Source organism: Rariglobus hedericola, assembly GCF_007559335.1.
Classification (GTDB): Bacteria; Verrucomicrobiota; Verrucomicrobiia; order Opitutales; family Opitutaceae; genus Rariglobus; species Rariglobus hedericola.
The window spans coordinates 171,476-402,161 of record NZ_VMBG01000002.1 but is presented as its reverse complement, the minus strand read 5'-3'; the positions used below and the strand labels follow the sequence as shown (position 1 = coordinate 402,161).

Here is a 230,686-nt window from a genome sequence, read left to right as displayed (position 1 = left end):
ACCCCTCTCATCGTAGGCCGCGAGCTCGCTCGCGCTCCGATCCCCAGCCCTTCACATGCCACATCTGCTTACGGGATTAACCCAAGAATCCGCGGAAGAACGCATGGCAGCTCTGATCGCCGCAAATGTGCCAGCCAAGCTGAGGTATCTTTCCAACGGAAATCGTGCGAGCGACTCCAAGTATGCTATCTTTGTCGAATACGATGATCTTAAGGAGGCGCAACGGGTCCTCGGTTTGGATTTCAATGCGACCGACGATGAAGCGTTCGAAGATCCTGACGACGCCGACTCTTTGTCTCAGTGCCCACGCTGCGGAACGCGAAAAATCAGCTACCCGGACGAACCGTTCGTCTGGATCGTGTTGTTCTCGCTGCCACTGCTGATGCTGCCTGCTTTGGGCTGGATGATTTGGAAATCAACGCATGGTTCTAAAAAATCCTGTCAATCGTGCCTCCACACTTGGAGGAGCAAACCGTAAGCCGCTGGACCTACATTATTGTTTTAAGAGCACACACCCGCAACCCGCTCCAAGCTCATCGCCCCTTTCCATACCATGTCCGCCAGCCCGATCTCCCACCGCGCCGCACTCCCCACTTGGGCCACCGAACTTGCCCGCCTCTGGAATAGCGGCGCCCACAGTCTTTTTCTACTCCACGGCAACATCCACGATCTCTTCCCCGTCGCCGCCGCGCCCAAACCCACCTACGCCGCCCTCGGTCCGTATCTCTCGCAGCGTCTCTTCCCCACCCGCGCCCACCTGCTCCATTACGATCTCGGCGCCGGCCTCACCTTCGCCACGCCCGCGATGCAGACCCGTTTCTTCGAGTGGCTTAAAATCTACGACGAGGTCGAGAACACCACCTTCCACCGCGACGGACCACCGCGTGTATTCGTTCACCTGCTACCGGTTCTCCGGCGTTTCTTCCTGCGCATGGCCGAGGAAACCGGCGAGAACCGCGGTGTCACCCTCGTCGTCAACTTTGCCGAAAAACTCGTCCCCGCCTCCGAGGAAAACCAGGCCGCCCACGACGAACGCGTCGCCCTCGTCACCTTGCTCTCCTGGGCCGCCTCGCCCGAACTGCACCACGGCGATGTCGGCGTGATCCTCGTCACCGAGACGATCTCCGAACTTCACGGGGACCTTCTGCAAAATCCGCACGTCGCCCGCGTGCGCATCGATCTGCCTGTCCTCGACGAGCGCGCCGCCTTCCTCGGCTCCGGCTGGCTCGACCGCCACACCGACGGCAAAACCCTCGCCGCCCAAAGCGATCTCCCCACCGACGACCTCGCGCGCCGCACCTCCGGCCTCCCGCTCCTGCGCATCGAGCAACTCCTCGCCACCGCCCTGCGCAACGACCAGCGCATCACCGCCTCCTACGTCAGCGCCGGCAAACGCACCCTCATTGAAGATTACTGCGGCGACCTCGTTAAATTCAAAGACCCCAAGGTCGGCCGCTCCCTCGACGACGTCGCCACCCACGTCGCCGCCAAAACCCGTCTGCGCGAACTCGCCTGGCTCATCCGCGAGGGCAAACACGCCGTGCTCGAACGCGGCGTGCTCGTCCCCGGCCGCATCGGCGTCGGCAAGTCCTACCTCATCGATTGCTTCGCCAGCGAATGCGGACTCCCCGTCCTCGAGCTCGGCCAGTTCCGCTCCAAATGGGTCGGCGAAACCGAGCGCCAGCAGGCACGCATTCTCCTCACCATCCGCGCACTGGGGCCCGTGATTGTCGTCGTGGACGAAGCCGACGCCGTCTTCGGCAACCGCAGCGCCGATGGAGACAGCGGCGTGTCGAGCCGCGTGTTCGCCGCCTTCGCCGCGCACCTCGGCGATTCCTCCCTCCGCGGACGCGAGCTGTGGATCGCCATGACTTCGCGCCCCGACTTGATGGCCATCGACCTCAAGCGCCAGGGCCGCTTCGGCCTCTGCGTGCCGCTCTTCCCCGCGCAAAACCCCGACGAGATCGTCGAGCTCTTCAGCGTGATCGCACGCAGCCAGAAACTCGCGCTGGCCGAACCTCTCCTCGCCTACATCCGCGAAAAACTCGGCGGCCGTCCGCTCACCGGCAGCGATGTCGAAGCCGTCCTCGTGCGCGCCCGCGAACGCGCCGTGCTCGCCAAACGAGACGACACCCTCGAACTCGAAGACCTGCAAACCGCCGTGGACGCGTTCATCGATCCGCTCGATGAAAACCTGCTCGCTTTGCAAGAGGCCGCCGCCGTGCTCGCGTGTTCCGACCGTCGTTTTCTACCGGAGAACTATCAGACCATGGATCGCTCGGTGCTGCGCAGTGCCTACGAATCCGCCAAGCGCATGCTGCGCGCGGACTGACGGTTATTCCATATCGCCGCCTTCGAGCACGGTGCGAATCGCCTTCGCCAGATCGGTCAGGCGGTAGGGTTTGGCGACCATTCCACTGAAACCATAGGTGCGATAATTGGCCATCACCGGGTCGCTGGAGTATCCGCTCGAAACGATGCCTTTGACCATCGGGTCCAGCTTGCAGAGCTCGCTCATGGCTTCCTTGCCGCCCAAGCCACCGGGCACCGTCAGGTCCATAATCACCAGGTCATACCGCGTGCCGTTGCTCAACCCTTCGGCATACACGCGCAGCACTTCGCGACCGTCGGCCACACAGGTCACCTCAAACCCAAGGCGCCGGAGCAACGCATCGGCCATCGCGCGGATCGGCTCTTCGTCGTCCATGAACAATACCCGGCCCGTCAGGTTGTCGGGCGCGTGCGCGACCTCGGGCGCAGTCGGGCGCGCATCGGGCACCGCCGGGAGCCAGAACCGGAAGCGCGTGCCGCGGCCGATTTCGGATTCCACTTCAATGTGTCCCTGATGCTTGCGAACGATCGAGTAAACCGTCGCCAACCCCAGTCCGCTGCCCGATTGCTTCGTCGTAAAATAGGGATCGAAGATGCGCGCCAGATGCTCCGGCCGGATACCCGCACCGGTATCACTAATGACGATACACAGATAGTTACCTTCATCGAGCTGCCTCACCGCCAGCGCGTTCAGATGCTGGTTGCGCATCGAAATGTGCATGACGCCGCCCTCGGGCATGGCCTGCACGGCGTTGATCACGAGGTTCTGCACCACTTGGCCGATTTGACCTTTGTCCACTTCGGCGGTCCACAGGCCGTCTTCGATCGCGAACTCGCAACGCACCTTGGAGCCGTGCAACGCGAAGTTGGCCGCTTCCTTGACGATCTCCGGCAACCGCACCGCGGATCGCACCGGCTCGCCGCCGCGCGCAAAGGTCAGCAGTTGCTGCGTGAGATCACGCGCGCGCATCACACCGCGCTCCGCGTCCTGCAACCAGCGTCCGGCCGAGGCCATCGCCTGCGAATCGAGCGTGGCCAACGTGATGTTGCCCATCACGACGGTAAGCAGATTATTAAAATCGTGGGCGATGCCGCCGGCCAGAATGCCGACAGATTCCAGTTTCGACGCGCGCAGGATTTCGCCTTCGAGGCGGGCCCGCTCGGTCACATCGCGCAACACCAGCACCGCGCCGATCGCGTGGCTGTGCATGTCATGGATGGGAGCGCAGCGGCCTTCGATCACCCGTGGCGATCCCTGTCGGTCCAGGAGCACGGTGTTCGCGGGCAGATCAATGACTGCGTGCGAGGCCACGGCGGCCGCGGCCGGCGCGGCCACGGGCAGGCGCGTTTTTTCGTGGCGCATGACGCAGACATCTTCGAGCAGTCGGCCGATGGCGGCGTTCTCGGTCCAACCGGTCAATTCGCCGGCGGCTTCGTTCAGGAAGAGCACGCGGCCTTGCGTATCGGTGGTGATGACGCCCTCGGCCATCGCGCGGAGCGTCACAGCGAGGCGCTCGCGTTCGGCGGCCAGGGCCTCCTCGGTGCGCTTGATACCGGTCAGATCCACGAGCACGACCTGCGTCCAGGCGTAGCTCAATTCACCGCCGAGCGAGGGAACCCACCAGCGGTAGAAAACGCGGCGCGGCGTGCCGTCGAGCGCGTTGATGCGCATCTCACCTTCAATGGCGTTGCGACCTTCCCACAGCGCATGGCAGAGCGCGCGCCGGACCTTTTCCATGTCGGAGGTAAGAATACGCGGCAGGGCTTCAATCGCCTCGGTCTTGCTCGTGGCTCCAACGAGCTCCAATGTTTCGCGGTTCAAGCCTACCATCGCCGAGCCCTTGAGCGCCTCGGCAAACACCTGGGGATTCGCATCAGCGAACACATCGAATTCCGCCACGCCGTCGGCCCGCAGTTCGTCGAGCCAGGCGCGCAACCCGCGCAGATCGTATTCGATGATGGCGACCGGACAGTTCTCGAAGAGCACGCGGTAACGTTCCTCGGAAGAGCGCAGGGATTCCTCCGCGCGCTTGCGTTCATCGATGTCGGAGTGCGAGCCGACGAGACGCTGCGGTTTGCCCGCCTGATCGAAGAGCGCCATGCCGCGCGACAGGATCCACTTGTAGTTGCCGTCCTTGCACTGCATGCGGAATTCCACGCGGTAACTGGAGCGGTGGCCTTCCAGATAATCGCGCATCGCCTGCCGCACCGACGCCACGTCTTCCGGATGAATGCGCGGCCAGAATTCGTCGCGCGCATTCGTCATGTCGGACGCGGGATAACCGATGATCTCGCGCCAGCGGTCGGAGATGAATGTCTCGCCCGTCACAAAATTATACTCCCAGATACCGGCGTTGATGCCGATCACGGCAAGCCGCCAGCGGTCCTCGACATCGCGCAATTTTTCCTCGGTGGCGCGCAACACACTCAGGTCGGTGAAAGCCACTTGAACGCGTCCGTAATCCGGGCGGCCGTCTTCATGCGGCGCGCTCCAGTGCATGAGGCTGTGCCCCGCCAGGCTGTCGATGCCGCGATAGCGCAACTCGCGCGTCATCTCCGTGTCACCGGCCCAGATCGCCTGCATCTGAGCGGCGAACGTATCGAGCATCGCGGGCGTTGGCACGCCGCGGATCAAGCCCTCGTATTCCTGCACGACTTCAACGCCCGTGAGGCGGAGCACGGTGCGGTTGGCGGCGATCACGCGCACAAGATTAAACTTGGCCGCGACCAACTCGGGGTGTGCCGCGAAATGAACCGAAAGGTCGCGCACGCCTTGCTTGCGAAGTTCATCGAGCCATTTCGCGACCGCCGAAAAGTCCTGCTCCACAATCGCCACCGGCGTGTTCTCAAAAAGATTCCGCATCCGCGTCTCGGAGATGCGCAGCGCACGGGTCTGCAACGTGATCTGTCCTTGCAGGCGGAGGTTGATCCAAAACACGAGCAAACCGCCCAGTGCCATCACCACGAAGACCCAGCCGATCCACCGCACCCAGGCCTCGGCCTGCGCCGGCGCTGGTGACGCACCCGCATCTTGAGCATACAGACTGGTTGCCAGCATCGCTATGGATACGAGCACCCATCCGGTCAGACGCAGGGGAACAAGACGTTTCATGCGAGGTTACACAAAGTGCGGGAGCCAAACTTCGGCCCCGCACCTTGTCGAGGCGCAAAGCCCCCGGAGCGCGCCGGATCAGCTTACGCCAACCATTCGCGCAAAGTGGCCGCGTCGCGCAGGAACGCTTCGGGCTCATCCCCCTGCACAAACTCCAGCAATGCATACCGGTCGCCCGGCATGTCTTGGATGAGCGGCCAGAATCGCCCCCAACGTTCCGCGCCGTCCGCCAGCGGATGCTTGTCGGCCGGCGTCGGCCACCAGTGGAACACATGGATGTTACTCACGCGCGACTGCACTTCGCGCAGACCCGCCACGCACTCGTCGGTCGCCTCGCCGTTGTGCGGCTGCCAGCACGTCAGCAGATTCGGGTGATCCACCTCCACCAGCAGTTGCGCGGCGGATTCATTGGTGTCGGTCAGCGTGCCACCGTGAAACTCCGTGGATACGCTCACACCCGCCTTGGCCGCCATCGCCGCGATGCGCCGCAGGTCATGAATAATTTTCCAACGGCCCTCCTCGTCGGTCACATCCGACCCCGCCGCTCCCGGCCACACCCGGATCGTCGGTGCACCCAGCTCGATCGCCGTCTCCAGCACGCGTTCAAACGCCAGCCCGTTGCCCTCGCTCTGGCCCGCACGGTAATAACTCCCGTAAGCCGCGGTCGTGAGCCCGTGCTCCAGCGTGAGTTCACGCACTTCACGCGCCCGCGCCAGATCGCCATGCGGCACATGGATGTCGCCGCCCCACTCGATGCCCTTCAAGCCGGCCTTCTTCACCAGCGCCAAGATTTCAGCGGGGCTGAGTTTGCGAAAAGTCACGGAAACCAAACCCGGGTAAATCATGCGTGTCACCCAAACCGCTCGCGCCTCGCCCCACAATCCCAACCCGCACCTCGCTTAAATTAACCAAGGGAAACAGCGTTCACCGTCGTATCACCCTCACATGAATAAACTCTTCTTCGCCGCATCGCTGCTGGCTTTGTGTTTCGCCACCACCGTCCGCGCCGACGAAAGCCCGGCCGCCGCCGCCTACCCGCTCAAAACCTGCGTCGTGTCGGGCGACGCGCTCGGCTCCGACGACATGGGGCCGCCCATCGACTACATCCATAAGGAAGAGGGTAAACCCGACCGCCTTGTGCGCCTTTGCTGCAAGGCCTGCATCCGCACCTTCAAAAAAGACCCGGCCGCCTACCTCGCTAAGATCGACGCTGCTGCCGCCGCTACGCCCGCCACTCCCTCAGCGGCCAAGTAACGTCACGCTATGCGCGCACTGCGATTCCTCGCCTTGCTGGGCACCTCCGTGCTGCTGACCGCATCCGTCGCGCACGCGTGCAACGTGTGCGGCGGCAAGGGCAAGGCGTCGCGTTTCGCCGCCGCCGAGGCCGCGCCCAAGGCCTCGCAACTCTTCCCCAACGCTCCCGTCGTCGAATACTCCCTCGATATCGCCGAGACCACGCTTTCGCCGGCCGGCAAACTTGTTCGCGCGCTCACGCTCAACGGCTCGACACCGGGCCCCGTCCTGCGTTTTCACGAGGGCGACGTCGCCCGCATCCACGTCAACAACCGCCTCGCCCGCGAAGAAACCTCCGTCCACTGGCATGGTTTGCTCGTGCCGAATCTCGAAGACGGCGTCCCCTACCTCACCACGCCACCGATTCTCCCCGGCCAGTCCCGCACCTTCGAGTTCCACCTCAAGCAAGCCGGCACTTACTGGTATCACAGCCACACCGGCCTGCAGGAACAGCGCGGCGTTTACGGCAGCATCGTGATCGAACCCCGCACCGGCTCGCCCGCCCGCACGGATCTCCCGCGCATCGATCGCGAGGAAGTCCTCGTGCTCTCCGACTGGACCAACGAAAACCCCTCCGAGGTCATACGCAGTCTGCTGCGTCGCAGCGATTGGTATGCGCTCCGCAAGGGCACCGCCCAATCCCTGCTGGGTGCTTTCCGCGCCGGCCATCTCAAAGACTATCTCCACCGCGAACGCGCCCGCCTGCCCGCGATGGATGTTTCCGACGTCGCCTACGATGCCTTCCTCATCAACGGACGCCCGCTCCAGCACCTCGCCGCCCGGCCCGGCGAAACCATCCGCCTGCGCGTGATCAACGCTGCCGCCTCGACCTACTTCTATCTCAACTCCGCCACCGGCCCGCTCACGATCATCGCCGCCGATGGCATCGACGTGCGTCCCATCCAACAAAACCGCCTGCTCATCGGCATGGCCGAAACCTACGATGTCCTTGTCACCGTTCCCGCCGACGGCGCGTGGGAAATCCGCGCCACGTCCCAGGACAACTCCGGCCACGCCTCGCTCCTGCTCGGCGACATCGCCGCCACCGCGCCACATGTCGCACCCGCACCCGGACCGCTTGAAATCTACAGCATGGACATGGCGCTTTCCGCCATGCTCGACGACCTCGACGAATCCGGCGATCTCACCGATGCCGAGGCGCTCGCCGGTGAAGCCGACCGGCCGCTGCCGCCTTATAAACGCCTCCACGCCACCGCACCCACCACGTTGCCCGCCGGTGCTCCGGTGCGCGAACTCACGCTCAAGCTCACCGGCGACATGCAGCGCTACCTGTGGTCGCTCAACGGCCAGACCATGGCCGAGAACAGCACGATTCCCGTGAAGAAGGGCGAGGTCCTCCGTCTCGTCCTCGTCAACAACACCATGATGCACCACCCCATGCATCTGCACGGCCACTTCTTCCGCCTGCTCATGCCCGACGCGGGCGACCCCGCGTATTCACCGCTCAAGCACACCGTCGATGTCCCGCCCATGAGCCGGCGCGTGATCGAGTTCTACGCCAACGAGGACAAAGACTGGCTCCTCCACTGCCACCTGCTCTACCACATGATGAGCGGCATGGCCCGCGCCGTGAGTTACGATAACCAGGGTTCAGACCACCAGCCCGCCCTCGGCGAACACGGCATGGATCACCCGTTCTTCTGGTTCGACGGCACGCTGCAATCACAGATGAGCACCGGCCTCGCGACCCTCCAACGCGGACGCGAAAATCTGAACCTCGCCTGGGAATCGGGCTGGGGTCGCGTGGACCGCGCCGAATACGAAATCGACGCCACCTACTCCCACTATTTCAACCCGCGCTGGACCGTGTTTGGCGGCTATCGACTCACCGATATCCCCGACGGACACGACGCGGTGATCGCCGGCGCGACCTACACATTGCCCTACCTCGTCAACGCCACCGCCACGCTCCAAAGCAACGGCGACGCCCGCCTCGGCCTCGCGAAAACCATCCCGCTCACCGCCCGCCTCGGCCTGATCGTCCGCGCCGATTACGACACCGCCCAGGATTTTTCCTGGATGACCGGCCTCACCTACACGCTCACCAAACAATTCTCGCTGATCGGCAGTTACGACTCCGACTACGGCGCGGGCGCCGGTTTCTTTTTTCGCTTTTAACGTCATGATCCGCATCCCTCTCCTCATCCTGTTTATCCTGTCCATTTCCGTCTCCGCCGCGCACGCCGCCGATGCGCCCGTGAAGCCGTATCCGCTCAAAACCTGCATCGTCACGGACAACGACCTCGGCTCGATGGGCGACGAACAGCGCACCGTTTACGAGGGCCAGGAAATCAAATTCTGCTGCAAACCATGCGAGGCCCGCTTCCTCCGTAAACCCGCCAAATACCTCGAAAAACTCACGCCCGCGCCCGCCCGCTAGCCGACGCCTGGCGGCCAACATCCGGTTGCACCCGTGCCGCAAACACGGTTGATGACGGCATGCCCCTGCCCCGCCTCGCTTGTCTTGCGCTGAGCCTTCCCGCGCTCGCTTTCGCCGCTCCGACCCCGCCGCCCGTTCAACTCAAAGACTTCCTCGGAATCTGTGGCCACACCGTGCAGTTCAAGCCCGAGCTCTACACGGGCGTCACCAGCGTCGTCCGCGATTATCACCCGGTTGAATGGGATCTCGCCAACGACACCGCGACCCCCGCTCCGCTTCCGTTCGCCAAAAACAAGGTCAACTGGGACCACATCTACGGCGGTTGGAAAAAAGCCGGCATGCGCGTTCACGCCAGCCTGATGATTGAAAGTATTCCGTCCGCAAAATGGAAAAATCTCGAAGCCGATTCACGCGCCTACGGCAAAGCCTTCGCCCGGATGGCCGGCCCCGGCGGAAAAAACTGGCTTGAGGCCGTCGAGATCGGCAACGAGCCGGGCAGCTACTCCGACGCCGACTACGCCCGAACCTATGACTCGATGAGCAAGGGCATCCGCGAAGGGGACCCGAAACTCAAGATCGCCACCTGCAACGTCACCGCAGCCGCCAAGAGCGGCGGTTACGATAAACCCATCGAGCTCTTCCGTCCTTTCCTCGACCGCGTGGATATTTTCACCGTCCACACTTACGCGCAGACCGATGGCTGGCCGACGTGGCACCGCACCTTTCCCGAAGATCCCGCCACGCCGTATCTCCGCGATGTGCGCGCCGTCGTCGCGTGGCGCGATGCCCACGCCAAAGGAAAACCGGTCTGGGTCACCGAATTCGGCTGGGACTGCCCCACCAGCCTGGACGGCCGCAAAGGTGACTTCGCCAAGTGGGCGGGCAACGTCACCGACGCCGCCCAAGCCGCCTACTTGATCCGCTCGATTCCGCTTTTCCTCAACGAAGGCGTTGAGCGTGCACACATCTATTTCTTCGACGACAAAGACGAACCTATGATGCACGGCGCCGCCGGCATCCTGCGCCATGGCAAACCCAAGCCGTCGTGGTATGCGCTCCGCCAAATCCAAACTCTTCTCGGTGACGCCGTCCTCGAACGCTTGGATCACAATGCCAACCGCTACGCCGCGCGTTGGAAAAAAGCCGATGGCTCCGTGTGGCTCATGCTCTGGACCGCCGAGGCCGACCGCGATGCCACAAGTCCTGTCGTCATCCACCAACGCCCGCTTGGCGACGCGCTGCCGATGTCGCTCTCCGAAAACACAGCGGCTCCGGTGCGCATCGCGCCTGCCGGAGCCGGTGGTTGGTCCGTCCCCGTGGGGCCGCGACCGGTTTTTGTTCAGATCAATCCCTGACGAAAAGTTCTCCGCGCTTACTTCACCTCGGCCACGACTTTCGTCACTTCGGCTTCGGCGGTCTTTTCGCTTTTCTTCACTTCGGCGGCGGCGACTTTTTCGAGCGCCAGCTTTTCGGCGGCAACCTTGATCGCCAGTTGTTTTTCCGCCGCGACTTTCACCTGTTCCGCCTTGGCATAAGCCGCCTTCAGCGCGGGTTCGAGTGCCGTCTCCAATTCTGGATACACGGCCAGCGTCGAGGCCAGCGCCTGCTTGTAGGTCGGCGAATTCGCAAACTTCGCATGCAGAAACACCGAGTAATCCTCGATCGAGTTAAACGCGTAGGTGGAAGAGTTCTTGATGAACTCTTCGCCGCCGACCGCCGCCTTGGCGCCGACTTCCTTGGCCTTCTTTTTGGCAAAGGGTGACAGCAGGCCGGCACCGGGAATGGCCCCGCCGAGCGCAGTCATCGCACCGCCGGCGGCTTTGTCGCCGGCGATTGAGCCCAGGTTGGCTTCGACGGCTTTTTTGGCCCACGGGGTGAGCTCGCCGTTTCCGTCATACGGCGCGAAATATTTACCTTTCTTGTCGGCGACCGGAGCAGGCGCCGTGAGGACGAGGTTCTTGCCCTCATACTGGCCGGAAACGAGGAGAACTTTGCGCATCACCGTCTCGGCGCGGGCGATGTCGGCGGCCGTGTTGGCCATGACGGAGAGAGTGCAGGAACCGGTGACGAGCAACGTGGCGAACAAGCGTGCGAAGGAGTGCATGGCGACTTTAGCGGGCTGAACGGGTTGATGGATGGAACCGTAACGCAACGTGCGCTGCGGATTGCAGACGATTGGCCAAAGCCCGTGCCCGAATCGAGCCTGAAACAGCAGTCCTTGTTCTCCGGATTGCCCGCACGCGTGCGCCGTGTATTCCCTGTTCCATGTCCGCCGAGCCCGCGCTCCTTCTTCTCACCGACCGGCCCTCGCTGCGTCTTCGCACCTTGCGCGAGGACGATGCCGCCGCGTTGTTCGCCCTCGTGGATCGCAACCGTGCCCACCTGCGCGTCTGGCTCCCGTGGATCGATGCCAATACCGCCGTCGGCCACTCGAGCGCGTTCATCGAAGCCATGCGTCTCGGTTATGCGGAAGACCGGTGTTTCGCCTGCGGATTATTTTTTGAGGGTCGGCTGGTCGGTGTCGCCGGCGCCCACCTGATCGATCACGCCAATCGCACCTGCCAGATCGGCTACTGGCTGGATGAAGCGCATTGCGGACGCGGCCTGATGACGTCCGCCGTGCGTGCGCTCACCGCCCATGCGTTTACCACCCTGCAACTCAACCGCGTCGAAATCCGTGCCGCGCCCGGCAACTACGCGAGCCAGGCCGTGTGCGAACGGCTCGGCTTCATCCGCGAGGGCGTGGTGCGCGATGCCGAATGGCTTTACGACCATTACGTCGATCTCACTGTCAACAGCCTCTTGCTCCGTGAATGGCAGACCGCTCAGGTGGAGGACGACGCCCCATGATTTCCACGCGCAAGCACCTCGATTACGCCTTGGGCTACATCGGCCTGAATCTCCTCACCGATGCCCGCGCCGAGCTCGCATTGATCACGCCCGATGATCGTGAAGAACCCGAGGTGCTAGGCGTGGAGATCGAACTCGCCATGGCCAGACACGCCTGGTCGCGCGTCATCACGCTGGCCGCAAAAGTCACCGCCGCCACGCCGGAGGACGAACGTCCGTGGATCGCCTGGGCCTATGCGTTGCGCGAGAAACAAGCCATCGGCGACGCGCTCGACATCTTGATCATCGCGGAGGAGGCGATCCAAAATCCCAGTCCGCTCGTCGATTACAACCTCGCCTGTTACCACTGCCTGCTCGATGACCTGACCGAGGCCCGCCGCCGTCTCAAACGCGCCATCGCCCGAGAACCCGATTGGAAAACCGAGGCCGCCACCGATCCTGATCTGGCCGCCTTGCATCCCGCTCGCAAGGAACCGGATTCCCGTTCATAAGGTCTGCACTCCCATGAAGCGCCCCTTGCTGCCTGTTCTGTTTTTAGCCCTCGGCCTGCTCGCTCTCACCGGCTGCAGCACATTCACCAGTCGCTCCAAGGAAAAGCCCGTGGCCTTCAACGCGCTGTCCACCGCCGACCAGTCGCGCCTCGAAAACAAGGTGATCAACGTGGGCGACACCACGGACATGGTTTACATCGCCCTCGGCTGGCCCGACGAAAAACAGCAGTCCACCACCGCCGCCGGCCAGACGACCACGTGGATCTACAACCGTTACTGGCAGGAGTATCAGGGCGAAGCCTACGGTGGTTATCGCCGCCAGGTCGTTCGTGACCCGAAGACCGGCAAATCCAGCGTTTACCTCGAGCCGGTGAGCCGTCCGATTTACTCGAATCGTAAACAACCGATCATGCGCATCGTCTTTGCCGACGGCAAAGTCACCCAGATCGAGCAGGCGAAATCGTAGGCGTTTCGCAGTCGGCGGAACTCCGCACGTTCCTCATCACGCAGGCTTGCCCCCGCGCAAGTGAGTGGCACGCTCACGCCCCATGCCCCCCACCCCCACCCGTGATGAAACGGTGCATAGCGAGGCTTTCTTAAGCTCGCTGATGCGTCGTCAACTTCGTCTGTCCATAGGCTGCTCGCTCGCGTTTTTCATCGCGCTGCTCGGCCTGCCTCTCGCCAACTACTTCGCCCCCGAGTTCATGGCAATGCGCGTCGGCGGCTTTACGCTCACCTGGCTCATCCTGGGCGTATTGTTTTTCCCCTACGTCTGGATCATCTCCGGCTATTTCATCAAACGCTCGCTCAAGCTCGAAGCCGACGAGGCACGGGAGGTTCTTAGCAAATGAACGCCCTGCTCGCCCCCCTCGCTTTCCTGAACGGCGTCGATCCGTGGATCTTCGCCTTCTCGTTCATCACCGTCGCGATCACCGTCTGGATGGGCTTCCGCTCCGCCAAGACGTCCAAAACCGCCGGTGACTTCTTCGTCGCCGGTCGGTCGGTCTCCGTCGGCTGGAACGCCTCCGCCATCTCGGGTGAATACCTTTCGGCCGCGTCCTTCATGGGCATCGCCGGCATGGTCATGGCCGTCGGCTACGACGCGCTGTGGTATCCGGTGTGTTACGCGTGCGGCTACCTGTTCCTGTTGTTGTTCATCGCCGGACCCCTGCGCCGCTTCGGTGCCTACACGATTCCTGACTTCGCCGAGGGTCGCTATGACTCGCCGATCTTCCGCAAGATCGCCGTCGTTTTCGTGTTGTTCATCGGTCTGTTCTACACCTTGCCGCAGATGAAGGGCGCGGGCACCACGCTCGCCTACATCTTCCCGGGCCTGCCCTACTGGGTTGGCGTCGCGGTGGTCGGCGCGGTCATCACCCTCAACGTCGCCCTCGGCGGCATGAAGGGCATCACGCTCGTCCAGGCCATGCAGTATTGGATGAAGATGTTCGCGATCAGCGTGCCCGTCTTCGTGCTCATGGCAGTCTTCGGCGGCTACGGAAAAAACCTCTCCGCCAACGACCATCCTTCGCTCGGCGACGCGCTCAACCCCGTCGCCATCGAGCAATCGACCGGCATCGTCCGCCAGCCGCTTCCCGCCAAGGCCCCCAAGGACGACGTGTGGCTCGCACCCTTTGGCCCGCTCACGACCAAGGCCGCCAAAGCCGCCGGTCTCTCCGCCGAAGAGAGCAAGCCACTGTCGCTCGTTTACACTTACTCGCTCATCATCGCACTGGTGTGCGGCACCGCGGGTCTTCCGCACATCCTCGTGCGGTTCTACACCAATCCGGACGGTGTCGCCGCCAAGCGCACCACCATGTGGGTGATGATTCTCATCGGCGTCTTCTACGTCTTCCCTCCCGTCATGGGCGTGATCGGGCGTAACTTGCTGCCTGAACTCTACGCCGCCACGGGCGCCAAGGGCACCGACAAGATCGTCCTCGAACTGCCGCGCATGATCAGCGAACGCTACGGCGTCTGGGGCTCGATCCTCAGCGGTATCGCCTGCGCCGGTGCGTTTGCCGCTTTCATGAGCACGTTCTCCGGCCTGCTCGTCTCGATGACCGGCGCGCTCGCCCACGACGTTTACGGACGCATGCTGCGCCCTAATTCCTCGCCCGAACAGCGCATGCGCATGTTCAAGTTTGCCGCCATCCTCATCGGCGGTTTGTCCGTCCTGCTCGGCTCCCAAGTCGAACAGCTCCAGATCAACTTCATGGTCGGCCAGGCCTTCGCCATCGCCGCGGCGAGTTATTTCCCGCTGCTGTTCATGAGCGTCTGGTGGCGCGGGATGACGATGAAGGGTGCCGCGACCGGCATGCTGACCGGCGGTATCGCCGCCCTCATCTGCACGACGTTGATCAACTTGGGCGACCTCAAGAAAATCGACCTCGGGTCCTTCTGGATCGAGCATCCGCTGCTCCGCATCCTCTGCGAACAGCCCGCCATCTGGACCGTGCCGCTCGCGATCTTCCTCATGATCGTCGTCTCCAAGGCCACGTCGAAAGACGTGCCGAAAGACATCCGCATGAAGATGCTCGTCCTCCACGCCCCGGAAGCCCTCGGCCTGAAGAACGAATACATCCAGGACCAGGCCGCCGGCGCCGGACATTAATCGACCGCACCGCCCGACCGGACAACGTGCACAAAAAAGCGACCCGCCATCGGGTCGCTTTTTTTGCGTCCGCCCGTCGCGATCATCGGCTCACCGAGGCCGCGCTTCGCACCGTTTGCAGCAACGGATCACGCTTGCCGGCCGGCAACTCGGGACGCCAGCCACTGCCCAGTTCCCAGATGATCGCTCCGCCCAGTTTCATTTTGCGCGCATACTCGATCTTCAGGCGCAGCGAACGCTCGTCGTCGAACGTGATGAACGAGCCGCCCTCGACCGGTTTCGCCGGATCTTTTGCGAGACTCAGGTAAGGCACGGCCGCGCCTTCATCCCACCGATAGCGCGAAGGCGTGAACTGCGTCTTCATGATATCCGCATACGAGATCTGCTTGGTTTTCACTCCCGCGATGGACTGCTTCGGTCCGTCTGCACCCGCCCACTCGTAACCATAAAACGCCAACCCCAGTCCCAACCTCTCAGCGCTGATTCCGGCAGACAACCATTCGCGGATTTTGAGATCCACGCCGGGCAACTCGCGCGTCGAACCGGGAAATTTCACGCCGCCATTCCACAACGCCGAATTGTGCCACGTCACCCAGCCTTCCCACGCACCGCTGAGATCGTAGGTCATCACGTTGATTTGATCGAACTGGTCTTGGAGCTTCGCAAACAACTCCGCCTGATCTCCCACCGCCGCCGTGAGCAACGCGCCCGACTTGCCCGCGTTCAACGCCACCCGCAACTCGTGAACGAAGACCGCGTAAGCCGCGCCATCACGCGCCTCCATCGGCTCCATATCCAGATCAAGTCCGTCGTAACCGTGCGTTTTTACGGCCTTCACCAGCGCGCCCACAAATGCCGCGCGAGTTTTCTCCGCCATCGCCCCGCGGAATGCCACCGCGCTATCCGCTCCGCCTACGCACAACAAAATCTTCCGTCCCGCCGCATGGGTAAGCCGCACCGTTTCCTGGATGTGCGCGTCGTCCAGGTCGTGCTTGGTCCAATCGAGGCTGCCATCGGACCGCGGCAAAACTGAGAACTGCACGAGATGCGTCACCGCGCGAAAATCGATTTCGGCGGGCGGCAGGTTGTGCTGTTGCCAACCCGGGTAATACGCCGAGATCCACAGCGCTCCCGTCGCTTCCTTCGCCGTGGGCGCAGCGACGAGACTCATCGCCGCGAGTCCGCAAACGAAGAGCCCCGCAATCAACCGGCGGCCGAGGGAACGCACGGGGTTACTCCTTCTTAAGCTCGCGGGTCATCAACGCATGCAGCGCCTCGCCGACCGGCTTGTGGTCATACAAAATCCGATACGTCTCCGCCAGTATCGGCGCATCGATGCCGCGCTGGGTCACCAGGCCATTAAAACTCTCGGTGGTGCGATAGCCTTCGACGACCGACTTGCTCGCGGCGATCAGATCGGCGGCCGTTTTACCCTCGCCCAGATGCTGGCCAAACGTGCGGTTGCGGCTCCACGCGCCGGTGCAGGTCGCGACGAGATCGCCAAAGCCACCGAGCCCGTAAAATGTCTCCGCCTTCGCGCCGAGCGCCACGCCCACGCGCACCATTTCGGCCAGTGCGCGCGTGAGCAACGCAGCCTTGGTGTTGTCGCCGAGCTTTAATCCGTCGCAACAACCCGCGGCGATCGCGTAAACGTTTTTGAGCGCCCCACCCAGTTCGACGCCCGCCACGTCGTCGCTGGTGTAAACGCGCAGCGTCGGTCCGCTCAACGCGGCCTGCACCTCGGCGAGAAACGCATCGGCTTTCGTCACCGCGAGCACCATCGCGGCGGGCTTTCCCTTGGCGACTTCGGCGGCATTGGTCGGTCCGCTCAACGAGCCGGCGGACACCTGCGGCAGCACCGCGGCGATGACTTCGCTCGGACGCAGATGCGTGCCGAGTTCGAGTCCCTTGGACAACGACACGATCAGCTTGAGTTGCGTGGCGAGCCCGAGATTGGCCTTCACGCGTTCGCACGTCTCGCGCAATGCCTGCGACGGACACGCGAGGATGATCACATCGGCCTCCATCAGCACAGGAGTGAGTTCATGACCGATCTGGATGCTGAGCGGCAGTGGGATGCCCGGCAGGTAGTCCGCGTTTTCACGCGTCGAAGCAATGGCCAGCGCCTGCTCAAACCGCCGCGGCACGAGTGTGACCGTGTGATTGAGCCGCGAGAGATGAATGGCAAACGCCGTCCCCCAAGCCCCGGCACCGATGATGGCAAAATTCATGCGACAGAATTAGCCCACGGAATCCGCTAAACACACGGAAAAAGAAGTGCATTAATCGCCCGAAGTAAAAACAACGCGTTTCGATAATCCGAGTTCAGTAGGCATATAATAAGTGTCCTCTGGTTCTCGCACAGCCGAGTTATCTCCCGTGTATGATTCCCGATCAAAAATCTGAATACCTATTCTATGAAAGCCACCACCGCGTTCAAGCCAGACGGAGTCATCATCAACTCTAATGGAAGCATACGCCTGCGGCCACCGCGACAACACGCTATCTTTAAGCAGTTTTGAAAATGCTCTAGCACGCGCGGCATCCGTAGAATCAAACGCCGACGTGTCCTGCGCCGCCGCCAGTATAATCGATCCTTGAATTTCAGAACCGAACAATGCGCGCGTCTGATGTGCAAATGAAACGTAAGCCACTTCATCAATGGGCATCAACCCATCTCGAATGCCTTGCATGTAAAAATTATGACGCACACATAAAATCGCAACGACTACGAGAGCACCAAAGAAATGCGCGCCACTAAAACTGCGTGTTTTAAGCCATCGCGTAACTGTCACACCGAACCCGAAAACACAGATCGTTATTCCAAGTATCCATGAAGTTACCCCCATCACCAAGACAGTCCAAAAATTACCCTCGCCGCTGACCTGCAGTGCTTTTCCAGAATAATAACTTAGAGCAGAAACGGAAATCCAAAGCACGCACACCACACCGACCAGAACCACAAAACCAATCGTTTGAATGCGCCGCGTGCGGCGCATATTTTTTTCTTTGCGATCGATCTCCTGCGGTTGCTGGTCAGCGCGGTTCACGTTCCGTCGATTACGCCTTCAAAAACGCCGGGATCTTCTCGTTGGCGATCTGTTGCTCGAAGGTCTCGCGGGCGTTGATCAGCTCGAAGGATCCGCCCTTTACCAGCACTTCAGCGGCGAGGTTGCGGGTGTTGTAGCGGCTCGCCATCGAGAAGCCATACGCGCCCGCACTCATGAAGGCGATATACTCGCCTTCGCCGATTTCCTGCAAGGGACGCTGCTTGGCGAAACAGTCGCCGCTTTCGCAGATCGGGCCCACCACGTCGGCGGTGAACGCACGGCGCGCGGTGTCGCGATGCAACGGCACGATCTCATGGTAGCTGTCATACATCGCGGGGCGCGCGAGGTCGTTCATGGCGGCGTCGATGATGAGGAAGTTGCGACCTTCGCCGCGCTTCAGGTATTCGACGCGCGAGAGGAGCACGCCGGCGTTGCCCACCATGTTGCGGCCGGGCTCAAGGAGAATCTTCAGGCCGAGGGGCTTGAGCAGCGGGGCGAGCGCGGCACCGTAAGCCTCGGGCGTGATCGGGCGCGTCTCGGCGGGCTGTGCGTCCCACCAAGCCTGCTGTCCGCTGGCGAGCGCGTCTTGGTAAACGATGCCAATGCCGCCGCCGATGGAGAAGTAGGTGATGCCATACTTGGCCTTCAGCTCCTCGACGAACGGCACGACCTTGGTGACGGCCTCGACGAACGGGGCGACGCTGGTGAGCTGCGAGCCGATGTGCATCTGCACGCCCTTGATGAAGATGTTGGGATACTTCGCGGCGGCCTCGTAGGCGGCGCCGGCCTGCTTGAGAGGAATGCCGAACTTGTTCTCGGACTTGCCGGTGGTGATCTTCGCGTGGGTCTTCGCGTCAACGTCGGGGTTGATGCGGATGGCGATCGGGGCCTTCACGCCGAGCTTGCCGGCGACGTGGTTGATGCGGGCGATCTCGGGCTCGCTCTCCACGTGGAAGGCGAAGATTTCATTTTCGAGCGCCAGCTTGATTTCCGGCTCGGTCTTGCCGACGCCGGCAAACACGCTGCGCTTCACATCGGCGCCGGCTGCGAGCACGCGACGGATTTCTCCGCCACTGACGAGGTCGAAGCCCGCGCCGAGGTTGGCGAAGTGGCGGAGGATGGCGATATTGGCGTTGGCCTTTTGCGCGTAGCAGACCTGCACATCGAGGCCGGCGAGGCCGTTGGCGAGGCGCGTGTAGTTGTCGGCCAGCGTGGTCGCGCTGTAAACGTAGGTCGGCGTGCCGTAGAGGCGGGCGATTTCGGCGAGATCGACGGATTCGCAGTGGAGGTTGGAGCCGACGTAGGTGAAGTGGTGCATGGCGCGTAAAAACGCCGAACTTGCCGCGTCTTCAGAGCGAAAACCATCCAAAATTCTCGTTCACTAAAGCGGGCATTGCCTGCGGACGCATCAAAGGGCGTTAAATGAATCCATCGCGCCATTGCCTTTGACTTACAAAAGTCGATTTCTCTCACCTGATCGCAACCCCTGATTGGAGAACAACTCATGACAATTAAGAAGGCCCTCAGCATCGGGACACTGGCGCTCATCGTCGCGGCTGTCTGCTTCTTCCGTTTCGGCAGCAAATCGAACGTGACCCACTATGGCGCGTGGTTCCCAACCAAGAACATCCTTTTGGATACAGTAACCGTAAAGGTCGGGGACGATACGCGCCACATTTCCCATATTGGATCGGGGGCAGATGTTCTGGTGGCTTCCATCACTTCAGAGAACATCGAGACAGCTCCCACCCTGTATCTTCCGATCTTTCAGTTCGGAGAGGCCAAAGGAACCGCCCAGATCTCGCTCTCCCTTAACGGTCACTTCGAAGGCACGATGGAGGTGAGCGTGGAAAACCAATACCAAATGTTTGGTTTGATCCCGAGTCTCTTAATTCGCTCTGACATCCGAAGCGAAATCAACCAAGCGATCGTTAAGACCACGGATCGGAGAATAAAGGAGTTCAGCAAAGTGGAACGTGTAAGACAGACTCTGAAAAAAGAGCGGCCGGAGTAATTCACGAACGCTACGCCTAGTCAGGGCATCGTTCTTTACCTATTCTTGGCGCGGGATTCCCTCGAGGATGGGACAACACCACCAAGACGATCCCGCTCACCACCAGCGCAGCCGCGACGTAAAACAGCAGGCCCGGCGCCTCGCGGAAAAGAAACCACGCCATCACCGAGGCGAAGACGAACTGGCCGATGTTGCAGAGACTTACGAGCTGCCCCGGCAACTCCCGCATCGACCGGTTCAACATGCTGTGGCCGACGATCGTCGGAACGACGGCCAGCCCCGCCATGAGCAACCACTCGCGGCTCGATGCCGTGCCCACGGTATGCACCCACGGAATCGCCGCCACGGCGCAAAACAACGCCGCCTGCCAGTAAACCGGCACCACGTATAACCAGAGCGAGGGCACGTCGCGGTTCCGCCGGCCGAGCACCAGATACCACGTGAACGCCAGCATCGACCCGAAGCACACGAGGTTGCCCGCCAGATCACCGCCGCCGCCAAACGCATCCTTGGCGCTGAGCACCAGCATGCCGGACAACGCCAGCACCGTGCCGGTGATTTCACGGCGGTTGATCCGCTCGGCTAGCATCCAGTGCAGGAAAAACGGCAGCGCGATCGGCGCGAGGTTCACGATCAACGTCGCTTGCGCGGTGAGCGTCATGCGTGCGCCATAGGTCCACGAGATGAAATGCGCCGCCAGCATCAGCGCGGGCAGCGTCGTGCGTTTCAGCCAACCCGCCGGCATCGCGCCTCGGTGCTTACGGCGTTCGTGAAGAAAGAGTGGCGTGAGCAACGTCGACGCGATCACCAGCCGTCCCGCGCACAACACCGCCGGATGCATCGAACCCGCCTTGATCATGATGGCCGCGGTCGAGCACGCGAAAACCCCGAGAAGAAGGAGCAAAAGCGAGCGGCTCATGAAGGACCGCGATCACGCCAGCACGCGTCGGTGAATACAAGTCCCGCCACCTCACGCGGTTCGTTCTCCATCGGTAGAAGTGAGAAACCCGTGTGAAATTTGTCCATCGGGGAACTTCCCTCTTGAAACATCCGGCGGGTTGCCGCGAAGGTCAGAGTGTGATCCGTGCGTGGCTCAATTTTATGCGTTTTTTGCGCATTCCGACCTTTATAACGGGTCGGAAAGAGTATCGCCGCATGGACCGCACACCCGCGCGTTACGGCCAGTTTGCGAGTTTCATGTCGGTGCAGGGTTGCAACAGCCGCCGTCATCCGGACCGCCATGATCGCCGCCTCCAGTTTCAAAAACTGACCCGTGTCGCCACCATGACCGGCGCCGCCATCGGCGTTACCTGGATAGCGTTGGAGAGCGCGAAGGCGTTGTCCTTCTTCTAAAACTGCGGCTGCGGGTTTGCGCCGCGCGCCAAGAGTCGTTTCATCGGGACATGCGCTCCCTGCTCTCCCTTCTCTGCGTGTCCTTGTCGCTCGTGCTCGCCGGTTGCGGCACCCCGCCTGAACGCCGCCTCGATTCCCCCGGCGTCCAGATCACCCGATTGACCGCCACCGGCGATTCCCCGGCGCTCGAACTGCGCTTCATCAACCCGAACACCGTGCCGCTCGTCATCGAGAAATCGACGCACACGTTGTCCTTGGGCAACACCCGCATCGGTCGCATCACCGACCGCCAGCCCATCGGCGTTCCCCCTCTTCGCAGCGTCCTGCACAAGGTCACGCTTACGCCCGAAATGGCCGCCGAAGTCCGCGACTACGCCGCGAAAAACCCCGGCGAAATCCAGGCCTCGGTCGAGTGCGTGCTGGAGCTCACGACCTCGGATAACGATACGATCACCTTGAAAGCCACCGGCAGCAGCGCGGTGAAGCTCTGAGTTTGCCCGAACCCGCGGCGATCAACGGCCCCGCTCAATAATGCGGCGGGCGTTCGTCGGCGGGATTGGTCTCAGCGTTGGGTTGGCCGGCGTCGGGGCGTTGTTTCAGGCGCGTCACTTCCGCTTTCAGGCGGTCCAGCTGGCCGGCCATTTCGAGCATGGCCTTGTCCTGCTCCGTCATGTGGCGCTGCATCCAGGCGAGGCGTTCCTCGAGGCGGTCAATTCGTTCGTTCGACACGGGGCTTTGCGGGGGCGGGCGTCGCACCGGCGCGGAGTTTTTCGAGCTCGGGCACCACGACGCGTTGATAACAATCGGGGCACACGGAGTGGCTGAAGTCGGTGCCCGTGCGTTCGTTGATATAGCTCTCGATCTGCTGCCAGTAGTTTTGGTCGTCGCGGACTTTTTTGCAGTAGCCGCAGATAGGAAGAAAGGCCTCCAACTGGCGCACCTCCGTCGCGTAACGCAGGATGCGTTCGGCCACGCGCAGGCGCATCCAGATTTCCTGGAGGTCGAGCGGCTTCGTCAGAAAATCATCCACGCCCGCCTCGATGGCTTCGCGCTGGTTGTCCACGTCGGCCTCACGGCTGGTGAGCAGGATAAAGTAGGCGTAATCGGCATTCACGCGGTTACGCACCGCGCGGCACAGGCCGAGACCATCAAGCTCGGGCATCATCCAGTCGCTCACGATCAGACGCACGGGTTCCTTTTCCAGCACGCGCAACGCCTCGGCGCCGTCCTTGGCCTCGATGACTTCATGGCCGAGGCGTAGCAAGGCTTGGTGCAACACCGCCCGGGCGACCGGATCATCTTCAACTGCGAGGATTTTCACGACTGGTTTAAAAAAGGGACAGGGAACGTGCTCTACGTATCTTTTCTATGTCGCACGCACTGTGCACATGACAATGCCGGATGCGAGCCCGCCGCGCTCCTTCATACTTATGTCGTTAAGCTCCGCCCAATCCCGCCGACAACCCGCAGCGCAGGAAAGCCTGATGCAGGTCCTCGATGCGCACCGGTTTGATGACGTGGTCGTTCATGCCGGCCTGCAGGCACCTCAAGCGGTCTTCGGCCATCGCATAGGCCGTCAATGCGATGATCGGGATGCGCCTGTTGGCCCCCGGCACTTCGCCCGCACGGATGCGCCGCGTCGCCTCAAACCCGTCGATTTCCGGCATCTGGCAATCCATCAGCACACAGTCGTATTTGCGCAACCCCACTTGATCCAGCGCCTGCCGACCATCCGCGACGACATCGACCGTGTGGCCCATTTTTTCCAACATGCGGCGGGCCACAATCTGATTGGTGCGGTTGTCCTCCGCCATAAGCACGTGCAAATGGCCCGCCCCCTCTTCAAACCCGTCCGCGCCTCCAGCCGCCGAACCGGGCCGGCCGAGGATCGACAATAAACAGCGGCGCAACTGCCCCGCGCGCACCGGCTTCGCCAGCAACGCCGCGAAACGCGCTTTGGCCAGCTGGCGCGGGTCACCCACCTGCCCTGTCGATGACAACATCACCAGCGGCAGGTTCACCAACTGCGCATGCGCACGGATTTTCAGCGCCAGCTCCAACCCATCCAGCCCGGGCATGTGCCAGTCCATCACCGCGAGGCGACAGGGCGTGCCCGCCGCCAGCAAGGCCTCCAGATGAGGAACCACCTTGTGCGGATCATCGAGCACGTCCACCACCACGCCCAGCGAAGCGAGCTGCCCGGCGAACACCTTGCGGTTGGTGTCGTTGTCGTCGACCACCACGAGCCGCGTCCCTTCCGGCAACGCCAGCGGCGCGGGCGGATGCATCGCGGCGTGCTGATCCATGGTGAGCTCGAACCAGAACTTCGAGCCTTGGCCGGGCTCACTTTCAAACTCGATGCGTCCGCCCATCAGGCCGACCAACTGGCGCGAGATCGCCAGCCCAAGCCCCGTGCCGCCGTAACGCCGCGTCGTTGTGCCGTCGGCCTGTGTGAACGGCTGGAACAACCGCTCTTGGGCATCCGGCGCGATGCCAATGCCCGTGTCGCTGACCGTGCAGCGGAACGAGACCTTGCCGGCCACTTCCTGCACCTTGCGCATCCGCACCACGACCTCGCCCTTGCCGGTAAATTTCACGGCATTGCCCGCGAGGTTGAGCAACACCTGGCGGAACCGGCCGCCATCGCCGATCAACGGCGTGTCGAGTCCCTCGCCATAATCGCTGATCAGTTCGATACGCTTTTCGTGCGCCCGCGGCGCGAGCAGCGCCAGAGATTCCTCGACCGCCTCCCGCAGATCAAACTCGGCGGGATTGATCCGCAGTTTGCCCGCCTCGATTTTCGAAAAATCCAGGATGTCGTTGATGATGCCGAGCAGGCTCTCGGAGCTGTGCTGGATCAACGAGCCCATCTCGCGTTGTTCGACCGTGAGATCCGTATCCATCAACAGCCCCGCCATGCCGATGATGCCGTTCATCGGCGTGCGGATTTCATGGCTCATGTTCGCGAGGAACTCTGATTTTAACCGCGAGGCTTCCAACGCCTGGTCACGAGCGCGCGCCAGGTTTTCCGTCAACCGGCGGTGTTCACTGATGTCCTCGACCTGCGACACAAAATGTAACGGAGCTCCCGCCGCATCACGCACCAGTGAAGCGGTCAATCGCGCCCACACCACGTGCCCGTCACGGTGGAAATACCGTTTCTCCATCTGGAAAAACCGGCTCTCACCCGTCAGCAACGCGCGCACGTTCTCAAGATCGATGTGGATGTCATCCGGATGCGTCAGCACTTGGAAACTCGTCTTGAGCAGATCCTTTTCCGCGTAACCGAGCATGCCGCACAGCATGCCGTTGACCCGGATCCACCGGCCGTCGAGTCCCACGATCGCCATGCCGATGCCGGCAAATTCGAAAGCGTTGCGGAACCGTTCCTCACTCGCGCCCAACGCATCGACGGTCTCCTGCTGGCCCGTGATATCCTGCGTGAACATCACGATGCCGCCGATCTCCCCTTCCACCGTATGCCAGGGCCGCACTTCCCAGCGCAACCACTGCTTCCACCCGTCCGCGTGTTCGAACAGATCGGCGTCGGCCCGCTCCACCGCACCCGCCATGCAGCGCTGGTGAATCGCCTTCCAACGCTCGGGCATATCGGGGAATATTTCGTAATGCGAACGGCCGATCACATCGGTCGCCTCCAGGTGATAGTCCACCAGCCACCGGCGGCTCACGACCACGTAACGCATCTCACGGTCAAACATCGCCACGGCCGCCGGCGCATGTTCCGCCAGCATCCGCGCACGCTCTTCGCTTTCACGCTGCGCCCGCTCCGCCTTGCGGCGTTCCGAGATGTCGCGCCCCACGCCCATGAAACCGGTGATCTCGCCGCGTTCGTCGCGCAGCGTGGTCACGCTCAAGAGCACTGGCACCAGCGAACCGTCTTTGCGCACATAATTCACCTCGCGCTCTTCCACGCCGTTCAAGCGCGCCCGCCGCACCAGCACTTCAAACCCCGGCTCCATCTTCTGGCCGGTCTCCTCGGAAATCTCCTGCGCCCGCCGCGCGAGATCCGCCTGCACGTGCAACACCGCCGGCGTCTGTTTGCCGATCAGCTCGTCGCGTCGATAGCCGAGCACATGCTCCGCCCCCGTGTTGAAAACGGTGATCAATCCCTGCGTATCGGTTCCAATGATACAAAATTTATTCCCGTCCAGCATCGCGCGCTGACGTTGATCCGCAATCTCCAGGTGATTTTGCGCGGCCAGCAGGTGGTCGCGGGTTTTTTCATGGGCCTTCCACGAGCGCAGCACCACGAATAGCGCGACCATGAACAACAGCGCGGACAACCCGCTGCCGGCCAGCAACAGCACGCCCGCCGGTTGCTCCATCGCCACCGCCATCGAGACCGTCGCAATGGAAAAGACCACGCCCCCGCCCATCGTAACGAGCAAGGCGATCATGTCCGTCACCCGCTGGTGGCTGTAAGGAGACCCCATAAACGTGCTGTCACGCATGAGGCCCAACGGTTCCCGACGCGAGCCCGTAACCCGCGCGGGGACAGTGTTTTTCAACCCAGCAACCCCCGCAAGGCCTCTGGGGTATTCACCGGGGCCTGACAGGTGAAGCGTTCACATAGATAGGCCCGCGTCCGTCCGTCGGCCGCCGGTTTCATATCCGCGAGCCACGGCGCCCGCCCCGCCAGCCAGCGCCCCACCTCATCCGTTCCCGGAGAGGCCAGCACGGCCCGGCGCGGACCGGGCTTCGCGTGCAATTCCACCACCAACGCTTGGAAACCGGTCGTCGCGGGATCGCCTGCGAGCACTACCTGGCGCGGCATCTCCAGCGCCCGCTCGATCGCACACAGCAGCTCCGGCAGCGCGTGCGCGGCCTTGGACCACTGCGGACGCAGCGCCTCGATCGTGGCCAGCGCCCGCTCGCGTAGCCCGTCATCATGAAACATCGCCGACAACCGCAACAGGTTTGCCGCCGCTACGGAGTTGGGCGAGGGCTCCGCACCGTCGTAGTCTTCCTTCAACCGCAGCACGATGCTCGCATCATCCGCGCGCGAGTTGAAATACCCGCCGTGCTCCGCGTCCCAAAACAACGCGTCCATCACTTGCTGCAAGCCGTCCGCCCAGCGCAGCCAGCGCGCGTCAAACGTCGCCTCATACAGGTCCAGCAATCCTGCGACCAGATACGCATAATCCTCCGCAAACGCTTCATTCGTTCCGCGGCCGTCACGGAAATTTCGATACAACACACCGCGCTTCGCATCATAGAGTTCCCGTTCGATAAACTCCGCCGCGCGCACCGCCGCCGCGCGGTAACCGTCACGCACATCGGCCAGACACCCCGCCGTCGACACCGCCGCGCGCGCCAGTGCCGAGATCATCAGACCGTTCCACGCCGTGATGATCTTGTCATCAAGATGCGGGCGCGGGCGCTTCTCGCGCACGCCACGCAACACCTCGAGCGCCGCGCCCAACCGCTCCGCCGCCACCTCGGGAGCGAGCCCCAGCTCCTGCGCCGTCACGCCCAGCGGGCGACGTTGCATGAGGATGTTTTTTCCCGTGAATTCACCGTGGGGATCAAGCTGAGCCGACACGTTGCCACCGGCCACGACGCCAAAATGCGCACACACCAGCGCCGCATCTTCCGCATTCAAGGCTGCTTCGAGTTCGGCGTGCGTCCACACATAGAACGCGCCTTCGGCATGCTCGGGCTCGCCGTGGGTGAGCAGCGAATCAGCATCCTCGGCCGAGTAGAATCCGCCCGCCGGCGCCGCGAGATCACGCAGCGCATAACTGAAAATATCGCGCACGATCCACGCGAAGCGTTCGTCGCCCGTGGCCAGATGCGTGTCGAGCGCGTTGACCGCGATCTGCGCCTGGTCGTAGAGCATTTTTTCGAAGTGCGGGACAAACCAGGCCTCGTCCACGGAGTAGCGGTGAAACCCTCCGCCTACGTGATCGTGCAAACCGCCGCCGGCCATTTTCTGCAGCGTGGCACCGACCATCTGCACCGCCTCGCGACCTGCATCCGACTCCAGACCTTGGATCACCGCTGCGCGCAGGAGAAACCCGAGATTTGACGCGCGGGGGAATTTCGGCGCACCGCCAAAACCACCATTGGACGCATCGAAGTTCTCATAAAAATACTGGTAACCCTTCTCGAAGGCTTCGCCGCCCGCGTCATGCAGATCGGGCGCCGCACCCGCCTCGGACCGTCGCGATTCATGATACTCTGTCAGTGAAGCGATCACGCGCACCGACTCCGCGACCAGGCGTTCACGATCGTCGCCCCAGGCCTTGGCGATGGCCGACAACACCGAGGGAAATCCACTGCGCCCATGCCGGTCCTCCGGCGGAAAATAGGTGCCGCCGTAGAACGGCTTCAGATCCGGCGTGAGCCACGCCGACAACGGCCAGCCGCCGTGACCGGTCATCGCCTGGACATAGCTCATGTAAACCTTGTCCACATCCGGACGCTCCTCGCGGTCCACTTTGATGGAGATGAAGTGTTCGTTGAGGAGCGACGCGATGGCTTCGTTCTCGAACGACTCGTGCGCCATCACATGGCACCAATGGCAGGTCGAGTAACCGATGCTCAAAAAAATCGGTTTCTGCTCCGACCGCGCCTTCGCAAACGCCGCCTCACCCCACGGCAGCCAGTTGACGGGATTGTCGGCATGTTGAAGCAGATAAGGCGATTTCTCGGCGGCAAGGGCGTTGGGCATGAATAAAGTCCCGACGCTCACCCCAAAACCACCGCGAGGCAAAGCCCGGAAACCAAAAAGCCGCCCGATGCCTCCAGCCTCCACCTTTACGGAATCGCACAATTGTTACATCAATCAGCTTGCATGAGTCGGGTTGGCAGGATTTGTGCATATGCAACTCTTATGAAACCATACAAGCTCCTCGCTTGCTTGGTTACCCTTCAGTTCACGTGTGGCTTCACCCTTCAAGCCACCGACACCCAGGATTTTCGCCAATGGACCGACGTCAACGGTCGCACGATGAGTGCGCGCGTTGTTGAAGTGCCCAATGCCGAATCGGTTAAAATCGAACGCGCTGACGGCCGCATTTTCACAGTGCCGCTCAAGACGTTTTCCACTGCTGATCAAAGCTATGTGAAAACGTGGGTCGAGGAATCCGCGGATACCGATGGCTCATCACTGAAGTCCGCTGACGCCGCCACCTGGACGTTGCTCAATGCCGGCGACCAACCCGCCGCGACCTATAGCCAAACCGCTCTCGATCAGGTCATCGAAAACATCAACCAACGGTTTACCGTGCGCGCCGTGAAAACGCCGGCTGGCAAGTCGCTCCAGATCCGCACCGAGCCCTCCGATCTGGCTTCGCGCATCCAGATCAGCGGGGACATGCCCCGCATGTCGGTCGGCTCTTTCGTCAAAGAAATTGCCCGCATCAACGATCTCGGCGTGAAAACCGACGCCGCCGGCATGGTGGTCCTCGTGGACAAATCCCCCGCTCCGGCCCACGCAGCACCGGTCGCCAGCTTCTTCGGCGTTCCGGTCAGCCAGAATTAATCCAACCGGTCTGTCCCAACAAAAAGCCGCACCCCGAAAGGTGCGGCTTTTTTGTGCCCGCTTCGTAGCGAAACGGCGGAAACGTTTCGCGCGATTGTGCACGAGCGCCAAGCCCGTGCGCTTACTTGCCGAGCACCCAGCTGAAAATCAGCGGAGCCACGATGGTCGCGTCGCTCTCGACGATGAACTTCGGGGTCTTCTGGCCGAGCTTGCCCCACGTGATCTTCTCGTTCGGGACCGCGCCGGAGTAGCTACCGTAGGACGTGGTCGAGTCGCTGATCTGCGAGAAATAACCCCAGAGCGGCACGCTGGTGCGGCCAAGGTCCTGGTGCAGCATCGGCACGACGCAGATCGGAAAGTCGCCGGCGATACCTCCGCCAATCTGGAAGAAGCCGATCGAGCCTTCGCCGTTTTTTAGGAGCTTGGCGGTCTTCGTATACCACTCGGCCAGCCAGGTCATGTATTCGATGCCGGTGCGCACGGTGTGGACATTCTTGATTTCGCCGGTGATTACGCGGCCGGCAAACATGTTGCCCAGCGTCGCGTCTTCCCAACCCGGGACGATAATCGGCAAGTTCTTCTCACAGGCGGCGAGCATCCAGGAGTTCTTCGGGTCGATCTGATAGCTCTTCTTGAGCTTACCGGAACGGATAATCTTATACATGAACTCGTGCGGGAAGAAACGCTGGCCGGCCTTGTCGGCGGCGATCCATTCCTCGGCGACGGCGGCCTCGATGCGGCGCATGGCTTCGCCTTCGGGAATGCACGTGTCGGTCACGCGGTTCATGTGGCGGTCAAGGAGCTCCTGCTCGTCGGCGGCGGTGAGATCGCGGTAGTTGGGAACGCGCTCGTAGTAATCGTGAGCGACGAGATTGAAGATGTCTTCCTCGAGGTTGGCGCCGGTGCAGACGATCGCGTGGACTTTGTCCGCGCGGATCATCTCGGCGAGCGTGAGGCCGAGCTCGGCGGTGGACATCGCGCCCGCGAGCGTGACGAGCATCTTGCCACCGGCCTTGAGGTGGTCCTCGTAGCCCTTGGCGGAATCGAGCAGCGCGGCCGCGTTGAAGTGGCGGTAGTTGTGCGCGATGAACTGCGAGATCGGGCCCTTCTTGGCCGCGAGCTTGGCATTGAGATCCTCGGGGCGCTTCTGGAGCTTGGACTTGGCTTTGGCTTTCATGGTGTCGTTAAAAATGGTTGCGGATCAGCAAAGCCCCCCGCCCGCCCACGCCAACACAAAACCCGCGTGACCTGCAGCCCGTCACTTGAATCTTACAAATCTGATGGAAGTCACAGCACCCCAATATTTCAGAAACCGCGCCCTAAACCGGGCGAGGTCCGGACATTTCCTTAACGCAACATAGCCGCGGAGATATCCGGTGAATTAAGTTGTGCCGGCACGCCCGAGGCTACCTGTAGCCACACGATGAATACGTCACCCGACCGCAATTCTTCCCTCAAAGTAGCCAGTGGCCTCGGCGCTGCACTCGCCTTTATCGCCACTGAAGCCTCCGCAGCGATCAATTATACCGCCGTTGAAGGTGCCACGGCCTCGGTGCCTTGCTACGGTGGCGTCTATACCTCGTTTAATCCAATCACCGGAGCGACCAACGCAGCTCAAGGATACAGTCCCATTAATGCGATTGCCCTGCGTGCCTCGTGTGGAGGTTCTACTCAGTTTATCTTCGGATGCACGTCGGGAACCATCACGAGCGTGGGCTTTCAAAGCGCGCCGGTGACTGCGGGCCACGTAATCGACAGCTCCGGCACGTGGTTCGATTCCGATTTCTCCAGTTACGGCTCTATCGCAAACGCGAGTTTCTCTGGCCACGCCTACACCGAACACTTGCTCTTCGCCTATCGGTTCAAAACCACGGACGATGCGAACACGTATCTCTACGGCTGGACCGAGCTCTCGGCCGGATTCCAAGGCTCCACCGGTTACGTAGGGCTCTACGCTTATGCCTACGAAAGCTCCGGCGGCGCCATCACCGCTGGCGCCATCCCCGAGCCGGGCATGTCCGCCGCGATCTTCGGCCTTGCCGCCTTCGCCCTCATCGGTTTCCGCCGCATCCGCCAGCGCACCGTCCGCGCCTGATCATCCGGCGACCGCTCCATTCGAGCCCAAAGCACCGGCTTTTCCCGCCGGTGCTTTTTTATGCACTCACGACGACGCTCGCCGTCACCCGCACAATCACCTTTCCTGCCGCAACATGACGCCCGACCCCAGTCTCGCCCCCGCACAAAGCGCCCTCGCCGCGGGTAATTTCGACGACGCGGCCGGTCTCTTCACCGCCGCTCTTCAAAAAGACGCCGCTCATACCGAAGCCCGCCTCGGCTTGGCCCGGACGCTCCACTTCGCCGGCCTCCTTGGCCCTGCCCTGCAATCACTCGCACCTTTCTTCACAACCCCCGAAATCTCCGCCGCCGCCCCGCCCGCTGCCTGGCTTGAAGCCGCGCTGATCCATCGCGCCGCCGGTCGTTTCAACGACGCCCGTCTTACCCTCGAAAACGCCCCTCCCGCCGTCCACCAGCATCCCGCGTGGTCGATCAACCTCGCTGACGTTTTGCTCGAACAGGGCCACCCGGCCGCCTCGCGTGATTTACTCGCCGCCGCGCCCGGCCTGCTCGCCCGACAACCCCAGGCCGCTTCCTCCTGGCTCCGCAGCCAGCTTTATCTGCCCGAGGTGGACGCGTCCCAACTCCACGCCTCTTCCCGCCAGTGGGCTCGCTGGCACGGAGGCTACGACCCCATCCCGATGGTGCCGCCCAACCGCGAGCTCGCCCGCCGCCTCCGCCTCGTGTTCGTCAGCAGCCGTCTCTGCGCCCACAACTCCGCGCAACAGCTGCTCGGCATCCTGCCCCACCTGGATCGCAAAGGCTTTCATGTCACCCTCGTCTCCACCGGACGCATCAAAGACTCCGTGACCGAAAAACTGCGCACGCTCGCCAACGTCTGGATCGACATCCCTTCCGAACTCCCCGACGCCGACACCGCCAAACTCCTTCGCGACACCAAGGCCGACATCCTCGTTGACCAGCAGGAACACTCCAACAACGGCCCGATCTCCCTCTTCACGCGCCGCATCGCCCCGCTGCAGGTCCACTGGTATTGCAACGCCCTCTCCACCGGCCTGCGCACGCTCGACGCACGTATCAGTGATTCCACTACAGAGCCGCAGGGCCAGGCCGACGAACTCAGCAGTGAGCCCATCCTCCGCCTGCCCCACGGCTACCTCGCTTACACTCCTCCCCACCTCGCCGTCGCGCCCGTCGACCTGATCGATCCCGCGCGCCCGCTCACCCTCGGCGGCATCCCGCACCTCGCCAAATGCACCGATGCCGTCCTCGCCACGTGGGCCGAAATCCTCCGCCAGCTTCCCCACGCGCGCCTGCTCCTCGCCCGCAACACCCTCGGCGATCCCGCCACGCGTGACGCCTTTGCCGCCCGTTGCCACGCCGCCGGCATCCCCGCCGACCGCCTCGACTTGCGCCCCGACGGCGGCGCCATCAGCACCCTCGCGATCTTCAACGACCTCGATCTCATCCTCGATACGTGGCCTTTCGGCGGCGAAGCCACCAGCATGGACGCGCTTTGGATGGGCGTGCCCATTCTCACGCTGTGCGGCGACCGCATCACCGCCCGCCGCACCACCACACTTTTAAAAGCTGTTGGTCGCCAGGATCTCGTAACCACCTCCCCCGAAGCCTACATCGCCCGCGCGGTCGAAATCGCGTCCGATCTTCCCGCCCTGCGCGCCAGCCGCGCCCCGCTTCGTGCCGCCGTTCAGGCCTCCGATTGGTGCAACGGCCCCCTCATCGCCGCCGACCTTGCCGCCGCATTTCGCGCGCTCTGGATCAAGGCCTGCCACCGCAAGTAAACCCCGCTCCACCCGAACGAGAAAAGTTCATGCCTGATTCGAGGGGTTGACCCCGCCCTCCTCGACCGTTTGGGTGTCCGGTTTTATGTTAACGATTGCAGACGTCTCCAAGTCCTACGGCACACGCGAACTCTTCTCTGACGTCTCGCTGTTCATTGCCCGCACCGACCGCCTCGGCCTCATCGGCCCGAACGGCGCCGGCAAATCCACCTTGTTCGGCCTCATCCTCGGCGAGGAAAAACCCGACACCGGCACCATCGAATGGGAACGCGGCGCCGACTTCGGCTACCTCCCGCAGGAATCCGCCCCCGCCGGCGACGAGACCATTCTCCACATCGCCACCAGCGGCAAAAAACTCGAGCCCACCGATGACGACTACGACATCGACTACACGCTCGAACCCCGCGCCCGCAAAATCCTCGACGGCCTCGGCTTCAAGCACGACGACGCCGACAAGCTCGCCAAAACCTTCTCCGGCGGTTGGGTCATGCGAGCCCACCTCGCCCGCCTCCTCGTCGCCGAGCCCGCGCTCCTCCTGCTCGACGAGCCGACGAACCATCTCGATTTGGAAGCCCTCCTCTGGTTCCAGGACTACCTCACCCGTTACCCCGGCGGCCTCGTCGTCATCTCGCACGATCGCGCTTTCTTGAACGCCCTCTGCACCGGCATGCTCGAGCTCCGCGCCGGCACGCTTCATTACTACCACGGCAACTACGACAACTTCCTCACCGAAAAAGAAGCTCGCAAACATCAGCAGCTCGCCGCCTTCAAAAATCAGCAGCGCGAGATCGCCCACTTGCAGGTCTTCGTTGATCGCTTCGGTGCCAAGGCCTCGATGGCCTCCCGCGCCAAGTCCAAGGAAAAACAAATCCAGCGCCTCAAGGACGTTGCCGTCGAGGAACCCACCGAAGAGTTGCGCAAGATGAACTTCAAGTTCCCGCAGCCCCCGCGCTCCGGCCTCAAGGTCATCGAGCTCGAACATGTCCGGCAGGCCTACGGCAATCACGTCGTTTACGAAAACCTCAACTTCACCGCCGAGCGCGGCCAGGGCATCGTGCTCATCGGCCCCAACGGCGCCGGCAAATCCACGCTCCTCAAGATCCTCGCCGGCGTCATCGACATCCAAGGCGGCACGCGCGAACTCGGCAGCAATGTCGTCCCGGGTTACTTCGCCCAGAACCGTCTCGATAACTTGAACGCCGACGCGACGGTGTTCGAGAACGTGATGGAACTGCGCACCAACGAAAACCAGCTCACCGAGCAGCAGGCCCGCGCCATCCTCGGCGCCTTCCTCTTCCGCAAAGACGACGTCCTTAAGCCCGTCTCCGTCCTCTCCGGCGGTGAAAAAACCCGCCTTGCCCTCGCCCGCATTCTCGTCCGTCCGCCCAACTTGCTCCTCATGGACGAGCCCACGACGCACCTCGACATCCAGTCGATCGACGCACTCGTGATGGCCCTTCGCGAATACCAAGGCACGCTAATCTTCATCTCGCACGACGTGCACTTCATCAAGGCCCTCGCGAAGAACGTGCTCCACGTCCACAGCGGCAAGCTCACCCACTACGCCGGCGACTACGAATACTTCCTCGACAAGTCCAAGGCCGGCGACGCCCGCGTCGCCCTCACGGCCGGCCTCACCGACAACCGCCCCAAACAAGCCGAAGCCAAGAAAGCCGCCCCCGTCGCCGCCGCTCCTTCAGGCAAAGCGAAAGCCAGCCCAAGCGAAATCCGCAAATTCCGCGAACAGGTCGGCGTCCTCGAAAAGAAAGTCGTCGAGCTGGAAGCCAAGCAGGCCGAGATCACGTCCGCCCTCGAAGCCCCGGAGACCTACGCCGACAAAGGCAAATTCCAACACCTCAACCGCGAACTCAGCGCGATGACCGACCTTGTCACCGCCGCCACCGCCGAGTGGGAAAAAGCCGCCGAGAAGCTGACCGAGATGGAACAGCCGTAAGCAAAACGAATCGTCCTGACCTTGAGGGCGATTCGTTTTGCCGCCGACTCTCCATGCCGGGAGTCGGCATCAGTTCAGATGAAAGACTTCCCGCAACCCGCGGGCGACCGGACTTCCGTCCTCATTTGAGGGCATGATGTCTGCCATGTGCCGCCACCATCGCCGGCACTCGGGAGTCTGCGCGATCGCGTCCCACCGTTGCTCATCCTCGACCTCCACATAGCCGAAAAGCATGTGGGTGCGTTGATCCAAAAAGATCGAATAGTTGTGCGCGCCGTGCGCCTTCAGCACCGCTTCGAGATCGGCCCAGATTGGCCGATGCCGACGCTCATATTCCTGCTCGGCTCCGGCCTGCACCGACATGACAAACGCTTTTCGGATCATGCGCCTAAAGACGAATCCGCCCGCTACGCGTCAACGTTTCATCCGGAATCCGCCATCGGCTCCAACCCGACGGCACACGCCTGTTTTGAAATAATCAGCGTGCCGACGTGCAGTTTGTTTAACGTGGTAAACATCGCCGCGATTGCATCCGTGATTTGTTAGGTAGTTGGTTAGCCCACTCTCCCACCCCGCCCAGAGAACTTTGCAAGCAGCTGCGGATTCCTGCGCACCCCAATCGACGCCCCACCCATCATGATGAAAACCCCTCGCTTCGCCCCGCTTACCTTGCCCGCCTTGGTGGCAACGGTAGCCGTGTTGCTCACCGCTCAAACCGCCCAAGCGGTGGATTACGAGAAGGCCAACAACGGCACTGCATTGAATCTCGCAGGCTCCTACACAGGCGGAGTCGTGCCCGGCGCAAGCGACCGGATTTTGGTGACCAGCGTGATGGTTGGCACTTCAGGGACCCAGTCGGCCGCGTTGGGCGGAGCTCTCTCCATTGACGGGATAGTCTTTGATGCCACCGCTAACAAAACATTGATAATCACTGGAACCAATACGCTCACGCTGGGCGCATCGGGCATTTCCATGAATTCAGCCAGCACCGGAAGTTTGAGCTTTAACGGTCCCAGCATCATGTTGGGCGCGGATCAAACTTGGGATCTCGCAGCGCGCGGCCTGACCATCACCGGTGCGACCACGTTGGATTCCAATGGCAAGGCCCTCGCGATCACGACGACCGGCGGACAGATTTTCTTCAAAAACACGACCGCGCTTTCATTAAATGCTACAATCAGCGGATCGGCCGCCTTAACATTGGACTCCACCGGAACCGAACTCACGCTCACCAACGCCAACAGCTCTTTCACGAATGGCATTGCAATCAGCGCGGGCAATACTGTCACCGCTTCAAGCATGAGTGTCACAGCGGGCGGCGGGGGAATTAGCGCTGTGGGAAGCGGAGCGGTTCAATTGAAAGGCGGCACATTCAAGTATTCGGGCAACACCGCCACCAGCGCTCAAAATGTGCTGATCGATTCACGTTTCGTTGGCACGGTGGAAGTCACTACGGCCGGCCAGACACTGACGCTCTCCAACTTCAAAAACACCAACAGCGCGAATGCCAGCTTGCTCGCCAACGGCGCCAATCTGGGCGGAGCCGGCCATCTCACGATCACCAATATCGTAGCCGACTCAACCCAAGCGCAGAGGACCGCATTCACCGTGAATAAGTTCGGCACCGGCACCCTGACGCTCACCGCCATCAACACCTACACCGGCGCGACCACCATCGAAGCCGGCACGCTGGCGCTGGGCGCATCAGGCTCGATCGCCAGCTCGGCCATCACCGTGGCGGCTGGCGCCACCTTTGATACGTCCGCACGGGCCTCCTACGCCTTCAACACGACCAAGACCACCACCATCGGCGTCGGCGCCACATCTGCCGGCCAGATCAAGGCCGCGGCTGCCACTTTCAGCAGCGCCGCCCTCGCCTTGGATTTTGGCGCCACCTCCACCCTGTTGTCCTCTTACACGCTCTTGGTCCGTTCCGGCCTTGAAACCGGCGACTTCGCCAGCGTTACCGCGACCGGCACCAGCATCGCCGGCTCGTTCACCAACGGCGGCTCCGGCAACTGGACGCTGACCGCCGGTGGCTACAACCTGACCTTCAACGAATCGCTCGGCACCTTGACCGCCGTCTCCGCTGTTCCCGAGCCGTCCACCTACGCCCTGATTGGCGGAATCCTCGCCCTCGCCGGCGCGTCGCTTCGCCGTCGACGCGTGAAGCACGGCGCCTGATCTCCGCGCCAGTCTTTTCAGATCCGGCGGCGCAGTCCGCCGGATTTTTTGTGTCCGAAATTAAACTGCTGAATTCAGCGCCAACCGATGCCCGCCCACGATCCTCACCAACTGCCTGCAGGCACGAAGTCCCTGCTCGACCAGCCCTACGTCGCAGATGCATGGCACGGCACCGACCCCGACTCCGCGCAAACGCTGGACCTGTATGTGCCCGCCGGTGACGGCCCCTTCCCACTCATCGTCTGGATCCACGGCGGAGGCTGGCACAGCTTGGGCAAACAACCGCACGGCCTGTGGTTCGCCTCCGAGTTCGGACCGCACGGCTTCGCCGTCGCCAGCATCGCCTACCGGCTGACCCCCGACGCGCCTTTTCCGGCGCAAATCAAAGACTGTCATCTCGCGTTGAAATGGCTGCGCGACCACGCGGCCGAACACGCGCTCGACCCTCAGCGCATCGGAGTGGTCGGTCATTCCGCCGGCGCACATCTCTGCGCACTTCTGGCGACGGGTGGTATCGTCAAAACCCCTGAACCCGTTCAAGCCGCCGTCTGCTGGTCGCCCCCGTGCGACTTGGATCGCGAGCGCGGAGCGTGGCCCAAAGACACGTTTGTGTGGAATCCCGAGGGCAAATTCTCCCAAACCTTTTTCCCGACCAAGGCCTACGAACCCCGGCTGGCCCGCCTCGCGAGTCCCGCCACCCACGCTCACGCATCGATGCCGCCCCTGCTCATCGTCCACGGAGATCAGGATCCGATCGTTCCCTTAGGCCAGGCCGTCCGGTTTTCGGAGCAACTACGGGCCTTGGGGGTAAACGTTGTCCATCGCACCGAAGCCGGTGGAACTCACGACATCATCAACGACGCGAATAACGACGAAGCCCTCCGCTTTTTCACCGGGATTCTACGCCCTAAAGCGAAGTAAGCCCAGAGCCACGATAACCGGCCCCGAGTCAGGCTCTCGTGTTGCGCGCCGTCCATACGCCTTCGACCACTGTGGTGCTCGGCTCGGAAGGCAGGCCGAATTCGTTCCGCGACAGCTCGCCCGCCAGTTGATTCAAGGCCACGGCAAACACGCGCTCCCATGATTGGGACATGCCCGGGACCTTCGCATCCGGAGCCAGATCGAGACTCGCATAGCCCCTATCTGCGGGCACCTGCAGTCCGCGCCGCCGCAACCAATCGAGCACGTAATCGGGTTGGTTGCCAATCACCGCACCGGGCTTGTAACGCTTGAACCACTTGTCGAACTCGGCCTCGCTCAACGCCTCGTCCAGCAGCAGAGGCGGGATGGCCGCGCCTCCGTGCACTCGCGGGGCGCACAGCGCCGCCGCCTGCCAGTAATGCCGGGTTCGCTCATCCTCGTCGTGACGCAGCACGCAGCCGATGCGATTCCAACCCGCGGCACGCAACTCCCGGTAACACGTCAGCAAGCCGCTGAAATGCGCGTGTGCCACGCGATTCATTTCCTGCTGTTGAAACGAATAGCCCACGGCCACCACGGCATGGAGGCTCCAGTCGATTTCCAGCGGCACGATGTCCAGGCGCATCGGCGCGATGATCAACCCGCGAATGCCTCGGTTGAACAACACCCGCCCCACGCTGGCCGCATCCCGGCCGCGATGCCCCAAGGGGAAAAGCTCCAGCTTCAGGCCCATCTGACGCGCTCTCCGCCGCGTCGCATCCCATACGGAAGCGACGACCGGTGCATGCTCCAAGCCCGAGCCTTCAATGAGCATCGCAATGACCTCTCCCGTTGCGTTGACCCGCTGACGGCGCACTTGGGTGAGCAGGGCGCTTACCAGAATGTTGCCGCGATAGTTCATCTTGCGGGCATGCGCCTGCACCCGCTCACGCGTGTCCGCCGAAATCAGCGGATGGTTGCGCAACGCCATCGAAACCGTGGCATGGCTCACGCCCAACTGTGCGGCGAGGGTGCGTAAAGTGGGAGGCGTGCTTTCCATTTAACGTGGTAAATTTTGCGAAGGTTGCCCGTCAAGGCAATCGCGGAGAGTGTTCCTCACCTGCCCCTCATTCCCCCGCCCCTAGTCGTTGCACTCACGCCATCGTGGACTGCTCGATATCAGTCCGTCCGCCCCTACTCTTCATGAGCGCATTTCTTTTTGATACCCCAGCCCACTCACGACGCTTGCTCCAGCGCCGTGCTTTCACACTCGTCGAGTTGCTCGCCGTGATCGCCATCATCGGCACCCTTGCCGCCATTCTCATCCCCGTGATCGGCAAGGCGCGGGAAAGCTCTTACAGCGTGCGCTGCTCCTCCAACTACCGCACCATCTACAGCTGGCTGACGATTTATGCCGGTGAAAACAAAGGCGTCTATCCGGCCGCCTTTGGTCCCAGTCCGCGCTATCCCAACAGCACCCAATACTGGACCGAGCTGCAGTTCTACATGGAGTCTTCACGCTCGGCCAACGTCTCCGCCGAAGCCGGCACCGACCTCCGGTTCTGGTATTGCCCCGCCGCCGTCAAAACCTACCCCGAGGAACCCCACCGCGTGTATCCGATAAACTGTTACGGTCGCGCCCAGGCGAGCGGTATCCGTCCCGTCGCCTGCAGCATGCCCGCGCGCACCCTGCTGTTGGCCGACGGATCCCACAACGTCGGCGGCAGCTCGCTCGCTTACTTTCGCGATTCGCAAGGCTCCGCCGCCGAAAGCCCGGCCAAGGTCCTTGAGGCGCGCCACCTCGGCAAGGTCAACGGTCTCTATCTCGACGGACACATCGCCACCTTTGCCCTGAACGATCCCCAGCTGGACACATGGATCACCAATCTTGCCCGCTGAGCAAACGCGCCGCGACAAGGCCCACCCCATTTCGCCCCGCTACACCCATGCATCTGATTTCCGATTTCGCAGACAACCTCCATCTCACCTACCCCCACAACAACAGCTTCGCCGATGCGGGCGCTTCGTTGGTCTTGGGATGGCGCAGCGACAAGGAGGTCGGCTTGGTAAAACTCGACTCCAAGGGAAACCGTCGCGAGCTCTGCCGCTTCGATCTCGAACGTCAGCTCGAAAAACTCCTGTGGTGCGACACCGCGCTCGAGGCCAACATCACGGCGACCATCGCCAACAACCAGATCTGGATCTTTGATCACAACCACGACTCGAAGCCCCGCCTCGTTTACGAAGCACCCGCCACCGCCCGCCTCCACTCGATCCCCGGCATCCGCGCCGACGGGCAAAAAATCATCTGCAGTCTCGGCGAAAACGACCGTCACTCCGCATTGCTGATCGATCTGAAAACCGGCGAACAACGTGTCCTTTTCGAAAAACCCTGGTTCGTTAATCACTTCCATTTTTGCCCCCGTGATCCCGAATGGATCGGCTTCAGTCACGAGGGCAACTGCGCCCTGATCATGGACCGCGTCTGGGGCTGGCACGCCAAGGAAGCTCCCGAGGGCAAATGTTTCTTCGAGCAGTTCGCGTCCTCACCCCAGCGCACGCTCTACGTGGGCCACGAGCGCTGGAGTTTTCATGATCGCTCGGTGCTCATCGTCGCCTACGGAGACGGGCCCGGCACCCCGCGCGGCATCTACGAAGCCTTCGTCGACGGGCGCCCCCAGCGCCTCATCGGCGAGGCCGACCGCGACTTCCACCTCGATGTCAGCCGCGACGGTCGCTGGATCGTGATCGACACCACCGGCGCCCACGATGCGCCCGGCAAAGGTTGGGAGAACGCCTGGCCGATCACCGACATTCTCGTGATGGATCGCGCCACCGGCGAACGTCGTTTCGTCGCGCGCAGCCGTCTCGCCAAACATCCTTCGCACGCCCACCCGATTTTCAGCGTGGACGGTCGCCACGTCTATTTCAACGAAGCCAGCGAAGACGGTCTGCTCAACCGCGTCTGGCGCGCCGACAATCCGTTCATCACGTCATGATCCGCCGCCGCTTTCCCGACTGCGGTCGCGTCTTTTTAACCATCGCCGCCGGCCTTTTCATCACCGCGCCCTCACTTTTCGCGACAGTCGCCCTTCACGGCATTTTTTCCGATCACGCCGTGCTGCAACGCGCCGAACGTGTCCCCGTCTGGGGCACCGCCGCTCCCGGCGAGAAAATCTCCCTGCGCCTCGGCAACGCCTCCGCCCGCGCCACCGCGCAAGCCGACGGCTCGTGGAAAGCCTTCCTGAATTTGCAGACCGAAAAAGAAGGTCCGTTCGAATTCATCGTCGAAGGCGAGGGCAATAAAATCACGCTCACCGACATCCTCATCGGCGAGGTCTGGCTCTGCTCCGGCCAGTCCAACATGCGGTTTCATCTCTCCAAATCCGCCGGCGGCGAAGAGGAAGCAACCCGCGCCGCCAATCCCAAGATCCGCCTTCTGAGCGTGGGCCTCAACGTCGCCGACCAACCCGTCTCCCGGCTCCGCGAAAAATGGACCGTGTGCGATCCAAGCACTGCGGCGACGTTTTCCGCGGTCGGTTACTACACGGGCCAAACCCTTCACGAAAACCTCAACGTCCCCATCGGTCTCATCAGCATTTCGTGGGCGGGCACCGTGATCGAAACCTGGATGTCGCCGCAGGCCCTAGCCTCCGATCCCGACTTCAAACCGATCACCGATCGCTGGGCTCAAAAAGAGGCCGAATACCCGCAGAAAAAAGCCGAATACGATCAAAACAAAGACGCGCTCATGGCCGCCTGGCGTCAACAGGCCGATGAAGCCAAGGCCAAGGGCCTGCGTGAACCGTTTCCGCCTTCGCCGCCGGCCGGACCGCTTTCGTTGGCCCGCCCGTCGGGCCTCTACTACGGCGAGATTTCTCCCGTCGCCCCCTACCGGCTCGGCGGCGTGCTCTGGTATCAAGGCGAGCAAAACGTCGGCCGCGCCTTCCAGTATCGCAAACTGCTCCCTGCGCTCATCGCCGACTGGCGCAGCCTGTGGAATCAGAGCGATCTTCCTTTCGTCATCATCCAGCTGCCCAACTTCGGCAAACCCGAGTCGCAGCCGCGCTCCAATAATTTTGCCGAGCTGCGCGAAGGTCAGGCCCTCACCGCCTCTACCGTCCCACACACCGCGCTCGTCGTCACCATCGACGCCGGCGAAGAAGCCGACATCCACCCGAAGGACAAAAAAACCGTCGGCGTGCGCGCCGGCCGTCTCATCGCCAAGGAGTTTTATCGCGCGCCGATTGCCGAAGCCGTGCGCGGTCCGACTTTCGCCAGCGCCACCGTCAAAGGTAACTCCCTCCGCGTGCGTTTCGATCACGCCGCCGGGCTGAAAACCCGCGACGGCAAACCGCCCGCCTATTTCGCCATCGCCGGCACCGACGGCCGCTACGTGTGGGCCGACGCCACCATCGAGGGCGACACCGTAGTCCTGAAAGCCGCGTCCGTTCCCGTCCCCGCCACCGTTCGCTACAACTGGGCCACCGCCCCGCACGGCAACCTTTGCAACAGCGCCGATCTTCCCGCCGCGCCCTTCCGCACCGATACCCTGCGCGCCTCCACAGAAGGCCAAAACTAAAACCTCTTTCATGTCTCCGTCACGATTCCACACCGTCGGCCTTGCCCTTGTCTCGCTCTTGAGCGCCGCCGCCTTGCACGCCGAAGTTTCCCTGCCGTCGATCTTGTCCGACCACATGATCCTGCAGCGCTCCGCCACCACCGCCGTGTGGGGCAAGGCCGCCGCCGGTGAAAAAATCAAAGTCACCCTCGGCGACATCCGCGCCGAAACCACCGCCGCTCCCGACGGACGCTGGAAAGTAAAACTCAACCTGTCCTCCGCCGCCGAAGGACCGTTCGATCTCCTCGTCGAGGGCGTCAACCGCCTCACCGTTTCAAACGTGCTCGTCGGCGAGGTTTGGCTCTGCTCCGGCCAGTCCAACATGGCTTACACCCTCGACCGCTCTCCCGACGGTGCCGCCGAGATCGCCCGCTCCGCCAACACCCGCCTGCGCCAGTTCCGTGTGGACACCCGCGGCTCCAACGAACCGCTCGAAAACTGCAAGGGCTCCTGGATCGTCGCCGATCCCAAGACCAGCGCCCAGTTCAGCGCCGTCGGTTACTACTTCGCGCAAGATTTCCAAAAAAATCTCAACGCCCCCGTCGGCATCGTGCTCTCCGCGTGGGCCGGCACCGTCGCCACGGCATGGACCAGCGAGGCTGCGCTCAACACCGATCCTGAGCTTAAATCCATCTTGGATCGCGGTCGTCAGCAAGAACGCGACTACCCCGCCCTGAAGGCCGCCTATCCACCCGCGATGGCTGGCTGGCAGTCACGCTACGAACGTGAAGACCGTCCTCATGACGCGACTGCCTACGCCGCCGTGCAACTTGCCGACCAGGATTGGAAAACCGTCGAGCTCCCCTCCAAACTCAAAGACCTCGGCCTGCCCGACGCCGGCGCCGTCTGGCTCCGCAAACACGTCACCCTCCCCGCCGCTTCCCTCGGCAAAGTCACCATCGACATCGGCGGACCCAGCGCCTTCAACACCGTCTATTGGAACGGCGAAAAACTCAGCGAGATGACGCCCGCCACCGCCAGTGGCGCCGTGGATTCAAAACGCTACGTCATCCCCGCCGCACAGTGCAAAGAAGGCGACAACGTCCTCGCCATCCGTCTCTTCACCCCCGCCGAAAAATCCGGCTTCTCGTGGCAGCCGTTTGTGGACATCGGCACCACCCGCTCGCTCATCGCCACCGGCTGGCTCGCCAAGACCGAGTTCGCTCTCCCCGAACTCACCGCCCCGGCTCGCAAGGATCTCCCGCAAATCCCCTCAGCGCCCGACACGCGCAGCGTCGGTTCACGCCTCTACAACGGCATGATCGCCCCGCTCGTCCCCGTCAGCCTCGCCGGCGTCATCTGGTATCAAGGCGAACAGGACACCGGCCGCTCCACCGCGTCCTACCAGAAAATGCTCTCCGCGCTCATCAACGACTGGCGCACTCAATGGGGCTCCGAACTTCCCTTCCTCATCTGCCAGCTGCCCAACTATGGCGCCAAAACCACTTCAGCCGGTCCCAGCCGTTGGGCCGATATTCGCCAGGCCCAGCTTCAAACCACTCAGGCCCTCCCCGTCACCGCGCAAACTGTCCTCATCGATGTCGGCGACGAAAACGTCCACCCGCCCGACAAAAAACCCGTCGGCCAACGCGTCGCCCTCACCGCCCTCGGCGAGTTCTACAAAAAAATCTCCAACCACTCCGGCCCCGTCTTCAAATCGCTCAAGCTCGATGGCGAAAAACTAGTGCTCACCTTCACGCACGCCGACCGCGGTCTCGTCGCCAAGCCGCTTCCCTCACGTTACCAACCCACCGCCCTCGCCCCAGGGATCAAAGACCTGATTCTCCCCAGCCCCGGCAGCCCCCTCCAAGGTTTCGCCGTCTGCGGCCCCGACAAAAAATGGACGTGGGCCGATGCGCGCATCGAAGGCTCCACCGTGGTCGTCTCGGCACCGTCCGTGCCGAAACCCGTCGGCGTCCGTTACGCCTGGGCCGACAACCCGACGTGCAATCTTTACGGCTCCAACGATCTCCCCGCATCGCCCTTCGAAGCCGTGATTCCCTGACGTTCCGCCATGGCTCAACCGCGACGCTTCTTGGTTTGGATGTCTGTCCTATTTGCGATCGGCCTCGTGCCTATCGCGAAGGCCGCGCCGTCCTCCTACGCACTCAGCGTCACGGCCGAACGCGACAACGCCACCTACCGCGTGGATGAAACCGTGACGTTTATCGTCACCGTGACTCGCGATGGACAGCCCCATCCCGAGGGCGAAATATCCTGGTCGCTCACCAAGGACGGCGTCGCCCCGATCCTGCAAGGCACCGCCCCCCTCAAAGAGGGCAAAGCCCTTGTCACCGGCCGGCTCTCCGAACCCGGCTTTCTCCAGTGCAAGGCGAAGTTCGACAGCGGCACCGACTCCGTGAAAAACCTCGGCGCGGCCGCCATTGATCCGCTGAAATTGAGGCCGAGCCTTCCGGTGCCCGACGATTTTGACGCCTTCTGGGAATCCAAAAAACGGATACTCGCCGCCATTCCGTTGAACGCGAAACTGACGCCGGTGCCCACCCGTCAGGCCGGCATCGAGCTTTTCGACGTCGAGGCCGACTCTGTCGGCGACCGGCCTATGCGCGGCTATTATGCACGGCCGGCCAATGCCGCCCCAAAGTCCCTTCCCGCCATCATCACGCTGGAAGGCGCCGGCGTTTACAGCACCCGCCTCGAGCCGTGGCTGCTCAACTGGGCCAAGGCCGGCTTCATCTCGCTCGAGCTGAACGCCCATGGTCTGCCCAACGGTCGGGAGCCCTCGTATTATCAGTCCCTCGAACAAGGCGCGTTGAAGGATTATCCGTTCTTCGGCCGTGAATCGCGTGAGACGTCCTACTTTCTTAACATGTATCTGCGCGCCCTCCGCGGCGTCGATTTCCTCACCGCGCAACCCGAGTGGGACGGCCGCGTGCTCATTTCCAGCGGCCTGAGCCAGGGAGCCGCGCAAGCCATCTTCGTGGCCTCGCAGGACCGGCGGGTTACGTTCCTCTCCGCCGGCGTCCCCGCAATGTGCGACCACACCGCCATGCTAGTCGGCCGGGTTCCGGGCTGGCCCCGACTGGTGCCCGCCGGACCCGACGGAAAACCCGCCGCCGACGTGATCGAGACGTCGCGTTATTTTGATTCGGTCAACTTCGCCAGCCGCGTGCGCGCGCCCTCCTTTTTTGTCATCGGCTACAATGACCAGGTGACGCCGCCCACCGCCGGTTATGTCGCCTGCAACAACCTCCGGGCTGAAAAAGAAATTTATCCAGCAATACACGCTTCACATGCACTCCAAGCACCGGTCCTCGAGGTGATCCGACAGCGTATCCTCGCCCACAAAACCCCCTCTACTTCCACCCCATGATCTCTTCGCGTTTCCTCACCGCCACCCTCGTCCTGTTTTGCCTTCAACCGCTGCGTGCGACCGCCGCCTCGATCGAGGATTTTTCCGGCTACAAAGCCGGCGAGGTGTTCATGCCCGGCGAGGTGTTTCCCGCCAAAGGCACCGGCTGGCTGGACGGCTGGCGCAGCGCGAATTCCTACGTTCAGGTCACCGGCAGTTTCGTCACCACTAAACCACTGGTGGACGCAGGTCCCTATCTTGCGGTCAGCATCGACTCCATCGTGGGAGAACATCCCTCCAACCCCAGCGGCACCGTCACGCTTCCCTACCGTCCTCCCACCAAGCCGTTCAAACTCATCTTCAAGTTCCGCCCCGAGACGTCTGTGCAGACCGTCCGCTATTATCTTTTCGACAACGATGTCCGCATCGCCGGCCCGGGGCCCCTGGCTTCGTGGCTGATCACAAGCAAGGACGGCCAGTGGCAGTTGCTCAACGGTGAGGGCAATGGCGTGCCCTCCGAGATGATCGCCACCGGCCTGCCCGTCGTCGCGGGCACCACTTATTCATTCGCCGTTGAGGTCAATCCGCAGGCGCGCACCTGGAATGTGACCATCACTGACGGCAAACGCTCCGTGACGGAAAAGAACCTGTATTTCCGCAACACCGCCTACACCCCCGACCGCTGCCTCGTCTTTGGCGCCAACGAAACGAGCGCCCCGGCCCTCGGCCTCAACATGCGCTTCGCGATCGACTCCATCTCCATCCAACCTTGATCCGCTTTTTCATGCGCCTCCCCTTCCCGCTCCTCGCCCTCGGCTTCTTGTTTCTGGCTCCTTGTGCCTCCGCCGCCACGCGCACCGTCGCCTACGAATGGGACACCGCCGCCTACTTCAAGGCCCGTCAGAACAATACCGGCAGCCGCGTGGTGCTCGACCAGGTCGACAACCGGCTTCGCGTGACCGTTCCGCCCGGCGCGCCCGCCGACGGTTATTATAATTTTCTCCTTACGCCCGCCAATACGATCGTATCCGGAAAGCAATACACCGCGGTTGTCACTTTCGAGATCTCCACGCCGACCACCTATCCCGGGCGCTTTTACTTGTTTGCCCGCAACACCGCCGGCGAAAATCACGACATCTGGCAGCAATGGATCGGCGACGCCGGCTCCCCCCGAACGATCTCCGTGCCGCTGGACCTGCCGTCCGTCGAAGGCGGCGGCTGGACCCTTCATCTGGGCATGCACGGCCCCGGCTCGATCATCTTCGACCGGCTCGTCATCTACGAAGGCATCGAGACCGCCGCCGTCCCTGCAACCACCGGCGGCACCGCCGTTTCCACCTTGCCGCCGGGCGTCACTCCCTCGACCGGCTTTGTGCCGTTCACCCTCGATCCGCCCGCGGGCAAGACTCCGCTGACCCTTTCGCTCGCGAACTACAAATTCATCCCCGACAGCAAGGACGCCGCCGTCACCAACGCCCTCCAGTTTCAGCAGGCGTTGAAGGATTGCCGCACCCAACGCGCCACCGTGCTCGTCATTCCCCCCGGCACCTACCGTTTCGCCGGTCCGCGCTCGATCACCTTCGACGGCTTGGAGGATCTCACCATCGACGGACAAGGCGCCGTGTTCATCATTCAGGAACTGGCCCGCGACGGCGGCGCCTTCGTGGTGAGAAACTGCACCCGCACGGTCATTAAAAATCTGGTCATCGACTGGGATTGGAATGCCCAGCCCATCGCCAGTCTCGGCGTGGTTTCCAACCTCTCCGCCGACAAAAAGCAGTGTGACATCACCTTCCCCGATCTCGACGCCGCGCAGACCGCCGTCACCCGCGCCACTCCGTGGAAAAGCATGACCGCGATGGACCCTGTGACCTTGGTGCGCACTGCCGCACACGACCCCGTGACGATGCGCGCCTTGACCAACGGCTACAAGGTGCCGCCCGGCACCACCTTCGCCGCCGGCTCCGCCGGCAATGTCCTGCGCGTCACCTTCCCCTCGCCCGCGACGTTGCGCAACGGCCAGGCCTACTTCATCCGCCATCTGTATTATGAAATGGGCGCGTTCAAAGTCTCCGACTCCAGCCACCTCGCCTTCGACGCCGTCACCATCCGCTCTATTCCCGGAATGGGCTGGGTCTTCCTGGGCTCCACCCACCACGTGACCCTGACCAACTGCCACATCAAACGCGCACCCGGTTCGCGCACCCCGCTTACCACCGCCGCCGACGGCATCCACATCGGTGAATCCCAAGGCAACTTCATCATCCGCGACTGCACCTTCACCGGCATGGGCGACGACGTTATCAACCTTCACGACAACTGCTATCAGGGCGAACTCGTGCGCGATCCCTCCGATTCCGCCAAACTCACGCTGATCAACTGCAAATCCCATAACCTCCGTATGGTTGCCGGCGACCACCTGCAATTTTACGACGCTGACTACGCGAATTTGAACCGCAGCTCCGCACCGGTGACCCGCCAGGTCGCCACCTACACGACCGACAACAAAACCGGCCTGACCAGGATCACCTTCACCTCCGCGCTTCCGGAGCCGCTCTCCGCCCGCGCGATCGTCCGCAACACCCGTTTCAAAACCACCAACGTCCTCATCGCCAACTGCGCCTTCGAATACACCAACGGTCGCGGCATCCTGCTCTCCACGCACGGCACCACTGTGGAAAATTGCAAATTCACCCACGTTGCCGGCGCCCCCATCCGCCTCGAAACCAACATCACCCAGCCGCATTGGTCGGAAGGCCACGGTGCCTCGAACATCCTCATCCGAAACAACGTCTTCGATGAAAACAACCAGTCCATCAACTCCAAGGGAGCCATCATCTGGGGCGGCGTCACCCTTCCGTGGGGTCCGTCCGACACCGCCTTGTTCGACACCGTGACGATTGAAAACAACCGTTTCGTCAACTGCCCCGGTCCCGCCGTCTTCCTCAGTAACTCCGCCAACGTGGTCGTGCGCGGCAACCGCATCGAGCACACGCGCGTCATCCCCGGCGCCACGCCCTTTGCATCGACGCTCCACATCGCGCGCTCGTCCGGCCTCGCTCTGGGCGGCAACACGTGGACGCACTCTGTCGAGCCGGCCAACGGCTACGGCATCGTTTACGATCCGGCCACGGTGAAAAATTTCTCCGCCGCCACCAATGTCGTGAACGCGCCCGTGCCTCCCGCAACCGGCGCCCGCTGATAACGCATCAGCGCGTCAAGGCGCTTCGGCCGGAATGAGTATCCAAATATAAGATACTCATTCCGGCCTTATTTTTTTAACGCGGTAAATGCCGTGTGCGTTGTCTTGGCGGCCGGGTCATGCGCTCATGACCGCGCCCCGCCCTGGCTCTGCTTTTAGCCCGGGCTCACCCCCAACCCCGTCCCCGCAATCCCATGACCCCTGCCTCCGGCATGCCCAAAATCCTCGGGCTTTTTATCGCAGCGCTGATCGTGCTCTGCAGTTCCGCCCGCGCTGACTTCACCTGGACTCCCACCAGTCTCTACAACGGAACCCATCCTCCCTACACGCCCGGCGCCTGGACCACCGACTGGGTTCCCGGCCCCAACGGCACCGGCCAGAGCATCAAGGTCACCATCGCAAGTGGCGCGACCTATTATAACTTCGTCGTCATCCCCCGCAGCTACCTCAACCCCGGCGTGACCCAGTTCAGGGCCGTGTTGAGCTTCCGCATCGCGACACCCGCCGTGATGCCGCGCTATTTCTACATGTTCGCCCGTTGCTCCGGCGTGTCCGGCCAACCCGAATACTGGCAACGCTTCACCGCCGATCCTGCCGACGGCGCCCGCACCATCGAGTTCCCCGTCGACCTCAAACCGGTCGCCGGTGGCACGTGGAATCTTTACCTCGGTTGCTACGGCACCGGCTCCATCATCATCGACAGTCTGGTCATCAAGGACGGCTGGGGTCTCACCACCCAGCAACCCGCCGTCAACGCCACACCCGCCTCCATCCTCCCGCCCAACGTCACCGAGGCCACCGGCTCGCCGACGATCACTATCACGCCTCCGGCCTCGGGCACGGTAACGACCTTCACCGCCACAACCTTGGTGGCCGACGGAGCCACTCCCGTCAGCTCGGCCACCGCCGCCGCCAATTCCTCCGCGCTGCAGGCGTTGCTCACCACCGCCAAAAACACCGCGGGCACCAAAAAAATCCTGATCCCGCCCGGCACCTACCGCTTCGAGTCCGCCGCACAGATCAACATCCAGGACACCAATGATCTCACCATTGATGGACAGGGCGCCGACTTCATTTTCCAGCGCCTCTACACCGGCCCCCACTTCAGCGTTTCGAAGTGCAACCGCACCGTCATCAAAAACCTGAACCTCGACTGGAACTGGGACTACAAGCGCATCGCCAGCCTCGGCAAGGTGCTCAGCCTTTCCGCCGATAAAAAAACCGCCGTCTTTGAGTTCGCCGGCCAGACCGCCGCGCAGACGCTGCTCACCCGCGGCGCATTGTGGCATTCGCTCTCGCCGATGGATCCCGTGAAGCTCTTTCGCGACCGCCCCGAGTTCTTCCTCCTCAAGGACACTCCGCCCACTTCACTCGTCGCCAGCGGAAATCAAATCACCGCCACGTTCGTCAATCCGCTCTCCCTCGACGTAAACCGCAGCTACCTGATCAAGCATCTCTACTACGAGATGATCGCCTTCAAGATCGCCGGCTCCACCCACCTCGTCTTCGACACCGTCAACATCTACTCGGTCCCCGGCATGGGTTGGTTGAACACCGAAGCCAGCCACCACCTGAAATGGTTCAACTGCAAGATGGCCCGCCGCACCGGCTCGACCTATCCGCTGGTGTCCGGCGCCGACGGCATTCACTCGGCCGAATCCCAGGGCGACATCATCATCCAGAACTGCGTCTTTACCGGACTGGGTGACGACGCCATCAACCTCCACGACAACTGCTGGCAGGGCGGCCTCGATTACGCCGCCAACGCCAACCAGCTCATCCTCCGTAACTGCCCGCGCAACAAGCTGCGCATCCAGTCAGGCGATGTGCTCCGTTTCTCGAACGCGGACTACTCGCCGACCGGCCTCGAGCTCACCGTGAGCGGCACTCCTGTCTATACCGCACCCGCCGGCGGCAACGTGGATTCGCCCACCGCCTACGCCACCGTGACCTTCACCACGGCCGTTCCGACCGGGCTCTCGCGCCTGCTCATCGCCAACAACACCCGCTTCCAAACCAAAAACGTGCGCATCACCGGCACTCAGTTCACCTGGACCAACGGCCGCGGCATCCTGCTCTCGGCCAACGACGCCACGATCGAGAGCTGCTACTTCCGCAACGTCAGCGCCACCTCGATCCAGATCACCACCGAGATCGTGGACACCGCGTTCATGGAAGGCCGCGGCGCTTCCAACATCGTCGTGCGCAACAACACGTTTGAGAACACCGGCCAGACCGCCCGCTTTGGCGGTTCCGTCATTCATGTCGGCGCGATCATTCCCTGGGGGCCCGCCGATTATTTCATGTTCGATACGCTGTTGTTCGACGGGAACCGCTTCTTCAACGCGCCCGGACCTGCGATGTCTTTCATCTCCGGCATCAATGTGATCGTGCGCAACAGCCGCATCGAACTGACCCAGTCGATGTTCAACCAGACGCCATTCTCCGGAACGCTGCAGGCCGAGCTCTCCGCCGACCTGGCACTGGGCGGCAACACGTGGAAAAACTTCTTGGCCGCTCCTTACGTTAGCGGCGTCGTCTACAACCCGGACCTCACCACCAACCTCGAATACCAAACCAACCGGATGGAAAATTACTGATCGGGTCCGCCCGCCGCCCCTCACCTGGCCTTGCGCTTCGGCCCCGCGACCCACTGACCTTCGATCAGGGTGGTCCGGGGCGTTGCCGGCAGCCCGAATTCGTTCCGCGCGAGTTCGCCGGCCAGCTGGTCAATCGCCGTCGTGAAAATCCCCAGCCAGGCCTGCCGCACTCCGGGGAACTTAGCGCCTTGCGGCAAATCCATGCTCGCATAGCCCACCTCGGCCGGAACGCGCACACGACGCCGGCGCAACCATCCCACCACCGGATCGGGGTTGTTTCCTATCACCGCGTCCGGCTTGTGCTCGTCGAACCACTGGTTGAAGGCCGCCTCGCCCGGCTCCTTTCCAATCATCAGCGGAGGAATCACCCGTCCGCCATACAACCGCGGCGCACAGAGCGCCGCCGCCTGCCAGAAGTGAAGCGACCGCTCGTCCTCGTCCTTGTGCAACACGCAGCCGATACTCGTGCGCCCGGACGCACGCAGTTCACGGTGGGCGGTCATCAACCCGCTAAAGTGGGCATTCGCCACCCGATGAATGACCACTTGTTGAAAAGAATGACCGATCGCGATGGCCGTATGCCGGTTCCAATCAATGTGCAGCGGCAGCAAGTCGAGCGGCATCGGGGCGACAATAACCCCGCGAATGCCACGATTGAACAGCACGCGCTCCACGCTGGCCGAGTCCCGCCCGCGATGTCCCAGCGCAAACGCCTCCAGCTTGAGGCCCAGTTGTTGCGCCCGCTGCTGCATCGGCTCCCACGAAACCGCCACGGTCGGGGCATGCTTTAATCCTTCGCCCTCCACCAGCATCGCGATGACCTCGCCAGTCGCATTGACGCGCCTCCGACGCACCTGGGCCAACAGCGCGCTCACCAGAATGTTTCCGCGATAATTCATCTGCTTCGCGAGCGCCTGCACCCGCTCGCGTGTCGCCAGGGAAATCGATGGATGATTGCGCAACGCCATCGAAACGGCGGCGTGGCTGAGGCCTAGTTTTGCCGCGAGCTCACGCAAAGAAGGGGGGCGCGCATCCATGGGGTTAACGTGGTAAGTTCCGGAGCGATTGTCTCGAAATGCAATCGGATAAGCATGCACCCACCCCTCCCCGTCATGCTTTCGTCGCGCCACCCCACCCCACGGCCGGACAGTCTTTCCCGTCGGTCACCCGTTCGCACTCTCCGGGGATTCACCCTCATCGAGCTGCTCGTTGTCATCGCCATCATCGGCATTCTGGCCGCCATCCTCATTCCCGTTGTCGGCAAGGCGCGGCAAAACTCCTACAGCGTCCGCTGCTCGACCAATCTGCGCACCATCTACAGCTGGCTCACGATTTATGCCGGTGAAAACAAGGGCGCCTACCCGGCCGCCTTCGGCCCCAGCCCGCGCTACCCCAACAGCACCCAATACTGGACCGAACTTCAGTTCTACATGGAGTCCTCCCGCTCGGCCAACGTCTCCGCCGAAGCCGGCACCGATCTCCGCTTCTGGTATTGCCCCGCTGCGGCCAACACTTTCCCCGAGGAGCCCCACCGCGTGTATCCGATAAACTGTTACGGTCGCGCCCAGGCGAGCGGTATCCGACCCGTCGCCTGCAGCATGCCCGCGCGCACCCTGCTCATCGGCGATGGCGCCCACAACACCGGTGGCAGCTCGCTCGTTTATTTCCGCGATTCCCAGGCCTCCGCCACCGAACGCGCCACGACCGTGCTCGAGGCGCGCCACCTGGCCAAGGTCAACGGCCTCTATCTCGACGGACACATCTCTCCCTTCGCCCTGAACGATCCGCAGCTCGACACCTGGATCACCAACCTCGCCCGATGACCCCTTCATCCCAACTCCTCCCGCGCACCGTCGCCGCCTCGCTCCTGTTCTCCGTCCTCGGCTCCTCGCTCTTTGCACGCGAGCTCAAGGTCGATGCCCGCGGCGGCGCCGACTACACCACGCTCGCAGCCGCCGTAGCTGCGGCCGGTGCAGGTGACACCCTTGTCATCGCCAAGGGCAGCGGTCCGTATCGGGAAACTTTATACATCAAACAGTCCGGCACCGCCGCGACTCCCATCGTCGTCGAGGGGAATGGCGAGACCGTCACCGGATTCGCCCCCCTCGTGTTTCAACGCGAAGGTGACACTTGGACCGCGCGCCTGCCCCAGGCGTTTCCCACGGTGATTGCCTTCAACGGCGTGCGCATCCTGCAGGATGCCGGCGGCACGTTCCTCGGTCCGGTCAAGCTGCGTGAAGACAACCGCACCGTGGAACTCCTGCCCGGCGCTTCGCCCGAAGGCTGGGAGGCCTCCGCCCGTGATTGCGCCGTGCGGGTGACCGGCGCTTCCCACCAGGTGTATCGCAACCTCGTCGCCACCGGCGGCACCAACGACGGATTCAACATCCACGGCGACGGCAAAGGCCTCCGCTTCGAAAACATCACCGCCGCCAACAACCTCGACGAGGGTTTCTCCGCCCACGACGACACCGTCTGCGAGATTCTCGGAGGTGATTTCTGGGGCAACGACAACGGTATCTCCAACAACCTGAACACCGTGATGACCGCCACGGACATCACGATTCACGACAACATCGGCTGGGGGCTCGGGTTCAGTGGAAATACCGTAAGCCACCTCGCCAATGTTCAGATTTGGAACAACGGCATGGCGCAAGTCCGCTTCGAAAGTAAGGCATCCGGCACGCTCAAAAACGTCGTCGCGTGGGCACCGTCCTGGGTCGAGCGCCCCTGGACCACCTACAAGGAATCATCCACTAGCAGGGCCGCCCCCACCGTCTTCCGGGGCGAAGCCCCGCTGCCTTCATCCGAACTTTGGCAGGGCTCTCTCCAAATCGGCGCCAACCCGCCGCCAGCTTTTCCCAAAGCAAAGATTGCTCCTCCCGTTGCTACTTCAATCACGCGTCCCGTCGCAGCCTCGCCCTCCTCCACACCGGCGGCCGTCACTCCCGCTGCGGTCAACGCCTCCGGAGTCGATGTTGCCGCGCTTATCCGTCAGGCGATCAAGTCCGGCCAGCCTTCCCTCCAAATTCCCGCCGGCATTCATCGCGTCTCCGAGACCATCCTCATCGACGACGCGCGCAACCTCACCATCGACGGCACCGGCGTCACGTTGGTGATGACCGACGGCCGCCGCGGACTCTTGCGCATCAACCGAGCCGACCGCCTCCAGCTACGCGGCTTCACCCTTGCCTACGATCCCATCCGCCACACGCAGGCCACGATCACCCGCGTGGCCGCCAACTCTTTTGATTTCGCCGTTCAAGACGGCTATCCTGATCTCACGCCTGACTACTCCCGTCCTCCCGCGCATTTGTTCACCGCCGCCGGACGCCGCCACCCCGACGCCGTCGATTTCTACAAGCCCGCCCTCACCCTGGCCACTCCTCGCACCGGCACCGCGACCGCGCCTTCGTCCTGGCCCGCCACCCTCGCCGCCGGCGACCAGGTGGTCTTTGATCGCCGCGAACTTGATCGCGCCAACGCCGTGGAGATCCGCGAGAACAAAGGCCCCGTTCTCTTCGAGGACTTCACCGTGCTGGACTCGCCCGCGCTGGGTTTCGCCGGCCGCTACTGCGAGGCCGAGGTGATCCTCCGCCGTGTCGTCATCCGCCCGGGCCCGCCGCCCGCCGGCGCCAGGCAGCCGCGTCTCTTTTCCACCAACGCCGACGCCGTCAACTTCGTGCAGTGCCGCATCGGTCCGCGCCTCGAAGCCTGCGACTTCTCCGGCATGGGCGACGACTCGCTCAACGTCCACGGCTACTTTCTTCCCGTTGTGCGCATGCTCTCGCCCACGGTGTTTCTCACGGCGCTGCCCAACGGCCCGAGCGATCTCGTCAAACCCCTGCGTCGCGGCGACGCCCTGCGCATCTATGAGCCCGGCGCTTTCTCGGTCATCAGCGGCGCCACCTTCCGCTCCATCCGCGCCCTGCCCGATGTCGGCGACGTGACCGACGCGGAGATGAAGGTTCTCTACCCGATCGGCCTCGGCCGTATTTTCACCGTCTATCAGGTCGAGCTGGACGCACCCGCGAAGCTCGTGGCGGGCCAATGGTTCGACTGCCCCGCGGTCAACAGCGGCGGCTTCGTCGTTCGTGACAGTTATTTTCATGACCACCGCGGACGCGGCCTGCGCATCATGGCCGGCGACGGCGTGGTGGAGAACAACCGCTTCGAGCGCCTCACCAAGTCCGCTATTTCCGTCGGTCCCGAACTCGGCTTCTGGCGCGAAGCCGGCTGGGTCAAAAACCTCCGCATCACCGGAAACAAAATCCGCGACGTCGGCATCGACCGGAGTCTTGCCGCCAACGGCTCCTATGTGCCCGGCGCCATCGGCGTGTTCGTCCACACCCAAAGCGGCAAGCCGCCTTATCCTCCTGGCAACGAGGACATCGTCATTGAAAACAACCTGATCGAGGGCAGTTCCGTCGCCGGCATCCATGCCTACGCCGCCGCCGGCATCACCATCCGCGGCAACACGCTTCGCCGCACCAATCTCGTTCGCACCGCCGGCTCGTCCGATCCGGTCAACCACCTCGTCACCACCGGCCCCATTTCCACCGAAGGCGTCGCCGGCGTGAAGCTTGAGAACAACACCGTCACTCCATGAACCTTCTCCACCCCTCTTCACTCACCGCTTTCGGCCTGCTTGTGCTCGCCGCCGCCGTTCCCGCCCGCGCCTTCTCCGCCGCGGAAGACTTCAGCTCATACTCAGCACCCACGACCTTCACGAACGCCGCCGTCATCAGCACCGCAGGAGCGGGCACCGCCGGCACGGGCGCGAGTGGCAACGGCTGGCTTACCGGCTGGCGCAGCTCCACCAGCACGGGTCTAGCCCAGACCGTAGGCGTCAACAACAGCTCGCCGGTCAACTCAGGAGGCAACTATCTTACCGCCAACATAGTCACCAAATCCGACGGCGCCGATGTGGGAAAAGACGCCACGAGTATCGCCCGTGCCTACGATGTCGTCGGTGGAGGCCTGGCCGCATCATCCGCCGTGACCGTCAGTTTTGATTTCCGCGTGGATGCCATCGACACAGCCAACATGCGCTACGACTTGTTCGACAACTCCACCCGCGGCACCGGCGCCACCAGTGCCAGCTACAACTTCAGAACCTCAAACGGCGTTTGGGGTTACTTCAACGGGATAACCTTGGTCGAGACGACCATGGCCTTCACGGCCGGCACCACCTACTCGTTCAGCATCGTCCTGAATCCCATCGCGTCGACCTATACGTTCTCCCTCGGCAACGGCGTCACTTCGGTCTCGGGAACCTCGGCCGCCTTTCGCAACTCCGGCTTCGCCACGGATGCGGCCACGGGCTCGGTCGGCGGCCGGTGGCTGACGTTTAACGCCAACGAGACCACCAACGTGCTAGGCCAGACCACGACGTTCTCGGTGGACAACATCTCGATCAGCGCAGTCCCCGAACCTTCGACCTACGCTTTGTTTTCCGGCGCGGCTTTCCTTGGGACCGCTGCTCTTCGCCGGCGATCACGCCGTTAACCACGGCAGGCTCATTCACCTCTTTTCGGTCAGACTCCGACAAGAGCCTGCCCTCGGTCTTCTCGACTTTTCTGCATTAGCACCTCCCTACCCCACTCATGAAATCCGGATTTACCCCTTCCGTTTTCTTCGCGGCCGTCTCGTTGACGGCTTTGCTCGCCTCTTCCTCAACCCACGCCCGTGACCTGCTCGTCGATCAACGCGGCGGCGCACCTTACACCACGCTCGCCTCAGCCACGTCCGCCGCGGTCGCCGGCGACACCATCATTCTCGCCAAGGGCAGCGGCCCCTACCGCGAAGCACTCACACTCACCACCTCCGGCACCGCGACGGCTCCGATCATCGTCGAAGGCAATGGCGAGACTGTCACCGGCTTCGACCCGCTGGTGTTCACTCAAAGCGGCGGTGTCTGGATTCACACGTTGCCCGCCACCTTCGCGACCACGCCCGTTGTCATCACTTCGCAAGGTCGCCGTATTCTTCAAGACCAGGCCACCGGCAACTTCATCGGCCCCGTCTTCCTCCGCGCAGACGGCAAAACCCTCGAACTCACCTCGGGCACCTCGCCGCTGGGCTGGGAGATTTCCGCACGCAGTTACGTCGTGTCGCTCAACAACGCTTCCCATCACGTCTACCGCAACCTTCTCGCCACCGGCAGCAAGAACGACGGCTTCAATCTCCACGGTGCCGGCACGAATCTCGTCTTCGAAAACATCGCCGGTTTCAACAACCTCGACGAAGGCTTTTCCGCCCACGAAACGATCAACTGCACCATCAACGGTGGCCGGTTCTGGGCCAACGACAACGGCATCGCCAACATCAACGACGCCGTGATGAGCGCGACCAACGTCAAGGTTCACGACAACCTTGGCTGGGGCCTCTGGCTCGCCGATAACACGCAGAGCACCCTCACGAACGTCCGCGCGTGGAACAACGGCGTCGTGCAAATCCGCTTCGACGCCAGCGCCGCCGGCACCGCCACCCAGGTCTCTTCGTGGACGCCGTCGTGGAGCACGCCGCCCTGGCGCCGCTACATGGAATCCAAAACCGTCACCACGTCGGGCTCCTTGGGCGGCAACGCCACTTACACGCCCGTGCCGTTCTGGACCGGTGCGCCCGCCACGGTGGTTTCGCCCGCCGCGCCCGTTGCGATCAACCCGACCAGCACCACGGCCGTTCCATCCGTCACGTCGTTGATCACCGGCGCCGTCAGCGCCGGACGCCCGCTGGTCGTCCTGCCTTCCGGCATTCACCCGATCTCCAGCCAGATCAACATCACCAACGCCAACAACCTCGAGATCGACGGCACCGGCGCCACGTTGCTGACCACCATTCGCAAGCGCATCACGCTCTACGTAAGCGGCGGCAACAACCTCGTCATCCGCGGCCTTAACATCGACTACGATCCGCTGCCGTTCACGCAGGCCACCATCACCGGCGTCACGTCCACCGTCATCAACTTCACCGTCCACGACGGCTATCCCGACATCGCGACCGACTTCGGCTCCACTCCGCCCACGCATTTATTCAGGCCCAACGGAAACCGTCATCCCGCCGCCTACGATTTCTACAAGCCCACGCTCGGCATCATCACCCCTCGCACCGGCACGCTGACCAAGACCGGCCCCAACTGGCCCGCTTCGCTCGCCATCGGCGATCTGCTCGTGCTCGACCGTCGCGAGGCCGACGCCACCAACGCCGTCGAGATCCGCAACAACCTTGGTCCCGTCACCTTCGAGGATTTCACGATTCTCAGTTCGCCCACGCTCGGTTTCGCCGGTCGCTACGGCCAGGGTCTCGTCACGTTCCGCCGCGTCGCCTTGCGCCCCGGTCCGAAGCCCGTCGGCGCCACCCAGCCACGCCTGTTCTCGACGAACGCCGACGCCATGAACTTCGTCCAGTGCCGCGTCGGGCCGCTCATCGAGAACTGCGACATCTCCCGCCAAGGCGACGACTCTCTCAACGTCCACGGCTACTTCTTCAAGATCACCACCGTTCTTTCGCCCACCAGCTTCCAGTTCACCAATCCCGGCACCTCCGGATTCCTCAGTCCCATCATCGCCGGCGACACCGCGCGTTTCCACGCCGCCGGAAATTTCAACGTGTTAAGTAACGGCACCATCGCATCGACCAGCGTAGTCGGCAGCACTGGTGGAATCACCACGTATCAGGTCAATCTCTCCGCCGCACCGTCCACCCCTGTCGCCGTCAACCAGTGGTTCGACGTTCCGCAGGTCAACTGCCCCGGCTTCATCGTTCGCGATAGTTACTTCCACGACCATCGCGGCCGCGGCCTGCGCATCATGGCCAACAACGGTCTCGTCGAGCGCAACCGCTTCGAGCGTCTCACCAAGGCCGCCGTCTCCATCGGACCCGAGCTCGGCCAGTGGCGCGAGGCCGGCTACGTCAACAACGTCACCGTCCGCGATAACGAGATCCGCAACATCGGCGTGGACATCAGCCTTTCGGCCAACGGCGTGCCCACCCAGGGCGCCATCAGCGTCTTCCTCCACAGCGATACCAACACCGCGCCCTACTACGCCGGCAACAGCAACATCACGCTCGAGGACAACCTCATCGAGGAAACCTCTGTCTCCGGCATTCACGCCTACGCGGTCACCGGTCTCATCGTTCGCGGCAATGTTCTTCGCCACACCAACCTGATCCGCAGCCCCGGCACCGATCCGACCAACGGTCTCGTCACCACCGGCCCGATTTCAATCTCCGCCGCGACCAGTCCGACCGTGGCGGACAACAGCACGCTCGTCCTCGAAGATTTCGAAACCTACACGTCCGGCACGTCCTTCACCACGGGCACGAGCCTCGGCACCACCGGCGATGGTTGGGCCTACGCGTGGCGCACCGCGAGTTCCTTGGCCACCACCACGGGCACCGTCACCGCCACCACGCCGCTCGACGGCGGACAACGTCTCGGCGTTTCCGTCACCACGCAATCCGGCAAGACCTCGTCCAACGCCGCGGTCGGTCGCGGTTACTTCGTTCCCGTCACCACCAGCCCCTACGACTACGCGTTCCGTTTTCGCGCCGACACGCTCCCCGCCAACATCCGCTACGTCCTTTGTGAAAACCGCATCCGTGCCGCCGGTCCCGACGGCTCCACCACCTGGCAGATCGCCAACGTCAGCGGCACCTGGCGCGTGTTCAACGGTTCCGCCAACAGCGGGCCCAACACCTACGTCGACACCGGCCTGAGCGCATCGGCGGGCACCGCCTATGACTTCGCGGTGACCATTGATCCGGTGACTCGCAAGTGGTCCGTCACCATCAGCGACGGCACCTCCAGCGTCACGCAGACCAATCTTAATTTCCGCACCACCACGTTCACGACCGACACCACCGAGGCCATCGGCGGACGCTGGCTGACCTTCTCCGCGCAGGAAGTGCTGAGCGGCGCCACCACTGTCGGCGCCACCGGCACGTTCTCAATCGATGGCATCGCGGTCCATGCCGCCCTGCCCTGATCCGTCCCTCTTTTTCCATGCAATCGTCCCCGTCCTCTTCCTCTTCCAAACAACGCTACGCGCTCGTCGGCACCGGCGGGCGCGCGCCGATGTTCCTCGATCCGATCGCGGACACCTACCGCGACTCCTGCGAACTCGTCGGCCTCTGCGATATAAGCGCGACCCGCCTCGCCTGGCATCAGCAACGCCTCGCGCTCGCCTACGGGACAACGCCACCGCCCGCCTACGCCGCCGCGGACTTTGATCGCATGATCGCCGAGCAAAAGCCCGACACTGTCATCGTCTGCACGCCCGACTACACCCATCACGAATATATCGTCCGCGCTCTCGATGCCGGCTGCGACGTCATCTCTGAAAAGCCCCTCACCACCAGCGCGGACAATTACACCGCGATCTCCGACGCCGTCCGCCGCAGTGGTCGCACCGTGCGCACCACCTTCAATTATCGTTGGGGAATCGGTGCCACCACGGTGCGCAGGCTCATCGCCGAGGGTGCCATCGGCAAAGTGAAGCACGTAGACTTCGAATACATGCTCAACACGTCCCATGGCGCCGACTATTTCCGCCGCTGGCACAGTTACAAAAAATACTCCGGCGGTCTCCTCGTCCACAAATCCACGCACCACTTCGACCTCGTCAACTGGTGGATCGACGCCATCCCCGACACCGTCTTCGCCATGGGCGATCTCGTTTTCTACGGGAAGGACAACGCCGTCGCCCGCGGACAGGAAGCCCTCACCGCCTACCCTCGCTACACCGGAGAACCCAAGGCGGCCGGCGATCCGTTCCGCTTCGACTTGCAACGCGATCCCACGCTCAAGGCCCTCTACCTGGATGCCGAGGCCGACAGCGGCTACCTGCGCGATCAAAACGTATTTCGCGAAGGTATCGATATTGAGGATACAATGAGCGTCATGGTCCGCTACCGCACCGGCGCCATGCTCAGCTATTCGCTCAACGCCTTCTGCCCCTGCGAAGGGTTCCGGGTTTCGATCACCGGCGACGCCGGCCGCATCGAATACGTCGAGGAACACGCCTCGCACATCATCACCGGCGACCGCGACATCAAGATCGAGTCCCACGGCGACGAGCCCACGCGGCTCACGCTGCACCCGCTCTTCGAGGCACCCCGCCGCGTGCCGATCCCCAAGGTCGATGCGCCCCACGGCGGCGGCGACCCGCTCATCCAGGAGCAGATTTTCTCCGCCCATCCGCCGGCCGATCCTTTCCGCCGCGGCGCCGGCCACGAACAGGGCGCCGCGTCCCTCCTCATCGGTGCCGCCGCCAACCGCGCCCTCGCCACCGGCCAGCCCGTCCGCATCGCCGACATCGCCGAGCTCAAGTCCGGCGCCCGCCACCTCAGCCAGCTGATCTGACCGCCCCATGTATTTTAATAAAATCCGCCACCCGGCCAATTTCGTTTTCTCCGCCCGTCCCGCCTCCGTTGAAAACCTCGGCGGCGACGTCCACCGCTTGCGCCTGCGCGGCGCCAAGCCCTGGAAAAATCCCAGCCAGGCCGAGCTCGCCACGACCATCGCCGGCGAGAGCCGCCACAGCGTCGCCGTCACCAAGGACAACGGCCTCAGCCTCACCGAATCCGCCACCGGCCGTTCCCTGCTTTCCGGCTTTCCCGGCGCCACCTTCGGCACCTGCGGCTCCGCCTGGATGCTCCAGTTCCGCCACACGGCCGGCCTCGAATTCTACGGCCTCGGCGAACACAACAAGGGCCTCGAAAAATCCGGCCAGCGCGTGAAGTTCTGGAACACCGACCTCTGGGCCGATTTTTCCATCTTCGAGATCCGCCACGGCCATCCCAATCCGATGTATGTCGCCATCCCGTGGCTCATCGTGAAACAGGGCAACGACTACCTCGGCATCCTCGTCAACCACCCCGGCGCGGTCTTCATGGATCTCGCCTCGTCGTTCATCTGGTCCGCCGACAACCCCGATGATCGCAACCGCGGCTCGTTTTACCTCGGCGCGCCCGACGGCGAACCCGACGTCTACATCATCGTCGGTCCGTCGCTCCCCGAGCTCACCCGCAAACTCCAGCAACTCGTCGGCCGCACTCCGCTTCCTCCGCTCTGGGCCCTCGGTCATCATCAATGCCGCTGGGGCTACGCCAGCGCGAAGGATCTCCAGTCGCTCGACCGCAAATTCACCGAGCACCGGATCCCCACCGACGGCCTGTGGTTGGACATCGACTACATGGACCGCTACAAGGTCTTCACCTTTGACGCGAAACACTGGGGCAACTCCACGCAGTTGCGCAGCTCCCTCGCCGCCCTCGCCAAAAAAGGCCGCCGCGTCATCCCCATCCTCGATCCGGGCGTCAAGGTCGAGCCCGGCTACGTCGTGCAGGACGGCGGACTCAAGGCCGGAATCTTCTGTCTCAATCCCGCCGGCCAGCCTTACATCGGTTTTGTCTGGCCGGGCAAAACCTACTTCCCCGACTTCAGTCTCCCCGAGGCGCGCTCGTGGTGGGCCGCCCACGTGAAGGACTTTGCCAGGCTCGGAGTCGCCGGCGCCTGGCTCGATATGAACGATCCTTCCGTCGGCAACGCCGAGCTCGACGACATGCTCTTCGACCACGGCCGCCAGCCGCACGAGTATTACCATAACCAATACGCGCTTGGCATGGCCAAGGCCTCGCACGAGGGCTTCCTCGCCGCGCGCCCCGACGAACGCCCCTTCCTGCTCGCCCGCAGCGCCTTCATCTCCAGCTCGCGCTACACCGCCGTCTGGACCGGCGACAACGTCGCCAACTGGCACCACCTGCGCACCAGCATCCCGCTCAGCATCGGCCTCGCGTTGTCGGGCCAGCCGTTCAACGGCCCCGATGTCTGCGGCTTTGCCGACGACACCAACCCCGCCCTCGCCGTCGCGTGGTATAAGGCCGGGTTCCTGTTCCCGTTTTTGCGCAACCACTCGATGCTGAACTCCCGCCAGCAGGAGCCGTGGGCGCTCGGTGCCTCCGCGCTGAAAATCATCAGCCACTACATCCGGCTGCGCTACAAACTGCTCCCGTATCTCTACCAAAACTTCATCGCGCAGGAGCAGACCGGCGAGGCCATCCTCCGTCCGCTCTTCTACGACTACGCCGACACGGCGGCTCTCCCGCTCTCCAAGATTGGCGACCAGTTTATGGTGGGTCGCGACCTCCTTCAGGCTCCCGTCGTCGAGGAAAACACCCGTGACCGCCAGGTCGTTCTCCCCGGCGCACACCGCTGGTTCTCCGCGCAGGACGGACGCTGGCTCGATGGGGGTCGCACGCATGCAACGTCCGCCGGCCCCGTCGAGACTCCGCTCTATTTCCGCGAAGGCGCGCTCGTGCCGATGCAGATCGGCGAACGCACCACGCAGAAAAACGACCTCGGCAAAATCGAGCTCCACTGCTTCCTGCGCCGCGACAGTTCCGCGTCCGCCACTTCGACCTACGCTTTCGACGACGGCCTGAGCTTCGCCTACCAAAAGGGCAAACGCACCACCGCCACGTTCACCGCCCGCGTCGAAGACGGTGCACTGGTGCTCACGGTCGACAACTACCAGCCCGGCTTTGGGCCGCTCTCCGTGCAAGTCATGCTTCACGACCGCTTCCAATCCGTCGTCTTCGTTCACAAGGGTCGCCGCCAGTCGCTTCCGCTCACCTCCGCCCGCGTGAAACTCACCGGTCGCGCGCTGTCGGTAAAATGCACCGCGCTCAAAAAAATCGGCTGATCCGCCAAGGCCGCAGACCCCTCTCGTTCCTCATGTGCTCCGCCATCAACGCCCACCTTCTCCGCCATAATCTACGCATCGCGGACAATCCCTGCATCAGTCCGGACTTCTGCCTCGATTGGCCCGCCTTGAAGGCAAAGGTGCTCACGGCGAACACGCTCACCCGCCACGAAAAAAGCCGCTTCGACACCGTCCACGGCGAATGGACGTTGCTCGAGGATGCCGGCACCGGCGACTGCGCCTGGCATCTTGCCGCCCTCCCCGGGATCTCCGCCACCGCAGTGCTGGCCGAAGGAATCGCGTCCACGGCACAAGAAGTGTTTTTCCCGGCCACGTTCGCCAATTTGCTCACGTTAAAAAACCTCGTGCTCGAGGCCGACCCGGAGTCGTGTATTTTTCCAACCGCGAGTGGCGCGCTCGGCCGGCGTTCGATTGGCGTCGGCGCCCGTTTCACCACCTTGCACTGGCCCGCGGTCGAGTGGGTGATGGGAGCGCTGGGCATCGGTCTCACCGCCAATCAAAACTCCATCCCCCGCGAACTGGTTTACGACGTGGATGCGATGCTCGACGGACGTCTCGACACCGTGCCGTTTCCTTTCATAGGGACCAACGTTCCCGAAGGTCACCAAGGACAAAGCGTCGAGGGCATGAGCCACGGCTGCATCCTCTCCAAGCTCAAGACCGGCTTTCACCACAGGCGCATCGCCTGGAGTTTTAACGCCGACCATCAGCCCATCGGCGGAAAATTCGACATTCGTGAACCCGAACTGGTGCGGGGTTGCCTGCTCGCCAGCTACATCACCTTCGACCTGTCGCCCGAACTGGCTGCAGGCTCGCGAGCCCGACTGGAAGATCTCGATGCATCCCTCGTGCAGACGGTGCGAAACCGCGTCGGCGGCCTCGGCTTGCAGCTCGACGAAGCCACCTTTCGCAACCTCGTGGAAACGGTCTGGCCCGCCCTCGCCAAGATGAAACGGCGAGACGCCCTCTACACCGCCGCCCGCGCCGCCGCGTTCACCACCTCGGCAGGCCGGGCCTACCTGCGCGAGTTATCCATCGACGAATTGCCAGGCCTCACCACGCCGGAAACCACCGCCGTCATGCTGGCCCTGTGCGAAGCCCTCGATCTCAAAATCCACTTCATCGCCCCCGCTTTCGGTTTCCAAAAAAACTCCCCCTATGCCGACAACGCCGCCCTGCGCGTCTTGATCGAACGGCAGTGGAACGTATGCCGCGCCTTTGGCACCAGCATCGGGTTTCATTCCGGCTCCGGTAAATCGGCGGATAATTACCGCGTCATGGGCGAGGTCACCGGCGTGAACCTGGAGATCAAAACCAGCGGTCGTTACACCTATGAAATGGGTCGGGCCCTTCACGCCTCCTCCGACGCCGCGGATCAATCGTTATGGCGCGACTGGCATGCGTTCACCCTGGAACTGGCGGTGCAAAGCAGCTTCAGCGAAGATGAGACCGAACGCCGTATGGCGCGCGGCTTTGTCGTCCATGCGCTGACCGAAGCCGGACACGATCACGACATCTTTGCCACGGCCGAAAGCACCCAGGCCGCGTTGCTCGCCCTCACGCCAAGCCCCGAGCACATGTTCTGGTTTGAGTATAACTTCCTCTACGTCCTCGCCAAAAACGGCCGCGCTGAAAAATCCGCACTTGGCGACCACTCTCCCGACGGATACCGGCAACGCGCCCGCTTCTACGCGATCAGCAACGAGGCCCGTCTCCGCTACGCCCAGAACGTAGCTGCCTACGTGCTCTTCCTGTCCGAGCAGACCGGCTTGGCCCCGTCCGACCGCTGCGCCACCGCCCGAGACCGGCTGAACGGCTACCGGCAATACGACGCTCTCATTGCAGATATCGCCCCGCCTGAAGCGTCCGCCCGCCGATCATCGTGACTCCACTCAAGCCAACGCGCGGCTTCGCCCTGTTGATCACCATCACGCTGCTCGCGTTTTTGGTGCTGCTGCTGGTGTCGCTTGCCTCGTTGACGCGGGTCGAAACCGAAGTTGCGGGCAATGGCCAGAAGCTGGCCGGCGCCCGCGCCAACGCCCTCATGGCGCTCAATCTCGCGCTCGGCCAGCTCCAGAAGTTCGCCGGTCCCGATCAGGTCGTCAGCGCCCGCGCCGATATCACCACATCCGGCTCGCTCCTCCAGCCCTACCTCACCGGTCTGTGGAAAACCACCAACGCCACGTCGACTCCCGACGTCTGGCTGGTCAGCGGCAACGAGACATCCCCCGTTACCAAAACCCCCGCCAACGTCCTTGATCCCGCCACCGGAACCGAGCCGGTGGTGGACGGCGCTTCCGGCTACGTCTTTCTCGTCGGCTCCAATTCTGTCTCGGTCCCCGCACAACGTGTGCGCCTCGAAAAAAAGCCCGTCATCGCACCCGCCGGTTCGGTTCCCGGACTCGCGGCCGCCACGACCATCGGCAACTACGCGTGGTGGATCGGCGACGAGGGTATCAAGGCCAGTGCCAGCCTCGTCAACCCGCTGCTCGCCGCCAACCCCATCGCCTACGACAACGCAACCGGCAGCAGCGGTCAGGGCGACAACTGGACCACCGAGCCCCTCAAGCGCGCCCGCCTCGACCAGATGCAGCTCACCCGTCCGCGGCTGGAGCAGATTTTCCCCACGCTCGATCCCGACACCAGCGGTCTCATCCCTTTGTCCAAGCTCCGCAATTCGTCGCAACTCCTGCTGATGCCGAACCCGCCGGTCGCCGTCGATCTGAAGGCCCGGTTCCACGACATCACCCCGCTCAGCCGCGCCGTGCTCGCGGACCTCACCGCCGGACGCCTCAAAAAAGATCTCTCGGATATCACCGCCTCGCTCAACCCCGCCGTCCTCAAATTTCAACAAGCCCGCTTCACATTGGCGGGCGCACCCTCGGGCGTTTATGATGCCTACTACACGCCGGTCGCCGCCGCCGATCCCACCGCCACGACCTACCCCGCCTACTCCCTCGGCCCCGTGCTCACCGAGGTCGGTGTGCGTCTCAATTTCTACCTGAACAGCACCGACAACAAGGTCCACTACGCCTACGTCATCGATGCCGAGTTGTGGAATCCCTACTCCGCCCACCTGCGCCTCTCCGCCGCCGCTCCGCTCACGCTGGAGATCAGCGGCCTGCCCACCTTCACCGTGAGGACTGACGGACTCACCGACACGTCGCTCACGCTCCCCACGCTCACCGCTTCCTTCGACCCGTCCCTCACCTCCGACCCCGCGAATCCGTGGCGCGAGGGCCGTATCCGTGTGTTTCGCGGCACCGGCAGTCTGCCACAGGTTTCTCCCGTCACCACGCCTCCCGCCACCATCACGATCTTCGACGATGTCGTGCCCGGCGCACCGGTCGATCCCGCCGCCACCATCGTCACGTTGAACTATGTCGCGAGCACTTCGTTCACCGCCGTGCTCAAGGTCAACGGCGACATCCTCTCCGCCTACGCGCCTCACCTCCTCTCGGGCGCTCCCCTCCAATACAACGCAGGCAGCACCACCAACTCCGGCGGACCCGCTCCCGGTCCCGCCGGGTATATCGTCGGCTACGGCTACGAGTTCGCGGACTCCATCACCGCCTTCACGGGCGATGTGACCAATCCCAACTACGCCTCGGGCGATCCGCGCCTGCCGTCCATGAAGACCATGTTTTATAACAACGGGTCCGCTCCGTGGAACGCAGGCAACCCCCGCAACAACACGTCCGGTATCGGAACCGCCAATACATTCAGCACCGGCGGCATCTATGTGCACTATGATCTCCCCCGCCAGGAGATCACTTCGGTCGCCATGCTCACCCATGTGATCGGCGCCAAATCCTACGGCACGGGCAACATCTGGGGCGGCGCCGCCAACACCGTTTTCGACCAATATCATGTCTCCACCGTGCCGCGCTTCGCCACGACCTGGACGCCCGAAAACGGCCTCCCGCTACCCAATCGCTACGCAGAGATCTACCATCCCGAAAATACTCCGGTCATCCCGCTCGCCGACCTCCGCGCGTCCGCCAACTCCGCCCGTTACTTCCTCCAGAAAGGCGCCTTCAACATCAACTCCACGTCCATCGAGGCCTGGCGCGCCGTGCTGGGCTCCAAGTTTGCCGCTTGGAAATATTCAGGCTCAACGGCGACCGGTGTCGCGTTGGATAACGTCTTCTTCCGCCTGCCGCACGGCGCGCAACAAATCACCAAGCCGCCGCTGATCACCGGAGGCATCGCTAATCTGACCGCAAGAAATCAAAACCCGTCCCAAACCGGCGGGCGCCAACTCACCTCCCAGGAAGTGACCGACCTCGCCACGCAGATCGTCGCCCAGATCCGTGCGCACGGGCGGCCCTACGTGTCCCTCGCAGAGTTCGTCAACGACGGCGTGATCGACAAAGCCATCGCCGCCGTCCCCTCGATCAACGCGGTCGTCCCCGGCATATTCACCGTCGGTCGCCGCTTCACCCCGGGCGCCCTCATCCAATCCGATGTGATCGGCGCCATCGCCCCGTTCATGACTGCGCGTTCCGACACGTTCGTCATCCGCACCTACGGCGACGCGCAGAATCCCATCACGGCCGCCGTCGATGGCCGCGCCTGGTGCGAGGCCGTGGTGCAACGCCTTCCCGATCTTGCCGAAAACGTCTCCGCCCCCATCGCCGACGTCATCGCCCCTTCCACCGCCACTTATCCCTTCGGCCGTAAATTCAAAATCATCTCCTTCCGATGGCTCTCCGCGTCCGACATCTGATTCTTCTCGTCTCCGCTCTCTTCATTCTGTGCGGAGCTTCCCTGACCGCCCAGCCGCCGGCCACGGACACCGCCTTGGTGTTCACCGTGTATGCGCCCATCGACTCCCCGCTCTGGGAGCAGCTTTACTTTCTGCCCGCCGGCAAACCACCCGTGAAACTGGCGTTTCTCCCTAACAGCCGTTCCGTGCCCATCAAACTCACCGGCGGCCCGAAGCCGCTCGTCTTCGGCGTCGAACGCATCGATCCCGAAACACGCCAGAAAACCTACGTCCCCGTGGCCGAAACCGCCTGGCCCGAAGCCGCCGCCAAGGCGCTCGTGATCTTTAGCACCGCCGCGGGAACCGGCCCGCAGGTTCAACTCGTCGCCGTCGACGACGGACTCAAAGCCTTCCCTCTGCGCAGCGTGCGCTTCTTCAACGCGACCGGCGTTCCCCTGCTGGTCAAGGTCGCGTCGTTCGAGGGCGAGGTGGCTCCTGGCATTTCGCCCGCCCGCCCCTATTCGGTCGTATCTGACAATCCACTACAGGTCGGCACGTTCCCGTTGGGGATAGCGATCAACGATCCGCAGGCCGGCGGACGCCTGCTCTACCAGGGCAGCGGCGAGGCCTGGCCCTTCGCCCGCTCGCTGATCGTCATGGTCCCGCCACGCCCGGGATCGACCGACCTCGAGCTCCGCATACTCGTGGACACCCCGCGTATCCCGCGTCAACCCACCACCGAATCCACCAACTGAACCGGCAACACCTCCGCGTCGCCGATGACGACCGCCTTGGCGATCTCCGCCTGCGCGGCCGCCAGCTTCGCCTCGTCGTTTGCGTGAACCACCGCGAGCACATCACCCGCCGCAACACGTTCACCGATTTTCACGAGTGCGGTGAAGCCCACCGCGTGATCGACCGCATCCTCGGCCTTCACCCGACCCGCGCCTAATCGCAGCGCCGCCAGTGCCACCGTCATCGCGTCGACCGACTGCACGTAGCCGCCTGTCGTCGCCCGCACTTCCTTCAAAAACTTCGCCCGCGGCATCGCGTCCAAATCGCCTCCGCCCTGCGCTGCCACAATCTCATAAAATTTCTTCAACGCCGCGCCATTCGCGACCACCTCGCGTAACCGCGTCTCTCCGTCCTTCGCGTCCTTGGCCACTTTCGCGAGACACAACATCTCCGCCCCCAGCGCATATGTCACCTCCATCAAATCCGCGGGCCCGTTTCCTTTTAAACACTCCACGCACTCGGCCACTTCGAGCGCATTGCCCACCGCGCGCCCAAGCGGCTGATCCATTGCGGTGAGCAGGGCGCGCGTCGGTTTCCCCATCGCGTTGCCGATATCCACCATCGCCTGCGCCAAGGCGCGCGCATCCTCTTTCTTTTTCATAAACGCACCGCCGCCAAATTTCACATCGAGCACGAGCGCATCGATGCCCTCGGCGAGTTTTTTGCACATGATCGACGCACAGATGAGCGGCAGGCACTCGACCGTCGCTGTAACGTCGCGCAACGCATAAAGTTTTTTGTCCGCCGGTGCCAGGTCCTTGGTCTGCCCGATGAGTGCACATCCCACGCGCTCCACGCGCTCGCGATATTCCTCCAGCGAGAGCCCCACGCGAAATCCCGGGATCGCCTCCAGCTTGTCCAGCGTTCCACCCGTGTGCCCCAGCCCGCGTCCGCTGATCATCGGCACGGCCACTCCACACGCCGCGATCATCGGCGCGAGGTGAATAGAGATTTTATCGCCGACCCCACCCGTCGAGTGCTTGTCGACCTTGGGTGCCTTCACCGAAGACAGGTCGGCGACGACGCCCGACTTCATCATCGCATCGGTCAACGCCACGGTTTCCACCGTGGTCATCCCGCGAACAAAAATCGCCATGAGCATCGCACTCAACTGGTAGTCGGCCCACGACCCATCAGTCGCTCCCCGCACAAACGCCGCGATCTCATCCGACGACAACACATGCCCGTCCCGTTTCCGTGCGATCACCTGCTGCGGCAAAAACGTCATGGCTCCAAGCCAGCCACACCGCGCCTCCGGTGCAAGCCCTCGGCCGTAGGGAAGCGTGTTTCGTTTTTCTTGAAGCGAACTTCGCTATTATGGAAGCACCTCCCGTTGTGACGTCCTTGGACGCCCAGCATGTTAACCTCATGCAAACCCCACGCCTCACGAGCTCCCTCCTGATTTTGGCCGCCCTGTGCACGCTTTGCGTCGGCTCCGTTCGCGCCGATATCATCTTCGGAAACCTGGCCGGCTACACCAACGACGGCGGTCAGAGCGGGGCCGGATCACAGATCAACGCCGTCAATAGCGGAGGCAGCAACATGGTCACCGGCAAAGGTATCGGGTTCACCATGGGACTCACTTCCTACAGTGTCACCAGCCTCACCCTGCGCCTGAATAACGTGAACGATAATCCCGGCGTCGATGTCCCGACTGTCTCGATCTACACCGCCAACGCCGGCACCGCCGGCTCCGGTTCAGCCGGTCAGGCCAACACATTGGTCGGAACCTTCACGAATCCTACGCTCAACGCCGGCACCACTGCGGCCAACTACACGTTCACCCCCGCCGCCTCGATCACGCTCAACGCCAGCACCCGCTACCTTATTATTGTTCGCCAGCTCAACTTCGTGACGGACACCGTTCAGGAATTCAACTGGCTCAACGGCAACGGCACGGTCGCCCCCACGGGCGTCGCCGGTAGCGGATACGCCGTGTTCGGCGGGACCTCGAATCCCGCAAGTTGGACCAGCAGCTCCAGCCAATTTAACTGGTTCCAAATCGACGGCACTGTCTCCGCCGTCCCCGAGCCGAGCACCTACGCCGCCCTCGCCGGCATCGCTTCCCTCGGCCTCGTCCTCATCCGCCGCTCGCGCCGTCAGCGCCTGTCGTAAAATCCCGCACTCACGGCCCGAGCAAGAACTGGCGCGGCGACAGGCCGCTGCTCTTCTTGAACCAGTCTGAAAAGTGGGAAAGCGAATGGAAGCCGAGCTCACCGGCGACCTCTTTCACGCTCACTCCCCGCATCCGCAAACGCCGGCGCGCATGATCCATACGCCGGGTATGGAAGTAATCGTGTGGAGTCTGGTGCAGCTCGTCTTGGAATAACTGTTGCACCCGCCTCCACCCCACCGGCAGTTCCACCTTTTTGGCGATGTCGCGGAAGGATGCGCTCAATGGATACCGGTCCACGATATCCTTCACTTCCCGCACGATCGCACTGCGAGCCATCGGAAAATCCGGCGCGATCCCGTGAAGCTCAAACACCGGATGCAGACGGCTGAACCAATTCCAAAACGCGAGCTGCTGCCGGATCGAACTGCCTGCATCCGACGGCGGCACATGCGACGCCGTTACAAAATCGACTTCCCTCCTGTCCGGATGAAACTCGCGCAACAACGCCAGTGAGGCCGTAAGCAACCGGCGATAGGCGACATTCGCCTTACGTGCTTCGGCGGAGATACGCACATTGAGTCCTTGCGCATAGACCGGGTGTCGCGTCGCCCACATAAGGTCATAACCGACCGACAACACCTGCGAACCCGCGGTAATGCGGTGATTGCGCACCGTGCGAGATCCTAAAAAAAGATCGCCCGCCTCGCACCTCACCGTTTGTCCGTTTTCGAATGCCAGTTCGATGCACCCCTTCTCTACGAAGAAGACCGAGCCGGGGACTTCCAAGAATCTCCCCCAGTCCTCGTTGCTGCTCGCCGGAGCTCCTTTATACACCCAATGCACCTGCGCATGAACCTCCTCCCTGGAGAGAACACCTGTCAGTATATTGGGAGCGGATTCCATAAATGGACAAAGGGGTTCGAACGTCCAAACCCTGATGACGCCTGCCTCACAGGGCAAGCAGGCCATTTCTTGCAACCCGCCGCAAAACCAGCGTCGTGTCGCTGCCCCTGAAAAATTCGTAATCCACCGAAACCACCGACGACGCGATTCCCTCCCTCGCCAGATCCGCCCGCAACCGGCCGAGCTCTCGATACGGTTTTCCATCCGGTCCGCACACCGGATGGATGCGCACCTCATCCCGACTCACGCGCACCAGCTCCCGGCACGCCGCGAGATGAAATGCGTAATCGAACAACCGTTCATAAATAAACAACAGGTGCGCGCAGAGCACGACATCGAACGCCCCGTCGGCAAACGGCAGTCGCGGCAACGCTCCGCCCACATAACGGTTGTCCAAAAAACCCGCCTCATAATCCGCCAGGAATATCTCCGCCGCTGTCCGACGTTCGCGCTCCGCTTCATCCAGCGACGCGAAGGACTTTAGCCGGAAGATCTCCGGCTTCGCCCGCATCTGTCGCAACGTGCGCGCATAATCGAGCCGCACATGCGCCGACAGCGTTTCGGGCGAGCAGCCATACAAAGGATCAACCGCCGTGGCACGAATGCCACAGCGCGTTGCCTCGGCCGTGAAGGCCGACGGACCCGCCGCAACATCCAGCACGGCGCGCCCGCGCAGTGCGGCGACATCGAGCGGGAAAAACTTCGCATACTCGGCCAGAGAGCGGCCAAAGAACGCGACTGAAGACAATTCAAACGAAGGAGAAACGGACGATACGGAAACCGACGGAATCAAAAGGGAGTTCATGATGAGACAGAAAACGACGTGAGGCAGTTGCGGAGACGCGCCCGATTTCGGGCATGAAAAAACCCGGCTCGATTGAGTCGGGTTGCGGTTGGATGCGAGGGAGCGTTCAGACGCGCGTCACCATCGTCCAACCAGGCTCCGCCACCAACCGCGCACGGACAGCGCGAGCTTGGTGGACAACACGAAGAATTTCAGGCGGAGGGACATTTCCAATTACCAGTGTCGCGCCGCACGTCTTCAGGCAACAGGGAAAAGCTGCGCCGGGTAGTCGCCCCCGGCCACCAGCTCGGCCAGCGCCACCTGCACGCGCGGCTTGTCCTCACGATACGTGACACCAAACCAGCTCGCGCTCGTCGTGCGAACCTCGACCGTGGCCAAGCCTTCCGCCACTTGTTCGGACACCGCTTCGGGCAGATAAAATTCCGACTTCATCTCAGCACCACGCGCTTCGAGGAACGCTTCGAACTGTTCGTTAAGTCCCGTGAAGAACTCCGGCGTAAACGCCCAGCAGTTCATCGAGACGGTTTCTTCACCCGTGTATTTTTTTTCGGCGTCCGCATCGCCGGTTGCAGTGGCGGCGACTTCCTCGCGACGGATGCCGGTGTGCTCAACCACTTTTTCCAGATAACCATCGCCGCCCGTGGCACACACGCCACGCGACACCGCCCCGTTTTCCGACAACGTGTTTGCGAGCCGGTAGCCGATCATCGCGAAATTCGGCGCGGCATCCTCGATCTCCGTCGCTGCGCCCTCGCGCAAAAACAACGCCAGCTGCCGGAACGCATCGCGACCGAAAAAGTCGTCCGCCCCGATCACCGCAAACGGCTCCGTCACCGCATCGCGCGCACACCACACCGCATGGCCCGTGCCCCAGGGTTTCTCGCGCCCTTCCGGCACGGCGAAGCCCGGCGGCAGCGCATCAAGCGCTTGAAACACATAATCCACTTTCACTTTGTCCGCGTATTTCGCGGCGACCTGCGTGCGGAACGCCTCTTCGAATTCCTTGCGGATCACGAACACCACGCGCCCGAATCCTTCGCGGATCGCATCGAATACCGCGTAATCCAGAATCGTCTCACCCGAAGGCCCGACGGGATCGACTTGCTTCAAACCGCCGTAGCGGGAGCCCATGCCGGCGGCGAGAACGAGAAGAGTGGGAGCGGAACTCATGCGTCTTGTTGTGCGTGTCCGCATAAATCAGTCAACGAGCGCTTGGCGACGGTTGCTCCATTGCATCTTTTCACGCACCGGCCAACCTCGGCCCCGCGCCCACTCCATGGATACACCCAAAGCCAGAAAACGGTTTCCTCTCGTCACCACGCTGATCGACAACTTCGGCTTTAGCCCGGGTCTGGCGCTGGTCGTCTCCCTGTTTATCACCGGCCTTTGCGTGCTAGCCGTCATCTGGGTCGTCAAATCCGCCCCGCCGCGGAAACTTTACATAACCAGCGGACCTGAAGGCAGCTCCTTCCAACGCTGGGCCGGCGCCTACAAGGATGCGCTCGCCAAGCACGGCGTGACCCTCGAAGTCCTCCCTTCGTCCGGTTCGCTCAACAATCTCGACCGCATGCTCACCAAAGGCCCCAACGGCGAGATCGTGGACATCGGTTTCATTTCCGGCGGCATCGCCAAGGAGCAAAAGCTCGACGGCTTGATGTCGCTCGGAAGCGTCGGCTACCAGCCACTCTGGGTCTTCTACCGGGGCAACACAACCATCAGCCGCCTCTCGCAACTCGAAGGCCAACGCATCGCCATCGGCTCCACCGGCAGCGCCACCCGTGCCATCGTGCAAACGTTGCTCCAGGCCAACGGCATCTCCGGCGCGCCCACGGTTTTCAGCGATCTCGATTCCTCGTCCGCCGCCGAAGCATTACTCCAAGGGCAGCTCGATGCGGTTTTCCTCATGGGCGACTCCGCCTCGACGCAAACCCTGCGCAGCCTCGGGCGCGCCCCGGGCATCCAGTTGTTCACGTTCACGCAGGCCGACGCCTATGTGCGCCGCAATACCTTCCTCAATAAAATCTCCCTCCCGCAGGGCTCGCTCGATCTCGGCAAAAACCTGCCCGCGCAAGACGTCGTGCTCGTCGGTCCCGTCGTCGAGCTCGTCGCCCGCGAAGGCCTGCACTCCGCCCTCTCCGACTTGTTGCTCGATGTCGCCAAACAAGTTCACGGAAACGCCAGCCTGCTCCAGAAACGCGGTGATTTCCCCGTGCTCGTGGAGCATGATTTCCCGCTGAGCGACGACGCCGTGCGTTACTACAAATCCGGCAAAGGCATTCTCTACCGCGTCGTCAGTTCGTTCTGGGTGGCCAGCTTGCTCAACCGTCTGCTCGTCGCCGTCGTGCCCCTTATGTTGGTGGTGATTCCCGCGATCCGCCTCATGCCGGTCGCCTATCGTTTCCGCATCCAATTAAAACTCTATCGTTGTTACCGCCCGCTGTTGCGCGTGGAGCGCGAAACCTACGAGCCCCTCACGCCCGAACGCGTGCAGGAGCTACTGACTCAACTCGAAGAGATCGAAGTCGCCGTCAACCGCCTCAAAGTCCCCGCCTCCTTCGCCGACCGCTTTTACTGGCTCCGCCGACACCTGCTCTTCGTGCGCGAACGCGTGAAAAACCCCGGCTCAACCCCGGACACTGCTTCTGTCGGCGAAGGTTGATCGGCTTCACGCTCTCCATCTTGGCGGCGCGCCATCAGGCCAGCGCGAGATAGCCGCCCATTTTTTCGCGCAACAACGCGGTGAGTTGTTCGCGATCCAGCGCGTTTTTGATTTGTCCGGCATCTTCCGCGATCAGCCGCGCCTGCCGGATCAACGCCTCACGATCCGCAGGGCGGCGCACGTAGGGCAGCAGACTCGCCAGCGTGGAAACCAATGTGATCAACACCGCCGGACTGCCCGCGCCGTAATTGCGAATCTGGTCAAAGGACGTCGTCACCATTTCCTCGAAGGTAACCGGCCGCGCCACGACGCGGACCCGACCGTCCTTGTCGCGCCGCTCGGCCGACGGTTGATCGCGCTCCGCCGCCCCGCGTAGTGACGCGCCGATCCAGTCCACGCAGGTCAGCGCCGTGAACGGTTCGTTGATGCCGGGCGAAAGCGCATGCGCAGCAATCTCGACCAGTTGCTGCAACGAATACAGCGCGTCCTGATGCGGCGTGCGGTGCTCGCCGAGATTAAAACAACTGCACATCGCGCGATGAATTTCTTCGGTCGCTTTCACCTTCGGCAAAATCCGCAGCAGGCAGATTCCCTTGGTCACGAATTCGCCCGGGCGTTTCTCCAGTTTGATTTGCAGATCGTGCTGCGTCGCGAGCGCGATCAAGCGCCCGTCGTCCACGCGTTGCATGTAGCCATTTTCGTTGGCCTCGACCTGCTGCGCTTTCTCCCAATCCGCATCATCGGGAGCCGGCGTCGCACCCGCGTCCTCGCCGATGCGTTCGGGAAAAAGCAGCGGCAGCGTTACTTGGAAATCGCGTCCCACCGAGGCGATTAAGTTCTCCGCTTGGATGATCTGCGAAACGTGGTGGATGAAATAAATCAGAACTCCCAGCGCCGCCAGCGCCAGCAGCACGCCGACGTTGACCGCGATATACGGCACAAAAATCGCCTCCTCCACCGAACGCACCGTGCGCAACACCAACAGGCTGTAAACGAAGGTCGCAATAAAGACGCCCAGCGTGAACTGCACGCCGCGGTCCGAGGTGAAGTTGCGCAACACGCGCGGCCCGTAATGCGAGGACGTCTGCGCGAGCGTCGTGATCGTCAGCGAAAACACGATTGATACCACGGTCATCACCGAACCCGCCACGACCGCCAGCACACTCCGCGCACCTTGCGCCCCGCCCGACCAGATCCAGCCCATGTCGTGAATCCAGTCGGAGCCGAGATGATGGTCGAGCATCACCAAGCCGAGCGCGCCCACCGCCGCGAGCAACGCGATCACTGCGGGTAGAAACCAAAATGAATCGGCGAGCTTATCCCGGATTTTAATCAATTTTAGTTTCATGAAGATGATCTAACGTCAGCCGCCAGATGTCGTGATCTTCACGGTGAAGTTTCTCCCTTCCCATTTCTCCGCCCATTGAAACGTGAAAACGATGGCAGCATCCGCCGGTAATTTCTGGGTCGGCAGATCGATCCAGTGGCAGCCGAAGCCCGTATCCTGGGAGTCGTTGTCGTTAACGGTTGCCCAGTTGTCGGCACTCCAACGCACCTTCGCGGGCGCGGCGGTGATGACGCGCAATGTTTTGCCCGCGGCGATCGACTGGAGCTGATGCATGAAGGTCCACATCTCCATCCGGCTTTCAGTCTTCTTGATGGCGTAGCGTTGATACACGGGCTCGGGGCGATCGAAGGGCACGCCGTCGGTCCGGCTGCGGGCGAGTGCGATGTATTCGGCATGCGACCAACAGAGTGGCATGGCCGAACCACTGGGCCGGCCGAGCTTCATGCGGCCATCGGGAAGATCCGCGTCGTCCCACAATTGCTCGGGCAACATGCCGCCTTCGTTGGAGAAACGAGACATCGCTTCAAGGAACGGCAGCGCGTCGCGCCCCGCGGCCAGTTCGTAGTGTCCGCGCTCGCCCGTGAGCAGCGGCCAGGTGCGGCCTTCACCCGTGCCGTCGTAAGCGCTACCGTCGGCTTTCTGCCCGTAACCGTCGTGGTTGTAGCGTCGCCAGCACGGCCCTTGCGGCAGATCGCGTTTGAGCACCGCGTCGATCACCTCCAGCGAATCGACGATCAATGGATCGTTCGCCGCGCGCACGCCGAGCCGCACCAGTTGCAAAAAATCTCCGCCTACAATGTTGCGCGCACGGTGCGAGCCGCCGCCATTCGCGACCGTGATCGTCGCGGTATCCGGCACGGGCGAGACCAGCGGATTCGCCGGCTCGGCAGGCGTGATACGAATGTAGTGGCGCGGTTTACCCGGAACGAGTTCACCGCAGGAAGTCGCGGTCCATTCCTCGACGTGGCCGGCCAGCCAGTCGGCATATTCGAGTAGAAACTTTTCCGCGACCGTATCGTTGCGCGCGTGGGCAAAATCCGCCGCGCACACGATTCCCGCGATGATTGAAGCGAGCGTCGAAGGGGAATAGCCGGCGTTTTCCTCCCACCGTTCTTGTCCGGTAACCGGTCCGTTTTGAATCAGGAAGAGCGCGGCGCGCGTCACCAGTGTCCACGGGTCGAACTGCCGCAGCGCATCTTCGCGGCGTAGGTGCCAGGCGAGCAGGATCGGCGCGGCCACTTCGTCGAGTTGGATACCGGTCCAAAACGCTTCGCCACGGATCGAGGAGTTTTGCGGCAGACAACCGTCGGTGTCCTGAATGGACGCGAGCCAGACGAGCGCGCGCAGGGCGGATTCGGATTCACCGCAGGCCAGCAACGCGGTCGCGGTGTGAACCATGTCGCGAGTCCACACGAGGTGGTAGCCTCCGCGGTCGCTGTCGTCCTTCGTCTCGCCCCACGGGATGCTCAGCGAGGCGACGAAGGCGCCTTGAAACAGTTTATCCTCATGCGCGAGCAGCACGCAGTGGCTCAGGCGGATCAACGACGCGAGCTCCTCCGAATAACCCGTGCCGTCGGTGTCGGCGTGTTTGCGTTTCCACTGGGCGACAAACTTTTCGCGTTGTTGCGCAAACGGCGTGGCCATCGCCTGCAAAAAAAGCGTCGAGGCGGTTTGCGCATCGAAACCGAACGCGACCGCGAGGGTGAATTCGAGTCCGCCGGAGAGATCCACTTCACCGAGCACGGCAATGTTACCGTCCTCGGCGGATTCGAACTCCCAGTCCATTTTGAAATTATCCATCAAGTCCCGCCAACCATCGCTCGTGCCGGCGAAGCCCACCGAGCGCCGCGTAAAATCAGGTGTGCAGCCGAGCATCAGATGGATCGGATCGCGCCAGGCGTGGATGAGTTTCCGTCCACCGGCCTCGTGCAGTCGGGCCGAGTTATTTTTCCCCGTGCCGTTGAGGTGCGGAGCGAGCAACACGTAGATGCGCAGCTTCCCGCGCAGCGAAGGATCAGAGATTTCAACGCGGGTCTGGATGAGCAGAGCCGATGAGTGCGGCTCCACGATAATTTCCTTGATGATACGGTAGCGACCGGTCGGCTCGCTGTTGGTGAGACGGTAAAGCAGCGTGTTCCTCTCGGGGTATTCCACCTTGTGATCGAGATCGCGCTTCTCCTCGTGACAGAAGGTTTCGCCATCGGTGATCAGGAACTGGAGATCGCGCGTGTTCGGCGTATCGACGTGCGGAAAATAGAGTTCGTTGACGATGCCGTGACTGAGCGTGAACCACACCTGCGCGCCCGTTGAATAGGCGGTGCCGACGCCGTCCTTGGCGCTCGAAGTCCAGCGCGGCTCAATCCCGGGCGCACCCGGAGCGGAGCGTTGAGAGGCAGGCATGGCGTCAGGATTATTCATGGGAAAACGCGGTTAGCGCGCGGGAATGGGCGCGGTGGAATTTGTTTCCGACGCGGGATTAAACGCGCTCCCTGCGGCTGGCGCAAGCGAGTCGGACGCGCTTTGCACGTGGGCCGGCTCGGGCAGGAAGAAAAAGAGAATGGCGAGGATCACGTAGACCGAGAGGAGCTGCACGCCTTCGAGCCAGTTGCACTCACCATCGCCACTGATCTCGGTGACGATCCAGACGGACAACGCGACGGCGGCGATTTCCGGCAGCGTAAATTCCAGCGTCATCGGCTGGCCGAAAAGGTAGGACGCGAATACGAGCACGGGCGCCACGAAGAGGGCGATTTGCAGACTCGATCCGATGGCGATGCCGAGGCTGAGATCGGTTTTGTTTTTAAGCGCCATCATCACCGCGGTGGAGTGCTCGGCGGCGTTGCCGATAACCGCCACGATGATCACGCCTACGAATACTTCGGTGAGGCCGAGTTGTTCGCGGGCCGCCTCGACGGAGCCGACCAAAAACTCGCTCATAAATGCAACCAGGGTTGTCGCCATCAGCAGGATGGTGACGGCTTTCGTGACGGACCATGCGGCATCTTTTTCCTCCGCGTGTCCGGCGGCTTCGGCTCCGGTGAACAGTTTCTTGTGGGTGAAGAGCGAAAAAATCAGCCAGAAGATATAGGTGATGAAGAGCACCACCGCGATGGCGAGGGAAAGACTCTGCTCGGCTTGAGGCGTCCAGCCACCGGGCTGGCGGTCGGACGCGAGGTGGAAGACCGTGGGAATGATCAGCCCGATGGCCGCGAGGCTGAGTGAAGTGGCTGAAATGCGTGCGGCCGTTTGGTTGAACGTCTGGCGGTTAAACCGCATGCCGCCCGCCAGCATCGACGCGCCGAGCACGAGGAGAATGTTACCGATGATCGAGCCGGTGAGAGAGGCCTTCACCACGCCGGTCAGGCCTTTCGAAAGCGCCATCAGCGCGATGATCAATTCAGCGGCGTTGCCAAACGTAGCGTTGAGCAGACTGCCGAGGCCCTGGCCGGCGCGCGCGCTGAGATGCTCGGTTGCGCGGCCCATCCAACCGGCGAGCGGAATGATCGCGAGGCCGGTGATGATGAAAAGCAGCGTGTCGTTTCTCCACGCGGAAACATAGCGGAGGGCGAACGAAACGGGCACGGCCAGCAGCAGCCAGTCGAGCGGCCTGAAAATGCCGGACCAGCCGGAGGTGTTGGTTTGGGCAGACATCGTTTAAATTCCCGCATCAACCGCCATTCGCGAAGTCCGGATAATCGGTCATACCTCCATCGACGACGATGGTGCGTCCGGTGAGGTAGGACGCGGTGTCCGAGACCAGCACGACGACCAGGTCGGCGATCTCTTTCGGTTCACCGATGCGGTTGAGCGGGATTTTTTTGAGTAGATCTTTGAGCCCTTTGGGATTGTCCCACACGTCGCGGTTGATCGGCGTGCGGATCGCACCGGGGGCGATCGCGAGCACGCGCACACCGTGGGGCGCGGCCTCCTGCGCGAGCGTTTTGGTTAGCATGCCGACCGCGGCCTTGCTGGATGCATAGGCGCTATAACCCGACCACGCGATTTCCTCGTGCACCGAACTGACGTTGAGCACAACGCCGCTTTTTTGCGGCACCATACGTTTCAATGCTTCGCTCGCGCAGTGGAAGGCGCCGAACAGATTCACCTCGATCACCTTTTTCCAAGCGGGGAAATCGGCTTCCCAGCCGAGCGCGCGTTCGCCGTCCATGCCGGCGTTGTTGATGAGGATGTCGATGCCGCCCCACGCTTCGTCCATCTGGTGAAAGAGAGCGACGACGGCGGCGGGATCGGAGACATCGGCCTCGAGCGCGAGGGCTTTGCCGCCGCGTTTTTTGATGGCGCGGACGATGGCCTCGGCGGACTTCGGATGCGTGCGATAAGTCAGCGCGACTTTCGCCCCGGCGGCGGCCAGAGCCTTGGCAATGGCGCTCCCGATTCCTGAGCTGCCACCGGTGACGAGAACGCGTTTACCTTTAAGAGTGATATTCATGGTGGCGGAGAATCATGGCTTGGCTGTGCAAAACCATGACGGACGCGCATTACGCGATGCGGTTCCCCTCCGTTCTCATCCCCGCCGTCCAAACGCAAAAAAGCCCGCTGGTTTTTAGACCAACGGGCTTTCTAAATTGGTGTCCCCACGGGGATTCGAACCCCGGTCTCGACGGAGCGCATTGAGGCATAAGCACTTCTGTTACCATAAAAGGACTTACGATTTTGCCGGACATCGCCGGATAAGCCCGTCATTCTTAGCCTCATTCTTAGATTATGGCCTCTGTTTGGAAGCATCCTGAAAGCCGCTACTGGGTCGCCTGCTACACCGACGACGGCGGGCGGCAGCGCAAGCGCTCCACCAAGCTTACCGACCGGGGCAAGGCTCTCCAGATGGCTCAAAAGTTTGAGGGGGCTTACCGCACCAAATTGACCGAGGCGCAGGCTCGCAAGGTCATCTCCGACATCTTTACCGACATCCACGGCGACAAGCTCAACCACTCTTCCGTGACGGCCTTCATGAAGGCATGGCTGGAGGGCAAGCGGGTCGAGACCAGCAAGGGTTCCCACAAGCGTTACGAAAACGCCGTCGACAAGCTGCTGGCATTTTTGGGCGAGCGGGCGGAACGCGATATCGCCTACATCACCAAGAAGGATCTCACGGACCTCCGGGATGCGACCGCGAAAACGCTGTCGATATCTACCGCCAACACGGACCTTAAAATCCTGCGTATCGCCTTTAAGCAGGCAGTCACGGATGGGCTGCGACTCGACAACCCCGGAGCGGCCGTGAGCGTGCTCGAAGACCGCAAGGACGCGGACGCGCCCGAGCGGCGTCCCTTCACCATGGAGGAAATCGAAAAGCTCCTCGCCGTCGCCAAAGGCGAATGGCGTGGCCTGATTTTGGGCGGCCTTTATCTTGGCCAGCGACTCGGCGATCTGGCTAACTTGACCGGTCGGAAGGTCGATATGAAGGAAGGTCTGGTTTCATTCCGTTCTCAAAAGACCGGACGTGACATGGTGATTCCGATTGCCGCGCCTCTTCTGGCGGAACTGAAGAAGCACTATCCGAGTAACCTCGACGCACCGATCTTCCCCAAGGCGCACGAGAGCAAGCGTGACTCAGACGGTGAGTCGCGCCGCTTGTCGGCGGAGTTTCATGCTCTGCTGGTGAAGGCCAAACTCGCTGAGGAGCGTTCCAAAATTAAAAATACCGGACGAGGCCACTCGGTTAAGCGCACGGTTAGTCCTTTGTCTTTTCACAGCCTGCGACACACCGCGACCAGCATGCTCAAGCGTGCCGGCGTGCCTGAATCGGTGGTGCGTGATATCATCGGACACGAAAGCGAAATCGTGAGCCGGAACTACACCCACACGGACGACGAAACCAAGCGTCAGGCGGTTAGCCGTCTACCTGGCATTGGCGGCGCATAGGGCCCGATCCATCAGCAATCAACACCATGCAAAATCCGTTCATACCAAGACGGCATGTCAGCGCCAAACCGAGCCGGTATGACATGCTGCAAATTGCTTTGGCCGGGCGAACCGATGGGTTCTTGGCGATTGCCGGAAAAAGAACTTTGACCCGGCTTCCTAATTTCTGGAACGCACGTCATAAAGAGCCCGAACGCAAAACTTCCAAGGATGCAACTACGGCAAGGGCTGAGCTGTTTAGGTCGCTGGAAAATATGAGGCGTTCGCCCAATCCCCGGTCGCAGCATTTAAAAACCTGCAAGCTCATGGCCGACTGTGCGGCAGTCGTTCTGGCTGAAGCGAAGGCTGGTGACAGCGCCTCCGTGAACGTGCTTTTCAACCTCGTGACAGAAATTTTAAGAGAAATCCAAACGGCATCCGGGAACGAAGCTTTCGGAAAGGCCATCAGGCGTTATGCGCATGCCCACGTGAACTTTCCTGTATTGTTGGGAAACACTACCGAATCGCTCAAATCCGCCAAAGGCTACATGGCCGACATAGGCGTCGGGCAATCATCCGGACTGCTTTTTAGAATTAATCCCAAGGGTAAAACCGCTGACGCCACCTCGGTAGGAACTTATGCGTATCTGGCGCTTTCGATAATCGAATACTTCGAGATGATCCGAACAATGGTCATTCACATTCCAAATTCGAGCTCAGTTCCGGATGCAGAACTTAAAAGAGTCGATTTAAGCCGCCAGACGTATGACCGCATCCGCAAACTCCGTTCTATCTCTTCAGAAAATTGGGATGAATGGTATAGGCTGTCGGCCGACTTTTTGAAGGAGCGCTACGGAACGCTCAAGGAGGCCTGCGGCGTGCTAGGCAACGCGGTGTTTTCTCACAATCCGTCTTCACAACTCAGGAAGGCATTCAAATCGGTCGTCGGCAAAGCTCAACCTATCCGATCCCCCGGCATCGGTTCGTAGGTGGTGATCAAGGTTCTGTGGTTTGATCACGGCGATGAAAACGTCGCCGAATCTAAACTACGTCGGGGTCGTCGCCGAGAGCCGCGACAGCTTTGACCGCCCTGAATGGATCCGCCTGCCCAAGGCGGGAGTGAAATGTCCTTACACGGGACTTTCACGCACTACTTTGAACGAGTTATGCCTGCCCTGCGCGGCCAATGATTTTCGTCCGGTCATCCGTAGCGCGGTCGTCAAACGCCGTGGTGCTCTCCGTGGCGTTCGCCTTATCAACGTCGATTCTTTGTTCGCTCACCTGAACCACCTTGCCGATCAGGCAACGGCGGAAACCCACGAATGCCGCGACGCTGACAACCAAGCGTAATGGGCGGCTGTGCTTTGATAACCTGTTTTACGTCGTTTTTTGGCACCTGAAGACCGCCCGTATGCCTTGCGATAAAACTGGCCTGAAGACGAGTCGCCGGTTTCTTGCAATCGCGACTCCCGTGGCTGGATTCAGCCACATTGCTACGCCTTCGGGGTGGGAACTGAAGGAGTGGAAACAAACGTCGGAAAAGGGGCCCGGCATAATGTGCTTCGCCCTAAGCACGATGAACGAAACCATCACCGTCAGGGGATCTGCACTGGTGGTCACCTCGGTGGAGGTCAATTGGTCACGATTGCTGCATAATGGACACCACGGTTTCCTCATCAAAAGTCAGCAGGAGATCGATGCCGCTTGGGATCTGATGATCGCTAAACTCAACGAGATATCCCGATGCCTGGATGCCGTGGATACATTCAAGGTGACCTCCATTGAGCTGGGATGGAATTTCCTTCACAGCTTGGACGATTTTACGAACCGTGCTCGCTTATCTAAGCATGACTGGGTGCATGCAGATCCCGGGAAAGGGCCGTTCCGACAACTTGTCTTCAGGGGCTCTGAATTCCAGCTCAGCCTTTACGATAAGAAATCGTTCCTAAGAAAATGCCGGGAGATCGACCAAGGTTACGAGGATGTGATGCGTGTTGAGGCTACCCTTTCCGGGAGGAAATTGTCGGAAGTTACTGGACTCTCAAAAACACCGATATCACGTCTTTCTTTTTCAGACATGTGCCAATGGTTACGCGAGTGCATGGCGCCTCTCAGCCATTCGAAAGCAGTGACATACAGCCCCGGAAACACGCTAGATGTTTTGGCTCACATTTGTGCCCATAATGATTCGCAAGGCTTGGATTTGGATGGAATTAAGCATGTCGACTTCGTTGCGAAAAATATGACGCCGCGAACTGCGTCTCGATTTCGCAAGGCGGTTAGAACCAAAGTTCAATTCAACGCTGGTCGTTTTTCGTGGCGTAATTTGTTTCCCGACGATGGCTGGCCCTCGGCGGTCGAACTGTCCCCCAGTGGGCTTTTGGTAGATGGTGTGATTTTCCCTAAGCTCAGTCCGCGAGGAACGGAATAAGGTGTGACGGCTAGCATAAAATCAGGGTCGGTTCAGGACATAGGGCACCGTCCCTGTCGTATGATTGCGATCCGGTTTGCTTACGGTATTAAAAAGCGGAGGTCCGGGCTGAAGCGTAGCGCCAGACCTGACCTCCGCGCCGGAGCGCCTGGCTTCGGTGGCGTGTCGCGTGACGAAGCTTTGGGGTGAGCCGAAGGCCAGCCCAAAGCCTAAGGCACCGACACGACAAGCGGTGCGTATGCACCGCGCCCGAAGACATGGCAGCGCAGGCGTGCCGCTCACCTGTCACCATTCTTACAGCGCAGATACAAGGAATTCACTCCGACGGCTTAACTGCTACGATCTAACTCGACAGATTTAAGTGACCGCACGACCAGTGCGAGATCAAGGGCCGCTACAGCCGCCAATAGTGCCGCGCGCAGACATGCCCATGCCACTGTTGTTTGTGTGGAAGTGCCAAAGCATCCGCATGTCACGTCAATGCCACGCCACCAAGTGATGGCTAAAATCATACTGAAGCCCGTGAACAGAAGGGCTGAAACCATCAAGGCCCCAACTCGTGAGCCTGATATCCACAATGCTACCGCAACAGTGAGTTCGAGCCACGGTAGATAGTGGGACAATCCCACAGCCACCGGCCAAGGCACCAGATTGAAGCCCATGATGGATTCGGCAAACGCCGCCGGATTGAGCACCTTGATTGCACCGGCCCATGCGAGCACACCTCCGATCATCGCACATAAAATCAGGTGGATTATGCGCTTCATTGTCCGGCCTCCGGATACTGCATGCGCCAAGCATCCCAGCCGCCGTTGAGCACATAGACGGTTGTGAAACCGAGTTCGGATTTCAGCCGTGCGGCCACTTCGCGACTAGCCCCACAACCATGGCCATCGCAATACACCACGACCCTCAACTCTGGTTTCCATACCTGCAAAACAGCCTCCACTTGGGAATCCCATACGGCGGACGCGAGGTTTCGCGCATCAGGGATGTGCCCCTTTTCAAAAATCTCGGGCGCCCGTGCATCAATCCACAAAACCTCCCGCTTCGGCCATGCTGCGACCGTTGCCAGCGACACTTCGCCTCTATGCTGGCGATCCCACTCGGGCTTTCTCGGATGCAACCAAGCGGACATCAGCGCCGGGACAAGCGCAACCAACACCAATAGGCACGCCGTAGAGATCCCAGAGTTTCGAGAAGCGGGCCTACTCATCGCACTACGCCGAATACGCTATACGTCGTCTTGTGACCGTTGACCTCGGTGAAGACTTCCACCTTCGTCGTCGAAGGCAGATCGAGGGATTTGGGGGTCAGCGTCAGCGTCCATAGACCCGCTTCGGACCCCGGCTTGAGTTCAGCGGAGAGCGCGTCACTCACAGGCTTTACTTCAAGAATACGCACGGGCTTTTCGCCAAGTTGCTTGATTTCGATGGTGCGCGGCACGATGCCATCAGCCTTTACCCAACGCACCAAACGCGGAACCAAGGATACGACTGGCTTGATGTCCACGCGTAACCGAAGCGAGACAGGCGCAACCCCGGCTTCATTGGTCGTCACGGTGATCTGCGCCGATTGCGGCCCCACCCGGTCACCCGGAGTATAAACGACCTTAACCACATCCCCCCCTCCTGCAGGGATCGCCTTGGTTTTCACCGTCGGCTCCGAGCAGCCACAGCTGGATTTGAGTTCTGTAATGGTCACGGGCTCGCTGCTCTCGTTTTTAAACGGAAACTCCATGATCAACTGCCCCGAGCCTGACTCTACAGTATAATCCAACGACGATTTTTCCCACGTCAGCGCGAATAGCGATGGCCCTATACCCAACATCAGGGCGATGACGGTCCATAGTCTCCAACGATGACTCACCACGGACAAATCACTGAAATAGCGGCTCATTGTTTGGGTTTTGCTAAAAGTAATGCGATTCACGTCCATTAGGCTGGAGTAAAAGCATCTGGCAAACTCGCTGGCCGAAACCAGCTAGCTGGGATGCACGAATGGGATCGCCGGTATAAACTCAATAGGACGTTTAGCTCAGCCAGTCGGCCAACTCGTAGCTCAGCAGTTTCAAGTGTATACAACGCCCACTGAGACAGGAGGTAGCGGTAGAGTCGAATCGACGCAGGCATTGGTGAGCTGTCTATACGCTATCACCTTGTCGTGATGTAGCCTTCGTGGTCGGTCATGCGAATGAGAGCTTTGCCATTTGGGTCGTAGGTATATTCCCACAATAAAATAAGTCCCGCTTCGTCAATATCGGTAACCTTCATCAGGCGACCATCTTCGCCATACGAATATCGCCTCTTTATCTCCCCATGACCATCTGGTCCGGTCACTTTTTCTTCTAAAAGAACCCCATCAGCATCTACGATACTATTAGTGCCCAATGATTGGCCAGGAATCGGAATGGACGCCTGAGATGAGTCAGGCTTCGTTTTCCCGATTTCCTGCTTCGGCACACCCTGATTGGTGACTGGGACCGGTGCCTCCTCCTTTGCAGCCGTAACAACAGAGTGAGGTTTTTCAGCCTGCGACTTTTGTTTTTGCGGCCACAGTCCCCACACCGCGAGCAATACGAGACACAACAAGATAACTGCTAATAGTTTCTTCATAAAAGTCACGTAGTGGCGCTTAGAATTTAATGTGTTAAAACCACACAACAGCTAGCCGAAAATGAACTATCCCAATAGAGAATGAAAGTGGTTACTCATCACCACGTAGGCGTGCATGCCCCACCAAACCGCTCAGCCGCCTCACTAATGGTCCGTTCAAACGCCTCTGCCGCACCCTTCTCCCGAAACAGGTTCCGCCTGTAGTTGCCGCGATTGATCACGTGGTAACTCGCACCCGCATATTCAATCCGGCTTTTCCTCGCCATATCCTATTCTGCCTCGGATCAGCGGAACGTTGTCAAGAGTCAAGACGTGTCTCATTCGGCTCGTCGGTTTCTTCGGCCCGTTTCATTTAATGCACAGGCGCAAACCGCACATGATACACTTCCCCTGTTTCTATCTTGCACACCAAGAACTCAGATTTTGACCCAGCCGATCTGAATACTCCCAAATAGCCATCGCACTTCAATAAACGCCCCCATCCATCTAAATTATTTTTTCGCCGCAGACGCAATTCCTCTTCAGATAAATCAACTGAAGTATCCCCATCAGCACCTATGATTTTTTCCCTGACGCCTACGGAAATTTCAGACGCGCTAACAGTCTTTGATATATTACCTACTCGATACTTGGGATACGTTTCGAAATGAGAGCCACGGATATATAAATTAAAAAGGTCCTGATCCTGCCTATTACGAATAGCATCTCCATCCACACTAGAACAGGACACACAGATACTCATCATTAAAATAAATAATATTTTATTTAGCATATCTATTTTCATTTGCGAGAACCCTAGCTTTAACATCCGGAATATAGTCATTATGAACTTTATTTTCATCTAGCGAACCCAAATCCCAACTTGCTATATCCATGACATATTCATGCTTAGCACAATAGGCAGCATAAACATCACGATAAAATTTAAATCCGATCAAGTTAGCATTAACATCTGCTCCCGAGTAAACACCAGAGGCACGAAATCCATACATCCCACGCTCCAACCCTTCTGAATGAGTTCGAGCTACAGCCTCAGCGTAACCTTGCTTAAAATAGAAATATCCATCCATGAACATGTGATCCAATTTATCAGTCCCAATAGCATGCACTATATTTGCCTTGTCCGTGATATTCATTCCCGCAGCGAGCACAATCGCGTCAGCCTCTTCATTTGTGGCCCAAACTAAAGGGCGACTTGCAAACATAGATGAAAGCATATCTCGGGTATTTGCTCCACCTGGACGTTTTATCGCATTGTCATATTTACTACCTGCCGCCCTGCCCTTGAGGAAATGATCTGGGAACTTAGTCATCAGGTCAGCAACCATCTTGATATTGTTAATTTCCCCACCTACCAAGGCCTCCATAATCCGCTCTACGACAAGCTTCCCTCCCCACTCCTTTTTCCACCCGTTGGCAAACTCATCTTTAATAATTTCATTAACATGGGTATTAATTATCGAAGCCGAATCACTCAGAGTTCTCGCCTGCTCATAAGTTATATTCGTCTCCAGCAGGCCAAGGTAGTCCGCGAAACAGACCGCATTATTTCCAACAAATTTATACATATTCAATCCACCCACTTCCCCAATCGGATCTCTGCCAAGCCACCGTCCAGTGCTGGGGTTATAATATCTTAGGCCGTAGTAAAGGAAGCCACTCTCCACGTCCTGATATTTCGTGCTGAAGCCCCAAGGTAAATTGACGAGTGCACCCGAAACAAGCACAGATTCGCCAAAAGGCCCATAGTCACGCTCCGCGACAATGACCCCATTATATAAATCCATCCAATTTAAAACATTCCCATTCGCGTCATAGCTCGGTGCGTAAGATCCGGAAGATATACCCGCCCATAATAAGCCGCCAACCCCGCCTGCCCCTTGTGTCGACCCACTGATATCCAGCCCCCATACATATGTAGAAATCAACGCCAGGGTCGATGACCCGGCTGAGTATTCACCAATCAGGTTCCATCCGTCATACAGAAAACGAATATCCTTCGCTTCATTCCACGTGGACAGGGAAGCATTCCACGTCTTTACGCATTTACTAATGCGACGACCTTGCCAGTCATAGCTAAACTCCAAACGAGTTCTCGGTAAATACGGCTCAACGGATTCCATCGCAACAAGTCTGTTTTCAGCATCCCAACTATACCCCCAGCGTCCGTCGGTCAACAGATTGCCATCGTCGTCGTAAGTATAGCTCTCCACCACAGTAGGCAGGAACTCATCGTAACTCAAGTCCGGTGCCTGACCGGACCGCCCCTTAAGAGTAATCGTCGCCCGCCAAGGCAATCCGGCATTATCAAGTGCATGAGTATAATAAGCACCCACAGCAGGTGTATGAATAGGCTCATCATAGATCACATTAGAACCCATCACGCTCATATTTCCCGTTACAGGATCGATCAAAGTAGCCCTCTGCGCCGAGACTGAGTAGCCCTTATATTTTTCGCCATAATGAATATCAAGAACCCCGGGAACATCCCGCTCGATATAACGATTCAGCGAATCAGCGAAATAATCAGCACTTCGCCCATTTACGGTCACAACAGAACGATTTCCAATATCATCGTAATCATACGAAAACGAATATCCCGCCTGAACTGTAGTATCATCTGACATGCGTTTTTCAGCAAACTCGATCTGCCCAAGTGAATCATATCCATAAGCCCATCGGCGCCCATTAACAAGTTCTGATCGAATACGCTGATTCAGAGCGTTATAAGTGTAAGCACGTGAATCCAGCACGGACCCTGAATAAGAGGAGCGCAAGGCCACACTCGCAATGCGGCCAAGGTTATCAATGATTTTATGCTGATAGGAGCGCTGGACGGAATTATTCGTGATACTTGTGCTTTGATGTAGTTGCGTATTCAGACTGTAACCAATTGAGGCGCTCATCCCCGCCTGTGATACCGAGCCCAGTCGCCCGGCGTCGTCGTATGCATAGACAATTTCGGTCATGCTTGTTGCCCCCAGCTTCCAAGGGCGGTGAAGAGCACTCGTTTCAAATGTTCGATCTATTTGCAATCCAGTTAAGAGGCCCGTGCCGGTATATACCTCATCTTCCAAATACCCGTTGGAATATGAACGAGTGAGTGTGCCTGCTGCATCCGTTGTCGTATCATAACGACCAAGACGGTCATACGTATGCATGACATTCGGTGTGCCATCCGAATAGGAAATTGTTAAAAGCCGACCTGCATTATCATTACCGTAAGTAGTAACAATGTCCTGTCCGCCACTAGTAGTCCGCGCCCACGTGCGAGTTTCGCGACGACCGGCAGATGTATAAGTGTAATCCGGCCCTTTACCGTCATCATGCAGCTTGGATTCGAGCCAGCCGCGCTGCGCATCATAGTTCCAAGTGGTAACCGCCTTGCCCGTGTCGCCAGCGAAGTCCTGCCACGTGGTGAGAGTCTTCACACGACCTTGAGAGTCGTAAGTATATTCCTGCGGATAGGTGAGGCTACCCCATGTGCGCTTCGTCTGTCCGGTGGGATAGTAACTCGTATAGGTGTGCGTGGCGTCGGGCAGCGTGATGTCACTCACCCGACCCGCTGCATCGTAGGTATAGGTGCTTGTCTGAGAATCATAACCGGCTCCGGAACGGGTGGTATCAGGATCGGGCGCCGTGACGGTGTGCACCTGATCGTCGTCGTAGTAAGTCGTCGTGGTGGTGCCGACCCCGGTCTGCGTCTGAGTCTCGGGCCGACCATGCGCATCGTAGCCATAGGTGACTTCCGAGAGGACAACGCCGGCGGAGTCCTTGCGGATCGTGGAGGTCAGGCGTCCCGCTGCGGACGCCAACTGGATCTGGCTCGAACCATCGGGCAGCGTGGTGGTGACGGTGCGAGTGCCATCGGTGGCGATCACCGTCTGACTGTGCGTCGTTTGTCCACGGGATGTTTGCCAATTTTGTAGGCCGTCGAGTGAGGATTCGTTGATTGATACGGTAGTCGGCGTCTCCACGCCGGTGGTTTCCCACACCTCGGTGGTGGTGCGGCGAACGGGCGTGCTTTCGCGTGTCGCAAAGGCAGTGGTGGTGCGCGTGATGCGGTCCACAGCGTAATCAATAACAGCAGGTGTAGTCCTCACCATGTCGATGGCGGTGACGCTCACATCGCCGAGGACGCTTTGCTCGCGCAGGGTCTGCACGCCATCGGGGTCCACTTGGCGCACGAGGCGGCCGACACTGTCGTAGAAGTTGCGTGCAACAGCGCCATCGGCGTAGAGCACCTTGAGAGTCCTGCCGGCGGGCGACACGTAGGTCGTGACGACTTCGGGTGTGTCCTCGCCCGCGGAATCTAGGGCGATAGTGCGCGTGTAGGCGAAGAGGTCACCGGTGACGTAGCCCCATTGGTCGGCATCGGAGAGCGTGCTAATGCCATATTCGTAACGCACGGGACGCGCGGCGTTGCCGCTTTGCGAGATGGTGCGGCCGGAAGCGTCTGTCACGGAGATCTGCACAGGACGGTCTGCCTCACCCCACGCCGCATCATAAGGCAGCTGCGTGGTCGTGGTGGTGATTCCAGTGGAGGCGGAAACGGTTTCCTCGTGCGCGGTGAGACGGTTCATGGCGTCACGAGTCGTAGTGACGCGGCCGGCGGGGTCGTAGTTGGCCTGGGATGTGATAATCGCAGAACCGGGCATGCCATCGGGCTGGCGCGTAGTCTTGCGCACACGACCAGCCGCATCGTAGGTGGTCAGCGTCGTAATGCCGCTTTGAGTTACGCTTATCTGGCGACCAATGTCGTCGTAGCCATAGGAGGTCGTCACGCCATTGCGAGTGGAGGTCTCCAATAGACCGCAGCATGGCGAATAGGTGCGGGTCTCGATGGAGCCGTCGAAGTAAGCGATCTCGGTGGGACGTTCTTCGGAGTCGCTGTCGAGGATTTCCTCGGAATCAGTGACATGGCCTGAGGCGACATCAAGGGTGACACGGGAGATAAAGTGTCCATGTGCATCCGCCACCTCGGTGGTGCGCGTGGTGGGGGCAGTGGCAAAGCCCGTGCCGGCAACATCGGCCACACCGCGTTCGCTGATCGTCGTGATGTTGCCCTGCTCGTCGGCTACACCAACCGCGGTGCGGGAGAGCAAGCCATCAGACGAAAGCGTAAGCGAGAGCGAGCCGCCGGCTGCCGGCGTGGCGCTGCGGCTGATCGTGACTTCGTTGCGAGGGTCATCCCACGCAGAGCTGGAAGCGAACCCGGTGATGGAGCGGGTCTCGCGGAAACTCGCTTCGCCGATGGCCACAAGACCGGAAGACGTGACCGACCAGGAGCGGCGATAGACCGAACCGTCCTTCTCCTCAGCGAGCACGGCGAACTCGGGCTGAGTATCGGCGTCACCGGCAAGGTCCGGGATGGTCATGTGAGTGACGATGCGCTGGCGTCCGCCAACGTAGGTGGTTACGGAGCCGGTTTCGCGAGCGATCACGTAGCCGTTGGGCTGAGTGTCCGTGGTGAACTGGCGCTGAGTCACCGTGCCATCGGGCGAAGTAGTTGTCTCCAGATTGCCGGCGGCAGCGCCGGTGGTGAGGTAGGCGTAGTTCGTGGTGAGCGGCTGGGCTCCGGCGGGGTCGAGCGTTTCCTCTACCAATTCACGTCCCCAAACGAAATCGCGGAAGCGCTGGCGGGTGACCGAGGCAACACCGTAAACAGAATCACGCAAGGTGATCGTGCGGTAGATATCGTCATCAGTGGCTGGGCTCTCAACGACGGAAGTAATGCGCAGTCCATCACCCTCTATAAAATCCCAGTTGGATTCAGTAGAGGGAGTGTTGCCACGCTGATATTCATAGACGCGCGTGCGACCGTTTTCGACGTGGGTAATCTTAAGAATATCGTAACCGCCGGCAGGAGCCAGAGTCTCGACAGTCCACGTGGCGATAGGATCGACGGACGCGAGAGTCCGCAGGTTGGTCTCGGTCGTTCCAGTAATGGCAGAAGCTTCGTAGAAGCGGAGTTCATAGCCAGTCCGGCCACCGGAGAGCGACTGCACGTCGATGACGCGGGAGGCGCTCACGGCTTGGCGGACGGCACCGCTTTCCATGACGAATTGGGTGTCCTTGGAATAACCGGAAATCGCCGCAAGGGCAGTGGGCGAAGCAAGGCTGGCAAGGTTGTCGCCGCGCAGGCGCAACGATCCCTCAGCAGCGGCCGAACCGGACGGACTCAGGTTGAAGGTGATGTTAACGCCAGAGTTGTTCGCACCGCTGCCGGAACCGGGAGGGCTCATGGAGGCGGTCTTATGGGAACCTCCGCCGCTTTCGCTATTACGACAAGGAGCGCACTCGTCGTCCTGCACAAACGCCATAATGCGACTGGTCGCGTAGGTAGGCTTGATGGGATCTGGATCGGACTGGAGGCCAGGCGTCGTGTTAGAATAACCAGAGCCGGGGCGGTTATATGAGCCAAAGCCGAACAGGCCGCCCCATCCGCCAAAGCCACCACCTCCACTGCCGCCACCGGGACCGCCCGGTCCGGGCTCCTCGGGTTCTTCCGGCTCCTCTGGCTCCTGCGGTTCTTCGGGGGGCTTAGGCTTACGTTTTGGAACGTATTTCACCTTCGCCTTAATCTGAAAGCGAATGTAGCCGCTCGTATCCGGAGTGAGGCTCTGGATGAACTTTGTAATATCATAGTCGTTTCCGGGCAAATAAGCACCCTCCGCATCCTCGCCAAGGTAGGGTGGTTTATCTGGGCGAACGTCAGGTTTGGCAGAGCTCTTACTAAACCCTTCAACCGCTTCTTCTTTTACGCGTCCCGAAGGATCCGTTATAACCAAGCCATCAATCGCTGTGATGAGCGATGATACGAAGGAGGGGTTGGTCGTGAGAATTACTTTTTGTCCGCAACCTGGAGATTTAAGCGTAACTACCTTACCAACAATTTCAAACGGATCAGGCTCATCCTCATCATGCTCGATCTCTTTTATCGGAACGATTTTAATTTTCTGCGCATCCATTGCTACGTCCGACTTCCCTGAACTATCTAACGGGGAAGTTCCATCTTGGGCATGAGATGCAAGAGTGCGATCATTGCTCAGGTCGCCTGCAACAGTGCCAATAGGAAGCGTAGGTGACATCCCAGGTAGGAGACCGTAATTGGCGGCAAAAAAATCATTTAATCCGAGCGTGGTTTCGGCGCTATCCGGATCGGTGAAATAACGGTAGATTTCGTCCCAATCAGAAAGGCCGTCCTCATCTCGGTCGCCGATCACGGAAATATCGTCAGGATAAAGCGGATGCTTATCTTTTTGATATTCGACGAGATTACTCATGCCATCATCGTCGGGGTCGAGAGCGGCATCAGCCGGGTCGAGAGGGTTTAATCCATAGCGCACTTCCCATCCGTCGGGCATGCCATCGTTGTCAGTGTCCCATCCATCAGGGCGGCTCGGTGGAGGCGTTGGAACAGGCTCACGACTGTCCACCACGTTATGAGTGGTCGTAAGCGCACTGGAGGTATGCCAAACCGTGACTTCGCGAAGATCACCGAGACCGTCTCCATCGGTATCCTGGGTGCGGGGGTTGGTGCCGTGAGTGTGGATTTCGGCGTAGTCGGACAGGGTGTCGCCATCGGTGTCCGTGACCAGCGGATTGGTATAATGAACCTTGATCTCATCGTAATCGGAGAGGCCGTCACCGTCGGTATCAACGACGAGCGGACCCGTGCCTGCTGCAGCTTCTTCTGCATTGATTAGCCCATCACCATCATCATCGCGATTAGGATCGAGCGACGGCGTGGCAGGATTGGCAATCTCCGTAATTTCATCCGAGGTAAGCACGCGTCCATAAAGACGCACATCGTCAAGCAAGCCCTTTGGCGTGCGGGCAAAGGGCAACACGCGCTGACTGCCTAAAATGAGCGGCCAAGGACTGGAGTCGAAGGGCTCATCCAAATCAGCAGTGATCACTCCCGCGGCAATGCCATTGAGATGGAAGCGTATCTCACCCGAGTCGCGGTCAATCGTGAGAACGATGTGATTCCACTGACTTTCGACCAACGGTGCCGTGCTCGTGGCTGCGTGTGCTTCACCCTCAATTAGCCATGTAAAGAGTAGATTGCCACCTGGCTGAATTTCCAAGGTGTAACTACCCAGCTTGTCAAAGAGCTGTCGCGTCGTAGCGAGTGAGCCCACCTCCGGCCTGAACCAGAGGCTGAAGGTGCCGTCCGCAGACAAATTGAGATCCTCGTGATGCTTAACCACCGCATATGCATTCAATCCGTCGAGCCGCAGGGCGGATCCCAAGCGTCCCCCGCTTTGGATAGTGGACGCACCGCGCAACAAACCGTCGTGGAGAATGCCGGCAGAATCAGCAAAAACTCCTCCTGCAACGGTGGTATCGAATCTCCACCATGCCTGCAAACCGCCACGCAATGTTGCTGGGTTGAAGCCTTGGGCGATTTCCCAACCATCCCCTAACCGGTCATTATCGGAGTCAAAGTCGTTAGGCAGAAGACCAAGTTCATATTCCCGCAAGTTCGTCAGTTTGTCGTTATCCTTGTCCAAAGCTGCGTCGGCTGGGTCCAAAGGCTTAAATCCATAAGCTACCTCCCATCCGTCCGGCATGCCATCTCCATCGGTATCGACGAGTGCCGGGTTAGTTCCCCATATGATTTCTGCGAAGTCTGACAAACCATCCCCGTCAGTATCTATTCCGGGATCATTGTGTTGCTGCCAGTAATTTAGCCCCGTTCGAGCATTGCTTCCAAACTGCGTATCATAGGCGAGCGGGTTGAGACCCAATAGAACTTCTTCAACGTCGGTGAGGCCGTCGCCGGTATTGACGATAGTGGTTACCGGATGAGGGATCGACTGACCAGTGGCGGGGACGTCTCCATCGGCTTTCGTCGGATTGGAGTTAAACTGCCATTCGAGGCGGTTGATTAGCCCGTCGCTGTCGGTATCAAGCTCGGCATCTGCCGGGTTGAGCGGATCAAGCCCGTGAGCAACCTCCCAGCCATCCGGCATGCCGTCGCTATCGGTGTCGGCCTTCGAAGGGTCCGTGCCGAGTTGATACTCCTGCAGGTTGGTCAGCCCATCCTGATCAGGATCGCCGCTAGCCCCATCAAAGCCGGTTCCTTTTCCCGGGTTAAGATCATGGGTAAACTCCCAGTCATCGGGAAGACCATCACTATCGCTGTCCGTCAGGCGCGGGTTAGAGCCCGCCAGCACTTCTTGTAAATCAGACAATGCGTCGGCATCCGAATTAGCCGAAGCGCCGCTGCTACCATACAGAAAAGATTCATGAAGATCGGATAAACCGTCAGCGTCTTCGTCTGCCGAAATCGCGGTCACATAAGCGGCATAACGACCGTCGTAATAGCCTTCGCCCACTATCCAGCCCTGATTATTGACTGCGTTCGCGCGAACCAATTCCCAACCCGTTTTACTGCTGTCTGCACCGAAGATAACAGTGTTCAAATCAAGCATAGACCCGGAGCCTGTGCGGATAAATGCATGCGTTTCCTCAGTTGCATATTTATAACCTGGATCGACGTAATTGGGAATCCACGAGAAATCCATCGCGCCTTTGGCTGTGTGCGCCCAGCCCACGATCACTAGACCCGCTCCGTCAACTTGCGCGACATCAAGTGCCTCACTTTGCAAACCACCTAAGGTCGGGGGCGTGAGGCGCGACCATGCTCCACCACCCGTCCGTAGATGGGCCTGTTTGGTCGTAGATGTATACCAAGCCCCATAGTTCTGACCATTATTGAGATAGGTAGCGCTTCCCAGTTGAACAATATAACCAGACTGCCCTACCCATGTAGATCCAGTCATTGCATTTACAAAACTGGAAAAATAAGACGGTAAGAAGGCCTGAAAGGCCTGCACATACGTATTTACTGGGAATGGCGGCGAAAGAGTAAACCTAGGGTAAGACGGAGGGCCTTGGTTAACAACCGCAGAGCCTGAGGAAAAAGACGTTTGGGCAGTTACCACAGGATCCTGAGGAGCAGTCCCGATAAAATACCAGTTCGGAGGGACTGGCGGCCGTTGCCATCCGATACCACCAGCAAGTGCGCCTTCATTACTTACATAATTCGCAAAATCTGTAGAGGCGGAATTCTGCCAATCAATCTTCGTCACATTGGTCCCCACATGATAACGGAAGGGGTTAAGCCCCTGCGTTCCTGAATCAAAAGTCCCAGCAACATAACCCGTATCTGCTATGTGCGTCGCATAACTTACGCGTGATGCATAGCTCGAAGGAAACGCAATTAGCGAAAGGTTGCCGTTTACAGTCCATAAAGCTGCTTTTTGAATGCCCCCTGAAATCACTGAACCAACGGCCACACCTGAAGCGTTAACTGATACCGCTTGGCCCTGATTCATGCCGGACTGCAGTTGCAGAGAAACCGGAGCCGTTGCCCCCGACTTCCAAATCAGCGGACGGTTTGCTCCATAGCCTGCAATATAAACAGGCGAACCGAGTGTCGCCATATCGGAAATGTCCATGGCGCTTTCGCCTTCAGATAAGCGAAGAATTTGATAACCGGTGCCCGACACCACGGAGATACGCTTACTCAATGAATCCGATTTCAGGAATGTCGCTGCCTCAACAGCAACTGCCACGATCTCATGCACACCGACAGACGGATTGGTCCACACATATTCATACGGGAATGCAGAGGCACTGCCCACTAGTGTGCCGTCGGCGTAGAAATCAACCCTTGCGAGTGAGCGTCCGTTCTCGGTGGTGCGAGCACGAAGAGGGACATTCAACGTGTGTCCCGAGGTCTTTGTCAGCGTGACATCTTGACGGGGCGAGGTCAGCTCAACCCAGCGAGTTGACGGCTCTACATATTCCCTCATCAAGCGGTTCTCGATGCGTTTTTGCTCTAGCCCATCAAGGGCTCTTTCATAGACCTGCACCTCGGCAACACCTGATCGGGCGAAGGTCGCAGTGCCTCGACCACGTCCTAAAACAATCGAGGTGAGAAGCTGGGCTTCCGTAGCCTCTTTTTCGTTCTGAGACACCAACCTCTGGTCACGATAGATCGTAAGCTTGGCGGGTTCGCTCGCTCCCACATCTCCCGCGTCGACCACCACCGTGTAGAGATGCAGGGATGAATCTGCATAACCGATCGGATAACGACGGGAGTCGTAGGTGTTCACTCCGAGCGTATGCAAGGCGTCTACTCCCAATTCGAAACTTGCTAGCGAAGAACCTACTGCGGTTGCAAAAATACCGGAGTCCTCAACCGGTGCACCAGCAAGATTTTTAGCGACAATAAAATAGGTGGCCGATCCACTAATGCTATCGGCCAAAATCGCGGATAGTGCATCATCTACGCCGTCGAAAACGACGAGCGAGGGTTGCCCTGACACGGACTCCAATACCGGACGAGCCTCCGCAGACGCAGGAACCAGATTATTTCCACGGCCCGAAAGATCAGGAAGTGAGGTCACTGTGCTGGTGCCCGGAGCCAACTGGGCATTGGCCGCTTTTACCCAGAACTTAAGCCCATTGCGATCAGTGTAAATCTCCTGAACAGCCTCCGGAGCCAATGCCGTCCGGTAAACGCGCACATCATCCAGAACTCCTGCAAAGTCTTCTGCGACTGTTGCGGGGCCCGGATGTGCACCGATGGCAAAATTGCCACCTGCCGCACGAATTTGCCTCAGCTTCGGTGAAAGTTTAACCGCACCAAGGGAAAAATACTCAAAAACCGAAATGCGACGAACAACCGCAGGCGTTCCGGGACGCGTGAACGGATAATCCTCCAAGAGCTGACCATCCACATAAAATGCCCCCTCGTAAGCGAAACGGGACGCATCACGCTTCAAAACAAATGCCACATGATGCCAGCCTGAGGTTAAATCCACCTCATAAGCGATCATCTGCTCGGTGCCATAACCACAGAATGTAAGCCGCTTCTCCACGGGGTTGTATTCAAGCTCGTAACCCGCGAGCGCATTCCACGCGGTTTTGCTAGAGACGATGCGTTGATAACGATTCGTGAGTGGACCGGCTAGTTTCACCCAAGCCGCAAGGGTGATTTCGCCTTCAATATTGAGCCCTACCGGGCTGCGCACTTCGGCCTCGCCATGGCCCGGACCGAACGAAACACCAAGACCGGCAACACCATCAGTCCATTCTGTTTCCCCGCTTAATGTGGCCGTATTTCCATTGGATGACCCATCGGCTACTTGCTTGCCGCCGCCTTCTTCAAAGCGCCAATGGCCGACAAGATCGCCGTAAGCCGATTCGATACCTGACACCTCCACGGTAATTTCATCCTGAATATAGGTCACTCCGGCATTTTCGGAGGCAACCAAGCGCAGTGTATATTTTCCAGGCTCAATGAATCGCACTTCAGATCTGGGATTCGCAAGATCGGCAAACTCCACAAAGGAGTCGTCAACCGGGTAACCGTCCTCATCGAACACCTCCCACGCGACCAGCAAGTGGGCTGGTGGATTAGGCAAACCGTCATCGTAAACTGCACCGGACAGCTGAATCGTCATTCTCGACTGAACGGCCATGTCTTCGCCGGCATAGACCAGCGGAGGCCCCGAGAACTTGTCCGGCACGCCATCACCGTCGGAGTCCGCAAGCGTCGGATTCGTGCCAGCCAGATACTCGAAATAATCGACCAAGCTGTCACTGTCACGATCCGACAGAAAGTCAGTCACGTTATAGGCAGTCACAAACCAAGCGGGCAACAGGGGGTAAGCCTCACTGGGAATCCACTCATCCGCACCGATATCAGGAACCCCGTTGGAAGGCCGGTTTTCTTGATCAATATCCTTCGGCAGATTCACTCCTGCAAGGCCCGCGTCAATTGCCGGCGAACCTGCACGCAAGCGTCCCGAGCCCGTGAGACGTGGATCTACATTCAATACATCCGTGCCCGACTCCGCACTGCTCGTGATAATATGTGAAAGCACATAGCTGGACGCACCGCTGAACTCATCCGCAAGCGCAGGGTTATAAACGATGGAATTGAGCACAGTAAACGAACCGCCACTTCCCTGCACAAAAGCCTGTGGAGAATCCGGGGCTCGATTATCCGCAAAGGTGGAATAAGAGACTGTCGATACAGTATCGGTGTTATCCCACACATGACCCGCAGAGGACTCGTTGCGGAGCATGACGGCATTCGTCCACGTCGAGGTAGTGCCCGAACCCTCCTGTTTAACCAAGGCAACGGATGAGTGATTATCCACGAACCGCGGGCCAGAGAACGCCCCCTCACTACCTCCCAGCAGATGAACGGCCGCTCCACCGGATCCACTGTCATTGGATTGAAAGGTGTAATTGGTCACGACGAGATGCGTATTCGTCGCCTCAATACCACTCGCTGCGCCGCGCGCTATTTCCAATCCCGTAACGATCATGCGGGCGGATTCGAGATCGATCAAAGCGCCCCCAAAGTCGGTCGCACGGGTAACCTTGATATCCTTCAAAAAGCCAAAACCGCCATGCTGCTGAACAGCAAAGCCCGAAGGACGGTCAAAGGTGATTTTTTTGAGAATCAAATCCGCCGTAGTGGCGAGCCCCGTGCCGTCATTTTCCAAATCAATCGTCGCCCCGATGGTGCCTGCACCTTGAATGATGAGCGGCTTGCTGCCGACCGTTAACGAGCGATTCCCCACTCCCGTGTATACGCCCGCAGCAATCTCAATGACCTGATAAGGAGCGGCCGCATCGATTGCCGCTTGAATAGTGGTGTAGGCGGTTGGATCGGTCAGATTGACCCGTTTGCCTACTGAAGGAACGGAGAGAGGGTTCGCGGAATCCGATCCATTGGCATATTCAAACCGGTTTGGATACCCGTCTTGGTCCAAATCTAAATAAGCATCATCTACGTGCGGATCGAGACCATGCGAAAGCTCCCACCCGTCCGCGATGCCATCGCCATCAGAATCGGCAGTCTGTGGATCAAGCCCATTTTGATATTCTTCAAGATTGGTGAGCTGATCACCATCAGCATCCCCTTGTGCACCGCGTGCGGACGGATCAAGGCTGAGATTATTCAGTCCATGCGTTGCCGCCCAAGTATCAGGTAAACCGTCGCCATCAAGGTCAGCGGAGTTTCCAGCAAACGTCGCGAGATAGGCGCCATCAATAAGCTCGGGAGCGGTTCCACCCGGACGAGTCCAGGCTACCGACAGATGATCGGCTGTAGTGCCCTCTTTGTGCAGGACTTCAAAATAATAATACTGCCCAGCGACCAGATTGACTGATTGAGAATGCTGCTCGGGACGAGTGGTATACGTCCGGTAAGCACTGACGCCCAAACTCACACGAGCCAGACGTTTTCGGGTAAAGGGGCTGTCATCAGGACTCAGAAAAAAATCAGCACTGTCGTCTGCCGAGATCCAAAATTCATAAGCGCCCGTCGCAGGAGCGACGATGTAGCCGCGTATACGCGCGCCATAGTTTTCGGCACGGTTTTGAGAGGTCTCCAATAGCGTTACCGCGTTCTTGGTATCAGGAGCCGTAAAAAATTTAGCATTTCTCGTGAGGTCAGCAACCGCTCTGCCGGTAATGCCCGTCCATGTTTCGACCGTGACGGCACCTGGCAGGCGGTCGTCGACGACGGCGTGGTTGCCGCCGAGTTCGTATTCCTGAAGGTTGGACAGGCCGTCGCCATCGGGATCGAGCGCGGCGTCGGCAGTGTTGTTGGGATTCAGGCCATGGGCGCTTTCCCAGGCATCGGGCATGCCGTCGTCATCAGCATCAAGAGATCGAACCGCAAGGAACGGAACAGGTTCGTCGGACTGGCTCGAAGACGACCAGTTCAGGCGAATGCGGGCGTCTTGAGTTGGGGTGTTCGCATATTCAACCACTACGCGAACAGGCTCATTGGCGGTCAGTGCAATCGTGCCGGTGGTCGTGGCGAGCATGTGGGGTGTCAGGCGGTCTATAACGGACTGGCCGTTGACGATCACGCGGACAGCACCTTGCGACAAAGTTGTGAACGTGTAGGTCTCGGAATATGAGGGGACAAGGTCGCCCTGCCAGCGCACCGAATAAGCGGAGCCGGCAGAAATGCCCGGCGCGGGGGATTGCGAGAAGGGCCAGGAAAAATCGAGCTCCAGATCGCGGCGGAACATGCGGCTGTTTTTGAAATCTGCACCGGTATAGTAGGCACCGTTCCAGCCGAGGGAACCTGCGGCCATCTCGAGACTGATGTGATCAAACAGAGCTTGGGTATGCAGAGACGAAGTGCTGCTGGAAGCGGCCAAGCCGATGAGCGGCGTGGAGCCAGGGTCGAAAGCCGCCGTGCCGGTGGTGGACCAATTCTGGCCGTCGCTCGACGCATAAGTGATAATTTTAGGTCCCAGACGATCCACTCGCAGCCAATAAGGAGCCGTGACCGAGGCGACACCGGTCGCCGAGGTGGTCGTGCCGTTGGTGAGGTCGCGTTTGCGTAAGGTGATCCCAGACGGCGCGGCAAACGAGAGGGACACGTGACGGGAACCGGCATCGAGACTTTCTCGGACCATTAATGCACTCTTGGTCGAGCTGTTGAGCGAGAGGTGGGAAGCCACGCGCGCAATCAGGCGGCCATCTCCGATAAGCGGTTGGTAGATGTAGTGGAAATTATCCGCCGCCCCGGCCATATCGGCGCCACCCGCGCGAACGAACACGGAGTCCGCAGTAAAGTCATTGATCGTCGTGGCGCGTGGCAGTCCAATGTCAGCGACGAACCAAGGAGCCGTGGCGAGCGCACCCATACGAAGACCGTCAAACGAAGCGCTGTTGCCAACGCTGGTGCGGGTGCCGTGGGTAAAACCCACTTTCAGCGTGGAGCCGAGCGCAATCGTCCGGGTGCCTCGATAGGTCCAGACCTCGCCATCGACGGAATAAAACCCAGTGAACACATCGCCGCTGCGACGGAGCAGAACCCAGACGGGACCCGTTACACCTGCGAGACGTGCCACGCCGGTGGTGGCTCCGGCGGTGTCACGATACTGAAAGGCTACTCCGCTGGTGGCGGTGAGCAGCATGGCGACGTTGGGTGCCTCGGGATTGAGGTTTTCACGCATCATCACACCGGCTTGAGCTAATGCGTTATCAGCCTGAGTAAACTGCACTCGGGCGAGGATATAACCGTCACCGGTGAAATCGCGCCAGGCGAAGGTCGAACGATCGGCGGTTCCTGAATTATCAACCACGGTAGCTCCCGTCATGGTATAGGTGCCGGCGGAATACGCGATTTGCCCCGGCAGCGTCGGCACGCCGATATCAGCGACGTCAAAGAGCAATGGATCGACGCCCGCGAGCGCCTTCAAGTCGAACGTGATCACTCCCGCTTGCTGGCGGCCACCGACGCTCACGTTCACTCGGTTGAGACCGGCAGTGGCGGGAAGCATGAAAGAGGACTGCACAAGGCCGTTGACGTCTGAAAAAAGACTGAGAGCGGAAGCACCGGGAGCGACGGAGCCGAGGCGGCCATTGCCCAAGCCAACGTGGAAAAATACGGGAATGTTGGCCAGCGGATCACCACTCAGAGAATCTTTGACTCGAACAACCAGCGGCTGGGAAAGCAAAGATCCGGTCGCGGCAATCTGATCGTCTCCCGAGATCAGCTCTAGCAACGGACGTTGGCCCTCAAGATTGAAGACCTGCGGATCATTGCCCAACTCCCATTCCTGACCGTTGGTCAAGCCATCGCTGTCGGGGTCGCCCTGCGGGTTGACTCCAATGCCGCCGAAATACTGAACCTCCCAACCATCATCCAAGCCGTTGCCGTCAGTATCGGCAGGTGAAGTCAGCTTGAGTTCGTCGCCCACGCCGATGGCCCAAGTCGAGATATGGCGGTTAGAATACGCCAGACCAACATTGAGGATGGGGCCGAGTTCGAGCGTTTCAGTGCCATGCTCGGTCCAGGTGATGCCATCGGTGGAACGCCACGCCGTGAAGACGTTACCGGCGCGCTGAAGACGGAGCCAGGCAGGCACGGCCACGGTTACGGCGGTCGCACGGGTCGTGAGCGCACCAGCCACCGTGCGCCGGCTCATGAAGGCGACGCTTTTGGCGGTGGACAAAGCCAGCACGACGCTGCGTGCATTGGCATCGAGTGACTCACGCATCACCAAACCGAGACGGGTTGAGTTGTCGCCGGAAGTAACCGAAGATACTTTTACGGTGATGACGCCGTCGCCCATCAAGGTCTGCGAAACATACTTCATCTTGTCGGCAGTGCCGGTGATGTCTGCGCCGAGATTCGAAAGAACGTAACTGCCGTCGTAGAGCGCTACGCCGGAGTCAGTCGGAGAGCCCACGGTTTGTTCGGTCCAAGGCCAAGGCAATGCGATAGAGGCGTCCGGGGAATCGATGACTACTTGGTCGGCAGTCATGGTGGCGAGGGTCGAGGTCCGACTGCACACAACGAGACCGACGAGCACGTCGGTATTCATAGATAAGGCTACGCGCTGAACGACGTTCCATGTAACCCCGTCGGTCGATTCAAAGCCGGTGATCATCTTGCCACGGCGCTCAAGTTTGAGCCAGCGGGGAGCGGCGCCCGTCACGAGAACCTGAGTGGTCGCGCCTCCGGTTGCAGTGCGATACTTGATACCAGTCCCCATGGCCGGCGTGACCATCATCAGTGCGTGCTTAGAATCTGCATCGATGGTTTCACGGATCATCAAGCCGGCCTTCGACCACGTGTTGGTGTTGGTGAGCGAGGCTATCCGGGCGATGATGTAGCCGTCACCGCTCAGCGCACGGTAGGCGAAATGGAAATTATCGGTTGTTCCCGCGATGTCGGCCGCGCCTGAGCCTTGAAGCGTGTAGGTGCCCGTGCCGGAAGTAAACGAAGCCGTTCCCGCGACACTTACGGTGCCGATGTCTGCATTGCTCCAGCCACTTGGTAGTGCCGCGCTAAGTGCTGGAAGACCACACACCAACACCGCAAAAACAGCTGAACTAAATCGGAGAAAAAAACCAAAATACGGGAGAGGCGACATAGAAGTAGACGCAAAAATGTTAGATCGCTGCATTAGCAGCTGTTGAAAGCTTCATGCATCTGAAACCCATGCGCATTTAGCGGGTCAAGCGGGATCGCCTAAATCAAAGATTTAAATCATTATCTAGTATAAACTTACTATATAGCATTTAGTCAGTTTCAGCCATGCCCCCTCTTAGCAATCTACAGCAACTAGTAATAAGGGAGGCATTAAAAAACGCTCCACCTTAATACACCTGCTACGGAGACCGGATTCGTCACGCTAGAACTGAGCCGAATCAGCAAACTACAAGACGGCCTCTAATGGAGCCTATTTATGGCTACTTGATGAATGCTTAGGACTTATCTCTTATTGAGATATTTGGCAAACCTGCCTCAATCCGGAAGCAAATCGTCGTAACGGCAGCCAAGTCCCGCACGGACCCGTTTAAGCGTTGAAATGAGCGTGGCGAACTCCCCGGCCTCCAGCTTCTGAAGCGTGCGCGGAGTGATGTCTGCCAACTCGGCCAAACACTCCTGAGTTAACCCGACTTCGATCCGTTTTGCCCGAATTCGACGCCCTACCGCCTTCAACCATGCGGCGGTTTGTGGAGTGTCGAGTGATCTGCGCTTAGGCACGTCACATTATGGCGGAAACCTATATTGACGAACACGCCATAACGTGGCGACTAATAGGCTGGGCCCCAAGAAACTGCCCCAGCCTGCCCCACGAAAAATCCGGCCCGACAACGTCCGCACACAAACGATACGTATCCATGAAAACCTTACTCACGTTCATGCTGATGGCGCTCGCTTACGCCCTGCCCTCCTCTGCCGTAGAGCCAGTCGCCTCCGCATCGTTCCAGGAAGTGCAAGCTTCACTGAAGAAGGATCTGACCTCGATTAAGCTGCGCATGACCACGCTCAAGCCGAAGGTGCAGTCGGATATTGTCCGCGGCACCGGAGTTACTTGGGTCGAGATCCTAGCGGATTCCGAACGCTTGGAGATCGCGGCCGGGGCTGTAAACCCGCAGTTGCCTCACGTTGATCCGCCGTTCCCTAAGGTCATCAACGCCCTCGAACGCGGCCGCAACAATGCCAAGCTCCTCGGCACGGTTGAGGGCAACAAGCTCGCATTCGAAATCGACGGCGTCCTGAAGATCATCGACGAGTTGAAGAAGAATCCGCAGGCCCTCTCTCAGGATTGGCCGAAGAAAGCCAAGGCTCTGCTCGTATACCTCCAGTAACCCACAGAGGACGCCGGCGGGGGATGTCCGCGTCGCTACATCGCACGAAATGCAACACGACTATTACGACATTCTAGGCGTCAGTCCGTCTGCTGATTTCAACGCCATCCGCCAAGCCTACCGGCAGAAGGCTCTCGAAAATCACCCTGACAGAGGCGGCTCGCACTTGGCGATGGTGCGTATCAACGAAGCGTGGAATATTCTCTCCAACCCAGCCACTCGGTCGGAATACGATCAATACCGGTCGAGCCAGCCCACATCCTCGGGCGGCTTCCACACACCCGCCGCCGAGCAAGCACGCCAGGATGCATCCGTTTACCCGGAGCAGTGGGATGAATTCGACCGGTGGATCTCCAGTGTCGCGGCTAATTTCCACCGCACCAAATTCAAGATAGATGGGCGGATGCTCGAAGCGGACACCTTGTCGGGCGTTCTGTTTATCGGCGCAGGTATCGTGATTACGGCAATCGCGGTGCTCGTCTGGGCCAATCAATATCCGGGCACGTCGTTTCATAACATGAAGTGGCGGTATTGCCTGTTTGCGGGTATTACGGTCGGCAGCTTGCTCGGCGGGCTGGCCCACAAAATTGCCACCGCACTCTTCTTCGATGCACCTCCCCCGGATCAATCCGGGTTGAGCAACGCAACCTCCACGGCGCAGCACAAATCCGTCGTGCCTCAAGACGCACCCGCCGCAGACAAAGTAGAACTCTCGTGCCCGCAATGCAGCCAAGGTCTGCGAGTGCCCAAACTCTCGCGCGCCATCAAAGTCACCTGCCGCAAGTGTGGGCATATTTTCGTGAACCCATCTGTGTAAATCTCTCCCCCATGAAATCTGAAATCAGCCTTTTTCGAATTCTGCTGAGCGCTCAAATCGCATTCGGTGTTTTAGGCGTAGGCATCGCCATTTTTACCGACGGACAACTCCCCGAAGAACTACTCCACTACAACGAAAGGACCAATGAAGAGTATAGCACCGCAGACGGCCTGTTTGGATTCGGACTCTCCATCTCGGCACTCGTGGTGATCATCGGGCTCTTCATGCTTCGTCCGTGGGCGAAAATCGCATACCTGCTCATCACGGTCGTCATGCTTGGCATAACCTTCTTTAGCCCTCCTCCCACCGCCGCACCGGGCTCAGCGACTGCGCTCTATGAGTTGGCAAGCATGACGGGTGGAGCGACCCTGTTCATGCTCTACTGCACCGAATTCGGCCGGAGCTGGACGACCCTCAGAACACGAGCCCAAGCCTAAAATTTATTCAGCCGGGCGCTTGGCAGAATTACTACGATGCGTAATTATATTTCGGATACGTTATTGGCCGCATACGCCTGACCCTGTTCTCTCCATTCATAAACGCCCACGTCATCGCCCCGGCCTGCGTGAGGAACATGGTCAGCGCCAGCCACCAGTAGTGCGCGGTCCGGGGCTTCAGGTCGAGGTAGTCAAACTTGTGCCAGTCCACCATCTTGTAGTGGGCGACGATCACCTTCTCGACCTCGGGAATGAACCGGTCGTCCAGCGGGTAGTGGTAGCGCAGCAGCGACTCCAGCTTCGTCTTCGCCAGCGTGCTCTCGGTCCAGCCGAAGACGTAGCTCCAGCTCTCGCCGTAGGTCAGAACAAGGTCGTTCTTCTTTCCGCCGATCCACTTCGCTTCGAGGGCACGGGCCTCCTCGGGCGTCTTCAGCCGCACGACGATCAGGTTGACGTGCTTCGTCGGACCTAACCGGGCATTCAACTCGTCCCACTTTCTTGTGCTGAGCGTGCCGCTCAGGTTGCGGCCGGTGGACCATGCGTCGCCGATGTAGGGGTAGTCGTAGAGCTTCGCCGACTCCTCGGGCGTGAGCTGCCGGTAGCTGAAGGTCGATGGGCTCGCCTTCACGCGATTTTCGAACGAGACGTTCTTCGCCACTGGGATGATCGCGCCCGACGTGTTGCCCGTGTCGTAGTCGTTCGGGTCGCCGCTGACCATCGTCGAACTCATCGACCCGGTTGTGCGCCGGCCAGGGGCGGCCTTGGTCCGTGCGCCCAGTTCGCGCCGGATCTGTTCGTATTTGGACTGACTCACCTCCGTGGAGAACAAGGTCGTGTTCACTGTCCACTCGTCGGGGTGTGTCCTGTGTCGGGTCTCGTAGTGGCTGAAGACTCGCCGGGTGTGAGACTGCCGGTTCTTGCCCGTGCCGGTGTAGTAGATCTCGGTCCGATAGACCGCCTCCTTGTAGCGCTCACGCCATTCGGGGCGGTAGTGCGTGGAGAGGACCTGCCCGCTCCACACCTCCTGGTCGTCCGTCATGCCGCTGATCGCTCCCGCGTGGAAGCAGCCGGCGACGATGAATGCGAGGACGCCCGTGAGCAGCCACTCCCATAGGGCGATCCGGTGGTTCAGGAGCCAGAGCCCGAAGCCGATGACGATCGGCAACAACGCCATTAAGTAGAAGCCGGTGAAGCCCATGTTACTTCTTCTCCACCGGGCCGATTGGTGTCGGGTTCTTTTGGAACAAGGTCGCCGGCTCGTCGATGCCGGTCTCGAAGGCGCGTTTCGTGTCGCTCGTGATCACGATCAGGGCCTTCTTCTTTTCAAAGCCGAAGAACTTCAGGACGAAGTTGGACGGGAATGTCTCCAGCGGCGTGTTGTAGACGCGCACCAGATCGACCAGTTCGCGCTGGCGCTCGGCGAAGCTGTCCCGGGTGGAAGACACGATCTGCATCAACTCCTTGAAGGTGGACTGGTCCACGTTGGGCACGGTCTCCTTCACGAAGTTGAGCACGGCGCCGGCATTGTCCGATGTGCGGGCCTCGGCGTAGTTGACGAAGAGCTTGGTCAGCTGGTCGAACTGGGCGTCGGTGATCTGACCGAGTTCGTTGAACTTCGACTTCAGGGTCGAGAGGCTCACGCGGTTCGCGTCCTCCTTGGCCTCGATCAAAAGGCCGTTACTCTTCTGCGTATTATACGTGCCGATGATGGAGGCGCTGAAGATGATCAGGGTCAGGAGACCGATGGCGAAAATGCCGCCGATGACGGAGATGGCGATGGAGAGTGGTAGTCTTGGCAGGCGTGGGTTGAGTGGTGGTTCGGCTGAGCTTGGGGTTTGGCGTCCGCCGCTCGACACCCGCAGGGTGGCGGGCGACTGGAGATTCAGAACAAGCTCAGCCGAACCAACACGAGGCCCACGCCTGAGATACAGCCATAACTCACGCCCACTTCCTGACGGAAAAATACACCCATCTTTCCGTCAGGGAAAAACTCAGCCATAGACCTCAAAAAGCTTACTCCCAAGTGACTGTAAAAATGAGCAGCCGCACAGGGTATGCCTCCATCCACCAAGCCCAAACCTTAACGACTCCGCTTAGGCGTTGTTTTTTGAGACGCCGAAACAGCCAGCGCACGCGGCAATTCCTTCTGACCAAAGTTGGCTAATTTTCGGAGTGGTGACCCGCTGATCAACTCGACCGGCATGATTGTGTCGAAGGAGACCTTGTGGAGGCGCGTGAACTCACGCGCGTTGTCCGAAATCAAAATCGCGAGCACCTTTTGCAACAACTGGAGAGCGTATTTCTCGTTCTCCGCAGTGGTGGTGGTGACGACCTGTTGAAGGAATTCGCGCAGCACCAACGCCATGATTTTAACGTGCTTGATGTCCTGCCGATACCGCTGATCCAAGCGCAGCGCATTCTCCAGCTTGGCCTGAAGGAGAAGATGGGGGAACAACACCGGCACCGCGTGCCCGCATACCTCCAACGGAATGGCACTCTGGGCATCGAGCTTGGGCAGTCCGTTGACGCTTCGCAAAACGTCCAACTCACGAGTGTCCGGCTCCACGCCGATGATCAAAGTCCCGTCGGTGATTTCCCTCGGCCCACTCAGTAGCAATTTACCTCCGAGATCCTCGTGCAGCTGCATGAGCGCATGGCGCGTGGCATACACGTCCATGTCTCCACTCGTAAAGGGACGGAGCGGTGCCAGCAGGTCGCCCAGTCGATCATGGTAGCTCAACGCCCACACATTTACGGCGTGACCGCCCACCAGAATCACCAGCTCCTTCTGTTTGCTGATAGCCCGAAAGATGGAGTCGAAATCCTCTACCGGGCGAAGTTGCGTGCGAGCCATAGAGAAAACTTAGGCAGACTTCTCGCGAACGTGCCGGCGGATGGATGGCCACAGATCAAGCACGCGAACAGGCTGGCGGATAGGTGCATTCCGCTCCTGCGCATCGGCAGGGGATATCGTCCCTGACTTAATTTCACGCGTGGTCTTGGCACGCTGCGCTGCTTTGGTTGCCGACCGCAGCGCAGTCAAAGTGGGTTCAGTCGAGACAGCCTCGTGCTGGAGATAATACGCCGAAGTCGCCTCCCGCAGGATCACCGACAGATCGGTTTTCCGAGCACGCGCCATCTCCTCCATCCACTCGATCACCTTGCGGCTCTCCAAGAACGTCACGGATCTCCGGTCCTTTGAAATGACATTAGGCATAGGTATAAGATACCGGGTATAAGTGATCACCGTCAAGAAAGGTAAATCATCACCTCAATCGCTTTGCCGAACGATTACAGCCGAACGGGAAATAAAATGTGAAACCGACTCCGATTGAGCTTCGCAGCCTTCGTCCAAGTCCCTACTTACACCATATATACTGCGATGCTCATTATCGCTCCTTTAGATCTTCGAGAAGAGATTGCTGCTGACTTTACCTTAGCAGGAACTCAATTCACCTCTGTAGTCCTTGGAAAACAAGGAAAGGAAATGGACGGTATGCTCACATTGAGAGTGGAGCCTGGACAATCTACCGCTCGCGCAGCCGGGATACTATCTTCGTGGCTTGCGCGAAATAAATCCAAGAGAGTAGCAACCTACACCCTCATCAACGGAATGGGACAGCGAACCGAGCTTGAAATTGCAGACCTAGCTGCATCAGATGTAGGGCTTCTTTTGGCGCAGGCACAGGAGATCACCATATCGAAAAAGAAACGCTCTCCATCAGCGCGACGCGTCAACCCCAGTGCGAGATTACGGACGAAGCTCATCGATGAAGCACGTTCCACATGCCCTAATCCTGATTGCGGCAAGGATGGCATTGGTCACTTGGATGCGCACCACATCGATGGGAACCGAAACAACACCGTAGAGGGCAACTTGATTATGCTCTGCAAGACATGCCATGGGGACGCCGATCGGCAGTTGATTAGTCGGGACATGGTTGAATTCTGGAAGCGGCTGCTAGTGCAGGGACTTCATCCTCATCTTGATAATCCAAAGCGCAAAAAAGCTCAGCGCGAAGCTCCAATAGTCGACGGAGTGAACAATGGACATGCAGCCAAGAACATGAATGTCCATTATCACGGAGTGAAACCGCCCGCCGAAAAACCGGGTATAGGCACGATCGGGGCAAGCCCTCCGCACCGAAGCTACGTTCGCTACTTAGTAAAGAAATACACCGATTGGAGACTGAAAGGTCTCACCGAAATGGGAGACGATCGCCCTTTCAATCCCAAGGCGGTGTGGTCGGTCATCGAAAACACCCTTAAATTTGCCCCTTATAAGGCCGGACTGGAGTCCTTCGAAACCATCGTGGAGACCCTGACCGACATGATCGACCGCACGCCTTTTGGTTCGCTCAATCAATCAAAGAACAAACGGAACTACCATACATTCGCAGAGCACAAGATCATCATGACACGTCGGAAGAACAAAAATCCTCCATCGGAAGGAAACCTCGACGAGTAAGGCTCGGACGTGCGGACAAGCATGTGAAGGCATCCCGAGTTACGGTAGCTCTCGATAAGTGGTTGGCCGAATTAACCACTCTTCCGTTTGCTCTATCGTTTTGCTCAGATTGACACCCTTTAAAGAACACTCCCAAACAACTAGCGTTTTCCAACCGTCTGCTTTGAGTGCCGCGTAGTTTCTTTGATCTCGCTCTTTGTTTGCTCTAAATTTTTCGCTCCAGAACTCAACTTGCGACTTCGGCTTCGTTGCGAACTTACATCCACTGTGATCGTGCCAGAAGCACCCGTGCACGAAAATCACCGCACGCCGTCCGGCAAAAACAAGATCGGGAGAACCCGGTAGTCTCCGCTGGTTGACGCGGTATCGATACCCGAGTCGATGCAGGGCACTTCTTAGAATCAGCTCCGGTTTCGTGTCTCGATGCCGAACCTTAGCCATCAATCGCGAACGTGCACTTAGTTCCAAGTGGTCCATTGCGCTTCAGAACCGCTCAATGGTCTTGTTATCGATCAGTATTTCAAAATGTTCCTGCATCTGTGCCGGGACGTGCCCTCCCTTGACCAAGAGTCCCATTTCCATGTTTCGGTCCATGGCGGCGGCCGTGAGATTGGCGCTAGTGATAAAAGCCAGGTTGCCGTCAGCGATAGCGCACTTGGCATGAACTGAACCCAGCTCGTGGTGCGCCGCATCCGAGGGTTGTTGCCATGTATAAAACACCGCGTCGGGTAAGCGCCGAATAAGCGGGGCCATTGCGTCAAAGGCTAGCTTTCCACCGTTATCCACCGAGCACTCCATCAAGATTTCAATCTTCACGCCTCGACTGAGCGCCGCATCAAGGCACCGGAGCACTCGATCGAGTTTGTAGGCCACATAGCTCACGATGAAGAGACTGACGTGGGCACCCTCAATGACCTCGCAAAGCACCTCCTCCGTTTGGCGAACGGGAACCACTCCGGTCGATGGCCCCGACCAAACCAATTCAATTGAGCCTTGTGCCCCTTTGAGCGCGGCTGCTGCCGATGCGCTTTTGAACGCTGCGGACACTTCGGCGGGCGAAACCCCGGCCGACTTTTGCCAAGCGGCGTCCAGCTTTTCGAATAACGCTTTGCCCGCGCTTGGCCCGAAGCGGTCGCGCGTTCCCCGCAAGCGATCCACCGAACTGATTCCGCCGATGCCCGTAGCGATGGCATTTACGCGGTCGGGATGTAGCTCTAGGCACAGTTCAGCAATAGTGTGCCAAAGATCACTCATCGGATAGCGGAGGGGCGTCGAAGAACGCGGCGTCGGTGTTCTCGAATGTTCCGGTGACCAACGCACGATCAAGATATCGGTTGCCCTTTTCGCATGACGTTTCCGCAACAAAGGAACAGCCGTGGCAGGATGCGCCGTGTAAACTCCGGTCGTTTCGGGCGTCGTGTTCAGAGCACAGCGGATCGGAAGAGCAAATCGCCGCGCGACGCAGCGCCTGCGTTATCAGTCGACCCAGATTCTCTGGCTTCCCTAGTTCAACCAGACCGCCAAGCGTGCCGTCTGAATCGGCGGCGGCAGTGTAGAGGAGGATGCCGGCCATTGGGTCAGCCGGATCGCCATCCGAATAGATACGCTCACGTATGCTCGCCGTGTTGTATCCACATTCCAGCGCCAGCTCACGAATGAGGAGGTGTGAAAAGGTGTGGAGCATCGCGTAGCGAACGCCGGGGTATCCCTTGCCCGCGTCGAGTTGACGAGCGTGACGCCAGCCGACGTGCCCGCCGAGTAGCATCATGTCTCTTTGTGTGATGGCTTTTTGGCCCATCCACGCACAAATCGCGTCCTCACGGAAACGAATGAAAATGCCTTCGCCGTGAACTTCGAAAGCGGGAATCCAGGTCGGTTTTCCTCGGCAAAGCGCGGCCATGGGAGGCCGGTCGTTCGGGTCGTCGGATTCCTCGGGTGCCTCGACACGGGTGAAGCCGATGAGCGCGTTTACCTCCTTGAGCCTATCCAAGAGAAGCACGTCTTGAATCTTCGAAGCATACGCTGTCGGCACCCCCGCCTTGCTGGTCATGAAGTGCGGCCAGTTATTGGGGGCCTTGGGATCGGTCAGGACTTTCCACTCGGGACGTTTGATATCGGTTTCTTGAGGGGGAGCCGTTTTTTTGCCGTCTCGCTTGGCGACTATCTGCTCCCATACCGCCTCGGGCGTGTAGGCTTCGATACCCGGCAAGTTAGATCCCTTGATGAGCGTTTTGAGCGTAAATTGAACTTCGGCCACGCTCGTGACATCCTCGAAATAGGCCCATCCATCATTGACCAACTGTTCCAGTGCGTTGCCCGTGCTTGGAATCGAAAGAACCGATATGCTCATCGAGAACCAACTGTTGGTTGAGCCAAGGAGCACCGCCCGCGGCTGCTCTTTGCAGCAATCGTCGTAATGGTTGAGGTGCGGGTGGCGACCGCGACACACGGGAAGATTCTTCGTGCCCTCTTTTCCGAACGCATGGACGAGAGATCGGGACTTTCCGCAGTCGCATTTTACCCAGAGGTTCTCGGTTTGGAGGGAAGCGCCCTGCTCGAAAAAGCTGAGGGTGCCTTTGCAGTCAGACGGGCCTTCGTGGACGTAATAGCGCCACGGAAAGTCATCCAGGTGACCCTCGCGGCACGCCAAAAGGAAACGGGCCGGCACTGCATCAGCGTTATGGCCGTGGGGACAAGTCTTGTGAACAAACCGTGTATCCTCGGGGCGATATGGGTTTTCTTTTATATCAAACAGACCGGAATCGAACTCGGCCAAAGTGCCGCATTTCACGCAGCGGAGCCATCGAGGGAATGGCCGAACTGGCACGCCGATCTTGGCCTCGGGGCTGAATTTATCGACACCCTCGGTTTCGCTGACCGGAGGCACACGCAACCTTTCTACCTGCTGACCGAGTTGCTTGCGCACGGCCTCAAGCAATCGCTCTTCATCAATCGGCGCACAGCGAAGCTGATCCCAGCGATCTAGCCCCATCGTTAAGACCGACAGATTGGGTAAATCGACCAAGGCACCGGGGCCGTAAGTCCAGAGCAATTGACTCGGCCGAACCGAGCCGACGGGAAGGTGGTTACTCATTGTCGTTATCCTCGGGTTTATCCTTTACGGGAATCTGCCACGCAGGGCCGTCTTCCAGCGTTGCAGTATCCATGATGAGACGAACTCCCGGCTCCACTTCGCGAAGAGACATGGGAGCGGTTACGATGTCCCAGCGATGCAGGCCGGGCTTTTTCATCAGCGCGACAATGTCCCCTTGGCCGTTTTCGGTTTCATAGCCAAGTCTTCGGCCCGGTTTGTTGGCTTCTTTTACCCAGTGATCGAGACGTTGGGCCACCATGCTTGACGTGGTTGTTTTGGCGGAGGCTTCATCGCGAACTTTCCATGCTCGATTGGCGAACGCATCCTTCATCCGCTGGGCGTCAGGATGCGCGGTCGCTGTGAGGGCCATTGCACCGAGGTTAGGATTGAGGGCCGTATTTGTGAGCCGCAACAAGCTGACGTATGCGCCCGTGAGTCCTCGATCTAGCGCACGAGCCGCAAACGGCGTGACTGACTGGGCTTCGACGTGCTTGTAGAAAGTCGCGTGGTAATGCTCGAAGGTCTCGTAGTGCGAGAGATCGCGCGGCCGTGACCAAGTTAGGACAGAGCAAACAAGGCCAAGGTAAGAACGACCGACGCGGCTGGTAGCCTGAATGTATTCGGCGGTGCTCTTCGGCTGGCCGTTCACCGCCATGAGACCGAGACGGTTTACGTCAACGCCGACCGAAAGCATGTTGGTCGCAAGAACGATATCAATGGCGCGCGCTTCGCCCTTGGCCCATGTCGGTTTGAATTTCGTTTCCAGCTGATCCAATTTCTTTGGTATTTCTTTGCTGGAAACACGGGAAGTGAGTTCCTCGACAACCTTGACGCTGCGTTGCGCGAGACCGGGGCGGTTGACCCGGCCCATGAGGACGCGGAAAGCACGGGTTTGCACGTCGTCTTCCGCAAGACGCCTCATGCCACCCAGCTCGCGGAGTGAATTGAAGTAGCCGACCAAGGTCATGTAGGGATCGGCGGCTTTCCCGAAATCGTTGTAGAGCTTTTGTGCGCCGGTGAGGAGGGCGACGTAAAGGCGGATCAAAACCGCAGGGCGTGAACTGCCCGGCGAGCAGATGCCGAGATAGAGGCGCCCCGGCTTCTCGGTGACGGGCCGCTGCACCGAAAAGAAATTATCCTCAATGTCCAAGCCGTGCGGCGGGAACACGGACACGTTGCGCATGAAGACGTGATGCACCTGCTCCTGTGCTTTTCGCACCGTCGCGGTCGAGGCGATGATTTTGGGACGAATCGTTTTTCCGTCCAGCGGCCACGCCGACATTTCGTCCACGGTGGTTTCGTAAAGGCCGACCATGGTGCCGAGCGGCCCGCTGATAAGGTGAAACTCGTCCTGGATGATCAGGTCGGGGGGGCGAATAGGCGACACGGGCTGAACTTTTACGGCCTTCAACGCCCCCTTTTTCTTATGCCCCTGATTGCAGTCGCAGCCGGGCCATAGGAGGCCGTGGCGTTCACACTCATGCTCTGCGCGACCGAAGAGAGTCCGGGTTTCGCCGCGCCATGCCATCATGGCAAATTTATCGACGGTGCCGATGAGCATGGACGGCGGGCGTCGATAAATCTCCTCGTCAACGACCACGACCGGAAGACCGTCCGAGCCGTCTTTTTTGGCGAAGTCACAGTCAGCGGTTTTATCACCGCAATACAGCGTCGTGCGCAGGCAGTCGCGATCCACGGAAATATCCCGACCTGGAACAATATCCGAGCCACACCAAGGGCAGAACGTCAATTGAGCGGGGGTATCCGACCCACCGCGTGTTCCGTCGCGCTCCGACTCAATGACGGCATGTGCCCGTTCAGTCGTGCCGGGGCTGACTTTGTTACCGACCCAAAGGCCGAGAGTAAACGGAGTCGCTCCCCACTTGCCTACGTCGGCTTTGCGCAATGTTTCCATGGCGCAAAGGAGAGTGGTGGCGCGTTGGAATTGCTGAATTGTCAGCAGGCGCAGTGTGTAGCGCATGATGACGGAGAGACCTCGCGATGAGTCGTAGCCGCCGAGACCTGTCTGAAGGCGACGAATGGCCATCGTGAAAGCGGCCACACCAAGGTAGGCTTCCGTTTTACCGCCACCGGTTGGGAACCAGAGTAGATCGGCGGCAGCCATGAGCGGCTCGGTGCGATCGTGGTGCTTGGGGTCGGATAGTGCCGGAATGGAGAGAAGGACAAAGGCCAACTGGAACGGACGCCATGAGCGGTTCTTGGGGATGTTTTCTTCGGCGACCGTGGTAGTTTCTTTGCGGCGGCGCTTGAGTGAATAGATACTCCGCACGCGCTGCCGTGCCATTGCGAGGTTGGCGAAACGAAACGCCGCCAACGCGTGATCGTTGGTTTCTATCGCGGTTATCCCCTCGCGAAGCCGGGCCAAGACCTTATCGCAGCGCCCCATCGCCTCCTCGGCAGCATTCATGTAGGCGGAGAACTCGCCGGGGATTCGTGAGGTCTGTTCGCCAATCCAAGCGGCATAATCCTCGGTGAGGATCTTGAGCGCCGCAACCAAGGCCGGACGGTCGAGGGCCGCGAGTTGCTCCATGTCGAAGGTGCCTTCTTCGACGAGCTTTCGCATGGCTGGCCGGTCATGCGGGTCGGTGCCCGGTGTCTCGGTGACCGGCAACTCATGGGTCGGCATGACCACGGTGCGAATCTCGCGGGCTTTCTCGGAATCAGCCGCAGTCGTGGCGTGCACCGCGATACCGTGCCCGACGGCGAATTCGACGCGCTTGCGGTAAACCATTTCCAGCGCAATCCGCTCTCTTGTCTCCAAGTCATCGGTATCTTGAGCCTCAAGGACGGGACGGCGGCGGAATACCGTAGCACCCTTAATTCCGCGAACGATTACCTCTGGCTGAAATAGCCATGCCGAGTCCTGAGCTTCCTCCGGCTTCTCTTGATTGTTAATCAGGAAGAGCGTGATCAGGCGATCCCCCTTGGCTGATACCGGGCGGACGATTCCTTTGATGATTACTTCCGGGCACGCGGGATCTATGGCGAACGGCTTAATCGGGCCTTCTACCAGGGGAAACGGTATCGTGTTGCCGCTGGGCGTGCGTTTCCAGGCACGCAAAGGTTTGCCGGTATCAGGGCTGGTTTCCTTGGCGCTTTCTCCTCGATGATAACGTCCCCACCGGGCTTCCAGTTCGATTTCAGTCGCGTCGCCATCCAAACAAAACGTGAAGCCAATCGACGAAGGCACCAGCGATTGATTTTCCAGACGATCGGTCTCGTTGTCCTCGTCTTCCCCCTTGGCCGAAAGACGAGATGTGCTCTTTTTTTCGTTGGAAATATGATCGTCGTTTGCTTTCGGGGTGAGGTCTTTGACCGCGTCCGCCTCCTCGCTTTCGAGAGACGGCTTTCCCTCTTCTTGCACATACTCTTTCGGGGCCAGTTTACCGACAAGGTAGCGGTCGCGAACACTCATTCCGATAACCTCTTCATCGGGACCATTCGCAGGCCCAAGGAGATCATCCATGACAGAGAATTGAAGAAGACGGCGCAGATGGGCCTGCTCCGCCAAAGATTCCCCGCTGATCGGCTTTATGTCGGTGACTGAACTTCCGGTGGATTTCGCGAAAGCCGCCTCATACGTCGGCCAGTCGATCCGCTGTATCATCGAAGTAGGCGTAGGCAAACCCAACGATGTTAGGCTAGCACTCGCCGAATGCCGAACGAAGCAATCATAATACAAGGTTGTCGCATCCACCGAACTCCGGACTCTGTAGATGCGCGCGAAAGCCATCACTTCGGCCGACGATTGATTAATGATGGCGACTCCATCCCCCACCTTGATCCCCGGAACTAACCTGGACCGATGGTGTTCGATAGTCGTGCTAAGATCCGGATCGGCGGTGATCAACCAAGCATTCTGTTCGATGATGTCAGACATGGTTGAGTTTAACTCGTTTTGATAGTCACGAGTGTTCCGAGATGACTCTTGTTTTGCGCGCGCGGCTTTTTCTTATAACCAAGCGCATCACATACGGCTTCGATTTTCTGACAGAAAATGTCCGCATTGAGCGGGATCATCCAAAGGTCTTTCATTGGCGGTGCGTCACGATTGGTCGATTGCCACTGCGCTTCGTCGTCCAGTGGGTGCTCTGGCCGGAAAGGATGTATGTTGAAAATCTTATGGTCGATCTGCGTGATCCAGGCCGCACCTACCTCCGTGATCGCACCCCACGAAACCTTTGTGTTGTCACTAGTGACGAAGAGAACGAAAATTTTTTGATTCGAGTAACTCTCGACGAAAAACTCCTTTAGGTATTCGTAAACTTTTCGTCCCTCAGGGACTCGGCAGACTTCATCGTCACAGTTTGTGTAAAGGATATCATCGGCAGGGACGTTGTTAAATATCAGCATCTGATATAGAACATCTGCGAACGCTTTATCAGGATACGTTTGGCTGATCAGAATTCTTTTTTTCTGGGAATCGACAATGCTCTTCAATCCTAAGTTGGGGGTGTTTTTGTTGATTGAGCTGAGCACGATTTGTTCGATCACGTCCATCGGCACGTCGATACCTTGGTCGGCGAGAGTTTTTGCAGCCGCCTTACTCGCTTTGCTTCCAAAAACATTGAATGCTTTCTTCAACCTTTCCTCGTCCTCCTTTTGCTTCCCTTGCTTAATTAACTTCTTCTCTACGTTTCTGAGATCCGTGAAGGTGTCCCGGCGCCTAAGGATGTCCGCCAGTAGATCGCGCCTGACGTAGTCGAGAAGCGCAAGGTAGCGTGGGTCATCCGACTTGTAACCCTGCCTGTTACTTAAAGCCATGTCGGGCAATTCCGTGAGTTCGAACAGATCGACGTGAAGCTGACCGACGACATAAACTTCGTTCAGTTTGTTTTGGCCGACTACAGGAAGGAGGTTGAACTCGCCCATTTTGCCGTTTGCGAACAACGAGATGAAATTGTCCGGAAAATCGGTCATTTCGGCTTTGCGGCCTTTTGTGGTCTGATAGGTGCCTATCCAACCATTGATTTCGAGGGAGTATTCGTGTTCGATGCCCTTCTTGTCCTTCATCTGCAAAGGAATCGTTTTTGTCCCGTAAACGGCTACCAATTCTTTTTGCCGTTTGGGGAAGGTCTTCGGCACTAAAGTAGACAGCGAAGAGTATGAAGCACCGAGTGTGATGAGCGTAACCAGCTCCTTCATGATATTGCGGTCGAAGTCCTCAATTACCTCTGCCTCCTTGCCTCGGATGATGTGAATTTTGAAGTCCTTCCCGACCAAGGGAAAGATCTTCAGTAGATTGCGTTTCACCGCGGTTAGAGAGTTGTGGAGTCGGTATTGCGGCGACTTCATCACAATGGCAGTCCCGTGCGTCTTGATACGCTCGAACTTGATGTCACCTTCTGGAATTGGGCGGAGTTTATTACCCTTTTCGATTCTCCGCGACAGCACGAAGCCAGACTTGTCGCCCCCGGAAATGGTCATGACATCTACGTCTTGAGAAACGGAAAGAGCAGCCAACTTGCCGACGCCCTTTCGACCCATCTTTCGGCGCTTGAGCGATTTGGTGAGGGCATCCTTTTCCGTCGTTCGTGACTCAGCAGCGACATCCAGATACTTAGTTACATCGCCTTTCTTATAGGACATGCCGCGTCCATCGTCCTCGACTCTGATGTCGTCCTTATTAGCTATGACATAGACGTTCTTGGCATCCGCGTCGTAGGCATTCGCAATCAACTCTGCGAGGACGTAGTAAATATTCGTGTAGAGATTTGGCCCCAAGAGCTCAAGAATGCGAGGGTCGATGTTGATTTTATATTCCTTACTCATGGTGCTGGAGTTGTATGCTGAGTGTTTACTAACGGACTAATTTATAAAAGTTCTCCCTGCCCCTGCTCAATTGTCGCGTCCAATTTCCTTGATGCCGAGGTGGCGGACTTCTTCTTCCCGGTCTTCTTATCATGTAAGCCAGCTTTCACTTCCTCGTCGTAGCGCTGGTGGTTGAGGGCTAGGAGGCGATCAAGGACGGTGCGGCGGGCGGGCTCGCTGAGTGTGTAGCGTTCGCCTTGCTTGGTGAGGTGGAAGCCGTGGCCTAGGTTCAAATCTTGCCAGCCGTAGGCGGCAGCCACGGCCTGATCTAGCTCCATGTGCAACACACGCAAACGAGTGATGTCCGCCGACTGCTCCGCTATATTGTGGAATCGGTTGTAAGTTTTGGTTAGCCCTTCATTCTTTGCTATCATGAACTCGCGGCGATAATCGTAATAGCTCTGACCCATCATAGCCAAACTCTCCGCATCTCCAAGAAACGGGAATGTCTGCACGCAATCGGAAGGCGTATACCTAACATCGCTTTTCATTTTTGATGAAAACCTCAACACCCATTCAATATGCAGACTGCTTTGGCAGTTTGCGAAAAAACCCATTGATTCAGTTGGAAACACGACATGCGGTGTAGCTATAATTTGTTCAGTAGGGACAAAGGCGAAGACGACATGTTTAGAGGTGAAAGCATGCACCATGCACCGCCGCAGAGGCTTCAATCTACTGTAAAGTTCAGGCCTCTTATCCCAGTGCTTCCAAAAACACTCCTCGTGAACTTGCTTGGTTTGTTTTGCTCGTTCCGGCTCCACGTAGCGCCGTAAGTGATCGAATATAAGCGGCCGTTTTCTTGCTTCACTCTCGGGCATTTCACCGAAGTTAATAACAAAGGCCGAGGCTCTGTGCTCAGGGTCCTGATTTATGTCCTGTCCTCTTAGGAATCTAAAAATGAATTCAGTGTTGCGAGGGTCGGCCTCTATGAAGTGCTGTCTTTGTTCGGGCGAAAGGACGAAGCCGCGGCCATAGACGTATGTGCCTGTAGCGGAGATGTCTTTGTTTTTTAATAAGGAAAACGGTGCCAATAAGTCAGAGGTAGCTTCGGTCAAGTAACTGTTTATCTTATCGACTCGTTTAGATCCAAATGTTCCGAACAGCAAAGATACCTGCTTCAATATTGAAAATGAGCAGACACGAACCGCCGCCGCACCGGGCCAGAGGTAGTCTGGTGTAGCCCAATAAACGCTTCCTCCGTTTGAGGTAATCCAGGCCAATCCGGACTCCCGAGAGTCGCCGGTGGCCACGCCTTGTGTCGTGATCAAACCTACTGCACCACCATTTTTAACCAGCTTATACCCTCGTAATATAAAATATACCGCTAGATCAGAGCTGGAGTTTATCTGTGTATGATAAGTGGACAAGTAAGCGAGGTATTCATCCGAAATACGGCTGGAGATGCGACGTCCGTGCATATACGGTGGGTTCCCGAGAAACGCATCGAATCCGCCACGAGAGAACACTTCCGGAAACTCCACTGGCCAATGAAATGAACTGCGTTCGTGTGATTTCGCTTGTGCGTAAATGGCCGGCGCAGATGCATGTAAGGCTGCGTGAACTTGCTCCACCTCGTATTCGCGAGCTTCTTCGTAAGCGTTGCCATCGAGGCAACGCAACTCTAAGCCAATGAGGCAATCAGCGATCATCTTAACCTTAGCGATGGCAGCCTCAGCTTCTCCGTGGAGGAGATTCTTAATTTTTATCTGTGCGTAGTCATTGGAGGGAAGGTTCTCAAGTTCACAGCGCTTCGTTTCTGCGAGCTTAATGAAGGGGAGTAAATTGGCGGATGCAAAAGTGACCTGCCGAGTTTTAGGACGTAAGCTGAAGTTTTCAATCTGTAGCAAGTCGGTGACGCCGAGCAGCGAATCGCCGCATTTGAAAGAGTGGTCGAGGAAACTGAATGGCTTTCCTTTCTGCATGGTTACGAGCCACAAACTCACCTTAGCCAGCTCGACAGCCATCGGGTTCTTGTCCACGCCGTAGAGACACCTGCTGGCCACAAGCCGGCGGGCGATTAGCACGCGCTCGCCCTTGATGATGGGAAGCGGTTCGTCCTTGCCCGCTTGATCCAACACTTTCCCATCTATCGAAACTCGACTGCCTGCCTTTTCCGCCGCATCCCACGCCTCCATTACGCGATCAGCCAGCCATCGGCATGCCTGCACAAGAAAAGCTGCCGACCCCATTGCCATGTCGCAGACTTTTAGGCTTAGCAGGTCGGGTGCTGACTTCAGTTTCCACTTCTCGCGCGGTGTTTCTTCCACTGGGCCTATATATACAAGAGGTTCGAGCGTATTCTGAACAATGGGTTCAGTGAGCGACTTGGGGGTATAGTGTGTGCCAGTGTCCCGGCGACTGTCACCCAAGGTGACGATATACGAGCCCTCGTCATAGATGAGCAGGCGTTTTGCGGTGTCCTCTCGGATTAGGTTGGCGAACGGAAGGAGCTTGGGCACCAATTTGGTCCTCGTTCCACATGCCATAGCCAGCCGGTGTCGGACTGCCTCGTCCGCCGATCTGTCTAGCGCCTTCCGTAAGCCGGATTCTGAACGCCCTGTTGTTTCCTGTAAAAAAATTAACAGTAAGTCCCGACCCTCTTCGGCCTTTTCCTCCAATTCGCGCAAGGTGATGTTTGGATTATATGCCTTCGCAGAGCCGACGAGCCCCACCGTTACCTCGGGAACTCGCCTGACCGTGCGCTCCAAGAGACCTTCATAAACATGGCCGATTTGCTCAACATCAAGCGCTTCATACGAAAGGAACTGAGCCCCTGCCGTTTGCTCTAAAACCTGCAACGCGTTCAGAAGCGTGAGAACGGTTCGGTTATCAATGGGTAGTGGCACTGCGGGCGTTTCCCTCCAAGTGCTTCCCGCTGCCCGTCCCTCAAGGAAGGGAAAACGATCTGGATCAAATAGAGTGCCACCCAAGGGCGGAAGTCTAAGCGTGGCGTGCTCAATGCCGCCGAACACACCGCGACACAAGGCGAGCAAGCGCGCCCAGGCATCGTGACGACGCTCCTGCACGTCGTCGGTGAGGTCTTTCTTCTCTTTTTCTAAACCCACCCGAAGCGTGGTGGCGGCGTAGTATTGATCGTAAGTATCGACGCCCAACAGAAGCAGCCCGCGCTGTTCAGCACACAACAGCACGACCAACCTCATCATCACCGTTACCCCGGCCTCATATAGCTGGGGAGGCGTCACGCCGGTCAACAAAGTGCGATTTTGGGCGGCGTCGGCTTTGTCGAGCGCCTGCACCAAGACTTCTACCGCCCTGCGCACCTGTTCACCGAGGGTGTCGGTAATCTCGTTCTGGTCGTTGAGAGAATTTGCTAGAAGCGTTTCCAGCGTGCCTGCCGCAGGGCCGAAACAGCGGCGAACCCCGAGCAGGGAAACAAAGGCCTGCAAGGTAACCGGCTCCTGCTGCCAAATGCGGGCGAACCAAGTTGCCACGCTTGAGCTGCCCTCGCTCGGCACGCTCACAACCGACCAGCGCTCACCGTTGGTGACCAAGCCGAGACGAACTCCGGTCGCCCGGCAAAGCTGCGTCATGCGCTCAATGGGAGATGCGGTGATCCAAGCGTCGCCCGGCAGCGGCGCGGTGAGGTCACAATCCGGAGAGTAGATCGCGATCAACAGCCGTGCCGTGTCGCCCGTGGTTGCGGCAAAAGTAGGACGCACCTCAACGCCGCACATGGGCTCGCGATAAACCAAGGTCGCGGGGAGCTGGTCGTCGGCCCTGAGCATCGCCGCATCATATTCCAGCAACTCCTCCAGAATGAGGCGCACCCACTCGCGGTGTAAGGCGGCAAGTTCGGCGTCTTCAGCGTCCACCGCATCGCGCCATTCATCATACGCGCTTCGCACCCTCTGACGGCGGCGGGTCTCCACCTTTTCGAGCCCTTGGGGAAAGGCCTCGTCGAGCACAGACACGGCAAGGAATGGGCCGGTCTTCTCCACCAAGTTGAGCCAGGTGATGTGTTGGGATGCGCTCATTTGGCCGGGAGAATGAAGGTAACGGCGACGGGAAAGGTTCGGTGCGCCAAGGCCGAGTAGCGGCGCTCAAGGGCGGCAATTTCGTCGATCCGTTCTTGAGGGATACGATCAAGGCGCGCTTGGAGTGCCGCAACATCCCGCCGCAGTTGGAGCCGCTCGTTTTCAAGGCCTAGCGAAAGCTCCAACTGTTTAACTTTGGTGGGCTCCAACTCGTGACGGAGCGTTTTTTCCAGCTCTTGAAGCAGGCCGGTGATGTCGGCGACGTCGCTTTCCTTACGCCGAGCGAGTGTATTTTCCAAGAAACGCAGGCGTTCACGAGCACGGGCATCGTTGGCCGAGGTGATCGAATCCACATCACGATCAAATTGGGCCTTCAGGCCAGTGAGAATGGCAGCGGACGGTTCGCACGGGATCGCATTCTCCAGCCAAGTTTCGAGACGCCCCACTTGGGCAACACGCGAGAAACCATCGGGGCGAAGTTCACCTCCTGCCAAAGTAAGCTCCTCGTGGAGCTGGTGATGGTTGCCGCCGGTGACGAGGAGTCGCGAACAGACGACGACCAAGGGCGTCGTCAAATCAGGATCGGACGAACGACGCACGGCGACGCGGTGTAAACGCTTTCGGCTATCCGATGACCAGACCTCAGCACGGAGGATGCGCAGGCACATCTGCACGAGCCGATGGTTAAGATGAGCGAGGACGATGTCGTCACGTCCCTTGGCGACCTCGTGATCGAAAGTGATCGGACGACGGTGGCCGGAGTGTGGATGATGTAACCCCTCGGTGGCACGTTCCCATCCCGGTATTGCCGGAACTTCAAACACGGCGCCAGTCGGTGCTCCTGGCCAAGCGATCGCGCGAAGCGCAGGTTTTTCGGAAATCTGCAAAGCGACCTGAACCGCACGAGCAATCCGCTCCGGCGAAAGGTGAAAATCGTTACGGGCCTCAAGCAGGCGCTCGTGGAGTTTAGCGATCCGTTCGTTGAGCTTCCGCTCTGCCACAACGAAACGACGAGCCTTGGCCGCTTTCACCTCGGCCTCACGCGTATCAATGGTGGCACGTTTGCCGGACATGGCTTCAACGATTTGCTGCGCGATCACCGGGCCGACGCTGCCCAAGTCTTCGCGAATCGCTTCCACCTTCATGACGGCCCGCATGAGGTATTCGTGGTCTCCATCCACTTCACCGACCTTGGTCGTGGCGGAGTCCACGCCGGGGGTGAAGGTGCTGCCGACCGGATGCCAAATCGTGGGAGGCTTTTTTTGCCCGTGACGATCAATGCGGCCGTTGCGTTGCTCCATGACGTTGGGATTCCACGGAATCTCGACATGGATAAGGAAATTACAGTGGTTCTGGAGGTCGATACCTTCAGATGCGGCATCGGTGGCGAGCAGGATGCGGACTTTGGATTCGCTAGGAGCAGCCTGAAACGCGGCCATGACCTTGGCGCGTTCGTCGGGATCAAGGCTACCGTGTAACACCATGAGACGCTCCGCACCATAGCCGTGCTGCGTGAGTATCTCGTGGAGCCAACTGTGGGTGGCGCGATATTCGGTGAAAAGAATTACGCGAGCATCGCCCCAACGGCCCTCGGGGCGGATGTGCTCGTCGAGCCATGCAAGTATGGCCTGGGCCTTGGAGTCGGGGCGGGACTTGGACGCGTTTGCCCAGGCTGACAGTTTTTCGAGTAGTTCGCGTTGATCGGGTGTGAGTGGTGCAACCACGGCGCCGGCCTCGCCAACGGCATCGGCAATCGAGTCCTCGATCTGCTCATCGTTGCTGGTGTCCTCTTCAAGCTTACTGATGGCTTTCCGCAAGATGCGCTCATCCAGATCGGACGCAGCTGATTTTCGGCCGCGTCCAGCTAGGCTCTCTTGGTGTTTGGCCAAGGTGAGAGCGAAGGCCCGGGGAGAGGAAAAAAGACGCTTCTTGAGAAGGTTTAAGACGAAGGCGCTGCCGAGGGCGGAGCGGGGTTCGCCAGCGGTTTGAGCACGGCTGGCCGCATAGCATTTTAGCAGGGCGTGCGCATCTTTCTCCTCCTTGGTGTAGGAGACCGGCAAGGTTTTGATGACCCGCTTCGGGTAAATCGGATTCCCGGCGGGATCGACAAGATCGGTCTTCAAACGTCGCACCATGACGCGCTGAAGTTGCTTTTCCTCGGGCATCGCCGAACGGGCGAAACGCTGATCATCAAGAAGCTCCAACAGGGAGGTAAACGACTCCTGATAACCGTTGTGCGGAGTGGCACTGAGAAAAATACGGTGCTCGAAGTGAGGGGCGATACGGCGAATCAACGATGTGCGCTGGCTCTCAATGGCGTATTGGGTCGCCATCGCCGGCGCGACGTTGTGCGCCTCATCGACAACGAGAATATCGAACTTACGAGGGTAGCTCAGATGCGGGGGCAAAACATCTTTTATGAGCCGCAAGGCCTCGCCTGACTTCATCCAATCCATCGACGCAATCAAGCGGGGGAAGGACGTCCACGGGTTGGCGTGAATGCCCTGTTCGCGGCGAAGCTGTGCGAGGTATTCTGTGTTGATGATGCGGAATTCGAGGCCGAACTTTTCCTGCATTTCCGCCTGCCACTTGAGCTGTAGTGACGACGGCACGACGACAAACACGGTGCGCGCTCGATGGCGGACAAGCAGCTCTTGGATGACCAAACCTGCCTCGATGGTTTTGCCCAAGCCTACGTCGTCGGCGATGAGAAGATTGACGCGAGCCATGTCGATGGCGCGCACCACTGGATCGAGTTGGTAGCTCTCAATCGAAACACCGCTGCGAAACGGCGATTGAAGGAAGCTGCGGTCGGCGTTGACCGATGCCCCCCACCGCACGGCATCAATAAACGCCTCCATGCGGTCAGGATCGTCGTGGCCGGTAATGCTAGGGAACCCGGCACGCGTTGAAATCTGCGCCCCTGGCTCTATCTGCCAAACGACCCGAAGCGTTTCCCCAAACGAGTCTTCATCTATTGCCGAGAGCGAAACCAAGTGCTGAAGCGGCATACCCGGGGCCGCCAAGTCGGACTCCAATACATTGCTAACCACCCAATCACGACCCCGCACCTTTACGAGTTGGCCCTCGGCAGGAATATCTTGGAGAGGGACTTCGGGGTTAGCGCCAATCATGAGCTTCAGATATCTGAAGCTCTATTACGCTTTGGAAGCGAGCGTGTTCGCCTCTACTTGGTTGAGGTGGTGCAGAAAAGAGCGCCCTATTACTTCGCCCAAGCGCACCGGCACGGCATTTCCAACCAAACGCCCAATATTTTTCATATGAATTGGTTTATTGGGAGGAGTGAAGCGATAGGTCGGAGGGAAGCTCTGCAGGATCGCCCCCTCCCGTAAAGAAATTGCTCGGTCTTGCTCTGGATGACCAAATCGCCCATTACCAAACCCGAAAAACTGAGTGGTGATTGTAGGCGAGGCCTTGTCCCAAGACATACGCCCATAAACGCTGGGATAAGTCTTACCGCTTTTCTTTTTGTGACACTTGGCCACGAGTTTTTTTGGCCAATCCCTCCAAGTGCCGCCAGGGCTGGAGGCGCGAATGCGCTTTAGGTTTAGCGGAGAAAGCTCCGAGGTTTGATGAATCGGATCAAACTCATCAATCGCACCAGCCGCTAGCGCCGGCAGGGTCTCCAATGCATCACGCACAGTTTGGGTTCTCTTACGAAAGTGTGCCGGAGGCAGAAGTGAGATCGGCCCCAACCGTGAAGCCAACACGACTAGACGCTCACGTTGCTGAGGAATACCGTAATCCTCACAACGAACTACTTGGCTTGAAACTTCGTATTTTGCATTACGGAGAAAGTCCAAGAACTCTTCGAAAACATCGTGCTCCGCGAGCCCGGGAACGTTTTCCATGGTGACCAACTCCGGTCCGATTTCCTCAACGACCCGCTTGAACTCGCGCAGAAGCCACCAGCGGCTATCCGTCTCGGATGCCTTTTGATTGTAGGTGGAGAAAGTTTGGCACGGCGCGCAACCTGCGATTAGTCGAATGGACTGCCCCTCCTTAAAATGCGCGGATAGCTCGCTCGACTTGATCTCCCGCACATCCTTCAGGAGGCACTTCGCGTTGTTATTATATTCGTAAGGATATTTGCAGACAGGATCCACATCCACTCCAAGCCGAACCTTGATACCGGCTTTTTTTAGTCCGCAGGTGAGGCCACCCGCTCCGCAAAAAAGATCAATTGCCTGAACGTTATGCTTTTTGAGGTCGTCTCGCTTCTTCATGATGAGCGCGTAGGTTTGGGAATGAAATTGCGAACTAAGGCCTGCTTGTCAGAAGGCAGCAGCCCTATGATGGCTTCCGAGTAATCGCCGGCAGGGAGTATGAACCAAGTAGGAAGACCCCTTGATTGCGGGTTTCCTATTGGATTATCAGGTTGGCCGTTCCATCGCATTGCGAGAACAGGATGCTGGTCCCATTTGCCGAGTGCGATTGCAGTCTCCCCCGCCCCTTGGTCGTCCAAGATTGAGATCAATCCCCAATGAGCCTTTGGGGATATAACATGGGACGCTGGAATGTGCTTTGTGGCCATGTTCGTCCTCGTTTTGAAATGGAATTGGAAAGCTCATACGTATGAGTCTTCCAATTTGCATTACAATGAAAATTATCGACGCGACGAATTTCGAACCAACGAAACCTAACACTACCACTCACCAGGTATAGTCTCGGCATCAGCTGCGCCTCTTTGGATGCCAGACAGGGGTTCGCCATTGCGTTGAGGAAGCAGATCGTTCCACTGGAACACTTAGTCTCGGCTCGTCCACGAGCAATTCCGCCGCGATGATCAGGAACCAGGATCAGGGATGATAGATCCCATCAAAACTATGATCGACGAATCTCCCACAAATAAAATGTATCTAAGATTTGCCTGAGTCGTTGACCGAGAAACCTGGTGAAAGCGAAAGTCTAAGTATTGTGTAAAAATAAGTGGGTTAGTTTGGACCACTTTTATTCAGCAGGTCCCAAAGAAATCCAAAAGCAATTTGGTGGGTAACGGCCATCTCCCCGGAAAGATCTTCCACGCGTGCGGCGTGATTTTTAAAATAATAACGATCGGAGGGATCTAAGCTTCCGTGATGCATTGAGTAGGCCATCCCTAGCTCGATAGCCAGTTTAGCAGGTCGCTTATCTATAATTTTAGAATACTCATCAATCACAGCCCTAAGCTCCGATTCAAAGGAATTCGTTCTTTTAACTAATTCCTCCTCGTTCACGCATTCACGCAACGCATCCTTGCAATCCATGAAATCCTGATAGCACTCCGGATAACGAGAAATCAGAAAAGCGACGTCAATGTGTTCAGACTTCTTCCTGATGCGGTCTGCGACCAAATTAGCAGCGATAGTCAATGCTTCCCTATCGAAACTTAAGCGCATTGTAGATTCTTCAATTGAACTAAATAGTGACCCGTGAACCTGCATTTTTCTGACGCCAGCGAGTCGATCTTGATCAGCCCAAAAAAAATAAGCTTCCATTTGCGTCAAAGTATTGAGCGGAGGAATATCCACCCTAAACATAGCGCCATTCACCCCCCAGTTCTTAATAATTTTGTCGTGGTCTCGCTTAAAGGATTCAAACCTTGGGTGCTTGTAGGCTTTGTCGGCTAGTAGTGCTACAGGAAGAAAAAAGCACTCCTTCGGAATCCCCTTCTTCACAACCTCACAGATCGAATTAAAATTCGATCCAGTCACCCACTCGTCTATATATATAAAAACGTCATTCGGTTGCGGCTGCGCACTCAGGAGATTGTCCACTAAAACCTCCGCCCTAGTAATTCCCACGGTTTTCCTGTCATTCCTTGAAAGTGCAGCCCGGACAGATTTCACCTTAAAACCCCCATCTTCAAGCAGCCGGAAAAGGAGCTTCGTGAACAGAGTATTTCCAACAGGTAGATCTATGACATATATCGAAGTATTATGCAGACAAAGCGTTTGCATGAAAAACATAACATCTTTAATTGCTTTGCATGCGGGAATGGCTTGTGGAGAACATTCACTCAAAAATGCCTCCAGAGATGCCTTGTGAAATTCAGAAACAGGATCCAGTAAGGCCTTGTCTGCACCGTATTCCGAATAAGCTAGGCGCATTACTTCCGTCATACTTGCAAATAAGTGCGCCAATGTTAGTGAATCTATCTGCTGTGTGCCTCCCAATATTTCCAATATTGAAGAAGCCGTCCTCTCCATCGCCTTTACGGGCGAAATAGTATTCATCAGAACATCAATATGGTCCGCCCTTCTATCATTTATTGATTCCAGGAATTGATCGCCCTTATTGGGTTTGACCAGAATTTCCCATTTGATGAACCACTCGATAACCTCATCAACACGCTTGCGCTTCTCTAAAGTAAGCTGAACTGAATCTGCGGGTGACCCTTGCACAGTATAGGTTTGGAGTTAGGTAGATCCAGACTAGACCAGAGTAACAATTCGGTGGCAATATAGATTCAAAGTGCGCGAAACCGCGCACCTTCAGGTCAACGCATAGCTAAAAAAAGGCCCTCACGAGAAGGCCTTCATTCTCAGTTTCTCCCGGCAATACCGACGAAGCCGTCCATGAGGGCGTGGAGCGCCTGTGTGCGCGGCGGCAGCAATGCTAGGTTTCCCTTCAGGGCTTCGGTGAAGCCGTTGAAGAGCGACCAGACGGTGCGCTGACGGAACACGTCATGCGTGGGCTCGCGCCACTCTTGGACAACTTTGGGCAAGACCGTGACCGGGCACACACCGACATCGACCGCGCGCACCATGAGGTCATGAGCGTCACGGTCGTCGATGGCGTGGCTGCGGTAGCTCTGGATGCGCTGTTCCTGGTGCTGCCACTTATCCTGAAGTTGGCCGATGGCCCGTTGCGTGAGCATGGGCAGATCGCGCCCGATGAAGCGGGTGTGCTTACGCGACAACTGCACTTCCCCATGGAAGCTGAGATTATCGCACACGAACACCTGGGCGCCGGCGACCAGCCCGGCGGGGAAGCGTTTGTCGTGACTGTTACGCAGACCGAGCACGAGGGCGTAGTCGTTGTTGCCGCGCCGGGCCTCGACTTGGATCAACCCGAAGTAACGGTCGCCGCCGTGACTGAGGGCGTGCGCCTGGTTGACGATTTCGAGGTGAGACGCACGGAGCGACCGTTCCACCTGTTCGACAAGCCGCAGGTGCGGAATGGGCGACCACGTGGGGGTAGCAATGGGCGTGGGAACGGATTTGACGGCGGAGCGCTCTACGGAAGCGCCACCGCAATGAAGGACGAGATTGCAGGCTTTCATGATGATGTGAGTGGTTTGAAAACGACGAAGGCCGGATCTCCGCGTGGGAGAAACCGGCCTTCGTCTGCTGTGAACTGAGGTTAAACTAATCGTTATGACTGACGGAACGCGCCGAGCTTTGATCGCGCGGATTTAGGCGTGCCATGTTATGCGGCATACCGGCTCATTCTTATGAGCCACCTCAAACTTTCGCTTTCTTTGAGGTTTTCTTGGATTCTGAAGTAATGATTTCCAGACGGATCTCCGAAGCGGGGATACGCTCGCATGAGGACGTAAGGTAACCGCTTGCTTCAAACCGAGCACGGAACTCAACAATGAATCTTTCAGCCCGCTCAATCGTGGTGAAAGAGCCGGGTGTGGCAGGGATGCCGTCGGTGGCGTTGAATACTTGGAACTTCACTTGTTTTTCTTGGATTGAATCAGGTGGAGCACAGCGGAAGGTCAACGAAGACCTGCAACGGTGTTTTGCCTAAATGTTGTTTCTTACGGAACGCGCCGGGGCTGACTCCAGCCACGCGCGGTATTTTTCGGAGAAGAACCGGTCGATGGTTTCGAGATACTCCACCTCGGCCCAATCAGTCTCGGCGTGTCTGCGGTCAAACTCGTCGGCCCAGTCGATGATGAGAGAGCACGTGTCCCGGCTGTTGGCCGGGAGCTTGGCTTGCGTCATAAACAGAGACGTGAGGTCGGACACGGCTTCACACAGGCCATAACTTGCAGTCGTCATGGCTCAGGCGGATTTCCGAGGGATGGCGGTCGGGCGATATGGAGACTGGTCCTCGGCAACGAGAGCGATGACCGATGCTTCGACCACCGGCTTCTCCGGCATGATCTGCTCCAGGTTTTTCAACCCGAAGCGGATCATGCGATCTGCCAGCACCGTCATCGGCACACCGTAGTGTTGTCCGAGACGGTAGAGGCAGGGACTGTGCTGGCTGATATCGGGGCTATACATGGCCTCGGATCAGACCGGCACTTCTCGGAGGGCGCGGATGTTCTTCTTTAGCGACTCGTGATCGCGTTCGAGCGCCTTGTATTGGCGGGTCGATTCGCGAAGGAGGCCCTGAAGACCGCCGATCTCGTTGCCGAGGTCGCGGAGCAGATCCCGGACTTTGCCGAGCTTGGCTTGGACCGCATCGACGGCCGAGACGGGCGTCTCCGGGAGGGCGACACGAGGAGCGGAGACGACGGGCTTGCTGCCGCCTTCGCGAGTTTCACTGACGGGTTGGGTGGTGGATGGAGCGACCATGATGGTAGTGGTGTTGATGGGTTGGTTTTCGCTGACGTTGGTTTCACTGACGGCCGAGACCTGCGCGGCAGGTTCGGAGGGAACGACCGGCACCGGGCTTTCGCCCGATGAGTCGGAAGGAGACGGGGCGGCTTCGGGTGAAGCAGCCGGTTCGGGTGCCGTGACCGCATCACGCAACGGCATCCAGAGGTGGATGCGGTTGGCGTCGGTCATCATGAGCGGACTCACATGATCCCGCGTGCGTAGTTCACGCATCCCCCGTTGCAGAGCGCTCAGGAGGTAGCGGGAATTAAACGCCACCTCGCCGAAGGGCGTGCTGACGACTTCACTGCGGTCCAAGGCCACATGCACCTTGGGCAGATTCGCCGCCGTGCGGATCACGGCTCCTTTGTCGGTGACGCTCAGGACGACCTTGCTGTCTTTGTCCTTATAGCCCGGCAACTTTGGCAACACCGACTGAAGGCGCATGGCATCGGGTTCGCTGATGCGCACCAGGCCACCGTAGTTCTCCAACTTCGGAATCACGTGCTGGTAGTTGGGAAAATTCCCATCCACCAACTTGGTGATCCACCGCCAGCGACCGACCGTGATCTGAGCGAACGGACGCTCGTCACGATGCCAGAGCCAGAGGTGAGCAACCTCGTCGTGCGGCAGAATTCCCGGCACCGGGCTGGCTGGGAAAACCGCACCTTTGGGGACGGCCAACTCCAAGCTGTTACGCCGGTAAAGTTGCCGGCCATCCGTCGCCACGACCGCATGGGCGTCGAGATAGACGCTGTTCAGGATGTGTCGGGTCGGATCGGTGCTGGCGGAGCCGAGGGCTTCGTTCATCGCTGCCAGCACACCGACAGGGAGCGCGATGGGATCGCCGTCGGAGATCGGCACGGCGGGGAACTCCGCCAACGCGACGGGATTAAACGACTCATCAAGTGCCACGCCGCTGGCGTGATACCGAATGAGCGGAGCGTCGCCGCCTTGGATTTGGATATCGGTGTCGGCGTCAGCTTTCTTCGCGACATCGTGGAGTAAGTCGTAAGGAACGAGGATGCGCAGTGCCGCCGTGCTCGTGCCGACACCTTCGTAGCGCAGGTATTGGTCGAGGTCGGTGCCGGCGAACTCGATCAATTCCTCGTAGCCGAATACCAGCACCTGCCGGAGGAAGGGGATGTGTTGCTTGGATAATTTAAGAACGCGCAGGCCGTTGAGAGCCTCGCGGAGTGTTTCTTTGGAAAAGATGATCATGACGGACGTGAGTTGGTTTAATTAAACGCCGAAGCCCGCCTCCCTCGCGGGATAACGGGCTTCGGCGATTGCGTTGGTTGTGGGTTCAGTGGCCTCCGCCGCGACGGCGGGGGCCGAAGTGGGTGAGATGTTTGACGGACGAACGGTCAGGCGGAGACGGGTTGAGCCAGCAGTGCCACGCGACCACGACGGCCGCGCAGACGATCAGCGCAAACCACAGTCCCGCGCCCACGAAGACCCCGGCGACAAACGCACCGAGGCACGGGAAGAGGAATATCTTCATCGGTGAAAAAGCTGCTTCACGACGTAACCCACTCCGAAGAGGAGGACTCCGGCGGAAAGCAGCATGAACGGGCTGAGGGTTTGCTCGGCCTGCCGGGTCATGGTCTGCGCCCAGATGAGGGGCGTGATGGTTGAACCGGCAATGTAGGCGAGCACTGCCACCACGACGAAACGGAGGATCAGGGCAGGCATGTCACTTCCTCCGGTTACGACTGGCGATGATGAGGCCGAGCGCTCCGCACAACGAGCACAGCACCCCGCACACGCCGAGCCATTTGAGGGCCGAGGCGAGTTGCGGGGCGTCGATCGTTTGGGGCGGGGTCTCGTTGCACCCGGTGAGGGCGAGGAGGCAGCAACTGAGCGAACAAAGGAGAAGCGTTTTCTTCAACGGGCACCTCCTTTCCACGCCGAACACTCCGAGCGATAGGAACACCACGCGCAGGCCTGTCCCGGTGACGGGAAGTAGTCCTCGTTGGCGACCCCGGTCGCGTAGGTCTCAACGAGCCGGGCAAACCGGTCACGTTGCACCTGCTTGGGCGGAGGCACCGCATGGACGATCGCCTTCGGCGTCTTCGTCTTCACGAGGAAGACGAGTTCGTTGCCCGGTGAGCGCTCGCCCGTCGCCTCCTCCACGAGAAGCGTGTAGGCCGTCAACTGGAGGTCATGCAGCCATGTCTCCAGTTTCAGGTCCGGCGTGGCCGCGATGGTTTTGTAGTCCACCGAGCAGTGGTCGGCCTTCACGAGGTCGATCACTCCGAGAAGTGGCAACGCCAGCGCGGGGAGTTCCGCCCGAAGCTTGAGTTCAACACCCTCCGGTTTGATGTCCGGAGCGACCAGTTGCGTCCCTAGGAATGCCTTGAGCAGAGGCTCTCCCTTGGCGCGCAACTCGGCTTTGTCGTCGGCCGAATCAAATGTGACCTCCTGGCCTTTCTCCGGGTTATCGAACGCCTTTTGGTAGGCGGCGATCACCGCCGGCTCCGATGTGTCACCGGCCCGCCATCGGGCCAAGTTGTAGTGCTGAAGCCCCGCATGGACCGCCCGGCCGAAGTGCAGACTCGGGCTGAGCGGGCGGGGCAGGCCGATGACCTTCTCGAAATAAAACCGTAGACGGCATCCCAGAAACGACTTCAGGCGGGATACACTGACGTAGTCCAAGGGATCGCTGGCTGCGGGAATATCTTCGTCGGGCTGGTGACCGTTTTTTCCGGGTGGCAGGGGCAGTTCGGCAATCATCGGCGATTCCTCCCGTAGGCGGGCTGGCGGAAGTTACCCCGGCGGGGTGCTTCCGTTTTACCGTGGGTTTCGAGGAGTTCGTCGATGAGCCCCGAGGCTTGCAGCTTGTTAAGCTGTTTGACCCCGGTGCCGTAACGCTCCTGCGCGAGCTTCTCGATCTCGGCTTTGTCGAGCCCGTGCTCGTCCACGATTTTGAGGATCAGGTCGCGCTGCTTGTCGGAGCACTTCCAAGAATCCTCACCACGCGGGGCGGGGGCCGTAGGCGAGGTGATGGGCGAGGTGGCCGAGGGAGACGCAGGCGGGGCGGTTTCACCCGGCACGAAGCCCGGATTAACGATCTGACCGTCCACCGCCTGTTGCAGCCGGGCATAAAGGTCTGCGCTGGCCTGGGGGAGTTGCGAAACGTCGGTCAACTCGGAGCTGACCTCGACGGTGTATTGATGAGACGAATACTGAGGAAGCCCCAGTTTCTTCGAATAGGTGGCCTTGATGAAGACGGCCATAGTGAGTCCTTTCCTTGCTGACCGCGTAAACAAAAACGCCCCGGCTGCGGTCGGCAGGCCAAGGCAATTGAATAGGACGACGATGTCCCTATCAGAGGTATATAACGCGAATGAGGAGGGTGTTTCAGTGGGTGCTCATTCTCCCACGTGATGCCTATCTATTTGCTGATTTATGTCCCGCGCTATGAGCGGCATCCCTGCCTCGAAAAATAAGATCTGTTTTAGTCTGAACCCATTCCAGTAAGTGTGCCTTAGACATATTGCCCGTCACTATTGGTGCTACTAACTAGACGGACCGGCGGTTGGTTTGAGCGTGTATGCGAACAAATAAACCATCTTCCACGATATCGCCGAACATACTCGTGCGTCCGCGTGTAAATTCTTAGCCTTATTCTTAGTTTAGCCTTCCCCGTAAAGCATAAGGCCCGCATCTCGCTAAAGATACGGGCCTTAAGAAATTGGTGTCCCCACGGGGATTCGAACCCCGGTTATCTCCGTGAAAGGGAGACGTCCTGACCGGGCTAGACGATGGGGACTAACACGGGAGGGAGAAAGCTACGAGGCACCCCGACTCGCGCAAGGGAAAAATTTTGGGGCCGCTTTTCGCTTCCGCTCCCCCCGTCCTCCGGCTTCTGTCGTCCCCCTTAAGCCGACAATGACTTCCGCCCAAATCGCCGCCGCCCTGCCTGCCCGCGCCGTCACTTCCATCGACGGCCTCCCGTTCCCCCGTATCGCCTCGGGCAAGGTCCGTGAGATCTTTGACCTCGGCGACGCCCTCCTGCTCACCGCGACCGACCGCCTCTCGGCTTTCGACGTCATCCTGCCCGACGGCATCCCTGGCAAGGGCATCATTCTCACGCAGATCAGCAACTGGTGGTTTGCCCAGGCCGCCCAACTGCTGCCTAACCACCTGCTCCCCGACCAGGCCGGTGAATTCGCCCGTCGTGGCATCACCGACCGCGACCTGCAGCTGCGCTCCATGATCGTGCGTAAACTCAAACCGCTCACCATCGAGTGCGTCGTGCGCGGCTACCTCGTCGGCTCCGGCTGGTCCTCCTACCAGAAAACCGGCGAAGTCTGCGGCCATCGCCTGCCTGCCGGTCTCAAGCAGGCCGATAAACTGCCCGCTCCGCTCTTCACGCCCACCACCAAGGCCCCTAAGGGCGAACACGATGAGGCCATCAACGACGCACAGGGCGGCGCCACCGTCGGTCCCGCGCTCTACGAAAAGGTCAAGGCCACCAGCCTCGCCTTGTATCAACTCGGCCATGACCGCGCCCGCGCGGCCGGCATGATTCTCGCCGACACCAAGTTCGAATTCGGCACGGACGAAGCCGGAAATCTCGTGCTCATCGACGAGGTGCTCACGCCCGATTCTTCGCGCTACTGGCCCGCCGACCAATACCGCACCGATTGCTCGCCCCCGAGCTACGACAAGCAATTCGTGCGCGACCATCTGCTCGCCATCAAGTGGGACCAGACTCCGCCCGCGCCTTCGTTGCCGGCCGACGTCATTCAGCGCACGCAGGAGAAATACCTCGCCGCGCTGAAGAATCTGCTGGGTTAAAAACGCTTCGCCCCGCTCAACCGTTTTGCCCGCCCGTCTGGCCGCCCATCACCACGGCACCACGCGAGGCGCGCACCAACTCGCGGCGCAACCAATCGAGTGCTGCATTGACCGCACGCCGGTTCACGGTCGCACGCGGGCCCGGGTAGTGGAGTTTTTTCGACCACACGCCTTGGGGTGAATGTAACGCGATGTAGATCGTGCCCACGGGATTTTCATTGGTTCCGCCACAGGGGCCCGCGAAGCCCGTGATCGCCAGTCCGTAATCGGCGCCAAGCCGCTCGGCCGCGCCCACCGCCATCGCCACGGCGTTTTCCGCCGACACCGCACCGTGCTGTTTCAGCAAACACTCCGGCACATCGAGCAGCTGCATCTTCGATTCGTTCGAATAACACACGCAGCCGCCCGCAAAAAATTTCGACGCGCCGCAAATATCCGTAAACGCGCTCGCCAGCATTCCGCCCGTCGCCGTCTCGGCCACGGCGAGCGTCAGCTCCTCCGCACGCAACAGATCACCCGCGACCTTGGCCATCGAGTCCGACCCGTAGCACATAAAATCCTCGCCCAACAATTTCGCGCACTCGGCCGCAATTTCGTCGAGTTGCGTGAACGACAGCGCGCCCGACGGCGAACTCACCCGCACATCCACCTGTCCCTGATGCGCACAGAACGCGATGCTCAACGCCTCCCCGTAACGATCAAAAATCGGCTGCAACTTCACCTCCAGCGCCGACTCACCCACGCCCGCGCTGCGGATCTGCACATAGGCTTCACGATCCAGCAGCAGCCCGCGCTCCGCGAGGCGCGGCACGACTTGCTCGGCAAACATCGGCTGCAATTCGTTCGGCGGCCCCGGCAGCATGATGAGCACTTTCCCGTCCTGCTCGACCCAGAGTCCGGGCGCGGTGCCGTGGGCGTTGGGCAACACCTCGCCGCGCTCAAACCGATACGCCTGCTTTAAATTGTTATCCGTCATCTTGCGGCCGAGTCGCGCAAACCGCGCCTCGATGGCCTTCACGATCTCCGGCTCGAAGACCAGCTTCTGCCCCAACACTTCCGCGATGGCTTCGCGCGTGCGGTCGTCACAGGTCGGACCGAGTCCGCCGGTGGTGATGAGGACATCCGACTTCGCCCAGCTTTCACGGAACTGCGAGACGATCGCCTCCGCTTCATCGGTGATCGTGATGTTGCGCTGGAGCAACACACCGCGCCGTCCCAATTGCGCCCCGATGTAGGTGAGATGGCCGTTGGCGGTGAGGCCGAGGAGCAACTCGTCGCCGAGAGTGAGGAGTTCGTAACGTTTCGTGCGAACGCTGGAGGGCGCTGGGGAATTTTCGGAAAGCATACTTGCGATGGGCCAAACTAGGCTACACTCACCAAAAATGCCAGCATCCGACCCCGTAAATCTGAAGGAGAAGGTCCGCCAGCTCTCCGACAAGCCCGGCGTTTACCTCATGAAGGACCGCCTTGGGCGCATCATTTACGTGGGCAAAGCGAAGGCGTTGAAGAAGCGCGTATCGACTTATTTCACGCCGTCGCGGGCGATGACCTACCACCCGAAAATCCGCGCGTTGATCGAGATGATCGCCGATTTCGACATCATCGAGGTGAAGTCCGAACCCGAGGCGCTGCTGCTGGAGGGCAAGCTGATCAAGCAGTGGAAACCCAAATACAACACCGACTTCACCGACGACAAACGCTTCCTGCTCGTCCGCGTCGACCTCGGGCCCGAACTCCCGCGCTTCGCCCTCACCCGCTTTAAAAAAGACGACCGCTCCCGTTATTTCGGCCCGTTCGCCCACAGCGGACTTCTTCGCAAAACCCTCGCGCAGATGCGCCGCCAGTTCGGCATTCTCCTCGGCGACGCCTCGCCCAAGCGCCTCGACGACGGGCGCTGGCAGCTCTACGACGACGTGCGCCAGGAGCTCTACGGTTTTAACAACGAGACCACCGTCGCCGACTACCGCGCCCGCGTCGCCGAGGCCTGCGAATTCCTTGAAGGCAAATCCCGCGAATGGCTCGAAACCCTGCGCGCCGAGATGTTTGTCGCCGCCGAAAAAAAGGAATTCGAGAAAGCCGCCGAGCTCCGCGATGTCGTGTTCGCCCTCGAAAAAACCCTCGCGAAAACCCGTTCGTTCGAACGTTTCGATCCCACGCACCCGCCTGCCGATGCCGAGGCCATGCGCCTGCTCGGCGAAGCGCTTGGCTTGGCCGGGCCTCCCCGCACGATGGAGTGTTTCGACATCTCCCACATCAGCGGCACGTTCGTCGTCGCCTCGATGGTCAACTTTTACGAGGGCCGCCCCGACAAGGACGAATACCGCCGTTTCCAGATCAAGAGTTTCATCGGCAACGACGATTTTCGCGCGATGGAAGAAGTCGTCGGCCGCCGTTACCGCCGCCTCAAGGAAGAGAAAAAACCGATGCCCGATCTCGTGGTTATCGACGGCGGACGCGGCCAGATCAGCGCGGCGTTGAAGGCGTTCGTCGCGATCGATGTGGAGCCACCGCCGCTCATCGGTCTCGCGAAGAAACACGAGACGATCATCTTTCCCGATGCACGCGCTCCGCTGAATCTCTCGCTGAGTTCCCCCGCGCTGAATCTGCTCCAGCGCCTGCGTGACGAAGCGCATCGTTTCGCCAACACCTACAACGCCGATCTGCGTTCAAAGAAGATTCGAGAGAGCGTGCTCGATGATTTTCCCGGTCTCGGCACCGTGCGTCGCGCCGCGTTGCTCGCCCACTTCGGGAGCATCGACCGCCTGCGCGCCGCCAGCTTGGAACAGCTCGCCGCCGTCGAAGGATTTGGCCCGCGTATGGCCGGTGATCTTCACGCCTACCTGCACACACCGCCGCCGTCGGCGTGATATTGTTTGAATTAAAACGCGTTTGCCCCGCCGCGCATCCGGCACATGACTGATTCTCCCATGCGTTATCCCCTAACCCTTCTGGCCCTCCTGGGCCTCGGCGTGTCCCTTCACGCTGATGTTGTTCCCGCCGTGTTGTTCACGAACAACGCGGTCCTCCAGCGCGAAAAGCCCATCCCCGTCTGGGGCACCGCCGACGCCGGCGAAAAGGTCTCCGTCACCTTCGGCGGAAAAACCGTCGCCACCACCGCCGACACCGCCGGCAAATGGCGCGTCGATCTCCCCGCCCAGCCCGCCAACTCCACGCCCGCCGACCTCGTCATCGCCGGCAAAAACACGATCACCCTCGCCAACGTCGTCGTCGGCGAAGTCTGGATCGCCTCCGGCCAGTCCAACATGGAGTGGTCCATCAACAACACGTTCGACAAGGCCCTCGATGTCCCCGCCTCCGCGAAATTCCCGCTGATCCGTCACATCAAAATCAAGAAGACCGTCGCCGAGGCGCCCGCCTCCACGGTGATCATTGATCGCAACACGTGGGAAGTCGCCAGCCCCGAAACCACCGGAAACTTTTCCGCCGTCGGCTACTACTTTGCCAAGGATCTCTACGAACTCCTCAACGTCCCCGTCGGCATCATCGGCAGCAACTGGGGCGGCACGCCCGTCGAATCCTGGATCAGCGCCGAAGCCTACAAAACCGTCCCCGTCGAAGCCGCCAAGGTGAACGAGCGCTGGACCAAGGCCCTCGCCGAATACCCCGAGAGAAAAGCCGCGTTCGATGCCAACGTCGCCGCCTTGAAAGCCGAGCAGGCCGCCGCCAAAGCCGCCAACCAGCCGTTCACCAAACAGATTCCCTCACCGTGGAACGCTCCCCAGGGTCCCGGCCATCCCAACACGCCGATGGGCCTCAACAACGGCATGATCGCCCCCCTCGTTCCCTACGCCCTCCGCGGCGCCATCTGGTATCAGGGCGAGTCCAACGCCGGCCGCGCCAGCGAATACCGCGCCCTCTTCTCCGCCATGATCACCGGCTGGCGCTCGCAGTTCGCACAGGGCGATTTCCCGTTCTACTGGGTCCAGCTCGCCAACTACCAGAGCCCCATCGACACCGCCTGGGCGTTCCTCCGCGAAGCTCAAACCCAGACGCTTTCCCTCCCCGCCACCGGCCAGGCCGTCATCGTCGACATCGGTGACGTCCGCGACATCCACCCGCGCAACAAGAAGGATGTCGGCCGCCGCCTCGCCCGTCTGGCGCTCGTCCGTGACTACGGTTTCAAGATCGTCGACAGCGGTCCCGTCTTCGAAAAAGCCGAGCGCAAAGACAGCAGCTTCGTCGTGAGCTTCACCAAATCCGACAGCGGCCTCAACGCCCCGCTCAACGATCTCGGCGGCTTCGAACTCGCCGGCGAAGACAAGGTCTTCAAGCCCGCCCAGGCCAAGATTGAAGGCGCCACCGTCGTCGTGACCAGCGCCGAAGTCCCCGCGCCCGTCGCCGTTCGCTACGCCTGGCGCAACGCCCCTCTGGCCGGCCTCTTCAACAAAGAAGGCCTCCCCGCCGTGCCGTTCCGCAGCGACTCCTGGTAATCGTCGCCTCCGACGCTCCCATTCGCTCCTGAAAGCGGCTCCTTCACTTGGAGCCGCTTTTTCATGACAATCTCCTAACAATTGCCGGCTTGGTTCGTTGAACGGGTGGTGCAGTCTGCTTGCGCCCCGTGTTACCCGCTCCTTTCACTCCATGAAAATTCCGCTCCTTCCGCTCGTCCTCGCCGCGTTGGCCGCCCAAGCCTTCGCCGCTCCGATTCCCGCCGATTCCACGATCACCGCCGCCACCGTTTACGCCGACCGCGCCGTCGTCACCCGTCTCGCCCGCATCGATCTGCCTGCCGGCCAGAGCGAGGTCACGTTCGCCGGCCTGCCCGTCAACCTCCTCGACAACTCCCTCCAGGTCACCGGCCGCGGCGTGCCCGCCACCATCCTCGATGTCGGCGCCCGCATCACCTACATCGAGACCACCGCCGACCCGCGCGTGAAAACCCTCGAAGCCGAGCTCACCGCCCTCCAGCGCCAGGACCGCGCCCTTCAGGATAAACTCGCCGTGCTCGACCAGCAGCGCGCCTTGCTTTTCAAGATCGAAGCGGCCGTCGCCCAACCCGCACCCAAGGACGCCACCGCTCCCCGCCCCGCCTTTGACGACTGGCAAAAACTCCTGACGTTCTCCTCCGAAAACGCCGCCCGCCTCGCCACCGACCGTCAGTCGCTGGACCAGCAGCGCGAAGACCTCGCCCTCAAGACCACCGCCACCCAGGCCCAGCTCAACGAGCTCCGCGGACAACGTCCCGGCCGTCGCGCCACCAAGACCGTGACCGTCCGCGTCGCCGCCCCGCAAACCGGCGCTCTCGATGTGACGCTCGCCTACGCGCTGACCGGCGCGTCGTGGTCGCCGTCCTACGACGCCCGCCTGCGCACCGAGGAACGCGCCATCGAGCTCACCTACTTCGGCGTTGTCCGGAACGGCACCGGCGAAGACTGGCAAAAGATCGCCCTCACTCTCTCCACCGCCCGCCCCAACCTTGGCGGCGGCGCCCCGGAGCTGTATCCATGGATTGTGGACATTTCCCGCCCCGCCGCAGCGCGCGCGTCCGCCTCGATGCCCAGGGGCGATATGTTTGCGGAAAAATCCAATCGTGATCAGAACAATGCCCAAGCCTTCAATTTCGTTGGCTTGGAAGGCGCCTTGGGTGGCCTCCCCGCCGAACAAGAATCCAGCGTCTCCCTCGCCGTTCTCGACACCTCGGCCACCAGCGCCTCGTTCAAGATCCCGACCGCCGCCTCCATCCCGAGCGACAACTCCGCGCAAAAAGTCGGCATCGCCACCACCAAGCTGGACGCGAACCTCCAGTATCAGGCCACGCCCAAGCAGCTCGAAACCGCCTTCCTCGGTGCCTACACGACCAACAGCACCGATTTCCCGCTGCTCGCCGGTCCGGTCAGCACGTTCCTCGACAACACGTTCGTCGCCACCAGCCGCCTGAAAACCGTCATGCCTGGCGAGAAATTCTCCCTCGATCTCGGCGCCGACGAGGGCGTCGCCATCAAGCGCAAGCTCGTCAACCGCTTCAGCGAGGACACCGGCTTCACCAGCAAGACGAAGCGCGTCACCTACGAATTCCTGATCACCGTGACCAACAACAAGCGCACCACGGAGCGCATCGTCTTCAAAGACGTGCTGCCCACCTCGCGTGACGAAAAGATCATCGTGAAGCTCCTCGCCCCGTCCGAAAAAGAAACCGGCACCAAGGACAAACCCGGCCGCGAAGTCACTCGCGAGGAAGACGGTAAACTTGTCTGGCGCCTCGACCTCAAAGCCGGCGAGAAACGTGAGATTTCCCTCAAGTTCTCCGTCGAACACCCCGCCGACCTGACCGTTTCCGGTCTCGAGTAATCGTCCGTCGCTCGGTTCACCGGTCGGTTTTTCGCAGTAACTGCACGGCGGACGAAGTTGTTAACTTCGTCTACCCGTGCAACGCGCTTGAACTAATGAATTTTGTTCATCGCGGACCGTTTTCGGCATAAAACATGCGCCATAGCAGGCAATAATGCCTTCCTCCGGTGTAGATATGTTATGGGTGATCGTCGCGTCCACCCTCGTGATGTCGATGCAGACGGGCTTTTGCATGCTGGAAGCCGGTCTGGTGCGTTCGAAAAACACGATCAATGTCGCGATCAAGAACCTGCTCGATTTTTGCGTGGCCGGCCTGTGTTTCTGGGCTTTCGGCTTCGCCCTCATGTTTGGCGCCAGCGCCCTCGGCTGGGTGGGCACCAGCGACTGGCTCTTTTCAACCTGGCCCACGGCTCACAACACGACGTTTTTCCTGTTTCAGGTGATGTTCTGCGCCACGTCGGCGACGATTGTCTCCGGCGCGGTGGCCGAACGCATGAGCTTCGGCGGATACCTGCTCATGACCGCCTTGGTCTCCAGCACCATTTATCCGTTGAGCGGCCACTGGATTTGGAACCACGACGGCTGGCTCGCGAAGCTCGGCTTCGTTGATTTCGCCGGCTCGACCGCTGTGCACAGCGTCGGCGGCTGGCTCTCGCTCGCCGCGGTGTTGATCATCGGTCCGCGCATCGGGCGTTTCTCCACCAACACTCCTCTCGCCAGTTCGCACAGTCTCGGCACCGCCACGTTCGGCGTGCTCATCCTGTTCGTCGCATGGCTCGGTTTCAACGGCGGCAGCCGCCTCGGTCTCACTGCGGACGTGCCGTTCATCCTTTTAAACACCGTGCTCGCCGGTTGCGCCGGCGGGTTGGCTGGCCTCTTCACCGCGTGGAAAATCAAGGGCCTGCCTGACCTGCCCGACACGCTCAACGGCACGCTCGGCGGCCTCGTGGCAATCACGGCCGGTTGTCATGCGGTCAGTCCCGCCTCGGCCGTCGTGATCGGTATCATCGGCGGAATGGTCTGCTTCTACGTCACCATTCTCCTCGAAAAGTGGAAGATCGACGACGTGGTCGGCGCCACTGCCGTGCATGGTGCGTCGGGCGTGTGGGGCACGCTCGCCGTGGCCTTCTTCGGCCAGCCCGAAAAACTCGGCACCGGCCTCGGCTTCTGGGGCCAGCTCGGCGCCCAGTCACTCGGCGTGGTCGCCGTGGGCGCGTGGGCCTTCGGCGGTGGCTGGGTTTTCCTGAAGCTCATCAACCGCATCCATCCGCTCCGCGTCAGCCCCGAGGCCGAGCGCGTGGGCCTCAACGTCGCCGAGCACGGCGCGAGCACCGAGATCATCGACCTCCTCAGCGAGATGGGCCGGCACCGTTCAAAGGGCGAATTCACCCAAAGCCTCCAGTTCGATGCGTTCACCGAGGTCGGCCAGATCGCCGCCGAATACAACCAGGTCATCGCCAAGGTCGTCGAAGAAATGGAACTGCGCGAGGGCATCGCCACGCGCCTGCGTGCCGAGCGCGAGACCGCCGAGGAATCCAACCGCAAGATCGTATCCTCCATCGAATACGCGCGCCGCATCCAGCAGGCCATTCTCCCGCGTCCTGAAATCCTCACCGAAATCGTCGGCGAACACGCGCTCGTTTATCGTCCGCGCGATCTCGTCTCGGGCGATTTCTACTGGTGCCTGCGCGAGGGCGACCACACGTTCGCCGCGGTCGTCGATTGCACCGGCCACGGCGTCCCGGGCGCGTTCATGTCACTCGTCGGCCACGCGATCCTCCAGCAGATCGTCGCCGAGAAGGGCATCATCGAGCCCGCCGAGATTCTGGCGACCATGCATCAACAGGTGCGCGACGCGCTCCGCCAAGACACGGCCGGAAGCAACAACCAGGACGGCATGGACATGTGTCTCGTTCGCATCGATGCGGATAAAATCATCTTCGCTGGTGCGCATCGTCCGCTGTGGTGGGCGTTGCCCGACGGCACGTTTGGCGAGATCAAGGGCAACCGCATCTCCCTCGGCGGCGGCCAGCACGAAAAACGTCGCGCCACGTTCGACCAGCACACTCTCCCGCGTTCGCCCGGACTCACCCTTTACCTCGCCAGCGATGGCTATGTCGACCAACCCAACCACCTGCGCGTGCCCTTCGACACCCGCCCGTTGCGCGAGTTGTTGAAACGCATCGCGCCCGAGCCGATGTCCGCCCAGGCTGACGCCCTCAACGCCGCTCTCGACGCTCATCGCGGAGGAGCCGCTCAACGCGACGACATCACCTTGCTCGCCCTTCGCCTGCCCTAACTTTTCACCGCGTCCATGACACCCGAACTGCTTCACTCCCACTACCTCGCCATGCGCGAGCAACGTCTCGTGCTCTCCTTCATGGGAATCGTCACCCAGGAGATCATGGTCGAATACGGTAAACTCATCCAGGCCCAGGAAGGCCTCAGTGAAAACAACCGCCTCATCCTCTTCGGCACTTTCATCGAGCTCACGCAAAACATCCTGCGCTACTCCGCCGAGCGCAGCGGCCCCGCCGAATCCAGCCGCGGCATCGGCATCGTTCTCGTCAGCGAACAGGAGGACACGTTCACCGTTTCCTCGGGCAACCTCGTCACGATCCGCGCCGCCGACGCGCTCTCTGCCCAACTCACCCACCTCGCCACGCTTGATCGCGACGCCCTGAAACAACTTCACAAGGAACGACGTCGCTCCGGCCCGCCCGAGGGCAGCGTCGGCGCCGGCCTCGGCCTGATCGAGGTCTGCCGCCGCGCCGCCACACCTCCCGCCTACACGTTGCTCCCGCAGGACAACGACACCGTCTTCTTCTCCCTTTCCGTTCCGATCGCCAAAGGCCTCTCGTCATGACCGCTCTCGACCTCCCTCCCACCGACACCACGCCTCACGTCCGCTACGATGCCGCGAGCTCCACGCTCCGCATCGAGGGCGAATCCTACCCGGAAAACGTGAGCGATTTTTACGCGCCCCTGTTCTCCTGGTTGCGCGAATTTCTCGCCGATAAACCGGCCTTCAAAGTGGTCCTCGCCTTCAGCTACTTGAACACCAGCTCCACCAAGGCACTCCTCGATCTCCTCCTCCAGCTCGACGACTACCACCGCTCCGGCGGCCAAATCGAGGTCGAGTGGCACTACCGCCCCGCTCTCGAAGTCATGCAGGAAGCCGGCGAGGAATTCGGCGAAGATCTTTCCCTCCCTTACCGCTTGGTCGCGATCTAAACCATCATGGCCAAAGCCGATCGAGCCTCCCGCGACCAAGCCGTCGAAAGCCTCTATGCGAAGGAAACCGCCGCCCTTCGCCTGGCCGAAAATGCGCTCACCCGCCAGCAACTGAGCGACGTCGTCTACGAGCCGTTTCGCGAGGTCATCAAAAACTACCGCCGCCTTCTCCGGCAGACCATGAAGGTCACCGCCGTGAGCGACTCCACGCAGCTCCAGTTGCGCCGCACCAGTCGCGAGCTCACTGAAGCCCTCGCCAAGGTCGAGACCCTCAACACCGAGCTCCGCTCCCTTCAGCAGGAAAAAGACGAGATCTTCGCCATGGCCATCCATGACTTGAAGAGCCCGCTCTCCGGCATCTGCGGACTCGCCCAGATCATCTCCGACCCCACGCTGTCCACGCCCGACGAACACCGCGAGATGGGCGCCGACATCCATCAACTCGGCGGCGACATGCTCACCATGGTGGCCGACTTGGTTGACCTTTACCGCTTCGAATCCGGCCCCCTCGTATTCCCCGCCAGCGAACACACCCTGACCGGTTTCCGCGACCAGATCGCCGGCACGCTGAGTGGCTCCGCCCGCCGTAAACGCATGAGCCTCGTCTTCAAAATCGAGCCCTCCGACGGCATCGTCACCGTCAACCCCGAGGCCTTCGTGCGCATCGCCAACAACCTCGTCTCCAACGCGCTCAAATACGCGTCGCAGGGCAGCGTGGTCACCGTCTCCCTTCAGGCCCGCAGCGGCGAGCTCCACTTCTCCGTCACCGACCAGGGCCCCGGCATCAGCGCCGTCGACCAGAAAAAACTCTTCCGCAAATTCGCCCGCCTCTCCGCGCGCCCCACCGGCGGCGAAACCGCCTCTGGCCTCGGCCTCGCCATCGTCAAACGCCTCACCGACCTCCTGAAGGGCCGCGTCTGGTGCGAGAGCGAACTAGGCCACGGCACCACGTTCCACGTCGTCCTGCCGTGCGCCTGAGCCGGTCGCGCGAGTGATTCACTCCGCGCCGCTTGCGAATGCATCCGGCTGCGAACACCGTGCGTTTCATATCCCGATGAAACGCCTCCTCGCCCTCACCGCCTTCCTCACCATGTCGCTCTTCGCCTCCGCCGAATCCCTCAAGGTCGGCGACCCCGCCCCGCAAGTCACCGCCACGACCGAGACGGGCGCCGAGCTCGCCTTCTCCGAAGCGTATTCAAAGACTCCTTACACGCTCGTTTTCTTTTACCCGAAAGCCTTCACCGGCGGCTGCACCGCCCAAAGCTGCGCGTTGCGCGACGGCTACGAGGCCCTCGCCAAGCAAGGCGTCTCGATCATCGGCGTGAGCACCGACAGCGTCGAAACCCAGAAAAAGTTCAAAGACGAATACCGCCTGCCCTACACCTTGATCGCCGACACCGACAAAAAGGTGCTCAAGGCTTTCGGACAAACCGCCCTCCTGTTCGCCAGCCGCCAGGCCTACCTCATCAAGGACAACAAAATCGTCTACGCCGACCTCAAGGGCTCCACCAAGCAGCAGGCCGAAGACATCCTGAAATTTCTCGCCGCGAAGTAAGCCAACCCTCATCGCTGCCGTTTGGCTGCTCTCACGCGCACCGGAACCGGTGCGCGTTTTTGTTTTTCCGCCGGGCAGGCAACCAAGCTAGACTTTTTCAGTCCGGCTTCTTCAGCATGCAGCATGCCCCTTACTTTTCCCGTGCGCGCAGCCGGCATTCGCGTCGTCAGTTTATTCGCGGTCGCACTGTTTTTCGCAGGAGCCACCACCCGCGCCGATACGATTTTTCAGACTGATTCACGCCCGGTCGGATTGTCCGCTCAGGATAATACCGGCGAAGTCTGGGCCATTGGTTTCTCGGATGAAAAACTGCTGCGCTGGACGAGTCAGGGATGGAAAGAAATGGCCGACGCCACTCCGCGGGAAGGATCACTTGCCCATCTAATCCATCAATCTGCGCAGCGCGGAAGCTTTCCGGTCACAACCAGCCATTCGCCGCCGCCGGCGGGCATCATCGCGTTATGGTCTTCCCCCCAAGGAGGAGTCGAATCCTTGTGGGAACTGCGCGAGCCCGCATCGCCCGAGGCTCCAAACGAGCAGCAAGTCGCCCGACTCTTTCACTACCGACACACTTTGCCCGAGCCATGGATTCGCCTGGGTTTGAGCGAACGCAGGTGGGTAAAACCAAAGGACCTCTTTGCACGTGGACACGACGAGAATGAAGCTTGGAAGTCCGCTCCCTTTTACCGGCTTATCCCAACGGAAAATCATTTGTGGCTGCTCAGCTCGCCACAAGAACGCACGCGCAGCCTGGGCGTTTGGAACTTTGATCGCAGTCACGGATTGCAGTCGTTCCCGCTCACTTCCATCCCCGCCAGTTCTCTTCGCAAGCCACGGATGGCTCTCGATGCCTCCGGTGCTCTTTGGGTGTGGGGAGAACAGGCCGATCCCTACAATTCAAAAGATCACCCTCGCTTCTTCACCCGTTTCGCCGATGGCAAATTTGACGCCACGCCCAAGATCAGCGGCCTGCCCGATTCCGCGATCACCGAGTTCGTCACGCTGGAAGAAGGACGCACTGCCGTTGCCGCCTTGGAAAATGAAGGCCTCTGGACCGTTGATCTAATTTCATCAACAGGCACCCAGCGGAGTTCTCCGCCTCTTCCGGCTGCCGCTAAAATCTGGTTCTGGCAGGCTTGGCCAGACGGACTGGAAGTCGCCCTCGCCAACGATCCCGGCGACAACCCGGCCCGTCATCACGAATATTTTTGGGCCGTGGCGTGGGTTCGACAAAACGGCGAGTGGCGCGCTCACGGACGTTTCCACTACAACTCGTCCCAAGGCTCGGCGATGCTGGCAACCACGGGGAAAGGCGCCCGCTGGATACGTTACGATGGACATCTGATTTTAACCGGCCCCCATCGCGCACACGTCCTCGCGTTGAATCAACCCGACGCGGTCATTCGCCCCCTCGGCTGGCGCATCGGATCTCGTGGCCACTTTCCAAGCGGGGCCTATGTGCTGCCTTCAGGAGAGGCTATCGTGACCGGCATTTCCTCCGTTATTTTGAAGCCCGGAGAACTGGCCGCAGCCCTCGCGCAACCAGAGCCCGCCATCATCACGTTTAGCGAACCCGTTCAAGGAATCGGCGATACGCTCGCGGCCCTGGAGGAGATCGGCCCTGGAAAAGGAGTGGTGAATTACTGGGACGGCCAACGGTTGCGCCAGTGGGCCGCACCTGAAGACGATAAATATAATGCGCTTAAGCTCATGCAGGATTCCGAGCGCCGGCTGTGGCTTTTAAAAGGCGCGGAAGATCCCGTGTGGGTGCTTGATCCCGGTCACCCTGAGCCCATCTGGCAGCGTCATAAAAATTTGCGGGCACGGGTGGCCGAAGAGGCATCGTCAGGGAAACCCACCTGGCTCGCCGCCAAACGCTCCGAAGAAAACAACCGTCCCGTCTGGCACTCGAACGGGCAAGCTTTGCTTTGGCTGGGCGGAGACGCCGTGTCTCTCTTCAAGGCCAACGCTTGGAAATCGCTTCCTCCACTTAAAAATAACGGGGGCATTGCCGGTCTGCAGTTCTCCGCGGACGGACACCCCGAAGTGTCCCTTTACGAGTCGCTCGAAACAGAACAGGTCTGGCGCTATCAGGATGAAAGCGGCTGGCGCCAACAATCCTCCCAACCGTCCCGTTATGCCCGCGAACAAGCTGATCGCAAAAAAGCCTCGGTCACGCCTCCCGAAAGCATCTTCAAAGGTCTGCGGCCCGCCGGGCAAGTCTGGCCGAGTCCGGTAGTCGATAGCCACGGAACGTGGTGGCTGTTGAAAGATGGTGAACTGTGGAGAGACGACGGCGGAGTCTCCCGACGCGCCTTGCCCGCGACCTTGCGAGTGCCGTGGACCACGAGAGAGTGGTATGAGCTTCACTCGGTCCGGCAGGATATCAAAGGCAACCACTACTTCTGGATGTATTCAGATGTCACGATCGTCCCCCAAGAAATCTGGGAGTAGTCCTCCAAATAAAAACCTCACAGTTCGTCGTCGTGCACCGGCCGCAGCAGCGCCGCCTTGGGGTCGAGCCGTGCGCGCTCCAGCCAGTCCGTTAGCAACGGCTCTTTCGCCACCAACTCCGCCGGGAAAGGCGCAGCCAGCAGGTCGATCGCCCGCAGTTGTCCGTCCACGGCGCGCACGAGATTTTTCGAATGCAGGTCGGCCACCAGCCACGGCGTGCCATCCACAAAATAGAGCCGCGGATGATCGCGGTGCGCTCGTAGAAACCGCGACGGGATCGGGATCAACGCCGCCGGCTGCACACCTGACGTATCCGCGCCTTCGGAGAGCAGGCTGCCGAGCGTTTGTTTCGTGATGAGCACGCCTTCATTTTTGGTCACGCCGATCACTTCGGTCGGCATGCCGTCGAGCCGCACGATCAGGTCGAATTTTTCCAACATCGCGCGGTAGCTGCCGTCGGCCGCATCCGCCAGCAACGCGACTTCCTCGCCTCGGCGAAACGCAAACGTGCCGCCGATGCGTCCGCTTTCACGCGGCATGAAAAATTTATAGATCGAATGGTCCTGCGCCTCGAACGCCGTCGCCTCCACGCCACTGCTGATCGGACGCAGTCGCGGACCGCACTCGGCCAGCAAATCCTCCACGTGTTCAGGAAACCCAAAGTCTTCGAGCGAAACGATGGGCAACAATTCGCGAAACGCCGCCGCCGCCTCGTGCAATTCATGCCAGAGCGGATCAGCCGCCGCCAGCAGACCTACTTCGTCGGCGTCCCAGAGGACGAGACTATCGTCCGGATCCGTTCCGATTCCGACTTTCTCCGCTGCCGCGCTGAGACGAGCGAGCGCTTCCAGTCTTCGCCGGTGATCGTGTTGAAGCGCGCGTCGGTCTTCGTCGGACGGGAGCCGTCCGCCTTGGATGCAGGTCGGTCGTCCGGTGAAGGGGTCGGTTTGCATGAGTCGGTCATGACGCGCGAAAAGTCGTTCGCACGGGGGCCGAACGCAACCGGAAGTTCCCCAAAGTTGCCAACACGTTATTCGCAAGGCCCATGACAACGATTTTACGACATAACACTTGCCGCACCGCCCGTCCCTCAATCTGCTTGCAACTCTTTCCCCGCCCGCGCCCCAACCCATGCCCCGGTTACGCTTCCCGCTGGTCTGTCTGGTTTTAATCACAGGTATCTCCATGCCTGTATTCGCCGCGCCCCGCGCCGTGATCGTCGTCGGTCTCGCCGCCGGCGAAACCCAGGCCGAGCGCCTCCAAACCCACGCGAAAACCCTGCGCGAGGGGTTTATTGCCCGCGGTTTCACGCCCTCTGCGGTCACCGTGCTCGGCACCTCCGGCGAACGGCTCCGGCGCGACGCCGTGCTCGCCGCGCTCAAACCCGACGCCCCATCCGCAGCCGACAACGAAACGTGGATCGTGCTCCTTGGCACTTCCGTCGCCCGTGGAGGTGAACTCAGCTTCCAAGTTTCCGGCCCGCGCCTCACAGCCGCCGATCTCACCACCACCGTCAAAGCCCTGTCCGGACGCACTTTTGTCGTCATCGCGACTCCCGCCAGCGGAGGTTTCCTGCCTCCATTGCTCGCGTTGCCCAACGTCGAAGCCGTCGCCGCCACCGCCGACAGCGGCGAGATCAACGAAACGCGTTTCGCCGACGCCTGGGCCGAATCCCTCGTGGCCACGCCCAAAGCCTCGTTCGCCGAGCTCGCCGACTCTGCCGCCAAACGCGTCGAAACTTACTACACATCGTCCTCGCTCGCCCAAGGCGAACACGCCCGACTCATCGACCGCACCGCCGGTCGTATCATCGAGGCGCCGTTCTCCAAGGCCGCCGCGCCCGCCCCCACTCCGGCCAGCCGTCCCGCCGGCCCCACGCCCGGTTTCTCCGTCGCCGACATCAACATCCCCAAGCCCGAGGACGACACCGAGATCACCCGCAAGCCCGCCACCGACGAAACCCGCGCCCTTCTCGCCGAGGCCCGCGACGCCGCCAAAAATTCCGCCTACGCCGCGCTCTATCTGCGCATGGACAACGAATTCGAGGTCTATCGTGACTTCGCCGTCCGCGAAAGCCATCGCCACCGCGTATTCCTCCGCACCGGCGAATCGCTCGACGAATTCGGCACATTGAACCTGCCTTCGAGTCCACCGTTCTACACCACCCGCCTGGAGGGCGTGCGCATCATCAAACCCGATGGGTCGCAGGTCCTCGTCAACCCGCGCTCCTACGACGAACGGCGCATCGCGGATAACAAGGAAGCCGACAACGCGCGCACCGAAAACCGTCCGACCGGCCCCTTGGCCCCGCCCGTCCTGCCGCTGCCCGAGGTTACCGCCGGCTGCATCGTCGAAGCAGCCTGGACAATCGAGCGTCACGGCCCGCGCGACACTCCGGAATTTTCAGAACAATGGTTCCTGGCGGAGCGTTACCCGATCCGCCTGCTCAATCTTCGCGTAGCCACCCCCAATGGCACACCGTGGACCGTCGTCGCCCCCAATCTGCCCAGCTACATCCAAGTCAACGGCACGCATGCCTGGACACTAACCGACCTCCCCGCCTTCGATCCCCGCGCCGGCGATCCGCCCTCCAGCCGCATCGCTCCGTGGGTCGGTGTGAGTTCACTCGCTTCGTGGGAATCTTTCGCCTCCTGGTATCAACGCATCGCCACCGGCAGCGACACCACCGGCCCCGGCATCGCGTTGCTCGCCGACGAAATCGCCCAAGCCCACCCCGACCGCGCCGGCCGTCTCCGCGCCGCCTACGAACGTGTATCCGCTCTCCGTTACGTCGCGATCGAACTCGGCGTAGGCGCCTTCCGCCCGCGCACGCCCGAACAGGTCTGGAAACAGCGCTACGGCGACTGCAAAGACAAAGCCAACCTCCTCGTCGCCGTCCTCGAAAAACTCGGCATCCCCGCCGAATTCTGCCTCGTCAATCGCTTCAGCCACACGTTCACCGACTGGCCGTCCTGGCAGTTCAACCACGCCCTCGCCCGCGTCCCCGCCGCACCGTCCGACGGACAACCCCACGATCTCTGGCTCGACACCACCGACCGCCTCGTGCCCTTCGGTATAGTCGCTCCGGGCGACCTCGGCCGCCACGCCCTCGCCTTCTCCCGCGACTTTTCCAAAGCCACCTTCTACGAAATCACCGCCGCGCAGGAGCCGTCGTCCGTCTGGAAAGAACTTTGGACTCCCGGCGCCGACAACCGCGCCACGCTCCTACTTGGAGCCGACGGTGCCGCCGACGTCGATCTGCGCCACCTCTTCCTTGATCTTTCGCCCGACCAACGCGCCCGCCGCCTGCAATCCCTGTATCCAACCAACGGATTCACTGTCACCCGCATCGAACTCGGCGATCCCTACGACCTCGCCGCGCCGTTTGTGGTGAAAGCCGAGGTCAACCTCCTGCGCGGCAAACTCCCGCCCCCTCTTTCCGTGCCGGGCCTCGCCGCTTTCTTCGCCACCGAAACCATTTCTCGTCCGATCTCGTGGGACGAGGGCCGAGCCACGCGGTTCGTCCACGCCAACGGCACGCTCGACCTGCCCGCCGGCCCGATCAGCCCCGAGGCCTATCCGGCATTGCGCGCCCGCTGGCTCGATTTTTCCCGCTAAGATTCTCCGAACCCACCCGTCTCTTATTTTTATGTCATCCTCCTCCGCCCCGTTGCCCGCCACCGACGAAGCCGACGTCGCCCTCCTCCGCGAGGTGCCGAAACTCTACGCCCGCCTTCAAGGCGAACTCTCCAAGCGCATCGTCGGCCAGGAAGAAGTCCTGCGACACCTCTTCCTCGGCCTGCTCGCCCAGGGTCACTGTCTCATGATCGGCGTCCCCGGCCTCGCCAAGACGCTCATCGTAAAAACCCTCTCAGAGGCCATCGATCTCTCGTTCAACCGCATTCAATTCACTCCCGACCTCATGCCGAGCGACGTGACCGGCTCCGAGATCATCGAGGAAAACGACCACGGCAAACGCGAGTTCCGCTTCATCGCCGGCCCCGTCTTCACGCAGCTGCTCCTCGCCGACGAAATCAACCGCGCCCCCGCCAAGACGCAGTCCGCCCTACTCGAAGCCATGCAGGAGCGCCGCGTCACCGTCGCCGGCCGCACCCGCGACCTGCCCGCGCCGTTCTTCGTTCTCGCGACCCAGAATCCCATCGAACAGGAAGGCACCTACCCGCTTCCCGAGGCGCAGCTCGACAGATTTTTATTCTGTCTCCACGTCGGCTACCCGACCGCGGCCGACGAGGTGCGTATCCTCCAATCCACTACGGGCGCCCCGCCCGCCGCCCTCGAAAAAGTCTGCACCGCCGAAACCCTCCTCGGCCTGCAACGCGCCGTCCGCCGCGTCCACGTGCCCGCCAGTGTCGCCGAATATGCCGTGCGTCTCGTTCACGCCACGCGTCCCAACAACGCCCTCGCGCCCGCCTCCGTGAAACGCTGCGTCCAGTGGGGCGCCGGCCCCCGCGCCTCGCAGGCCCTCGCCCTCGGCGCCAAGGCCGCCGCCGCGCTCGACGGACGCCTCAACTGCGCCGCCGAGGATGTTGCCGCCGCCGCCAACATCGTGCTGCGCCACCGCCTCATCCTCAACTACCGCGCCGAGGCCGACAACCTCACCGCCGACGTCATCATCGCCGACCTCCTCAAGGCCGTGAAAGCCTGAGCCGCGCCCTCATGGCCTTGATCAACCGAGCCTCCTCCGGCGTCGCACCCGTGCCGCCCGTGTCTCCGCACCTCATGCGGCGCATCGGCTACGCACCGCCGCCGATGCAACCGCTCGACATGGCCGAACTCGCCGCGCTCGGCACGTTGCCGCTGCGCGCCCGCCGACTCGCCGACGCCCTCGGCATCGGCGGACACACCAGCCGCCGCAAGGGCTCCAGCATCGAGTTCGCCGACTACCGCGACTACCAGATGGGCGACGATCTTCGCCGCGTGGACTGGCGGCTCTTCGCGCGCACCGACCGCCTCCACATCCGCGAGGCCCACGAGGAAACTCCCCTCCGCGTCGTGCTGCTCCTCGATGTTTCGCCGTCGATGGCCTACGCCAGCCGCAAGGGCGCTCTCAGCAAACTCGACTACGCCCGCGCCTTGCTCGGCGCACTCGCGTTACTCGTCCGCCGTCAGCGTGATGCCTGCGGCGCCGGCCTCATCTCCGACGATCTCGGCACGTGGCTGCCGCCATCCCGTTCGCCCGCACGCCTCCGCGCCATCTGGGGCCTGCTCGACAAGCCCGCGCCCGGCACCGAAACCTCGCTCGCCCACGCCTTGCACACCGTGCTCGAAGTCGCGCCGCGCCGCTGCCTCTTCATCGTCGCCAGCGATTTCTACGAAGATCCCACCGCGCTCACTCCGGTCATCCAGCGCCTGCGCCACGAGCATCACGACATGCTCGCCCTGCAAATCGCCGATCCCGCCGAAGTGGATTTCAACTTCCAAGACCCCGGCGTGTTCTTCGACATCGAAACCGGCTCCGAACTTCTGCTCGATCCCGCCGCCGCCGCCCGCGATTACCGCGCGAAATTCTCCGCCCACCGCACCGCCGTTTCCTCCACCGCCCGCGACTACGGTTGCGACGCCCTCGAGCTGCGCACCGACGAACCTCCGCTCGACGCCCTCCGCGCCTGCCTCGCCCGCCGCAACGGCCAACGCTGACCCATGAACTGGCTCAGCCCCAACTTCCTCCTCGCCGCCGCCGCGATCGCCCTGCCGCTCGTCCTTCACCTGCTGCGCCGCCGCGTCACCCGCACCGTGCCGTTTCCCGCGTTGCGTTTCTTGAAAACCAACCATCCCCGCGACCGCCGTCAGAATTTCTACCGCCGCCTTGTCCTCACGTTGCGCTGCCTCGTGCTCGCGTTGCTCGCCGCCGCCTTCGCCCGTCCGTTTTTCGGACAACCCGCCTCCACCTCCGCCCGCGCCACCGTCGTCGTCATCGACAACTCTTTCAGCCTCCAAGCACCCGACCGCTGGCCGCAGCTGAAAGACTGGGCCCGCCGCGAACTCGGCAATGCGTCCGCCGGCGACACCGTCGGCCTGCTTCTCATGAACCCGCGTCCGTCGTGGCTCGTGCCGCCCACCCGCGACACCGCCGCCGCCCTCGCCGCGCTCAACGATCTCCAACCCGGCTGGGAAACCACCCGCGCCGAACCCGCCTTGCGTCTCGCCGCCGACACCCTCGCCGCCTCCGCCGCCCGCACCCGTAAACTCATCTACCTCGGCGACCACCAGACGCTCGGCTGGGCCGGCACCGATTTCGCCCGCCACCTGCCCGCCGGCGTCTCCGCCGTCTTCCCTGAGAAACCCTCAGCACCGACCAAACAGCAAACCGCCCTACTTTCGCCCGCGCTCAGTCCGTCCGGCGACACGCTCACCGCCACCGTCGTCGTCCGCCACTTCGGCCCCGCCGCCCGCACCAACCTCCGCATCTTCGCCGGCGACACGAAGAACCCCCTTCACATCGAGACGCTCGATCTCGCCGCCGACGAAACCCGCACGGTCCGAGTCACGTTGCCCGCCGCCGCCGTGTTATCCACCGCGTGGATACGTTTCTCACTCGATACCGACGACCTTCCCGCCGACGACACCGTCTGGGCCCTCGCGCCATCCTCCGCCAGCGCCAAACGTCTCGTGCTGATTGATCCCGCACCCGCCGGTGCCGAAGCCGACTACGTTGCCACCGCCTGCAACACCCTCGCCACGCTCCCGCCCGAATTGCGCGTCTCGCCGATTCCCAATGTCGCCTGGCCCGCCCGCGCCGCCGCCGTCCTGCGCAACAACACTTCTTTCACCGGCGACGCCGCCACCCGCCTCGACGCGTTTCTCGCCGCCGGCGGTTCCGCGCTCATCTTCCTCGACGGCGGCGCCGACCAATTCACCTGGCTCGCCCGCCACGGCATCACGCCCGTCGCCCGCCCCGCCGCCGATGCCCGCGTGCGCGACTGGGCCGTCGATCATCCACTCGTCGCCCCGCTCGCCGCCGCCAACCTCCGCAGCCTTGTCGGCTGGTCGTTCAAACGCGGCTGGTCCCTCCCCGCCGACTCCGTCGAACCGCTCGCCTCGTGGTCTGACGGCGCTCCCGCCCTCGGCGAACTCCGCCTAGGCTCCGGTCGCGTGTTGATCGCCGGCTTCACCGCCGACCGCCGCGACGGCGAATGGCCGCTCGCCCCCGCCTTCGTTCCGTTCCTACACCGCGCCGTTCTGCACCTCCTCGAAACCGGCGCCATCGCCGTCAACGCCGCTGTCGTCGGCCAGCCGCTCACCCTGCCTGACGGCGAACCCGGCTCTTGGCGCGCCCTCGCCGGTCCTGCCATCGACCAGCCTCCCGCTACCGCCGGCGGCGCTCTAACGCCCCGCGCCCCGGGCGTTTACGAATGGACCCGCGGACGCGAGCGCACGCTCTACGCCATCAACGTCCCGCCCGAGGAAAGCGACCTCGCCGCCTGGTCCGAAGGCACGCCGTGGACCCAACTCGAATCCACCGAACGCGTCGCCCCTTCCGCCGCCGTCGAACGCCTCCAACTCGCCGACCAAGACGCCGAACAACAAAGCCCGCTCTGGTGGTGGTGCTTCGCCGCCATGGCCGTCTTCGCCCTCGCCGAACTCACCTTCGCCAACCGCACCACCCGATGAGCCAGACGCCCGACCACCTCGTCCGCACCCAGCACCGCCGCCGCCGTTACACGCTGCTCGTGTGGACGCTCGCCCTTGCCCTCATCGCCGCGGTCCTCGCCCTCGCGATCCATATCCGCTGGCTGCCTCCGTCCTTCGTCATCGGCCATTGGATCTTCGGCATTTCATCCGCCATCGCGCTGACAACCTGGTTCGCCCGCGCCCGCCGTCTCGATGAAAACCACGTCGCCCGCGACCTCGACACCGAGTGGCAGCTCAAAGCCCGCGTCGAGGCCGCCGCCGAACTCGCTTCCGACCGTTCCGCCCTCGCGGCCGCCCAGCGTGCCGACGCCGCTCAACGCCTCGCCGGCCGACGCCTGCCCCGCGCCCTCGCCTGGCACACCGGACAACTCACGCTCATCCTCGCGCTCATCTTCCTATTCATCGAATCCACTGTATTCACAATTCGGATATTCGCTAAACCGCCCGCCCCGCCGCCTCCGCCCGAAGACATCAGCGCCTCCATCGAATGGCGCGCTCCCGAGAGCGAACTCAAGGCCACCTCCATCGAGGAGATCCCCCTCGCCGCCTCCGCCGATACCCGCACCGGCTTCCGCTCCATGAGCTTGGAAATCTCCGTCAACGGCGAGCCGCGCCTCTCCCTCCCGCTCGACGCCGCGACGATAAAAACCCTCGCGAAGCCCGGCACCCACGCCGTCAAACTCCCGCTCTACCTCGACGAAATCTCCCCCGCCGAATTCGACATCGTCGCCTACCACCTCCGCGCCGACCGCGAAACCCGCGAGCCCGCCCCCGTCGTCACCTCTCCTCTTCAGTTCATCCAGATCCGTCCCGCCCGCGACGACGTCGAAAAACGCAAAGGAGGCGGAAAAACCGGCCAATGCGCCTCACTCATCGCCGCTCTCAAATCCGCCCAGCTGTCCCTGCTCAAACAAAACTTCCTCCTCGCCCACGCCTCCATTCCCAAAACCGCTCCGGCCTGGACCGACGCCAACACGTCCGTCGCCACCGACCAGGCCCTCCTCGCCACCAAGGCCGACGAGGTGCGAGCCTTCGCGATCACCGAACAGCTTCCCGCGCTCGTCGTGGACAACCTCACCCAGGTCGTTCCGTTGATGAATGAGGCCGCGAAGCTCATCGGCGCCGTCGAGAACGAAGCCGCCGCGCGTCCCCAAGGTCGCTCTCTCGCCCTCATCACCGAGATCGAAAAAATCCTCCGGAAAATCATCAGCGAAGGCGGCACCCCCGGCACCCCGCCTCCCCCGGCACCCGCCGATCCATTCAAAGACGCACAACGCTACAAGATGCCGCCGCGCAAGGACACCCCCGCCGGCCAGCTCGAACAACTCGCCAAAGATCAATCCGAACAGGCCGAAAAAACCGATCCATCTCCATCCTCCGGCGACAAAAAACCGCAGCCCTCCGCCGCCGAACAATCCGAGCTCGCCCGCCGCGCCGAGGAACTCGCCAAGAATCAGAAGCTGAGCGAGGCCGCGCAAAAAGCCGCCGCCCAAGCCGCCCGCGATGCCGCCGCCGCCGCCAACCAGCTCAAACAAGGCGACGTCTCCGCCGCCCGCGCCCCGGCCCAAGCCGCCGCGCAAACCCTCCGTGACGCCGCCGCCGCCCAGGAAAAAGCCGGACGCGACGCCGCCCGTGCCGCCCTCGAAGCCGCCCGCCGCGCCCTCAACGAAGCGGCCCGCGAACCCAACGCCGCCGCCCGCGCCGAAAAAATCGACGCCGTCGCCCGCCAACTCCACGAAGCCGCCATCGAACAACAGCAATCCGGTTCCGCCGAGGCCGCCCGCCAGCTCGAAGCCGCCGCTCGCGAAGCCGCGAAAGCCGCCGAAGCCGCCCGCAAAGGCACCGACTCCGGCCCTCAACCCGGCGACAAACCCGGGGACCAACCGGGCAACGTGTCCCCATCCGACCAGCCCGGCAACAAGCCTGGCACGCAACCGGGTGATCAACCCGGCCAACGTCCCGGCGGAGACAAACCGGGCGATCAACCCGGTGACAAGCCAGGCACACAACTCGCCCCCGACCCCAAGGGCGACCAAGAGCTGACCGTAAACCTCCCCGGCGCCGGCAAACAACCCGGCGAAGGTAAAGGCGAAGCGCTTGGCAAGGAGCCCGGACAAGGCGACGGTCCCGGCGAAAAATCCGATCCCAACGGTCAGGGCCAGGGACAACAACCCGACTCCAAAGGCCAGGGTCAGGGACAAGGCCAGGGTGAAGGCAAAGGCTCCGGTCAAACCCCCGGCACCCAACCCGGCTCCGGCGGCACAGGTTCAGGTTCTGGCTCGGGCCCAGGTTCCCAACCCGGTTCGGGATCAGGGTCTGGCTCTGGGCCAGCTTTGCGTCTCACGCCCGTCGAAAAAGCCGCGCAAGCCGCCGCCACCGCCCAAGTCGCCCTCTCTGATCGCACCGAGGCCGCCAATCGCGCCGCCCGCCAACTTCTGCGCGGCTCCGGCGAAGGCGCGGGCAGTGGCTCCGGTTCCGGCCCCGGCCAAGGCGAGGGCACCAGCCCCGGCGGCGCGTCCCGTCCGGCCACCGACATCCGCACCGCCGAACTCATCCTCGGTGCGCAACTCGCAAACGCCGTCGTCAACACGACCGAGTCCGCCCAACACGCCAACACGATCATCAACACCTTCCGCCCCACGAATAAATTCGCCCACGTCGTCATGACCCCCGAGGTCCGCGCCGCCGTCGATCATCTCCGCCTCCTGCTCGCCGCCGCCGTCTCCGACGACAAACGCGACGAGACCGTCCGCCGCTTCAACCCCGAGGACCTCGACCCTGCCTATCGCGAAGCCATCGAGTCCTACTTCGAACGCCTCTCCCGCGAAGCGACCGCCAAGCCACGCCCTTAAACCTTCCGTGTCTTCTTCCGTCACCACCTTCTCCTGGCGCTTCGGCGGCCCGCTCGCCGATCTCCCGCCCGCGCTCGCGTGGTCGATCCTCGGCGCAGTCGGCATCGCCGGACTCGTCTGGATCATCGTCAACTACCGCCGCACGCTCGTCACACTCACGCCCCGCCGTCGCGCCGCCCTCACCGGCTTGCGCGTCGCCCTCTGGCTGATCCTCCTGCTCGCCCTCGCCGGCCCCACGCGCATCGAGCGCACTTACGCGCAAAAACAAACCCGCCCCCTCGCCGTCGTCCTCGATCGTTCCGACAGCATGACCGCCGCCGACAACCGCGGCACCCGCCGCGCCGACGACGCCCTCCGCCGCTGGCGCGCCCTCGCCCCCGCCGCCCAAAAAACCTTCGGCGACCCCAAGGTCTTCGCCTTCGCCGACGACTTCACCACCCTCTCCTCGCCCGACGACACGGCCTCGCTGAAGACCGGCCGCACCCGCGTGTTCCGTTCGCTGCAAAGCACCCTCGACGCCGCGCCTCCCGGCGGCTGGGGCGCCGTCGTCCTCCTCACCGACGGTCTCGACACCAGCGGCGAAGACACCAAGGCCGCCCTCGATAAATCCGTCAGCACCGCACTCGCGGCCGCCACGCCCGTCTTCTCCCTCGCCGGCCGCAACCGTTTCGCGGGCGGCGAATTTCTCACTCTCCGCGATCTCACCGTTCCGTCGCAGGTGCCGCCGCGCTCGCAATTCACCTTCGAGCTCACCCTCGAAAGTTTCCAATCCGCCGCCCGCGCCGTTCCCGTCCGTTTGCGCGTCGGCAACCAATGGCGCCCCGCCGAACTCCTCGCGCTCCCCGCCGGTCGTCGCGCCGTGACGTGGTCAGCCGACATCGCCGCCGGCGCTCCCGGCAATCTCCCGCTCGAACTCGTCATCGGCGAAGGCGCCTCCGCCGTCTCCAGCCGTTCCGAGGTGCGTATCGCCGCTCCGGATACCACGCGCATCCTCTACTACCAAGGCTCACTCGATTGGGGCTACCGCTTCCTCTCCGACATCCTCCGCCGCGACCCCGCCTTCGCCCTCACCCCCATCTTTAACCTCGCCCCCGAGGGCACCCCGCGTTCGCGCACCGCCCCGCCTGGCGCGTTGCCCGACCTCCCCGACACCGCCGCCGGACTCGACGCCTACGATGTCGTCGTCCTCGCCAACGCCGCTGCTTCCCAATTCAGCGACGCGCAACAGGCCGCCCTCACCGCCTGGGTCCGCGCCGGCGGCGTGCTGCTCTTCCTCGCCCCCGACGACGACGCCACCCATGGCTACTCCGGCTCCGAGATGGAGCGCATGCTCCCCGTCGTCTTCACCGGCGACCGCATCGAAAACGACAACGACGCGGCCACCGCCGATTTCCGCCGTCGCATTTCCCAATTCAGCGGCGGCGCCCACGGCGGCACCGAAGCCGCCTTCGCCAGCCAGGCCAAACGCGTTCGCGGCGCCCCCGCGCTCTCCGCCTTCGCCTGGGTGCCCGAGGCCGCCGGCCTCCTTGGTGCCGACACCGTCGCCGCCACCCCGCGCTTCGCCAACTTCGCCCGCGTCGAACGCGCCAAACCCGGTGCCACCGTCCTCGCCCGCCACCCCTCCGAAAAGTCCGCCGACGGCTCCGGCGCCATCCTCCTCGCCCTCCAGCGCTACGGTCGCGGACAAAGCGCCGTCCTCACCAGCGACGCCCTCTGGCGTTGGAAGCTCAACCAGCCCAGCAAAGAACGCGGCGTCGAAGTCTTCTGGCAAAACCTCCTCGCCTGGCTCGCTCGCGAACGCCCGCGCGGCCCGCATTTCGAGCGCACTCCGCTCACCGCCGAAACCGGACGCGAGGTCATTCTCCGCACCGCCGGCGGCCGCAACCCGCGCCTCACCGCTCAACTCGAAAACTCGCCCGCCATCACCCTGCCCGCCACCGCTCAACCCAACGGTTCCCGCCAGCACACGTGGACTCCCGCCTCGCCGGGCCTTTGGTTGCTCACGCTCACCGACGCCGACAACCGCACCGTCCGCCACTGGTTGTCCGTGAGCAACGCCCTGCCCGCCGGCGAAAACTCCGGCCTCCCGCCCGACGAATCCCTCCTCCAGGAGCTCGCCCGCCGCACCGGTGGCTCCGTCCTCGAAAATACCGCGCCCTCAGCGTGGCTTCCCGCCGCCCACGAAACCGGCGCCGACCTCCTCCGCGAACAACGCACGCCCCTCTGGCACGGCGGCGCACTTCTCGCCGTCCTGCTCGCCCTCTACGCCGCTGAGCTCCTCCTCCGCCGTCGCTGGCAATTGCTCTAAGCCCGCGTTTCTGCCAACTTCTCCCCGCACGCTCATGAACCGCAAAGCCTTCATCAACACCTTCGCACTCGGCGGCGTGTCGTTGCTCGCCCGTCCCGCGTTCAGCCAGCAAGCCTCCGCCGCATCCGCGATCAAGACCGGTTCGCTCCTCCCGTGGGCCCGCGTCCGTTTCCGTGCGCGCCAAGCCGATGACAAAGATTGGGGCGTCCACCCGCACGGCGATCTCAACCTGATCGACCACCTCACGACCAACACCACGCTCAACATCGCCCGCAAGTGGAACGTCGCCGACGTCGCCTCGCTCGAAGACCTCACGGCCTATCCGTTTATTTTCATGCACGGCGAACTCCCGCCCGTGCTCACCGACACCGAACGTGCCAACCTTCGCGAATACCTCCTGCGCGGCGGCTTCCTCTTCGCCGAGGACTGTGTGATCGGCCAGGGCAACCTCGGCCAGAGCCGTCTCAATGATTTCTTTTTCCGCCACATGGCCGAGACCGAACTCACCCGCATCGTTCCCGAGGCGAAACTCGTCCGCCTGCCCAACGATCACCCCGTCTTCCACACGGTCTTTGATTTCCGCGACGGTATCCCTCACATGCAAGGCACGCCGCACGGCCTGCACGGGCTCATGCTCAACGGACGCATCATCGCCCTGCTCAGCCCGAGCGACATCCACTGCGGCTGGACCAACGGCGACCAATGGTTCGGCCGCGGCTCCGCTCTCCGCGCCATGCAGATGGGCGCCAACATCTACGCCTTCGCGATGACGCAGACATGAGCGCCGTCCTCCGCTCGCTGCTCGTCCTGATCCTGCTTTCCGCCACCGCGCTTCACGGCGAATCTTCGCCCGCCACCACCTCCCCGCGGGGTGGCCGCGTAGGCTGGGCCCGCCTCATCAGCGACGATCCCGAATGGGAGCGCCACACGCGCAGCGACAACAATCTCTCCGACTACATCAAGACCCGCACCAGCCTGAACCTCGATCCCGTCTGGCACACCGCCACGCCCACCCGCCTCGACGACCTCGCGCTCTACCCGTTCATTTTCTCCACCGGCCTCGCCACGATCCGCGATCCGCTCCGTCGCAAAAACCTCGCCGAATACTTGGATCGCGGCGGCTTCCTGCTCGTTGATTCCTGCATCAACCGCAACGTAACGCCCGATCCCGACGTCTTCCTCGCCGACAACACCGCGCTCTTCCGCGCAATTCTTCCCGGCTGCGCCGTCAAACCCCTCGCAACCGACCACGAGATCTACCGCTGCTTCTTCACGCTAAAGGAAGTCCCGCCCCACACCTACCACGACGCCATCCACGACCCGCGCTGGGCGAGACACCCGCTCTACGGTGTATTCAATTCTTCAGGACGCCTCTGTTCGGTCATCAGCCTGAGCGGACTCCAATGCGGCTGGGACCGCATGATCGCCCCCGCCGGCCACACCGAGCAGTGCATGCAGATGGTCGTGAACATCTACGTCTACGCCATGACCCGCTAGGGCATGTCCAAGTTACAGCCCCAGCAGCGATCCGTTCCGCTTGAGCCACTTTTCGGCCTCGCGCCAGTCCGGACACACTTCCTCGACCCGCGCCCAGAAACGATCCGAGTGGTTCATCTCCTTAAGATGCATCAGCTCGTGGTAAATGATGTAGTCGCGCACAAAGTCCGGCGTCTGGATCAATCGCCAGTTGAGCGAAATCCCGCCATCGGCCGAACATGAACCCCACCGCGTGCGCTGGTTGCGCACCGACACCGCGCTCACCGCCATACCCGTGATCGCCGCCAGCTCCCACGTCCGTGCCGCCAGTTCGGCTTTCGACAAACGCAGAAAATGCGCCTCGAGGGTCGGCCTTAAATCGCCCTCGAGCTTCAGCACGCGAAACACATCTGACGCGATGCACACCTGCGGACGCTCCCCGTCGCTCGCCTTGCGGATCTCGCTCATTTCTCCGCGCCACAACACATGCGCGCCCAGGTTCCACAACGTCGCTCCACGCGGCTTATGTTTCTGCCGTTCACGGGCGCGCTCCAGCCAGTCGCGGTGTTCCTCGACGAAGGCCTTTGCCTCACGCTCGCTGCCGCGTAGTGGAATAATGGCTACAGCAGTCCCGTCTTTTTTGAGCGTGAGCCGGTAACGCGTCGCCTTGGCACTGCGCTCAAAAATGACGTCGGGCCTTTCAGTCGGCGCCTCCACTCCGGCGTCCGAATTGGAACCGCCAAAAAAATCAAAGAAACTGGGTTGCTCGGCCTCGCTCACGTTTGAGCCGCGAGTAAACGCATCCCCCCGCCCGGCGCCAGATCGTTGTTTCACCACTGCCCACCCGCAGCCAGATCACCGCACCCGGCCACAGTCACATTGCCTGTTTTCAGCCCCTTTTTTTAAAGGCCAACCCCAATCCTATTTGTAACTTAATAAGTTACAAACATTCATAAGACTCTTATTATAAAATAATAGCGTTTTCATTTTTCGAGTGTTTCCAGCATCCAGTGAAAGCGCCCCACTTCCACAGTCAGCCACGCGAAACTGCAGCCGTGGCCGCGTGGTTGCGAGATGCAGCCTGGGCTCAGCCAGCGCACGCCGCGCACATCCACCTCGTCACGCGGCACATGCAGGTGGCCGTGTAATAACACCCGCGTGCCCGCCGGCGCCCGCTTCGGCGGGATATGCACGAGGTGAAATTTTACACCGCCCCGCTCCAGATTAAGCGTCAACGGCCACGCCGGCCAGTCGTCGCAGTTGCCACGCACCACCCGCAACGGCACGCCGAGTTGTTCGAACTCCACCAACACCGCGGGATCGGTCACGTCGCCCAGATGCCAGATCTCGTCCGCGCCGCGCAGCCGCTCCGGCAGGCAGGCCGGATACTGCCCGTGGGTGTCGGAAATAACTGCAATACGCATGTCCGGCAACCTGAGCACATTGCCTGCCGCTGTCATCCCGCTTTTGTCGCGACGTTTGACCGGCCCCGCCGCACCGACGATTTTCGCGCCGTGTCGCTGCGCGCCCTCATTATCGACTACAACGGTTTCTTCGCCTCCTGCGAACAACAGGAGCGGCCGGAGTTGCGCGGGCGCCCCGTGGCCGTCGTTCCCGTGATGACCGAATCCACCTGCGTCATTGCCAGCAGTTACGATGCCCGCGCGCGTGGGATTAAAGTCGGCACACCCGTTTCCGAAGCCCGTCAACTCTGTCCGGGCATCGTTATCATCGAATCGCGGCCCGAGGTTTATATCCGCTACCATCAGAAGCTGATCACCGCCGTGGAGACGTGCCTGCCGATCACCGAGGTCTGGTCCATCGACGAGGTCTGGTGCACGTTGCCACCCGACTGGCAAAACCGCACCGACGCCCTCGCCACCTCGCGCAAAATAAAAACCGCCATCCGTCTCATCGCCGGCGAATGCCTCACGTGCAGCATCGGCGTGGCGCCCAACGCCTGGCTCGCCAAAATCGCCTCCGACCTGGAGAAGCCCGACGGCCTGGTCGTCATCGAGTCCGAGGAACTCCCGCAACGTCTTTTTCCGCTCAAGCTGCGCGATCTCCCCGGCATTGGCGGCAACATGGAGACGCGACTGCGCACCGCCGGTCTCGATACGGTCGAAAAACTCTACGCCGCTTCCGTGGAAAAACTCCGCCACATCTGGGGCGGCATCGAAGGCGAGCGCATGTGGGAACGCCTTCGCGGCACCGAAGTCCCGCTCCCGCCGAAACGCACCAGTTCCCTCGGCCACTCGCACGTGTTGCCACCGCACTTGCGCAACCTCGCCGGCGCCGAGGCCACGTTGCACCGCCTCCTGCAAAAGGCTTCGATGCGTCTGCGCGCCTCCGGATTCTACGCCGGCGGCATGCACCTCGCGTTGCGACTCTCCGGACACAAACAATGGAGCACCGCCGCCACGTTCACCGAGACTCAGGACACGCTCGAACTCACCCGCATCTTTAATCTCCTCTGGGTCCGCCGCCCCTCCGGCACCACCGCGATTCACGGCGTCGGCGTGACGCTCTTCGATCTCGGCACCACCGCCGGCCACACGGCCATGTTGCCCGGCATCGTGGACAACGGCGACAAACGCGCCGGCCTCAACGCCGCCCTCGATCACATTAATAAGAAGCTCGGCAAAAACACCGTCGTCTTCGGCGGCGCGCTGGGAGCCCTCGATTACGCGCCCGTCCGCATTGCCTTCAATCGCATCCCTGATCTGCAAATCGAAGAGGGCGACGCCAGCGGCGACCTCCGCCCCAACGACGACGAGCTGGCCCGCTTCCGTCTCGCCCCACGCGTGTCGGCCCTCAGCGTGAGCGCGTCATAATCCACCTCTTGCCGGCCATTCCCTTGATTCGCATCAGGACACTGCCCCCAAAACCGTGCCTTGACAGCCGCCAAACGGTCCGGCACTTCAGTCACCTCTTAATCATTTACTAGTATGCAACCCACATTCCGCCCGCACCGCCTTAAGCGCGCCCGCAAGATCGGTTTCTTTGCCCGTAAAGCCACCGTTGGCGGCCGCAAGGTCCTCGCCAACCGTCGCCGCAAAGGCCGTAAGCGGTTGACCGTCGTCTAACGACACGGTCGCTTCGCGACTTCTACATCTCACTGCCTGACATGCGTTTCCGCGCCGAGCAACACCTGCGGCGCCAGTTGGATTTCCAGCATGTCCGCACCCACGGGCGCCGCCACGATTGCGGCGCCTTTATGCTTTGGTATGCTCGACAGGCCGCCCCGATCGCGCCTGTAGCAGCCGTTCCCGCAGCGTCCACTGACGCCGTAAGCCCCGACGGGGCCACCCCGGCCGAGACCGCTCCACGCAGCCGTTCTCATCAAAAAAAATCTGCGAGCGGCCCGATTCCCGCCCGCGTCGGCGTGGTCGCCTCCAAGTCCGCCGTCGGCAACGCCGTGCAACGCGCCCGCGCCAAACGCCGTCTGCGCGAGGCCTTTCGCCAGCATCAACTGCGCGTTCCCGCCGGTTACGATTTGCTGCTCGTTGCCCGCAGCTCGCTCAATCGGCTTGAGTATCGCGAGATCGAACGAAGATTCGCTGACGCCTGTCTCAAAATTTTCCCGGCCGCCAAAGCCTGATGCCTGCCTCTTCGTCCACACTCCTGCCGCTCGTCCTTCGCCTTCCCGCGAAGGCTTTGCTCGGCTTGGTGTGGGTGTATCAGCACACGCTTTCGCCCGCGATTCCCGCCGTGTTCGGCCAGGCCTGCGCCTGTCGCTTTCACCCGACCTGCTCATACTACGCCGCGGACGCCGTCCGCACGCATGGTGCGATCCGCGGCGTGTGGCTGGCGGTGCGCCGGTTGTTGCGTTGCACGCCGCTGCATCCGGGCGGCATCGATCCCGTGCCCGCACCGCGCCACTCTTCACGCCCCGTCTGTGTGCGCGGCTGATTTTTCAATTTTAAGCTCCTTTCAAATTCATGGATAAAAAGAATACGACCATCGGCGTCATCCTGCTCCTCGTCGCCTTTGCCAGCCTCTACTTCGCCAGCCCCAAACCGGGTGCCGCTCCGACCGCCACGCCTGATGCGGTGACCCCTGCGTCCACGGCAGCCGTCGAAGGCCAGCCGGCCGGCACGACGCCCCCGACCGGCACGTTGAGCGCACCCGCGCTCCCCGCCCCGACGAACTCCACGTTTGCCGCGCTCGCCAACGACAACGCCGATGCGTCCATCACCACGCTCGCCAACGACTACGTCGAACTGCGCCTCACCGATTTCGGCGGCGCCATCCGCGACGTCGCCTTCAAGAAATACGCCGCCATCCAGGGCCAGCCCGAGCCGTTCGTCTTCAATCATCTCCACGCCTCGCCGATCCTCGCACTGGATGATTTCCCCGGTCTCGACCGCTCCGCGCGTTACGCGCTGGTGAGCGCCACATCCACCGAGGTCGTTTACCGCGCCGTTCTGGAGAACCGCATCGAGGTCACCCGCCGCTACGTGCTCCGCGCCCCCGGCGACACCACGGGCGACCCCTACCGTATCCGCCACGAGACTACGTTCCGCAATCTCACCGACCAGACCACCCCGCTGCCCCGCGCCGCCGTCAATCTCGGCACCGCCAACCTCATCGACCGCAACGACACCGGCCAATACCTCAACCTCGCGAGCTACGACGGCGAAGACGCGCACTTCACCGATCGCGGCGCCCTCCAGGGAGGCGGCTTCCTGAGTGGCTTCGGCATCGGCAACAAAGCCGATCTGCCCTCCCTCGAACTCACCCAGAAAACCGTCTGGGCCGGCGTGAAGAACCAGTTCTTCGCCAGCATCTTCACCCCGGAGAAACCCGGTGTCGGCGTGCTCGTGCGCCGCATCGAACTGCCCGCGCTCGCCGGTTCCAGTTATCCGAGCATCGGCCTCACCGGTGCCGCCCGCTTCGACCTACCGGTCCTTCCCGCGGCCGGCTCGGCCTCGATCACCGGCGAACTCTATGTCGGCCCGAAGGAATACACCCGCCTCGACAAACTGGGTAATCGCGAAGACCTCGTGATGCAGTTCAGCCGTGGCATGGGTAAGATCTTCCTGAGCGGCATCGTTTCCCCGGCGCTCAACAAGCTGATGAAGTGGACCTACGGCTTCGTCCACAACTGGGGCATCGCCATCATCCTGATGACCATCCTCCTCAAGGTCATCTCTCTACCCTTCACGCTCGCCGCTTCGAAGTCCGCCAAGCGCATGCAGAAGCTCCAGCCGCTCATGCAGGCCGTCCGCGAGAAATACAAGGATCAGCCCCAGAAGCTCAACCAGGCCACCATGGAGCTCTTCAAGGAGCACAAGGTAAACCCCGCCGGCGGCTGTATCCCGATTCTCATTACGATCCCGCTCTTCATCGGTTTCTTCACGATGTTGCAGGGCACCGCCGAGCTGCGCTTCCAGTCGTTCCTCTGGGCTCATGACTTGTCGGCCCCCGACACCGTGGCGCGCATCTTCGGCCTCCCGCTCAACATCATGCCGCTGCTCATGGGCGTCACCATGTTCTTCCAGATGAAGCTCACGCCGTCGCCCACGACGGACAACATGCAGGCGAAGATCTTCAAGTTCATGCCGTTCTTCTTCACGGCGATCTGCTACAACTTCTCCTGCGCCCTCGCCCTCTACTCGACGATCAACGGTCTCTTCACCATCGGCCAGCAGCTCGTGGTGAACAAATACACCAAGACCGATCCCGTCCCCACCCCGCTCGGCGTCCCCAGCGGCACCGGCAAGGGCAAGAAACTCAAGAACGTCACGCCCCCCAAGAAGAAATAATCGCGAAAAACGTAACCGGGGTCGCCGCCCCGGTCCGAACAAAAGCCCCGCCGATCCAAAAATCGACAGGGCTTTTATTGCCTGAACAGGTAGAGACGGCACTCCATGTCGTCCGCGTCAGCTCACCGCTTGATCGCCACTGTTTTCGCCGTAAGAAAAACCAGCATAGTTTCCGCAGGAATACGCTCCATCTTCTTTCCATCGCGACCCTGCAAATTCTCCGGCGCAGGTTCCTCGACACGCTCGGCGCACAGCACGACCACCGAACCTGACGTCAAACGCACCTCGGCCTTCGCCGAAAGTGTTGAAAAAATCGGCTGATAAAACCCCTTGGGTATTTTCACCTCAGTCGGAGTGCCCAGTTTTTCTCCTAACAATAAGGTCACAGTCTTGTCCCCGTATTCCACGAACCCCTCGAACAGGGTCACCTGCGCATCCACGCTCATCTGAATCAATCCATCCGAAGACACGCCGGGCGAAATCGCCAGTTCCACGGAAAGATCCCGACGCGCACTAAAAGGCTGTCCGTTAATACTCACCGACGGCACCTCCGAATCGCTCCCATCAAGTTTGGGCCCAATAACCATTCGCGCCGCATTCCCCGCCGCCACCGTGACCGTCGGTAACAACTTCACTTCCTGCCCGGATACTTTCACCAGCTCCTCTAACGCCGCGTCCGCCTGCTTCCGCGTCAACACAATCGTGCCCGAGCGAAGTCCCTTCTCATCGCCCAGAAACGCCAGCACGCCTTTCGCAGCGGGAGCCGCACCAGTGATTCGCACATACTGCGCCGCCGCCGTCACCTGCAGGGGAACCCGCGGAGTTATATTTTCCACTTTCACGGGAAAATCCGCAGCCGGCGGCGGCATCACAGCAACCGACGGTTTCGTCGCGCATCCCTCCAGCGCAAACGTTGCCATTATCAATGCCGCTAAACCAAGAGGTAGTTTGGTCATATAAAGTGTGCGCGTTTGAGCTCGGCGTGAACCGCGCGCTTAACCCAGATCGAAGGGAAAGTTCACTCCCCCCAGATACTTTGCCTGCAACCGGTGGATGCGCGCCGTGGTTTCGGTCGGAACCAAGCGGTGTTCGTCCATGTGGGCGCGGAGTTGCCCGAGGTAAGTCTGCAAATAGGCCTGCGACGACTCGCGATGCACGACCGCCACCCGATCCGTGGCTTCGCGCAAACCGGCGATGCCCGTCTCTTCCAGCAGCGCGAGCATCTCCGTGATGCGGTTAAATTCCGCCTGCACCTCGGCGATGATCAACGTGCGCACGCGTTCGATACGCACCTGAAACCCCACCACCGGCATGCGCGGCAGCAATGCGGCCGCCTGCGGTGTATCCAAAATCTCCATCTGATGCCGGTCCGCACGGCTGTTCACCAAGTTGACCTCCTCGTCGAGCTGGTGGGCAACCAACAAGGCACGGTCGATCGCCTCATTGGCCGCCGGCGAAAGACGGCCGCGCTGCCAGTCGTAGCCCGAGGCCGCCATGTTGCGCGCCTCCACGAGCGCCCGCAGGAGCTCATCGAGTTTTGCATGCAGCCGCTCCAACAGCGCCGGCCACGCCGTGAGGTTATCGATCGCCGCCAGTCCGCGCAGATAGGCGGGCGACGCCAGGCGCACGTAATTATCCAACTCACCGGCCAGGCCCTCGGCGATCAACGGATGCAGGCGCTCCATCGTCTCCTGCGCCGAGACCACCCTCGCCAGCTCGGCTCGGGCCGCTTCGTGGGCCGCCAATTCATCCGAACGGCCGATCGTGGGGAGAAACCGCGTGCGCGAACTGAAGGATTGCTGGATCGCCTTCACCCGCAGCTCAAAGTCACCATGCAACTCCTTCAACAGCCCGAGCGCATAACGCACGTGGCAGTCATCGAGTAACAGTTCATCGAGTTTGGCGGACGGTTCGGCCATGAAAGATCACCGACTAAAGCCCGCGGGGCCATTTGCCACAAGCCTGCTTATGGGATTCCCGCGCCCGGCGGCATCCCGCTGAACGAGGTGGCGTTGCGCGTTGAAAAATGAGTGTTCATTCGCTCCTATTAGTGGTTACTGCTGTGCCTGAGTCCCTCCCATGAACGACGCCGACGATGACATCCCTTCCGCCACCCGCTCCGAGCCGGGCGAGGTCGGGCTGGTCGAGCCGCGGGACTTTATCACGACCGAGCCGTTCACCTTCGACAACGGCCAGACGACTCCCGGCTTCACGCTGCGCTACGAGACCTACGGTCGTCCCAACGCCGCGCGCGACAACGCGATTCTGATTTTCCACGCGCTTTCGGGTGACCACCACTGCGCCGGCATCCACTCGCTCAACGACCGCAAACCCGGTTGGTGGAACAACCTCATCGGCCCCGGCAAGGCGGTCGATACCAACAAGTTTTTTGTTCTCTGTTCCAACGTGATCGGCGGCTGCCAGGGCTCCAGCGGTCCGTCGTCGATCGACCCGCGCACCGGCAAGCCCTACGGCATCACGTTCCCCTCCGTCACCATCCGCGACATGGTGCGCACGCAGAAGCTCTGGCTCGATTCCATCGGAATCACTTCGATCTACGCCGCCATCGGCGGCTCGATGGGCGGCATGCAGGTGCTCCAATGGAGCATCGAATATCCGTCGTTTGTGAAGCGTGCACTCGCCATGGCCACCACCGCCCGCGAGGGCGCGCAGGCCATCGCCTTCAATGAGGTTGGTCGCCAGGCCATCCTGCAGGATCCCGAGTGGAACCACGGTTACTACCCGAAGAGCGGCGGTCCCCGCGTGGGCCTCGCGATCGCCCGCATGATGGCCCACATCACCTACCTATCCGACGCGTCGATGGACCGTAAATTCGGCCGCAAGGCCGTCGCCGCCCATCGCAAGCCTTCGCCCGCCAGCGACGTTTCGGAGCTCTCCATGGAGGGCATCGACCCTGTCGCGCCCGCCGCCACGTTTGACGTGCGCTTCGAGGTCGAGAGCTACCTGCGCTACCAGGGCCAGAGCTTCATCAACCGGTTCGACGCCAACTCGTATCTCTACATCACGCGTGCCCTCGACCAGTTCGATCTCGCCGCCACCCATGGCTCGCTCGAAGCCGCGTTTGCCGAGGTGCAAGCCGCCACGCTCGTGATTGGTTTCACCAGCGACTGGCTGTTCCCGCCCGATCAGAACCGCGACATCGCCCTCGCCCTCCTGCGCGCCGGCAAACGCGTGAGTTATGCCGAGCTTTCGACCGACCTCGGCCACGACTCCTTCCTGCTCGAGTCGCCGCAGCTCTACGATCTCGTGCGCGGTTTCCTCAACTGACGCCGCGCCACGCCATGTCCAAGCACACCCACATCAAGCGCAGCGTCGACATGCAGATCATCGCCGACTGGATCGAGCCCGGCTCCCGCGTGCTCGACCTCGGCTGCGGCCGCGGCGTGCTCCTCGACTACCTCGTGCAGACGAAACAAATCCACGCGGTCGGCGTGGATCTCGATTTCGACAAGATCTCCGCCTGCGTGCGCCGCGGACTCACCGCGTATCAAGGCGACATGATGTCCCTCATGCGCGCACTGCCCGAAAACCACTTCGACCGCGTCATCTGCTCACGCACGCTGGAAGAACTCCCCGATCCCGGCGCCATCATCGAACAAGCCCTCCGTATCGGAAAAACGGTTACCGTTGGCTTCGTGAACCACGGCTACTGGAAAAACCGCGCCGCCGCCTTCTTCCTCGGACGCAAACCGCGCAACGCGGTTTACACCACCGCCTGGTTCGAGAGCCGCCCGACGAATCCCGCGAGCATCGCCGACTTCGAAGACTTCTGCGCACTGCGCCAGCTCAAGATCGCGCGTCACGCCCACCTCAGCGGCGATTGGAAAAGCCGGAATAGCCTCCTGCCCAATCTGCTCGCAGGCTACGCCCTCTACGATCTCACGCGCTGATCCGCCGGGGCTTCGTCCCCAAACCCACCAGAGCGAACCTAAGGAGTTCACCCCCTCTGTTTGCAGATTATCCTCAATGCTATCGCCTTGTCGCCCCAGAAGGGCTGGGTAATTTTTGGCGCGCACGTGAGCACTTTGTTTACCTATCAACTCACGGCACTGGCCCTTCCGCAGGCGATCGCCGCCGGCCTGTGCCTGATCGCCGCCGGTTTCGTCTGGCCTTTACGCCGTGAGTCCACCGCCGCCGCGTGGCTGGTCGCCGTGCTCGGCGGCGCGATCCTTTGGTCCTTTGCCGGCGCGCTGGAATTCCTGGCCGTCGCGGTGCCGGCGAAGATTTTTTGGACCCAGATTTCCTACATCGGAATCGTGATGGGCCCGATTTCGCTTTTTCATTTCACCTACGCGCACACCCACGGCGGAGCGAGTCCGCGCCGGGCCGTCTCCGTGGTCATCTGCCTCATCGGCCTGCTCGTTCTCCTGTCGGCGTTCACCAACTCCTGGCATGGCTTGCACTGGCCCGAGGTCACCGCGGTCCAGCGCGGCAAGTTCGTCTTTGCCAACTACGAGCGCGGGCCGATGTTCTGGGTCACGGTCGCTTACTGCTACGGCTTTATGTTTGCGAGTTCGGTCATGCTCGCCGCCCACACGATCAGCATGGGCAACGTGTTCCGGCAGCAGGCGTGGATCATCATCCTCGCCACGCTCGCGCCCTGGTTCACCAGCGTCATCTACGTCATGCGCCTCGGCCCGCTGCCCGAGCTCGATCACACGCCGGTGGGGTTCGCGGTGAGCGGAATTTTGTTTTCCTGGGCGGTCGTGCGCATGCGGCTTTTCGAACTGGTGCCCGTCGCCGCCAACACCCTGTTTCTCTACATCCCCGATCCCGTGCTGGTGGCCGATCCCCTCGGTCGTCTGGTGCGCGCCAACCTGGCCGCGATCCAACGCTTCGGCCGCATCGACCGCCACATCGGTCAGCCGCTCCTCAGCGGTTTCGCACAGCACCCCGAACTCGGCGCCGGCATTCTCGAAAGCACCACGCGCACGGATCCGCACACGTTTTCACTCGGAGACAACTGGTGGACGATTCAATCCACCTCGCTCGACGAGGCCGATGGTCGCGCCCGTGGCAATCTGATCGTGCTGCGCGACATCACCGAACAAAAACGCGCCGAAATCGCCCTCCTCCACGCAAAGCAGGAGCTCGAAGAAACACTCGTCCGCGCCGACGCGCTCGCCCAGGAGGCGATGGCCGCCAGCACCGCCAAGAGCAACTTCCTCGCACAGGTCAGCCACGATCTGCGCACTCCGCTTCACGCCATCCTCGGCATGACCGAGGTGTTGCGCTCCGGCCCGCTCGATGCCGCGCAACAAACCGAGGTCGCCACCATCAGCGATGCGGGCGACGCCTTGCTGCGCCTCATCAACGATCTTCTCGATCTCAGCCGTATCGAAGCCGGTCGTCTCGATCTCGCCCACGAGCCGTTCCAGCTCGACGACGTGCTCGACCAGATTGCCGATCTCCTCGGCCCGGCCGCCCATCGCAAGGGCCTTTTCTTCGCCCACTGGATCGAGCCCGGCCTGCCCGGCGGACTTCGTGGCGACGCCGACCGCCTGCGTCAGGCGCTCTTCAATCTTGTGGGCAATGCCGTCAAGTTCACCGAGCGCGGCGGCATCACCGTGCGCGCGTTGCGGGACGGCCCCTCGCTTCGTATCGAAATAACCGATACCGGTCGCGGCATCGCACCCGAACATCTGGCCAACCTGTTCAATCCCTTCAATCGCGGCGATCCCGAGCTCGCCCGTCGCGTCGAGGGGACCGGACTGGGCCTCGCCATCACGCGGCGTCTCGCCGAGGCGATGGGCGGCACCGTCACCGTAAGCAGCCGGCCCGGCGAAGGCACCGTGTTCGTCCTCGAGCTGCCCATCGTGGACGACTCCGCCGTCGGCGCGGGCGTCGCCCGACTGACCGGTCAGGCCACCGGTCGTCGCGTCGCCGTGGATCTTGCAAATACCATTCGTTGCCTCGCCGTCATTCAGGGATTGCGCAGCCTCGGCATGGATGCGGTTGAGTTATCGGCCAACTCCCTGCCCTCGGCTGGCGGAGCCTTGATCGTGGAATCCACGGCCTTGGAGCAATCGCCCGCCAAGGACTGGATCGCGGCCGGTTGCACGGTGATCGCGCTCGCCGCGCCCGAGTCAAAGCCCTCCGCCACCACGGCTCCGCTGCGTCGCCGCAGTCTCGCCTCGGCGCTGCTCTCCGCCTCCACACCCTCGCAATCCCCGTTCGTCGCGCCCGCGGGCCCGCGCCGCCGCGTGCTGCTCGCCGACGACAACGCCCTGAGCCTGCGCGTCAGCACGGCCCAGCTCGGCCAATGCAATTGCGAGGTCACCACGGTCACCGGAGGTCTCGCCGCGCTCGATCAACTGGCGCGTGAATCCTACGACATCATCGTCCTCGACGGACAAATGCCGGACCTCAACGGCTGGGAGGTCGCCTTCCGTGTGCGCCAGTGGCCTAAGGACGCGCTCAACGCCCGCACGCCCATCGTGGCGCTCACCGCCGATCTCACGCCCGAGTCGCATGTGCGCTGGTTACACGCCGGCGCCGCGGTCGTCCTCGGCAAACCCGTGCGCACGCGAGAACTCTCGGAAACGCTGGAACGGTTTACGCCAAAAAACGAACCGGTTGGTTTAAAGTAAACCACCCGACGCACGCCGAATCGCGTCGCTCAGCCTTTCCACGCACGCAAACGGCCCGCTTGGATGAGGCACACGCAATTGCTCCCGTCGGCCGTGTGCATCCAATACAAGTCGAGCGCGGCAAATTCCTTGTCCATCGCCCGCTGCAAGCCGCCGACTTCGATCAGCAACACGCCATGCGGCTGCAGACGGTCGCGGGCCTGGCGCAGAAGTTTGCGAATGATATCCAGGCCGTCCTTGCCGCCATCCAGCGCCATGCGCGGTTCGTTGTGGAACTCGGCCGGCAGCTTGTCGCAATGAGCGCTCGGCTCGTAGGGCGGATTGCTGAGGATGACGTCGTATTTCACCTTCGGCACCGCATCGAACACATCGCTCTCATGGAGCTTCACGCGACGGGTGAGCTTGTGGTTTTTGATGTTGATGCGCGCGACGTCGATCGCATCGGGGGAAAGATCCACCGCATCCACTTTCGCCTTGGGAAAATGATGGGCGAGCAGGATCGCGAGACAGCCCGAGCCGGTGCACACATCCACCACGTGCTTCACCTTGGCCGGCGCCGGCAACCACGCATCCAACTGCTGCGGGATGATCTCCAAAAAGTAGCTGCGCGGAATGATCACCCGCTCGTCGACATAGAAACGATACTCACCGAGAAACGCCTCGCGCGTGAGATACGCCGCGGGAATGCGTTTATCCAACCGGCGCTGCAGCATGTTTTCCACCGCCATGATCTCGGCCGCCGTGAGCTTGCGCTTGAGGACCGAAGGATCGCTGTCGAGCGGCAGGGCCAGCGTGCGCAACAAAAGATAAAGCGCCTCGTCGTGGGCATTGGTCGCCACCTGCCCGAGCGCGACGCCGGTCTTCTTGTAACGGGCCATCGCATGCTTCAACCAATCGCCCAAGGTGACCGGACGGATCTCCTTCTTTTTCGCGACCGGTTTTACGACGGGTTTCGCGACTGGTTTGGCCCGCGCGGGCTTTGGTTTTTTAGGGGAAGTGGCCACGATTGTTAAATCGGCGTAAAGAAAACGTCACCCAATCAGCCGGCAACCAGTTTGAACAGCAAAACAAACGGCGTCGAAACGGCGTCGATCGCATAGCCCAACGCCGCGCGAATCGGCGGCAGATTGATTGCAACAATCAGCACAACGAAGCCCCACCGCGACAGGTTGTAATACGTCTCGTCACTCATCCCGACCGCGTGCCGCAATATGTGGCTGCCATCGAGCGGAGGGATCGGGATCATGTTGAACACGGCGAGCACGACGTTGAGAAAAATAAACGTCCCCACCAGTTGAGCGAGTGCCGGATCAATGAAGCGGCAGCACAAGCCGCCGATGATCGCGGCGAGCAACGCCAGCACGAGATTCGACCCCGGTCCGGCCATGGTCGTGAGAATGTCATCCCGCACGCGATGGCGAAAATAAGACGTGTTGATCATGACCGGCTTGCCCCACCCAAACAGAAAATTTCCAGGCAGCACGAAGATGCACAGCAGCGGGAAAATCACCGTGCCCATCAAATCCATGTGGGCAATCGGGTTGAGCGTGACGCGACCTTGGGAGGAAGGCGTCGGGTCACCGAGCTTGTCGGCGGTAAACGCATGCGCCCACTCGTGAATGCTCAGACTCGTGACGAGAAAGATGTAGAAAATGAGTCCTTCTCGCAGCTCCGCGAGTCCGATGCCGTTTGTCATGAGCGGTTACTTTGCCGGCTCCGCGTCGAGCTGCGCAACCAGCTTTTGCTTCTGTGCCTGCAAGGCCGGTTCTTTGACCGTCGCGAGCAACGTGCGCGCGTCGGCGAATTTTTGTTCGTGGATCAACACGTTGGCCTGATGCAGGCGCACGGTTTCCTTTTCAAGCGGTGTGCCGACTTTGCCTTCAAACTCGCGCCAGAACGCCAGCGCCGCCGACCACTCGGGCCGCTCCAGATCATAGAACGATTCTCCATAACGATATGCGTAAGCCGTGTTGCCCGGCGCACACGCCGACGCCTGCTCAAACGCTTCCTGCATGGCTTGGTCGACCGTCGCGCGCGTCCACGCTCCGCTCTTGATAAAGTCCTCGCGGGCCTCCGTCAGCAACGTGCCGATCTGGTAGTGATAAAGGGGCTCCGCGGGCGCGAGTTTCACGGCGGCGAGATAGTAGTTGAGCGCATCCAGCGGCTTGCCTTCCTCCGCCAGATAATTGCCGAGCTGGTTCTTCACCAGCGGCAGGTTCGAATCCAGTTTGTTGGCCTTCAGGAGCAACGCCGCCGCACGCTTGCGCTCGTCCAGCACGGGTTGGTTGAGCAGCAGCGCATAACTCACGTAACCAGCCGCCTCGTTGGGATATTTTTTCAGGTAGTCGTCGAAGTTGAACACCAGTTCTTGAAACTGTGAGCGCATGTCCTCGACCTCGGCCTGCGTAGTTTTTTCCGCAGCCTTGGCCAGCAGATCGCGTTGACGCTCGACGAGCACGCGCAACTCCTGCGTGGCCTTGGACGGCGCGGGTTTATCCTCCGCGCGCAACGCGACCAACGGCAGACAAACCACCAGCACTAAAAGACGCGCGTAAAATTTCATGAGATGAAGCGGTGACAATCTGCCGCGCCGCATGTGCCGCGCAAACCTGCATTGCGCCGAGCATATTGCGAATTCAGCCCCGTTTGCTTTTGCATCCTGCAATATAGGCGAAATCCCTCGTTTTTCGCCGCGTCGGAAATTCGAAATTCCATCGATTTGATATTAAATAAGATGCGACGCACTTCAGCCCCCGAAAAACCTGCTGGCATGAATAATGGAATAGAGAATCCGCAACCAGTTGGGCGCCATTACGGCGCTCATCGAACCCTGAATCCCTATAACCACCATGAATAAGAAGACCGTTCTCCTCACCACCACGGCAGCCGCTTTTTTTGCCACGGTATCGTTTGCCAATCCTAACGCCGGTGCCGAAGCCACCGCCACCGTGAACGCCGCGACCAACGCCGCCAACACCGCGGTCACCAACGCCCAAGCCGGCGTCAACAGCGCCACGAATGCCACCAGCAACGCGGTCAACTCCGCCACGCAGGCAACCGTGAACGCCTCCAACGCCACCGCCGGCGCGGTCAACAACGCCGGTGCCGCCGTCAACAGCGCCACCTCAGCCAATGGCTCTCTCGACGCCAGCCGCCCCGTCCGTAACGGCGTCACCGCCACGGGCGAAGTCACCAACACCCTCGGCGGCGAAGCCAACGTCAACGGTCGCAACTTGGCCGCCGGCTCGACGCAGTCGCTCTCCGGATCACTCAACACCCTCCAAGTGACCCGCGATATCCGTGCTTCCGCTTTCCAGGCCCGCGACCAGATCGTGAGCTCGGTCAGCCAGCGCGTCGCCCAGACCAAGGAGGCCACCGCCACCGCCGTCAGCCGCGTTAACGACGAGGCCCGCAAGCAATCCAGCTCCGCCATCAAGCGCGCCGAGAAGGCCCGTGAGCGCCTCGAGTCTTCCCTTGAGAAGGCCCGCGACTCCGCCGAAGCCCGTTGGGACAAAGCCCGCGAGCGTCTCGCCGATGACTACGAGGCCTATGCCAAGGCCACCGCTGAGATCAACCTGAGCGCCTCCCGCGAAAACAAAAACAACGACAGCTCGAACTAAGCGTTTGATCTGATCCGCCCATGCATCCCAAGCCGGACTCCACGCGAGTCCGGCTTTTGCACGCCACTCCGAAACACTTTCATCCCGCGTCCTATCCAGCTTCCGCTCACATGAATTCCGCCTCTTCCCTTCGCCTCGCCCTTCTCGCTCTTGCCTTGCCCGCGATGAGCATCGCCCAGGATAACACCACTCAGGAAAATACCACGCCAGTCATCCCCGACGCCCCGGTGTTACCCTGGCGAGCTGATGCCAGCTTCAACTACAGCCGCGGTGACTACGGTCTCGCCGACGACACCGAGGTTTACGTCGCTGCGACAAACCTCGTCTACGACACCGCCTCCTGGCGTTTTCAGGCCGGCGTGCCTTTCCTCTACATCAAAGGCCCGGCCACGGTAGTCGGTGGTGGAGCAGGTGTCGGCACCCGGCCACCCGATTCTACCGAGAGCGGACTGGGCGACGTCACCCTGAGCGGCACCTATAAATTCGGCCCGCTCACACCGGCCGAAATCGAGACCGATTTCACCGCACAGGTGAAGTTCCCCACCGCCGATGAAGACAAGGGCCTCGGCACCGGAAAGACGGATTTTTATCTGCAATTCGACGTGCGCAAAACCTACGGTCGCTTCACGCCGTTTGCCACGGTCGGCTACCGCATCCTCGGCACCAGCGCCGCCTATCCGCTTGAGGATGGTCTGTTCGCTTCCTTGGGTGTGGCCACGCCCGTGACCGACAAGACGACCGCGGGTGTTTCCGTCAGCTGGCGCGAAAAAATCGTGTCCGGCGGAGACGACTCGGTGGACGCCATGGTGTTCGCCCAGCAAACGCTGACCACACGCTGGAGCGCTCTCGTTTACGTGCTCGCCGGCTTCACCGACGCCTCGCCTGATTTCGGCGCCGGCACCGGCGTTTCGTATAAATTTTAACCTCCAGCCCGCGACGGATCAGGCGGTTGAGAAATCGCCGGTCCGTGCGCATTGCGGGCCGTGCCGGCGCCGCCACATTCCCTGCGCATGAATGCGCCCGAGTCCCCGCACCCTTCCGCCATTCCCGGGCGCGGCACGGCTCTTTCGCTCCCAAATCGTTTCGAGCGCCTGCACGTCGAGCCCGATCCCGATGCCGACCTCGGTCCCGACTGCGGCGAAACGCCTCACCCGCGCACGCAGTTTTTCGACGACGCCAGCGAATCGATTCTGAATCCCATCGACAGCCCGGACCTGCCGATGGGCATGGGCCTTAACCCGTATCGCGGCTGCGAGCACGGTTGCGCCTACTGTTATGCGCGTCCCACGCATGATTACCTCGGCTGGGACAGCGGACTCGCCTTCGAAACGAAGATCATGGTCAAGCGTCGCGCGCCCGAGTTGTTGCGCGCCGCCCTCTCCGCGAAAAAATGGCGCCCGCAAACCATCTCAATGAGTGGCGTCACCGATTGTTATCAACCCGCCGAACGCCATTTCCGGCTCACGCGCGGCTGCCTTGAAGTGCTCGCCGAGTTCCGCAACCCCGTCGCGATCATCACCAAGAACGCGCTCGTCACCCGCGACATCGATGTGCTCTCAGACCTCGCCCGCCACCGGTGTGCCGCGGTTTACGTCAGCATCACGACACTCGACGCCGGACTCGCCGGAAAACTTGAGCCCCGCGCCGCCCGACCCGAACACCGCCTGCGCACCATCCGCAAACTGGCCGAAGCCGGCATTCCCGTTGGCGTCATGGTCGCGCCGGTCATTCCCGGGCTCACCGATGCGGAACTGCCCGCCATTCTTGCCGCCGCGGCGGATGCCGGTGCGCGTTCCGCCGGCTACGTTCTCCTGCGCCTGCCCTACACGGTGAAGGACGTTTTCAGCCAGTGGCTCGACGATCACGCGCCCTCCAAAAAAGCCCGCGTCCTCGACCGTTTGCGCGACTTGCGTGGCGGCAGGCTCAACGAAACCGCCTGGGGCTCGCGGCTTCAGGGTGAAGGCGTATTCGCGGATCAATTACGCGATCTCTTTCAAATCACCGCCCGGCGCGCGGGGATGAATCGCAACCGCTTCGACCTGGATACCACGGGTTTTCAACGCCCGGATGCGGACGGACAACTCGCCTTATTTTGAGCAACCCGCGCGCGGCGGAGGCTTGCCGTCATTTCAGGCACTCCGTCTGCTGATGGCACCGACCATTATATGCCTTCCCGTGAACTAGTGATCGCCTTCGACGCCGACGACACCCTCTGGCACAACGAAAACATCTTCGAAGATGTGCATGCCCGCTACCGCGACATGCTCGCCAGTTACCACGGCACCGAAGCCGTCGAAGACGCATTCTTTGCAACCGAGATGCGCAACCTCGATCTTTACGGTTACGGCGTCAAAGGCTTCACGCTCTCCGCCATCGAGACCGCCATCCAACTCACCGGCGGCAAGATCAGCGCCGAGGAAATCCGCCAGTTGATCGATCTCGGCCGCACCATGCTCGCTCATCCGGTCGAGTTGCTCGACGGCGTCGCCGAAACCCTCGCCGCCCTCGCACCGGCGCATCGTCTCCTAGTTATCACCAAGGGCGATTTGCGCGACCAGGAGCGCAAACTTTCCAAGTCCGGCGTCGCCGATTATTTCAAGGCCGCCGAGATCGTCTCCGAAAAAGACACGGCCACCTACGCGTCGATCCTCAAGCGTCACGACATCCTTCCCGAGAATTTCCTCATGGTGGGCAACTCTCTCAAGTCCGACATTTTCCCCGTGACCGCACTCGGCGGTTACGCCGTCCACCTGCCCTACCACATCACGTGGAAACATGAGCGCAGTGATGTCATTCCCCTCGAAAAAAATCACTTTTTCACCCTCGGCAGCCTGCGCGATTTGCCTCCGTTGATTGAGAAGCTCATGGTCGAACGAGCCTGACCGCACGCGGCATGTGACGCGGCTACGTCTTGTCTCGCCAGCAACCGCTCGCAGGGGGACTCTGATCCATGTCCGCGTCCTTCCCCGTTTCCGATCACTGCGACGGCCGGCGTTTTTTTAATCCGCATCATCATCAGGATCGCAACTGGCTCGATGTGTTGCGCTGGAAACGTTCCTCGCGGCCCGCGCCCTGGCCGGCACAACCGCTACCCGCACGCATCACTCCCGCGCCGCTCGATCCCGCCCACCGCCTTGCCGCCACGTGGATTGGTCAGTCCACATTTCTGCTGCAAACCCGCTTAGGCAATATCCTCACCGATCCGGTTTACAGCGACCGCATCGGTCCGGCCAATCGCATCGGACCCCGCCGCGTGCGCGCGCCCGGGATCGCGTTCGATGACCTGCCCGCCATCGACGTCGTTCTGCTCAGCCACGATCACTATGATCATTGCGACCACGCCACGTTGCGCCGCCTGTGGCGGAAACATGCGCCTCTCGCGATCACCCCGCTCGGCAACGCACCGTTGTTCCGCTCCGCCGGTTTCGCGCCTGATCGCATCATCGAACTCGACTGGTGGCAGTCGCACGCGCTCGCATCCGGCCTAAACATCGCGCTCACACCCGCCCGCCATTGGAGCAATCGCCTGCGCGGCCCGCGCAACGGCCGGCTCTGGGGCGGCTTCTTCATCTCAGCGCCCGCGGTCACCGCATTCTTCGCGGGCGACACGGCCTACGATGACACGATGTTTAACGACATCCAAAAAAAATTCGGCCCTCCCGACCTCGCGCTGATTCCCGTCGGTGCCTATGCGCCGCGCTGGTTCATGAAGGAGCAACACTGCGACCCCGCCGAGGCCATTCAAATCCACCGCGATCTCGGTGCACGCACCAGCCTCGGCATGCATTGGGGCACGTTTCCTCTCACCGACGACGGCTTCGCAGAACCGCCGCGCGAACTCGCCCTTGCGCTCGCCGCCGCCGGACTTTCACCGGACGTTTTCCGCACCTGCGCTCCGGGCGAAGGCCTGCGCATTTAGCGGCGCAGCGCCACCACGACCCGCAATCCGCTCCGTCCGTCCGTGCGGTTCTCCGCGCGAATCTCTCCGTCGTGCAGCTCCGCAATGCTGCGGCAAATCGCTAGGCCCAGCCCATGCCCACGCGCGCGATTTTCACCCGTCGCGGGCTCAAAGCGCACAAAGCGTTCGAAGATCTTTTCCAGCTGGGCGGCCGGCAAACCCGGGCCTTCGTCGGTCACGATGAACCACCAGCCGTGCTCCGTCTGCACCGACTCGAGCGTGACCAGTCCGCCCGCCGGCGACACGTTGAGTGCGTTGGCCACCAGATTCAGCAGCAACTGCCGGAGCAACGCCGGCTCCAGCCGCAGCGAACCCGCATCGTCACGCGCCAGTTCGAAGCGCACGCCGCGATCCTCCGCCAGCACCCGCGCATCCTCGACAAAGGGCGCCAGCAGCGCCCGCACATCGTGCTCTTTCAAATCGAGCAACAGCGCACCGCTCTCCGCCTTCGCGATGAACAAGAGGCTCTCGATGATACGATTCATCCGCGTGATTTCTTCCAGCAGGTCCTCCAACCCCGCGACCGCCTCCGGATCGCCGGCCAGGCGCGTGCGTAATCTTTCCGCATTGAGACGGATCAATGCCAGCGGAGTTTTTAACTCGTGCGAAGCATCCGCGGTGAACCGCTTCACCTGTTCAAAAGAGCCTTCCAGACGGTCGAACATCTGGTTGAGCAACATCGCGAGATCAGCCAGTTCATCGCGCACCGCCAGCACCGGAATCCGTTCGCGCAAGTTGTCCGCGCTGATGCGCCGCGCCGTGAGTTCGATCGCCCGCACCGGCCTCAGCGTAAACCGGCTGAACGCATAACCCAGACCCAGGCTGGCCACCGCCGTGCCCAGCACGAGCAGCGCACTCACCTTCGCATAATTCGTCAGAATGCGGTGCACAGGCTTAAGGCGGCTGGCGATCTGCACATGCCATTCACCCTCTCGAAACTCCGACAACCGCACGCCGCCCACCCCGGGCAACTCGGCCAGCACGTGCTCGTTCTCCTCCATCCGGCTCAGGTCCGGCATGACCGCATCCCCGAGGTTTTCCGAGCGGTAGAGAATAGCCCCGCGATCATCGTGAATCTGGATAAAATACAGCGCCGCATCACTGCCGAGCTTGGTGTCGATGCGCCCCGCCAGATCATCGCCCTTCAAGCCCGGATGATCGCGCAACACCTCGAACACTTCGTCCGCCTCGACTTCGTGCATGCCTTCCATGCTGCGTAACATTTCCCGCTCGAGGAGCAGTCCCCCCGCGAGCAACACGATCACCGTGGTGACCGTCACCAGCGCGGAAAACCGCACCATCAACCGGCGTGTATACGGGCCGATCATGCGAGTTGATATCCCGTCCCGCGCACGGTCTTGAACAAAGGCTCCGCGCCTTCCACCGACGGGAATTTCTGCCGCAACTTGCGCACATACACGTCGATCAGATTTGTCTCCATGTCATACGACGCCTCCCACACGCGCTCCGCAATTAAGGTCCGCGTGAGCACCCGTCCCGCGTTCTGCAAAAACAGTTCCAGCAGCGCGAATTCGCGGCTCGTCAGTTCCACCGCCGCGCCTTGATACGTCACCACCCGCGCCAGCAAATCCATGCGGATCCCGCGATGCTCCAGCACCGTCGTCTTGTTGCCCGCCTTGCGTCGCAACAGCGAACGCACGCGCGCGAGCAGCTCATCGATGCTGAACGGCTTCGCCAGATAGTCATCGGCGCCCAGATTCAAACCGTGGATACGGTCCGTCACCGCGTCGCGGGCGCTGAGGATAAGCACCGGCTCGTTAAAGCCGCTCGCCCGCCACTCCTTCAACAATTGCAAACCGTCCCCGTCGGGCAGTCCGATGTCCAGCACCACGGCGTCGTAAGGCGACTCGGCCAGCGCATCCCGCGCCGCCGCGCAGCTCCCCGCCACGCGCGGCGTGTAACTTTGTTCAGCAAGCGCCCGCTCCACAAACTGCGCCACTTTGCGTTCGTCTTCGACGATGAGGATTTTCATGGGGCCTTCGCGCCACGCTGCAGGCTTCGCACGTGCCGCGCGAGCGAAACCACTTCTTCGTCTCGCAGATATTCATGTCCCGCCATCGGCGATCCCGGCAGACCGAACTTGATGATTCGCGCCACTGACGCCGCCTCATCCGTTGCATCCACCCGTCGCCACGCTCCGAGCGACCAATCCGGCGGATGCATGCTCAATCGAGCCGTCAGCACGCCGTCGCCTCGCCCTTCGTCTCCGTGGCAATTCGCACAGAGCCGCGCAAACAACCCTGCTCCTTTGGCCTCATTGATCACGACATCCGTCGCGGGTTTCCACGCCTGCACCTGTGCAGACCGCCGCTCCAGCGTTTCCGCACCGAGCGACGCCAGATAAGCCACCAACGCATCGCCTCGCCCGTCACCCTCGCGAAACAGATGCGCATACGACGGCATACGCGATCCCGGCGACACCTCGCGCGGCGTCATCAAATGCAGACGGTTCCATTCCGGCGAACGCCGGTTGCCCACTTGCGCGAGGTCGGGGCCTTGTCGACGGTTGCCGGGTAAAGGTGGCGCACCGGTGATCATTTCCACCAGCGGCTTCTCCGGTCCCCAGCGCGTCACATCCACGGTGCCCGGCCGCACAAACTGCGAATGACAATGAATGCAGCCTTCACCGATGAACACCTCGCGACCGCGCGCAATCAGCTGCGCCTCCTCGTCCGCGCGAACCTCGCGGCTTCCCAATACGCCCAGCAGCGCCAGCACCAACAGCGGTTGCCGCAAGCCGTGGCGTCCGTGCTGCCTCACGATCAACAGCCCGATCACCACCACGCCCGCCGCGACCACGAACCACACCGGCACCGCGTTGAGATCCTGCGCCATGCCGATGCCGAGCGCCGATCCGATCCAGCCCGCCACCGCAAACACCGCCGTCGCCAGCCACGGCCGCCCGCTCCTCGCCGGATAATACACCAGCGCCACCGAATAGAGCGACACACCCGCAGTGTATAAAATCTCCGCGCCGGCAAACGCCTGCATGCTCGCCGTCAACAATCCGCACGCCACCGCCAGCCCCACCCATGCTCCGATCGCGATGCGTCCCAGCCAACCGCGATCAATCAATCGCCCCGCAACCACCGCCACCGCGAGATGAATAGTCGCGTTGATCCACAGGCTCGTCGTCTCGCTCCACGTTTCCGCCAACAGCGCCGGAGTATGCTGAATGATGTAGAACGCCGCCGAATCCATCCACACCAACGCCATAAAAATCACCACCCAGCACGTCGCCGGCCTCGCTTTAAAATCCGGGGCCTCCGAGCACTCCGCCGTGCCCTTCCCCAGCGCCACCGCCGCGACAACCGCCAGCACCATGAGCGCGATGGCGATTCCCGCCTGGATGCGCGGCGTCGCGTGAAACACCACCGGCAGATTGCACAACGCATATGCCAGCCCCGTTCCTAATCCCACGACGAGCCCGAGCCGCTCCACGCCGAGCACCGCCCTCAATCCCGACGTCAACGTCACTGTAAGCCAGCCCAGCGAAAGCCCGATCGCCACCGCCGTCCACGCCGACGCCTGCACACACGCAAGCCCCGCCGCCACCGCGCACGCCACCGCGCCCAGCTGCAAAGACCGCGCATACATCTCCAAGCGAAACCGCCACGCGGCCACCACGCTCCCGACGATTCCTCCCGCACACAACGCCCCCATCGCCGGACGCAGGCCGTCGCCACCTACGGACATGCGCAGCAATTCCAAAAACGAGAACTCCGCAAAAATCAGAAAATACCCATACGTCGCCGCGATCACCACGACCGCCGCAGCCGATACCTTACGCTCAAACCTGCGCTCAATCATGGCCCCAGTCCCTCCTTCTCAATAACAGCGCCTGCACCACCACCAGCGCGAGATCCGTCACCGGCACGCTCACCCACGCGACCGGTAGCCAGCCCACCCCGATGGCCGCCGCACTGAACCCGCCCGCCGCCAGCCGGAAGAGTATCGTAAATTCGAATACCGCTCGCAACCGCGCCTCTCCGCCGCGCCACCACGCCAGCAGGTAACTCGCGCCCACCGCTCCCACAAACGCGCCCATCCACCTCAGAAAAACCAACGCGTCACCCGCCGGCACCGCCACGTGCATCCACGGCAGCACCCGCGCCGGCACGAACACCAGCGCCAGCCCGGTTGCGAAATCCATCGCCCCCGCACCCATCGCCAGCAGACGCGCCCCTTTCAAAATCAATGGCTTCATGACGTGCGTGCCTTTCGCGCCCACAGCCACCGCACCGAGGCCACCAGCATGCCCGCACCCGCCGCCAGCCGCACACCATAGAATCCCTGTGTCCACGCCTCGCTGCGAAACAGGTCACCCGCATAGTCGCGCTCCCACCAGCCCAGCATCAGCAGCGCCACCACGTGCACGGCACACGCCCATTGCCACAACCCGAAGTTCCCGCGCGGCTCCGGTGCCGGCGAGAGTTGTCGCAGAATAGCGAAGTTCACGCTCGTCAGCAGTCCCGCCATCGCCAGATGCGCATGCGCCACCAGTCCGTTGGTGAATTTCAAACGCTCCGAAAACCCCGGTAAAAACGTGAGCAGTCCCGTGACGACCAGGAGCAACCACCAACCAAACGCCGCCGCCAGCCACGGACGCGCCGTCACATCCCACGCGAACAACCGGAAATACATCCACGCCAGCGGCACCCACAGCAGAAGCAATCCAAGCCCGAGCATCTGCCCCCACGCATGATGCGATGCATTGCCATGATCGATCACCGCAAACACCCCGACCGACACCGCAAACGCCACCCAAAACCAATCGGTGCGCCACCCGGCCCGCACTTTGTTCACGCGCAGCATCACCGGCAGCAGTCCGAAAATCATCACGATCCCGAGCGTCGATCCCAGCAGACTCGCGCCTGTCGCGCCACCGCTGTCGGGATTGACCGTCGGATAGACCTCGCGCCCCGCCGACCAGTAAAGCAGTCCCGGCACAAATAGCAGCCCGCCGAGAAAACCCGCGCGCAACCAATCCGCTCCGCGTCCGCCCGATTCACCGCGCCGCCACCACGCATGCGCCGCGCACACGGTCCACAACACCACCATCGCCATAGACAACAACGCCCGCGCCCAGCCGTGCCAGTCGAGAAACAGCTTCCCGCTGGTGACTCCCGCCAGCCACGCCACTCCGCCGAGCACGAGCGCCAGCGACCACGCGCCCAGTGCGATGCGCACATGCGTTTTCGCCTGCGGATGCCGTTCATCGATACACCACGCGAGCAACACGCCCACCAGCGGCAGCGCGCACCAACCGTAAAGCTGCCAGTTCATGTGCAACGGCATCCAACGTCCGTAGGTCAGCGGCGCGAGCGCATCGCCCCACGCGGGCCACACCAACTCGGCCGCGAGCAGCACGCCCACCGCATTGGCTGCGACGAGCCAGCCGATCGCATGGAACTCCGCGATCCGGCCGACTGTGCCGCCGAACTGTCGGAGGCCGCTCATGATCAGATTTCGGACAACCGGCCGTCGCGCACGCGCACGATGCGATTGCACGCCTCGGCGAACCGTCGCTCGTGCGTCGCCAGCACGACCGCCACGTTTTCGCGCGCGGCGAGTTCTTTCAACAACGCAAAAATCGCATCGCCCGTCTGCTCGTCGAGCGATCCCGTCGGCTCGTCCGCCAGCAACAACCGCGGCGCATTCATGAGCGCCCGACAGATCGCGGTGCGCTGGCGCTCGCCGCCCGAGAGATCCTGCACACGATGGCCGATGCGGTGCGACAACCCCACTTGCGCCGCCAGTTCGCGCACGCGCGCGGCGGTATCTTCGCGACTGCGTCCGGCGGCCAGCGCGGGCACGCGGATGTTTTCCTCGACCGTGAGATCGGGGATGAGGTTGTGCAGTTGAAACACGAACCCGAGATGGTGGCGGCGCAGCGTGTTGCGGCTCGCCTCCACGCACGGATCGAAGCCGCACACGGACATCGTGCCCGTATCCGGTTTGTCGAGACCACCGAGCAGATGGAGCAGCGTGCTCTTGCCCGACCCCGACGCCCCCCACAGCGCGACCATTTCACCGGCCCGCACCTCAAGGCTGACTTCACGCAGCACTTGAATACGCCCGCCGTCATAGGTCTTCGAAACCTCCCGCACGCTCGCAATCACCTCCCCACGCCCGCTCATAACCCCGCCCCCTTTTCCAAATCGGAGGCAATCGGCCACCCCGCCAGTTTGTAACTTAATAAGTTACAAACTGGTTTTACGCCTTGTCGCATAAATGAGTTATGTAGATTAGATTTATTCATATCTTAGGGCCTCCGCGGGTTGGATGCGTGAGGCGAAGCGGGCCGGGTAAATCGCTCCGGCGATCGCTGTGATCAGGGCCGTCACCACAATTCCCACCACCACGAGCGGCTCCACGCGGGCCTGCACGTAGCCGTTGAACTGCGGCATGTGCGCCACCACCGCGAGCATCAGCAGTCCGATTGAAAATCCGAGCACCAGCCCGCCCAACGCAATCGCCCCCGCCTCGCCGAAAATCAACGCGGCCACCTGCCGCTCCGAAAATCCGCACACGCGCAGCACCGCTATTTCGCGGATGCGCCCGAACACCGAGAGCAACATCGTGTTCGCCACGCCCAACCCACCCAGGAAGAACGCGCAGATGCCCACCGCCCACGCCGTGAAATTCAAGATCTTAAAGCTGTTGTAACTCTGGCTGAACTCGCGGTTTTCCAGCGCGATCACGCCGGGGTTCGCCGCTTCCACCGCCGCCTTGAACGCCGCACCTTGGGCTTGATCGCGCAACTTCACCGCCACGACCGAGGCCGCGCCTTCGCGATGGAAAAATGCCTGCGCATCCGGCAGCGGCAAAAACACGCCGCCATCCTCGAAGCCGTTTTCGTTTTTGAAAATGCCTCCCACTTTGAACGTGCCCCGGCCGATCGCGACGGTCTCGCCGAACTTCGCCTTGAGAAACTCTGCGGAACGCGCGCCCAGATAAACTTCACCGGTCGTCTTGCCGAAGGTGTCACGCGAACCCGCGCGCCACTCGCCGCGCACGAGGCGCGGGTCGTCGGCCTCGATGCCGAAGCACGTCACTACCGGATTTCCCGGCGCGGACACGATGCCGAACAGCAGTGGATGCGCCGCCTCGACTTGAGGCAGTGCGCGGATCGTGCGCACCTGCTCCGTCGTGACCGAGCTGAAAAACAGGTCCGACACATTTTTCTCAAACACCAGATAATGACTGTCCGTCGAGAGGATGCGTTCAAACATGCCGATCGCACCCGTGACGATCGCTAGAATCGCCAGCATCGCCGCCACACCGAAACCGATGCCCGCCACGCCGATCAGCGCGCGCAGCCGGTGGCGTCGGAGGTTGGTGAAGATAAGGGAAAGAAAACGCATGAGTTCGCCGTTTCGTGGTTTGACGGGTCCGCGGCTCAGGCCGCCACGGCGCAGACCATCGGCTCGACGAATTCACGATGAAACCCGCCGAGATAACCCCAGCGTTGCGATGTCGCGCCGAGCCGTTCCACCACGCGGCGCGACTGTTCCATTAGCCGTGCGATGCGCGCCTGCGTTGCCGGCACGCCGATAGCGTGGGCGAGATTCGGACGCGTGAGCGCGCGGTCGCGACCGGCGGTTTTTCCGCTTTCGAATGCGTTGAGCAACGCATCCTGGAGATCGTCGGCCGCCTGATAAGCGAGGCCCCAGTAAACACACAGCGCCTTCAGCGCATGAAGCTCCTTCTGCGAGGGCGCCCCGAGCAGCGCCGGGAAATACACCGCGAGCCAGAACAGCGAACCGGTCTTGCGCGCGGCGATCATCGCGACTTCGCGAGCCGAGCGATCGCTTTGCGCGAAGCTCAAATCGGCAGCTTGTCCGCCGACGAGTCCCGCGGGGCCGAGACACGCATCGAGGCACGCCGTCGCCTGCAAGCGGATCTCCGCCGGGTGCGAGGCAAACACGAAGCCGGTGAGCGCATATGCGCGGTTGATGAAGGCGAGCGCGCCGAGGATGGCGGAGGATTCGCCGTAAAGTTTATGGGCGCAGGGACGGCCGCGACGCGTCCAGGCATCATCCATGCACGGGAGATCGTCGAGGAGCAGCGAGGCGATGTGAAAATATTCGACCGCGCAGGCGAGCCGTTCGGCGGGGCCTTCTTCGAGGCCGTGCGCATCGGCGGCGGCCAGCACGAGACGGGCTCGGATGAGTTTACCGGGATTGCCTGACGAGAGGGTCAGCGTATCGCGCAGGAGTTGATCGGTAGCCAGCAGAGCGGGACTGTTTTCCATCAGCGCGTCGCACAGGCGCAGATAAGCGGCGGACGAGTTCACGGGATAATCGGGGAGTTAGCGGACGTTGACGGAGCCTTGCAGGTGGAAGTGAACTTCCACGAGCGGGTCGACTTTGAGCAGGCCGAACTTGCGGATGATCGGCAGACCGAAGTCACGCGTGTCGAACACCGCATGACCGTCGATCGCATAGATTTTTTGATCGCTCGTGATCGAGAGGGGAAAGGCGATCGCGCGAGCGACATTATGAAGCGTAAGCACTCCGCGCGCGGTGAGTTTTCCGTCGGCCGCGGTGTCGATGGATTTCAAGGTGAAGCCTGCCTTCGGATACTTCGGGGTTTCCTGCCATTCGTTCATGGCCTCGTCGCGCGCTTCCTTGCCGGTGCGCACATCGGCGAAGTTGAATGTGAACGTAGCCGAGGTGACGTGGCCCGACTCGACGGCGATCACCGCGGTGTAGGCGTCGAGTTTTCCTGTGAACGAAGCAGCGGTGGCCTTGACCGCGATTTCGATGTGCGACTGGCCTGGATCGATGGCCAACGGCGAGGGAGCCGCGATCGCGAAAACCGGCAACAGGCCGGCAATCAGAAGCGGGAGTAATTTCATGGCGATACGTTAACCGACGGAGATGAACTCAGGATGAAGCAGGAATTAATTTTTGTTCATTACCCGTCGTGGCCTTCAGCAGGCGACGCCAGATGAGAAACAATAACCAGCACACCAGCGCCGTGATCACGGTATGGCTCAGGTAGTGCGCGCCTTTGAGCATTTGGTAGCCGCCCATCGCCCCGCCCACCGCGAAGCCGATGGAGGCACCGATGAGTTGACCGCGACGACTGCGCGCGAGCCCGGCGAGGCTCAGCAATGCAAAGCCGCCACTGGCATGCCCTGCCGGAAACCCGCGTCCGCGTCGCGAGGGACGATCACCCTCGGGATAGGATTCCAACACGCGCACATACGGGGCGAAGCCATCATAGCGGCGAATCTCCCGCGGACAAAACACGTTGGTCGTGGCCTTGCTCGTCGCGATCAAGGCCGGTCCCGTCGCCAGCGTGGCGATAACGACCCAAATGTCGCAGCGCCTCAAGGTGAACGACCCGCGAACACGCCACCGCTCGGGCCCGAGCGCGAGGGTCATCAAGCCGGCCGCCAGCGCAATGATCAGCACCTTCGGTCCCGTGTAGAAAAAGATGCGCGGCCACAGGTCTTTCTCGTTCACCATCCAGGCGTGCGCGGAGAAATCATACAACCGGTCCTGCACCCACAAATCCACCTGCGTGAATTCGAAAAGCAGAAACAGCCCGGCGAGCACTGCGAACACCGGCCACAGCGTGCGATCAATAAAAGGTCGGCGCGTGATCATCGGATGATTTCAGCGGCAGTGTCCGCAGTGGTTTTGGGGGCGGAAACGGCGGCGGTCGAGCGATCCGGGTTCAGCGCAAGAATCTGCGCGGTGTAGCCCGTCTGATCGGCATCGCTCACGGCACGATAACCACCGCTCTTATAAAGGTAACTGGCCGTCTGGTAGTAGGCGATCGTCTCGTCGCGTTCCTCGGTTTCCTTGGGGCGTCCGGTCAGTGCGAAGGTCACGGGGTCGTAGCGATAGGCGCTGTAACCGCGCACCGGCTTCAGCACATCGAGCGTGCCTTCCTCGTAGAGCCCGAGCTTCTGATAATTGCCGATGAGCGCGCGGCGGTCGCCATGCGCGGTGCGCACGTCCCACCCATAAAAGCGCGTGGCATAACTCCAGTTGAGCAGACCGAGGATCGTCGGCGCGCAATCCACCTGGCTCATCAAATCGCCGATGTGCCCGGGCGCGACCTGCCCGCCGGGCGCATACACCAGCATCGGAATGTGGTAGTTCTGAACGGGCAGCTCGGTCTTGCCCGCGACGGACGCGCAATGGTCGGCCACGATGACGAAGACGGTGTTTTTAAACCACGGCTTGGACGACGCGTCGCGGATGAGTTTTCCGATGGCGTAGTCGGTGTATTTCACCGCGCCGGAGCGGCGGGAGATCTTCGACGGCAGATCGATGCGACCGTCCGGATACGTGTAAGGGCGGTGATTGGAAGTCGTCATCACGAAGTAGTGAAACGGCTTGCCCGCGGCGGCGGAGCGGTCGGCCTCTCGTAGTGTCCAGTTGAATACGTCCTCGTCGCACGCCCCCCAGGCATTGGCGAAGGTGATGTCGGTCTTGGCGACGGCGGCGCGGTCCACGATGCGATAGCCGTTCCCGCCAAAGAACGTGTTCATGTTATCAAAGTAGCCGTAGCCACCATAGATGAACGCCGTGTCGTAACCGCGGCTGCGAAAAACCGAGCCGAGGGTGAACAGATTCTCGTTGTGCGGACGCTTCACCAACGAACGTCCGGGCGTGGGCGGCATCGACAAGGTCAGCGCCTCCATGCCGCGGTCCGTGCGCGTGCCGGTCGCGTAGAGATTGTCGAACACCAGACTCTGCTTCGCGAGCACATCGAGATTTGGCGTGAGGTTTGAATCGGGATTATACGCGCCGACGAAACTGGCGCTCAGACTCTCGACCGTGATCTGGATCACGTTGAGGTGTTTCTCGGGCCCTTCGTTTTTGATGTAACGCAACGTGTCGCGCGCGTCTTTGAGACCGAGCGGCAGGCTGCCGTCCTGCGCCAGTTCCGTGCGCAGATGCGAAAACGCCTCGTCCACGGGAAGCTTCGCGTAAAACTGGTCGTAATCGATTTCGTTGTGCTGAAACGCCGCAAACAGCGACCACGGGCCGTTCTTCGCAAGCTCGCGATTGTAGGTGTTGGCAAATGCGGGCAACTGGTTCGAATCGAGCGCCACTCCCGCGACCAACGCCGCCGCCATCCAAGCGCCGCCTTGCACATAACGTCGGCGTGTCGTCACGCGCGGCGCCTCCAGCCAGCAGTCGATCAGCCCCGTCCGAGCGAGCAAGAGGTGCAGCCCGACACTCGCGAGCAGGATCACCCCCAGAATCGCCGGCATCGGATAGGACTCGCGGATGTTGGCCACCACCTCGGTCGTATAGACGAGGTAATCGACCGCGATGAAGTTAAAGCGCGTGCTGAATTCATCCCAAAAAAACCACTCAGCCACCGCGCTGAATAGCAGCAGTCCGATCGCTCCGATAAAAACCCCATGCGCGCCGGCCCGCGCCCAGCGGCGCTCGAAGATGCCTGCCGGCAGCAGCGTTAAAACCAATGCCAGCGGCACGGCAAAAAGCAGCGCCGCTCCGAGGTCGAACAAGGCACCCCACGCAAAGGAAGCGATCAGAGTGGCATTCCAATCCAACGCCCACCCCGACTGCGCCAGCAGCGCGATACGGGTGACCAACGCGAGCAGCATGAAGAGTCCAACAAACAAAACAACGCCGCCATGACGGCGGGCGACCAGAGAACGGAGCAGCGCAGGGATTTTCATAGGAGGGGTGCCAAAAGTCGCCTCACCCTACCGGCCGCTCGTGAACCGTTCGTGAACGACAGATGAATTTTTATTCATTCGCGGGTAAACGTCCCGGCCTCCGCGCTTGCCTCGCGCCCGCGCCCGCCGCCACAGTTCTCTTCCATGCCCGACGCCGCCAAGCCGTTCATTTTCGTCTGCGGAGCCGATGACTTCCTCGTCAATCGACTCGGCAAGACGCGTTACGACGAGCTCACCGCCGACGTGACCGATGAGTTCGCCCGCGAGATCATCAGCGGTTTTGCCAACAACGTCGGCGAGGTCGAAAGCGCCATCAATCGCTTCCGCGAAAGCGTGCAAACCGTCTCCATGTTCGGTGGCAAACGCGTTGTCTGGTTTAAGGACGTCAACTTCCTCGCCGACTCCGTCACCGGTCGCGCCGAGAGCACCCTCAAGCTCGTCGATGACCTGAAGGAGCTCCTCGCCACCGTCGATCCCGCGCAGGTCGCGATTGTGATCACCGCCGCGCCCATCGACCGCCGCCGCGCCTTCCCCAAATGGTGCGAAAAAACCGCCGACTTTTCCCTCGTTGGCGGCGGTGATGGCGAAGGCGGATCCGAAGCCCTCGGCGGCGTCATCCTCGCCGAGGCCCGTGAACTCGGCGTCACGTTCGGCGAAGGCGCCGCTCAACTCCTTCTCGCCAAGGTCGGCGCCAACACCCGCCTGCTCATCGAGGAGACCCGCAAGCTCGCCACCTTCGCCGGCGGCCCCGACGGCAAGGCCACCGTCATCGAGGAGGCCCACGTCGCCGAGCTCACCGCCAATACCGCCGAGGGCGATTTCTTCGAGGCCGCCGAAGCGTTTTTCAGCGGCGATCTCAAGTGGACGCTGGCCGCGCTGCATCATCATTTCTTCACCGGCGGCGACGCCCGGCCGATCATCAGCGCGATGCAGAATCGCAACCGCATTCTCATCCAGGTTCGCGCCTTGGTCGACTCTGGCGAAGCACGCGTCGGCCAGCGCGGACTCGACGGTCTGCCGAAAGCCGCCACGGCCTACGGACACCACTTCATCGGCGTCACCGAGAAGAGCGCCTACAACCTCTTCAGTCAAAACGCCTGGTATGTGGGCAAGCTCGCCGGCAGCGGAAAACTCCCTTCACTGCGTCGCCTGATCGACAACCAGCAGGACTTCATCCGCGCCTTCGAAGAGATCGTAAAACGTCCCAACGAGCAAAACGAAGTCCTCCGCGAAATGGCCGTGCGGTGCTTGTCGGCCGCCTAAAAACTCACGCGTTCGACATCCGCCGGTATTTCAACGGCGTGGTGGCGAAGCGCTTTTGAAAGCAGCGGTGAAAATGCGACAGATCGCTGAAGCCGCTGTTCAGGCACACCTCGGTCACGGACAACTCGCTTGCTCGCAGCAATGACGCCGCCGTGCGCAGCCTGAGTTCGGTGAGCAACTCCACATAGCTGCAGCCGAAGAGTTCCTTCACCAGATGCGACGTGCGGCTTTCGCCCAGGTGTAGCGCCTTCGCCAGATCCTCCAGACTCGTGGCACTCTCCGTGTGGCTCGCGTGCAAAAAATTCTGAATCAACCGTCGCCGCCCCGCCATGTCCTCGGCTCCGCCCGCCTCCGGCTGACGCGTGTTTTTCAACAGCACCGCCACCTGTCCGTGCCACTCCAGCAACCGTGAGCGCAACTGCCGCAACGACTCCAAAATCACCTCCGCATCCGTCTCACCGGTTTCACGCAGCGCCTTCGCTTGCACCCCGGTTCCCGACGTGGTGCGCACATCTCGAAAGAGATGCCGGTAATCGCCCGCGGCCCGTCGTTGGCCCGCGAACAAAATCCACGCCAGCCGTCCTTTGATAAACACCGGAACGACCCATTCCATGAACCCCGCGTGACACCGGTGATAGCGGCCCTCGGGAAAATCCGGCAGCTCCGCCCGCAACCGCGTCACCTCAAAATCCACACATGCCCAGTCATGCCGCGCCTTCACGGCGATGCAGCAAGGCGCACGGTGCTTGAAACGCTCCGGCTGCAAAAAAGGTCCGAGCGTCGCGGTCAAATCATGCACCACCACCCTCAGGTCTTTTTGTTTTTCAAACACCTGGATCGCCCACTCGGGCACTTCCATGACGCTGGGTTGATGCATGACCGTGTAGCAGAAAAAGCCATGATTTAAGCCAAGCATGCAAGGAAAGAGCGGATGATTTATGCAAAAATAGCCACCTCATGACATCCGCCGCTGCCCCTTCGCTTCAGTCCCTCGTCGGCTCCAAAACCTACGGGCACGCCGACGGCAGTTACCGCCTTGATCGCACCATTCGAGCCGAGGCTGGCTACGATCTGGTCGTCGCGGGCGGAGGCCCCGCCGGTGCCGCCGCCGCCATTTGCGCGGCCCGCCTAGGCGCCAAGGTTCTGCTCGTCGAGTCCACCGGCTGCCTCGGCGGCATGGGTTCGTCCGGCTTGGTGACCGCATTCGATCCGATGGCCAACGGCGAGCAAGGGCTGGTGGGCGGCTTCATGCTCGAACTCGTCGAGACCATGTATGCACGCGGCTTCATGTCCCCCGGCATAGACCCGAATTCCTGGCGGAAGAAGTTCCACTCTTGGTCCCCGTTCAAAGCGGAAGGGTTGAAGCTCATGCTCGATGAATTCGCCCTGAGCGCCGGCGTGGAAGTGCGCTTTTTCACGCGCGTGATCGATGCGGATGTCGATGCGCAGGATCGCCACGTCAACGGCGTCGTGTTGTCCAACGTCGAGGGCTACTCCTACGTGAAGGCGCGCACCTTCGTCGACGCGACCGGCGATGCCATCCTCGCAAATCTCTGCGGCGTGCCCTGTCGCGAAGCCGGACGCGACACACCCAAGATCATGCCGTCCACGCTCGCGTCGTTGTTCACCGGAGTCGATTGGGCCGTGCCGCGCGGCTACGAGCAAAACGACTACCTCCCGCAAGCGCTCGCCGACGGACACTTCACCCAATACGACCGCCACCTGCCGGGCATGAGCAAAGTCGGCCACCAAGTCGGCTATCTCAACGGCGGACACTTGTTCAACCTCAACGCGCTCCGCTGCCGCGATCTTAGCGACGGCGTGATGTGGGGCCGCAAGCTCGCACTCGAATACATGGAGTTCTACCGCAAATACGTTCCCGGTTGCGCGAAGATCGAACACGTTACCACCGCCTCGCTCCTCGGCATCCGCGAATCCCGCCGCATCGTCGGCGAATACGAACTCACGCTCCGCGATTACCTCGCACGCCGCGAATTCCCCGACCAGATCGGCATCTTCAACAAGTTCGTCGATATCCACCCTTACGACTGCTCGAAGGAGGAATACGAACGCTTCAGCACCGAGAAGGACAAAACCGCGCGCCTCAAGGCAGGCGAGTGGTTCGGCATCCCCTACGGCATCCTCGTGCCTCGCGGCTGGAAAAATCTCTGGGTAGCCGGACGCTGCGCCTCCAGTGATGTCTCAGTGCACGGCTCCATCCGCGTGCAACCCGCCGCCTCCATGATGGGACAAGCCGCCGGCACCGCCGCCGTGCAAAGCCTGCGCACCGGCCGCTCCGCCGCTGAAATCGATACGGAGGAATTGGTGAACACCTTGCGCGCCCACGGCGCGAATCTTCCGCAGAAAACCCTGTCGCGCACGCTCACGACTCAATGAACAGCACGACCATCTTCACCGCCCCAAAACTCGTCGTGCTCGACGGCCACGCCACCAATCCCGGCGACCTCTCGTGGGACGCCTTTCACGCGCTCGCCAACTGCCGTATCCACGAACGCACGACAACCAGCGAGATCATCGCCCGCGCGCACGACGCCGAATTCATCCTCACCAACAAAGCGCCGCTCACCGCCGACACCCTCGCCCGCTTGCCCAAGCTCCGCTACATCGGCGTGCTCGCGACCGGCACTAATGTCGTCGATGTCCCTGCCGCCCGCGCACGCGGCATTTGCGTCACCAACATCCCCGGTTACGGCACGCGCTCCGTAGCGCAGCACACGCTCGCGCTGATCCTGGAAGCAACCAACCACGTCGGCCTCCACGCCGCCGGTGTCCGCGAAGGCGCGTGGTCGCGCTCCTCCGATTGGTGTTACTGGCAAAAACCGCTCGTCGAACTCGACGGACTCACCCTCGGCATCGTCGGCTACGGCAGCATTGGTCGCCAAGTCGCCGCGCTCGCCCGCGCCTTCGGCATGAAGATCGTCGCCACGAGCCGCTCCGCCTCCACGCGTGTCAGCGACGGCGTCACGTTTCTCTCCCTCGAGCGCTTGCTGGCCGACAGCGACATCGTCTCGCTGCACTGCCCGCTCACCGACGACACCCGGCACCTCATCAACTCCGCCTCGCTTGCGCGCATGAAACCCACCGCGCTCCTGATCAACACCTCACGCGGCCCGCTCATCTCCGAAGCCGACTTGGTCGAGGCGCTCCACCACCACCGCATCGCCGGTGCCGCACTCGACGTCTTGAGCGCCGAACCTCCGCCACCGGCCAACCCCCTCCTCGCCGCTCCGAACTGCCTGGTCACCCCGCATCAGGCCTGGGCCACCCGCGCCGCCCGCCAGCGCCTCTTGGACATCGCCGCCGCCAACGTGCGAGCCTTTCTCAGCGGCCACCCGCAAAACACCGTGGGAGGATAAACACCACCGCTATCAGGGTATCGCACTCGCGCCGTCGATCAAACCGACCAGGCGGTCGACGATCTTAATGAGCTCGGCGGACTGCGCGTTGAGCTCCTCGGCCGCGCTCGCGGTTTCCTCGGCCGTGGCCGCGTTGCCTTGCGTGATCTGGTCCAGTTGGCGGACCGCGGTGTTGAGCTGAGTAAGCCCGATGCTCTGTTCGCCGGAAGCCGTGGCAATCTCCCCGATGCGTGAATCAACGTCGCGCACCTTGGACAAAATCATCTCCAAAGTAGCCGCTACCTCGCGACTGGTCGACGCGCCGATCCCACTGTTTTCGTTAGCCACGCCGATTTTGGCGGCCGTGTCGCGCGCAGCCTCGGAGCACCGCTTCGCCAGCGATCGCACCTCGTCGGCCACGATGGAAAATCCAGCGCCTGCTTCGCCCGCACGCGCCGCTTCGACCGCCGCATTGAGCGCCAGTATATTGGTCTGAAAAGCGATTTCCTCGATGGTCTTGAGAATCTTGGTGATATCGGCGGAGGACTCCACCAACGCCTGCATCGAGCTTTGCAATCTGGCGACTTGGGCAACGCCCCGTTCGGCCGATTCACGCGTATCGGAAGCGGCGGTGTGCGCGGCGGCGGCGTTCTCGGCATTGCGTGAAGTCATGCTGGCGATCTCCTCAAGGGAGGCGCCCGTTTCCTCCAATGTGGCCGCCTGTTCGCTTGCGCCGTGCGCGATGGTCTGGCTCCCACTGGACACCTGCTCGCTCGCACTCGACGCCTGCACGGCGGCCGATTGAATTTCAGCCGATGCCGCATGCAACACGCCGGTTATACGCCGTATGAGCAGAAACGCTCCGATCAGTGACCCGCCGCCACCCAACGCTATCAGCAGAGCGAACTGGAGCAGCAGCCGGCTGTAACGCTTCTGGGCTGCCTCATACTCCTCGCCGGCAACGCGCAGTTGCAGTTCCACCAGATCGGAAATTTTCGCAGATACTGGATCGATCTTCGCGTAAAGCGGCCCGTCGAATTCAACCAGCACGCCGGCCTCGGCCTTGGCATCGCCCAGCTTCCTCAATGTCGCCTCCAACCGCTCGACATCATTATCGGCAGCGGCCAGCAAATCACCCGCCTGTTTCGCCAATGCCGCCTCCTCCGGGGTAAGATAGGTCGCCAGATAGTTTCCCCACTCGCGCTTGATTGACGCGCGGGCATCCACGACCGAAGTCAACGCTTGTCGGGGCGTAAAGATACCTGCGTTGGCTTTATTGGCAGCATCGATCAGATTCACCGCATACGCATCGGCGATCACCTTGAGCTGCTTCAAAGGAACCACGCGGTCTTGATAGACCGTGAGCAAACCCTGGTTGGTTGCACGGATGGCATAGACACCGAGCCCGCCCAGCACGACGGAGAGTAACAATAACAAGGCCACCAGGCCGCCTAGCTTTTGAGAAAGCGAAAAGGTTTTCATGACAACGGGGCGAAGGGAATGCAGGTCGGGAAAGACGTAACACCCCATCGGCACTTACCCCGCTTAACTTTACCTACTTTCGAGCATTCCCTTAAGGCATTACCCGTGTGCCCCAAAACGTTCTAGCCCCACGCCCCGCCACCTGCTTCGCTCTTGATTTCAACATGTCCTCCGCCGCCATTCCCAACGTCCTCGCCGAACGCTACGCCTCGCCCCTCATCAAAGACATCTGGTCGCCCACCGGACGCATCACCATCGAACGCGATTACTGGATCGCCGTCATGAAGGCCCAGCGCGACCTCGGCCTGCCCATTCCCGCCGCCGCCATCGCTGATTACGAGAAGGTCAAAACCAAGATCGATCTCGCCGATATCGACGCCCGCGAACGCGTCACGCTCCACGACGTGAAGGCCCGCATCGAAGCCTTCAATGCCCTCGCCGGCCGCGAGTCCATCCACCTCGGCCTCACCTCCCGCGACCTCACTGAAAACGTCGAGCAGCTTCAGATCGCCCGCTCCCTCGAAGTCGTGCGCATGAAGACCGCCGCCGCGCTGCTGAAGCTCTCCAAGCGCTCGAAGCAATACCGCTCGCTCATGCTCACCGGCCGCACGCACAACGTGCCCGCCCAGCCGACCACCCTCGGCAAGCGTTTCGCGATGTTCGGCCAGGAACTCCTCGCCGCCTTCACCGGACTCGACGAGATCACCGCGCGTTATCCGGTCCGCGGACTCAAGGGCGCCGTCGGCACCCAGCTCGACCAGCTCACGCTTTTCAACGACGCCAAGAAAGTCGCCCGCCTCGAAGCCGGCATCATCAAACACCTCGGCTTCAAATCCACGCTCAACGCCGTCGGCCAGGTTTACCCGCGCTCGCTCGACTTCGAAGTCGTCGCCGCCCTCCACCAAGTCGGCGCCGCCGCCGCGAGCTTCGCCACCACGCTCCGCCTCATGGCCGGCCAAGGCCTGCTCACCGAAGGTTTCCAAAAAGGCCAGGTCGGCTCCTCCGCGATGCCGCACAAGGTCAACGCCCGCAACTGCGAGCGCATCTGCGGTTTCTCCACGATTCTCTCCGGCTACGTCACCATGACCGGCGCGCTCTCCGGCCACCAATGGAACGAAGGTGACGTCTCCTGCTCCGTCGTCCGCCGCGTCGCGCTGCCCGACGCTTTCTACGCCATCGACGGACTCCTCGAAACGCTCCTCGCCGTCCTCAACCAGATGGACGTCTTCGAGGCGGCCATCGCCGCCGAGATCCAGCGCCAGCTCCCTTTCCTCGCGACCACGACCATCCTCATGGAAGCCGTGAAAGCCGGAGTCGGCCGCGAAACCGCCCACCTCGCGATCAAAGAAAACGCCCTCGCCGCCGCCAAATCCATCCGCACCGGTCAAGGCGAATCCGACCTCGTCGTGTTGCTCGCCGCCGACACCCGTCTCGGTCTCTCGGAAAAGGCTCTCCGCGCCATCCTCAGCGACGCCAAACGCTTCGTCGGCGCCGCCCCGCAGCAAGTCGACACCTTCGTCGCCACCGTCAAAACCACGACCCGCAAAGTCAAAGGCGCCGCCACCTACGAGCCCGGCAAACTCCTGTAATCGGAGTTACACGGCATGAATCCCGCAGTCTCGCAGCCTCTGCCGCTACCTGAACGCACTCTGCGTGATCTCGACCTAGGCTGCCGCATCGGATTCCTCGTGCTGACTCTGATCCTCGGCTACATCGCCGTGCGACTGTCATGGTCGTTTTCCGCAGGATCAGCCCATTTGTTTTTCACCGGAATGCTCAAAGGGGCTCCGATCCCGCTCAGCCTGCAAATCGCCCAGTCGACCAACTCGCCGCTTATCTCGCTGAGCGCCGCACTGCCTGTCGTCGCCGGCGTCGCTGCGTATAAGGTGCGCAGCCCACTCACCGCCCTGCTTGTCATCTCCGGCTGCAACTTGGTCCTCGCACTGATCTCCATCCTTCTCGGAACCGCGATCATGGACGCGCTTGGCCAAGTCATGGAAGCTCTCGTCTGAGAGTAACTGGACGGCCGTCGTTCTACTTCCCTGCTCGAAATTCCACCGTCGGCGTCGATGCCCCCAGATATTTTTTCTCGAACTCACGTCCCGCATCCTGCCCCGAGGCGATCCACTTGAGTTCATCCTCGCGCACTCGTTTCGCGAGTGCTTTTCCCGCCGTTTGGGCCTCCGACATGGCCTTCTTCAATTTCTTCAAATCAGGTGCCGATTTCGACGAATAGCTCGAATCAGCCTCTTTGGTTTTCCTGTCCAGCCGTTCCGCAGCCGTTTTTTCGCCATACAAATCACGGGCGAGTGCATAGGCCTGCTCGGCCATGTGCACGGCATTCTTACGCGGATCCCCCTGCTCCAAAATATCACCGAGCGCCTCCAGCAACACCGGGTTCTGGTAATCAGCAAACAGCATCATGCCCAGCACCCCGCGCAACGCGGCGCCACGTGCATCCTCTTCCAGCCAACCGGATGCCTTGCCCTGCTGGAACATGACGAACTCCGCATAGTTCTCCCGCACCTTGGCGAAGCTATACGGAGGCAACCGATCGGTTATCTCTGGCACGCTCGCCGGATCAGCGCGCAACATCAGATACTCGACCAACCAAAGCTGGTATTTCTCGCGCCCGAAATGCGCGTTGGGATTAATGGCCAGCGCCTTTTGCAGCCACACGCGGCTCGCCGGCAGGTCGCCGGTGTAAATCGTAAAGGTGCCCAGATTCGAAAGCGTCTCGTAGCGGTTAGGCGTGATCGCCAGCGAGTCTAACATCACCTGAATCGCTTCCGCGTGTCGCCCCAACTTATGGAGCGCCACCGACAGATCATCCCGCAACGTAGCGTTGCGTGGATCCTTAACCAGCAGCACGCGGACACGTTCAATGCGCCAGGCATAGAACTCCGGCGAATGTCGAGGGAAGTTTCCACCCATGACATCCAGCATTCCCGGAAACCGGGCCTGCTCCATCGCCAGCGTATCGCTGTCCCAAATGCACGCGCGGCTCTCGGCGAAAGCGCTGAACAAAACCGCCATGAGTGCCAGCCAACGACTAAATCGGGGGGTAATCCAAAGCATCCGTATTTTTAGATACGGGCATCACAAGCAAGGCGAGCGCATCCCTGATTCGATTGGAATCTACCTGCAAGGTGAAGGTTGCCTCCACCTACGAGCCCGGCAAACTGCTGTAAAACCACATGAACACGCGGAACCAGGCGCCTTCCGCGTGTTCCCTGCCTTGAAAATATGAATGCCACCACCGGAGAGCCGTTTGACTGTCCGACGTGTGGCACGGCGCATCAACCCGCCGAGCCGCCTCCGGGCCGGATCGCCTGTTGCCGCCATTGCTCAACGCCGCTGAAGGAGAACCGCCGGTTCAGCCTGGATACTTCACTCGCCTTCGCCCTGACCGCTGCGATCGCATTTTTCACGCTGACATTTTTGCCGCTGATGACGGTCAACAAAATCGGGATGCATCGCTCGATTCATCTCAGCGGGGTCGGTTCTTCGATGGGCGATGAAGGCATGCCGCTGCTCGGCACCTTCGTTAATTTCTGCCTGATCATCGGGCCGGTTTTGTTGCTGTCGGGTGTGCTCACTCTGCTGCTGGCCGCCCGCCTGCAATGGGCGTTTCCCGGGTGGCGGCTCATGTTGCGAGTAACCGGCTTCGCCCAGCGTTGGTCCATGCCCGAGGTGTTGTTGCTCGCGATCGTAGTGTCATTCTTGAAAATCGGCACCTTGGCCACGGCCTCGGTCGGTCTGGGTTTTCTCATGCTGGTGCTCGGCACCCTCGCCCTCACCGGTGCCATGCAGATTTTTGATCCGGCGGAGGTTCGCCGGCGTTTACGCGACACCGAGATGCTGTCCCGCCTCCGCGCGCCCGGTCCTCCGGCTTCCGACGCTCTTTCGTTAGCACTCTTGGTCGCGGCCGCCATCATGCTCATCCCCGCCAATATGCTGCCGATGATGGAAATTTCCCTTTCGGGTAAAAATACCCTCAACACCATTTTTGGCGGCATTCTGCTTCTGTGGAACGAAGGCATGTGGGGCATCGGCCTGATCGTGTTTATCGCGAGTTTCCTCGTTCCGCTGGGCAAACTCGCAGGGCTCGGCTGGCTGATTCATCGTTCGCGCACGCAGCGTAGCAGCGCCTACGACGTGCGCCTGCATCGCTTTCTGGATTTCATCGGACGCTGGTCGATGCTCGATATCCTGCTCATCGGCCTGCTGACCGGACTCATCCAGTTCGGCGCTCTCGGCTATGTCCGTCCCGGTCCGGCCGCACCGGCCTTCGCCGCGGCGGTCATTCTCACCATTCTCGCCGTGGAGACCTTCCCTCCCCGTCTTCTTTTCGCCCGGTCCGGCCCATCCTCTGCTCCCGTAAAATCATGAGTGTCCCTGAAACGCCTGTCATCAAACCCCGTCGCCAACTGCTCGTCTGGATCGTGCCCCTCCTCGCGCTCGCGATCGGCGGCTACCTCGTGCAACGCGAGTTCGCCACCCACGGCCCGCGCATCACCATCCGTTTTGAGGACGGCGAGGGCATCACGCCCAACCAGACCCATCTTATCTACAAAGGCCTGCCCATGGGGGTCGTTTCGGATGTCGCCTTGCTGCCCGATTTCTCGGGTATCGAACTCACCATCGAGTTGAATCGCAGCGCGGCGCCGCTCGCCCGCGACGGTTCACGCTTCTGGATCGTGCGCCCCGAGATCACCGCCGCCGGCGTCAAGGGCCTCGATACCATCCTCAGCGGGCCCACGATCGCAGTCCTGCCCGGCACAGGCGGACCGGCCCTTAACTTCACCGGCCTCGAATCCGCCCCGCCTGACAACAGCTCGGCCGGCACCGAGTTCACCCTGCACGCCTCCCGCCGCGGCTCCCTGCAACGCGGCCAGATCATCCTTTATCGCGAGGTCTCGGTGGGCCGTATTCTCGATGTGTTTCTCGCCCCCGACGCGACGCATGTGGTTGTCCAAGCCCGCATCGACGCGCCTTACGACCGCCTCGTTCGTGCGAATTCCGTCTTCTGGAATGCCAGCGGCGTCGATGTCGATATCGGCCTTTTCCGCGGAGCCAAGATCCGCACCAATTCCCTCTCCTCGCTGCTTTCCGGCGGCATCGCGTTTGCCACGCCTGAAGAACCCGCGCCCACCGCGGCCGCCGGCACGGTGTTTCCGCTGAACGACCGGGCGGAAGACCGCTGGTTCAAATGGACGCCCGCCATTCCGTTGGGCGAGGGCCCGCGCCCCCACGACATCAAGCCCATGCCATCCGAAAATGCGGCCAACTCCGCCAGCTCTGCGGCGCGTTGATTTTCCCGTGCCTGCGGGCACGCCGGAAAACACCGGGACCGGGCCGAACTTTGAGTTTGCCAGTGCCGCCCGCCCGCCGACACCCTGACCTTTCACGTTCACTGTTAGCTCCCTTTTTTAACAACCCATCCACGCACATGTCTGAAGATCTCGTAGGTAATGCCCTGATCGGCCAGTCCGGCGGCCCCACTGCCGTCATTAACGCCAGCGTTGCCGGCGTCATCGCCGAAGCCCTTAACAACAACGAGATCGAAGAGATCTACGGCACCCTGAACGGCGTCCTCGGCATCCTTCAGGAAGACTTCGTCGATCTCGCGTCCGAGTCCCAGCAGACCATCCGCGGTCTCAAGCACACCCCCGGCGCCGCCCTCGGCACCTGCCGCTACAAGCTCAAGAAGCAGGCCGATTTCGAGCGCGTCCTCGAAGTTTTCAAGGCCCACAACATCCGCTACTTCTTCTACGCCGGCGGCAACGACTCCCAAGACACTGCCGACAAGATCTCCAAGCTCGCCCAGGAGCAGGGCTACGCCCTCCGCGTCATCGGCATCCCGAAGACGATCGATAACGACCTGGCCATCACCGATCACTGCCCCGGCTACGGCTCCGTGATCAAATACATCTCGACCACCGTCCGCGAGATCGCCTGCGACAACGAGGCCATGGGCCAGCACGATCTCGTGCAGATCGTCGAAGTCATGGGTCGCAACGCCGGCTGGATCGCCGCCGGTGCCTCCCTCGCCAAGCGCAAGGATCACCCGCACGACGCCCCCCACATCATCCTCCTCCCCGAGGTCGCGTTCTCCCAGGAAAAGTTCATCGCCGACGTCCAGCGCGTCCTCAAGCGCGAGAAGTCCTGCATGATCGTCGTCGGCGAAGGCCTCATCGATGCCGATGGCAACTACGTCTCCGCCGCCGAGGCCACCGATGCCTTCGGCCACGCCCAGCTGGGCGGCGCCGCCGACTTCCTCCAAGGCCTCATCGAGCAGAACCTCCCCGGCATCAAGGCCCGCACCGTGAAACTCGGCATGGCCCAGCGCGCCGCCGTTCACGCCGGTTCCAAGACCGACGTCGATGAAGCCTACCTCGCCGGCCAGGCCGCCGTGAAGGCCGCCATCAACGGCGAGACCGACAAGATGATCACCCTCCTCCGCGGTGACCACGACCACTACACCGTCGAGACCGGCCTCGCGCCCCTCTCCGACATCGCCAACGGCGTGAAGAAGCTCCCCCGCGAGTGGATCAACGAAGACGGCATCAGCATGAACCACCAGTTCGTCCGCTACGCCCAGCCCCTCATTCAGGGCGAAACCGTCGTCCCCTACGACAACGGTCTCCCGGTCTTCGCAAAGCTCGAGAAAGTCCGCGTCGACAAGCAGCTCGCCGCTTACGAGCTCTAAGCACGGAGGTCGCGGGTTCGCCCGCCTCCTTCCCTCACCAAACCGGCCCCGCAACGGGCCGGTTTTTTTGTGAAAACTCGCTTCCCATCACCCTCCGCGCCCGCATCTTGAATCCACCTTCATGCGCTGGCTGATCCTGACCTCCTCCACCGGCACCGGCCACAATATGCGCGCCGAGTCGTTGAAGCATTGGGCGCATCGCGTTTACGGGCCGTCCGTCGAGATCCGCATCCACGCCGCCCTCGAAAGCACCCACGGCCTCTACCGGTTTGGCGTCGAGCTCTACAATATGATCCAGCGCCGCGCCCCGCGCCTGCATCACATCTATTTCAACTACCTCGAGATCGCCGGCATGCATCGCCGCGGCACGAAAATCCTTGGCCGCGACGCGTTCACGCGGCTCCTCAAAGACTGGCAGCCCGACCGCGTCATCAGCGTCCACGCCCACACCAACCACGGCTTCTTCGATCTCGTGCGCGCCGCCGCCCCCGAACGCCGCGTTCCCTGCATCACTTACTGCGGAGAACTCTACGGCGGCTACGGCTTCAGCCGGCATTGGGCCAACCCCCGCGCCGACGGTTTTATCGGCGCCTCGTCCGAGGTCTGCGCCGCCGCCAAGGCCGTGGGCACGCCCGACGGAAATGTCCTCTTCGGCGGGTTCTTGCTGCGCCCTCCGTTTTACGCGAGCGACGCCGAAATCGAAACCGAGGCCAACGCGCTCGCCGCCGAGCTCCAGCTCGACCGCAACGTCTTCACGCTGCTCCTCAGCACCGGTCTCGCCGGCGCCAACAACCACCTCCCCATTCTCCGCCAACTCGCCGCCAGCGGAAAAAAACTGCAGGTCATCGCCCTCTGCTCGCACAACGAAGCCGTGCGCACCCGCATCGAAGCCTTTGCCCGCCGCCATCCCCAGCTGACGATCCGCGCGCTGGGCCACACTCAACGCATGGTCGGGCTCAAGCGCCTTTCCTCCGTCCTCGTCGCCCGACCCGGCACCGGCGCAACCAGCGAGGCCATTCTCCTCGGCACTCCGCTCATCCACAACGGCATCGGCGGCGTCATGCCGCAGGAGTTGATCACCGTCCAATACTGCCGACAACACTCCTGCGCCCGCTTCGGCGGCAGCGCTCGCGAGGTCGCGCGTGAAGCCCTCGATCTTCTCGACAATCCGTCCTCGCTCGCCGCCCTCAAAGAGCGCCTTCGCGCCGCCCGCCCGCCCGGACATCCCGAGCAAATCGTCCGCTGGATCCACGACCGTGCATGACCGGCGACACACTCAAAGCCGCCCTCTACCTCGAAGCCGTGTTACCTGCACTGGCCGAACTCTCCGCGCAAGACGCCTCTCTCCGCTCCGCCGCCGCCGGTTCGCGCCCCTTTGCGATTACGCTCGCGGTGCGCGGACACTCCCGGCGCCGCCTGGCCTTCGCGACCGATGGAGCCATCACCACCTCGACGACTCCGCAGCCCGGCGATCTGAGCTTGTGGTTTCCCTCGGCCGGACAATTTCTCCGCACGGTTTCCAACCGATCTGCGCTGGCGCTGCCCGGCGGTGGATGGACTCAACTCACCCAGCTCCGCCGTTTTTCCACAGCCGGCGCGCGGCTCGATACCTTGCTGCAAACCCGCGCCGACGCCCACCTCGCCCTTCACGCCTGGGGCAGTCTTCTCGTCGCACTCGCCGCCGCCGCATCTTGGCTGCGCCACCACCCCGACGGACCCGCCACCCATGCGCGTCTCGGCACCGGCACGGTTGTATTTGAGTGTCCCGTATTGCCCGCTCCTTTGTGGCTCGATCTCGCCACGCTCAACTCAGGCACCGGCACGCCCGCCTCACCCGTCACCGTGCGCATCGCGTTTGGCGATCTCGCCACACTGATGGCCGAATTGGACAACCAGCTCGACGCTCCCGCCGCCCTCGGCCTCGGCACGTTGCGCATCACCGGCTATCTCCCGCTCGCCGAAAATCTTAGCCTCGTCATGCTCAAAGCCGGCAACCTGCTCCGCCCGTGAACTTCGACCAGTCGCAAGCTCTCTTCCGCCGCGCCGCCGCTGTGATTCCCGGCGGTATTTACGGGCACACTACACCCGCCGCCACCGTGCCGGGCGCCGTTCCGTATTTCGCCGCCGAGGGCTTCGGCTGCCGCTACCGCGACGTCGATGGCAACGTCTTCATAGACTTCATGGGCGGCTACGGTCCGCTCGTCCTCGGTTATCACCACCCCGAGGTCGAAGCCGCCGCCCACGCCGCCCGCCAGCTCGGCGCAGCCTTCAACCACCCCACGCCCCTCCTCGTCGAGCTCGCGGAAAAACTCACCCAACGCATCGACTTCGCCGACTGGGCCGTCTTCGCCAAAAACGGCGCCGACCTCACCAACTGGTCGATCATGGTCGCCCGCGAAGTCACCGGTCGCCCCAAGATCCTCAAAATCCGCGGCGCCTACCACGGCACCGCCGCGTGGTGCACCCCGGGCCACGGCGGGCTCATCCCCTCCGACCGCGTCGACATAGCCGACTTCCCCTTCAACGACATCACCGCGCTCGAAGCGCTCTTCGCCCAACACCGCGGCCAAGTCGCCGGCCTGATCCTCACGCCGTTCCATCACCCCGCGTTTGCCGACTCCGTGCTGCCCACGCCTGAGTTCGTCGCCGCCTGCAACCGTCTCTGTCGCGAACACGGCGCCTTGCAGATTCTCGACGACGTCCGCTGCGGCTTCCGTCTCACCGCCGACGGCTCGCATTCACTTTACGGATACAAACCCGATCTCGCCATCTACTGCAAAGCCCTCGCCAACGGCCACCCGATCTCCGCCTGTGTCGGCCGCGCCTCGCACAAAGCCGCCGCCAGTCGTGTCTTCCTCACCGGCAGCTACTGGAGCGACCCCGCGCCCATGGCCGCCGCCCTCGCCACGCTCGACATCATCGCTCGCGAACAAATCCCCCAACGCCTCGCCCTCCTCGGCCAGCGCTTCGTGGACGGCTTTCTCGCCCTCGGTAAAAAACACGGCGTTGACCTCATCGCCAGCGGACCTCCCGCGATGCCCTACCTCCGCGTAAAAGATGATCCGTCCTTCATGCGCACCCAGGCCTTGTGCACCGCCATCGTGGCCCAAGGTGTTTTCATCCACCCCCACCACAACTGGTTCATCAGCGCCGCCATGACCGAAGCCGACATCGACGAAGCCCTGCGTCGCATCGGCATCGCCTTCGACTCCCTGCCTACCACCCCCCACTTTGCCTCCTGACGCTCCCCTACTGCGTGTTTTCCTCGTCGGATCTGCCGCCGTAAATTCGCCTCTCTCCCCTTGGTTGCAAGCGATCCATGGTCGCGATCTCCCCGTCAACGCGCACGAACCCGGAACTGATTTTACCCGTCTTCCGGCTCATTGCATCGTGACGTTTTCCGGTCTTCCCGACGCCGCGCTCCTGACCGCGCTGCAACATCACGGTTTCAAAACTGTCATGCTCCTGCGCCACCCGCTCGATGCCCTGCTCGCCTTCGCACAGACACAGCTCGGCATCGACCGCACCAAACCCGCCTCGGCCGCCTTCAGGGATTTTGTCGTGAGCGAGTCCGCCCGCACCGCGCTCTCCACATGCGTTCAATGGAACTGCCTGGAGGCTTGTCACGTCATCCGCCACGAAGACTTCGCGCAGGCGCCGGACCATGCCCTGAAACACCTTCGCTCTCATTTGGGCGATGAGCGCGCGCACGCGATTGAGATTCCCCCGCTGCTTGAGTGCGACGCCCCCGGCTTGTGGGCTGAGGTGACTCCGGCGGATACCGTCAAAGCAGCCTATGCTTTTCACCAACAGACATTCGTGCTGTTGGATTATCCTGAACCCTCGCACGCTTCCCCTTCAGCCGAGGCCTGCGAACAAACCTGGCTCAATCTCGTCAACAATCCCACACTGACGACTCGTCGCGAGAAGCACCTCGAACGGCATTTATTCGCGCTCGAAGACCGCCACCGCGAGAAATCGCGCGAGCTGCAAACGCTGCAAAAAGAACCGTTCACCGAACCGGACCGGATCACGGCCAAAGACCAAAAAATCGCCTTCCATAAAAACGAAGCCTCCCGGCTCCACGGGTTGGTTTATGGCGTCGCCCCGAAGCGTCATCTTTTCCGCGCGTGGCGCGCCCTGCGCGGCGATCGCCATTATCGTCAACCCACGCCAGCTCTGCCAACGGTCGTTGCCCCCGTTGATCCGCAGACGATCTCGGGATACCACGACTTGATCATCGGCGATCTCCCTGTCCGTTTTCACAAATCGGCCTTGACCGACGGACGCGGCACGGGGCGGGTTGCCGCGGAACTTCTCCGTCAATTTCGTGAACTCGCCGCTGCCATTCCGGTCAGTCCGGGATCACGCCCGCCCATTCATTTTTTCTCTGCACCGCATTGGGGCCCCGAGACGCTTCCGGAACGCAGCTGCGTCTTGATTCACGATATCATTCCCTCGCTCGCTCCCGGCTATCCGGAGAAACAGCGTAATATCTTTGAGACACGCTGCCGGAACGTCATCCGCCAAGCGGCGAAAATTATCACGATCAGTCAAACCAGCGCCCGGGACATCGCGCACCACTTCGGAGTAAACGAAGCCGACATCACCGTCATTTATAACGGTGTCACTCCCCTGCCCGTTTCGAGCGAATACACCCCGCCGCTGCCCGGCGTGCCTTACCTCGCTTACGTCGGTGGTGCCGACACTCATAAAAATCTCGAAGTGGTGTTCGAAGCGTTGCGTCGTCCCTCCTTGGAAAACGTTCACTTGGTCCTGGTCGGGGAAACCGAACGTCACCGCACTCTCATCGAGAGCCTCCGCCTGGAAACCCGTGTTCACTTCCTAGGCAAACTGGCCGACGCCGACATGGGCAAAGTGCTCACCCGGGCAACCGCGCTCGTTTTCCCGAGCTTCTACGAAGGCTTCGGCCTGCCGCCGCATGAGGCCGCACTGCTCGGGATTCCGTCTATCTGCAGCCGCCGGCCCGCCATGACCGAGTTGCTTTCCGACGCGGCGTTTTTTGCGGATTACAACTCACCCGACGAATGGGCCCGTCAAATCGGGACACTCATCGCTCATCCGACCCTGGCACGCACGATGGGTGAACTCGCGCGGGCAAAGTCCGGCCGCCTTCAATGGCCCGTCATCGCCCGCCGCTATCTGGATGTCTTCCGGTCCCTGCCGTGATTCCGTCCCGCCGCTTCAGGTGATCAACTTCCACCACGCCCGCACCACGTCGCCGTAGGTCACCGCGTCGTTTCGTGAAACCAGCGCCATGCGATAGAGCAACAGCCAGAGAAGATTCCACACCACCAGGCTCGCGCCGGCCGCGAATAACCACCGTGTTGCCCGTTCCGACAGACGTTCAAAACACCAGGCGAGGCCCACCATAAAAAACAGGAACGCGCCTTCAAATGCTCGACTGCCAAACGACGAGCCAAACCACCAGCACCACCACGCGGCATTCACATAAACGCTGATGGCTGTCACCACTACGCCCGCCCACAGCAGCCCGCCCCGTTTCCAGGCCACCGCAATCAATCCCGCGCATCCCGCCAGCAACAGCGGATGCCAGTAAAACAGCCCGTGCTTCGCCGAGAAAAGCACCTCCGCAAAAACCGGCTTCGTCCAATAAAACGGCTCCGCCTCGGCCCCGTAGCTATACAAGAGCCAGGAGCCGTAGACGATTTTCCACGCCACCATCTGCAACGCGACAAAGGGAACCGCACCCGCGGCGAATGCGAGCCCTTGGCGGCTCATGGCCGGCAGATTCTTTGTGGTGCGCACTTGCATCAAGATCGCCCACACCGGCACCAATCCAAAAACCGCCGTTTGATAGCGCGTGATCGTAGCCAATCCCAACCCCGCCCCCGCCAGCATCCACCACAACCAGCGCTCCGGCGCCGCCTCCGTCCGTTGCAGCGCATACAAACAGAGCACGAGCGCAAAAAACGTCACCCCATGACTCATGCTCAAATTACTGGTCTGATAATAAAGCATCGGGCTTGCCGCCCACAGCATCGCCACACCCAACACCGCCGGCTCCCGTGCACACCAGCGACGCGTCACGCGATACGCCAAAAACAAAGCAAACCCCGCGAGCAGGAAATGCCCCGTCTGCAGACACACTTGGTAAACCCAGTTGTAGCCATCGCGCTCCAGATTCCAGACACCCAACGCCCGGCCCGTGCCGACGATCCCATCGGCGGCCAGATAAAAGGGAACGCTCACCAGCGACCAGCCGACTCCGTATTTATTGGTGACCACGCCGGTCTTCGTCAGTGGCAACTGCGGAATCGTGGTCTTCAACTCCGGCACGAGCGTATTACACGCATCCAGATCATCGCGAAAATCCAGATCGCCTCCCACCATCAGCGACCGCAGCCACAGGTAATTGAAGGTGTTGTCAGACCCGCGCATCGCACTGCGTTTCGGGATCTCCACCAGCTGCGAAACAAACAGACCGATCGCGATCACCACGCAGGCCAGCACGAACCAGCGCGTCCTGGCCGAAAGCCCCCGCCACGATTCAGCGGGATCGCCGCTGGTGAGGAGCCTCTTCAAACGGTTCATACAAACACGCCGTCTTTCATCGCCCGCACCACGTCGCATCGCTGCGCGATTTCGGGATTGTGCGTGACCAGCACCACCGCCTGGCCGTTTTCCCTGGCGAGTCGCGCGAGCAGATCGAACACCAGGGCCGAGTTGGCGGCATCGAGATTACCCGTGGGTTCATCCGCCAGGATGAGCGAGGGTTGATTCGCGAGCGCACGGGCAACCGCCACGCGCTGCTGCTCGCCGCCTGAAAGATGCGTGCCCAGCCGTTGGGTTTTCTGCCCGAGCCCCACCGACTCCAGCAACATCCTGGCGCGCGCCTCCATCTCCGGAATTGAGAGGCGACCGAGTTTGCGCATCGGCATCATCACGTTTTCCAACGCGGTGAACTCCAGCATCAAAAAATGAAACTGAAACACGAACCCGATGTGGCGCGAACGCGCGGCCGTGCGCAGATCGTCGCTCGTGTTGGACATGCGTTCATCACCGATCCAGATGCTGCCGTCATCCGGCTGGTCGAGCAGTCCCAGCTGATAAAGCAGCGTGGACTTGCCGCAACCCGAAGGGCCCACAATCGCGCAGACTTTGCCCCGCTCAGCTTCAAACGAAACCCCGCGCAGCACATGCACGCGGCCTTCATCCTGCCCGAGATAGCGGTGCAGGTTTTCACAGCGAATGACGATGGATGAGGATGCGCTCATTGTGCAGTCCCCCGGACGACATCACCCGGTTCAAGTCTCGCCGCACGTCGCGCGGGGATCCAGCTCGCCGCCAGCACGACCACCGATGCAGTGAGCGCCGCCACCGCGTAGTGTTCCCACGCCCAGGCCACCACAAATGAATCCGTCGTAAAGATACCGCGTATGCGTATCGGAACTTTGGACACACCATACGTTGCCAGCGCGCCAAAGAGCCAGCCGAGCAACACGCCGCCAATCAACACCAGCACGCCTTGCCAGAGGAAAATCCGGGCGATGTCGCGGCGGGTGTAACCCATCGAACGCAGGATCGCGATGTCCTTGGTCTTCTCGATCACCAGCATCGCCAGCGTATTAAACATGCCCAGTCCGGAGATAAGGATGATCGTCGAGACCGTGATCGCGGATGAAAAACGCAACGCACTGAACACCGCGAGCCAGGTTTTTTCGCGACGCTGCCACGGCGACACCGCATGTCCGATGACCGCCTGCATGCGCTCGGAATCCTCCGCCGCACGGTCCCGATCAAACAGGTTGACCTGAAGGAAACTCGCTCCGATCGGTTTCTGTAAAAGCGACCTCGCCTCGGACAAGTGCAGATAAATCCGCACGCGGTCGATGTCGCTCACGCCCGTTTCATAAATCGCACTCACCCGATAACGGCGGGACTGACCGCCGACTTGTAACATGTAGGAATCTCCCACCCGCAGATTCTGGTGTAGCGCCAGCACACTCCCGACCAGCGAACCGCCCGGGGCCTCGCGATAATCACCCAGCGAGCCACGGATGATCTGCGAACCGAGATCAGACACCGCGAGATGGTCGTCCAGATTGATGCCGTAAACCCGCGCGTCCGCCGTGCCCACATCGGTCGTCAGGGTGACGATGCCCTGCACCACGGTGGACACACCCGATACATTCGAAAAACCGCGGATCGCCGCGCTGACGAGCGCCGGATCCTCGACGCCCTCGACATACTTCCGGCTGCCACCCGTATCCACCGAGAACTTACCCTGCCCGTCCTCGGTTTTTCCCTGCATCGTAAACAGCGTCGGCTGAAACCGGTCCTGAATACGAATCGCCCCGTTCGTCCCGAGGATCGTCTTGATGAAAAATTGCTCGAACCCGCTCGTCTGCGCCTGCGTGACGATAAAAAAGCCCACACCGAAAACGATGCCGAGCAGGCTCATGAACATGGACCGTTTGCGCGCGGTTAAAAACCGCAGGGCGATGCGCAGATTGGGCGACATCATGGGCAACCGGGCCTCACCTCTTCGCGGGCTTCACAACGCGCACGCGATCATTCTCACGATACGCGTCGAGGTTGTCGGTGATGACGAGATCGCCCTCGCTCAACCCGCTCACAATCTCGACCTCGTTCAGACTTTCGTAGCCGCGCGTCACGCGGAGTTGCTTCACCCGCCCGTCACGGACGGCCAGCACATAGTCACCGAGCAAGGCGCGACGGGGAATGATCATCACATCCGCACGCTGGCCCACGATGATACTCGCTTCACCGCTCAAGCCCGGCACGAGTCGCGCAGGCGGAATCTTCACATCAAGGATCACCGTGTAACGCTGGGTAAGCGGATCGGCGGTCGGCAGCACCCGCGCAACCGTGCCCGTAAATTGTTCATCGCCGTAACCGAGAAACCGCACCTGCGCACGCTGGCCGATGACGATTCCGGAGAAGTTTTCTTCGCTCACGCGGGCCTCCACCAGACGTTCGCGCGCCAGCAGAATGGCCAGCGGTGCACTCGACACGATGAGGTCGCCCACATAGGCCGAGACGGAGGTGACATCCGCGTCGATCGGTGAAAACAAACTGGTTTTCTCGATCTGCCGTTTGCGGGTTTTGATGTCGGTCGCGAGGCCGGTGATGAGCGACTCTTCATTGATCTGCTCGATCTCCAATTTCTGCTCCAGCGCGCGCACTTCACGTTTCCGCTTATCGAGCTCGGTCGAGGAATACTGGCCGCCCTCCGCGAGACGCGTGAAATTGGCGAGGTCAGCCTTGGCCGTTTCAAGATCGAGCTTCGTAGCTGAACCCACCGCACGGCGTTTGAGCGCCGCGTCGTAATCATTGGTCACGCGTTCGAGTTCGAGCTTCAGATCGGTGTCATCGATTTTGAGCAGGAGTTCGCCGGCCTTCACGCTGCGGCCAAGAACCAGGGAGCTGTCGACCACCCGTCCGCCGGACTCGCTGCGCAGCTCCATCGAATAGTCGGCGCGCACCGCGACGTTGGCGGGGAGCGCACTGACGGCGGTGCCCCGCTTCACCACCGCCACCTGGGCTTCCGGCCGGGTCAGGCGCAGCGACGCAAACCCGCCAGCCACGAGCACCGCGACGATGACCCCGATGTAAATGAAGCTGCGGGATTTCACGGGAACAGGATTTCCTCGGACGGCTTGATGGCGCGCTGACGAAGCAACGCATGCTCGGACAGCTGCAGGATCACCCGGCCGCGCAGATCATAGAGCGCGATACGCTCGGTCTGGGCGGCAGCGGTGCGAGCCTGCCATTCGGTCTCGGCCAACCGGCCGGTTTTACGCAGATCTTCATCCACTTTCTCGCGGGACGTCGTGAGGCCGAAACGCTCCTCGGCGACTTCGAGTTCCTGAAGCGATAGCGTCAATTCATCGGCCTGATCCTTGAGCTGGTTCTGAAGCGCGAGGCGCGCATCCGACACGGCCTTTTCATTTTTGCGAACGGTCACGCGAGCTTCCTTGACCGCGGCACGGGTCGCGAAACCGTCAAAAATGTTCCAGCGCACCCGCACGCCGGCGAAGTAGTTAACAACCGCACTTTGGTCGGTTCCGCTCGATGCGCCTTGGTCGGCACCCGCCGCGAGATTGACCTTCGGATAGTTGCGCACGCGGGTGATTTCCTGCTGAAGACGCGCGGCCTCCAGTTCTCCCTCGCGACGGGCCAGCGCATCAGGGATGCGGTTCGCGGGCGCTAGCTTGGCCGCTTCCGGCACGAAAAGGGCCTTGGCCGAAGAGGGCACTTCCGCAATCGCCGCCGGCAGTTGGTCAGCCGAAAAAGACTCCAGACCATTCATGATGGCGAATTCACGCAGCGCGCGCTGAAGACCCACTTGAAGGCGGTCGCGGGCAATCGCGGATTTACGGGAGTCGAGTTGCTCCGTCGCCAGCAAATCAGCCGCATATTCGCCGCGGGCCGAGCGATCACGGTTCACCGCCAGCGTGGCGCGTTGGCGATCATAGGTGGTCTGCGACTCGGCCAACGACAGCTTCTGCAAAACCAAATCGAGATACGCCTGGCGGATCTCAATGATCAGTGCACGGCGGGCTTCGGCATAATCATTGCCCGCCAGTTTCTTATAAATCTCGGCCACGCGCTTTTGATTGGTAAGGGCGTTCCAGTGCCACAGCGGCTGCTCCACGCCTACATTGTAGTAAGGCTTGAACGATCCGTTCTGGGTTTCACTGTTCTCGCGATAGGAAAAATCGAGATAAAGATTCGCACGAGGACGGGTAACGCTGCGCGTTTCTTCTTCATGCGCCTCGGCTGCAAGTTTTTGCAGGCGCGCATCCAGCACGCGGGGGCCGATTTCCGCCGCGGCATTCACCAAGGGCTCCAAGCCTACGATCAGTTTTTCCGGAAGGCCCAATAACGGCGCATCCGCATCCGCTACTTTGGGTTGCGAAACCATCTCCTGTGCCTGCGTCACGACGGACCCAAGACTAAGCGAGATCAACAACGATGCGGAACACAGCAGGCGGGACTTCAACATGTGGCAGGGAATGATTTATTAACCTCGGCGGGGCGATTTGTTGGCAACACCCAAGTTGGCCGAACTCGGTCCACCCATCAGGCATGCACGGAAAATCCAGAGTGCTTCGTAAAATTGTCGACAGTTATTCCAATAATATTTGTAACAACTGCAACCAATGCCCGCCAAATCGACTCCTCCTGTTGTGACTGTCGCCGGCCAGTCCGCGGAATTGGACCGCGAGATCATCGCCTTTTGGGTGCAGGTCGCCGGCTTGTTGGGCTACTCGCGGTCCATCGGTGAAATCTTCGGACTCATTTTTCTCTCCGAATTACCTTTGTGTGCCGACGAGGTCGTCGAGCGTCTCGGCATCAGCCGCAGCGGTGCCGGCCAAGGCCTGAAAGCCTTGCAGGACATCGGCGCGATCAAACCCGTCCATCCGCTCTCCAGCCGCAAAGAGCACTATCAGATGCAAACCGACTTGGGCGTTTTGGTGAAGCTCCTGCTCAACGCCCGCATCCTGCCCAAAGTCGAAGAACTCGCCAACCAGCGCGCCGCCCTCGACGCCTCCGTTCGCGCCCAGGGCCCCGCGCATCTCGTGCAACGCTTCGAAAAACTCGACCGCTGGCGCAACAAGACCGCGCCGCTCCTCGCCTTGCTTAAAACATTTTCCACCTGAACTCCTCGACCATGATCTACCTCCTCGGCGGTTCCGGCTACGTGGGCCAGGCCTACCAAACTCTCCTCACGCAGAAGGGCATTGCCTTTAAAAATCTCCAGCGCGCCGAACTGGATTACGCCGATGTGAAGGCGTTGACCGCCGCGTTGAAACGCGACCGGCCCGCGTTCCTCATCAACGCGGCCGGCTACACCGGAAAGCCCAACGTCGACGCGTGCGAACTGCACAAGACCGAATGCCTCTTCGGCAACGCCGTCCTCCCCGGCCGCATCGCCGAGGCCTGCGAAGCCGCCGGCATTCCTTGGGGCCACGTTTCCTCCGGCTGCATCTACACCGGCAAGCGCCCCGATGGCACCGGCTTCTCCGAGATCGACGCGCCCAACTTCACCTTCCGCCAGAACAACTGCTCGTTCTACTCCGGCACCAAGGCCCTCGGCGAAGAGATCCTCGCCGGCCGCCCCGACGTATTCATCTGGCGGTTACGCATTCCGTTCGACCACCGCGAGAGCCCGCGCAACTACCTGACGAAGCTCATGCGTTACCAGCGCCTGCTCGAAGCGGAGAACTCCATCTCGCAACTCCACGAGTTTGTCGCCGCGACGTTCGCGTGCTGGGAAAAACACATCCCCTTCGGCACCTACAACGTCACCAATCCCGGCCACGTCACCACGCATGAAGTCGTCGAGCTCATCCTTGAGAGCGGCGTCTGCAACAAAGCCTACGAGTTCTTCACCGACGAGGCCGACTTCATGCAAAAGGCCGCCAAGACCCCGCGCAGCAACTGCGTGATGACCTCCGCCAAACTCGCCGCCGCCGGTATCGAAATGACTCCCGTCCTCGACGCCATCCGCTCGGCGCTCGCCCGCTGGCAACCGGAAACCAAGTAGTTCCCGTCCCCATGAAAATCCTGGTCACCGGCGGCGCCGGCTTCATCGGCTCCAACCTCGTCCGCCAGCTTGTCACCGAGCACGGCCACGACGTGCTCAACGTCGATGCGCTGACCTACGCCGGCAACCGTCACTCGCTCGCCGATCTCGAGGGCAACGCCCGCCACCGGCTCGTGCAGGCCGACATCTGCGACGCCGCCGCGATGCAAAAACTCTTCGCCGACTTCGCCCCCGACTGGGTCATGCACCTCGCCGCCGAGAGCCACGTGGATCGCTCCATCGACGGTCCCGGCGCCTTCATCCAGACCAACATCACCGGCACCTTCACCCTGCTCCAAGCCGCCCGCGCCCACTTCGAAAAACTCACCTGCGAAGCCCGCGACCGCTTTCGTTTTCTTCACGTTTCGACCGATGAGGTTTACGGCAGTCTTGGCGCCACCGGCCTCTTCACCGAAGAAACGCCCTACGATCCGCACTCGCCTTATTCCGCCAGCAAAGCCGCCAGCGACCACCTCGCCCGCGCCTGGGCCGACACCTACAAGCTGCCGGTCCTCGTCACCAACTGCTCCAACAATTACGGCCCGTTTCAGTTTCCCGAAAAACTGATTCCGGTCGTCATCCTCAAAGCCCTTCGCGGCGAAGCGATTCCCGTTTACGGCAAGGGCGAGAACATCCGCGACTGGCTTTACGTCGCCGACCACGCCGAGGCCTTGCACACCGTCATTTCCAAGGGTCGCATCGGCCAGACCTACAACATCGGCGGCAACAACGAGCGTCGGAATATCGACCTCGTCCGCCTGCTCTGCGCCCTGCTCGACGAACTCCGCCCCCGCGCCGACGGCCTCAGTTACACGAAGCAGATCACCTTCGTCACCGACCGCCCCGGCCACGACCTGCGCTACGCCATCGACGCGACGAAAATCAAAACCGAGCTCGGCTGGACACCGAAGCAGGATCACACGTCGGGCTTCCGACAAACCGTCCAGTGGTATCTGGACAACGAGACCTGGACCTCCGCCATTCTCAACGGCTCCTACAAACTAGAACGCCTCGGGTCCGCTGCGCCGGATTCCGGCCTCAGTTAAAGCCATGAACAAAATCGACGTCATCAAAGCCCACTTCAGGGCCGCACTTCGCTATGAGCTCAATCTTCGTGAACCAAAGTCCTACAACGAAAAGATCCAGTGGCTTAAACTGTTCTATCAAGACCCCCTGCTCACTCGCTGCGCGGACAAGATCGCCGTCAAAGATCATGTTCGTGAAAAACTAGGCCGCGACATCTGCATCCCCACACTGGCCGCGTATAGAACCGTCGAAGATTTTCGCATCGAAGACCTCCCCGACCAATTCGTATTAAAACTCAATTCCGGCTCGGGCCAAATGTTGATTTGCGCCGACAAAAAATCGTTCGACTTCGACGCCGCCCACGCACGGATCGCCACATGGCTCGAACCCGCATCCAATCATTATTTTTTTGGCCACGAATGGGCTTATAAAAACATTCAACCGGGCGTCATTGCCGAACAATTATTGGGTAACGGCGAACCACTACGGAATTATAAGTTCATTTGTTTTAACGGCGAACCCAACTGCCTCTACACAACGGTCCAGTTGGGCGGAAAACTCTATGTCGATTTCTATGACTTTGAGTGGAATCACCTGCCCTTTGATCTACTGGATTATCCCAACAGTCCTCAGCCGCCCCTTCGCCCCGATAAACTGGAAGAGATGATCTGCATCTCTAAAATTTTGGCGAAGGACTTTCCCTTCGTTCGCGTTGATCTCTACTGCATCGAATCCCGGGTATTCTTCGGCGAACTCACTTTCTATCCGAGTAACGGAACCGTCAGCTTCGATCCCCAAAAAGCAGATTACGACTTAGGGGCATTACTAACGCTTCCCGATCACGCGGTTTTGCTCCCGGATGAAAACAAGCCGCCGATCAAAGTTTCGCTGGATGCTCTTCATGAACTGTGCGACCTGACCGATCACCTGCCGCCTTCCCCTCATGCACACGTCGATGTCGAGATGGCGCATTTGGTCGATAAAATCGAGCGGATGCAAAAATCGTATAGTTGGCGTCTGACCGCTCCCTTCCGGTTTTTGCGCCGCCTCTTTTACAGGCCCCCGGTTACCCTGAAGTCCGCACATTAAATTATATGAAACGCAAAGGCATCGTTCTCGCCGGCGGCTCCGGCACCCGCCTCTACCCGCTCACCATCGCGGTCTCGAAGCAGCTCATGCCGGTTTACGACAAACCGATGATCTACTACCCGCTGTCGGTCCTCATGCTGGCCGATATCCGCGAGATCCTGATTATCTCCACGCCGACGGATCTGCCGCTTTTTCATCGGCTGCTGGGTGACGGCAGCCAGTTCGGAGTCACCTTCAGCTACGCGGAACAACCTTCGCCCGACGGCCTGGCCCAGGCATTCACCATCGCAGCCGATCACGGATTCCTAACCGGCAACGAACCGTGCGCCCTCGTTCTGGGCGACAATCTCTTCTACGGCCACGACTTCGTTTCCTGCCTTCAATCCGCGGGTGCCCAGTCGGCCGGTGCCACTATTTTCGGTTATCACGTCGCTGATCCCAAAGCCTATGGCGTCGTCGAGTTTGCCCCCGACGGTCGCGTGTTGTCCCTCGAGGAAAAACCCGCGTCACCAAAATCCAACTACGCCGTCCCCGGACTCTATTTTTACGACAAGGACGTCGTCACTCGCGCCCGCGCCCTCAAACCCAGCGCGCGCGGCGAACTGGAAATCACCGATCTCAACCGGCTTTATCTCGAACGGGGCGATCTTCGCGTCGAGTTGCTCGGCCGCGGCACCGCCTGGCTCGATACGGGAACCCACGACAGCCTGCTCGAAGCCGCGCAATTCGTCAGCGTCATCGAAAACCGCCAGGGCCTCAAAATCGCCTGCCTCGAAGAAATCGCCCTGCGCAAGGGCTGGCTCGATCAAGCCGGGCTGGCGGCTCAAATCGCACGCCTCGGAAAATCCTCCTACGGCAGCTACTTGAAAAACCTCAAGGTCTGAACCACGCCCATGATCAGCCATTTCCTACGCTATAAAGACATCGTCTTGTATCGCACCCTGGCTTCGCTGAAATCTGAAGCCCGTAAAAATTATCTGGGCTACATCTGGTTTCTTTTGGAGCCGTTGCTGAGCACCTCCGTGCTTTATTTCGCGATGTCGCATATCAGCGGCCAGCGCGGCGCGCTTGCCGTGCTGGTCATCCTTCTCGGCATGGTCGTGTGGCAATGGCTTGAGGGTTCGGTGATGCTGAGCTCCGCCTCCATCAGCGCGAAGTTTCATGTCCACATGCAAGTGCCGCTGCCTAAATATTTATTCCCGTTGGTGGACATCGGATCGAACACCATCCGGTTCGCGTTTGCATTCAGCATCATACTGGTGGCGTCGCTCTTTTTGGGTGCGGGCATTTCTTTAGCGCTCCTCTGGCTGCCGGTCCTGTTGTTCCTTCAACTGGCGCTCATCATCGGGCTTTCACTGATCGTATCCATTGGCGTCACCCTGGTGCCCGATCTGCGCATGCTGGTGCAGTCGTTATTCCGCATGCTCTTTTTCGTCTCGGGTATTTTTTTCACCGCCGAGCGGGTGCCAGCCAATCTCCTGCCCTATTTTCACGCCAACCCGATTGCAGTCCTCATCGAAGCCTACCGCGCGGTGCTGCTTCATGGGCGCTCACCGGACATCCGGTTGCTCGGCTTCACCGCACTATTGACCGTCGTCCTGCTGATCACGGGTGGATTCATCCACAACCACTACGACAAACGCCTGCTGAAACTCACCAATGTCTGATTCCATTATCCAACTGGAAAACGTGGGCGTATACTACCGGGGCGGCCGGCAACGCGGAGCCAAGGCCTCATCCGCCCCATGGGCTCTGCGCGGTCTGACCCTGGATATACGCCGCGGAGAAAAACTCGGCGTGGTCGGGCGCAACGGTTGCGGGAAAAGCACGCTGCTAAGATTGCTCGCGAACATCATCTCTCCCGACGAGGGCTCGATACGTTACGACCGTCCGGATCTTCACGTGCAACTGCTCGCTTTGGGCGTGGGCTTTGAAGGCCATCTTTCCGGTGCCGAGAACGCCATTCTGAGCGGCCTTTTCATGGGGAAATCCAAACGTCACATGGAAAGCCGCCTGCGCGAAATCCAGGAATTCTCCGGCTTGGGCGATGCGTTTCACAAACAGGTCAACACCTACTCATCGGGTATGAACGCCCGGTTGGGATTCTCCATCGGGCTGCAGACCGATCCCGATATCTTCCTGATCGATGAGGTGCTCGGCGTGGGCGACAAAGCCTTTCTCGAAAAATCCAAGGCTGCCCTCCGCGAACGATTCCAAGCCAACACCACGGTCGTCCTCATCTCGCACGATGCCCGCACTATCAGCGAAGTGTGCGATCGTGCCGTATGGATGAATGCCGGCCGTATTCTTGCCGAAGGTGATCCAACGCACGTTTGCGAAACTTACGAGACAGGGATCGCTTCCTCACGCCGTGCATTATGATTTTGCCATCGTCTGCCGGGAAAGCCTTGGCAGCGGCGCCGGAGATATCGGCGTCTATTCCCGCCTGCTGATCGAAGCCCTCGCGGCCGCAGGCAAACGCTCCGTGGTCTTCACCGGATCACCGGAAGCCGCCTGCTCTTTTGAGGGCAATGCCCTCGTGGATTACGTTGTCGTGGAAACTCCGCGGACCGCGCCGTATGCCACCGTGACCGGAGCCGAATTTCTCCACGCCTACGCACTGTGCACGAAGTTAATCGAGTTTCTCGAAACGCACTCGATTCAAACCATCGAGTTCCCGGACCGCCACGCCGAGGGGTATTTTTTCATCAATCATAACCTCGTCTACCGCCGCATTCCGTCGGTCGCCGTGCGCCTTCATCTACCGGCGTTCGTCGTCGATGATGATAATGAAAAATCCCCCCGCAGCTTGCACGAAGCCCGGGTTTACGCGGCCGAAAAGGAAGCCCTTCAGCGCGCCGACCACATCCTTTATTCAGGGCCCGCCATTTTGGAACGAGTGCTGGACTACTTCACACCGGCCGAAGCCGAAGCGCTGCGCATCCGAGCGACATCGATTCCCAACAACTTCCCCGCTCCGCTCGGAGCCTCAACGCCATCAACTTCGCTTGAGCACGCCGCTCGCGTAAAAAAAACAGGGTGCCTGGGTCCGCTCGAATACCGCAGAGGCGCTGACCAACTGGTCATCCAAGCCTGTCGCTATTTCGCCGGGCAACCGGATTCCACGATTCAATTTCATCTCATCGGTGAAGATACGCTCACGGCTAACGGTCTGTCGTTTTCCTCCTACCTAAGCCGACTCATACCCGACGCAGCTCGCGATCATTTTGTCTTTGAACGTCCGCTCGCCGGTGCCGCTCTCCAGCAGCAACTGTCGGCTCTGGATGCCTTCGTCCTGCCCGCCCGCTTCGATCATCATCCGGCCGCGCTGAACGATATTCTTCCGCTGCAGAAACCGGTGTTCGTTTCCACTCGCGGCGGCATGGCGGATCTCGACGCGCACTATCCCTCGATTCGCAGATTTGATCCGCTGGCCCATGCCGACTGGCAGCGTTTTTTCATCGATCTGGAGAATGGCCTGCCAGCCCCCGCGCCTGCCGCTTCGGACAAACCCGCCCAAATCAACGCTGGGATCATCGCGGCCTACTTGGAATTAAAACCTGAGGTCACGGCCACGCTCGCACCGGTGCGGATGTCCGTCGTGATCGCCCATCTCAACGATGCCGAAAACCTCACAAACCTGCTCAATTCGTTGCGCGCAGCGAAAGACTCGGCCCGCCTCGAAATCATCGTTGTCGACGACGGCTCGCCCGACGACGTGCAAGCTTCGCTGCAGAGCGCGTTCCCCGGGGTTATCTTTCTACAAACTCCGCAAAGCCGGTCGGGACCGTTTCTCGCCCGAAAGATCGGCACGGAAACCGCCGCGAGCGACTACGTCTTGTTCGTCGATGC

General features: G+C 61.0%; 180 protein-coding genes and 1 tRNA gene (2 of these 181 cut by a window edge). 99 read left to right on the top strand and 82 right to left on the bottom strand.

All coding sequences use genetic code 11. The annotated features are described in order from the left end of the window. The 3 genes from FPL22_RS12000 to FPL22_RS11990 all read left to right on the top strand — a co-directional run. On the top strand, positions 1-16 hold the end of the coding sequence (locus FPL22_RS12000) for a coiled-coil domain-containing protein (RefSeq protein ID WP_144230649.1). Its footprint begins 905 nt before the window's first position; the window shows 16 of its 921 coding nt (coding positions 906-921); the start codon falls outside the window, past its left edge; the stop codon is at positions 14-16. Positions 17-55: 39 nt separating this feature from the next. Continuing rightward, positions 56-478 carry a hypothetical protein gene (locus FPL22_RS11995; RefSeq protein WP_144230647.1) on the top strand — a complete coding sequence of 141 codons (423 nt, stop codon included), beginning with the start codon at positions 56-58 and terminating at the stop codon, positions 476-478. 75 nt (positions 479-553) lie between these two features. Next, positions 554-2,332, top strand: a complete 1,779-nt coding sequence (locus FPL22_RS11990) for an ATP-binding protein (protein ID WP_144230645.1) — start codon at positions 554-556, stop codon at positions 2,330-2,332. A 3-nt stretch (positions 2,333-2,335) separates the two neighbouring features. Here FPL22_RS11990 and FPL22_RS11985 read toward each other — a convergent pair whose 3' ends face one another. Both FPL22_RS11985 and FPL22_RS11980 read right to left on the bottom strand, forming a co-directional pair. Beyond that, a complete protein-coding gene (locus tag FPL22_RS11985; RefSeq protein ID WP_144230643.1) occupies positions 2,336-5,443 on the bottom strand; it encodes a PAS domain S-box protein in 3,108 nt (1,035 codons plus the stop codon). An 83-nt stretch (positions 5,444-5,526) separates the two neighbouring features. Beyond that, positions 5,527-6,264, bottom strand: coding sequence for a sugar phosphate isomerase/epimerase family protein (locus FPL22_RS11980; RefSeq protein ID WP_238991403.1), 738 nt, complete (start codon positions 6,262-6,264; stop codon positions 5,527-5,529). Between the two features lie 124 nt (positions 6,265-6,388). Between FPL22_RS11980 and FPL22_RS11975 the strand changes: the two genes are divergently transcribed. From FPL22_RS11975 to FPL22_RS11960, 4 genes are read left to right on the top strand one after another with little or no spacing between them, the layout of a single operon-like run. Further along, positions 6,389-6,697: a hypothetical protein gene (locus FPL22_RS11975; RefSeq protein WP_238991402.1), complete on the top strand. Its 309-nt coding sequence runs from the start codon at positions 6,389-6,391 to the stop codon at positions 6,695-6,697. A gap of 9 nt (positions 6,698-6,706) precedes the next feature. Further along, positions 6,707-8,875 carry a multicopper oxidase family protein gene (locus tag FPL22_RS11970; RefSeq protein ID WP_144230639.1) on the top strand — a complete coding sequence of 723 codons (2,169 nt, stop codon included), beginning with the start codon at positions 6,707-6,709 and terminating at the stop codon, positions 8,873-8,875. Positions 8,876-8,879: 4 nt separating this feature from the next. Beyond that, positions 8,880-9,137: an eL24 family ribosomal protein gene (locus FPL22_RS11965; protein ID WP_144230637.1), complete on the top strand. Its 258-nt coding sequence runs from the start codon at positions 8,880-8,882 to the stop codon at positions 9,135-9,137. A gap of 59 nt (positions 9,138-9,196) precedes the next feature. Then, a complete protein-coding gene (locus FPL22_RS11960) occupies positions 9,197-10,492 on the top strand; it encodes a cellulase family glycosylhydrolase (RefSeq protein ID WP_144230635.1) in 1,296 nt (431 codons plus the stop codon). Positions 10,493-10,509: 17 nt separating this feature from the next. Here the strand turns inward: FPL22_RS11960 and FPL22_RS11955 are convergent, their stop codons facing one another. Continuing rightward, entirely contained in the window at positions 10,510-11,241 is a 732-nt protein-coding gene (locus FPL22_RS11955; protein WP_144230633.1) for a hypothetical protein, read from the bottom strand. A gap of 161 nt (positions 11,242-11,402) precedes the next feature. On the opposite strand from FPL22_RS11955, the gene FPL22_RS11950 reads away from it, so the two are divergent. From FPL22_RS11950 to FPL22_RS11930, 5 genes are all read left to right on the top strand, one after another. Next, positions 11,403-11,987, top strand: coding sequence for a GNAT family N-acetyltransferase (locus tag FPL22_RS11950; protein ID WP_144230632.1), 585 nt, complete (start codon positions 11,403-11,405; stop codon positions 11,985-11,987). Further along, positions 11,984-12,478: a TPR end-of-group domain-containing protein gene (locus tag FPL22_RS11945; protein ID WP_144230630.1), complete on the top strand. Its 495-nt coding sequence runs from the start codon at positions 11,984-11,986 to the stop codon at positions 12,476-12,478. Before FPL22_RS11950 ends, FPL22_RS11945 begins: the two co-directional genes overlap by 4 nt. 13 nt (positions 12,479-12,491) lie before the next feature. Beyond that, positions 12,492-12,944, top strand: a complete 453-nt coding sequence (locus FPL22_RS11940; protein ID WP_144230629.1) for a VOC family protein — start codon at positions 12,492-12,494, stop codon at positions 12,942-12,944. Positions 12,945-13,086: 142 nt separating this feature from the next. Further along, positions 13,087-13,329 (top strand): DUF485 domain-containing protein, encoded by a 243-nt coding sequence (locus tag FPL22_RS11935; protein WP_162525290.1) that lies wholly within the window; start codon positions 13,087-13,089, stop codon positions 13,327-13,329. Further along, on the top strand, positions 13,326-15,092 hold the full coding sequence (locus FPL22_RS11930; protein WP_144230626.1) for a solute symporter family protein: 1,767 nt from the start codon (positions 13,326-13,328) through the stop codon (positions 15,090-15,092). Before FPL22_RS11935 ends, FPL22_RS11930 begins: the two co-directional genes overlap by 4 nt. Positions 15,093-15,174: 82 nt before the next feature. Here FPL22_RS11930 and FPL22_RS11925 read toward each other — a convergent pair whose 3' ends face one another. From FPL22_RS11925 to lysA, 4 genes are read right to left on the bottom strand one after another with little or no spacing between them, the layout of a single operon-like run. After that, positions 15,175-16,320, bottom strand: coding sequence for a glycoside hydrolase family 18 protein (locus FPL22_RS11925; protein WP_144230624.1), 1,146 nt, complete (start codon positions 16,318-16,320; stop codon positions 15,175-15,177). A gap of 4 nt (positions 16,321-16,324) precedes the next feature. Further along, a complete protein-coding gene (locus tag FPL22_RS11920) occupies positions 16,325-17,323 on the bottom strand; it encodes an NAD(P)H-dependent glycerol-3-phosphate dehydrogenase (protein WP_144230622.1) in 999 nt (332 codons plus the stop codon). A gap of 51 nt (positions 17,324-17,374) precedes the next feature. After that, positions 17,375-18,142 carry a hypothetical protein gene (locus FPL22_RS11915; protein ID WP_144230620.1) on the bottom strand — a complete coding sequence of 256 codons (768 nt, stop codon included), beginning with the start codon at positions 18,140-18,142 and terminating at the stop codon, positions 17,375-17,377. 10 nt (positions 18,143-18,152) lie between these two features. Then, entirely contained in the window at positions 18,153-19,460 is a 1,308-nt protein-coding gene (gene lysA / locus FPL22_RS11910; RefSeq protein WP_144230618.1) for a diaminopimelate decarboxylase, read from the bottom strand. Between the two features lie 186 nt (positions 19,461-19,646). Between lysA and FPL22_RS11905 the strand changes: the two genes are divergently transcribed. Continuing rightward, complete coding sequence (locus FPL22_RS11905; protein WP_144230616.1) at positions 19,647-20,156, top strand: hypothetical protein; 510 nt, start codon at positions 19,647-19,649, stop codon at positions 20,154-20,156. A gap of 16 nt (positions 20,157-20,172) precedes the next feature. Here the strand turns inward: FPL22_RS11905 and FPL22_RS11900 are convergent, their stop codons facing one another. Beyond that, complete coding sequence (locus tag FPL22_RS11900; RefSeq protein WP_144230614.1) at positions 20,173-21,075, bottom strand: DMT family transporter; 903 nt, start codon at positions 21,073-21,075, stop codon at positions 20,173-20,175. A gap of 236 nt (positions 21,076-21,311) precedes the next feature. On the opposite strand from FPL22_RS11900, the gene FPL22_RS11895 reads away from it, so the two are divergent. Together FPL22_RS11895 and FPL22_RS11890 are read left to right on the top strand one after the other, a co-directional pair. Then, positions 21,312-21,509 carry a hypothetical protein gene (locus FPL22_RS11895; protein WP_144230612.1) on the top strand — a complete coding sequence of 66 codons (198 nt, stop codon included), beginning with the start codon at positions 21,312-21,314 and terminating at the stop codon, positions 21,507-21,509. A gap of 50 nt (positions 21,510-21,559) precedes the next feature. Next, a complete protein-coding gene (locus FPL22_RS11890; protein WP_144230610.1) occupies positions 21,560-22,000 on the top strand; it encodes an LEA/WHy family protein in 441 nt (146 codons plus the stop codon). 34 nt (positions 22,001-22,034) lie between these two features. On the opposite strand, the gene FPL22_RS11885 is transcribed toward FPL22_RS11890, so the two are convergent. The 4 genes from FPL22_RS11885 to FPL22_RS11870 all read right to left on the bottom strand — a co-directional run bounded on the left by FPL22_RS11885 (position 22,035) and on the right by FPL22_RS11870 (position 28,203). Further along, a complete protein-coding gene (locus tag FPL22_RS11885) occupies positions 22,035-22,238 on the bottom strand; it encodes a SlyX family protein (RefSeq protein ID WP_144230609.1) in 204 nt (67 codons plus the stop codon). Beyond that, the gene (locus FPL22_RS11880) at positions 22,219-22,830 is read right to left on the bottom strand and encodes a response regulator (RefSeq protein WP_144230607.1); all 612 of its coding nucleotides are present in this window, start codon (positions 22,828-22,830) and stop codon (positions 22,219-22,221) included. Before FPL22_RS11880 ends, FPL22_RS11885 begins: the two co-directional genes overlap by 20 nt. A 115-nt stretch (positions 22,831-22,945) precedes the next feature. Continuing rightward, complete coding sequence (locus FPL22_RS11875) at positions 22,946-25,981, bottom strand: PAS domain-containing hybrid sensor histidine kinase/response regulator (RefSeq protein WP_144230606.1); 3,036 nt, start codon at positions 25,979-25,981, stop codon at positions 22,946-22,948. Between the two features lie 53 nt (positions 25,982-26,034). After that, on the bottom strand, positions 26,035-28,203 hold the full coding sequence (locus FPL22_RS11870; RefSeq protein WP_144230604.1) for a thioredoxin domain-containing protein: 2,169 nt from the start codon (positions 28,201-28,203) through the stop codon (positions 26,035-26,037). A gap of 162 nt (positions 28,204-28,365) precedes the next feature. On the opposite strand from FPL22_RS11870, the gene FPL22_RS11865 reads away from it, so the two are divergent. After that, a complete protein-coding gene (locus tag FPL22_RS11865; RefSeq protein WP_144230602.1) occupies positions 28,366-29,016 on the top strand; it encodes a hypothetical protein in 651 nt (216 codons plus the stop codon). 121 nt (positions 29,017-29,137) lie between these two features. On the opposite strand, the gene FPL22_RS11860 is transcribed toward FPL22_RS11865, so the two are convergent. Continuing rightward, complete coding sequence (locus FPL22_RS11860) at positions 29,138-30,193, bottom strand: deoxyhypusine synthase family protein (RefSeq protein WP_144230600.1); 1,056 nt, start codon at positions 30,191-30,193, stop codon at positions 29,138-29,140. A gap of 246 nt (positions 30,194-30,439) precedes the next feature. Here FPL22_RS11860 and FPL22_RS17710 point away from each other — a divergent pair, with 246 nt between their 5' ends. The 3 genes from FPL22_RS17710 to FPL22_RS11850 all read left to right on the top strand — a co-directional run bounded on the left by FPL22_RS17710 (position 30,440) and on the right by FPL22_RS11850 (position 34,848). After that, entirely contained in the window at positions 30,440-31,111 is a 672-nt protein-coding gene (locus FPL22_RS17710; protein ID WP_162525289.1) for a hypothetical protein, read from the top strand. A gap of 115 nt (positions 31,112-31,226) precedes the next feature. Further along, on the top strand, positions 31,227-32,894 hold the full coding sequence (locus FPL22_RS11855; RefSeq protein ID WP_162525288.1) for an O-linked N-acetylglucosamine transferase, SPINDLY family protein: 1,668 nt from the start codon (positions 31,227-31,229) through the stop codon (positions 32,892-32,894). 85 nt (positions 32,895-32,979) lie between these two features. Continuing rightward, positions 32,980-34,848, top strand: a complete 1,869-nt coding sequence (locus FPL22_RS11850; protein ID WP_144230597.1) for an ABC-F family ATP-binding cassette domain-containing protein — start codon at positions 32,980-32,982, stop codon at positions 34,846-34,848. A 69-nt stretch (positions 34,849-34,917) separates the two neighbouring features. On the opposite strand, the gene rhaM is transcribed toward FPL22_RS11850, so the two are convergent. Beyond that, a complete protein-coding gene (gene rhaM, locus FPL22_RS11845; RefSeq protein ID WP_144230595.1) occupies positions 34,918-35,232 on the bottom strand; it encodes an L-rhamnose mutarotase in 315 nt (104 codons plus the stop codon). 252 nt (positions 35,233-35,484) lie between these two features. On the opposite strand from rhaM, the gene FPL22_RS11840 reads away from it, so the two are divergent. Continuing rightward, positions 35,485-37,032: a beta strand repeat-containing protein gene (locus FPL22_RS11840; protein WP_144353959.1), complete on the top strand. Its 1,548-nt coding sequence runs from the start codon at positions 35,485-35,487 to the stop codon at positions 37,030-37,032. A gap of 87 nt (positions 37,033-37,119) precedes the next feature. Continuing rightward, entirely contained in the window at positions 37,120-37,953 is an 834-nt protein-coding gene (locus FPL22_RS11835) for an alpha/beta hydrolase (RefSeq protein WP_144230593.1), read from the top strand. Between the two features lie 28 nt (positions 37,954-37,981). Here FPL22_RS11835 and FPL22_RS11830 read toward each other — a convergent pair whose 3' ends face one another. Then, positions 37,982-38,992 (bottom strand): LacI family DNA-binding transcriptional regulator, encoded by a 1,011-nt coding sequence (locus tag FPL22_RS11830; protein WP_144230591.1) that lies wholly within the window; start codon positions 38,990-38,992, stop codon positions 37,982-37,984. Between the two features lie 143 nt (positions 38,993-39,135). Here FPL22_RS11830 and FPL22_RS11825 point away from each other — a divergent pair, with 143 nt between their 5' ends. The 8 genes from FPL22_RS11825 to FPL22_RS11790 all read left to right on the top strand — a co-directional run bounded on the left by FPL22_RS11825 (position 39,136) and on the right by FPL22_RS11790 (position 51,668). Next, on the top strand, positions 39,136-39,831 hold the full coding sequence (locus tag FPL22_RS11825) for a type II secretion system protein (RefSeq protein ID WP_144353958.1): 696 nt from the start codon (positions 39,136-39,138) through the stop codon (positions 39,829-39,831). 47 nt (positions 39,832-39,878) lie between these two features. Further along, positions 39,879-40,931, top strand: a complete 1,053-nt coding sequence (locus FPL22_RS11820; RefSeq protein WP_144230589.1) for a TolB family protein — start codon at positions 39,879-39,881, stop codon at positions 40,929-40,931. Next, positions 40,928-42,514 (top strand): sialate O-acetylesterase, encoded by a 1,587-nt coding sequence (locus FPL22_RS11815; RefSeq protein ID WP_144230587.1) that lies wholly within the window; start codon positions 40,928-40,930, stop codon positions 42,512-42,514. The genes FPL22_RS11820 and FPL22_RS11815 overlap by 4 nt, the downstream gene beginning before the upstream one ends. Before the next feature lie 10 nt (positions 42,515-42,524). Beyond that, positions 42,525-44,558, top strand: coding sequence for a sialate O-acetylesterase (locus FPL22_RS11810; RefSeq protein WP_144230586.1), 2,034 nt, complete (start codon positions 42,525-42,527; stop codon positions 44,556-44,558). Between the two features lie 39 nt (positions 44,559-44,597). Then, the gene (locus tag FPL22_RS11805; RefSeq protein WP_162525287.1) at positions 44,598-45,887 is read left to right on the top strand and encodes an acetylxylan esterase; all 1,290 of its coding nucleotides are present in this window, start codon (positions 44,598-44,600) and stop codon (positions 45,885-45,887) included. Then, entirely contained in the window at positions 45,884-46,639 is a 756-nt protein-coding gene (locus FPL22_RS11800; protein ID WP_144230582.1) for a hypothetical protein, read from the top strand. Before FPL22_RS11805 ends, FPL22_RS11800 begins: the two co-directional genes overlap by 4 nt. 11 nt (positions 46,640-46,650) lie before the next feature. Beyond that, positions 46,651-49,068: a right-handed parallel beta-helix repeat-containing protein gene (locus FPL22_RS11795; protein ID WP_144230580.1), complete on the top strand. Its 2,418-nt coding sequence runs from the start codon at positions 46,651-46,653 to the stop codon at positions 49,066-49,068. A 194-nt stretch (positions 49,069-49,262) separates the two neighbouring features. Further along, entirely contained in the window at positions 49,263-51,668 is a 2,406-nt protein-coding gene (locus FPL22_RS11790) for a right-handed parallel beta-helix repeat-containing protein (RefSeq protein ID WP_144230578.1), read from the top strand. Between the two features lie 20 nt (positions 51,669-51,688). Here FPL22_RS11790 and FPL22_RS11785 read toward each other — a convergent pair whose 3' ends face one another. Further along, on the bottom strand, positions 51,689-52,705 hold the full coding sequence (locus FPL22_RS11785) for a LacI family DNA-binding transcriptional regulator (RefSeq protein WP_144230576.1): 1,017 nt from the start codon (positions 52,703-52,705) through the stop codon (positions 51,689-51,691). Between the two features lie 54 nt (positions 52,706-52,759). On the opposite strand from FPL22_RS11785, the gene FPL22_RS11780 reads away from it, so the two are divergent. From FPL22_RS11780 to FPL22_RS11740, 9 genes are all read left to right on the top strand, one after another. After that, positions 52,760-53,491 carry a type II secretion system protein gene (locus tag FPL22_RS11780; RefSeq protein ID WP_238991401.1) on the top strand — a complete coding sequence of 244 codons (732 nt, stop codon included), beginning with the start codon at positions 52,760-52,762 and terminating at the stop codon, positions 53,489-53,491. Continuing rightward, positions 53,488-56,277, top strand: coding sequence for a right-handed parallel beta-helix repeat-containing protein (locus FPL22_RS11775; RefSeq protein WP_144230575.1), 2,790 nt, complete (start codon positions 53,488-53,490; stop codon positions 56,275-56,277). The genes FPL22_RS11780 and FPL22_RS11775 overlap by 4 nt, the downstream gene beginning before the upstream one ends. After that, complete coding sequence (locus FPL22_RS11770; RefSeq protein ID WP_144230573.1) at positions 56,274-57,176, top strand: PEP-CTERM sorting domain-containing protein; 903 nt, start codon at positions 56,274-56,276, stop codon at positions 57,174-57,176. The genes FPL22_RS11775 and FPL22_RS11770 overlap by 4 nt, the downstream gene beginning before the upstream one ends. A 98-nt stretch (positions 57,177-57,274) precedes the next feature. After that, a complete protein-coding gene (locus FPL22_RS11765; protein ID WP_144230571.1) occupies positions 57,275-60,658 on the top strand; it encodes a hypothetical protein in 3,384 nt (1,127 codons plus the stop codon). A gap of 17 nt (positions 60,659-60,675) precedes the next feature. After that, positions 60,676-62,034: a Gfo/Idh/MocA family oxidoreductase gene (locus FPL22_RS11760; RefSeq protein ID WP_144230570.1), complete on the top strand. Its 1,359-nt coding sequence runs from the start codon at positions 60,676-60,678 to the stop codon at positions 62,032-62,034. 7 nt (positions 62,035-62,041) lie between these two features. Next, positions 62,042-64,375, top strand: a complete 2,334-nt coding sequence (locus FPL22_RS11755; RefSeq protein ID WP_144230568.1) for a glycoside hydrolase family 31 protein — start codon at positions 62,042-62,044, stop codon at positions 64,373-64,375. 32 nt (positions 64,376-64,407) lie between these two features. Further along, the gene (locus tag FPL22_RS11750) at positions 64,408-66,282 is read left to right on the top strand and encodes a tagaturonate epimerase family protein (protein ID WP_144230566.1); all 1,875 of its coding nucleotides are present in this window, start codon (positions 64,408-64,410) and stop codon (positions 66,280-66,282) included. Further along, positions 66,279-69,125, top strand: coding sequence for a hypothetical protein (locus FPL22_RS11745; protein ID WP_144230565.1), 2,847 nt, complete (start codon positions 66,279-66,281; stop codon positions 69,123-69,125). Before FPL22_RS11750 ends, FPL22_RS11745 begins: the two co-directional genes overlap by 4 nt. Continuing rightward, a complete protein-coding gene (locus tag FPL22_RS11740) occupies positions 69,101-69,859 on the top strand; it encodes a hypothetical protein (protein WP_144230564.1) in 759 nt (252 codons plus the stop codon). Before FPL22_RS11745 ends, FPL22_RS11740 begins: the two co-directional genes overlap by 25 nt. On the opposite strand, the gene FPL22_RS11735 is transcribed toward FPL22_RS11740, so the two are convergent. Then, the gene (locus FPL22_RS11735; protein ID WP_144230563.1) at positions 69,832-71,127 is read right to left on the bottom strand and encodes a thymidine phosphorylase; all 1,296 of its coding nucleotides are present in this window, start codon (positions 71,125-71,127) and stop codon (positions 69,832-69,834) included. The genes FPL22_RS11740 and FPL22_RS11735 overlap by 28 nt on opposite strands. 140 nt (positions 71,128-71,267) lie before the next feature. On the opposite strand from FPL22_RS11735, the gene FPL22_RS11730 reads away from it, so the two are divergent. Further along, on the top strand, positions 71,268-72,014 hold the full coding sequence (locus tag FPL22_RS11730; protein ID WP_144230562.1) for a choice-of-anchor R domain-containing protein: 747 nt from the start codon (positions 71,268-71,270) through the stop codon (positions 72,012-72,014). A 10-nt stretch (positions 72,015-72,024) separates the two neighbouring features. Here the strand turns inward: FPL22_RS11730 and FPL22_RS11725 are convergent, their stop codons facing one another. From FPL22_RS11725 to FPL22_RS11715, 3 genes are all read right to left on the bottom strand, one after another. Then, a complete protein-coding gene (locus FPL22_RS11725; RefSeq protein WP_162525286.1) occupies positions 72,025-72,918 on the bottom strand; it encodes a helix-turn-helix transcriptional regulator in 894 nt (297 codons plus the stop codon). 46 nt (positions 72,919-72,964) lie between these two features. Continuing rightward, positions 72,965-73,723: a class I SAM-dependent methyltransferase gene (locus tag FPL22_RS11720; protein ID WP_144230560.1), complete on the bottom strand. Its 759-nt coding sequence runs from the start codon at positions 73,721-73,723 to the stop codon at positions 72,965-72,967. Positions 73,724-73,960: 237 nt separating this feature from the next. Then, positions 73,961-74,893 (bottom strand): nucleotidyltransferase family protein, encoded by a 933-nt coding sequence (locus tag FPL22_RS11715; RefSeq protein WP_144230558.1) that lies wholly within the window; start codon positions 74,891-74,893, stop codon positions 73,961-73,963. Positions 74,894-74,999: 106 nt separating this feature from the next. Between FPL22_RS11715 and FPL22_RS11710 the strand changes: the two genes are divergently transcribed. Further along, on the top strand, positions 75,000-76,382 hold the full coding sequence (locus FPL22_RS11710) for a TAXI family TRAP transporter solute-binding subunit (protein WP_144230557.1): 1,383 nt from the start codon (positions 75,000-75,002) through the stop codon (positions 76,380-76,382). A 34-nt stretch (positions 76,383-76,416) separates the two neighbouring features. Here FPL22_RS11710 and FPL22_RS11705 read toward each other — a convergent pair whose 3' ends face one another. Genes FPL22_RS11705 through FPL22_RS11690 form a run of 4 tightly spaced genes read right to left on the bottom strand, consistent with a single transcriptional unit; the run spans position 76,417 to position 82,180 of the window. Then, on the bottom strand, positions 76,417-77,730 hold the full coding sequence (locus FPL22_RS11705; RefSeq protein ID WP_144230555.1) for a DUF2254 domain-containing protein: 1,314 nt from the start codon (positions 77,728-77,730) through the stop codon (positions 76,417-76,419). Between the two features lie 15 nt (positions 77,731-77,745). Further along, positions 77,746-80,148 carry a glycoside hydrolase family 15 protein gene (locus FPL22_RS11700; RefSeq protein ID WP_203235150.1) on the bottom strand — a complete coding sequence of 801 codons (2,403 nt, stop codon included), beginning with the start codon at positions 80,146-80,148 and terminating at the stop codon, positions 77,746-77,748. A gap of 12 nt (positions 80,149-80,160) precedes the next feature. Continuing rightward, entirely contained in the window at positions 80,161-81,381 is a 1,221-nt protein-coding gene (cax, locus tag FPL22_RS11695; RefSeq protein WP_144230553.1) for a calcium/proton exchanger, read from the bottom strand. 16 nt (positions 81,382-81,397) lie between these two features. Then, on the bottom strand, positions 81,398-82,180 hold the full coding sequence (locus tag FPL22_RS11690) for a glucose 1-dehydrogenase (protein WP_144230551.1): 783 nt from the start codon (positions 82,178-82,180) through the stop codon (positions 81,398-81,400). Between the two features lie 275 nt (positions 82,181-82,455). Here FPL22_RS11690 and FPL22_RS11685 point away from each other — a divergent pair, with 275 nt between their 5' ends. The 4 genes from FPL22_RS11685 to FPL22_RS11670 all read left to right on the top strand — a co-directional run bounded on the left by FPL22_RS11685 (position 82,456) and on the right by FPL22_RS11670 (position 86,023). Then, a complete protein-coding gene (locus tag FPL22_RS11685) occupies positions 82,456-83,613 on the top strand; it encodes a tyrosine-type recombinase/integrase (protein ID WP_144230550.1) in 1,158 nt (385 codons plus the stop codon). Between the two features lie 26 nt (positions 83,614-83,639). Beyond that, the gene (locus FPL22_RS11680; RefSeq protein WP_144230548.1) at positions 83,640-84,581 is read left to right on the top strand and encodes a hypothetical protein; all 942 of its coding nucleotides are present in this window, start codon (positions 83,640-83,642) and stop codon (positions 84,579-84,581) included. 34 nt (positions 84,582-84,615) lie between these two features. Next, complete coding sequence (locus FPL22_RS11675; RefSeq protein ID WP_203235149.1) at positions 84,616-84,942, top strand: hypothetical protein; 327 nt, start codon at positions 84,616-84,618, stop codon at positions 84,940-84,942. Between the two features lie 226 nt (positions 84,943-85,168). Beyond that, a complete protein-coding gene (locus FPL22_RS11670) occupies positions 85,169-86,023 on the top strand; it encodes a hypothetical protein (protein ID WP_144230546.1) in 855 nt (284 codons plus the stop codon). Positions 86,024-86,352: 329 nt separating this feature from the next. On the opposite strand, the gene FPL22_RS11665 is transcribed toward FPL22_RS11670, so the two are convergent. The 7 genes from FPL22_RS11665 to FPL22_RS18180 all read right to left on the bottom strand — a co-directional run bounded on the left by FPL22_RS11665 (position 86,353) and on the right by FPL22_RS18180 (position 107,197). Next, a complete protein-coding gene (locus FPL22_RS11665; RefSeq protein ID WP_144230545.1) occupies positions 86,353-86,790 on the bottom strand; it encodes a MauE/DoxX family redox-associated membrane protein in 438 nt (145 codons plus the stop codon). Continuing rightward, complete coding sequence (locus tag FPL22_RS11660; protein WP_162525285.1) at positions 86,787-87,161, bottom strand: rhodanese-like domain-containing protein; 375 nt, start codon at positions 87,159-87,161, stop codon at positions 86,787-86,789. The genes FPL22_RS11665 and FPL22_RS11660 overlap by 4 nt, the downstream gene beginning before the upstream one ends. 74 nt (positions 87,162-87,235) lie before the next feature. Then, the gene (locus FPL22_RS11655; RefSeq protein WP_162525284.1) at positions 87,236-87,955 is read right to left on the bottom strand and encodes a DUF1573 domain-containing protein; all 720 of its coding nucleotides are present in this window, start codon (positions 87,953-87,955) and stop codon (positions 87,236-87,238) included. A gap of 221 nt (positions 87,956-88,176) precedes the next feature. Beyond that, the gene (locus FPL22_RS11650) at positions 88,177-88,638 is read right to left on the bottom strand and encodes an RHS repeat protein (RefSeq protein ID WP_144230540.1); all 462 of its coding nucleotides are present in this window, start codon (positions 88,636-88,638) and stop codon (positions 88,177-88,179) included. Between the two features lie 352 nt (positions 88,639-88,990). Beyond that, a complete protein-coding gene (locus tag FPL22_RS11645; RefSeq protein WP_144230538.1) occupies positions 88,991-89,422 on the bottom strand; it encodes a hypothetical protein in 432 nt (143 codons plus the stop codon). Continuing rightward, positions 89,400-106,580, bottom strand: a complete 17,181-nt coding sequence (locus tag FPL22_RS11640) for a LamG-like jellyroll fold domain-containing protein (RefSeq protein WP_162525283.1) — start codon at positions 106,578-106,580, stop codon at positions 89,400-89,402. Before FPL22_RS11640 ends, FPL22_RS11645 begins: the two co-directional genes overlap by 23 nt. A 374-nt stretch (positions 106,581-106,954) precedes the next feature. After that, positions 106,955-107,197 carry a helix-turn-helix domain-containing protein gene (locus FPL22_RS18180; protein WP_203235148.1) on the bottom strand — a complete coding sequence of 81 codons (243 nt, stop codon included), beginning with the start codon at positions 107,195-107,197 and terminating at the stop codon, positions 106,955-106,957. 137 nt (positions 107,198-107,334) lie between these two features. On the opposite strand from FPL22_RS18180, the gene FPL22_RS11630 reads away from it, so the two are divergent. The 3 genes from FPL22_RS11630 to FPL22_RS11620 are packed head-to-tail and all read left to right on the top strand — an operon-like array spanning position 107,335 to position 109,059. After that, on the top strand, positions 107,335-107,805 hold the full coding sequence (locus FPL22_RS11630; RefSeq protein WP_144230534.1) for a hypothetical protein: 471 nt from the start codon (positions 107,335-107,337) through the stop codon (positions 107,803-107,805). A gap of 49 nt (positions 107,806-107,854) precedes the next feature. Then, positions 107,855-108,622, top strand: a complete 768-nt coding sequence (locus FPL22_RS11625) for a DnaJ domain-containing protein (RefSeq protein WP_144230532.1) — start codon at positions 107,855-107,857, stop codon at positions 108,620-108,622. 11 nt (positions 108,623-108,633) lie between these two features. Continuing rightward, the gene (locus tag FPL22_RS11620) at positions 108,634-109,059 is read left to right on the top strand and encodes a hypothetical protein (protein WP_144230530.1); all 426 of its coding nucleotides are present in this window, start codon (positions 108,634-108,636) and stop codon (positions 109,057-109,059) included. A gap of 31 nt (positions 109,060-109,090) precedes the next feature. Here the strand turns inward: FPL22_RS11620 and FPL22_RS11615 are convergent, their stop codons facing one another. From FPL22_RS11615 to FPL22_RS11600, 4 genes are all read right to left on the bottom strand, one after another. Beyond that, on the bottom strand, positions 109,091-110,257 hold the full coding sequence (locus tag FPL22_RS11615) for a hypothetical protein (RefSeq protein ID WP_144230528.1): 1,167 nt from the start codon (positions 110,255-110,257) through the stop codon (positions 109,091-109,093). Between the two features lies 1 nt (position 110,258). After that, complete coding sequence (locus FPL22_RS11610) at positions 110,259-110,915, bottom strand: LemA family protein (protein WP_162525282.1); 657 nt, start codon at positions 110,913-110,915, stop codon at positions 110,259-110,261. 224 nt (positions 110,916-111,139) lie between these two features. After that, the gene (locus FPL22_RS11605) at positions 111,140-111,913 is read right to left on the bottom strand and encodes a hypothetical protein (protein WP_144230525.1); all 774 of its coding nucleotides are present in this window, start codon (positions 111,911-111,913) and stop codon (positions 111,140-111,142) included. Positions 111,914-111,922: 9 nt separating this feature from the next. Next, entirely contained in the window at positions 111,923-112,276 is a 354-nt protein-coding gene (locus FPL22_RS11600; protein ID WP_144230524.1) for a TraV family lipoprotein, read from the bottom strand. Positions 112,277-112,441: 165 nt separating this feature from the next. On the opposite strand from FPL22_RS11600, the gene FPL22_RS11595 reads away from it, so the two are divergent. Beyond that, positions 112,442-113,527 carry an HNH endonuclease signature motif containing protein gene (locus FPL22_RS11595; protein WP_144230523.1) on the top strand — a complete coding sequence of 362 codons (1,086 nt, stop codon included), beginning with the start codon at positions 112,442-112,444 and terminating at the stop codon, positions 113,525-113,527. A 39-nt stretch (positions 113,528-113,566) separates the two neighbouring features. Here the strand turns inward: FPL22_RS11595 and FPL22_RS18175 are convergent, their stop codons facing one another. The 18 genes from FPL22_RS18175 to FPL22_RS11500 form a co-directional block, all read right to left on the bottom strand. Next, positions 113,567-114,004, bottom strand: a complete 438-nt coding sequence (locus tag FPL22_RS18175; RefSeq protein ID WP_144230522.1) for a very short patch repair endonuclease — start codon at positions 114,002-114,004, stop codon at positions 113,567-113,569. A 6-nt stretch (positions 114,005-114,010) separates the two neighbouring features. Next, a complete protein-coding gene (drmC, locus tag FPL22_RS11585; RefSeq protein WP_144230520.1) occupies positions 114,011-114,781 on the bottom strand; it encodes a DISARM system phospholipase D-like protein DrmC in 771 nt (256 codons plus the stop codon). Next, positions 114,774-116,621: a DUF1998 domain-containing protein gene (drmB, locus tag FPL22_RS11580; protein ID WP_144230518.1), complete on the bottom strand. Its 1,848-nt coding sequence runs from the start codon at positions 116,619-116,621 to the stop codon at positions 114,774-114,776. Before drmB ends, drmC begins: the two co-directional genes overlap by 8 nt. Next, entirely contained in the window at positions 116,614-120,522 is a 3,909-nt protein-coding gene (gene drmA, locus FPL22_RS11575; protein WP_144230516.1) for a DISARM system helicase DrmA, read from the bottom strand. Before drmA ends, drmB begins: the two co-directional genes overlap by 8 nt. Positions 120,523-120,530: 8 nt before the next feature. Next, positions 120,531-122,414 carry an ATP-binding protein gene (locus tag FPL22_RS11570; RefSeq protein ID WP_144230514.1) on the bottom strand — a complete coding sequence of 628 codons (1,884 nt, stop codon included), beginning with the start codon at positions 122,412-122,414 and terminating at the stop codon, positions 120,531-120,533. Positions 122,415-122,455: 41 nt separating this feature from the next. After that, positions 122,456-126,451 (bottom strand): Eco57I restriction-modification methylase domain-containing protein, encoded by a 3,996-nt coding sequence (locus FPL22_RS11565; protein ID WP_144230513.1) that lies wholly within the window; start codon positions 126,449-126,451, stop codon positions 122,456-122,458. Further along, a complete protein-coding gene (drmD, locus tag FPL22_RS11560) occupies positions 126,448-129,585 on the bottom strand; it encodes a DISARM system SNF2-like helicase DrmD (RefSeq protein WP_144230512.1) in 3,138 nt (1,045 codons plus the stop codon). Before drmD ends, FPL22_RS11565 begins: the two co-directional genes overlap by 4 nt. 24 nt (positions 129,586-129,609) lie before the next feature. Beyond that, the gene (locus tag FPL22_RS11555) at positions 129,610-130,698 is read right to left on the bottom strand and encodes a DNA cytosine methyltransferase (RefSeq protein ID WP_144230511.1); all 1,089 of its coding nucleotides are present in this window, start codon (positions 130,696-130,698) and stop codon (positions 129,610-129,612) included. Between the two features lie 708 nt (positions 130,699-131,406). Next, positions 131,407-132,855, bottom strand: a complete 1,449-nt coding sequence (locus tag FPL22_RS11550) for a hypothetical protein (protein WP_144230510.1) — start codon at positions 132,853-132,855, stop codon at positions 131,407-131,409. 140 nt (positions 132,856-132,995) lie between these two features. Next, a complete protein-coding gene (locus FPL22_RS11545; RefSeq protein ID WP_144230509.1) occupies positions 132,996-133,736 on the bottom strand; it encodes a DUF932 domain-containing protein in 741 nt (246 codons plus the stop codon). 469 nt (positions 133,737-134,205) lie between these two features. Continuing rightward, positions 134,206-134,463 carry a hypothetical protein gene (locus FPL22_RS11535; protein WP_144230507.1) on the bottom strand — a complete coding sequence of 86 codons (258 nt, stop codon included), beginning with the start codon at positions 134,461-134,463 and terminating at the stop codon, positions 134,206-134,208. A gap of 3 nt (positions 134,464-134,466) precedes the next feature. Beyond that, positions 134,467-134,691, bottom strand: coding sequence for a hypothetical protein (locus FPL22_RS11530; RefSeq protein WP_144230506.1), 225 nt, complete (start codon positions 134,689-134,691; stop codon positions 134,467-134,469). A 9-nt stretch (positions 134,692-134,700) separates the two neighbouring features. Continuing rightward, positions 134,701-136,227, bottom strand: coding sequence for a DNA polymerase III subunit beta (locus FPL22_RS11525; protein WP_144230505.1), 1,527 nt, complete (start codon positions 136,225-136,227; stop codon positions 134,701-134,703). Between the two features lie 85 nt (positions 136,228-136,312). Beyond that, positions 136,313-136,510 carry a hypothetical protein gene (locus FPL22_RS11520; RefSeq protein WP_144230504.1) on the bottom strand — a complete coding sequence of 66 codons (198 nt, stop codon included), beginning with the start codon at positions 136,508-136,510 and terminating at the stop codon, positions 136,313-136,315. Further along, the gene (locus FPL22_RS11515; RefSeq protein ID WP_144230503.1) at positions 136,507-136,701 is read right to left on the bottom strand and encodes a hypothetical protein; all 195 of its coding nucleotides are present in this window, start codon (positions 136,699-136,701) and stop codon (positions 136,507-136,509) included. Before FPL22_RS11515 ends, FPL22_RS11520 begins: the two co-directional genes overlap by 4 nt. Positions 136,702-136,893: 192 nt before the next feature. Beyond that, complete coding sequence (locus FPL22_RS11510) at positions 136,894-137,742, bottom strand: RecB family exonuclease (RefSeq protein ID WP_144230502.1); 849 nt, start codon at positions 137,740-137,742, stop codon at positions 136,894-136,896. Then, positions 137,739-138,245, bottom strand: coding sequence for a hypothetical protein (locus FPL22_RS11505; RefSeq protein WP_144230501.1), 507 nt, complete (start codon positions 138,243-138,245; stop codon positions 137,739-137,741). Before FPL22_RS11505 ends, FPL22_RS11510 begins: the two co-directional genes overlap by 4 nt. Before the next feature lie 459 nt (positions 138,246-138,704). Further along, positions 138,705-138,781: transfer RNA gene (locus FPL22_RS11500), tRNA-Glu, on the bottom strand. Between the two features lie 119 nt (positions 138,782-138,900). Between FPL22_RS11500 and FPL22_RS11495 the strand changes: the two genes are divergently transcribed. Beyond that, the gene (locus tag FPL22_RS11495; RefSeq protein ID WP_144230500.1) at positions 138,901-139,812 is read left to right on the top strand and encodes a phosphoribosylaminoimidazolesuccinocarboxamide synthase; all 912 of its coding nucleotides are present in this window, start codon (positions 138,901-138,903) and stop codon (positions 139,810-139,812) included. Positions 139,813-139,828: 16 nt separating this feature from the next. On the opposite strand, the gene FPL22_RS11490 is transcribed toward FPL22_RS11495, so the two are convergent. Beyond that, complete coding sequence (locus FPL22_RS11490; protein ID WP_144230499.1) at positions 139,829-141,157, bottom strand: competence/damage-inducible protein A; 1,329 nt, start codon at positions 141,155-141,157, stop codon at positions 139,829-139,831. A gap of 37 nt (positions 141,158-141,194) precedes the next feature. Between FPL22_RS11490 and FPL22_RS11485 the strand changes: the two genes are divergently transcribed. The 9 genes from FPL22_RS11485 (at position 141,195) to FPL22_RS11445 (ending at position 153,364) form a co-directional block, all read left to right on the top strand. Then, entirely contained in the window at positions 141,195-142,679 is a 1,485-nt protein-coding gene (locus FPL22_RS11485) for an excinuclease ABC subunit UvrC (protein WP_144230498.1), read from the top strand. Positions 142,680-142,739: 60 nt separating this feature from the next. After that, on the top strand, positions 142,740-144,263 hold the full coding sequence (locus FPL22_RS11480; RefSeq protein ID WP_144230497.1) for a sialate O-acetylesterase: 1,524 nt from the start codon (positions 142,740-142,742) through the stop codon (positions 144,261-144,263). 151 nt (positions 144,264-144,414) lie between these two features. Then, positions 144,415-146,121 (top strand): mucoidy inhibitor MuiA family protein, encoded by a 1,707-nt coding sequence (locus FPL22_RS11475; RefSeq protein ID WP_144230496.1) that lies wholly within the window; start codon positions 144,415-144,417, stop codon positions 146,119-146,121. Between the two features lie 154 nt (positions 146,122-146,275). Further along, positions 146,276-148,420, top strand: coding sequence for an ammonium transporter (amt, locus tag FPL22_RS11470; protein ID WP_144230495.1), 2,145 nt, complete (start codon positions 146,276-146,278; stop codon positions 148,418-148,420). A 15-nt stretch (positions 148,421-148,435) separates the two neighbouring features. Continuing rightward, positions 148,436-148,987, top strand: a complete 552-nt coding sequence (locus tag FPL22_RS11465; RefSeq protein ID WP_144230494.1) for a SiaB family protein kinase — start codon at positions 148,436-148,438, stop codon at positions 148,985-148,987. After that, complete coding sequence (locus FPL22_RS11460; protein ID WP_144230493.1) at positions 148,984-149,355, top strand: DUF1987 domain-containing protein; 372 nt, start codon at positions 148,984-148,986, stop codon at positions 149,353-149,355. The genes FPL22_RS11465 and FPL22_RS11460 overlap by 4 nt, the downstream gene beginning before the upstream one ends. A gap of 6 nt (positions 149,356-149,361) precedes the next feature. Continuing rightward, positions 149,362-150,333: a sensor histidine kinase gene (locus tag FPL22_RS11455; protein ID WP_144230492.1), complete on the top strand. Its 972-nt coding sequence runs from the start codon at positions 149,362-149,364 to the stop codon at positions 150,331-150,333. Between the two features lie 76 nt (positions 150,334-150,409). Continuing rightward, the gene (locus tag FPL22_RS11450) at positions 150,410-150,910 is read left to right on the top strand and encodes a peroxiredoxin (RefSeq protein ID WP_144230491.1); all 501 of its coding nucleotides are present in this window, start codon (positions 150,410-150,412) and stop codon (positions 150,908-150,910) included. Positions 150,911-151,033: 123 nt separating this feature from the next. After that, entirely contained in the window at positions 151,034-153,364 is a 2,331-nt protein-coding gene (locus tag FPL22_RS11445; protein ID WP_144230490.1) for a hypothetical protein, read from the top strand. 17 nt (positions 153,365-153,381) lie between these two features. On the opposite strand, the gene FPL22_RS11440 is transcribed toward FPL22_RS11445, so the two are convergent. Then, positions 153,382-154,317 carry a hypothetical protein gene (locus FPL22_RS11440; protein ID WP_144230489.1) on the bottom strand — a complete coding sequence of 312 codons (936 nt, stop codon included), beginning with the start codon at positions 154,315-154,317 and terminating at the stop codon, positions 153,382-153,384. A gap of 232 nt (positions 154,318-154,549) precedes the next feature. Between FPL22_RS11440 and FPL22_RS11435 the strand changes: the two genes are divergently transcribed. The 8 genes from FPL22_RS11435 to FPL22_RS11400 are packed head-to-tail and all read left to right on the top strand — an operon-like array spanning position 154,550 to position 167,674. Beyond that, positions 154,550-156,982: a DUF3857 domain-containing protein gene (locus FPL22_RS11435; protein WP_144230488.1), complete on the top strand. Its 2,433-nt coding sequence runs from the start codon at positions 154,550-154,552 to the stop codon at positions 156,980-156,982. A gap of 31 nt (positions 156,983-157,013) precedes the next feature. Then, positions 157,014-158,030: an AAA family ATPase gene (locus FPL22_RS11430; RefSeq protein ID WP_144230487.1), complete on the top strand. Its 1,017-nt coding sequence runs from the start codon at positions 157,014-157,016 to the stop codon at positions 158,028-158,030. A gap of 11 nt (positions 158,031-158,041) precedes the next feature. Then, positions 158,042-159,022 carry a DUF58 domain-containing protein gene (locus FPL22_RS11425; protein ID WP_144230486.1) on the top strand — a complete coding sequence of 327 codons (981 nt, stop codon included), beginning with the start codon at positions 158,042-158,044 and terminating at the stop codon, positions 159,020-159,022. A 3-nt stretch (positions 159,023-159,025) separates the two neighbouring features. Continuing rightward, a complete protein-coding gene (locus FPL22_RS11420; RefSeq protein WP_144230485.1) occupies positions 159,026-160,996 on the top strand; it encodes a BatA domain-containing protein in 1,971 nt (656 codons plus the stop codon). Next, complete coding sequence (locus tag FPL22_RS11415) at positions 160,993-163,869, top strand: hypothetical protein (RefSeq protein WP_144230484.1); 2,877 nt, start codon at positions 160,993-160,995, stop codon at positions 163,867-163,869. The genes FPL22_RS11420 and FPL22_RS11415 overlap by 4 nt, the downstream gene beginning before the upstream one ends. Before the next feature lie 7 nt (positions 163,870-163,876). Beyond that, positions 163,877-166,177: a hypothetical protein gene (locus FPL22_RS11410; protein WP_144230483.1), complete on the top strand. Its 2,301-nt coding sequence runs from the start codon at positions 163,877-163,879 to the stop codon at positions 166,175-166,177. 34 nt (positions 166,178-166,211) lie between these two features. Beyond that, a complete protein-coding gene (locus tag FPL22_RS11405) occupies positions 166,212-166,958 on the top strand; it encodes a DUF4159 domain-containing protein (RefSeq protein ID WP_144230482.1) in 747 nt (248 codons plus the stop codon). Then, positions 166,955-167,674: a DUF4159 domain-containing protein gene (locus tag FPL22_RS11400; protein WP_162525281.1), complete on the top strand. Its 720-nt coding sequence runs from the start codon at positions 166,955-166,957 to the stop codon at positions 167,672-167,674. Before FPL22_RS11405 ends, FPL22_RS11400 begins: the two co-directional genes overlap by 4 nt. Positions 167,675-167,686: 12 nt before the next feature. On the opposite strand, the gene FPL22_RS11395 is transcribed toward FPL22_RS11400, so the two are convergent. Both FPL22_RS11395 and FPL22_RS11390 read right to left on the bottom strand, forming a co-directional pair. Beyond that, positions 167,687-168,433 (bottom strand): M48 family metallopeptidase, encoded by a 747-nt coding sequence (locus FPL22_RS11395; protein ID WP_238991399.1) that lies wholly within the window; start codon positions 168,431-168,433, stop codon positions 167,687-167,689. A gap of 203 nt (positions 168,434-168,636) precedes the next feature. Then, complete coding sequence (locus FPL22_RS11390) at positions 168,637-169,077, bottom strand: metallophosphoesterase family protein (RefSeq protein WP_144230479.1); 441 nt, start codon at positions 169,075-169,077, stop codon at positions 168,637-168,639. 90 nt (positions 169,078-169,167) lie between these two features. Here FPL22_RS11390 and FPL22_RS11385 point away from each other — a divergent pair, with 90 nt between their 5' ends. The 5 genes from FPL22_RS11385 (at position 169,168) to FPL22_RS11365 (ending at position 173,421) form a co-directional block, all read left to right on the top strand. Continuing rightward, a complete protein-coding gene (locus FPL22_RS11385; protein ID WP_162525280.1) occupies positions 169,168-170,487 on the top strand; it encodes a DNA polymerase Y family protein in 1,320 nt (439 codons plus the stop codon). A 114-nt stretch (positions 170,488-170,601) separates the two neighbouring features. Beyond that, on the top strand, positions 170,602-170,739 hold the full coding sequence (gene rpmH, locus FPL22_RS11380) for a 50S ribosomal protein L34 (RefSeq protein WP_144230477.1): 138 nt from the start codon (positions 170,602-170,604) through the stop codon (positions 170,737-170,739). A gap of 41 nt (positions 170,740-170,780) precedes the next feature. Then, complete coding sequence (gene rnpA, locus FPL22_RS11375) at positions 170,781-171,254, top strand: ribonuclease P protein component (protein WP_238991398.1); 474 nt, start codon at positions 170,781-170,783, stop codon at positions 171,252-171,254. Continuing rightward, the gene (gene yidD / locus FPL22_RS11370; protein WP_144230475.1) at positions 171,254-171,565 is read left to right on the top strand and encodes a membrane protein insertion efficiency factor YidD; all 312 of its coding nucleotides are present in this window, start codon (positions 171,254-171,256) and stop codon (positions 171,563-171,565) included. The genes rnpA and yidD overlap by 1 nt, the downstream gene beginning before the upstream one ends. 29 nt (positions 171,566-171,594) lie before the next feature. Further along, a complete protein-coding gene (locus FPL22_RS11365) occupies positions 171,595-173,421 on the top strand; it encodes a YidC/Oxa1 family insertase periplasmic-domain containing protein (RefSeq protein WP_144230474.1) in 1,827 nt (608 codons plus the stop codon). A 122-nt stretch (positions 173,422-173,543) separates the two neighbouring features. Here the strand turns inward: FPL22_RS11365 and FPL22_RS11360 are convergent, their stop codons facing one another. Beyond that, positions 173,544-174,377, bottom strand: a complete 834-nt coding sequence (locus FPL22_RS11360; RefSeq protein WP_144230473.1) for a hypothetical protein — start codon at positions 174,375-174,377, stop codon at positions 173,544-173,546. A 39-nt stretch (positions 174,378-174,416) separates the two neighbouring features. Then, the gene (locus FPL22_RS11355) at positions 174,417-175,340 is read right to left on the bottom strand and encodes a hypothetical protein (RefSeq protein ID WP_144230472.1); all 924 of its coding nucleotides are present in this window, start codon (positions 175,338-175,340) and stop codon (positions 174,417-174,419) included. Between the two features lie 160 nt (positions 175,341-175,500). On the opposite strand from FPL22_RS11355, the gene metX reads away from it, so the two are divergent. From metX to FPL22_RS11340, 3 genes are all read left to right on the top strand, one after another. Beyond that, on the top strand, positions 175,501-176,709 hold the full coding sequence (metX, locus tag FPL22_RS11350; RefSeq protein ID WP_144230471.1) for a homoserine O-acetyltransferase MetX: 1,209 nt from the start codon (positions 175,501-175,503) through the stop codon (positions 176,707-176,709). Between the two features lie 14 nt (positions 176,710-176,723). Then, entirely contained in the window at positions 176,724-177,332 is a 609-nt protein-coding gene (locus tag FPL22_RS11345) for a methionine biosynthesis protein MetW (protein WP_144230470.1), read from the top strand. Positions 177,333-177,458: 126 nt separating this feature from the next. Then, positions 177,459-180,032 (top strand): histidine kinase N-terminal 7TM domain-containing protein, encoded by a 2,574-nt coding sequence (locus FPL22_RS11340; RefSeq protein ID WP_162525279.1) that lies wholly within the window; start codon positions 177,459-177,461, stop codon positions 180,030-180,032. Positions 180,033-180,061: 29 nt separating this feature from the next. Here FPL22_RS11340 and prmB read toward each other — a convergent pair whose 3' ends face one another. The 4 genes from prmB to FPL22_RS11320 are packed head-to-tail and all read right to left on the bottom strand — an operon-like array spanning position 180,062 to position 182,804. After that, the gene (prmB, locus tag FPL22_RS11335; protein ID WP_238991397.1) at positions 180,062-181,036 is read right to left on the bottom strand and encodes a 50S ribosomal protein L3 N(5)-glutamine methyltransferase; all 975 of its coding nucleotides are present in this window, start codon (positions 181,034-181,036) and stop codon (positions 180,062-180,064) included. Between the two features lie 35 nt (positions 181,037-181,071). Next, positions 181,072-181,728 carry a site-2 protease family protein gene (locus tag FPL22_RS11330; RefSeq protein ID WP_144230468.1) on the bottom strand — a complete coding sequence of 219 codons (657 nt, stop codon included), beginning with the start codon at positions 181,726-181,728 and terminating at the stop codon, positions 181,072-181,074. 6 nt (positions 181,729-181,734) lie between these two features. After that, entirely contained in the window at positions 181,735-182,595 is an 861-nt protein-coding gene (locus FPL22_RS11325) for a tetratricopeptide repeat protein (RefSeq protein ID WP_144230467.1), read from the bottom strand. Then, positions 182,592-182,804, bottom strand: a complete 213-nt coding sequence (locus FPL22_RS11320; protein ID WP_144230466.1) for a hypothetical protein — start codon at positions 182,802-182,804, stop codon at positions 182,592-182,594. Before FPL22_RS11320 ends, FPL22_RS11325 begins: the two co-directional genes overlap by 4 nt. 77 nt (positions 182,805-182,881) lie before the next feature. Here FPL22_RS11320 and FPL22_RS11315 point away from each other — a divergent pair, with 77 nt between their 5' ends. The 5 genes from FPL22_RS11315 (at position 182,882) to FPL22_RS11295 (ending at position 187,571) form a co-directional block, all read left to right on the top strand. Next, positions 182,882-183,652, top strand: coding sequence for an ATP synthase subunit B family protein (locus tag FPL22_RS11315; RefSeq protein ID WP_144230465.1), 771 nt, complete (start codon positions 182,882-182,884; stop codon positions 183,650-183,652). A gap of 110 nt (positions 183,653-183,762) precedes the next feature. Beyond that, entirely contained in the window at positions 183,763-184,575 is an 813-nt protein-coding gene (locus FPL22_RS11310) for a transporter (protein WP_162525278.1), read from the top strand. An 87-nt stretch (positions 184,576-184,662) separates the two neighbouring features. Continuing rightward, on the top strand, positions 184,663-185,748 hold the full coding sequence (locus FPL22_RS11305) for a PA0069 family radical SAM protein (RefSeq protein WP_144230463.1): 1,086 nt from the start codon (positions 184,663-184,665) through the stop codon (positions 185,746-185,748). Positions 185,749-185,817: 69 nt separating this feature from the next. After that, positions 185,818-186,534 carry an HAD family hydrolase gene (locus FPL22_RS11300; RefSeq protein ID WP_144230462.1) on the top strand — a complete coding sequence of 239 codons (717 nt, stop codon included), beginning with the start codon at positions 185,818-185,820 and terminating at the stop codon, positions 186,532-186,534. Between the two features lie 68 nt (positions 186,535-186,602). Continuing rightward, entirely contained in the window at positions 186,603-187,571 is a 969-nt protein-coding gene (locus tag FPL22_RS11295; RefSeq protein WP_144230461.1) for an MBL fold metallo-hydrolase, read from the top strand. Here the strand turns inward: FPL22_RS11295 and FPL22_RS11290 are convergent. The 11 genes from FPL22_RS11290 to FPL22_RS11240 form a co-directional block, all read right to left on the bottom strand. Next, on the bottom strand, positions 187,568-188,938 hold the full coding sequence (locus FPL22_RS11290; RefSeq protein WP_144230460.1) for an ATP-binding protein: 1,371 nt from the start codon (positions 188,936-188,938) through the stop codon (positions 187,568-187,570). The genes FPL22_RS11295 and FPL22_RS11290 overlap by 4 nt on opposite strands. Further along, positions 188,935-189,603 (bottom strand): response regulator transcription factor, encoded by a 669-nt coding sequence (locus tag FPL22_RS11285; RefSeq protein ID WP_144230459.1) that lies wholly within the window; start codon positions 189,601-189,603, stop codon positions 188,935-188,937. Before FPL22_RS11285 ends, FPL22_RS11290 begins: the two co-directional genes overlap by 4 nt. After that, positions 189,600-191,441 carry a cbb3-type cytochrome c oxidase subunit II gene (locus FPL22_RS11280; RefSeq protein WP_144230458.1) on the bottom strand — a complete coding sequence of 614 codons (1,842 nt, stop codon included), beginning with the start codon at positions 191,439-191,441 and terminating at the stop codon, positions 189,600-189,602. Before FPL22_RS11280 ends, FPL22_RS11285 begins: the two co-directional genes overlap by 4 nt. After that, positions 191,434-191,838: a hypothetical protein gene (locus tag FPL22_RS11275; RefSeq protein ID WP_144230457.1), complete on the bottom strand. Its 405-nt coding sequence runs from the start codon at positions 191,836-191,838 to the stop codon at positions 191,434-191,436. The genes FPL22_RS11280 and FPL22_RS11275 overlap by 8 nt, the downstream gene beginning before the upstream one ends. Next, positions 191,835-193,091 (bottom strand): hypothetical protein, encoded by a 1,257-nt coding sequence (locus FPL22_RS11270; protein WP_144230456.1) that lies wholly within the window; start codon positions 193,089-193,091, stop codon positions 191,835-191,837. The genes FPL22_RS11275 and FPL22_RS11270 overlap by 4 nt, the downstream gene beginning before the upstream one ends. A gap of 2 nt (positions 193,092-193,093) precedes the next feature. Then, the gene (locus FPL22_RS11265) at positions 193,094-193,771 is read right to left on the bottom strand and encodes an ABC transporter ATP-binding protein (RefSeq protein ID WP_144230455.1); all 678 of its coding nucleotides are present in this window, start codon (positions 193,769-193,771) and stop codon (positions 193,094-193,096) included. A 114-nt stretch (positions 193,772-193,885) separates the two neighbouring features. After that, complete coding sequence (locus FPL22_RS11260; RefSeq protein WP_144230454.1) at positions 193,886-194,998, bottom strand: ABC transporter permease; 1,113 nt, start codon at positions 194,996-194,998, stop codon at positions 193,886-193,888. Between the two features lie 35 nt (positions 194,999-195,033). Beyond that, positions 195,034-195,930 carry a polyprenyl synthetase family protein gene (locus FPL22_RS11255; RefSeq protein ID WP_144230453.1) on the bottom strand — a complete coding sequence of 299 codons (897 nt, stop codon included), beginning with the start codon at positions 195,928-195,930 and terminating at the stop codon, positions 195,034-195,036. A gap of 15 nt (positions 195,931-195,945) precedes the next feature. Beyond that, entirely contained in the window at positions 195,946-196,494 is a 549-nt protein-coding gene (locus FPL22_RS11250; RefSeq protein ID WP_144230452.1) for a YceI family protein, read from the bottom strand. Positions 196,495-196,522: 28 nt separating this feature from the next. After that, positions 196,523-197,251, bottom strand: a complete 729-nt coding sequence (locus FPL22_RS11245; protein ID WP_144230451.1) for a phosphatase PAP2 family protein — start codon at positions 197,249-197,251, stop codon at positions 196,523-196,525. Then, complete coding sequence (locus tag FPL22_RS11240) at positions 197,248-199,308, bottom strand: LTA synthase family protein (RefSeq protein ID WP_144230450.1); 2,061 nt, start codon at positions 199,306-199,308, stop codon at positions 197,248-197,250. Before FPL22_RS11240 ends, FPL22_RS11245 begins: the two co-directional genes overlap by 4 nt. A 144-nt stretch (positions 199,309-199,452) precedes the next feature. Here FPL22_RS11240 and holA point away from each other — a divergent pair, with 144 nt between their 5' ends. Beyond that, the gene (holA, locus tag FPL22_RS11235) at positions 199,453-200,571 is read left to right on the top strand and encodes a DNA polymerase III subunit delta (protein ID WP_144230449.1); all 1,119 of its coding nucleotides are present in this window, start codon (positions 199,453-199,455) and stop codon (positions 200,569-200,571) included. A gap of 4 nt (positions 200,572-200,575) precedes the next feature. Here holA and FPL22_RS11230 read toward each other — a convergent pair whose 3' ends face one another. After that, positions 200,576-201,448 (bottom strand): helix-turn-helix transcriptional regulator, encoded by an 873-nt coding sequence (locus FPL22_RS11230; protein ID WP_162525277.1) that lies wholly within the window; start codon positions 201,446-201,448, stop codon positions 200,576-200,578. A gap of 80 nt (positions 201,449-201,528) precedes the next feature. Here FPL22_RS11230 and FPL22_RS11225 point away from each other — a divergent pair, with 80 nt between their 5' ends. Both FPL22_RS11225 and FPL22_RS11220 read left to right on the top strand, forming a co-directional pair. After that, the gene (locus FPL22_RS11225) at positions 201,529-202,968 is read left to right on the top strand and encodes an FAD-dependent oxidoreductase (protein WP_144230447.1); all 1,440 of its coding nucleotides are present in this window, start codon (positions 201,529-201,531) and stop codon (positions 202,966-202,968) included. Further along, entirely contained in the window at positions 202,965-203,948 is a 984-nt protein-coding gene (locus tag FPL22_RS11220; RefSeq protein ID WP_144230446.1) for a D-2-hydroxyacid dehydrogenase, read from the top strand. The genes FPL22_RS11225 and FPL22_RS11220 overlap by 4 nt, the downstream gene beginning before the upstream one ends. Positions 203,949-203,960: 12 nt before the next feature. On the opposite strand, the gene FPL22_RS11215 is transcribed toward FPL22_RS11220, so the two are convergent. Continuing rightward, positions 203,961-205,409 (bottom strand): methyl-accepting chemotaxis protein, encoded by a 1,449-nt coding sequence (locus tag FPL22_RS11215; RefSeq protein WP_162525276.1) that lies wholly within the window; start codon positions 205,407-205,409, stop codon positions 203,961-203,963. Between the two features lie 164 nt (positions 205,410-205,573). Between FPL22_RS11215 and purB the strand changes: the two genes are divergently transcribed. Continuing rightward, positions 205,574-206,998 carry an adenylosuccinate lyase gene (gene purB / locus FPL22_RS11210; protein WP_144230444.1) on the top strand — a complete coding sequence of 475 codons (1,425 nt, stop codon included), beginning with the start codon at positions 205,574-205,576 and terminating at the stop codon, positions 206,996-206,998. 15 nt (positions 206,999-207,013) lie between these two features. Next, entirely contained in the window at positions 207,014-207,421 is a 408-nt protein-coding gene (locus FPL22_RS11205) for a hypothetical protein (protein ID WP_144230443.1), read from the top strand. 22 nt (positions 207,422-207,443) lie between these two features. On the opposite strand, the gene FPL22_RS11200 is transcribed toward FPL22_RS11205, so the two are convergent. Then, positions 207,444-208,487 (bottom strand): tetratricopeptide repeat protein, encoded by a 1,044-nt coding sequence (locus FPL22_RS11200; protein ID WP_144230442.1) that lies wholly within the window; start codon positions 208,485-208,487, stop codon positions 207,444-207,446. 168 nt (positions 208,488-208,655) lie between these two features. On the opposite strand from FPL22_RS11200, the gene FPL22_RS11195 reads away from it, so the two are divergent. The 7 genes from FPL22_RS11195 to FPL22_RS11165 all read left to right on the top strand — a co-directional run bounded on the left by FPL22_RS11195 (position 208,656) and on the right by FPL22_RS11165 (position 217,311). Beyond that, positions 208,656-209,801, top strand: a complete 1,146-nt coding sequence (locus tag FPL22_RS11195; protein WP_144230441.1) for a paraquat-inducible protein A — start codon at positions 208,656-208,658, stop codon at positions 209,799-209,801. Next, positions 209,798-210,724: a PqiB family protein gene (locus FPL22_RS11190; protein WP_144230440.1), complete on the top strand. Its 927-nt coding sequence runs from the start codon at positions 209,798-209,800 to the stop codon at positions 210,722-210,724. The genes FPL22_RS11195 and FPL22_RS11190 overlap by 4 nt, the downstream gene beginning before the upstream one ends. Before the next feature lie 137 nt (positions 210,725-210,861). After that, positions 210,862-212,121 carry a 6-phosphofructokinase gene (locus FPL22_RS11185; protein ID WP_144230439.1) on the top strand — a complete coding sequence of 420 codons (1,260 nt, stop codon included), beginning with the start codon at positions 210,862-210,864 and terminating at the stop codon, positions 212,119-212,121. 121 nt (positions 212,122-212,242) lie between these two features. Next, positions 212,243-213,385 carry an MGDG synthase family glycosyltransferase gene (locus FPL22_RS11180; protein ID WP_144230438.1) on the top strand — a complete coding sequence of 381 codons (1,143 nt, stop codon included), beginning with the start codon at positions 212,243-212,245 and terminating at the stop codon, positions 213,383-213,385. Further along, the gene (locus tag FPL22_RS11175) at positions 213,382-214,131 is read left to right on the top strand and encodes a hypothetical protein (RefSeq protein ID WP_144230437.1); all 750 of its coding nucleotides are present in this window, start codon (positions 213,382-213,384) and stop codon (positions 214,129-214,131) included. The genes FPL22_RS11180 and FPL22_RS11175 overlap by 4 nt, the downstream gene beginning before the upstream one ends. Further along, positions 214,128-215,363 carry an aminotransferase class III-fold pyridoxal phosphate-dependent enzyme gene (locus tag FPL22_RS11170; RefSeq protein WP_144230436.1) on the top strand — a complete coding sequence of 412 codons (1,236 nt, stop codon included), beginning with the start codon at positions 214,128-214,130 and terminating at the stop codon, positions 215,361-215,363. The genes FPL22_RS11175 and FPL22_RS11170 overlap by 4 nt, the downstream gene beginning before the upstream one ends. A gap of 64 nt (positions 215,364-215,427) precedes the next feature. Continuing rightward, positions 215,428-217,311, top strand: a complete 1,884-nt coding sequence (locus FPL22_RS11165) for a glycosyltransferase family 4 protein (protein WP_144230435.1) — start codon at positions 215,428-215,430, stop codon at positions 217,309-217,311. Positions 217,312-217,326: 15 nt separating this feature from the next. Here the strand turns inward: FPL22_RS11165 and FPL22_RS11160 are convergent, their stop codons facing one another. From FPL22_RS11160 to FPL22_RS11140, 5 genes are read right to left on the bottom strand one after another with little or no spacing between them, the layout of a single operon-like run. Next, on the bottom strand, positions 217,327-218,697 hold the full coding sequence (locus FPL22_RS11160) for an ArnT family glycosyltransferase (RefSeq protein WP_162525275.1): 1,371 nt from the start codon (positions 218,695-218,697) through the stop codon (positions 217,327-217,329). Beyond that, positions 218,694-219,380 carry an ABC transporter ATP-binding protein gene (locus FPL22_RS11155; RefSeq protein WP_144230433.1) on the bottom strand — a complete coding sequence of 229 codons (687 nt, stop codon included), beginning with the start codon at positions 219,378-219,380 and terminating at the stop codon, positions 218,694-218,696. The genes FPL22_RS11160 and FPL22_RS11155 overlap by 4 nt, the downstream gene beginning before the upstream one ends. After that, on the bottom strand, positions 219,377-220,630 hold the full coding sequence (locus tag FPL22_RS11150; protein WP_238991396.1) for an ABC transporter permease: 1,254 nt from the start codon (positions 220,628-220,630) through the stop codon (positions 219,377-219,379). The genes FPL22_RS11155 and FPL22_RS11150 overlap by 4 nt, the downstream gene beginning before the upstream one ends. Positions 220,631-220,643: 13 nt before the next feature. Then, positions 220,644-221,762 carry an efflux RND transporter periplasmic adaptor subunit gene (locus tag FPL22_RS11145; protein ID WP_144230432.1) on the bottom strand — a complete coding sequence of 373 codons (1,119 nt, stop codon included), beginning with the start codon at positions 221,760-221,762 and terminating at the stop codon, positions 220,644-220,646. Then, entirely contained in the window at positions 221,759-223,135 is a 1,377-nt protein-coding gene (locus FPL22_RS11140; protein WP_144230431.1) for a TolC family protein, read from the bottom strand. The genes FPL22_RS11145 and FPL22_RS11140 overlap by 4 nt, the downstream gene beginning before the upstream one ends. 157 nt (positions 223,136-223,292) lie before the next feature. Here FPL22_RS11140 and FPL22_RS11135 point away from each other — a divergent pair, with 157 nt between their 5' ends. The 8 genes in view from FPL22_RS11135 to FPL22_RS11100 are tightly spaced (at most 11 nt apart) and all read left to right on the top strand, a layout consistent with a single transcriptional unit that may run on beyond the window. Next, on the top strand, positions 223,293-223,793 hold the full coding sequence (locus FPL22_RS11135; RefSeq protein ID WP_144230430.1) for a GbsR/MarR family transcriptional regulator: 501 nt from the start codon (positions 223,293-223,295) through the stop codon (positions 223,791-223,793). An 11-nt stretch (positions 223,794-223,804) separates the two neighbouring features. Then, on the top strand, positions 223,805-224,680 hold the full coding sequence (locus tag FPL22_RS11130) for a sugar nucleotide-binding protein (protein WP_144230429.1): 876 nt from the start codon (positions 223,805-223,807) through the stop codon (positions 224,678-224,680). A gap of 11 nt (positions 224,681-224,691) precedes the next feature. After that, positions 224,692-225,765, top strand: coding sequence for a dTDP-glucose 4,6-dehydratase (gene rfbB / locus FPL22_RS11125; protein ID WP_144230428.1), 1,074 nt, complete (start codon positions 224,692-224,694; stop codon positions 225,763-225,765). Between the two features lie 4 nt (positions 225,766-225,769). Then, positions 225,770-226,834 carry an ATP-grasp fold amidoligase family protein gene (locus FPL22_RS11120; protein WP_144230427.1) on the top strand — a complete coding sequence of 355 codons (1,065 nt, stop codon included), beginning with the start codon at positions 225,770-225,772 and terminating at the stop codon, positions 226,832-226,834. 5 nt (positions 226,835-226,839) lie between these two features. Continuing rightward, complete coding sequence (gene rfbA, locus FPL22_RS11115; RefSeq protein ID WP_144230426.1) at positions 226,840-227,718, top strand: glucose-1-phosphate thymidylyltransferase RfbA; 879 nt, start codon at positions 226,840-226,842, stop codon at positions 227,716-227,718. A gap of 9 nt (positions 227,719-227,727) precedes the next feature. Further along, a complete protein-coding gene (locus FPL22_RS11110) occupies positions 227,728-228,501 on the top strand; it encodes an ABC transporter permease (protein WP_144230425.1) in 774 nt (257 codons plus the stop codon). Next, positions 228,494-229,216 carry an ABC transporter ATP-binding protein gene (locus FPL22_RS11105; RefSeq protein WP_144230424.1) on the top strand — a complete coding sequence of 241 codons (723 nt, stop codon included), beginning with the start codon at positions 228,494-228,496 and terminating at the stop codon, positions 229,214-229,216. Before FPL22_RS11110 ends, FPL22_RS11105 begins: the two co-directional genes overlap by 8 nt. Next, positions 229,206-230,686, top strand: partial view of a glycosyltransferase gene (locus FPL22_RS11100; protein WP_162525274.1) — the beginning only. 1,909 nt of this gene lie beyond the right edge of the window; the window shows 1,481 of its 3,390 coding nt (coding positions 1-1,481); its start codon is at positions 229,206-229,208; the stop codon falls past the right edge of the window. Before FPL22_RS11105 ends, FPL22_RS11100 begins: the two co-directional genes overlap by 11 nt.

Excerpts from the sequence above, each read along its gene's own strand:
- FPL22_RS11935 (WP_162525290.1), top strand. The coding sequence starts at position 13,087 with ATGCGTCGTCAACTTCGTCTGTCCATAGGCTGCTCGCTCGCGTTTTTC.
- FPL22_RS11515 (WP_144230503.1), bottom strand. The coding sequence starts at position 136,701 with ATGCCTGCCCTGATCCTCCGTTTCGTCGTGGTGGCAGTGCTCGCCTAC.
- FPL22_RS11185 (WP_144230439.1), top strand. The coding sequence starts at position 210,862 with ATGTCTGAAGATCTCGTAGGTAATGCCCTGATCGGCCAGTCCGGCGGC.
- FPL22_RS11645 (WP_144230538.1), bottom strand. The coding sequence starts at position 89,422 with ATGAAAATAGATATGCTAAATAAAATATTATTTATTTTAATGATGAGT.
- FPL22_RS11820 (WP_144230589.1), top strand. The coding sequence starts at position 39,879 with ATGCATCTGATTTCCGATTTCGCAGACAACCTCCATCTCACCTACCCC.
- FPL22_RS11795 (WP_144230580.1), top strand. The coding sequence starts at position 46,651 with ATGCGCCTCCCCTTCCCGCTCCTCGCCCTCGGCTTCTTGTTTCTGGCT.
- FPL22_RS11710 (WP_144230557.1), top strand. The coding sequence starts at position 75,000 with ATGGATACACCCAAAGCCAGAAAACGGTTTCCTCTCGTCACCACGCTG.
- FPL22_RS11965 (WP_144230637.1), top strand. The coding sequence starts at position 8,880 with ATGATCCGCATCCCTCTCCTCATCCTGTTTATCCTGTCCATTTCCGTC.
- FPL22_RS11455 (WP_144230492.1), top strand. The coding sequence starts at position 149,362 with ATGGCCAAAGCCGATCGAGCCTCCCGCGACCAAGCCGTCGAAAGCCTC.
- FPL22_RS11140 (WP_144230431.1), bottom strand. The coding sequence starts at position 223,135 with ATGTTGAAGTCCCGCCTGCTGTGTTCCGCATCGTTGTTGATCTCGCTT.
- FPL22_RS11305 (WP_144230463.1), top strand. The coding sequence starts at position 184,663 with ATGAATGCGCCCGAGTCCCCGCACCCTTCCGCCATTCCCGGGCGCGGC.
- FPL22_RS11835 (WP_144230593.1), top strand. The coding sequence starts at position 37,120 with ATGCCCGCCCACGATCCTCACCAACTGCCTGCAGGCACGAAGTCCCTG.
- FPL22_RS11770 (WP_144230573.1), top strand. The coding sequence starts at position 56,274 with ATGAACCTTCTCCACCCCTCTTCACTCACCGCTTTCGGCCTGCTTGTG.
- FPL22_RS11890 (WP_144230610.1), top strand. The coding sequence starts at position 21,560 with ATGCGCTCCCTGCTCTCCCTTCTCTGCGTGTCCTTGTCGCTCGTGCTC.
- FPL22_RS11735 (WP_144230563.1), bottom strand. The coding sequence starts at position 71,127 with ATGACGTTTTTGCCGCAGCAGGTGATCGCACGGAAACGGGACGGGCAT.
- FPL22_RS11215 (WP_162525276.1), bottom strand. The coding sequence starts at position 205,409 with ATGAAAACCTTTTCGCTTTCTCAAAAGCTAGGCGGCCTGGTGGCCTTG.
- FPL22_RS11990 (WP_144230645.1), top strand. The coding sequence starts at position 554 with ATGTCCGCCAGCCCGATCTCCCACCGCGCCGCACTCCCCACTTGGGCC.
- holA (WP_144230449.1), top strand. The coding sequence starts at position 199,453 with ATGCCCGACGCCGCCAAGCCGTTCATTTTCGTCTGCGGAGCCGATGAC.
- FPL22_RS11525 (WP_144230505.1), bottom strand. The coding sequence starts at position 136,227 with ATGATCATCTTTTCCAAAGAAACACTCCGCGAGGCTCTCAACGGCCTG.
- FPL22_RS11830 (WP_144230591.1), bottom strand. The coding sequence starts at position 38,992 with ATGGAAAGCACGCCTCCCACTTTACGCACCCTCGCCGCACAGTTGGGC.
- FPL22_RS11315 (WP_144230465.1), top strand. The coding sequence starts at position 182,882 with ATGAATAAGAAGACCGTTCTCCTCACCACCACGGCAGCCGCTTTTTTT.
- FPL22_RS11205 (WP_144230443.1), top strand. The coding sequence starts at position 207,014 with ATGAATCCCGCAGTCTCGCAGCCTCTGCCGCTACCTGAACGCACTCTG.
- FPL22_RS11365 (WP_144230474.1), top strand. The coding sequence starts at position 171,595 with ATGGATAAAAAGAATACGACCATCGGCGTCATCCTGCTCCTCGTCGCC.
- FPL22_RS11520 (WP_144230504.1), bottom strand. The coding sequence starts at position 136,510 with ATGAAGATATTCCTCTTCCCGTGCCTCGGTGCGTTTGTCGCCGGGGTC.
- FPL22_RS11405 (WP_144230482.1), top strand. The coding sequence starts at position 166,212 with ATGAACCGCAAAGCCTTCATCAACACCTTCGCACTCGGCGGCGTGTCG.
- FPL22_RS11725 (WP_162525286.1), bottom strand. The coding sequence starts at position 72,918 with ATGGAATCCGCTCCCAATATACTGACAGGTGTTCTCTCCAGGGAGGAG.
- FPL22_RS11545 (WP_144230509.1), bottom strand. The coding sequence starts at position 133,736 with ATGAAAGCCTGCAATCTCGTCCTTCATTGCGGTGGCGCTTCCGTAGAG.
- FPL22_RS11920 (WP_144230622.1), bottom strand. The coding sequence starts at position 17,323 with ATGAATTTTGCCATCATCGGTGCCGGGGCTTGGGGGACGGCGTTTGCC.
- FPL22_RS11275 (WP_144230457.1), bottom strand. The coding sequence starts at position 191,838 with ATGAAGCCATTGATTTTGAAAGGGGCGCGTCTGCTGGCGATGGGTGCG.
- cax (WP_144230553.1), bottom strand. The coding sequence starts at position 81,381 with ATGTCTGCCCAAACCAACACCTCCGGCTGGTCCGGCATTTTCAGGCCG.
- FPL22_RS11975 (WP_238991402.1), top strand. The coding sequence starts at position 6,389 with ATGAATAAACTCTTCTTCGCCGCATCGCTGCTGGCTTTGTGTTTCGCC.
- FPL22_RS11120 (WP_144230427.1), top strand. The coding sequence starts at position 225,770 with ATGAACAAAATCGACGTCATCAAAGCCCACTTCAGGGCCGCACTTCGC.
- FPL22_RS11765 (WP_144230571.1), top strand. The coding sequence starts at position 57,275 with ATGAAATCCGGATTTACCCCTTCCGTTTTCTTCGCGGCCGTCTCGTTG.
- yidD (WP_144230475.1), top strand. The coding sequence starts at position 171,254 with ATGCCTGCCTCTTCGTCCACACTCCTGCCGCTCGTCCTTCGCCTTCCC.
- FPL22_RS11505 (WP_144230501.1), bottom strand. The coding sequence starts at position 138,245 with ATGGCCGTCTTCATCAAGGCCACCTATTCGAAGAAACTGGGGCTTCCT.
- FPL22_RS11415 (WP_144230484.1), top strand. The coding sequence starts at position 160,993 with ATGAGCCAGACGCCCGACCACCTCGTCCGCACCCAGCACCGCCGCCGC.
- FPL22_RS11420 (WP_144230485.1), top strand. The coding sequence starts at position 159,026 with ATGAACTGGCTCAGCCCCAACTTCCTCCTCGCCGCCGCCGCGATCGCC.
- FPL22_RS11465 (WP_144230494.1), top strand. The coding sequence starts at position 148,436 with ATGACACCCGAACTGCTTCACTCCCACTACCTCGCCATGCGCGAGCAA.
- FPL22_RS11360 (WP_144230473.1), bottom strand. The coding sequence starts at position 174,377 with ATGACCAAACTACCTCTTGGTTTAGCGGCATTGATAATGGCAACGTTT.
- rhaM (WP_144230595.1), bottom strand. The coding sequence starts at position 35,232 with ATGATCCGAAAAGCGTTTGTCATGTCGGTGCAGGCCGGAGCCGAGCAG.
- FPL22_RS11650 (WP_144230540.1), bottom strand. The coding sequence starts at position 88,638 with ATGAAGAAACTATTAGCAGTTATCTTGTTGTGTCTCGTATTGCTCGCG.
- FPL22_RS11175 (WP_144230437.1), top strand. The coding sequence starts at position 213,382 with ATGACCGGCGACACACTCAAAGCCGCCCTCTACCTCGAAGCCGTGTTA.
- FPL22_RS11810 (WP_144230586.1), top strand. The coding sequence starts at position 42,525 with ATGTCTCCGTCACGATTCCACACCGTCGGCCTTGCCCTTGTCTCGCTC.
- FPL22_RS11460 (WP_144230493.1), top strand. The coding sequence starts at position 148,984 with ATGACCGCTCTCGACCTCCCTCCCACCGACACCACGCCTCACGTCCGC.
- FPL22_RS11295 (WP_144230461.1), top strand. The coding sequence starts at position 186,603 with ATGTCCGCGTCCTTCCCCGTTTCCGATCACTGCGACGGCCGGCGTTTT.
- FPL22_RS18175 (WP_144230522.1), bottom strand. The coding sequence starts at position 114,004 with ATGGACCACTTGGAACTAAGTGCACGTTCGCGATTGATGGCTAAGGTT.
- FPL22_RS11625 (WP_144230532.1), top strand. The coding sequence starts at position 107,855 with ATGCAACACGACTATTACGACATTCTAGGCGTCAGTCCGTCTGCTGAT.
- FPL22_RS11985 (WP_144230643.1), bottom strand. The coding sequence starts at position 5,443 with ATGAAACGTCTTGTTCCCCTGCGTCTGACCGGATGGGTGCTCGTATCC.
- FPL22_RS11665 (WP_144230545.1), bottom strand. The coding sequence starts at position 86,790 with ATGAAGCGCATAATCCACCTGATTTTATGTGCGATGATCGGAGGTGTG.
- FPL22_RS11855 (WP_162525288.1), top strand. The coding sequence starts at position 31,227 with ATGACGCCCGACCCCAGTCTCGCCCCCGCACAAAGCGCCCTCGCCGCG.
- FPL22_RS11310 (WP_162525278.1), top strand. The coding sequence starts at position 183,763 with ATGAATTCCGCCTCTTCCCTTCGCCTCGCCCTTCTCGCTCTTGCCTTG.
- FPL22_RS11155 (WP_144230433.1), bottom strand. The coding sequence starts at position 219,380 with ATGAGCGCATCCTCATCCATCGTCATTCGCTGTGAAAACCTGCACCGC.
- FPL22_RS11130 (WP_144230429.1), top strand. The coding sequence starts at position 223,805 with ATGATCTACCTCCTCGGCGGTTCCGGCTACGTGGGCCAGGCCTACCAA.
- FPL22_RS11475 (WP_144230496.1), top strand. The coding sequence starts at position 144,415 with ATGAAAATTCCGCTCCTTCCGCTCGTCCTCGCCGCGTTGGCCGCCCAA.
- FPL22_RS11425 (WP_144230486.1), top strand. The coding sequence starts at position 158,042 with ATGGCCTTGATCAACCGAGCCTCCTCCGGCGTCGCACCCGTGCCGCCC.
- FPL22_RS11325 (WP_144230467.1), bottom strand. The coding sequence starts at position 182,595 with ATGAAATTTTACGCGCGTCTTTTAGTGCTGGTGGTTTGTCTGCCGTTG.
- FPL22_RS11400 (WP_162525281.1), top strand. The coding sequence starts at position 166,955 with ATGAGCGCCGTCCTCCGCTCGCTGCTCGTCCTGATCCTGCTTTCCGCC.
- drmB (WP_144230518.1), bottom strand. The coding sequence starts at position 116,621 with ATGAGTAACCACCTTCCCGTCGGCTCGGTTCGGCCGAGTCAATTGCTC.
- FPL22_RS11240 (WP_144230450.1), bottom strand. The coding sequence starts at position 199,308 with ATGAAAATCCCTGCGCTGCTCCGTTCTCTGGTCGCCCGCCGTCATGGC.
- FPL22_RS11570 (WP_144230514.1), bottom strand. The coding sequence starts at position 122,414 with ATGAGTAAGGAATATAAAATCAACATCGACCCTCGCATTCTTGAGCTC.
- FPL22_RS11630 (WP_144230534.1), top strand. The coding sequence starts at position 107,335 with ATGAAAACCTTACTCACGTTCATGCTGATGGCGCTCGCTTACGCCCTG.
- FPL22_RS11955 (WP_144230633.1), bottom strand. The coding sequence starts at position 11,241 with ATGCACTCCTTCGCACGCTTGTTCGCCACGTTGCTCGTCACCGGTTCC.
- FPL22_RS11620 (WP_144230530.1), top strand. The coding sequence starts at position 108,634 with ATGAAATCTGAAATCAGCCTTTTTCGAATTCTGCTGAGCGCTCAAATC.
- FPL22_RS11250 (WP_144230452.1), bottom strand. The coding sequence starts at position 196,494 with ATGAAATTACTCCCGCTTCTGATTGCCGGCCTGTTGCCGGTTTTCGCG.
- FPL22_RS11270 (WP_144230456.1), bottom strand. The coding sequence starts at position 193,091 with ATGAGCGGCCTCCGACAGTTCGGCGGCACAGTCGGCCGGATCGCGGAG.
- FPL22_RS11150 (WP_238991396.1), bottom strand. The coding sequence starts at position 220,630 with ATGATGTCGCCCAATCTGCGCATCGCCCTGCGGTTTTTAACCGCGCGC.
- FPL22_RS11865 (WP_144230602.1), top strand. The coding sequence starts at position 28,366 with ATGAAACCATACAAGCTCCTCGCTTGCTTGGTTACCCTTCAGTTCACG.
- FPL22_RS11290 (WP_144230460.1), bottom strand. The coding sequence starts at position 188,938 with ATGATCGGCCCGTATACACGCCGGTTGATGGTGCGGTTTTCCGCGCTG.
- FPL22_RS11510 (WP_144230502.1), bottom strand. The coding sequence starts at position 137,742 with ATGATTGCCGAACTGCCCCTGCCACCCGGAAAAAACGGTCACCAGCCC.
- FPL22_RS11775 (WP_144230575.1), top strand. The coding sequence starts at position 53,488 with ATGACCCCTTCATCCCAACTCCTCCCGCGCACCGTCGCCGCCTCGCTC.
- FPL22_RS11285 (WP_144230459.1), bottom strand. The coding sequence starts at position 189,603 with ATGAAAATCCTCATCGTCGAAGACGAACGCAAAGTGGCGCAGTTTGTG.
- FPL22_RS11850 (WP_144230597.1), top strand. The coding sequence starts at position 32,980 with ATGTTAACGATTGCAGACGTCTCCAAGTCCTACGGCACACGCGAACTC.
- FPL22_RS11220 (WP_144230446.1), top strand. The coding sequence starts at position 202,965 with ATGAACAGCACGACCATCTTCACCGCCCCAAAACTCGTCGTGCTCGAC.
- amt (WP_144230495.1), top strand. The coding sequence starts at position 146,276 with ATGCCTTCCTCCGGTGTAGATATGTTATGGGTGATCGTCGCGTCCACC.
- FPL22_RS11825 (WP_144353958.1), top strand. The coding sequence starts at position 39,136 with ATGAGCGCATTTCTTTTTGATACCCCAGCCCACTCACGACGCTTGCTC.
- FPL22_RS11905 (WP_144230616.1), top strand. The coding sequence starts at position 19,647 with ATGACAATTAAGAAGGCCCTCAGCATCGGGACACTGGCGCTCATCGTC.
- FPL22_RS11950 (WP_144230632.1), top strand. The coding sequence starts at position 11,403 with ATGTCCGCCGAGCCCGCGCTCCTTCTTCTCACCGACCGGCCCTCGCTG.
- FPL22_RS11435 (WP_144230488.1), top strand. The coding sequence starts at position 154,550 with ATGCCTGTATTCGCCGCGCCCCGCGCCGTGATCGTCGTCGGTCTCGCC.
- FPL22_RS11345 (WP_144230470.1), top strand. The coding sequence starts at position 176,724 with ATGTCCAAGCACACCCACATCAAGCGCAGCGTCGACATGCAGATCATC.
- FPL22_RS11105 (WP_144230424.1), top strand. The coding sequence starts at position 228,494 with ATGTCTGATTCCATTATCCAACTGGAAAACGTGGGCGTATACTACCGG.
- FPL22_RS17710 (WP_162525289.1), top strand. The coding sequence starts at position 30,440 with ATGAATACGTCACCCGACCGCAATTCTTCCCTCAAAGTAGCCAGTGGC.
- FPL22_RS11260 (WP_144230454.1), bottom strand. The coding sequence starts at position 194,998 with ATGCGTTTTCTTTCCCTTATCTTCACCAACCTCCGACGCCACCGGCTG.
- FPL22_RS11680 (WP_144230548.1), top strand. The coding sequence starts at position 83,640 with ATGCAAAATCCGTTCATACCAAGACGGCATGTCAGCGCCAAACCGAGC.
- FPL22_RS11615 (WP_144230528.1), bottom strand. The coding sequence starts at position 110,257 with ATGGGCTTCACCGGCTTCTACTTAATGGCGTTGTTGCCGATCGTCATC.
- FPL22_RS11445 (WP_144230490.1), top strand. The coding sequence starts at position 151,034 with ATGCCCCTTACTTTTCCCGTGCGCGCAGCCGGCATTCGCGTCGTCAGT.
- FPL22_RS11780 (WP_238991401.1), top strand. The coding sequence starts at position 52,760 with ATGCACCCACCCCTCCCCGTCATGCTTTCGTCGCGCCACCCCACCCCA.
- FPL22_RS11960 (WP_144230635.1), top strand. The coding sequence starts at position 9,197 with ATGCCCCTGCCCCGCCTCGCTTGTCTTGCGCTGAGCCTTCCCGCGCTC.
- FPL22_RS11280 (WP_144230458.1), bottom strand. The coding sequence starts at position 191,441 with ATGATTGAGCGCAGGTTTGAGCGTAAGGTATCGGCTGCGGCGGTCGTG.
- FPL22_RS11535 (WP_144230507.1), bottom strand. The coding sequence starts at position 134,463 with ATGACGACTGCAAGTTATGGCCTGTGTGAAGCCGTGTCCGACCTCACG.
- FPL22_RS11715 (WP_144230558.1), bottom strand. The coding sequence starts at position 74,893 with ATGAGTTCCGCTCCCACTCTTCTCGTTCTCGCCGCCGGCATGGGCTCC.
- FPL22_RS11805 (WP_162525287.1), top strand. The coding sequence starts at position 44,598 with ATGTCTGTCCTATTTGCGATCGGCCTCGTGCCTATCGCGAAGGCCGCG.
- FPL22_RS11685 (WP_144230550.1), top strand. The coding sequence starts at position 82,456 with ATGGCCTCTGTTTGGAAGCATCCTGAAAGCCGCTACTGGGTCGCCTGC.
- FPL22_RS11225 (WP_144230447.1), top strand. The coding sequence starts at position 201,529 with ATGACATCCGCCGCTGCCCCTTCGCTTCAGTCCCTCGTCGGCTCCAAA.
- drmC (WP_144230520.1), bottom strand. The coding sequence starts at position 114,781 with ATGAGTGATCTTTGGCACACTATTGCTGAACTGTGCCTAGAGCTACAT.
- FPL22_RS11605 (WP_144230525.1), bottom strand. The coding sequence starts at position 111,913 with ATGGCTCGCACGCAACTTCGCCCGGTAGAGGATTTCGACTCCATCTTT.
- drmD (WP_144230512.1), bottom strand. The coding sequence starts at position 129,585 with ATGATTGGCGCTAACCCCGAAGTCCCTCTCCAAGATATTCCTGCCGAG.
- FPL22_RS11245 (WP_144230451.1), bottom strand. The coding sequence starts at position 197,251 with ATGATCACGCGCCGACCTTTTATTGATCGCACGCTGTGGCCGGTGTTC.
- FPL22_RS11390 (WP_144230479.1), bottom strand. The coding sequence starts at position 169,077 with ATGCGTATTGCAGTTATTTCCGACACCCACGGGCAGTATCCGGCCTGC.
- FPL22_RS11740 (WP_144230564.1), top strand. The coding sequence starts at position 69,101 with ATGGCTCTCCGCGTCCGACATCTGATTCTTCTCGTCTCCGCTCTCTTC.
- FPL22_RS11900 (WP_144230614.1), bottom strand. The coding sequence starts at position 21,075 with ATGAGCCGCTCGCTTTTGCTCCTTCTTCTCGGGGTTTTCGCGTGCTCG.
- rnpA (WP_238991398.1), top strand. The coding sequence starts at position 170,781 with ATGCGTTTCCGCGCCGAGCAACACCTGCGGCGCCAGTTGGATTTCCAG.
- FPL22_RS11355 (WP_144230472.1), bottom strand. The coding sequence starts at position 175,340 with ATGGCCGAACCGTCCGCCAAACTCGATGAACTGTTACTCGATGACTGC.
- FPL22_RS11945 (WP_144230630.1), top strand. The coding sequence starts at position 11,984 with ATGATTTCCACGCGCAAGCACCTCGATTACGCCTTGGGCTACATCGGC.
- FPL22_RS11970 (WP_144230639.1), top strand. The coding sequence starts at position 6,707 with ATGCGCGCACTGCGATTCCTCGCCTTGCTGGGCACCTCCGTGCTGCTG.
- FPL22_RS11110 (WP_144230425.1), top strand. The coding sequence starts at position 227,728 with ATGATCAGCCATTTCCTACGCTATAAAGACATCGTCTTGTATCGCACC.
- FPL22_RS11705 (WP_144230555.1), bottom strand. The coding sequence starts at position 77,730 with ATGAAACTAAAATTGATTAAAATCCGGGATAAGCTCGCCGATTCATTT.
- FPL22_RS11700 (WP_203235150.1), bottom strand. The coding sequence starts at position 80,148 with ATGAATAATCCTGACGCCATGCCTGCCTCTCAACGCTCCGCTCCGGGT.
- rfbB (WP_144230428.1), top strand. The coding sequence starts at position 224,692 with ATGAAAATCCTGGTCACCGGCGGCGCCGGCTTCATCGGCTCCAACCTC.
- FPL22_RS11895 (WP_144230612.1), top strand. The coding sequence starts at position 21,312 with ATGGACCGCACACCCGCGCGTTACGGCCAGTTTGCGAGTTTCATGTCG.
- FPL22_RS11675 (WP_203235149.1), top strand. The coding sequence starts at position 84,616 with ATGAAAACGTCGCCGAATCTAAACTACGTCGGGGTCGTCGCCGAGAGC.
- FPL22_RS11490 (WP_144230499.1), bottom strand. The coding sequence starts at position 141,157 with ATGCTTTCCGAAAATTCCCCAGCGCCCTCCAGCGTTCGCACGAAACGT.
- FPL22_RS11300 (WP_144230462.1), top strand. The coding sequence starts at position 185,818 with ATGCCTTCCCGTGAACTAGTGATCGCCTTCGACGCCGACGACACCCTC.
- FPL22_RS11750 (WP_144230566.1), top strand. The coding sequence starts at position 64,408 with ATGTGCTCCGCCATCAACGCCCACCTTCTCCGCCATAATCTACGCATC.
- drmA (WP_144230516.1), bottom strand. The coding sequence starts at position 120,522 with ATGTCTGACATCATCGAACAGAATGCTTGGTTGATCACCGCCGATCCG.
- FPL22_RS11330 (WP_144230468.1), bottom strand. The coding sequence starts at position 181,728 with ATGACAAACGGCATCGGACTCGCGGAGCTGCGAGAAGGACTCATTTTC.
- FPL22_RS11600 (WP_144230524.1), bottom strand. The coding sequence starts at position 112,276 with ATGCCTAATGTCATTTCAAAGGACCGGAGATCCGTGACGTTCTTGGAG.
- FPL22_RS11195 (WP_144230441.1), top strand. The coding sequence starts at position 208,656 with ATGAATGCCACCACCGGAGAGCCGTTTGACTGTCCGACGTGTGGCACG.
- FPL22_RS11760 (WP_144230570.1), top strand. The coding sequence starts at position 60,676 with ATGCAATCGTCCCCGTCCTCTTCCTCTTCCAAACAACGCTACGCGCTC.
- FPL22_RS11800 (WP_144230582.1), top strand. The coding sequence starts at position 45,884 with ATGATCTCTTCGCGTTTCCTCACCGCCACCCTCGTCCTGTTTTGCCTT.
- FPL22_RS11940 (WP_144230629.1), top strand. The coding sequence starts at position 12,492 with ATGAAGCGCCCCTTGCTGCCTGTTCTGTTTTTAGCCCTCGGCCTGCTC.
- FPL22_RS11530 (WP_144230506.1), bottom strand. The coding sequence starts at position 134,691 with ATGTATAGCCCCGATATCAGCCAGCACAGTCCCTGCCTCTACCGTCTC.
- FPL22_RS11495 (WP_144230500.1), top strand. The coding sequence starts at position 138,901 with ATGACTTCCGCCCAAATCGCCGCCGCCCTGCCTGCCCGCGCCGTCACT.
- FPL22_RS11160 (WP_162525275.1), bottom strand. The coding sequence starts at position 218,697 with ATGAACCGTTTGAAGAGGCTCCTCACCAGCGGCGATCCCGCTGAATCG.
- FPL22_RS11320 (WP_144230466.1), bottom strand. The coding sequence starts at position 182,804 with ATGCCAGCAGGTTTTTCGGGGGCTGAAGTGCGTCGCATCTTATTTAAT.
- FPL22_RS11555 (WP_144230511.1), bottom strand. The coding sequence starts at position 130,698 with ATGAAGAAGCGAGACGACCTCAAAAAGCATAACGTTCAGGCAATTGAT.
- FPL22_RS11730 (WP_144230562.1), top strand. The coding sequence starts at position 71,268 with ATGCAAACCCCACGCCTCACGAGCTCCCTCCTGATTTTGGCCGCCCTG.
- FPL22_RS11815 (WP_144230587.1), top strand. The coding sequence starts at position 40,928 with ATGATCCGCCGCCGCTTTCCCGACTGCGGTCGCGTCTTTTTAACCATC.
- FPL22_RS11660 (WP_162525285.1), bottom strand. The coding sequence starts at position 87,161 with ATGTCCGCTTGGTTGCATCCGAGAAAGCCCGAGTGGGATCGCCAGCAT.
- rpmH (WP_144230477.1), top strand. The coding sequence starts at position 170,602 with ATGCAACCCACATTCCGCCCGCACCGCCTTAAGCGCGCCCGCAAGATC.
- FPL22_RS11840 (WP_144353959.1), top strand. The coding sequence starts at position 35,485 with ATGATGAAAACCCCTCGCTTCGCCCCGCTTACCTTGCCCGCCTTGGTG.
- FPL22_RS11135 (WP_144230430.1), top strand. The coding sequence starts at position 223,293 with ATGCCCGCCAAATCGACTCCTCCTGTTGTGACTGTCGCCGGCCAGTCC.
- FPL22_RS11230 (WP_162525277.1), bottom strand. The coding sequence starts at position 201,448 with ATGCATCAACCCAGCGTCATGGAAGTGCCCGAGTGGGCGATCCAGGTG.
- FPL22_RS11265 (WP_144230455.1), bottom strand. The coding sequence starts at position 193,771 with ATGAGCGGGCGTGGGGAGGTGATTGCGAGCGTGCGGGAGGTTTCGAAG.
- FPL22_RS11200 (WP_144230442.1), bottom strand. The coding sequence starts at position 208,487 with ATGCTTTGGATTACCCCCCGATTTAGTCGTTGGCTGGCACTCATGGCG.
- FPL22_RS11440 (WP_144230489.1), bottom strand. The coding sequence starts at position 154,317 with ATGCAAACCGACCCCTTCACCGGACGACCGACCTGCATCCAAGGCGGA.
- metX (WP_144230471.1), top strand. The coding sequence starts at position 175,501 with ATGAACGACGCCGACGATGACATCCCTTCCGCCACCCGCTCCGAGCCG.
- FPL22_RS11720 (WP_144230560.1), bottom strand. The coding sequence starts at position 73,723 with ATGAACTCCCTTTTGATTCCGTCGGTTTCCGTATCGTCCGTTTCTCCT.
- FPL22_RS11565 (WP_144230513.1), bottom strand. The coding sequence starts at position 126,451 with ATGAGCGCATCCCAACACATCACCTGGCTCAACTTGGTGGAGAAGACC.
- FPL22_RS11860 (WP_144230600.1), bottom strand. The coding sequence starts at position 30,193 with ATGAAAGCCAAAGCCAAGTCCAAGCTCCAGAAGCGCCCCGAGGATCTC.
- purB (WP_144230444.1), top strand. The coding sequence starts at position 205,574 with ATGTCCTCCGCCGCCATTCCCAACGTCCTCGCCGAACGCTACGCCTCG.
- lysA (WP_144230618.1), bottom strand. The coding sequence starts at position 19,460 with ATGCACCACTTCACCTACGTCGGCTCCAACCTCCACTGCGAATCCGTC.
- rfbA (WP_144230426.1), top strand. The coding sequence starts at position 226,840 with ATGAAACGCAAAGGCATCGTTCTCGCCGGCGGCTCCGGCACCCGCCTC.
- FPL22_RS11670 (WP_144230546.1), top strand. The coding sequence starts at position 85,169 with ATGAACGAAACCATCACCGTCAGGGGATCTGCACTGGTGGTCACCTCG.
- FPL22_RS11875 (WP_144230606.1), bottom strand. The coding sequence starts at position 25,981 with ATGCGTGACAGCACGTTTATGGGGTCTCCTTACAGCCACCAGCGGGTG.
- FPL22_RS11995 (WP_144230647.1), top strand. The coding sequence starts at position 56 with ATGCCACATCTGCTTACGGGATTAACCCAAGAATCCGCGGAAGAACGC.
- FPL22_RS11640 (WP_162525283.1), bottom strand. The coding sequence starts at position 106,580 with ATGTCGCCTCTCCCGTATTTTGGTTTTTTTCTCCGATTTAGTTCAGCT.
- FPL22_RS11870 (WP_144230604.1), bottom strand. The coding sequence starts at position 28,203 with ATGCCCAACGCCCTTGCCGCCGAGAAATCGCCTTATCTGCTTCAACAT.
- FPL22_RS11785 (WP_144230576.1), bottom strand. The coding sequence starts at position 52,705 with ATGGATGCGCGCCCCCCTTCTTTGCGTGAGCTCGCGGCAAAACTAGGC.
- FPL22_RS11450 (WP_144230491.1), top strand. The coding sequence starts at position 150,410 with ATGAAACGCCTCCTCGCCCTCACCGCCTTCCTCACCATGTCGCTCTTC.
- FPL22_RS11485 (WP_144230498.1), top strand. The coding sequence starts at position 141,195 with ATGCCAGCATCCGACCCCGTAAATCTGAAGGAGAAGGTCCGCCAGCTC.
- FPL22_RS11930 (WP_144230626.1), top strand. The coding sequence starts at position 13,326 with ATGAACGCCCTGCTCGCCCCCCTCGCTTTCCTGAACGGCGTCGATCCG.
- FPL22_RS11790 (WP_144230578.1), top strand. The coding sequence starts at position 49,263 with ATGACCCCTGCCTCCGGCATGCCCAAAATCCTCGGGCTTTTTATCGCA.
- FPL22_RS11180 (WP_144230438.1), top strand. The coding sequence starts at position 212,243 with ATGCGCTGGCTGATCCTGACCTCCTCCACCGGCACCGGCCACAATATG.
- FPL22_RS11430 (WP_144230487.1), top strand. The coding sequence starts at position 157,014 with ATGTCATCCTCCTCCGCCCCGTTGCCCGCCACCGACGAAGCCGACGTC.
- FPL22_RS11190 (WP_144230440.1), top strand. The coding sequence starts at position 209,798 with ATGAGTGTCCCTGAAACGCCTGTCATCAAACCCCGTCGCCAACTGCTC.
- FPL22_RS11755 (WP_144230568.1), top strand. The coding sequence starts at position 62,042 with ATGTATTTTAATAAAATCCGCCACCCGGCCAATTTCGTTTTCTCCGCC.
- FPL22_RS11480 (WP_144230497.1), top strand. The coding sequence starts at position 142,740 with ATGCGTTATCCCCTAACCCTTCTGGCCCTCCTGGGCCTCGGCGTGTCC.
- FPL22_RS11690 (WP_144230551.1), bottom strand. The coding sequence starts at position 82,180 with ATGAATATCACTCTTAAAGGTAAACGCGTTCTCGTCACCGGTGGCAGC.
- FPL22_RS11595 (WP_144230523.1), top strand. The coding sequence starts at position 112,442 with ATGCTCATTATCGCTCCTTTAGATCTTCGAGAAGAGATTGCTGCTGAC.